This is a genomic window from Lelliottia sp. JS-SCA-14, assembly GCF_035593345.1.
Lineage (GTDB): Bacteria > Pseudomonadota > Gammaproteobacteria > Enterobacterales > Enterobacteriaceae > Enterobacter > Enterobacter wanjuensis.
The window spans coordinates 2,581,545-2,812,230 of record NZ_CP141606.1; the positions used below are offsets into that span (position 1 = coordinate 2,581,545).

Annotated in this window: 222 protein-coding genes, 2 tRNA genes, 3 pseudogenes and 1 other annotated feature (2 of these 228 only partly in view); of the genes and pseudogenes, 97 read left to right on the forward strand and 130 right to left on the reverse strand. The window is 55.7% G+C overall.

Features of this window, described 5'->3' with window-relative positions; genetic code table 11:
* The 4 genes from nifJ to ttcA all read left to right on the forward strand — a co-directional run.
* On the forward strand, positions 1–2,817 hold the 3' portion of the coding sequence (gene nifJ, locus U9O48_RS12085; protein ID WP_285148905.1) for a pyruvate:ferredoxin (flavodoxin) oxidoreductase. It extends 708 nt beyond the left edge of the window; the window shows 2,817 of its 3,525 coding nt (coding positions 709–3,525); the start codon falls outside the window, past its left edge; it ends in the stop codon at positions 2,815–2,817.
* 264 nt (positions 2,818–3,081) lie between these two features.
* The gene (locus tag U9O48_RS12090; RefSeq protein WP_282492924.1) at positions 3,082–3,294 is read left to right on the forward strand and encodes a KTSC domain-containing protein; all 213 of its coding nucleotides are present in this window, start codon (positions 3,082–3,084) and stop codon (positions 3,292–3,294) included.
* A 36-nt stretch (positions 3,295–3,330) separates the two neighbouring features.
* Positions 3,331–3,456 (forward strand): hypothetical protein, encoded by a 126-nt coding sequence (locus U9O48_RS12095; RefSeq protein ID WP_282492923.1) that lies wholly within the window; start codon positions 3,331–3,333, stop codon positions 3,454–3,456.
* A 134-nt stretch (positions 3,457–3,590) separates the two neighbouring features.
* Positions 3,591–4,526: a tRNA 2-thiocytidine(32) synthetase TtcA gene (gene ttcA, locus U9O48_RS12100; protein ID WP_285148906.1), complete on the forward strand. Its 936-nt coding sequence runs from the start codon at positions 3,591–3,593 to the stop codon at positions 4,524–4,526.
* A gap of 46 nt (positions 4,527–4,572) precedes the next feature.
* Here ttcA and dbpA read toward each other — a convergent pair whose 3' ends face one another.
* The 3 genes from dbpA to zntB form a co-directional block, all read right to left on the reverse strand.
* Complete coding sequence (gene dbpA / locus U9O48_RS12105) at positions 4,573–5,946, reverse strand: ATP-dependent RNA helicase DbpA (protein WP_285146402.1); 1,374 nt, start codon at positions 5,944–5,946, stop codon at positions 4,573–4,575.
* Between the two features lie 58 nt (positions 5,947–6,004).
* A complete protein-coding gene (locus tag U9O48_RS12110) occupies positions 6,005–6,130 on the reverse strand; it encodes a hypothetical protein (protein ID WP_390888430.1) in 126 nt (41 codons plus the stop codon).
* 301 nt (positions 6,131–6,431) lie between these two features.
* Entirely contained in the window at positions 6,432–7,415 is a 984-nt protein-coding gene (gene zntB, locus U9O48_RS12115) for a zinc transporter ZntB (protein ID WP_282492918.1), read from the reverse strand.
* 201 nt (positions 7,416–7,616) lie between these two features.
* On the opposite strand from zntB, the gene U9O48_RS12120 reads away from it, so the two are divergent.
* Positions 7,617–8,735, forward strand: coding sequence for a GGDEF domain-containing protein (locus U9O48_RS12120; RefSeq protein WP_285146400.1), 1,119 nt, complete (start codon positions 7,617–7,619; stop codon positions 8,733–8,735).
* 43 nt (positions 8,736–8,778) lie between these two features.
* Here the strand turns inward: U9O48_RS12120 and U9O48_RS12125 are convergent, their stop codons facing one another.
* Positions 8,779–9,933 carry a methyl-accepting chemotaxis protein gene (locus U9O48_RS12125; RefSeq protein WP_324722572.1) on the reverse strand — a complete coding sequence of 385 codons (1,155 nt, stop codon included), beginning with the start codon at positions 9,931–9,933 and terminating at the stop codon, positions 8,779–8,781.
* Between the two features lie 453 nt (positions 9,934–10,386).
* Between U9O48_RS12125 and U9O48_RS12130 the strand changes: the two genes are divergently transcribed.
* From U9O48_RS12130 to U9O48_RS12140, 3 genes are all read left to right on the forward strand, one after another.
* The gene (locus U9O48_RS12130) at positions 10,387–12,516 is read left to right on the forward strand and encodes a putative bifunctional diguanylate cyclase/phosphodiesterase (protein ID WP_285146398.1); all 2,130 of its coding nucleotides are present in this window, start codon (positions 10,387–10,389) and stop codon (positions 12,514–12,516) included.
* 91 nt (positions 12,517–12,607) lie between these two features.
* Positions 12,608–13,840: a sensor domain-containing diguanylate cyclase gene (locus U9O48_RS12135; protein WP_285146397.1), complete on the forward strand. Its 1,233-nt coding sequence runs from the start codon at positions 12,608–12,610 to the stop codon at positions 13,838–13,840.
* A gap of 74 nt (positions 13,841–13,914) precedes the next feature.
* On the forward strand, positions 13,915–14,055 hold the full coding sequence (locus U9O48_RS12140; protein WP_282495278.1) for an Ecr family regulatory small membrane protein: 141 nt from the start codon (positions 13,915–13,917) through the stop codon (positions 14,053–14,055).
* Between the two features lie 43 nt (positions 14,056–14,098).
* Here the strand turns inward: U9O48_RS12140 and U9O48_RS12145 are convergent, their stop codons facing one another.
* Positions 14,099–15,715 carry a peptide ABC transporter substrate-binding protein gene (locus U9O48_RS12145; protein ID WP_324722573.1) on the reverse strand — a complete coding sequence of 539 codons (1,617 nt, stop codon included), beginning with the start codon at positions 15,713–15,715 and terminating at the stop codon, positions 14,099–14,101.
* Between the two features lie 183 nt (positions 15,716–15,898).
* Here U9O48_RS12145 and mpaA point away from each other — a divergent pair, with 183 nt between their 5' ends.
* Positions 15,899–16,612: a murein tripeptide amidase MpaA gene (gene mpaA / locus U9O48_RS12150; RefSeq protein ID WP_282495280.1), complete on the forward strand. Its 714-nt coding sequence runs from the start codon at positions 15,899–15,901 to the stop codon at positions 16,610–16,612.
* Here mpaA and ycjG read toward each other — a convergent pair.
* Entirely contained in the window at positions 16,603–17,568 is a 966-nt protein-coding gene (ycjG, locus tag U9O48_RS12155; protein WP_285148910.1) for an L-Ala-D/L-Glu epimerase, read from the reverse strand. The genes mpaA and ycjG overlap by 10 nt on opposite strands.
* Before the next feature lie 95 nt (positions 17,569–17,663).
* On the opposite strand from ycjG, the gene tpx reads away from it, so the two are divergent.
* Together tpx and U9O48_RS12165 are read left to right on the forward strand one after the other, a co-directional pair.
* Positions 17,664–18,170, forward strand: a complete 507-nt coding sequence (gene tpx, locus U9O48_RS12160; RefSeq protein WP_095282188.1) for a thiol peroxidase — start codon at positions 17,664–17,666, stop codon at positions 18,168–18,170.
* Positions 18,171–18,274: 104 nt separating this feature from the next.
* Positions 18,275–18,634, forward strand: coding sequence for a glyoxalase superfamily protein (locus U9O48_RS12165; RefSeq protein ID WP_285148911.1), 360 nt, complete (start codon positions 18,275–18,277; stop codon positions 18,632–18,634).
* Positions 18,635–18,738: 104 nt separating this feature from the next.
* On the opposite strand, the gene U9O48_RS12170 is transcribed toward U9O48_RS12165, so the two are convergent.
* The 4 genes from U9O48_RS12170 to U9O48_RS12185 form a co-directional block, all read right to left on the reverse strand.
* Positions 18,739–18,975 (reverse strand): DUF2543 family protein, encoded by a 237-nt coding sequence (locus U9O48_RS12170; protein WP_285148912.1) that lies wholly within the window; start codon positions 18,973–18,975, stop codon positions 18,739–18,741.
* An 11-nt stretch (positions 18,976–18,986) separates the two neighbouring features.
* The gene (gene tyrR / locus U9O48_RS12175; RefSeq protein WP_282495284.1) at positions 18,987–20,528 is read right to left on the reverse strand and encodes a transcriptional regulator TyrR; all 1,542 of its coding nucleotides are present in this window, start codon (positions 20,526–20,528) and stop codon (positions 18,987–18,989) included.
* Positions 20,529–20,635: 107 nt separating this feature from the next.
* The gene (locus U9O48_RS12180) at positions 20,636–21,685 is read right to left on the reverse strand and encodes a YcjF family protein (RefSeq protein ID WP_282495285.1); all 1,050 of its coding nucleotides are present in this window, start codon (positions 21,683–21,685) and stop codon (positions 20,636–20,638) included.
* Positions 21,682–23,079 carry a YcjX family protein gene (locus U9O48_RS12185; RefSeq protein ID WP_285146389.1) on the reverse strand — a complete coding sequence of 466 codons (1,398 nt, stop codon included), beginning with the start codon at positions 23,077–23,079 and terminating at the stop codon, positions 21,682–21,684. Before U9O48_RS12185 ends, U9O48_RS12180 begins: the two co-directional genes overlap by 4 nt.
* Positions 23,080–23,232: 153 nt before the next feature.
* Between U9O48_RS12185 and U9O48_RS12190 the strand changes: the two genes are divergently transcribed.
* On the forward strand, positions 23,233–24,243 hold the full coding sequence (locus tag U9O48_RS12190; RefSeq protein ID WP_282495287.1) for a LacI family DNA-binding transcriptional regulator: 1,011 nt from the start codon (positions 23,233–23,235) through the stop codon (positions 24,241–24,243).
* Positions 24,244–24,276: 33 nt separating this feature from the next.
* Here U9O48_RS12190 and U9O48_RS12195 read toward each other — a convergent pair.
* The 15 genes and pseudogenes from U9O48_RS12195 to pspA form a co-directional block, all read right to left on the reverse strand.
* Positions 24,277–25,191 (reverse strand): annotated as a pseudogene (locus U9O48_RS12195) (OmpG family monomeric porin).
* A 65-nt stretch (positions 25,192–25,256) separates the two neighbouring features.
* Entirely contained in the window at positions 25,257–26,339 is a 1,083-nt protein-coding gene (locus tag U9O48_RS12200) for an ABC transporter ATP-binding protein (RefSeq protein WP_324722574.1), read from the reverse strand.
* A 9-nt stretch (positions 26,340–26,348) separates the two neighbouring features.
* Positions 26,349–27,026 (reverse strand): beta-phosphoglucomutase, encoded by a 678-nt coding sequence (gene pgmB, locus U9O48_RS12205; protein WP_390888431.1) that lies wholly within the window; start codon positions 27,024–27,026, stop codon positions 26,349–26,351.
* The gene (locus U9O48_RS12210; RefSeq protein ID WP_324722575.1) at positions 27,019–29,274 is read right to left on the reverse strand and encodes a glycoside hydrolase family 65 protein; all 2,256 of its coding nucleotides are present in this window, start codon (positions 29,272–29,274) and stop codon (positions 27,019–27,021) included. Before U9O48_RS12210 ends, pgmB begins: the two co-directional genes overlap by 8 nt.
* Positions 29,268–30,326, reverse strand: coding sequence for a Gfo/Idh/MocA family protein (locus U9O48_RS12215; RefSeq protein WP_285146384.1), 1,059 nt, complete (start codon positions 30,324–30,326; stop codon positions 29,268–29,270). The genes U9O48_RS12210 and U9O48_RS12215 overlap by 7 nt, the downstream gene beginning before the upstream one ends.
* Positions 30,327–30,337: 11 nt before the next feature.
* Entirely contained in the window at positions 30,338–31,126 is a 789-nt protein-coding gene (locus tag U9O48_RS12220; RefSeq protein WP_285146383.1) for a sugar phosphate isomerase/epimerase family protein, read from the reverse strand.
* A 17-nt stretch (positions 31,127–31,143) separates the two neighbouring features.
* Positions 31,144–32,196: a zinc-dependent alcohol dehydrogenase gene (locus U9O48_RS12225; RefSeq protein ID WP_285146382.1), complete on the reverse strand. Its 1,053-nt coding sequence runs from the start codon at positions 32,194–32,196 to the stop codon at positions 31,144–31,146.
* 29 nt (positions 32,197–32,225) lie between these two features.
* A complete protein-coding gene (locus U9O48_RS12230) occupies positions 32,226–33,068 on the reverse strand; it encodes a carbohydrate ABC transporter permease (RefSeq protein WP_285146381.1) in 843 nt (280 codons plus the stop codon).
* Positions 33,055–33,936 (reverse strand): carbohydrate ABC transporter permease, encoded by an 882-nt coding sequence (locus tag U9O48_RS12235; RefSeq protein ID WP_285146380.1) that lies wholly within the window; start codon positions 33,934–33,936, stop codon positions 33,055–33,057. The genes U9O48_RS12230 and U9O48_RS12235 overlap by 14 nt, the downstream gene beginning before the upstream one ends.
* A gap of 21 nt (positions 33,937–33,957) precedes the next feature.
* Positions 33,958–35,250 (reverse strand): ABC transporter substrate-binding protein, encoded by a 1,293-nt coding sequence (locus U9O48_RS12240; protein ID WP_285146379.1) that lies wholly within the window; start codon positions 35,248–35,250, stop codon positions 33,958–33,960.
* A gap of 13 nt (positions 35,251–35,263) precedes the next feature.
* The gene (locus tag U9O48_RS12245; RefSeq protein WP_285148917.1) at positions 35,264–36,961 is read right to left on the reverse strand and encodes a sugar phosphorylase; all 1,698 of its coding nucleotides are present in this window, start codon (positions 36,959–36,961) and stop codon (positions 35,264–35,266) included.
* A 198-nt stretch (positions 36,962–37,159) separates the two neighbouring features.
* Positions 37,160–37,381: a phage shock protein PspD gene (pspD, locus tag U9O48_RS12250; protein ID WP_100779994.1), complete on the reverse strand. Its 222-nt coding sequence runs from the start codon at positions 37,379–37,381 to the stop codon at positions 37,160–37,162.
* A gap of 15 nt (positions 37,382–37,396) precedes the next feature.
* Positions 37,397–37,756, reverse strand: coding sequence for an envelope stress response membrane protein PspC (pspC, locus tag U9O48_RS12255; RefSeq protein WP_282495299.1), 360 nt, complete (start codon positions 37,754–37,756; stop codon positions 37,397–37,399).
* On the reverse strand, positions 37,756–37,980 hold the full coding sequence (pspB, locus tag U9O48_RS12260; protein ID WP_095282195.1) for an envelope stress response membrane protein PspB: 225 nt from the start codon (positions 37,978–37,980) through the stop codon (positions 37,756–37,758). The genes pspC and pspB overlap by 1 nt, the downstream gene beginning before the upstream one ends.
* A gap of 54 nt (positions 37,981–38,034) precedes the next feature.
* Positions 38,035–38,703, reverse strand: coding sequence for a phage shock protein PspA (pspA, locus tag U9O48_RS12265; RefSeq protein WP_285146377.1), 669 nt, complete (start codon positions 38,701–38,703; stop codon positions 38,035–38,037).
* 166 nt (positions 38,704–38,869) lie between these two features.
* On the opposite strand from pspA, the gene pspF reads away from it, so the two are divergent.
* The 10 genes from pspF to pdeR all read left to right on the forward strand — a co-directional run bounded on the left by pspF (position 38,870) and on the right by pdeR (position 51,617).
* On the forward strand, positions 38,870–39,847 hold the full coding sequence (pspF, locus tag U9O48_RS12270) for a phage shock protein operon transcriptional activator (RefSeq protein ID WP_285148919.1): 978 nt from the start codon (positions 38,870–38,872) through the stop codon (positions 39,845–39,847).
* Between the two features lie 87 nt (positions 39,848–39,934).
* The gene (gene sapA / locus U9O48_RS12275; RefSeq protein WP_282495302.1) at positions 39,935–41,575 is read left to right on the forward strand and encodes an ABC transporter substrate-binding protein SapA; all 1,641 of its coding nucleotides are present in this window, start codon (positions 39,935–39,937) and stop codon (positions 41,573–41,575) included.
* Positions 41,572–42,537, forward strand: coding sequence for a putrescine export ABC transporter permease SapB (gene sapB / locus U9O48_RS12280; RefSeq protein ID WP_285146375.1), 966 nt, complete (start codon positions 41,572–41,574; stop codon positions 42,535–42,537). Before sapA ends, sapB begins: the two co-directional genes overlap by 4 nt.
* Positions 42,524–43,414 carry a putrescine export ABC transporter permease SapC gene (sapC, locus tag U9O48_RS12285; RefSeq protein WP_282495304.1) on the forward strand — a complete coding sequence of 297 codons (891 nt, stop codon included), beginning with the start codon at positions 42,524–42,526 and terminating at the stop codon, positions 43,412–43,414. The genes sapB and sapC overlap by 14 nt, the downstream gene beginning before the upstream one ends.
* On the forward strand, positions 43,414–44,406 hold the full coding sequence (gene sapD, locus U9O48_RS12290) for a putrescine export ABC transporter ATP-binding protein SapD (RefSeq protein WP_095282201.1): 993 nt from the start codon (positions 43,414–43,416) through the stop codon (positions 44,404–44,406). Before sapC ends, sapD begins: the two co-directional genes overlap by 1 nt.
* Positions 44,407–45,213 carry a putrescine export ABC transporter ATP-binding protein SapF gene (gene sapF / locus U9O48_RS12295; protein WP_282495305.1) on the forward strand — a complete coding sequence of 269 codons (807 nt, stop codon included), beginning with the start codon at positions 44,407–44,409 and terminating at the stop codon, positions 45,211–45,213.
* A gap of 124 nt (positions 45,214–45,337) precedes the next feature.
* Positions 45,338–46,126, forward strand: a complete 789-nt coding sequence (gene fabI, locus U9O48_RS12300; protein WP_282495306.1) for an enoyl-ACP reductase FabI — start codon at positions 45,338–45,340, stop codon at positions 46,124–46,126.
* A 155-nt stretch (positions 46,127–46,281) separates the two neighbouring features.
* The gene (locus tag U9O48_RS12305) at positions 46,282–47,283 is read left to right on the forward strand and encodes a CMD domain-containing protein (RefSeq protein ID WP_324722576.1); all 1,002 of its coding nucleotides are present in this window, start codon (positions 46,282–46,284) and stop codon (positions 47,281–47,283) included.
* 87 nt (positions 47,284–47,370) lie between these two features.
* Positions 47,371–49,305, forward strand: a complete 1,935-nt coding sequence (locus U9O48_RS12310; protein WP_285146373.1) for an exoribonuclease II — start codon at positions 47,371–47,373, stop codon at positions 49,303–49,305.
* A 320-nt stretch (positions 49,306–49,625) separates the two neighbouring features.
* A complete protein-coding gene (pdeR, locus tag U9O48_RS12315) occupies positions 49,626–51,617 on the forward strand; it encodes a cyclic di-GMP phosphodiesterase (RefSeq protein ID WP_282495309.1) in 1,992 nt (663 codons plus the stop codon).
* On the opposite strand, the gene U9O48_RS12320 is transcribed toward pdeR, so the two are convergent.
* Positions 51,614–52,483, reverse strand: coding sequence for a crotonase/enoyl-CoA hydratase family protein (locus tag U9O48_RS12320; protein WP_285146371.1), 870 nt, complete (start codon positions 52,481–52,483; stop codon positions 51,614–51,616). The two genes, pdeR and U9O48_RS12320, sit on opposite strands and share 4 nt — an antisense overlap.
* A gap of 193 nt (positions 52,484–52,676) precedes the next feature.
* On the opposite strand from U9O48_RS12320, the gene U9O48_RS12325 reads away from it, so the two are divergent.
* The 3 genes from U9O48_RS12325 (at position 52,677) to osmB (ending at position 54,138) form a co-directional block, all read left to right on the forward strand.
* A complete protein-coding gene (locus U9O48_RS12325; RefSeq protein WP_282495311.1) occupies positions 52,677–52,859 on the forward strand; it encodes a hypothetical protein in 183 nt (60 codons plus the stop codon).
* Between the two features lie 42 nt (positions 52,860–52,901).
* On the forward strand, positions 52,902–53,654 hold the full coding sequence (locus U9O48_RS12330; RefSeq protein ID WP_282495312.1) for a DNA-binding transcriptional regulator YciT: 753 nt from the start codon (positions 52,902–52,904) through the stop codon (positions 53,652–53,654).
* 265 nt (positions 53,655–53,919) lie between these two features.
* Positions 53,920–54,138: an osmotically-inducible lipoprotein OsmB gene (gene osmB / locus U9O48_RS12335; RefSeq protein WP_095284293.1), complete on the forward strand. Its 219-nt coding sequence runs from the start codon at positions 53,920–53,922 to the stop codon at positions 54,136–54,138.
* A 102-nt stretch (positions 54,139–54,240) separates the two neighbouring features.
* Here the strand turns inward: osmB and yciH are convergent, their stop codons facing one another.
* From yciH to pgpB, 5 genes are all read right to left on the reverse strand, one after another.
* Positions 54,241–54,567 (reverse strand): stress response translation initiation inhibitor YciH, encoded by a 327-nt coding sequence (gene yciH, locus U9O48_RS12340; protein ID WP_324722577.1) that lies wholly within the window; start codon positions 54,565–54,567, stop codon positions 54,241–54,243.
* Positions 54,567–55,304, reverse strand: a complete 738-nt coding sequence (gene pyrF / locus U9O48_RS12345; RefSeq protein ID WP_285146369.1) for an orotidine-5'-phosphate decarboxylase — start codon at positions 55,302–55,304, stop codon at positions 54,567–54,569. Before pyrF ends, yciH begins: the two co-directional genes overlap by 1 nt.
* Positions 55,305–55,490: 186 nt before the next feature.
* Positions 55,491–56,660, reverse strand: a complete 1,170-nt coding sequence (gene lapB / locus U9O48_RS12350) for a lipopolysaccharide assembly protein LapB (protein ID WP_282495315.1) — start codon at positions 56,658–56,660, stop codon at positions 55,491–55,493.
* Between the two features lie 6 nt (positions 56,661–56,666).
* Positions 56,667–56,975 carry a LapA family protein gene (locus U9O48_RS12355; RefSeq protein ID WP_285146368.1) on the reverse strand — a complete coding sequence of 103 codons (309 nt, stop codon included), beginning with the start codon at positions 56,973–56,975 and terminating at the stop codon, positions 56,667–56,669.
* A gap of 148 nt (positions 56,976–57,123) precedes the next feature.
* Positions 57,124–57,891 (reverse strand): phosphatidylglycerophosphatase B, encoded by a 768-nt coding sequence (pgpB, locus tag U9O48_RS12360; RefSeq protein ID WP_285148924.1) that lies wholly within the window; start codon positions 57,889–57,891, stop codon positions 57,124–57,126.
* A 195-nt stretch (positions 57,892–58,086) separates the two neighbouring features.
* Between pgpB and ribA the strand changes: the two genes are divergently transcribed.
* Positions 58,087–58,677, forward strand: a complete 591-nt coding sequence (gene ribA / locus U9O48_RS12365; protein WP_282495318.1) for a GTP cyclohydrolase II — start codon at positions 58,087–58,089, stop codon at positions 58,675–58,677.
* A gap of 34 nt (positions 58,678–58,711) precedes the next feature.
* Here the strand turns inward: ribA and acnA are convergent, their stop codons facing one another.
* The 6 genes from acnA to topA form a co-directional block, all read right to left on the reverse strand.
* Positions 58,712–61,387, reverse strand: a complete 2,676-nt coding sequence (acnA, locus tag U9O48_RS12370) for an aconitate hydratase AcnA (RefSeq protein ID WP_285148926.1) — start codon at positions 61,385–61,387, stop codon at positions 58,712–58,714.
* A gap of 165 nt (positions 61,388–61,552) precedes the next feature.
* Positions 61,553–61,651 (reverse strand): small membrane protein YmiC, encoded by a 99-nt coding sequence (gene ymiC, locus U9O48_RS12375; protein WP_348996385.1) that lies wholly within the window; start codon positions 61,649–61,651, stop codon positions 61,553–61,555.
* A gap of 126 nt (positions 61,652–61,777) precedes the next feature.
* Complete coding sequence (locus tag U9O48_RS12380) at positions 61,778–61,936, reverse strand: hypothetical protein (protein ID WP_282495371.1); 159 nt, start codon at positions 61,934–61,936, stop codon at positions 61,778–61,780.
* Between the two features lie 14 nt (positions 61,937–61,950).
* Positions 61,951–62,091 carry a YmiA family putative membrane protein gene (locus U9O48_RS12385; RefSeq protein WP_213015984.1) on the reverse strand — a complete coding sequence of 47 codons (141 nt, stop codon included), beginning with the start codon at positions 62,089–62,091 and terminating at the stop codon, positions 61,951–61,953.
* Between the two features lie 336 nt (positions 62,092–62,427).
* Positions 62,428–63,402, reverse strand: a complete 975-nt coding sequence (gene cysB / locus U9O48_RS12390) for an HTH-type transcriptional regulator CysB (protein WP_095282217.1) — start codon at positions 63,400–63,402, stop codon at positions 62,428–62,430.
* Between the two features lie 184 nt (positions 63,403–63,586).
* Entirely contained in the window at positions 63,587–66,184 is a 2,598-nt protein-coding gene (topA, locus tag U9O48_RS12395; protein WP_282495321.1) for a type I DNA topoisomerase, read from the reverse strand.
* 399 nt (positions 66,185–66,583) lie between these two features.
* Here topA and U9O48_RS12400 point away from each other — a divergent pair, with 399 nt between their 5' ends.
* Entirely contained in the window at positions 66,584–66,835 is a 252-nt protein-coding gene (locus U9O48_RS12400) for a YciN family protein (protein WP_282495322.1), read from the forward strand.
* 34 nt (positions 66,836–66,869) lie between these two features.
* Here the strand turns inward: U9O48_RS12400 and sohB are convergent, their stop codons facing one another.
* Entirely contained in the window at positions 66,870–67,913 is a 1,044-nt protein-coding gene (gene sohB, locus U9O48_RS12405; RefSeq protein WP_285146364.1) for a protease SohB, read from the reverse strand.
* 254 nt (positions 67,914–68,167) lie between these two features.
* Here sohB and U9O48_RS12410 point away from each other — a divergent pair, with 254 nt between their 5' ends.
* Together U9O48_RS12410 and cobO are read left to right on the forward strand one after the other, a co-directional pair.
* Positions 68,168–68,929 (forward strand): YciK family oxidoreductase, encoded by a 762-nt coding sequence (locus U9O48_RS12410; RefSeq protein ID WP_324722578.1) that lies wholly within the window; start codon positions 68,168–68,170, stop codon positions 68,927–68,929.
* A complete protein-coding gene (gene cobO, locus U9O48_RS12415) occupies positions 68,926–69,516 on the forward strand; it encodes a cob(I)yrinic acid a,c-diamide adenosyltransferase (protein ID WP_324722579.1) in 591 nt (196 codons plus the stop codon). The genes U9O48_RS12410 and cobO overlap by 4 nt, the downstream gene beginning before the upstream one ends.
* Positions 69,517–69,551: 35 nt before the next feature.
* On the opposite strand, the gene rluB is transcribed toward cobO, so the two are convergent.
* The 3 genes from rluB to rnm form a co-directional block, all read right to left on the reverse strand.
* Positions 69,552–70,427, reverse strand: coding sequence for a 23S rRNA pseudouridine(2605) synthase RluB (gene rluB, locus U9O48_RS12420; protein WP_282495326.1), 876 nt, complete (start codon positions 70,425–70,427; stop codon positions 69,552–69,554).
* 99 nt (positions 70,428–70,526) lie between these two features.
* Positions 70,527–71,147 (reverse strand): L-threonylcarbamoyladenylate synthase, encoded by a 621-nt coding sequence (locus U9O48_RS12425; protein WP_324722580.1) that lies wholly within the window; start codon positions 71,145–71,147, stop codon positions 70,527–70,529.
* Positions 71,144–72,028 carry an RNase RNM gene (gene rnm / locus U9O48_RS12430; RefSeq protein WP_282495327.1) on the reverse strand — a complete coding sequence of 295 codons (885 nt, stop codon included), beginning with the start codon at positions 72,026–72,028 and terminating at the stop codon, positions 71,144–71,146. The genes U9O48_RS12425 and rnm overlap by 4 nt, the downstream gene beginning before the upstream one ends.
* A 138-nt stretch (positions 72,029–72,166) precedes the next feature.
* Here rnm and trpL point away from each other — a divergent pair, with 138 nt between their 5' ends.
* From trpL to trpA, 6 genes are all read left to right on the forward strand, one after another.
* Positions 72,167–72,211 (forward strand): trp operon leader peptide, encoded by a 45-nt coding sequence (gene trpL / locus U9O48_RS23355; protein WP_107704263.1) that lies wholly within the window; start codon positions 72,167–72,169, stop codon positions 72,209–72,211.
* Positions 72,188–72,282 (forward strand) — a sequence feature (Trp leader region). (Overlaps the previous gene by 24 nt.)
* A 23-nt stretch (positions 72,283–72,305) precedes the next feature.
* Entirely contained in the window at positions 72,306–73,868 is a 1,563-nt protein-coding gene (locus U9O48_RS12435) for an anthranilate synthase component 1 (protein WP_324722581.1), read from the forward strand.
* Positions 73,868–75,463, forward strand: coding sequence for a bifunctional anthranilate synthase glutamate amidotransferase component TrpG/anthranilate phosphoribosyltransferase TrpD (gene trpD, locus U9O48_RS12440; protein ID WP_324722582.1), 1,596 nt, complete (start codon positions 73,868–73,870; stop codon positions 75,461–75,463). Before U9O48_RS12435 ends, trpD begins: the two co-directional genes overlap by 1 nt.
* A gap of 3 nt (positions 75,464–75,466) precedes the next feature.
* Positions 75,467–76,825 (forward strand): bifunctional indole-3-glycerol-phosphate synthase TrpC/phosphoribosylanthranilate isomerase TrpF, encoded by a 1,359-nt coding sequence (gene trpCF, locus U9O48_RS12445; protein ID WP_324722583.1) that lies wholly within the window; start codon positions 75,467–75,469, stop codon positions 76,823–76,825.
* A gap of 10 nt (positions 76,826–76,835) precedes the next feature.
* Positions 76,836–78,029 carry a tryptophan synthase subunit beta gene (gene trpB, locus U9O48_RS12450; protein ID WP_324722584.1) on the forward strand — a complete coding sequence of 398 codons (1,194 nt, stop codon included), beginning with the start codon at positions 76,836–76,838 and terminating at the stop codon, positions 78,027–78,029.
* Complete coding sequence (trpA, locus tag U9O48_RS12455) at positions 78,029–78,838, forward strand: tryptophan synthase subunit alpha (protein WP_324722585.1); 810 nt, start codon at positions 78,029–78,031, stop codon at positions 78,836–78,838. Before trpB ends, trpA begins: the two co-directional genes overlap by 1 nt.
* Before the next feature lie 32 nt (positions 78,839–78,870).
* On the opposite strand, the gene U9O48_RS12460 is transcribed toward trpA, so the two are convergent.
* Positions 78,871–79,323, reverse strand: coding sequence for a MarR family transcriptional regulator (locus U9O48_RS12460; protein WP_324722586.1), 453 nt, complete (start codon positions 79,321–79,323; stop codon positions 78,871–78,873).
* Positions 79,324–79,397: 74 nt separating this feature from the next.
* Between U9O48_RS12460 and U9O48_RS12465 the strand changes: the two genes are divergently transcribed.
* From U9O48_RS12465 to U9O48_RS12480, 4 genes are all read left to right on the forward strand, one after another.
* The gene (locus U9O48_RS12465; RefSeq protein ID WP_324722587.1) at positions 79,398–80,345 is read left to right on the forward strand and encodes a zinc-binding alcohol dehydrogenase family protein; all 948 of its coding nucleotides are present in this window, start codon (positions 79,398–79,400) and stop codon (positions 80,343–80,345) included.
* Between the two features lie 163 nt (positions 80,346–80,508).
* Entirely contained in the window at positions 80,509–81,720 is a 1,212-nt protein-coding gene (gene yedE / locus U9O48_RS12470; RefSeq protein WP_285154162.1) for a selenium metabolism membrane protein YedE/FdhT, read from the forward strand.
* Positions 81,717–81,950, forward strand: a complete 234-nt coding sequence (gene yedF / locus U9O48_RS12475) for a sulfurtransferase-like selenium metabolism protein YedF (protein ID WP_324722588.1) — start codon at positions 81,717–81,719, stop codon at positions 81,948–81,950. Before yedE ends, yedF begins: the two co-directional genes overlap by 4 nt.
* A gap of 141 nt (positions 81,951–82,091) precedes the next feature.
* Positions 82,092–82,406: a PTS cellobiose transporter subunit IIB gene (locus tag U9O48_RS12480; protein ID WP_324722589.1), complete on the forward strand. Its 315-nt coding sequence runs from the start codon at positions 82,092–82,094 to the stop codon at positions 82,404–82,406.
* 51 nt (positions 82,407–82,457) lie between these two features.
* On the opposite strand, the gene ompW is transcribed toward U9O48_RS12480, so the two are convergent.
* Entirely contained in the window at positions 82,458–83,093 is a 636-nt protein-coding gene (gene ompW, locus U9O48_RS12485) for an outer membrane protein OmpW (protein WP_285146352.1), read from the reverse strand.
* 174 nt (positions 83,094–83,267) lie between these two features.
* Here ompW and U9O48_RS23360 point away from each other — a divergent pair.
* The 4 genes and pseudogenes from U9O48_RS23360 to yciA form a co-directional block, all read left to right on the forward strand.
* Positions 83,268–83,354: pseudogene (locus U9O48_RS23360) on the forward strand (YkgJ family cysteine cluster protein); the annotation flags it as partial.
* Between the two features lie 25 nt (positions 83,355–83,379).
* Complete coding sequence (locus U9O48_RS12490; protein WP_285146351.1) at positions 83,380–84,123, forward strand: YciC family protein; 744 nt, start codon at positions 83,380–83,382, stop codon at positions 84,121–84,123.
* A 31-nt stretch (positions 84,124–84,154) separates the two neighbouring features.
* Positions 84,155–84,694 carry a septation protein A gene (locus U9O48_RS12495; protein WP_282495338.1) on the forward strand — a complete coding sequence of 180 codons (540 nt, stop codon included), beginning with the start codon at positions 84,155–84,157 and terminating at the stop codon, positions 84,692–84,694.
* A gap of 119 nt (positions 84,695–84,813) precedes the next feature.
* Entirely contained in the window at positions 84,814–85,212 is a 399-nt protein-coding gene (yciA, locus tag U9O48_RS12500) for an acyl-CoA thioester hydrolase YciA (RefSeq protein WP_282495339.1), read from the forward strand.
* 29 nt (positions 85,213–85,241) lie between these two features.
* On the opposite strand, the gene tonB is transcribed toward yciA, so the two are convergent.
* Positions 85,242–85,967, reverse strand: coding sequence for a TonB system transport protein TonB (gene tonB / locus U9O48_RS12505; protein ID WP_282495369.1), 726 nt, complete (start codon positions 85,965–85,967; stop codon positions 85,242–85,244).
* A 221-nt stretch (positions 85,968–86,188) separates the two neighbouring features.
* On the opposite strand from tonB, the gene U9O48_RS12510 reads away from it, so the two are divergent.
* Positions 86,189–86,485 carry a YciI family protein gene (locus U9O48_RS12510; protein ID WP_100779949.1) on the forward strand — a complete coding sequence of 99 codons (297 nt, stop codon included), beginning with the start codon at positions 86,189–86,191 and terminating at the stop codon, positions 86,483–86,485.
* 53 nt (positions 86,486–86,538) lie between these two features.
* Here U9O48_RS12510 and U9O48_RS12515 read toward each other — a convergent pair whose 3' ends face one another.
* The 5 genes from U9O48_RS12515 to U9O48_RS12535 all read right to left on the reverse strand — a co-directional run bounded on the left by U9O48_RS12515 (position 86,539) and on the right by U9O48_RS12535 (position 88,542).
* On the reverse strand, positions 86,539–86,928 hold the full coding sequence (locus U9O48_RS12515) for a cell envelope integrity TolA C-terminal domain-containing protein (protein WP_324722590.1): 390 nt from the start codon (positions 86,926–86,928) through the stop codon (positions 86,539–86,541).
* A 62-nt stretch (positions 86,929–86,990) separates the two neighbouring features.
* Positions 86,991–87,626, reverse strand: a complete 636-nt coding sequence (leuE, locus tag U9O48_RS12520) for a leucine efflux protein LeuE (RefSeq protein ID WP_285146343.1) — start codon at positions 87,624–87,626, stop codon at positions 86,991–86,993.
* A gap of 66 nt (positions 87,627–87,692) precedes the next feature.
* Entirely contained in the window at positions 87,693–88,103 is a 411-nt protein-coding gene (locus U9O48_RS12525) for an Exc2 family lipoprotein (RefSeq protein ID WP_324722591.1), read from the reverse strand.
* A gap of 24 nt (positions 88,104–88,127) precedes the next feature.
* Positions 88,128–88,247, reverse strand: coding sequence for a KPN_01571 family protein (locus U9O48_RS12530; protein WP_282495354.1), 120 nt, complete (start codon positions 88,245–88,247; stop codon positions 88,128–88,130).
* Between the two features lie 121 nt (positions 88,248–88,368).
* Positions 88,369–88,542, reverse strand: coding sequence for a YciY family protein (locus tag U9O48_RS12535; RefSeq protein ID WP_087892605.1), 174 nt, complete (start codon positions 88,540–88,542; stop codon positions 88,369–88,371).
* 143 nt (positions 88,543–88,685) lie between these two features.
* Here U9O48_RS12535 and cls point away from each other — a divergent pair, with 143 nt between their 5' ends.
* A complete protein-coding gene (gene cls, locus U9O48_RS12540) occupies positions 88,686–90,146 on the forward strand; it encodes a cardiolipin synthase (RefSeq protein ID WP_282495355.1) in 1,461 nt (486 codons plus the stop codon).
* A 34-nt stretch (positions 90,147–90,180) separates the two neighbouring features.
* Entirely contained in the window at positions 90,181–90,510 is a 330-nt protein-coding gene (locus U9O48_RS12545) for an HI1450 family dsDNA-mimic protein (RefSeq protein WP_100779945.1), read from the forward strand.
* A gap of 702 nt (positions 90,511–91,212) precedes the next feature.
* Here the strand turns inward: U9O48_RS12545 and U9O48_RS12550 are convergent.
* From U9O48_RS12550 to U9O48_RS12580, 7 genes are all read right to left on the reverse strand, one after another.
* Positions 91,213–92,049, reverse strand: coding sequence for an ion transporter (locus tag U9O48_RS12550; RefSeq protein ID WP_282495356.1), 837 nt, complete (start codon positions 92,047–92,049; stop codon positions 91,213–91,215).
* Positions 92,050–92,098: 49 nt separating this feature from the next.
* Positions 92,099–93,103: a murein tripeptide/oligopeptide ABC transporter ATP binding protein OppF gene (oppF, locus tag U9O48_RS12555; RefSeq protein WP_282495357.1), complete on the reverse strand. Its 1,005-nt coding sequence runs from the start codon at positions 93,101–93,103 to the stop codon at positions 92,099–92,101.
* Positions 93,100–94,113, reverse strand: a complete 1,014-nt coding sequence (locus U9O48_RS12560; protein ID WP_285146340.1) for an ABC transporter ATP-binding protein — start codon at positions 94,111–94,113, stop codon at positions 93,100–93,102. Before U9O48_RS12560 ends, oppF begins: the two co-directional genes overlap by 4 nt.
* Positions 94,114–94,124: 11 nt before the next feature.
* Positions 94,125–95,033, reverse strand: coding sequence for an oligopeptide ABC transporter permease OppC (gene oppC, locus U9O48_RS12565; RefSeq protein ID WP_282495359.1), 909 nt, complete (start codon positions 95,031–95,033; stop codon positions 94,125–94,127).
* A gap of 14 nt (positions 95,034–95,047) precedes the next feature.
* Positions 95,048–95,968, reverse strand: coding sequence for an oligopeptide ABC transporter permease OppB (gene oppB, locus U9O48_RS12570; protein ID WP_282495360.1), 921 nt, complete (start codon positions 95,966–95,968; stop codon positions 95,048–95,050).
* Between the two features lie 125 nt (positions 95,969–96,093).
* Positions 96,094–97,728: an oligopeptide ABC transporter substrate-binding protein OppA gene (oppA, locus tag U9O48_RS12575; protein WP_324722592.1), complete on the reverse strand. Its 1,635-nt coding sequence runs from the start codon at positions 97,726–97,728 to the stop codon at positions 96,094–96,096.
* Positions 97,729–98,502: 774 nt separating this feature from the next.
* Positions 98,503–99,150: a YchE family NAAT transporter gene (locus tag U9O48_RS12580; protein WP_282495362.1), complete on the reverse strand. Its 648-nt coding sequence runs from the start codon at positions 99,148–99,150 to the stop codon at positions 98,503–98,505.
* A gap of 486 nt (positions 99,151–99,636) precedes the next feature.
* Between U9O48_RS12580 and adhE the strand changes: the two genes are divergently transcribed.
* On the forward strand, positions 99,637–102,315 hold the full coding sequence (gene adhE / locus U9O48_RS12585) for a bifunctional acetaldehyde-CoA/alcohol dehydrogenase (RefSeq protein WP_324722593.1): 2,679 nt from the start codon (positions 99,637–99,639) through the stop codon (positions 102,313–102,315).
* Between the two features lie 65 nt (positions 102,316–102,380).
* Here the strand turns inward: adhE and tdk are convergent, their stop codons facing one another.
* Complete coding sequence (tdk, locus tag U9O48_RS12590) at positions 102,381–102,995, reverse strand: thymidine kinase (protein ID WP_282495364.1); 615 nt, start codon at positions 102,993–102,995, stop codon at positions 102,381–102,383.
* Between the two features lie 550 nt (positions 102,996–103,545).
* Here tdk and hns point away from each other — a divergent pair.
* Positions 103,546–103,959 carry a histone-like nucleoid-structuring protein H-NS gene (gene hns, locus U9O48_RS12595; RefSeq protein ID WP_008502781.1) on the forward strand — a complete coding sequence of 138 codons (414 nt, stop codon included), beginning with the start codon at positions 103,546–103,548 and terminating at the stop codon, positions 103,957–103,959.
* Between the two features lie 199 nt (positions 103,960–104,158).
* On the opposite strand, the gene galU is transcribed toward hns, so the two are convergent.
* The 3 genes from galU to rssA all read right to left on the reverse strand — a co-directional run bounded on the left by galU (position 104,159) and on the right by rssA (position 107,272).
* Complete coding sequence (galU, locus tag U9O48_RS12600; RefSeq protein WP_285146336.1) at positions 104,159–105,067, reverse strand: UTP--glucose-1-phosphate uridylyltransferase GalU; 909 nt, start codon at positions 105,065–105,067, stop codon at positions 104,159–104,161.
* A gap of 198 nt (positions 105,068–105,265) precedes the next feature.
* Entirely contained in the window at positions 105,266–106,279 is a 1,014-nt protein-coding gene (rssB, locus tag U9O48_RS12605; RefSeq protein ID WP_282495366.1) for a two-component system response regulator RssB, read from the reverse strand.
* 90 nt (positions 106,280–106,369) lie between these two features.
* Positions 106,370–107,272 (reverse strand): patatin-like phospholipase RssA, encoded by a 903-nt coding sequence (gene rssA / locus U9O48_RS12610; RefSeq protein ID WP_282495367.1) that lies wholly within the window; start codon positions 107,270–107,272, stop codon positions 106,370–106,372.
* 114 nt (positions 107,273–107,386) lie between these two features.
* Between rssA and U9O48_RS12615 the strand changes: the two genes are divergently transcribed.
* The 4 genes from U9O48_RS12615 to U9O48_RS12630 all read left to right on the forward strand — a co-directional run bounded on the left by U9O48_RS12615 (position 107,387) and on the right by U9O48_RS12630 (position 109,088).
* Entirely contained in the window at positions 107,387–107,845 is a 459-nt protein-coding gene (locus U9O48_RS12615) for a YchJ family protein (protein ID WP_324724399.1), read from the forward strand.
* A gap of 47 nt (positions 107,846–107,892) precedes the next feature.
* On the forward strand, positions 107,893–108,735 hold the full coding sequence (gene purU, locus U9O48_RS12620; protein WP_282495368.1) for a formyltetrahydrofolate deformylase: 843 nt from the start codon (positions 107,893–107,895) through the stop codon (positions 108,733–108,735).
* A 156-nt stretch (positions 108,736–108,891) separates the two neighbouring features.
* Positions 108,892–108,976 (forward strand) — tRNA-Tyr (locus tag U9O48_RS12625).
* Between the two features lie 27 nt (positions 108,977–109,003).
* Positions 109,004–109,088: transfer RNA gene (locus U9O48_RS12630), tRNA-Tyr, on the forward strand.
* Between the two features lie 316 nt (positions 109,089–109,404).
* On the opposite strand, the gene narI is transcribed toward U9O48_RS12630, so the two are convergent.
* The 5 genes from narI to U9O48_RS12655 all read right to left on the reverse strand — a co-directional run bounded on the left by narI (position 109,405) and on the right by U9O48_RS12655 (position 117,844).
* Entirely contained in the window at positions 109,405–110,082 is a 678-nt protein-coding gene (narI, locus tag U9O48_RS12635) for a respiratory nitrate reductase subunit gamma (protein ID WP_282494508.1), read from the reverse strand.
* Complete coding sequence (narJ, locus tag U9O48_RS12640) at positions 110,082–110,792, reverse strand: nitrate reductase molybdenum cofactor assembly chaperone (protein ID WP_324722594.1); 711 nt, start codon at positions 110,790–110,792, stop codon at positions 110,082–110,084. Before narJ ends, narI begins: the two co-directional genes overlap by 1 nt.
* Positions 110,789–112,324 carry a nitrate reductase subunit beta gene (narH, locus tag U9O48_RS12645; RefSeq protein WP_285146333.1) on the reverse strand — a complete coding sequence of 512 codons (1,536 nt, stop codon included), beginning with the start codon at positions 112,322–112,324 and terminating at the stop codon, positions 110,789–110,791. The genes narJ and narH overlap by 4 nt, the downstream gene beginning before the upstream one ends.
* Complete coding sequence (locus U9O48_RS12650; protein ID WP_324722595.1) at positions 112,321–116,064, reverse strand: nitrate reductase subunit alpha; 3,744 nt, start codon at positions 116,062–116,064, stop codon at positions 112,321–112,323. Before U9O48_RS12650 ends, narH begins: the two co-directional genes overlap by 4 nt.
* Positions 116,065–116,446: 382 nt before the next feature.
* Positions 116,447–117,844 carry a NarK family nitrate/nitrite MFS transporter gene (locus U9O48_RS12655; RefSeq protein ID WP_285146331.1) on the reverse strand — a complete coding sequence of 466 codons (1,398 nt, stop codon included), beginning with the start codon at positions 117,842–117,844 and terminating at the stop codon, positions 116,447–116,449.
* 322 nt (positions 117,845–118,166) lie between these two features.
* Here U9O48_RS12655 and narX point away from each other — a divergent pair, with 322 nt between their 5' ends.
* Positions 118,167–119,963 (forward strand): nitrate/nitrite two-component system sensor histidine kinase NarX, encoded by a 1,797-nt coding sequence (gene narX / locus U9O48_RS12660; protein WP_285154155.1) that lies wholly within the window; start codon positions 118,167–118,169, stop codon positions 119,961–119,963.
* On the forward strand, positions 119,956–120,606 hold the full coding sequence (gene narL, locus U9O48_RS12665) for a two-component system response regulator NarL (protein ID WP_282494514.1): 651 nt from the start codon (positions 119,956–119,958) through the stop codon (positions 120,604–120,606). The genes narX and narL overlap by 8 nt, the downstream gene beginning before the upstream one ends.
* Before the next feature lie 2 nt (positions 120,607–120,608).
* Here narL and U9O48_RS12670 read toward each other — a convergent pair whose 3' ends face one another.
* The gene (locus U9O48_RS12670) at positions 120,609–122,015 is read right to left on the reverse strand and encodes a YchO/YchP family invasin (RefSeq protein ID WP_324722596.1); all 1,407 of its coding nucleotides are present in this window, start codon (positions 122,013–122,015) and stop codon (positions 120,609–120,611) included.
* A gap of 183 nt (positions 122,016–122,198) precedes the next feature.
* Between U9O48_RS12670 and U9O48_RS12675 the strand changes: the two genes are divergently transcribed.
* From U9O48_RS12675 to U9O48_RS12685, 3 genes are all read left to right on the forward strand, one after another.
* Entirely contained in the window at positions 122,199–122,552 is a 354-nt protein-coding gene (locus U9O48_RS12675; RefSeq protein ID WP_324722597.1) for a DsrE/DsrF/TusD sulfur relay family protein, read from the forward strand.
* A gap of 107 nt (positions 122,553–122,659) precedes the next feature.
* Positions 122,660–124,444, forward strand: a complete 1,785-nt coding sequence (locus tag U9O48_RS12680) for a methyl-accepting chemotaxis protein (RefSeq protein WP_285154153.1) — start codon at positions 122,660–122,662, stop codon at positions 124,442–124,444.
* A gap of 212 nt (positions 124,445–124,656) precedes the next feature.
* Entirely contained in the window at positions 124,657–124,899 is a 243-nt protein-coding gene (locus U9O48_RS12685; RefSeq protein WP_100779919.1) for a DUF1883 domain-containing protein, read from the forward strand.
* A 51-nt stretch (positions 124,900–124,950) separates the two neighbouring features.
* Here the strand turns inward: U9O48_RS12685 and U9O48_RS12690 are convergent, their stop codons facing one another.
* Entirely contained in the window at positions 124,951–125,646 is a 696-nt protein-coding gene (locus U9O48_RS12690) for a gamma-glutamylcyclotransferase (RefSeq protein ID WP_282494517.1), read from the reverse strand.
* Positions 125,647–125,824: 178 nt separating this feature from the next.
* Positions 125,825–126,055, reverse strand: a complete 231-nt coding sequence (gene chaB / locus U9O48_RS12695) for a putative cation transport regulator ChaB (RefSeq protein ID WP_285148949.1) — start codon at positions 126,053–126,055, stop codon at positions 125,825–125,827.
* A 270-nt stretch (positions 126,056–126,325) separates the two neighbouring features.
* Here chaB and chaA point away from each other — a divergent pair, with 270 nt between their 5' ends.
* Complete coding sequence (gene chaA / locus U9O48_RS12700; protein ID WP_282494519.1) at positions 126,326–127,426, forward strand: sodium-potassium/proton antiporter ChaA; 1,101 nt, start codon at positions 126,326–126,328, stop codon at positions 127,424–127,426.
* 98 nt (positions 127,427–127,524) lie between these two features.
* Here the strand turns inward: chaA and kdsA are convergent, their stop codons facing one another.
* Genes kdsA through hemA form a run of 6 tightly spaced genes read right to left on the reverse strand, consistent with a single transcriptional unit; the run spans position 127,525 to position 132,827 of the window.
* Complete coding sequence (gene kdsA, locus U9O48_RS12705) at positions 127,525–128,379, reverse strand: 3-deoxy-8-phosphooctulonate synthase (RefSeq protein ID WP_095282273.1); 855 nt, start codon at positions 128,377–128,379, stop codon at positions 127,525–127,527.
* A 36-nt stretch (positions 128,380–128,415) separates the two neighbouring features.
* Positions 128,416–129,225 carry an invasion regulator SirB1 gene (gene sirB1 / locus U9O48_RS12710; protein WP_282494520.1) on the reverse strand — a complete coding sequence of 270 codons (810 nt, stop codon included), beginning with the start codon at positions 129,223–129,225 and terminating at the stop codon, positions 128,416–128,418.
* A gap of 2 nt (positions 129,226–129,227) precedes the next feature.
* A complete protein-coding gene (gene sirB2, locus U9O48_RS12715; protein WP_285148950.1) occupies positions 129,228–129,620 on the reverse strand; it encodes an invasion regulator SirB2 in 393 nt (130 codons plus the stop codon).
* Positions 129,617–130,447, reverse strand: a complete 831-nt coding sequence (gene prmC / locus U9O48_RS12720) for a peptide chain release factor N(5)-glutamine methyltransferase (protein WP_285148951.1) — start codon at positions 130,445–130,447, stop codon at positions 129,617–129,619. Before prmC ends, sirB2 begins: the two co-directional genes overlap by 4 nt.
* A complete protein-coding gene (gene prfA / locus U9O48_RS12725; RefSeq protein WP_285148952.1) occupies positions 130,447–131,529 on the reverse strand; it encodes a peptide chain release factor 1 in 1,083 nt (360 codons plus the stop codon). The genes prmC and prfA overlap by 1 nt, the downstream gene beginning before the upstream one ends.
* Positions 131,530–131,570: 41 nt before the next feature.
* The gene (hemA, locus tag U9O48_RS12730) at positions 131,571–132,827 is read right to left on the reverse strand and encodes a glutamyl-tRNA reductase (protein ID WP_107703423.1); all 1,257 of its coding nucleotides are present in this window, start codon (positions 132,825–132,827) and stop codon (positions 131,571–131,573) included.
* A 210-nt stretch (positions 132,828–133,037) separates the two neighbouring features.
* Here hemA and lolB point away from each other — a divergent pair, with 210 nt between their 5' ends.
* The 4 genes from lolB to dauA all read left to right on the forward strand — a co-directional run bounded on the left by lolB (position 133,038) and on the right by dauA (position 137,391).
* On the forward strand, positions 133,038–133,649 hold the full coding sequence (gene lolB, locus U9O48_RS12735; RefSeq protein ID WP_282494524.1) for a lipoprotein insertase outer membrane protein LolB: 612 nt from the start codon (positions 133,038–133,040) through the stop codon (positions 133,647–133,649).
* A complete protein-coding gene (ispE, locus tag U9O48_RS12740) occupies positions 133,646–134,515 on the forward strand; it encodes a 4-(cytidine 5'-diphospho)-2-C-methyl-D-erythritol kinase (protein WP_324722598.1) in 870 nt (289 codons plus the stop codon). The genes lolB and ispE overlap by 4 nt, the downstream gene beginning before the upstream one ends.
* Before the next feature lie 125 nt (positions 134,516–134,640).
* Positions 134,641–135,588: a ribose-phosphate diphosphokinase gene (gene prs, locus U9O48_RS12745; protein ID WP_003856663.1), complete on the forward strand. Its 948-nt coding sequence runs from the start codon at positions 134,641–134,643 to the stop codon at positions 135,586–135,588.
* 123 nt (positions 135,589–135,711) lie between these two features.
* Positions 135,712–137,391: a C4-dicarboxylic acid transporter DauA gene (gene dauA, locus U9O48_RS12750; protein WP_324722599.1), complete on the forward strand. Its 1,680-nt coding sequence runs from the start codon at positions 135,712–135,714 to the stop codon at positions 137,389–137,391.
* 768 nt (positions 137,392–138,159) lie between these two features.
* On the opposite strand, the gene ychH is transcribed toward dauA, so the two are convergent.
* A complete protein-coding gene (gene ychH / locus U9O48_RS12755) occupies positions 138,160–138,435 on the reverse strand; it encodes a stress-induced protein YchH (protein WP_095282282.1) in 276 nt (91 codons plus the stop codon).
* Positions 138,436–138,706: 271 nt separating this feature from the next.
* Here ychH and pth point away from each other — a divergent pair, with 271 nt between their 5' ends.
* Both pth and ychF read left to right on the forward strand, forming a co-directional pair.
* On the forward strand, positions 138,707–139,291 hold the full coding sequence (pth, locus tag U9O48_RS12760; protein WP_100779905.1) for an aminoacyl-tRNA hydrolase: 585 nt from the start codon (positions 138,707–138,709) through the stop codon (positions 139,289–139,291).
* A gap of 126 nt (positions 139,292–139,417) precedes the next feature.
* Positions 139,418–140,509: a redox-regulated ATPase YchF gene (ychF, locus tag U9O48_RS12765; protein WP_100779904.1), complete on the forward strand. Its 1,092-nt coding sequence runs from the start codon at positions 139,418–139,420 to the stop codon at positions 140,507–140,509.
* Positions 140,510–140,592: 83 nt separating this feature from the next.
* Here ychF and U9O48_RS12770 read toward each other — a convergent pair whose 3' ends face one another.
* A complete protein-coding gene (locus tag U9O48_RS12770; RefSeq protein ID WP_324722600.1) occupies positions 140,593–141,081 on the reverse strand; it encodes a helix-turn-helix transcriptional regulator in 489 nt (162 codons plus the stop codon).
* A gap of 195 nt (positions 141,082–141,276) precedes the next feature.
* Between U9O48_RS12770 and U9O48_RS12775 the strand changes: the two genes are divergently transcribed.
* The gene (locus tag U9O48_RS12775) at positions 141,277–142,107 is read left to right on the forward strand and encodes an EAL domain-containing protein (protein ID WP_324722601.1); all 831 of its coding nucleotides are present in this window, start codon (positions 141,277–141,279) and stop codon (positions 142,105–142,107) included.
* A gap of 53 nt (positions 142,108–142,160) precedes the next feature.
* On the opposite strand, the gene U9O48_RS12780 is transcribed toward U9O48_RS12775, so the two are convergent.
* From U9O48_RS12780 to evgA, 10 genes are all read right to left on the reverse strand, one after another.
* On the reverse strand, positions 142,161–143,336 hold the full coding sequence (locus U9O48_RS12780; RefSeq protein ID WP_324722602.1) for a hypothetical protein: 1,176 nt from the start codon (positions 143,334–143,336) through the stop codon (positions 142,161–142,163).
* A gap of 50 nt (positions 143,337–143,386) precedes the next feature.
* Positions 143,387–145,969 (reverse strand): fimbria/pilus outer membrane usher protein, encoded by a 2,583-nt coding sequence (locus U9O48_RS12785; protein WP_324722603.1) that lies wholly within the window; start codon positions 145,967–145,969, stop codon positions 143,387–143,389.
* Between the two features lie 17 nt (positions 145,970–145,986).
* Positions 145,987–146,739, reverse strand: a complete 753-nt coding sequence (locus U9O48_RS12790) for a molecular chaperone (RefSeq protein ID WP_324722604.1) — start codon at positions 146,737–146,739, stop codon at positions 145,987–145,989.
* Positions 146,736–147,479, reverse strand: a complete 744-nt coding sequence (locus tag U9O48_RS12795; RefSeq protein ID WP_324722605.1) for a molecular chaperone — start codon at positions 147,477–147,479, stop codon at positions 146,736–146,738. The genes U9O48_RS12790 and U9O48_RS12795 overlap by 4 nt, the downstream gene beginning before the upstream one ends.
* Before the next feature lie 10 nt (positions 147,480–147,489).
* The gene (locus tag U9O48_RS12800) at positions 147,490–148,050 is read right to left on the reverse strand and encodes a fimbrial protein (RefSeq protein ID WP_324722606.1); all 561 of its coding nucleotides are present in this window, start codon (positions 148,048–148,050) and stop codon (positions 147,490–147,492) included.
* A gap of 21 nt (positions 148,051–148,071) precedes the next feature.
* The gene (locus tag U9O48_RS12805) at positions 148,072–148,605 is read right to left on the reverse strand and encodes a hypothetical protein (protein ID WP_324722607.1); all 534 of its coding nucleotides are present in this window, start codon (positions 148,603–148,605) and stop codon (positions 148,072–148,074) included.
* Entirely contained in the window at positions 148,589–149,308 is a 720-nt protein-coding gene (locus tag U9O48_RS12810) for a molecular chaperone (RefSeq protein WP_324722608.1), read from the reverse strand. Before U9O48_RS12810 ends, U9O48_RS12805 begins: the two co-directional genes overlap by 17 nt.
* Before the next feature lie 99 nt (positions 149,309–149,407).
* Positions 149,408–149,917 carry a fimbrial protein gene (locus U9O48_RS12815; RefSeq protein ID WP_285144348.1) on the reverse strand — a complete coding sequence of 170 codons (510 nt, stop codon included), beginning with the start codon at positions 149,915–149,917 and terminating at the stop codon, positions 149,408–149,410.
* 692 nt (positions 149,918–150,609) lie between these two features.
* Positions 150,610–154,239: a response regulator gene (locus U9O48_RS12820; RefSeq protein WP_324722609.1), complete on the reverse strand. Its 3,630-nt coding sequence runs from the start codon at positions 154,237–154,239 to the stop codon at positions 150,610–150,612.
* Entirely contained in the window at positions 154,214–154,846 is a 633-nt protein-coding gene (gene evgA, locus U9O48_RS12825) for an acid-sensing system DNA-binding response regulator EvgA (protein WP_125915581.1), read from the reverse strand. Before evgA ends, U9O48_RS12820 begins: the two co-directional genes overlap by 26 nt.
* Before the next feature lie 667 nt (positions 154,847–155,513).
* Here evgA and U9O48_RS12830 point away from each other — a divergent pair.
* The 4 genes and pseudogenes from U9O48_RS12830 to U9O48_RS12845 form a co-directional block, all read left to right on the forward strand.
* Entirely contained in the window at positions 155,514–156,419 is a 906-nt protein-coding gene (locus U9O48_RS12830; RefSeq protein ID WP_324722610.1) for an efflux RND transporter periplasmic adaptor subunit, read from the forward strand.
* 81 nt (positions 156,420–156,500) lie between these two features.
* Positions 156,501–156,851, forward strand: a complete 351-nt coding sequence (locus tag U9O48_RS12835) for a DUF1304 domain-containing protein (protein WP_285148977.1) — start codon at positions 156,501–156,503, stop codon at positions 156,849–156,851.
* 340 nt (positions 156,852–157,191) lie between these two features.
* A complete protein-coding gene (locus U9O48_RS12840) occupies positions 157,192–158,079 on the forward strand; it encodes a hypothetical protein (protein ID WP_285148978.1) in 888 nt (295 codons plus the stop codon).
* A 134-nt stretch (positions 158,080–158,213) separates the two neighbouring features.
* A pseudogene (locus U9O48_RS12845) lies at positions 158,214–158,362 on the forward strand (integrase); the annotation flags it as partial.
* Between the two features lie 50 nt (positions 158,363–158,412).
* On the opposite strand, the gene U9O48_RS12850 reads toward U9O48_RS12845, so the two are convergent.
* Positions 158,413–159,033 (reverse strand): hypothetical protein, encoded by a 621-nt coding sequence (locus U9O48_RS12850; protein ID WP_285148979.1) that lies wholly within the window; start codon positions 159,031–159,033, stop codon positions 158,413–158,415.
* Between the two features lie 202 nt (positions 159,034–159,235).
* Entirely contained in the window at positions 159,236–159,937 is a 702-nt protein-coding gene (locus tag U9O48_RS12855; RefSeq protein WP_285148980.1) for a hypothetical protein, read from the reverse strand.
* 356 nt (positions 159,938–160,293) lie between these two features.
* Between U9O48_RS12855 and U9O48_RS12860 the strand changes: the two genes are divergently transcribed.
* Complete coding sequence (locus U9O48_RS12860) at positions 160,294–160,794, forward strand: glutathione peroxidase (RefSeq protein WP_285148981.1); 501 nt, start codon at positions 160,294–160,296, stop codon at positions 160,792–160,794.
* A gap of 177 nt (positions 160,795–160,971) precedes the next feature.
* Here the strand turns inward: U9O48_RS12860 and U9O48_RS12865 are convergent, their stop codons facing one another.
* Complete coding sequence (locus U9O48_RS12865) at positions 160,972–161,949, reverse strand: hypothetical protein (protein ID WP_285148982.1); 978 nt, start codon at positions 161,947–161,949, stop codon at positions 160,972–160,974.
* A gap of 583 nt (positions 161,950–162,532) precedes the next feature.
* Here U9O48_RS12865 and U9O48_RS12870 point away from each other — a divergent pair.
* Complete coding sequence (locus tag U9O48_RS12870) at positions 162,533–163,027, forward strand: molybdopterin-dependent oxidoreductase (RefSeq protein WP_285144338.1); 495 nt, start codon at positions 162,533–162,535, stop codon at positions 163,025–163,027.
* A 17-nt stretch (positions 163,028–163,044) separates the two neighbouring features.
* Positions 163,045–165,006, forward strand: coding sequence for a putative bifunctional diguanylate cyclase/phosphodiesterase (locus U9O48_RS12875; protein WP_324722611.1), 1,962 nt, complete (start codon positions 163,045–163,047; stop codon positions 165,004–165,006).
* A 2-nt stretch (positions 165,007–165,008) separates the two neighbouring features.
* Here U9O48_RS12875 and catA (U9O48_RS12880) read toward each other — a convergent pair whose 3' ends face one another.
* Both catA (U9O48_RS12880) and U9O48_RS12885 read right to left on the reverse strand, forming a co-directional pair.
* Positions 165,009–165,692: a type A chloramphenicol O-acetyltransferase gene (catA, locus tag U9O48_RS12880; protein ID WP_324722612.1), complete on the reverse strand. Its 684-nt coding sequence runs from the start codon at positions 165,690–165,692 to the stop codon at positions 165,009–165,011.
* A gap of 101 nt (positions 165,693–165,793) precedes the next feature.
* A complete protein-coding gene (locus U9O48_RS12885; protein ID WP_324722613.1) occupies positions 165,794–166,183 on the reverse strand; it encodes a GFA family protein in 390 nt (129 codons plus the stop codon).
* A 335-nt stretch (positions 166,184–166,518) separates the two neighbouring features.
* On the opposite strand from U9O48_RS12885, the gene U9O48_RS12890 reads away from it, so the two are divergent.
* Positions 166,519–166,998, forward strand: a complete 480-nt coding sequence (locus tag U9O48_RS12890; protein ID WP_282494549.1) for an RrF2 family transcriptional regulator — start codon at positions 166,519–166,521, stop codon at positions 166,996–166,998.
* Positions 166,999–167,683: 685 nt separating this feature from the next.
* Here the strand turns inward: U9O48_RS12890 and oqxB are convergent.
* Both oqxB and U9O48_RS12900 read right to left on the reverse strand, forming a co-directional pair.
* Positions 167,684–170,839: a multidrug efflux RND transporter permease subunit OqxB gene (oqxB, locus tag U9O48_RS12895; RefSeq protein WP_324722614.1), complete on the reverse strand. Its 3,156-nt coding sequence runs from the start codon at positions 170,837–170,839 to the stop codon at positions 167,684–167,686.
* 23 nt (positions 170,840–170,862) lie between these two features.
* Positions 170,863–172,038, reverse strand: coding sequence for an efflux RND transporter periplasmic adaptor subunit (locus tag U9O48_RS12900; protein WP_282494551.1), 1,176 nt, complete (start codon positions 172,036–172,038; stop codon positions 170,863–170,865).
* A 334-nt stretch (positions 172,039–172,372) separates the two neighbouring features.
* On the opposite strand from U9O48_RS12900, the gene U9O48_RS12905 reads away from it, so the two are divergent.
* Complete coding sequence (locus U9O48_RS12905) at positions 172,373–172,726, forward strand: helix-turn-helix domain-containing protein (RefSeq protein ID WP_095281498.1); 354 nt, start codon at positions 172,373–172,375, stop codon at positions 172,724–172,726.
* Positions 172,727–172,751: 25 nt separating this feature from the next.
* Here the strand turns inward: U9O48_RS12905 and U9O48_RS12910 are convergent, their stop codons facing one another.
* Positions 172,752–173,630, reverse strand: coding sequence for a LysR family transcriptional regulator (locus U9O48_RS12910; protein WP_324724400.1), 879 nt, complete (start codon positions 173,628–173,630; stop codon positions 172,752–172,754).
* A gap of 100 nt (positions 173,631–173,730) precedes the next feature.
* On the opposite strand from U9O48_RS12910, the gene U9O48_RS12915 reads away from it, so the two are divergent.
* Both U9O48_RS12915 and U9O48_RS12920 read left to right on the forward strand, forming a co-directional pair.
* On the forward strand, positions 173,731–174,729 hold the full coding sequence (locus U9O48_RS12915; protein WP_324722615.1) for a nitrilase family protein: 999 nt from the start codon (positions 173,731–173,733) through the stop codon (positions 174,727–174,729).
* Between the two features lie 58 nt (positions 174,730–174,787).
* Entirely contained in the window at positions 174,788–175,099 is a 312-nt protein-coding gene (locus U9O48_RS12920; protein ID WP_324722616.1) for a YebG family protein, read from the forward strand.
* 140 nt (positions 175,100–175,239) lie between these two features.
* On the opposite strand, the gene U9O48_RS12925 is transcribed toward U9O48_RS12920, so the two are convergent.
* From U9O48_RS12925 to U9O48_RS12935, 3 genes are all read right to left on the reverse strand, one after another.
* A complete protein-coding gene (locus U9O48_RS12925; RefSeq protein WP_324722617.1) occupies positions 175,240–175,905 on the reverse strand; it encodes a dihydrofolate reductase family protein in 666 nt (221 codons plus the stop codon).
* A 91-nt stretch (positions 175,906–175,996) separates the two neighbouring features.
* Positions 175,997–176,956, reverse strand: coding sequence for a hypothetical protein (locus U9O48_RS12930; RefSeq protein WP_324722618.1), 960 nt, complete (start codon positions 176,954–176,956; stop codon positions 175,997–175,999).
* A 264-nt stretch (positions 176,957–177,220) separates the two neighbouring features.
* Entirely contained in the window at positions 177,221–177,787 is a 567-nt protein-coding gene (locus U9O48_RS12935) for a TetR/AcrR family transcriptional regulator (RefSeq protein ID WP_324722619.1), read from the reverse strand.
* 99 nt (positions 177,788–177,886) lie between these two features.
* On the opposite strand from U9O48_RS12935, the gene U9O48_RS12940 reads away from it, so the two are divergent.
* On the forward strand, positions 177,887–178,420 hold the full coding sequence (locus tag U9O48_RS12940; RefSeq protein ID WP_324722620.1) for a dihydrofolate reductase family protein: 534 nt from the start codon (positions 177,887–177,889) through the stop codon (positions 178,418–178,420).
* A 288-nt stretch (positions 178,421–178,708) separates the two neighbouring features.
* Here the strand turns inward: U9O48_RS12940 and U9O48_RS12945 are convergent, their stop codons facing one another.
* Entirely contained in the window at positions 178,709–179,185 is a 477-nt protein-coding gene (locus tag U9O48_RS12945; protein ID WP_324722621.1) for a GNAT family N-acetyltransferase, read from the reverse strand.
* Positions 179,186–179,277: 92 nt separating this feature from the next.
* Between U9O48_RS12945 and U9O48_RS12950 the strand changes: the two genes are divergently transcribed.
* A complete protein-coding gene (locus U9O48_RS12950; RefSeq protein WP_324722622.1) occupies positions 179,278–180,204 on the forward strand; it encodes a LysR family transcriptional regulator in 927 nt (308 codons plus the stop codon).
* A gap of 139 nt (positions 180,205–180,343) precedes the next feature.
* Positions 180,344–181,234 (forward strand): oxidoreductase, encoded by an 891-nt coding sequence (locus U9O48_RS12955; RefSeq protein ID WP_324722623.1) that lies wholly within the window; start codon positions 180,344–180,346, stop codon positions 181,232–181,234.
* A gap of 10 nt (positions 181,235–181,244) precedes the next feature.
* On the opposite strand, the gene U9O48_RS12960 is transcribed toward U9O48_RS12955, so the two are convergent.
* Complete coding sequence (locus U9O48_RS12960) at positions 181,245–181,565, reverse strand: cupin domain-containing protein (RefSeq protein ID WP_285157990.1); 321 nt, start codon at positions 181,563–181,565, stop codon at positions 181,245–181,247.
* 265 nt (positions 181,566–181,830) lie between these two features.
* Between U9O48_RS12960 and U9O48_RS12965 the strand changes: the two genes are divergently transcribed.
* The 4 genes from U9O48_RS12965 to U9O48_RS12980 all read left to right on the forward strand — a co-directional run bounded on the left by U9O48_RS12965 (position 181,831) and on the right by U9O48_RS12980 (position 186,143).
* Positions 181,831–182,667, forward strand: coding sequence for an alpha/beta hydrolase (locus tag U9O48_RS12965; RefSeq protein WP_324722624.1), 837 nt, complete (start codon positions 181,831–181,833; stop codon positions 182,665–182,667).
* Positions 182,668–182,792: 125 nt separating this feature from the next.
* The gene (locus tag U9O48_RS12970) at positions 182,793–185,069 is read left to right on the forward strand and encodes an FdhF/YdeP family oxidoreductase (protein WP_324722625.1); all 2,277 of its coding nucleotides are present in this window, start codon (positions 182,793–182,795) and stop codon (positions 185,067–185,069) included.
* Positions 185,070–185,082: 13 nt separating this feature from the next.
* Complete coding sequence (locus tag U9O48_RS12975) at positions 185,083–185,823, forward strand: AzlC family ABC transporter permease (RefSeq protein ID WP_285155797.1); 741 nt, start codon at positions 185,083–185,085, stop codon at positions 185,821–185,823.
* On the forward strand, positions 185,823–186,143 hold the full coding sequence (locus tag U9O48_RS12980; RefSeq protein WP_285148999.1) for an AzlD domain-containing protein: 321 nt from the start codon (positions 185,823–185,825) through the stop codon (positions 186,141–186,143). Before U9O48_RS12975 ends, U9O48_RS12980 begins: the two co-directional genes overlap by 1 nt.
* 81 nt (positions 186,144–186,224) lie before the next feature.
* On the opposite strand, the gene U9O48_RS12985 is transcribed toward U9O48_RS12980, so the two are convergent.
* From U9O48_RS12985 to U9O48_RS13075, 19 genes are all read right to left on the reverse strand, one after another.
* A complete protein-coding gene (locus U9O48_RS12985) occupies positions 186,225–187,007 on the reverse strand; it encodes a phosphate/phosphite/phosphonate ABC transporter substrate-binding protein (RefSeq protein ID WP_324722626.1) in 783 nt (260 codons plus the stop codon).
* Positions 187,000–187,962 carry a fatty acid desaturase gene (locus tag U9O48_RS12990; RefSeq protein ID WP_324724401.1) on the reverse strand — a complete coding sequence of 321 codons (963 nt, stop codon included), beginning with the start codon at positions 187,960–187,962 and terminating at the stop codon, positions 187,000–187,002. Before U9O48_RS12990 ends, U9O48_RS12985 begins: the two co-directional genes overlap by 8 nt.
* A gap of 202 nt (positions 187,963–188,164) precedes the next feature.
* Positions 188,165–189,091 (reverse strand): catechol 1,2-dioxygenase, encoded by a 927-nt coding sequence (gene catA, locus U9O48_RS12995; protein WP_285157993.1) that lies wholly within the window; start codon positions 189,089–189,091, stop codon positions 188,165–188,167.
* 39 nt (positions 189,092–189,130) lie between these two features.
* Positions 189,131–189,421 carry a muconolactone Delta-isomerase gene (catC, locus tag U9O48_RS13000; protein ID WP_285157994.1) on the reverse strand — a complete coding sequence of 97 codons (291 nt, stop codon included), beginning with the start codon at positions 189,419–189,421 and terminating at the stop codon, positions 189,131–189,133.
* Between the two features lie 2 nt (positions 189,422–189,423).
* A complete protein-coding gene (locus U9O48_RS13005) occupies positions 189,424–190,548 on the reverse strand; it encodes a muconate cycloisomerase family protein (RefSeq protein WP_324722627.1) in 1,125 nt (374 codons plus the stop codon).
* Positions 190,532–191,311 carry a 3-oxoadipate enol-lactonase gene (gene pcaD, locus U9O48_RS13010; protein ID WP_324722628.1) on the reverse strand — a complete coding sequence of 260 codons (780 nt, stop codon included), beginning with the start codon at positions 191,309–191,311 and terminating at the stop codon, positions 190,532–190,534. Before pcaD ends, U9O48_RS13005 begins: the two co-directional genes overlap by 17 nt.
* A 9-nt stretch (positions 191,312–191,320) precedes the next feature.
* The gene (locus tag U9O48_RS13015; RefSeq protein WP_285149005.1) at positions 191,321–191,983 is read right to left on the reverse strand and encodes a 3-oxoacid CoA-transferase subunit B; all 663 of its coding nucleotides are present in this window, start codon (positions 191,981–191,983) and stop codon (positions 191,321–191,323) included.
* Entirely contained in the window at positions 191,980–192,666 is a 687-nt protein-coding gene (locus U9O48_RS13020) for a 3-oxoacid CoA-transferase subunit A (protein WP_282494569.1), read from the reverse strand. The genes U9O48_RS13015 and U9O48_RS13020 overlap by 4 nt, the downstream gene beginning before the upstream one ends.
* Positions 192,663–193,919, reverse strand: coding sequence for an MFS transporter (locus U9O48_RS13025; protein ID WP_416382226.1), 1,257 nt, complete (start codon positions 193,917–193,919; stop codon positions 192,663–192,665). Before U9O48_RS13025 ends, U9O48_RS13020 begins: the two co-directional genes overlap by 4 nt.
* Before the next feature lie 92 nt (positions 193,920–194,011).
* A complete protein-coding gene (locus U9O48_RS13030; RefSeq protein ID WP_282494571.1) occupies positions 194,012–194,506 on the reverse strand; it encodes a flavin reductase in 495 nt (164 codons plus the stop codon).
* 10 nt (positions 194,507–194,516) lie between these two features.
* Positions 194,517–195,449, reverse strand: a complete 933-nt coding sequence (locus tag U9O48_RS13035; protein WP_324722630.1) for a PDR/VanB family oxidoreductase — start codon at positions 195,447–195,449, stop codon at positions 194,517–194,519.
* Between the two features lie 9 nt (positions 195,450–195,458).
* Entirely contained in the window at positions 195,459–196,193 is a 735-nt protein-coding gene (locus U9O48_RS13040) for an SDR family NAD(P)-dependent oxidoreductase (protein ID WP_324722631.1), read from the reverse strand.
* A gap of 10 nt (positions 196,194–196,203) precedes the next feature.
* Complete coding sequence (locus tag U9O48_RS13045; RefSeq protein WP_324724402.1) at positions 196,204–196,683, reverse strand: aromatic-ring-hydroxylating dioxygenase subunit beta; 480 nt, start codon at positions 196,681–196,683, stop codon at positions 196,204–196,206.
* Positions 196,683–197,996, reverse strand: coding sequence for an aromatic ring-hydroxylating dioxygenase subunit alpha (locus U9O48_RS13050; protein WP_324722632.1), 1,314 nt, complete (start codon positions 197,994–197,996; stop codon positions 196,683–196,685). Before U9O48_RS13050 ends, U9O48_RS13045 begins: the two co-directional genes overlap by 1 nt.
* Positions 197,993–198,529, reverse strand: coding sequence for a nuclear transport factor 2 family protein (locus U9O48_RS13055; RefSeq protein WP_324722633.1), 537 nt, complete (start codon positions 198,527–198,529; stop codon positions 197,993–197,995). Before U9O48_RS13055 ends, U9O48_RS13050 begins: the two co-directional genes overlap by 4 nt.
* Positions 198,530–198,533: 4 nt before the next feature.
* Positions 198,534–198,893, reverse strand: coding sequence for an IacB protein (locus U9O48_RS13060; protein ID WP_282494577.1), 360 nt, complete (start codon positions 198,891–198,893; stop codon positions 198,534–198,536).
* 22 nt (positions 198,894–198,915) lie between these two features.
* On the reverse strand, positions 198,916–200,043 hold the full coding sequence (locus U9O48_RS13065) for an acyl-CoA dehydrogenase family protein (protein WP_324722634.1): 1,128 nt from the start codon (positions 200,041–200,043) through the stop codon (positions 198,916–198,918).
* 93 nt (positions 200,044–200,136) lie between these two features.
* A complete protein-coding gene (locus U9O48_RS13070) occupies positions 200,137–201,261 on the reverse strand; it encodes an amidase (RefSeq protein ID WP_324722635.1) in 1,125 nt (374 codons plus the stop codon).
* A 333-nt stretch (positions 201,262–201,594) separates the two neighbouring features.
* Positions 201,595–202,068 carry a MarR family winged helix-turn-helix transcriptional regulator gene (locus U9O48_RS13075; RefSeq protein WP_282494580.1) on the reverse strand — a complete coding sequence of 158 codons (474 nt, stop codon included), beginning with the start codon at positions 202,066–202,068 and terminating at the stop codon, positions 201,595–201,597.
* Positions 202,069–202,438: 370 nt separating this feature from the next.
* Between U9O48_RS13075 and hpaX the strand changes: the two genes are divergently transcribed.
* From hpaX to gap, 3 genes are all read left to right on the forward strand, one after another.
* On the forward strand, positions 202,439–203,821 hold the full coding sequence (gene hpaX / locus U9O48_RS13080) for a 4-hydroxyphenylacetate permease (RefSeq protein ID WP_324722636.1): 1,383 nt from the start codon (positions 202,439–202,441) through the stop codon (positions 203,819–203,821).
* A 31-nt stretch (positions 203,822–203,852) separates the two neighbouring features.
* Positions 203,853–204,833, forward strand: coding sequence for a GlxA family transcriptional regulator (locus U9O48_RS13085; RefSeq protein ID WP_285144297.1), 981 nt, complete (start codon positions 203,853–203,855; stop codon positions 204,831–204,833).
* A gap of 78 nt (positions 204,834–204,911) precedes the next feature.
* The gene (gene gap, locus U9O48_RS13090) at positions 204,912–205,922 is read left to right on the forward strand and encodes a type I glyceraldehyde-3-phosphate dehydrogenase (protein WP_285149017.1); all 1,011 of its coding nucleotides are present in this window, start codon (positions 204,912–204,914) and stop codon (positions 205,920–205,922) included.
* 469 nt (positions 205,923–206,391) lie between these two features.
* On the opposite strand, the gene U9O48_RS13095 is transcribed toward gap, so the two are convergent.
* The gene (locus U9O48_RS13095) at positions 206,392–207,579 is read right to left on the reverse strand and encodes an MFS transporter (RefSeq protein ID WP_285144294.1); all 1,188 of its coding nucleotides are present in this window, start codon (positions 207,577–207,579) and stop codon (positions 206,392–206,394) included.
* A gap of 116 nt (positions 207,580–207,695) precedes the next feature.
* On the opposite strand from U9O48_RS13095, the gene U9O48_RS13100 reads away from it, so the two are divergent.
* Positions 207,696–208,652: an AraC family transcriptional regulator gene (locus U9O48_RS13100; RefSeq protein WP_282494585.1), complete on the forward strand. Its 957-nt coding sequence runs from the start codon at positions 207,696–207,698 to the stop codon at positions 208,650–208,652.
* Positions 208,653–208,663: 11 nt separating this feature from the next.
* Here the strand turns inward: U9O48_RS13100 and U9O48_RS13105 are convergent, their stop codons facing one another.
* Positions 208,664–210,046 carry a carbohydrate porin gene (locus U9O48_RS13105; RefSeq protein ID WP_324722637.1) on the reverse strand — a complete coding sequence of 461 codons (1,383 nt, stop codon included), beginning with the start codon at positions 210,044–210,046 and terminating at the stop codon, positions 208,664–208,666.
* Positions 210,047–210,462: 416 nt separating this feature from the next.
* On the opposite strand from U9O48_RS13105, the gene U9O48_RS13110 reads away from it, so the two are divergent.
* Complete coding sequence (locus tag U9O48_RS13110) at positions 210,463–212,154, forward strand: alpha,alpha-trehalase (RefSeq protein ID WP_324722638.1); 1,692 nt, start codon at positions 210,463–210,465, stop codon at positions 212,152–212,154.
* Between the two features lie 107 nt (positions 212,155–212,261).
* On the opposite strand, the gene U9O48_RS13115 is transcribed toward U9O48_RS13110, so the two are convergent.
* Positions 212,262–214,364 carry a TonB-dependent siderophore receptor gene (locus U9O48_RS13115; RefSeq protein WP_285144290.1) on the reverse strand — a complete coding sequence of 701 codons (2,103 nt, stop codon included), beginning with the start codon at positions 214,362–214,364 and terminating at the stop codon, positions 212,262–212,264.
* A 110-nt stretch (positions 214,365–214,474) separates the two neighbouring features.
* Positions 214,475–214,729, reverse strand: a complete 255-nt coding sequence (locus tag U9O48_RS13120; protein WP_282494590.1) for a GlsB/YeaQ/YmgE family stress response membrane protein — start codon at positions 214,727–214,729, stop codon at positions 214,475–214,477.
* 208 nt (positions 214,730–214,937) lie between these two features.
* Between U9O48_RS13120 and ycgR the strand changes: the two genes are divergently transcribed.
* Entirely contained in the window at positions 214,938–215,669 is a 732-nt protein-coding gene (gene ycgR / locus U9O48_RS13125; RefSeq protein ID WP_324722639.1) for a flagellar brake protein YcgR, read from the forward strand.
* Positions 215,670–215,706: 37 nt separating this feature from the next.
* Here ycgR and emtA read toward each other — a convergent pair whose 3' ends face one another.
* Positions 215,707–216,318, reverse strand: coding sequence for a membrane-bound lytic murein transglycosylase EmtA (gene emtA, locus U9O48_RS13130; RefSeq protein ID WP_282494592.1), 612 nt, complete (start codon positions 216,316–216,318; stop codon positions 215,707–215,709).
* Between the two features lie 111 nt (positions 216,319–216,429).
* On the opposite strand from emtA, the gene ldcA reads away from it, so the two are divergent.
* Both ldcA and U9O48_RS13140 read left to right on the forward strand, forming a co-directional pair.
* The gene (ldcA, locus tag U9O48_RS13135) at positions 216,430–217,344 is read left to right on the forward strand and encodes a muramoyltetrapeptide carboxypeptidase (protein WP_324722640.1); all 915 of its coding nucleotides are present in this window, start codon (positions 216,430–216,432) and stop codon (positions 217,342–217,344) included.
* Between the two features lie 97 nt (positions 217,345–217,441).
* Positions 217,442–219,175, forward strand: a complete 1,734-nt coding sequence (locus U9O48_RS13140) for a potassium/proton antiporter (RefSeq protein WP_095282324.1) — start codon at positions 217,442–217,444, stop codon at positions 219,173–219,175.
* A 113-nt stretch (positions 219,176–219,288) separates the two neighbouring features.
* Here the strand turns inward: U9O48_RS13140 and dadX are convergent, their stop codons facing one another.
* Together dadX and U9O48_RS13150 are read right to left on the reverse strand one after the other, a co-directional pair.
* Complete coding sequence (gene dadX, locus U9O48_RS13145) at positions 219,289–220,359, reverse strand: catabolic alanine racemase DadX (protein WP_282494594.1); 1,071 nt, start codon at positions 220,357–220,359, stop codon at positions 219,289–219,291.
* 12 nt (positions 220,360–220,371) lie between these two features.
* A complete protein-coding gene (locus tag U9O48_RS13150; protein ID WP_285144286.1) occupies positions 220,372–221,670 on the reverse strand; it encodes a D-amino acid dehydrogenase in 1,299 nt (432 codons plus the stop codon).
* A gap of 323 nt (positions 221,671–221,993) precedes the next feature.
* Here U9O48_RS13150 and U9O48_RS13155 point away from each other — a divergent pair, with 323 nt between their 5' ends.
* Complete coding sequence (locus tag U9O48_RS13155; RefSeq protein WP_285144285.1) at positions 221,994–223,526, forward strand: SpoVR family protein; 1,533 nt, start codon at positions 221,994–221,996, stop codon at positions 223,524–223,526.
* 119 nt (positions 223,527–223,645) lie between these two features.
* Here U9O48_RS13155 and fadR read toward each other — a convergent pair whose 3' ends face one another.
* A complete protein-coding gene (fadR, locus tag U9O48_RS13160; RefSeq protein WP_282494597.1) occupies positions 223,646–224,365 on the reverse strand; it encodes a fatty acid metabolism transcriptional regulator FadR in 720 nt (239 codons plus the stop codon).
* Between the two features lie 201 nt (positions 224,366–224,566).
* Here fadR and nhaB point away from each other — a divergent pair, with 201 nt between their 5' ends.
* Positions 224,567–226,105 carry a sodium/proton antiporter NhaB gene (gene nhaB, locus U9O48_RS13165; protein WP_324722641.1) on the forward strand — a complete coding sequence of 513 codons (1,539 nt, stop codon included), beginning with the start codon at positions 224,567–224,569 and terminating at the stop codon, positions 226,103–226,105.
* A gap of 144 nt (positions 226,106–226,249) precedes the next feature.
* On the forward strand, positions 226,250–226,780 hold the full coding sequence (dsbB, locus tag U9O48_RS13170) for a disulfide bond formation protein DsbB (protein ID WP_095282329.1): 531 nt from the start codon (positions 226,250–226,252) through the stop codon (positions 226,778–226,780).
* Positions 226,781–226,919: 139 nt separating this feature from the next.
* Here the strand turns inward: dsbB and U9O48_RS13175 are convergent, their stop codons facing one another.
* The 3 genes from U9O48_RS13175 to U9O48_RS13185 form a co-directional block, all read right to left on the reverse strand.
* On the reverse strand, positions 226,920–227,363 hold the full coding sequence (locus U9O48_RS13175; RefSeq protein WP_095282330.1) for a YcgN family cysteine cluster protein: 444 nt from the start codon (positions 227,361–227,363) through the stop codon (positions 226,920–226,922).
* A gap of 93 nt (positions 227,364–227,456) precedes the next feature.
* Complete coding sequence (locus tag U9O48_RS13180) at positions 227,457–228,116, reverse strand: fumarylacetoacetate hydrolase family protein (RefSeq protein WP_282494600.1); 660 nt, start codon at positions 228,114–228,116, stop codon at positions 227,457–227,459.
* 47 nt (positions 228,117–228,163) lie between these two features.
* Positions 228,164–228,439 carry a YcgL domain-containing protein gene (locus tag U9O48_RS13185; RefSeq protein WP_282494601.1) on the reverse strand — a complete coding sequence of 92 codons (276 nt, stop codon included), beginning with the start codon at positions 228,437–228,439 and terminating at the stop codon, positions 228,164–228,166.
* A gap of 123 nt (positions 228,440–228,562) precedes the next feature.
* On the opposite strand from U9O48_RS13185, the gene minC reads away from it, so the two are divergent.
* Genes minC through minE form a run of 3 tightly spaced genes read left to right on the forward strand, consistent with a single transcriptional unit; the run spans position 228,563 to position 230,379 of the window.
* The gene (minC, locus tag U9O48_RS13190) at positions 228,563–229,270 is read left to right on the forward strand and encodes a septum site-determining protein MinC (protein ID WP_285149563.1); all 708 of its coding nucleotides are present in this window, start codon (positions 228,563–228,565) and stop codon (positions 229,268–229,270) included.
* A 23-nt stretch (positions 229,271–229,293) separates the two neighbouring features.
* Positions 229,294–230,106 carry a septum site-determining protein MinD gene (minD, locus tag U9O48_RS13195; RefSeq protein ID WP_282494603.1) on the forward strand — a complete coding sequence of 271 codons (813 nt, stop codon included), beginning with the start codon at positions 229,294–229,296 and terminating at the stop codon, positions 230,104–230,106.
* Positions 230,107–230,109: 3 nt separating this feature from the next.
* Positions 230,110–230,379, forward strand: a complete 270-nt coding sequence (gene minE / locus U9O48_RS13200; protein WP_010432714.1) for a cell division topological specificity factor MinE — start codon at positions 230,110–230,112, stop codon at positions 230,377–230,379.
* A gap of 106 nt (positions 230,380–230,485) precedes the next feature.
* Here the strand turns inward: minE and rnd are convergent, their stop codons facing one another.
* Positions 230,486–230,686, reverse strand: partial view of a ribonuclease D gene (gene rnd, locus U9O48_RS13205; protein WP_285149580.1) — the 3' portion only. 927 nt of this gene lie beyond the right edge of the window; the window shows 201 of its 1,128 coding nt (coding positions 928–1,128); its start codon lies beyond the right edge, outside the window; its stop codon occupies positions 230,486–230,488.

Sequence of the window (230,686 nt, forward strand, 5' to 3'; positions counted from 1 at the left end):
GATCACGTCGAGCAGGCGATGAGCGATTTCTCCGCCGCCACCGGACGCGACTATAAGCCGTTTGAATACTACGGCCACCCGCAGGCCGAGCGTGTGATTGTGCTGATGGGCTCTGCGATTGGTACCTGTGAAGAGGTCGTTGACGAACTGCTTTCCCACGGCGAAAAGGTCGGCGTGTTGAAAGTGCGTCTGTATCGCCCGTTCTCGGCAAAACATCTGCTTTCCGTTCTGCCGGAAAGCGTTCGTTCCGTTGCCGTGCTCGACCGCACCAAAGAGCCGGGCGCGCACGCCGAACCGCTGTATCTGGATGTGATGACCGCCCTGGCCGAGGCCTTTAACTGCGGCGAACGTGAAACGCTGCCGCGCGTGATTGGCGGTCGCTACGGCCTGTCGTCGAAAGAGTTCGGGCCGGACTGCGTGATGGCGGTGTTCAACGAGCTGAGCGAAGCCAAACCGAAACCCCGCTTTACGGTCGGCATTTATGACGATGTGACCAATCTCTCCCTGCTGCTGCCGGAAAACACGCTGCCTTCGACCTCTAAACTCGAAGCGCTGTTCTACGGTTTGGGCAGCGACGGCAGCGTCTCCGCCACCAAGAACAACATCAAAATCATCGGGAACTCCACGCCGTGGTATGCCCAGGGTTATTTCGTCTATGACTCCAAAAAAGCGGGCGGCCTGACCGTTTCGCATCTGCGCGTCAGCGAAAAACCGATTCGCTCGGCCTATCTGGTGTCGCAGGCGGATTTTGTCGGCTGCCACCAGCTGCAATTTATCGATAAATATCAGATGGCCGAACGCCTGAAACCGGGCGGAATTTTCCTGATTAACACCCCGTACAACGCCGACGAAGTCTGGTCCCGCCTGCCGCAGGAAGTGCAGGCGGTGCTGAACCAGAAACAGGCCCGTCTGTTTACCGTCAACGCGGCAAAAATCGCCCGCGAATGCGGTCTGGCGGCGCGTATCAACACCGTCATGCAGATGGCTTTCTTCCATCTGACCAACATTCTGCCGGGCGACAGCGCGCTGGCGGAACTGCAGGGCGCGATTGCCAAAAGCTACAGCAGCAAAGGCCAGGATCTGGTCGAGCGGAACTGGCAGGCGCTGGCCCTGGCGCGCGAATCGATTTCCGAAATCCCGCTTCAGCCGGTCAATGCCAGCAGCGCTAACCGTCCACCGGTGGTCTCTGACGCTGCGCCTGATTTTGTTAAAACCGTCACCGCCGCGATGCTGGCCGGTCTTGGCGATGCCCTGCCCGTCTCCGCTCTGCCGCCGGACGGCACCTGGCCGGTGGGCACCACCCGCTGGGAAAAACGTAACATCGCCGAAGAGATCCCGATCTGGAAGGAAGAGCTGTGTACGCAGTGCAACCATTGCGTCGCGGCCTGTCCGCACTCGGCCATTCGTGCCAAAGTGGTTTCTCCTGAGGATATGGAAAACGCCCCGGCCAGCCTGCACTCGCTGGATGTGAAATCCCGCGATATGCGTGGCCAAAAATACGTCCTGCAGGTCGCCCCGGAAGATTGCACCGGCTGCAACCTGTGCGTCGAAGTATGCCCGGCGAAAGATCGTCAGAACCCGGAAATCAAAGCCATCAATATGATGTCGCGCCTGGAGCATGTCGAAGAGGAGAAAGTGAATTACGACTTCTTCCTCGACCTGCCAGAAATCGACCGCAGCAAGCTCGAGCGCATTGATATCCGGACTTCCCAGCTGATCACCCCGCTGTTCGAATACTCCGGCGCCTGCTCCGGCTGCGGCGAAACGCCTTACATCAAGCTGCTCACCCAGCTGTACGGCGACCGTATGCTGATCGCCAACGCCACCGGCTGTTCCTCTATTTACGGCGGTAACTTACCTTCCACGCCGTACACAACGGATGCGAACGGTCGCGGCCCGGCGTGGGCGAACTCGCTGTTTGAAGATAACGCCGAGTTCGGACTGGGCTTCCGTCTGACGGTCGACCAGCATCGCGCCCGCGTGATGCGTCTGCTGGAACAGTTCGCCGATAAGCTCCCGGCTGAATTGAATGAAGCCTTGCACAGCGACGCGACGCCAGAAGTGCGCCGTGAGCAGGTGGCCGAGCTGCGCCAGCACCTTCAGGGTGTGGAGGGCGCGCAGCAGCTGTTAACCGACGCCGACGCGCTGGTCGAGAAGTCGATCTGGCTGATTGGCGGCGACGGCTGGGCGTACGACATTGGTTTCGGCGGTCTGGACCACGTCCTGAGCCTGACGGAGAACGTCAACATTCTGGTGCTCGATACCCAGTGTTATTCCAACACTGGCGGCCAGGCATCGAAAGCAACACCGCTGGGGGCAGTCACCAAGTTTGGCGAACACGGCAAACGCAAAGCGCGTAAAGACCTGGGCGTGAGCATGATGATGTACGGTCATGTGTATGTCGCGCAGATTTCGCTTGGCGCACAGCTGAACCAGACCGTGAAAGCGATTCAGGAGGCGGAAGCTTATCCGGGTCCGTCGCTGATCATCGCTTACAGCCCTTGCGAAGAGCACGGCTACGATCTGGCGTTGAGCCACGATCAGATGCGCCAGCTCACCGCAACCGGCTTCTGGCCGCTGTATCGCTTCGACCCGCGTCGTGCCGATGAAGGGAAACTGCCGCTGGCGCTGGACTCCCGTCCGCCGTCGGATGCGCTGGCAGAAACCCTGATGCAGGAGCAACGTTTCCGTCGCCTCAATGCTCAGCAGCCAGAAGTGGCCGAGCAGCTGTGGAAAGACGCGGCGGCGGACCTGCAAAAACGCTATGACTTCCTGGCGCAGATGGCAGGAAAAGGCGAGAAATCGACCAGCGAGTGATAAAAAAAAGCCCGGGGCATCAGCTCCGGGCATATCCTGTCAATTTTGGATGATAGCTAAATCAATTCATTAACGGATTAAGAATCTTAAAGGCATATAACAGCGCTAATTCTACCCTTCCCCGCTGCCGTTGAATAATTTTTATTTCATATGATTCAATGGATTACATTCATCATGATTATTTTAAAAAACGAACGAGTTGCGCCCCTGCGACGCGTGATAGATGATAAATCTCCTGTTTCAAGCTGTAAGGGACAAATCATCATGGTCCATCATCCCGTCAGATCGTCACGCATCGCCTCCATTGGCTATGATGAGCGCAGCGCCACGCTGGAAATCCGCTTTCTCGATCGCCGGACGCTGCAGTATCAGCAGGTGCCGGTGCGCATCTATAATGATTTTTTGCAGGTGGTGTCAAAAGGTCGCTTTTATGATGGGGTCGTAAAGGGGAAGTTTAAGGAAATCCCGATATACTGAGATTTATCGCCCAACCCGCACTCAAGGATAGTCGCCGTGTTTACCCGTTTGTCGATGGCTGCACTCGCTTTTTTAACCTGCCTGTGGATGGCGTTAATTTTTGATTTCGGCAATGTCATGCATCATCTCAGTGAATTTCTGCAGGCACTGGAAGCGGGTTAACAGGCTCGACTCCCGTCATCGTTAAAACGTGCTGACTTTCTCCCCCGGAATCCGTACCATACACGCCACACTTTCTCATGTTCACCATGATTGCACGCGCTGCTTTAGCCACGAACGAATTGAGCCACTATTACATGTCGCAAAATCAAGAAATTAACAAGAAAGAACAATACAACCTGAACAAACTGCAAAAGCGTCTGCGCCGCAACGTGGGTGAAGCCATTGCAGACTTCAACATGATTGAAGAAGGCGACCGCATCATGGTTTGCCTGTCAGGTGGTAAAGACAGTTACACAATGCTGGAGATCCTGCGCAATCTGCAGCAAAGCGCACCGGTGAACTTTTCGCTGGTGGCGGTCAACCTTGACCAGAAACAGCCGGGCTTCCCGGAGCACATTCTGCCGGAATACCTGGAGCAACAGGGCGTCGAATATAAGATTGTCGAAGAAAACACCTACGGCATCGTGAAAGACAAAATCCCGGAAGGCAAAACCACCTGCTCTCTCTGCTCACGCCTGCGCCGCGGTATTCTGTATCGCACCGCGACCGAACTGGGCGCGACCAAAATTGCCCTTGGGCATCACCGCGACGACATTCTGCAGACCCTGTTCCTGAACATGTTCTACGGCGGAAAAATGAAAGGCATGCCACCGAAGCTGATGAGCGACGACGGGAAACATATTGTCATTCGTCCGCTGGCCTACTGCCGTGAGAAAGACATTGAACGCTTTGCCGAGGCGCGTGAATACCCGATTATCCCTTGCAACCTGTGCGGCTCCCAGCCGAACCTGCAGCGTCAGGTGATTGGCGATATGCTGCGCGACTGGGATAAACGCTACCCGGGCCGCATCGAAACCATGTTCAGCGCCATGCAAAATGTGGTGCCTTCGCACCTTTGCGACACCGAACTGTTCGATTTCAAAGGCATTAAGCACGGTTCAGAAGTGGTTGATGGCGGCGATCTGGCGTTCGATCGCGAAGAGATCCCGATGCAGCCAGCGGGCTGGCAGCCGGAAGAAGATGATTCTCAGCTGGCTGAAATGCGACTGAACGTCTTAGAAGTGAAGTAAAATTCAGGCGTCTCAGATATCAAATCTGAGACGCTTTTTTAATGACCTATTTCAGCAAACGAACCTTACAGGTTTTGCCTTTAATCTTCCCGCCCTGCAGCTGTTTCCACGCCTTGTTCGCCACTTTCTGACGTACCGCCACGTAGACATGCGCCGGATGCACCGCGATTTTACCGATATCCGCCCCATCCAGACCGATATCACCGGTCAGCGCGCCTAACACATCGCCCGGACGCATTTTGGCTTTCTTGCCGCCGTCGATGCACAGGGTCGCCATTTCAGCGGCCAGCGGCGCAATCGCGATGCTGCCCAGCGCAGGCATCCAGTTCAGTTTCAGTTGCAGCATTTCAGAGAGAATATTCGCGCGCTGCGCCTCTTCCGGAGCACACAAGCTGATCGCCAGCCCGCTATTACCCGCACGCGCCGTACGGCCGATACGGTGAACGTGCACTTCCGGATCCCAGGCCAGCTCGTAGTTCACGACCAGCTCCAGAGATTTAATATCCAGCCCGCGGGCTGCCACGTCCGTTGCCACCAGCACGCGTGCGCTGCCGTTAGCGAAACGGACCAGCGTCTGATCGCGGTCGCGCTGTTCCAGATCGCCATGCAGCGCAAGGGCGCTCTGCCCAGCCTCTTCCAGCGCGTCACACACCGCCTGACAATCTATTTTGGTATTACAGAAGACGACGCAGGACGCTGGCTGATGTTTGCTCAGCAGTTTTTGCAACAGCGGGATTTTGCCGTTGCGCGAGGTTTCGTAGAACTGCTGTTCGATGGACGGCAGCGCGTCCACGGTATCAATTTCAATGGTGACCGGGTTGTTCTGCACCCGACCGCTGATCGCGGCAATCGCTTCCGGCCAGGTGGCGGAGAACAGCAGCGTCTGGCGGGACGGAGGCGCAAAGCGGATCACTTCATTGATCGCATCGGTGAACCCCATATCCAGCATACGGTCCGCTTCGTCCATCACCAGCGTTTGCAGAGCATCCAGCGAAACGGTGCCTTTTTGCAGGTGATCGAGCAGACGGCCAGGAGTGGCAACAATGATGTGCGGCGGATGCTGCAGCGAGTCGCGCTGCGCGCCAAACGGCTGGCCGCCGCAGAGGGTCAGAATTTTGGTGTTCGGCAGGAAACGCGCCAGACGACGCAGCTCCCCTGCCACCTGGTCCGCCAGCTCGCGCGTCGGGCAGAGCACCAGCGACTGGGTCTGAAACAGGCCCGCGTCGATCTGCTGAAGCAGACCGAGGCCGAATGCGGCCGTTTTTCCACTGCCGGTTTTGGCCTGCACGCGAACGTCTTTTCCTTCCAGGATCGCCGGAAGCGCGGCAGCTTGTACAGGGGTCATCGCGAGGTATCCCAACTCGTTAAGGTTATCGAGTTGGGCGGCAGGCAGAACGTTCAGCGTAGAAAAAGCGGTCACAATGTATTCTCAAGGTAAAAAATCACAGTCAGTTGGCGCGTATCCTCGCAGATCTGCGCTACCGATGCGACAATTTAATCGGTTCTTCATCCGGCGGCGGGTCCGGCATGGGCTGCGGGCGCGGGATCGGATCGGGGACAGGCACCGGATCGATGGGTATCGAGTCAGGCAGCGTCATTTGCATGTGAAGCAGTGAAAGCAGGAAGCTCATGTTTCCCTCCAGTTTATCGGGGTGACCCTTTTAGGGTAGACGCTGAGGTTCTGGAGGCAAAAAAAAGCCGACTAATTTAGTCGGCGTCGTACGAATCAATTGTGCTATGCAGTAATTCAAAAAAGGAAGTAAGACAATATGGAGCGCAACGCCCATCGCTTGACGTTGCATTCACCTGCGGGAGTAATACTGCACCGAACGGGGTAGCCGTTTATTGACTTCGCTCAAACAAAATTGCCTTTTGAAGCCGGAACGCCGCGGAAAAAGTGTAAATTTACAGCCATTTACTACGATGCAACCACCACGCAACACCGCCAATCAAAACAACTAACATGATGCAAAAAGCGGAAAAGCCGAACCGATAACCCCCGCCGGGAATGCCCCCGAGGTTGACGCCGAACAGCCCGGTCAAAAAGGTGCTGGGCAAAAATACCATCGCCATTAACGACATGGTGTAAGTTCTGCGCGACAGCGACTCCTGCATCACCGTCGCAATTTCATCGGTCATTACCGCTGTGCGGGCAATACAGGAGTCGATCTCATCCAGCCCGCGTCCGAGGCGGTCGGCGATATCCTGCATGCGACGTCGATGGTCATCGTTCATCCACGGCAGACGCTCGCTGGCGAGGCGGGCGTAAACATCGCGCTGCGGGGTCATATAGCGGCGCATCACGATTAACTGTTTGCGCAGCAGCGCGAGAAAACCGCGCGGCGGAATTTGCTGATCGAGCAGGTTATCTTCGAGGTCGATAATTTTATCGTGCAGCTCTTCGATGAATTCACTCGCATGATCGGTCAGCGCATCGCAGGTATCTACCAGCCAGGCGCCGCAACCCTCCGGCCCGGTCCCCTCTTTCAGATCGTTGACCACATCGTCCAGCGCCAGCACTTTGCGTTGCCGGGTGGAGACAATCAGACGCTCATCCATATACAGACGCATGGCGACCAGCTGATCCGGCCGCTCGTCGGTGCTGCCATTGATACAGCGCAGAGTGATTAATGTCCCTTCCCCGAGACGGCTGACGCGCGGACGCAGGCTTTCTCCCGCCAGCGCATCCCGTACGCTGTTTGGCAGCAAGGGCGTTGTCGCCAGCCACTGTGCGCTGTCCGGATGGGTATAGTTCAGATGCAGCCAGCAAGGGTGTTCGCTGTCGATGACATCGCTATCTTCCAGTGGTCGCGCCCCACCTTTCCCGTCCAGCAGCCACGCAAATACTGCATCCGGAACGTTCACGTCCGATCCCTTAATGCCTTCCACAGCGCCTCCACCTTTTCGTCATGATCATCGTCAGTCTAGCCTTCCCGCAAGGTTATTCAACATCTAACGCCAGCATAGCGCTGAATTCGTTCATGAATTAGCCCTTTTCCTACTCTAATCACTGGACAGCAAGATGCAAAACAGTAGAGTTACGCAAATGCTGCCAATTTGTTTTCAAATGTATCCTTGATGAGTGTGACGGTGAAAAAGCCCTGTGCGGCCTTCGATGTTCGTCTCGCAGAAATGCGGACCATCGCCATTAAAACCAGCGTGACCTGGTTCCTGTGGGTGAACATGATGTTCTCCTCCTTCATCCTCGGACGTAACTATTTCTCTGCGTCCCAGTCGGAAGTGCTGTTCCATCACCCCGCCGCGCTGCTGGAAACCATGATGGTTATCGACCTGACGCTCTCCGCCGCCGTGTTATTCATCATGCGCATGGCCCCGCTGCAAAATGCGCAGTGGCTGGGTGGCCTGGCAAAATGGACAGTCATAGGCCTCAGCCTGTGCTGGGCGGGCTGTTTCTTTGTGCTGATTGTCAGCAACGATGTGCGGATTATCTTCCCCTCCGCCGCTTTACTGCTTTTTACCGCTCTGATTTCGCTCTATTTTGATCCGAAAGTGTTGCTGAGTTTTATCCTGCCCATCTGGCTGACCATCCTCATCACCTCACTTTTTTACCGCGATGGGCTGACGGTGATGAACGGTTTGCAGTGGATATTTCTGGCGGGACTGATTGAATCTGGCAGGCGCATTCTCAACCGCTGGTTCATGCTGGCCCTGCGCCGCGAGCAGGAAAACGCCGACCTGATACAACAGCTGGGCCTGCTGGCGAACCACGACCCGCTCACCGGAATTGCAAATCGCCGCGCCTTTGAAGCGCAGATGGATCAGGCTATTCTTCGCCATCAGCAGGATGGAAATAGCTTTGGGCTGATCATGCTCGATGTCGATCACTTTAAGCTTTATAACGACTACTACGGCCATCAGAAAGGCGATCTGTGTCTGACGGCGATTGCCAGGGCGCTGGAATCGGCTGCGCTGACGTCCAGCGGAATTGTCGGTCGTTTTGGCGGGGAGGAGTTTGTATTGCTGTTGCCTGACGCGGATGCGAACGCCCTGGAAACCGCCGCGCAGAACATCGCCGCCATACTTCAGGCGCAGAATATTCCGCACGCCGCCTCGCTGGTAAGCGACCGGGTGACGGTGAGTCAGGGGCTGGCGCTCTGGCAGCCCGGCGTGACCGCGCGTGAGCTGATTGCCGGTGCCGACAAAGCGCTGTATCAGGCGAAGCAGGAAGGACGAAACCGCTATAAATAAGAAAGCCTGGCGAACCAGGCTTTTGCGCTACATCGGGAAACTATCAGAACGAGTGCTCGGCATGACGCGGATAAACCCGGTGTTCGTGCTGAGGCGACTCCTGCCAGTCAGGTTGCGACCCGCCTTCCAGTCTGAAATTCCGCGTGCGGGTCTGAAGCTCAATCACCTGGTTTTTCAGCACGTCGGAGGAACCCGATAGCTCATCCACCATCGCCACATTGCTCTGCGTGACTCGCTCCAGCTCGGACAGCGCCTGGGTAATTTGCGAAATTCCTTTTTCCTGTTCGGCGGTGCTCGCAGAAATTTCATCCATCAGTTTACTGACATGCCCGGAACCGTTGACGATCTCGTGCATGTTCTTTTCTGCTTCAGAGACCACCGTCACCCCCTGCGTGACGTTGCTGCTGGTCACGTCGATCAGCGACTTGATGCTCTTGGCCGCTTCCGCACTGCGATGGGCCAGATTGCGCACTTCACCGGCGACCACAGAGAAACCTTTACCATGGTCGCCCGCCCTCGCCGCTTCAACCGCCGCGTTGAGTGCCAGAATGTTAGTCTGGAAGGCAATCCCGTCGATCAGCGAGATGATCTCCGTCATTTGCTGCGCGCATTCCGTAATCGACTGCATGTTATTGGCGACTTGTCCCATCAGCTCGCCCCCTTTACGCGCCTGCACCGTGGCGAGGTTCGCCCTTTCGCTCGCCAGACGGGTGTTGTCGGCATTGTTGCGGGTGCTGGCGGCGATCTGCTCCATGCTCGCGGCAGTCTGGATCAGCGAAGCGGACTGTTGTTCCGTTTTCACCGCCAGCTGTGCGCTGCGGGAGGAGAGTTGTTCTGAGAGGGTCATCGCGGTTTGCGACGAGGCACGGATTTCACGCACAAGGGTGGCGATGTTGCTGGATAAACTGTTGATCCCTGGAATCAGGCGGCCTGCACAGTTATTGCCGAACTCAGGAATGGAGACGGCAAGATTACCCGAGGTCACTTCTTCGATACTTTTTTTCACGGTATTGATCGGCGTCACAAGATATTTTGTCATGTAGGACCAGAGCAACAAGACCGCAAGCACATTAATAATATTTACTGCGATAAAAAGCGATGTACTTTTCGATAAAGCCCAAACCAAACCATCAATCACTAAAAGCACGACCAGCAGAAAGTAAATAATAAATGTTCTTACGCTAATATTTCTAAGCATAATTGATCCCATACCACAAGTCGGAGGAGGTATATTGGTTATAGCATTCGCATTTTCTTTTTCCACCACATTTTAAGTGGCATTTATTTTTCACCTTCGGATGCCGGGAATTTACCTTAAGTCAGCACAGAGAATCAGGAGATCACAAACAGCAGGCATAATCTCTTTTTAACCCTTACTTTTCCTGTGACAACAATCATTAGCAAACAGATAATTAAATATGACCATTCAGTTTATTAAGAGTTAATGCTGTTAGTGATTAAAATCATGTAGCGTTACTTAAGTCATTAATGAGAGAATATATCCTCAATGCGTTTTAACTCGCAAAAAATAACGCGTTTGTTGTTGATTTTTGATAAGCAACTAATCTTGGAATTAGTTAGAGTAAGCCACGGCGGTGATGAGTCGCGCACCGGATGAACTCAATAACGACTTTTAGCGTGGGATTACACAATGCTCGATGTGTCCTGGGACCCCGTACTCATCGCCATCTCATTCCTGGTGGCCTTTATCGCTTCATTTGTCGCACTCGACAGTGCGGGCAAAATATCGGGAGCCAGCCGCAAAGCCGCCCTCTGGTGGCGCATTGCCGGAGGCGCCACTCTCGGAATTGGCGTCTGGTCGATGCATTTTATCGGTATGCTCTCCATGAAAATGCCGATGGCGATGAGCTACCACTTCTGGCTCACCGTGGCCTCACTGGCTATCGCGATTATCGCGGCCACCAGCGCAATTAATATCGCCGTACCGGGCAACTCTCTGTCGTTGACACGCTGGTTTTTATCCACCCTGATCCTCAGCGCAGGCGTCGTCGCCATGCACTACACCGGGATGGCAGCCCTGATGCTGCACGACGACATCAGCTGGAATATGAATATCGTGGCGCTTTCCGTCGCCATTGCTATCGTCGCGTCGGGTGCCGCCCTTTGGCTCGCTTTCCATCTGCGCCATCGCCATAAAGGTGTCTTTATTAACCGCGTGGCCGCCGCCTTTGTGATGGGGCTGGCGATTTGCGCCATGCACTACACGGGCATGAGCGCCGCGAATTTTCACCATGAGATGGACAACATGCCCGGCGGCGTAAGCGAGCTGGGCCTCTCTATTTGGGTCTCATCCACCACTCTGGTGCTGCTGGGGATCATGCTCATTATCTCCCTCGTTGACTCTCATTTCCGCACCCACCGCCTGACGGAGAATCTGCGCCAGTTGAATAAACAGCTGGAGCTCAAGGCACGGTTTGACGCCCTCACCGGCCTCGCCAACCGTCATCAAATGGATCTCAGCCTGCAGGATTGCCTGCACACTTCGCTGCTGAATAAAAAACAGTTTGCGGTGATGTTTCTCGATATCGATCACTTCAAGCTGGTGAATGACGCCTGGGGTCACCAGGTGGGCGATGAGCTATTAATCAGCGTTGCGCAGCGGATCACCGCCAGACTGACGCAAGGGGTGACCCTCGCGAGACTCGGCGGAGATGAATTTATCCTGCTGTTGCCCGACAGCGATGACGACAAAATATCCTCCCTGGCCATGACCCTGCTCGAAGAGATCCGCCGCCCTTTCTTCATTTGCGGCCATACGCTCAATATCACTCTGAGCCTGGGCGTGAGCCTCTACCCGCAGCACGGTGAAACGCTCCACGAGCTGAAATTCAAAGCCGATGCGGCCATGTATCACATCAAACAGGAGGGACGAAACGGCTGGGCGATTTACCGCCCGGAGATGTCCAAAAGCATTTCGGCGGAGCCGTCTTTCCTGCAGGATTTGACCCAAGCGCTGGAGCGCGAGCAGTTTGAACTCTGGTATCAGCCCACCTATCTCGCTGAACTGAAAGAGATCCACGGTTTCGAAGCGCTGCTGCGCTGGCACCACCCAGAACAGGGGGTTCTGCTGCCGAGTGTATTCCTGTCGTCACTGGAAAAGACCGGTTTAATCATTCCCGTCGGCGTGTGGGCTATTGAGCAGGCGTGTCGGCAATTACGGTTCTGGACGGAGCAAGGGTTTAGCCAGTGGACGCTCTCCTTTAATTTGTCCCCCGTTCAGTTTGAGCAACAGGATATATTCGAAGTCATTTCCAGCACCATGCAGAAATACAACCTTGAACCGTCGCGGTTGATTCTGGAAGTGACCGAAAGCACCGCGTTAAAAAACCTTGAACGCAGCATTGAATTATTAGACGCATTTAACCATGCGGGTTTTACGGTCTCTATCGACGACTTTGGTACCGGATACTCCAACCTGTTGATGCTCAATGTGCTTCCTGCGAAAGAGCTCAAAATAGATAAAAGCTTTATCGACAGCATGCTGGAAAACGAGAAAAGCAAAAAGATTGTCGAAACGATTATTCACGTGGCGCGTACCATGGATATGGTCGTCGTCGCCGAAGGGATTGAAACGGAAGAGCAACAGCTGACGCTCGCAAGCCTGGGGTGTGATTATTTACAGGGCTATTATTTCTCCCGCCCTCTCCCGGCGGAACAAGTGCCGTGGCTGGTATTACAAAATAAATCTGACAAACAAATTATACCAATCGGTAAAAATCAAATAGAACCCCCACTGAATTCACAAAAAAATCATGCCTGATGTGCTGAAGTAGAGTATGTTTTTGGTAAGCCCACGTGTCTATATTGCGTCGTGAACATCAGGCAGGTCTGCCGATGAATGGGAAGAATCTATGTTGCCACACAGCTTTGATGCGCTGAATTTCATCAAAACACCGGTATGGTTAGTTTCACCCGTTTCTGAACATCTTATTTTCGCCAATATTGCGGCGACCGACATGATGCGTAATAAAACGCTCACCGAGATGCGTCAGGGGATCTATTCCGCCAGCGCGCAGCAGCAGCTGGCGATGTATGTTCCGGATCTTAAATCCGAACTCGATATCGTCGAGATCTGGACGGTCTGGCGCGATGGTCATGAAACCACGCTCAGCTGTCGCCTGTCTCTCGCCGGGCACGAGATCGCGGGCGACGTGATTGTCTTCGAGGGTATCGTATCCCAGGCCCCTTCCGGGCTAAAAGCCAGCCGCTCGGCGAACTATCAACGCAAAAAACAGGGTTTCTATGCCCGCTTCTTTCAGACCAACAGCGCCCCCATGCTGTTGATTGACCCGGCCCGGGACGGACTGATCGTCGACGCTAATCTGGCCGCCCTGAATTTTTACGGCTATCACCACGATACGATGTGCAGCAAACATACGTGGGAAATTAATACCTTAGGCCGCAATATTTTGCCGATCATGACTGAGATTGCGCGTCTGCCCGGTGGGCATAAGCCGCTCAATTTCGTTCACCGTTTAGCCGACGGCTCGACCCGCCACGTGCAAACTTACGCCGGTCCGATTGAGATCTACGGCGACAAGCTGATGCTGTGCATCATTCACGACATCACCGAGCAGAAAAGGCTGGAGCAAGAGCTGGAGCACGCGGCGCTACGCGACTCCATGACCGGCCTGCTCAACCGTCGGCAGTTTTATCTCATCACCGAACAGACTAATCCTTCTCATCTGCCTGCCCAGCAGCAGTTCAGTTTGCTGCTGGTCGATACGGATCATTTCAAAAATATCAATGACGTGTTTGGTCATTCGAAAGGCGATGAGGTGCTGATTTCCCTGTCGCGTATGCTTGAAGCCTGCAGCCGCAAAGATGATTTTGTCTTCCGCTGGGGTGGCGAGGAGTTCGTGCTCCTGCTGCCGCGCACCACGCTGGACGTGGCGATGCAGGTGGCCGAGACCATTCGCGCGGAAGTGGCGCGCATTGCGATCCCCGGCCTGCCCCGCTTTACGGTGAGTATCGGCGTGGCGCGTCACAACCCGGACGAGAGTATCGACGACCTGTTTAAGCGTGTGGACGACGCTTTATATCGCGCCAAGAACAATGGCCGAAATAAAGTCCTCGCGGCCTGAAAACTGGAGTATTGATAAAAGCCTCGTTACAATGCCCCCTCGAATAAACAGACGTCAGGTGGGTAACTTTTGCTATGGGGAAAACAGAAGTCATACTCATCCTAATTATTCTCAGCGTAATTATATTTGGTTTTTGGTTTATTTTTAGCGGTGAGATGTGGCATCTGGTGGGGTTCATTGAAAGCAGTCTCTATCCGACGATAGATGCGCCCTGACTGATAAAATCAGGCCCGTACTGCGACGGGCCTTTTTGACGAATTAATGTTTCTCGATATACATCGTCCGGCTGTAAGCCACATCTTCTGCGTTATTTATCGGATACCCTTTTACCCACGGCTTAATCAGGCGACCGTTGGTATATTGATAAATTGGCGCGATAGGCGCTTTTTCCGCAAGGATCTTCTCCGCGGCGTTGTAATCGGCATTACGCGCTTTTGCCGTGGTTTCCAGCGACGCCTGATTAATAATCTTGTCGTATGCCGGATCGTCGAAGCGCGAGATATTACCGCTGTGCGTCGAGGTCAGCAGGGACAGGAAGGTTGACGGCTCGTTGTAATCTCCCACCCACGACGCGCGGATCACATCGAAATTGCCGGTGTTACGGCTGTCGATGTAAGTTTTCCACTCCTGGTTCTGCAGCTTCACGTCCACGCCGAGATTTTTCTTCCACATCGACGCCACCGCAATGGCGATTTTCTGGTGGTTTTCTGAGGTGTTATACAGCAGGGTCAGTTTCAGCGGACGCTGCGGCCCGTAGCCCGCGGCCTGCAACAGCATCTTCGCCTGCGCGTTCAGTTCCGCCTGCGGCATCTGCTCGAACGGCGAGGTTTCTGGCGTAAAGCCTGCCGTCACATCCGGGGTAAAATGCCACGCCGGTTTTTCGCCGGTACCCAGCACTTTCTCGGCCATAATCCGGCGGTCGATGGTCATGCTCAGCGCCAGACGCACGCGCTGGTCAGCCGTTGGCCCTTTCTGGGTGTTAAACGCGTAGTAATAAGTGCCCAGCTGTGGCGGCGTGTACACCTGGCCCGGAATATCTTTGAGCAGTTTCTGATAGAGATTTTTGGGGAAGGATTCGGTGATATCAATATCCCCCGCCAGATAGCGCTTGGTGGCCGATGATTCCTGGTTAATCGGAATAAAGGTCACTTTTTTCAGCACGGTTTTGGCGTTATCCCAGTACGATGTATTCGGCTCAACGACCAGCTTTTCATTCACCACGCGATCGGTCAGCACGTAAGCCCCGTTGCCGACCAGCGCGCCGGGACGGGTCCACTCTTTCCCACTCTCCACGTTGGCTTTTTGCACCGGATAGAAGGCGAAACTGGCCGTCAGATTGGCAAACCACGGCAGGGGTTTATCGAGCTGCACGCGCAGGGTTTTAGCATCTACCGCCGTAATGCCAAGCTGGTTAGGCTGCGCCTTGCCGTCGATAATGCTCTGAGCGTTGGTGATCCCCGCCAGTGCCGCAAACCACGCAAATGGCGAGGTGGTTTTAGGATCGACCAGACGCTGCCAGCTGTAGACAAAATCTTGCGCCGTCACCGGCGTACCGTCGGACCACTTCGCGTTATCACGCAGAGTAAACGTCCAGGTGCGGTTGTCATTGCTCTGCCATTTAGTGGCGACACCGGGGATCAGCTCGCCCTTTTCGTTCTGATTCACCAGGCCTTCGAACAGATCGCGGATCACCTGAATTTCCGGTAATCCCACGGCTTTCGCCGGGTCGAGCGAGGCGGGTTCGTCTTTAATATGGCGGACCAGCTCCTGTTTTGGCGCAAGTTGAGTTCCCTGAGGAATGTCGGCCGCGTATGAAACCGATGTGAGTCCGCACAGCCACAGCGCAGTACAGAGCAGCGAAACAGGATGCTTCATGAGATCCCCTTTAAAATGGTGGGTAACAAGCAGATGCGTAATTATTTGTTTCGAAACAGAGAAATGCAAATACCTTCGCGCGGAAAGTTGAGATCGGGCCAGTTTCTCGCGACGTTGAAACTATTTGATTAACCGCGTGTTTTACACAACACTGCTGTAAAGAACTCGCTATCAGGATTTCGTATGTCACTTAACCGCCCAAGAACGGAACGTGGCGCTTTCCCGCCCGGAACGGAACACTACGGTCGCTCATTTTTAGGCGCTCCGCTGATCTGGTTTCCTGCCCCGCAGGCCGACCGCCACAGCGGGCTGATCATCGCCGGTACGCACGGGGATGAGAACTCCTCTATCGTCACCCTCTCCTGCGCCCTGCGCACCCTCGCCCCTGATCTGCGCCGTCATCATGTGGTGTTAACCGTCAACCCGGACGGCTGTCAGCTTGGGCTGCGCGCCAACGCGCGCGGTGTCGATCTCAACCGTAACTTCCCGGCGGCCAACTGGCGCGCGGGAGAAACTGTCTATCGCTGGAACAGCGCGGCGGACGAGCGGGATGTGGTGTTACTCACCGGCGAAAAACCGGGCTCAGAGCCTGAAACGCAGGGGTTGTGTCAGCTGATCCATCATCTGCAACCAGCGTGGGTTGTGTCATTCCACGATCCGCTGGCCTGCATCGAGGATCCGCGCCACACGGAATTAGGCGAGTGGCTGGCGGACGCTTTCGCCCTGCCGCTGGTCACCAGCGTAGGATATGAAACACCGGGCTCCTTTGGCAGCTGGTGTGCGGACCTCGGCCTGCACTGCATCACCGCCGAGTTCCCGCCCGTTTCATCGGATGAAGCGAGCGAGAAATACCTGAAAGCGATGACCGGGCTGCTGCGCTGGCACTCTCAGAGGTGAAGCGTACCGGTGGTAAAATTCAGCGCGGGTGAGACGTCAACGGCGAGCCAGGTTGGCCCGTCAAGATCGGCGAAACTCACCTGCTCTGTCAGCGGTAATGCGGCGCTGATGGCGCGGGAGGTGCAGAGCATGCACCCGAGCATCAGGGCAAAACCTTCTGCACGCGCCTGCTTCGCCAGCGCCAGCGCTTCCGTCAGTCCGCCGGTCTTATCGAGCTTAATGTTCACCATCTCATAGCGCCCTTTCAGGCCCGCGAGACTCTCGCGCGTATGGCAGCTTTCGTCGGCGCAGATAGGCAGCGGGTGGATGAAGTTTTCCAGCGCGGCATCTTCCGCCGACGGCAGCGGTTGTTCGAGCATCGCCACGCCCAAATCCGCCAGCAGCTGACAGCGCGCCGCCAGCCCTTCACTCCGCCAGGATTCGTTGGCGTCGACAATCAGCGTCGCATCAGGCACCGCGCTGCGGATCGCCACCATCCGCTCGCTAATCAGATGATCGTCGAGTTTGACTTTCAACAGCCGCGCACCGGACTCATACAGCGCTCTGGCGCTGGCGGCCATTTGCGACGGCTCGCCGATGACCACGGTTTGCGCCGTGACGATAGTCTCAGGCAGCGCCACGCCGAGGGACTCAGAGATGGTGTGATTCTGGCGATGCGCCTCCAGCGACCACAGCGCACAGTCGACGGCATTGCGCGCCGCGCCCGCCGGTAACGCCTGCTGCAGCGCCTCGCGAGTCATGCCCTTTTCCAGCTCAGGAACGATGGTCATGATTTGCGCCATCACCGAGGCCAGACTTTCGCCGTAGCGCGGATACGGCGTGCATTCGCCCGCGCCTTTTATCCCGTCCTCTTCAATTTCTACCACCACCACGCAGGCTTCGCTGCGGCTGCCGCGAGAGATCACAAACGGCGTATGCAACGGCCATGCTTCTTCATAGACCTTGACGGTTCTCATCACTCGCTCCTGTAGGGCAAAATAGGTTTGCCGTGTTATCCGCTGTTGTCATACACTAACCACGACGTTAACTATATGTAAACAGGAAGATATCTATGTCACAACTCGTTCATTTCCAGGGCAACCCGGTTTCTGTTGCAGGTTCCATTCCGCAGGCAGGCAGCAAGGCGCAGGCTTTTACCCTCGTGGCAAAAGATCTGTCTGACGTAACGCTGGCTCAGTTCGCCGGTAAACGCAAAGTCCTGAACATTTTCCCGAGCATCGACACCGGCGTTTGCGCCGCGTCCGTGCGTAAATTCAACCAGCTGGCGACCGAAGTGGACAACACCGTGGTGCTGTGCATTTCTGCTGACCTGCCGTTCGCCCAGTCCCGCTTCTGCGGTGCAGAAGGCCTGAGCAACGTTATCACGCTTTCTACCCTGCGTAGCCCAGATTTCCTGGAAAACTACGGTGTCGGTATCGCCGAAGGCCCACTGAAAGGCCTGGCCGCGCGTGCGGTTCTGGTGATCGATGAAAACGACGCTGTGATCTTCAGCGAGCTGGTGAATGAAATCACCAACGAGCCAGATTACACCGCCGCGCTGGACGTGCTGAAAGCGTAATTGCATTGGTTTTGTAGGCCGGGTAAGCGCAGCGCCACCCGGCGATGAAAGCTCCGCAATGCGGAGCTTTCTTTTTACCAGCCTCAGAGCAAACAGGAACAAAAATGATCTCTTTTGAAAAAAGCATTCCCATTTTTCGCATGTTTGACGAACGAAAAGCGCGAGAATTTTATCTGGATTTTCTCGGGTTCAGCGTCGAATTTGAACACCGCTTTGAAGCTGACCTGCCCCTGTATATGGGCATCAGCCGCAACGGTCTGCAAATACATCTTTCTGAACACCATGGCGACGCTTGTCCAGGCGCGACCCTCTTCGTTCCAATGAGCAATATTGAATTATTAAGGGATGAACTGAAGCAGAAGCATTACGGCTACGGGCGGCCTGAGATCGTTCAGCAGGACTGGGGGAAAATACTGGAAGTGTGCGATCCGTTTGGGAACAGGATTCGGTTTTGCGAGGCGTAAATAAGATGCCCGCTGCTGATATAGCGCGGACCCAATGCATTTCGGGTCGCGTATAAACAGTCAGCGGACATCGCACTCATTAGGGTTGGATCAGAATCACCCCATCACCACGTATTCAAAAACTCCGCGATCTCATCAATTCGCGTTTCATCGATACCGGCTTCTTTCGCCATCTCACTCTGCGCTTCTTCGCTGATCTCTTCGTTATTCATCAAACGGGTGATGAGCGACTGGAAATAATAAGCCACCGCGTCGCGCTCTGCTTCGCTCACCGGCTTTGCGGATTCTTTCGAATATTCATCGGCGATGTCATAAAACTTTAAAGGGATTTCGTTGCTCATACGTTTCTCTTTTATTCGTCAGTTTTTTTCTGGTTCAGACCGTACTCGCGCAATTTATTGGCGATGGCCGTGTGGGACACGCCGAGGCGTTTCGCCAGTTTTCGGGTGCTCGGGTAGTTACGATAAAGCTGGGTCAGGACTGAACGCTCGAAACGGCTTGTGATATCGTCCAGCGATCCTTCCATCGCCTCTTCGCCGACAGACACGGTTCCCGCATCGTAATCCGGCAGCAGAATGTCCTGTGAGCGTAGCTCGTAACCTTCCAGCTGGGTGAGCGCGCGGTAGACGGCGTTCTTCAGCTGGCGAATATTGCCCGGCCAGCCGTAGCGGGTCAGCATTGAGCCTAAATCTGCGGACAATTTCGGACGCGGCACGCCCTGCTCGTCGGCGAAGCGCGCCACGAACAGTTCGGTCAGCGGCATGATGTCCTGCGGACAGTCGCGCAGCGGCGGAATGTTGAGGGTCAGGACGTTCAGTCGGTAGTAAAGATCCTCGCGGAACACCCCCTTCTGCACCAGTTCGACGAGGTTTTTCTGCGTCGCGCATATGACGCGCACATCCACGTGCACTTCATGATCCTCCCCGACGCGGCGGAAAGTGCCGTCATTGAGGAAACGCAGCAGTTTGGCCTGCATCCGCGGCGACATCTCGCCGATCTCATCCAGTAATACCGAGCCGCCGTTGGCCTGCTCGAAGAAGCCTTTTTTGCCCTCCGGCGCGTGGCCGAACAGCTCGCTCTCCACAGCATCTTCCGGAATCGACGCACAGTTCAGGGCCAGGTAAGGTTTCGCCGCGCGCGGGCTGGCGGTGTGAACCGCATGGGCCAGTAAATCCTTGCCGGTTCCCGTTTCGCCGGTGATCAGCAGCGGTGCGGTAAGATTGGCGAGCTTCCGCGCCTGATCCACCACATGCTTCATTTTCGGGCTGACGGCGATAATCTGGCTGAACGCGCCGACATCCTGGTTAGACAGGTTCTGCAGCTGACGGCCCATGCGAATGGTGGAGCGCAGCATGATCACCGCGCCGGTCAGCACGCTGACATCGTTCTCGCCGCGCAGATGCACCGGGGTGATCTCCATCAGGAAGTTCTGGCCGCCGATCACCACATGTTCGCTCTGGGTGCCCTGCGGATTACTGTCGAGCCAGCGCTGGAAATTGAAACCGGCGATCAGCTGTGCCGCATGATGGCTGCTCAGTTTTTCCTGACTCTGGCCAAAGAGCTGGCAGCTCGCCTGGTTGGTGCGCTCGACTTTGCCTTTCAGATCAAGAGATAAGAAGGGTTCAGGCATGGCTTCAAGCAGCGCGCTTAGCGCCAGATGCTCGCGCTCGGACGGCATCCACGGCACGGTGCGAACATCCGTAACGCCAGCGATACGGCGAATTTCAGCCATCAGGCTGCTGAATGTATTGAATTCGATTTCGGCAAAATTGAGGTAGATTCGCCCGATAGGGTCGATGTCGATGCCGCGTAAATCAATGTCACGCAAAACAAGAAGATCGAGTAATTCGCGGGTCAGGCCGATACGGTCCTGACAGAACACTTCCAGACGCATGGATAATTCACTCTTTAAGCCAGTAACCTTAAAATGATATGTCAGATATCGTCTGGCTGGAAGCTCGCTGTCAACAAATATTGACAGCGAGGTGATTTCTTCAGCGTTTACTGCGGTTTTTTGCTCAATGTCTCTTTCAGTTGCCCGATAAGCTCACGGCGGAAGTCCCCGAGGCGCGGTTTGTCGTCGTTAATCCACGGCAGGGGGCGGCACAACTCCATGGCTTTGATCCCCAGACGCGCGGTCAACAGCCCGGCCCCGATCCCCTGCGCCGCGCGGGTAGACAATCGGGCGGCAAGATCCTGAGACATCCAGTCCATCCCCACTTCACGCACCAGTTCGCTGGCCCCGGCGAACGCCATGTTCAGCAGCACCAGGCGGAACAGGCGCAGTCGGCTGTAATAGCCCAGCTCGATACCATACAGCGTGGCGATTCGGTTGATGAGCCGCAGGTTACGCCACGCGATAAAAGCCATATCCACCAGCGCCAGCGGGCTGACGGCGATCATCAGCGTCGATTCCGCCGCCGAGCGGCTAATCTCCCGCCGCGCCTGGGAATCAAGCACCGGCTGCACGATATTGGCGTACAGCGTGACGATCTCGCGGTCGTTTTGCGTCTCGTGGATCGCCGCATACCAGCGCTGTAGCGCCGGATGCGACTGGTCGATACCGGCCTGACTGGCCAGTTTTTCACAGAAGGCGCGCCCTTTTCCGGTGGCATGGCTGTGCAACAGATCGCGGGCTTCGTCGCGCTCGTGGGCGCGCTGGCGCAGTCGCCACAGGCGACGCCACTCAGTGGCAATAGAGCCTACGCCCGCCCCGACGATCAGCGCCCCTGCCGCGCAGCCGCCGAGGGCGACCCAGTCCTGAGTTTGCCAGGCATTCATCGTCCACTGGACGCCCTGTCCGACCACGCTCACGCCAAACAGCGTCAGGCCGGCCATCACCATTTTGCGCCACAGGCTGCGTTTTGGCCGCAGCGCCGCCTCGACCACCGCTTCTGCCTGCCCTTCGTCCGCAAGCCGTTCATCGGCGACGACAGGCGCAAATTTCTCGGCCTCCGGTCCGCTGAAGGCCTGAGCCGCTTTGAAAGCTTCGGCCCGCTCCTGCTCAAGCGTGCCGGTAAAATCGATGCGTGGCTTTAAAGGTTCGGTCATCGCAGCTTATCTCCTATTAAAAACTCCAGCGCCGCGTCCAGGCGAATGTGCGGCAACGGCTGGTCGACGTTCATCGCCTGAGGGCGAAACGCCTCAAACTGAAAACCCTGATTTTGCCAGAACGCCTGCCCCGGCAGGCGAGCAGGCACTTCGCCGGGATAGACGGTCAGCGGCTCGCCGTCGCTGAGGCGGTTGCCGCGCAGGGCCGGGATTTTCTCGCCATTGACGTCGATCAGCCCGCTTTGCGTGGCCTGAACCGCCGCCAGCCCCAGGCAATCCATGCTGATCCCTTCGAACGCTGCATTTTGCCAGGCATCTTGCACCAGCTGTTGCAGCAGCGAGACCATGTTCGCATGCTGATCCACCGTCACATGATCCGCTTTGGTCGCCGCAAACAGCAGCTTGTCGATCACCGGCGAAAACAGGCGGCGGAACAGGGTTCGCTGCCCGTAGTGGAAACTTTGCATCAGTTGGGTGAGCGCCAGGCGCATATCGTTGAAGGCCTGCGGCCCGCTGTTGAGCGGCTGCAGGCAGTCCACCAGCACGATCTGACGGTCGAAGCGCAGGAAGTGATTTTTGTAGAACCCCTTCACCACTTTCTCGCAGTAGTAGTTGAAGCGATCGCGCAGCATCCCGACGTTACTGTGTTTGTCCGCCATCGCCAGTTTGGATTCGCCCCAGCCATCGACATCCGGCCACGGGAAGAACTGCAGCGCAGGCGCGCCTGCCATTTCGCCCGGCAGCACAAACCGGCCAGGCTGTATAAAGTGCAGCCCCTGCTGTTTGCATTGATGAAGATAATCAGTCCAGGCCTGGGCAATCGCCGCCAGACGGTTTTCGTCCGCCGGTGCCAGCGGGTCCAGCCCCGCGCAGAGTTCACGCCATTTTGCCGACCACTCCGCGCGCTGGCCCTGCAACAGACCGGTCATTTGCCGCGACCAGCTCAGATAATCCTGGGCCAGCATCGGTAAATCGAGCAGCCATTCGCCGGGATAATCGACGATTTCCAGATACAGCGTGGAGGTCTCTTTGAAATGGCGCAGCACAGATTCGTTCGAGCGAAAACGCAGGGCGAGGCGGATCTCGCTCACGCCGCGCGTCGGCGTCGGCCAGGCGGGCGGCGTGCCGTACAGCTGCGCCAGCCCTTCGTCATAGGTAAAACGCGGGATACCAAAGTCGCGCTGGGGTACGCGTTTGACGCCGAGCAGGCGCTCTTCGCGCGCGGCGCTCAGCAGCGGCAGACGCGCCCCGGCGTGTAAATTGAGCAGCTGGTTAACCATCGCGGTGATAAACGCAGTTTTGCCGCTGCGGCTTAATCCCGTGACCGCCAGCCGTAAATGGCGGTCTACGCCACGGTTAACCAGTGAGTTGAATTCGTTTTTGAGTCGCTTCATCGCCATCCTGTTTTGCCCCGAAGACCGCTGATATCAGCTTCAGAATACAATAAATTGGGGCAGATCGTTGATTTTCAATTCATTGTCACTGTCATTCCCGTTTTTTCTCCCGTAATATAAACCCACTACCGCTATCATGGAGTTGTAAGGTGTATGTCACCCACCATTTATGATATTGCACGCGTTGCAGGCGTATCAAAATCAACCGTGTCCAGGGTTCTTAACAAGCAAACAAATATCTCCCCGGAAGCGCTTGAGAAAGTGCAAAAAGCGATTGATGAATTAAATTATCAACCCAACAAACTTGCCCGAGCCCTGACCTCTTCGGGCTTTGACGCGATCATGGTTATTTCCACGCGTTCAGCAAAAACCACAGCCGGTAATCCTTTCTTCTCCGACGTTCTGCACACCATTACCGAAAAAGCCGAAGAGGAAGGTTTTGACGTTATTTTGCAGACCTCGAAAAGCAGCGAAGATGATTTGCAGAAATGCGAAAGTAAAATTAAGCAAAAAATGGTCAAGGGAATTATCATGCTCAGTTCACCGGCTGATGAATCCTTTTTCCCCCGTCTCGACAGCTACGGTATTCCGGTGGTGGTAATTGGTAAAGTCGAAGGGGATTTCCAGAATATCTACTCTGTCGATACGGATAATTTCCACGGCAGCCAGATATTAACCGAGACCTTTATTCAGAATGGTCATCGTAAAATTGCCTGCCTGCACGCCCCGCTCGATTATCACGTTTCCATCGATCGCCTGGCGGGCTATAAATCGAGCCTCGAAAAACACCAGATTGCATTCAACGAAGACTGGGTGGTCGACGGCGGTTATACCCACGAGAGCGCCCTTGAGGCCGCCTGCCAATTACTCTCTTCCGGGCAGCCGCCGCGCGCCGTGTTTGCGACCGACAGCATGAAATTGCTCGCCCTGTATCGCGCTGCGGACGAGCTCAACCTGATGATCCCGGAACAGCTGGCGGTCGCCGGATACACCGACCCTTTGCTGTCGCTGATTTTAACGCCGGAGCCGGGTGGTTTTGAGATCCCGACCCGACAGCTCGGCGAGCAGAGCTGCGAGGTGCTGTTTAACCGCATCGCCGGGAAAGCAGCGCCGCGTCAGGTGATTGTCGATACTCATCTGACCAAAACACGCTCTCTGCGCTGAAACCAGGGGCGTTTCAGCCCCTGGCATCCAGCCTTAAAACGCGTAGTTCACGCCCACGCCCGCGTAGTGGAAGCGGTCGTTTTTACCTTCATCATGATTTTGCCACTCGTAGGCATATTCCAGGGTCATGGAAAGCCCATTGGTAAAATCATAGGCGTAGAGCATACCCAGTCGGTTGAAATCGTGCCCTTCGCGCTCAGGATCGTCCTGCCAGTCCCAGTTCGACCACCGATCCAGACCAATGCGGGTATACGGCGTTAAGGTGGTATTACCCAGAGAGATCGGTAAATAGGCGCGAATTTCCTGCGTGGAGAACTCACCGTTATTTCGGCTACCGTCCATATTAAAGCCGCGCTCTAAATAGTAATTCGCTTTCGCCGAAAAGGTTTCGTTAATGGTCCAGGTAAATCCGGTTTCGGTTTCCACGCGGCTGTCGGAATAACCGGTTTTTTCCAAATCGTTGGCAAACTGATACATCGCAAACCAGCCGCTAAAGCGCCAGTCATCGCTCAGTTTCAGATCCCAGTCGGGCTGAATTTTATAGCGCTGCATATTTGCGGTTCCGTCTTTCGCACCGTGCTCATCTTTAAAATGATAACTGTAATTACGAAAACCGCCGGTCAGGCCGAAAGTAAAATCATCGGTGCCGATAAAACGATAGCGCAGTTCAAGCTCCGGACGGTCGAAATAGGTGCCACGGGTCATGCTGCTGTAATCCACCGGACCTTCCTGATACATCGCCATGGAAATTGTTCAGGCGTCGTAAGTGGCATTAAACCAGACGGAGGGTTCATATAAACCGTCTTTATCTTCGCCCTGCCCCTCGACGTTTTCAATTTCATACATGGCACCGATATTAAAAGCCCACTTATCAGTATTTTCTGCAGCATGGACGCATGTTGCCCCTGCGCATAATAAAAGCGCAGCACATCTTTGTAGAGTACTCATTTCTATATTCCTTTATAAAATAACAGCTAAAAAGCCGGGAAGAGAAATTCCCGGCAACGAACTTTTTATCTAATCGCTATTTCGCTATCAGCGTCGAAGAAGTGAGATTTATCCATTTCAAACTGAATCGCCAGATTATCCCCGGCGCGGTAGTCATTTACCGCCCCTGCGCGAAGCACCAATTCATGCCCACCGACGGCGGCGTACAGCATAAATTCCGCCCCGGTGAGCTCTGCGACGCTGACTTTAGCGTTGATTTCAGACGGTATTCCTGGAGAGGTGAGGATATCTTCCGGCCTGATGCCAAAGACCACTGCCTTACGCTGATAGCCCAAAACATTCAGGGTCGCGAGTTTTTCTTCCGGGATTTCCAGGCGCAGGGTTTCGGTGACGAAATAACGGCCATCAATGGCACCGCGAATAAAGTTCATGGCCGGAGAGCCAATAAACCCGGCGACAAACATATTGGCCGGTTCGTTATAGACCTGCTTCGGTGCTCCCACCTGCTGAATAAATCCGTCTTTGAGGATCACAATCCGCGTCGCCATGGTCATGGCTTCCGTTTGATCGTGCGTCACGTAGATCATGGTGGTGTTCAGCTTCTGATGCAGCTTGCTGATTTCCGCGCGCATCTGCACACGCAGTTTGGCATCAAGGTTAGAAAGGGGCTCATCCATCAGGAACACACCCGCCTCACGCACGATCGCTCGCCCAAGCGCCACGCGCTGGCGTTGCCCGCCGGACAGCGCGCCCGGTTTACGCTTTAAGTAATCCCGCAGTCCCAGGATTTGCGCCGCCCAGTTGACCCTCTCCTCAATCACCGCCGGGGAAATTTTTTGCATTTTCAGGCCAAAGGCCATGTTGTCGTAAACGGTCATATGCGGATAGAGCGCGTAGTTCTGGAACACCATCGCGATATCGCGCGATTTGGCCGGAACATCGTTCATCCGCACGCCGTCGATCACCAGATCCCCGGCGCTGATCTCCTCCAGCCCGGCAATCATGCGCAGGGTCGTGGATTTGCCGCAGCCTGACGGGCCCACAAAAACGATAAACTCTTTATCCTCAATTTCGAGGCTAAAATCCTTCACCACGTGGACCTGGTTGTCGTAAATTTTTTGAATATGTGTCAGAGATAGTTGAGCCATTTTGCCCCCTTATTGATGCCGGTTCGGGCCGCGCGCGGCGTGCCAGAAGTCGGTTAAACAGTGCCAGGTCAGTTCATCCGTGGACGAAAGCCGTAAACCGGCGTCGAATAAATCGTCACCAATTCCGACCGATAACATCCTCGCCGCGTTGATCGCCGCAACCCCTGCCTGCGCATCTTCAATACCTATCGCCTGCTCTGGGGTGACGTCTAAGCCTGCGCAGGCCGCGAGAAAGATTTCCGGATGCGGTTTTGAGTGCTGAATGCGCGAGGCGTCGGCGCAGAAATCAAAAGCGCGGTCGATCTCCAGCGCTTTAAGGATTGCAGGCGCGTTGAGGGAGACCGACGCCAGCCCGATGCGCACGTTCGCTTCACGAATGTCTGCCAGTACCTGAGCAATCCCCGGCAGGAGTGAATCGCGGGTGAGTCCCTTAAGCGACTCGACGTAAAGCGTATTTTTGGTCTGCGCCAGTTGTACGCATTCCGCCTGGCTGTATGCCTTTTCCTTACCGCCGTGGCGCAAGATGCGCGCCAGCGAGTCCATCCGGCTAATTCCCTTCAGCCCGGCGTTGAACTCCTCATCGATGTGAATACCGATCTGCACAGCAACGCGCTGCCACGCGAGAAAATGCAGATGCGCGGTATCGGTGATCACCCCATCCAGATCGAAAATGATGGCTTTAAGCATCACTGCTGCCCTCCGTGGTAGCGGTCCCAACAAAAGGTAAATCTGAACCCGTCAGGTGTAGATTTTCGCCCCACAGCGTCAGCGTCACTGGCGCGGTAGAATCGATCGTCACAGTCGCGCCTTCAACGTAAATATCAAGCCGTGCCTGACGCCATTTAAGAGAGAACTTCAGGTGCTGCCAGTGCTCAGGCAGCTTCGGTGCCAGATGCAACTCGCCGTCGATAACCTGCATCCCGGCAAAACCCTGAACAACCCCCGACCAGATTGCCCCTGTCGCGGCGGCGTGGATCCCGTCGTCACAGCTGTGCGGATCCTCACCCAGATCGATAGCCGCGCCTGCGCGCCAGAACTGATACGCTTGCGCAGTGTCACCGCAACGGGCAGCGACGATGCCGTGGATCGCCTGGCTCAGAGAGGAGTCATGGATGGTGCGCGGTTCATAAAACGCCAGGTTCGCCGCACACTGCTCGCGGTCAAACTTCTCCGGCAGCAGATAGTTAAGCATCACCACGTCCGCCTGCTTGAGGATCTGCATCTCATTCACCTCTGCGCGCGAGTAGTCGAGCAGAATGGTTTGCTTACCGGCTTTCGCTTTGTAGCCGCTAAGATCGATGGCCGGCTTCGCCATAAAGGTGTCATCCTGCGGGAGCACGCCCTGTTCGTCTGGGGACGGTAGCCACAGCCGCGCCAGGAAATCCTGAGCCGCCTGCACAAAGGCGTTATCGCTGCGCTCAAACTGCTGCATAAATTTCAGCGCGTCATGCACGTTTTGCCAGGCCATAAAATTGGTGAAGGCGTTGTTATTCACGTGCTCGGTGTATTCATCCGGGCCGATAACGTCATGGATTTCCAGTCGGCCATTGACGTCAGTCGCCCGTGAAATCCAGAACGATGCGGTTTCCATCAGCAGCGTCAGCCCTTCATGGCGCATGAATTCGCGGTCGTGCGTCGCATGCCAGTAGGCCACCACGGCCCAGGCGATATCGGCCACGATATGATGCTCAGCCAGCGCCGAGGCCACTTTCTGCCGCACGCCGGTGCGGATATTAATAGCCGCAAACTCAGGGGTTTCCTCCTGCCCTGTCGCGGCACTCTCCCAGGGGAATAGTACGCCGGACCAGCCATTACGCCGGGCTTTCTCACGCGCCCCGGCCAGGTTTAGCCAGCGGTAGCGCAGTAAACTGCGGGCCGTTTGTGGATGAGTAAACAGGTGGAACGGCAGGAGGAAGATTTCCGTGTCCCAGAATACATGGCCTTTATAGCCTTCCCCGGTTAGCCCTTTCGCGGCGATGCTGCAGCGATCGTCGTGCGCGGGCGTCATGGCCGTCAGCTGCCAGACGGCGTAATCCAGCGCGCGCTGATCCTGAGGATCATCAGAGCAGACCTCCACGCGGCAGGTTTGCCAGATATTTTGCCAGGCCAGCGCCGTCTGCGCCCGCAGCGCATCGTAGCCCTGGGCGGCGCAGCGTCTTAACTCGCACATCGCATTCTGCGCAAAGTCAGCAGACGCGAGGGTTTTATCGCTGCGATGCGTGACCCAGACGATTTTCTCCAGCGTCACCGTCTCGCCCTTATGCGCCACAAGGGCATGGTGGCAATTCAGACGCCGGTTTTTGGCGGTGAAGCAGTTTTCACTTGCCACATTCAGCCGACAGCTCGCCGAAATCACCACCTCCGTCGCGCGATCCTGAGTGTCGTACACCCCTTGCAGATAATGCTGATCGAACACCTGAACTGAGGCTTCGTCCAGATGCTGGCGCCCGCTGTTGGTTTGCGTCGCGTCAATCCCCGTTGAGAGGCTGATGTGTGCTGCGTCATCCAGCGGCGTGACGGAAAATTGCAGCGCGGCTAACGGGAGTTGATCCAGCGAGACAAAGCGGCGGCTGTCGATCTGAAAGCGTTTTCCGGTGGTTGAACGCCAGACCAGACGGCGATCCAGCTCACCGCAGGCAAAATCTAACTCACGCTGCCAGGAGAGGATCTCCCCCGCCAGCAGGGTAAAAGGCTCCCCGTCGAGCTGGAGCGAAATGCCGATCACGTCGGGAAGGTTGACGAGTTCGTTGGTTTCATCGCGCCCGGCACGATGATAAACGCCAGCCAGATACATCCCGCGCGTTTGCTGCGTGTAGTCTTCCTCGTGGCAGGCGCGGATCCCTATATAGCCGTTGCCACACGCCATAGTGGAAGCAAATTTGTTCAGACTGTGCGGGCTGAACGCCGGGTCGGAAAGACGAGAAAGGGTCAGCATAATTCCACGCTCTCCCGTGTTTCCGCCGATTGATACAGCGCGGCCACCAGCTGCTGGACAACCAGCCCCTGTTCGGCGTCGGCAATCATCACCGGCTCGCCCATTACGTGGCGCACAAAGGCATCCATGCTGCGCAGATGGCGCTGATCGTCCGCTTCGTCGCGGCTTAAAATCGTCTGCAGTTCGCCGCCCACGTCGTCATAGATATGCGCCGGGAACAGCGTCGCACCCGCTTTTTCACCGCAAAATGAGACGTTCATGATCGACTGCTCGCGAATGTTGAGTGCAAACGAGGTATCAAGGCGCAAAATCCCGCCGTTGCAAAACTCGATAGTGCCGAAAAGCGCATCTTCGACGGTGTAGCTTTTCGGGTCCCACTCGCCAAACTGGCCGCGATATTTCGTGGTGCCGAGCTTCTGAAAACTGTGTGCCGTGACGCGTTTGACCGCCGGAAAGCCGAGCACGTACATCGCCACGTCCAGCATGTGAATACCGATATCGATCAGCGGTCCGCCGCCCTGCAGCGACTTGTTGGTGAAGGCGCCCCAGCCCGGCACGCCGCAGCGGCGCAAGGCCTGCGCGCGGGTGACGTAGATCTCGCCAAAGGTGCCGTCCAGCACCGCTTCGCGCAGCAGTTGGGCGTCCAGCGCAAAACGATGGTGAAAATCGTAGGCCAGCACTTTTCCGGCTTTTCGTGCCGCCAGACGCATCTGGTCTGCCTGTTCTGGCGTCATCGCTGGCGGCTTCTCGCACATCACGTGACAGCCCGCCGCCAGCGCCGCCATCACATGTTCAAAGTGAAAACGGTTTGGCGAGCAGACGCTCACGATGTCGGGTTTAGCCTCCTGCAACATCAGCCTTAAATCCTGATACGCCCCGGCGATGGCGTGGCGTTCAGCGAACGCCTGCGCCTGATCCAGGCGGCTGTCCATGACAGCCACCATCTGCAGATCGGTTCGCGTGGCGTAGTACGAGGCATGCACTTTGTCTGCTACCTGCCCGGCGCCAATAATGGCGACGCGCAGAGGCAAAGGTGTTGAAGCACTCATCACGCTCGTCATCCTTAGCAATCGCGTAAATAGTTGAGTGAAGCCTGATAGGCTTTGGCCGGATCCTCGGCGCGTACGCGGCACTCATACACCACGTAGCCCTGATAATCATCGGCGCGGAGCTGATCAAAGAGCGCGGCAAAATCCAGCGACCCGCTGCCCGGCTGATAGCGATGGTTGTCGGCGATATGGACGTGGCCCAGCCTGTCGCGGTTGGCGTGCAGCGCTCCAGTCAGTGAGTCTTCTTCGATATTCATATGGTAGAAATCGCCGATGATATGCACGTGCTTAAGATCGTTCTCTTCGATGTAGCGACGCGCGTCAGCCAGAGTGTTGATCATGTGATCCTGATAGCGGTTGAGCGGTTCAAGGTAGACGGTGGTTCCGGTGCGCGCCGCCACCTCGTCGAGCCGGCGCAGGGATGCACTGACCGCCTTGCGATCGTCTGCCAGGCTGCGCGGAGAGGTCATCGGTGGTAGACGGAAGGTGAACATACCCCAGGCCGCGGGGACGATAATGCCCTTCCCGCCCACTTCACTTAAGGCTTCGAGAATGCGTTCGATCTGCTGTAACCCCTTCAGACGACGCTCTTCAATAAAATCACCGATCCAGCCGTCGTAGCCGCCGCAGGCGGTGGTCACCGGCAGACCGGTGGCTTTGATGGCGGCTTTGACTTCCGCCAGATTGTCTACCAGCAGCTTGCCGTCGATTTCATAGCCGTCAAAACCCATCGCTTTGATGTACTGGAATTTTTCAAGAATATTGGCCGGGAAAAAGGCCTGGTTCTGCGTTGCAATTTTCATCGTTTGCTCTCCTTAGCTTAAAAAGTGACGCCCATTTTGATGCTCAGTTCCGGATGCTTATCGACGTAGGTCATATAGCTTTCGGCACTGGTTTCGAAACTCACCACCGGATCGATCAGATCCTCGCAGTTGAGATAGCCATTCATCAGCAGTTCCCAGCAGGTCTCTTCGATGCGCTTGCGGCTCCAGCGCGGGTAGTCCGGGTTTGGCTCGCTGCAGGCGCGCGAGAAGACGATCTTCACGTTGTTGAAATGCGCTTCGCGGCCGAGGTTGAACCCTTCGGCGAAAGGTTTGGCGAATGCGACGTAGGAGATGGTGCCGCCGTACGCCAGCCCGCGCAGGGCGGATTGCAGCGCGTCGGCATAACCGCTGGTTTCGATGATGATGTCCGCGCCCTGTTTGCCGGTGAGCTGTTTAATCTCCAGCCCCACGTCAGTCCCGATCGGGTTGAGGCAGAAATCTGCGCCGTGGCGACGGGCAATGTCGCAGCGGTGTTCGATAGGATCGACGCCAATCACAATGGAAGCGCCCGCCTTTTTCGCCAGTTGAATCGCGATCTGGCCAATCGCGCCTAACCCGACGACCACGACAAAATCACCAACGCGCACGTTGGCATCACGCACGCCGCTCATGGCAAACTGCGCCGGGTCATAGCAGACGGCGTTTTTCCATGACGCGCCCTGCGGCATTTTGCGCAGCTTGTAGTTATTAACGGCGTTGACGATCACCGTCTCCTGCAGCGGGCCGTAGCAGCAGACGGAATCCCCGATCTGATACTCGCTGACGTCCGCGCCACATTCCACGATGTCGCCGACGATCATGTTGCCGAGCTGGAATTTACCGAACTCAATCCCGCGAGCCGTACCCTCTTCACGCGGGGTGAACATCTGCCACTCGCTATTGAACTCTTCGTCGATAAACGGGCTTGCCGCACGGAAATCCACCACTTCGGTTCCGTGTTTTGGCGCACCAAAACGTGAGCGAATTTTGACTTCGTTGGTCGCCACCGGGCGGTCTTCATACTGGACCAGCGCGGCCACACGCGGCGCTGTCGCAACTAACTTTTTCATGCCTGACTCCTTGTTAAAAACTGGCCGCCTTAGCCTTTTACGCCACCGGCGGTCAAACCACTTTTAATGAAACGTTCAGAAAGCGCATACATGACCACCACCGGCAGTGCCGTCACCAGCGATGCCGCCATCATGCGACCCCAGATATAGTCCGGCGTACTGAACAGCGTGTTCAGCCCGACAGGTAAGGTGAAGTTGCTGGCACTGGAGAGGAAAATCGACGCAAACAGATAGTCGTTCCAGGCCACCATGAAGCAGTAGACGAACACCGAAACCAGGCCGGAAATTGCCAGCGGCACGGTGATGCGGAAGATGATCTGCAGACGGTTGAGCCCATCCATCATCGCCGCTTCTTCGATTTCGTCCGGGATGGTGTCGAAATAGCTGCGGAGCATGAACACCGCGGTCGGCAGCGTCTGGGTCACCATGGTGATAATCAGCGCCAGTTCGGTGTCGTAAATGCCAAGCGCCGTGATGATTTTGAACAGCGGTACCACCAGCAAAATGCCCGAGAACATATAGACGCTGTAAAAGCTGGCATTGATGGTGGCGCGCCCTTTAAAGCGCAGCTTTGAGAGCGCGTAGGCACCGAGCGTGCCCAGGAACACGGCGATCACCGAGGAACTTAACGACACCACCAGGCTGTTCCTGAAGTAGTTCACAAACGGGAAGATCAGCGGGTTAAAGATGTCGACGTAGTGCTGCAACGTCCACGCCTGTGGCAGGATTGTCGGGTGCAGTGAGATCGCCTCTTTCGCACTTTTGAACGAGGTCATCAGCATCACGAAAAACGGAAACAGCGTGATGATCAGAAACAGCGCCAGTCCGACATAAAAACCGATACGGCTGAGGGTGCGTTTATTTGTTGCCATTGAGGTTTACCCTTTTTCTGGTCAGCAGAATGACGGCGAAAATAATCACGAACAGCACCACCGAAATGGCCGCCGCTTTCCCCAGATCGTTAAAGGCAAACGCCGTTTTGTAGAGGTAGACGCCGAGAATATCGACCTTGGTGGTGAGGAGATAAACGTCCGCGAACATGTAGAACATCCAGATGGTGCGCAGGGTGATCACCGTCGCCAGCACCGGCATGATCGCGGGAAGCGTGACGATGCGAAAACGCTGCCAGCCGTTCGCGCCATCCATCTCTGCCGCCTCGTACAGGGATTTATCGATGGTCTGCAAAATCGCCAGGAATGAGATAAACGCATACGGGAAGTAGCGCCAGATGGCGAACAACACCACCAGCACAAAGCTGCTGCCGGGGTTGTCAAACCACAGCGGAGCCTGGTCGTAGAGGTGCAGCAAATCCACGCCCAGATAGTTCACGATGCCGTAGCCGTTGTTGAACATGTACTTCCAGGCGAAGACCAGCGAGATCGACGGCGTGACGTACGAGAGGATCACCAGCGATCGTGCCGTCTTGCGCAGGCGAAACTCGCGGTTAAAGAAGACTGCCACCGCCAGCCCCAGGCCCGTGCTGCCAATCACCACCAGCGCCGTGTACCAGAAGGTCATCCACAGGGAGTGCCAGAACGCGGTATCGCCCAGAATGCGGATGTAATTATCCAGACCAACAAAAGTGGCGCTGATGCGCGGATTCAGCGGCAAGCGTAAAAAGCTGATCTCGATATTCGAAATCATCGGCCAGGCCACCAGGCCCCCCAGCAAAATCAGGCTGGGGGCCAACAGCAGCATGGCGAAAGGCAGATCGGAACGACCAGAAAACAACCTCTTCATAATTCCTTTCGCAGAGCGCCCCTATCGTTGCGAGATCAGATCGGCCAGACGTTTCTGGCTGTCACTTAAGGTGGTGTTGAGATCTTTTTTGCCGACCGTCACGTTATGCACCATCGAACTGATCACCCCCGACCCCGTCACGTCGCCCATGCGGGTGAAGTTTTTATCCCCCACGGCACCAAAGACCTGCACGTTCGGGAACTGGGCGATCAGCTCATAAGGCAGCTGACCAAAGGCCTGAATGACGTTGTTGTTTTTCCAGGACTCTGTGCCCACCACCCGTTTGTTCACCGGCAGCGCCGCCCCCGGCGACATCATTACCCAGTCGGCCGCGTTTTGTGCCTTCTCCATCCAGGTGACAAAGGTCTCTGCCGCTTTGGTCTCCTGTTCGGTTTGACCGTTGGTGATGGTCAGCGAGGTGATCATCCCGTAAACCGCCGCGGTTTTTTCCGTCGGCACGACAAAGCCGAGATCGGCCGGATTACCGTCTTTAAATACCGCAGGAAGAATGTAGGTGGAGTAGATCGCCATCGGCGCAGAGCCGTTCATAAAGGCGTCTTTGATTTCCATCACGTCGTTTGAGCCAGGCATCGTCGTCGCTGCCAGATCGCGATAGAACGCCAGCGCATTCGCCATCTCAGGGGTGTTGATGTCGACTTCCCCTTTCGCGTTAAAGACGTTAGCGCCGCCTGACAGGGCAAACTGCGAAAACGCCTGTTCGGTCATCACGCTTTCTGCCGTGGGCAAGGCGATGCCGTACTGTTTTTTCTCCGGATGGTTCAGGCTCTGGCTGGCTTTCAGCAGTTGTTCCCAGGTCGTCGGCTCCTGGATACCTGCCGCCGCCAGCGCCGATTTGTGATACCAGACGCCGGAGAGCCACGCGCTGACCGGAACGCCCGTCCAGGCCTTGCCATCTTCCGTGCGCACTACGCGCAGGATGCCGTCGTAGAAGGTGTTTTCGCCGACCGCGCCAATCGCGGCGCTGATAGCATCGCGATCGAGAAGCTGCTCTTTGTCCATCACTTTGGCGTAATCGTGACTGACTTCGATGACCTCTGGCAGCGCACCGGTGCGGGCCAGGGTGATCACTTTGGTGTTGTAGGCGTCCTCTTCCACCGGCACCTGTTTCACCTTGATGGACGGGTTGTCTTTCTCGAAGCGTTCAATGAGCTGCGTGATCACCGCCTGGCGCTCCTGCTCCACCGACGAGTGCATGAACTCAATGGTCACGACCTGATTATTGTCATCCCGACAGCCTGACAACAGGGCGCACGAAACCAGTGCTGATATCAGCACAATTTTGGGTATCTTCATTTTTATCGTCCTTTTAGATTTCTTTAATCCACATCACCTGCCACGGATTGAGCGTCACAGAATTTCCGCTAACAGGGGTTCCCGTGAGCAATTCCGTCCCAGACTGAATTTCCAGGAAAATAGTTTGAGCATGTTCCTGGAAATTAAATAGCGCCGTTATTCGCTCACCGTTCCCGGCGACGCGAATGATTCTAAGAACATGCTGATTCACTGCGTCATAAAATGCCTGACTGTCAGGGTGAAACGCTTTTTGCTGACGACGAATAGCAATCATTTTTGTCAGCGCCTGATAACTGTTATGTCTCAGGGTTTTATTATCTTCAAGCTGGGCATCCATTTCCCCTTCCTGATATTTTCGCCGGTTAATCGCACGGTTATATCCCAGGCGTTCGACGTTATCATAATCATTACGCGAGCCAATAATGCTTTGAATATAAATTGCGGGCACGCCCGGAAAACTTAATAACACCGCGTGGGCCAACAAGAATCTCGCGAGGCGTTCGCTATCGGTACTGCTTTGGCTGCTTAATGCATCCAGATACGTAACATTGATTTCATAAGGGCTGCGCGTACCGTCCGGGTTATTTTTCCAGTTCACCAGCGCGCCTTCGTGCTGCAGCTTTTCAACCAGCGCCAGAATATCGCTCTCAGGAATAATGCCTCGCACCGGATTGAGACCAATGCCGTCGTGGGACGCCAGGAAGTTAAACCAGGTGGTTTTCGCAGAAGGGAGCGCCAGCTGTTGCGCCCACTGGCACAGGGCTTCAACGTTTTGGCTGTGCACGCTGTGCAGCACCAGCGGCGGGAGTGAGAACTGATACACCATCTGCGCTTCATTGGTGCCATCGCCGAAGTAGGAGATGTTGTCTTTGTGCGGGACGTTAGTTTCGGTGATGATGACCGTGCCGGGGGCTACAGCCTCGGTGATCGCGCGGAACAGCTGAATCAGACGGTGAGTTTGTTCCAGATGGATACAGGTGGTTCCTGGAACTTTCCACATAAACCCGACCGCATCGAGGCGGATATAATCGGCCCCTTCCACCAGATAGTGCAGCAGCACATCGACCATGGCGATCAGCACCTGCGGGCTGGCGAAGTTCAGATCGATCTGGTCATCGCTGAAGGTGGTCCACAGGTGGCGCACGGTGCCATCTGCCAGGGTGAACGGCGTTAACAGCGGCAGCGCCCGCGGACGGGTGACGGCAGAGAGATCCGTTTCAGGGTCGACGGTAATAAAGAAATCTTCAAAGCCAGGTTCCTGATTCAAATAGCGCTGGAACCATTCACTTTTTGCCGACATATGGTTGCAGACAAAATCAAACATCAGGTTTGTGGACTGTTTTAATTCTGCAACATCGCCCCACTCACCTGTTTCAGGCGCGACGCGATGATAATCAATCACAGAAAAACCGTCGTCGGAAGACCAGGGGTAAAAAGGTAACAGATGAACATGGGAAAATGAGTGCGCCAGCCAGCGATTATAAAACCGCGTAAAAACTGGCAACGCTTTCTGGTGACTTTTCTGAAACTGATCGGCGTAGGTAATTAATACCACATCCTTTTCATCCCAGTTCTTTTTACGCTGGTGACTAATAACCCCTTTCGCGTGTTCAATCTTTTCTAAAAGAACCGTTAAATCCTTATCAGAAAAAGATTCCCCATAAACAAGATTAATTAAATTCGTTATTTTATCGTTCACATTGATTTCCATGGTAGCGGTCCCACGAAAGGCAATCTACTCCCCCTAAAATTTTCTGTCAACGAACCTCAGGGGAGAAAAGCGCAAATAAAAAGCGACTCTGCTCATTAATGTGAGCTGCCGCAAAGAAAGGATGAAACGGTGAGAAGGATATTCAGAGAGGGGTTGCTGCCCTCTCTCATCTCAAGAGAAGGCAACGAATGAGGGCGATCAGGAAAAATAACGGCGGGAAAAACGGCCTGCGACTTTCTTCAGCAGTGGCTCCAGTGCCACGGCCAGCAACATTCTGATCGGTTTACGGGCAACAGATTTCACCGCCCAACCCGCGACGCCTGCCGGGCCATAACGTAGCGCGGTCAGTAAAACGAATTTGCCTGCGATTTTGAGGCCCGGTTTCATTTTCTGACCGGCCTGCTGCCAGTTACGATTCATATTTTATTCTCTCAGTTAAAGCTGACGAAAACGGCTGCGTAGCGTGAACGTGTCAGAGGTGACGTAACGTTCCATTTCGCGCAAACGCTTCTCGCCGGAAGCCAGTTCGGCATCGACCGCGTCGAGCAAGTCGCTGCTGGTCGGTGCGTCTTCCGATGACCAGGCGCTGTCCGGCATCGGGTCGAGCACAAAGGATAAGACGATGTAGGCGACAAGAGTAATGAACGCCAGTCCGAAGAAAATGGACAGTACGGTGACAACCCGCACCAGCTTGACGGGCACGTCGAGATAGTGCGCCAGACCGGCACAGACACCGCGCACCATCCCCTGCTGGGGAATGCGCCACAGCTTTTTATTCAGATTCAGTCCGCCCATTAATTGTCCCTCCAGTTCGGATGTTCCGCGTCCAGAATCGCTTCCAGCGACTGGATGCGTTCGCGCATTTTTTTCGCGTCATCGGTGAGCTGCAACAGACGTTGCTGTTCGCTTTGCGAGAGTTCACCGCGGGAAGAACGGTTGCTGTAGTGCAGCCATAACCAGATCGGCAGAACAAACAGCACGAAAATGGTCAGGGGAATAGCCAGAAACAGCGCACTCATAGGGTCTCCTTGTCTTACGATGCGTTGCGGCACGCCGCGGTGCCGCATTCATTATTATTGGTTGTCTTGCTTCATTTTGGCTTTCAGCACCGCAAGCTGCTCGCTGATTTCGTCATCCGCTTTCAAATCGGCAAACTGCTGATCCAGCGTTTTCTGTTTGCCAAAGCTGTGGCTCTCGGCCTCGGCTTCCATATGATCGATGCGGCGTTCGAAGGATTCAAAACGTGCCATCGCTTCATCCAGTTTACCGCTATCCAGCTGACGGCGAACGTCGCGGGATGAGCTGGCGGCCTGGTGACGCAGGGTCAGCGCCTGCTGGCGAGCGCGGGTTTCGCTGAGTTTGTTTTCCAGCTCCGCAATCTCTTTTTTCATGCGGGTCAGGGTTTCATCCACCAGCGTGATTTCATGCTCCAGCGTCGCGACGATGTCGGTCAGCTTCTGTTTTTCGATCAGCGCCGAACGGGCCAGATCGTCTTTCTCTTTACGCAGCGCCAGTTCGGCTTTTTCCTGCCACTCTGTCTGTTGCGCAGTCGCCTGCTCGATACGACGTGACAGCTGTTTCTTTTCAGCCAGCGCACGGGCAGAGGTGGAACGGACTTCAACCAGCGTGTCTTCCATTTCCTGAATCATCAGACGCACCAGCTTCTGCGGGTCTTCCGCTTTCTCCAGCAGCGAGTTGATGTTGGCGTTCACGATGTCGGCAAAACGAGAAAAAATACCCATAATTCAATCCTCACATTTCTGTTATCGGGCGATGCCCTGCTGATGAGCTAATACAAATCCCGTGCCAGTTTTTTATCTTATTGATTTATATGATTGTGGTTGATTTTACGCCACGGAGAACCTACTCTCACCTGGTGAATATCGCTAACGAGTGGTTAATTTCATCATGGCTGATTACAAAGACAATTTACTGGGCGAAGCGAACAGTTTTCTTGAAGTGCTGGAGCAGGTTTCCCGCCTCGCCCCGCTCAACAAGCCGGTGCTGATTATCGGTGAGCGCGGGACCGGGAAGGAGCTGATCGCCAACCGTCTGCACTATCTTTCCGGACGCTGGGACGGGCCGTTTATCTCGCTAAACTGCGCGGCGCTGAACGAAAACTTGCTTGATACGGAGCTGTTCGGCCATGAGGCGGGCGCCTTTACCGGCGCGCAAAAGCGTCATCCGGGGCGTTTCGAGCGCGCCGACGGCGGGACGCTGTTCCTCGATGAACTCGCCACCGCGCCGATGCTGGTGCAGGAAAAGCTGCTGCGGGTGATCGAGTACGGCGAGCTGGAGCGCGTCGGCGGCAGTCAACCGTTACAGGTCAACGTGCGTCTGGTGTGCGCCACCAATGCCAATCTGCCGGAGATGGTGGCGGAGGAGAAATTCCGCGCGGATCTGCTCGACCGTCTGGCCTTTGACGTGGTGCAACTCCCGCCCCTGCGCGAACGCCGCAGCGATATCATGCTGCTGGCCGAACAGTTCGCCATTCAGATGTGCCGCGAGCTGGGCATGCCGCTGTTTCCCGGTTTTAGCGACTACGCCAGGGAAACGCTGCTGGACTACCGCTGGCCGGGCAATATTCGCGAGCTGAAAAACGTGGTCGAGCGATCCGTGTACCGCCACGCCAGCAGCGAAACCGAGCTGGACACCATTATTATCGATCCCTTCTATCGCGCCGCACCGACAAAACGGGAAGCGACGACGCACGCCGATACCCCTTCTCTGCCGCTCGATTTGCGCCAGTTCCAGCACAAACAGGAACAGCAGTTGCTGGAACTGAGTCTGAAAGAGGCAAAATATAACCAGAAGCAGGCTGCCGAACTGCTGGGTCTGACCTACCATCAATTAAGGGCATTGCTCAAAAAGCATCAAATGCGCTGACATTATCGGCACTTACCCGCAGACATTTTCCGAATCGGGGGTAAGTGCGATACACTTTGCAGATCGAATCTAAAAACCCTGAAAATTATGCGTCTGGTTTTATCGTCCCTGATTGCACTCGGTCTGTTTAGCCGCCTGGTCTTTGCTGCGCCCGAACAGACTGCGCTTCCTGATATTCGCGACAGTGGTTTTGTCTATTGCGTGAACGGGCAAGTCGACACCCTGAACCCACAGAAAGCAGGCAGCGGCCTGATCGTCGACACCCTCGCCGCACAGCTTTACGATCGCCTGCTTGATGTTGATCCTTATACCTATCGCCTGGTGCCGGAACTCGCCGAGAGCTGGGAAGTGCTGGACAACGGCGCGACTTACCGCTTCCACCTGCGCGACGACGTGGCGTTTCAGTCCACGCCGTGGTTCAAACCGACCCGCAAGCTGAACGCCGACGACGTGGTGTTTACTTTCCAGCGCATTTTTAACCGCAACCACCCGTGGCATAACGTCAACGGCGGCAACTTCCCCTATTTCGACAGCCTGCAGTTTGCCGACACGGTGAAAGACGTGCGCAAGCTCGACAGCCGGACGGTGGAGTTTCGCCTGACGCGCCCGGATGCCTCGTTCCTGTGGCATCTTGCGACCCACTATGCGTCGGTCATGTCGGCGGAATACGCCGATAAGCTGACGAAAGCCGATCATCAGGAGCTGCTTGACCGCCAGCCGGTGGGCACCGGTCCGTTCCAGATGGCGGAGTACCGTGCCGGGCAGTACATTCGGTTACAACGTCACGAACACTTCTGGCGCGGCACCCCGCTGATGCCGCAGGTGGTGGTCGATCTGGGCTCCGGCGGGACCGGCAGATTATCTAAACTGCTGACCGGCGAATGCGACGTGCTCGCGTGGCCGGCCGCCAGCCAGCTGACCATTCTGCGTGACGATCCGCGCTTGCGTCTGACCCTGCGCCCCGGCATGAATATCGCCTATCTGGCATTTAATACCGACAAACCGCCGCTCAACAATCCTGCCGTGCGTCATGCACTGGCGCTGGCGATCAATAACCAGCGCCTGATGCAGTCGATCTATTACGGCACGGCGGAAACGGCGGCGTCGATTCTGCCGCGTGCGTCGTGGGCGTACGACAGCGAAGCGAAAATCACCGAATACGATCCGGCGAAAGCGCGCGAACAGCTCAAAGCGCTGGGCGCGACCAACCTCACCCTGCAGCTGTGGGTCCCGACCAGTTCCCAGGCGTGGAACCCGAGTCCGTTGAAAACAGCGGAGCTGATCCAGGCCGATATGGCCCAGGTCGGCGTGAAAGTGGTGATCGTCCCCGTCGAAGGCCGCTTCCAGGAGGCGCGTCTGATGGACATGAATCATGACCTGACGCTTTCGGGCTGGTCGACGGACAGTAACGATCCCGACAGTTTCTTCCGCCCGCTGCTGAGCTGCGCCGCCATTCGTTCCCAGACCAACTACGCTCACTGGTGTAACCGTGAATTTGACACGGTGCTGCAAAAGGCGCTGTCGTCACAGCAACTGGCCTCGCGCATTGAAGCGTACGATGAAGCGCAGAACATTCTGGCCCGCGAACTGCCGGTCCTGCCGCTGGCTTCTTCCCTGCGATTGCAGGCCTATCGCTATGATATTAAAGGCCTGGTGCTGAGCCCATTCGGCAACGCCTCGTTCGCGGGCGTGTCACGTGAGAAACAGGATGAGGTGAAAAAACCATGATTATTTTTACCTTACGACGCCTGCTCCTGCTGGCCGTCACGCTGTTTTTCCTGACCTTTATTGGCTTTAGCCTGAGCTATTTCACGCCCCACGCCCCGCTGCAAGGTTCGTCCTTCTGGGACGCGTGGCTGTTCTGGTTCAACGGCGTGCTGCACTGGGATTTTGGTGTCTCCAGCATTAACGGTCAGTTGATTTCCCAACAGCTGAAAGAAGTATTCCCGGCGACCATGGAGCTGTGCATTCTGGCCTTTGGTTTCGCCCTGATGGTTGGTATTCCGGTGGGGATGCTGGCGGGGATCACGCGCAACAAATGGCAGGATAAGCTGATCAGCGCTCTCGCCCTGCTCGGCTTCTCGATCCCGGTGTTCTGGCTGGCGCTGCTCCTGACGCTATTTTTCTCCCTGACGCTCGGCTGGCTGCCGGTTTCTGGCCGCTTTGATTTGCTGTACGCCGTCAAAACGGTGACGGGTTTCGCGATTATCGACGCCTGGCTTTCGGATTCCGTCTGGCGTCATGAGATGATCATCAGCACCCTGCGCCACATGGTGCTCCCGGTTCTGACGCTGGCCGTTGCGCCGACCACGGAAGTGATTCGCCTGATGCGCACCAGCACCATCGATGTGTTTGACCAAAACTATGTGAAGGCCGCCGCCACGCGCGGCCTGTCGCGCCTGACGATTTTGCGTCGTCACGTCCTGCATAACGCCCTTCCGCCGGTGATCCCGCGCCTCGGGCTGCAATTCTCCACCATGCTGACCCTGGCGATGATCACCGAGATGGTGTTCAGCTGGCCGGGTCTCGGGCGCTGGATGATCAACGCCATTCGTCAGCAGGACTACGCGGCGATCTCCGCCGGTGTGATGGTGATCGGCTCGCTGGTGATTATCGTGAACGTGATTTCTGACATTTTGGGTGCGATGGCCAACCCGCTGAAACATAAGGAATCGTATGCCTTACGATAGCGTATACAGGGAAAAGCGCACGCCCGGCGTAGTTCGTACCGTGTGGCGCAAATTCTACGGCGACACCGCGGCGATGATCGGTTTGTACGGCTGCGCTGGCCTGGCGCTGCTGTGTATTTTTGGCGGCTGGTTTGCTCCTTACGGGCTTGATCAGCAGTTCCTTGGCTATCAGTTGCTGCCTCCGTCGTGGTCGCGTTATGGCGAGGTTTCGTTCTTCCTCGGTACCGATGATTTAGGCCGCGATGTTCTGAGCCGTCTGTTGAGCGGCGCGGCACCGACCGTCGGCGGCGCGTTCGTGGTGACTTTTGCCGCGACCTTCTTTGGCCTGCTGCTGGGCGTGTTCGCGGGTGCCACCCACGGCCTGCGCTCGGCGGTGCTGAACCATATTCTCGATACATTGCTGTCGATTCCGTCCCTGCTGCTGGCGATTATCGTCGTCGCGTTCGCCGGGCCGCACCTGTCCCATGCGATGTTTGCCGTCTGGCTGGCGCTGCTCCCGCGCATGGTGCGTTCGGTCTACAGCATGGTGCATGACGAGCTGGAAAAAGAGTACGTGGTGGCGGCCCGTTTAGACGGCGCGACTACGCTGAATATTTTGTGGTTCGCGGTGATGCCAAACATCGCCTCGGGGCTGGTGACGGAAATTACCCGCGCCCTGTCGATGGCCATTCTCGATATTGCCGCGCTCGGTTTCCTCGATCTCGGCGCGCAGCTGCCTTCGCCTGAATGGGGTGCGATGCTCGGCGATGCGCTGGAGCTAATCTACGTTGCGCCGTGGACGGTGATGCTGCCCGGTGCTGCGATCATGGTGAGCGTGCTGCTGATCAACCTGCTGGGCGACGGGATTCGCCGCGCCATTAACGCGGGGGTGCAATAATGCCGTTACTTGATATCCGCAATCTGACCATCGAATTTAAGACCGGCGAAGGCTGGGTGAAAGCGGTCGATCGCATCAGTATTACGCTGGCCGAAGGTGAAATCCGCGGGCTGGTGGGTGAATCCGGCTCCGGTAAAAGTCTGATCGCCAAGGCGATCTGCGGCGTCGCCAAAGATAACTGGCGCGTCACCGCAGACCGTATGCGTTTCGACGATATCGACCTGCTGCGCCTGTCGCCGCGCGAGCGCCGCAAGCTGGTGGGTCACAACGTGTCGATGATCTTCCAGGAGCCGCAGTCCTGTCTCGACCCGTCGGAACGCGTCGGGAAACAGCTGATGCAGAACATTCCCGGCTGGACCTACAAAGGCCGCTGGTGGCAGCGCGTCGGCTGGCGTAAACGCCGCGCGATTGAGCTGCTGCACCGCGTCGGTATTAAAGATCACAAAGACGCGATGCGCAGCTTCCCGTACGAGCTGACGGACGGCGAGTGCCAGAAGGTGATGATCGCCATCGCGCTGGCCAATCAGCCGCGCCTGCTGATCGCCGATGAGCCGACTAACGCCATGGAGCCGACCACGCAGGCGCAGATTTTCCGCCTGCTGTCGCGCCTCAATCAGAACAACAACACCACCATTTTGCTGATCAGCCATGACCTGCAGATGCTGAGCAAATGGGCGGATAAAATCGACGTGATGTATTGCGGCCAGACGGTAGAGACGGCCATCAGCGAAGAGCTGGTGAACACGCCGCATCATCCGTATACCCAGGCGCTAATCCGCGCGATCCCCGATTTTGGCAGCGCGATGCCGCATAAAAGCCGCCTGAACACCCTGCCGGGAGCGATTCCTCTGCTGGAGTCGCTGCCGATTGGCTGTCGACTGGGGCCGCGCTGCCCTTACGCCCAGCGCGAATGCATTGAAACGCCACGTCTGACCGGCGCGAAAAATCATCTGTACGCCTGTCATTTCCCGCTGAACATGGAGAGAGAGTAAATGGTCGAAACGTTGCTGGAAGTTCGCAACCTGAGTAAGACCTTCCGCTATCGCACGGGGCTGTTTCATCGCCAGACCGTCGAAGCGGTGAAGCCTCTCAGCTTTACCCTGCGCGAGAAACAGACGCTGGCGATTATCGGCGAGAACGGTTCGGGGAAATCCACGCTGGCGAAGATGCTGGCCGGGATGGTTGAGCCGACGGCGGGCGATGTGCTGATTGACGACCATTTTCTGTCGTTCGGCGATTATTCGTTCCGCAGCCAGCGCATTCGTATGATTTTCCAGGACCCGTCAACGTCGCTTAACCCGCGTCAGCGCATCTCGCAGATTCTGGATTTCCCGCTGCGCCTGAATACAGATCTGGAGCCAGAAGAGCGGCGTAAACGCGTGATCGAGACGCTGCGCCTGGTCGGTCTGCTGCCCGATCACGTCAGCTATTATCCGCACATGCTCGCCCCCGGCCAGAAGCAGCGTCTGGGGCTGGCGCGCGCGCTGATCCTCCGCCCGAAGGTGATTATCGCCGATGAAGCGCTGGCGTCGCTGGATATGTCGATGCGCTCCCAACTGATCAACCTGATGCTGGAGCTGCAGGAGAAACAGGGCATTTCGTATATCTACGTGACCCAGCATCTCGGGATGATGAAGCACATCAGCGATCAGGTGCTGGTGATGCATCAGGGCGAAGTGGTCGAGCGTGGAAGCACCGCCGACGTGCTGGCCTCCCCGCTGCACGACCTGACCAAACGGTTAATTGCCGGGCATTTTGGTGAGGCGCTGACGGCGGATGCGTGGCGAAAGGATAAATGACAGCTTTACTATAAAGTGGTCGGATTAACTCTGAACGCGACACGTGATATTATCGCCGCGTTTTAACGACGATCGCCACAATGAGAGGGCGTTCGCCATAACAATGAATATAAGGATCTAAGCTATGGGTTTTCTTTCCGGTAAGCGCATTCTGGTGACTGGCGTCGCCAGCAAACTGTCCATCGCCTACGGCATCGCACAGGCTATGCACCGCGAAGGCGCTGAGCTGGCGTTCACCTACCAGAACGACAAGCTGAAAGGCCGTGTTGAAGAGTTCGCCGCGCAGCTGGGTTCCAGCATCATTCTGGAATGTGACGTTGCTCAGGACGAAAGCATTGACGGCATGTTCGCTGAACTGGCAAAAGTTTGGCCGAAATTCGACGGCTTCGTGCACTCCATTGGTTTCGCACCGGGCGATCAGCTGGACGGCGACTACGTGAACGCGGTAACCCGTGAAGGCTTCAAAATCGCTCACGACATTAGCTCTTACAGCTTCGTGGCGATGGCTAAATCCTGCCGCACCATGCTGAACCCGGGCTCTGCGCTGCTGACCCTCTCTTACCTGGGCGCTGAGCGTGCGATCCCTAACTACAACGTGATGGGTCTGGCGAAAGCTTCTCTGGAAGCTAACGTGCGCTACATGGCGAACGCGATGGGTCCTGAAGGCGTGCGTGTTAACGGTATCTCTGCTGGCCCAATCCGTACGCTGGCCGCTTCAGGTATCAAAGACTTCCGTAAAATGCTGGCGCATTGCGAAGCCGTTACCCCGATTCGTCGCACCGTGACCATTGAAGACGTGGGTAACTCTGCAGCATTCCTGTGCTCTGACCTCTCTGCTGGCATCTCCGGCGAAGTGGTTCACGTTGACGGCGGTTTCAACATCGCGGCAATGAACGAGCTGGAAATTAAATAAGCTGTTTGACTCTCTTCCCTCACGGGAAGAGAGTTTCTCCCCCCGCCAAATCCTTTCGTTATTCCGTTCCGCTATTTGTTATCACCTAACAATATTTTTCGCACTGATAGCCATGCGCCAGGATATTGATCGCCATTTGAGATCAAGGAACGCACATGGAACAACGCCGTTTTTCCGGCAAAGGCCACTGGTATCACGAAACCCAGACAAATCACTGTCCGGATGATGTTCTGCCGCTGGTTCCCGAGGCCGCGCATGTCGAGGATCGTTTTTTGCTCGATTTAGCCCTGCCTGTAGACATTGTTACCCCGTGTGAAAGCTGGCTAAATCCGGCCCGGGCGTTGTGTCACCTGCTGTTTCCGCTGCAAGTTCCGGTCAATCGTCTGCATACCCTTAGCGCCTACGACCGGCTAAGCACCGCGCTCACCGTGGCGCAGGCGTGCGGCGTTCAGCGCCTCTGTAACCATTACGCCGCCCTGCTCGCCCCGCTTCCCGGCCCCGACTCCTCACGTGAAAGTAATCAGCGCCTCGCCCAAATCACCCAGTACGCCCGCCAGTTGGCCAGTTCGCCGGATATTATCGACGGCAAAGCGCAGCTGCAGCTGGATGAAGTCGGCCTGACGACGTTCGACATGATTGTGATGAATCAGATTATTGGTTTTGTCGGCTTTCAGGCGCGCGTGGTGGCCGCCTTCCAGGCGCTGCTCGGCCATCCCGTTCGCTGGCTGCCGGGGCACCACATTCCGCCGCATGCGGCCCTCAATGAAATCAACATGAGCGAGTGGGAGCCGATCTTCCCGGGCGTTGAACTGCGTTATGCCACAGCTGCGCAGCTGGAGTCGCTCTCGCGCTGGCAAACCGAGCCTCTGCTACGCGACCTGACGCCGGTGCTGTGTCATGAATCTGCGCTCCTCGACCTGACCGGCGAGATCCTGACAAGTGGTATTCAGCAGGCGAATCTTCGCTATGGGACATATACGTCTGTCTCTGGGGCCACCGAGCTGCTGGCCCGCTCTCCCGACCGGTTCAGCGCGGCGCAGTATACCCCGCTTATCGATGAAGGTATCCCTGCCGTTGAAGCGATTAACCTGTTGTCCTGGGAGGCTTTTTATGGGTGGCTCAGTCGCCTTAAAATTGCCTTAAATAAGGGCGAATAACCTGACGCAACCCCTAAATAGGCTTGCTGTCACAGTGAGATTCGCGTAAAACTGTCAGCCGCTCAATGGCCACGAAAATAGAACACTATGCTTCAGGACAACCCGCTGCTAGCGCAGCTTAAACAGCAATTGCATTCCCAGACGCCACGTGCGGAAGGGGTGGTAAAAGCCACGGAAAAGGGCTTTGGCTTCCTGGAAGTCGATGCACAGAAAAGCTACTTCATTCCGCCTCCGCAGATGAAGAAAGTGATGCACGGCGATCGTGTTACGGCAGTGATTCACTCCGAGAAAGATCGTGAATCCGCCGAGCCAGAAGAATTGATCGAACCTTTCCTGACCCGTTTTGTGGGCAAAGTGCATCGTAAAGACGACCGTCTTTCCATTGTGCCGGACCATCCTCTGCTGAAAGAGGCCATCCCTTGCCGCGCAGAACGCGGCGTTGAACATGATTTCAAAGAAGGCGACTGGGCGGTTGCGCAAATGCGTCGCCATCCGCTGAAAGGCGATCGCGGCTTCTACGCCGAACTCACTCATTTCATCACCTACGGCGACGACCACTTCGTGCCGTGGTGGGTCACCCTCGCCCGTCATAATCTGGAAAAAGAGGCGCCAAACGGTGTCGCGACAGAGATGATGGATGAAGGTCTGGCGCGTCGCGATCTGACCGCCCTGCACTTCGTCACCATCGACAGCGCCAGCACCCAGGATATGGATGATGCGCTGTACGTTGAAGAAGGCAGCGACAACAAACTCCATCTGACCGTTGCGATTGCCGATCCGACAGCCTGGATTGCCGAAGGCAGTAAGCTTGACGATTCCGCGAAAATTCGCGCGTTCACCAACTATCTGCCGGGCTTTAACATCCCGATGCTGCCGCGTGAACTCTCCGACGACCTTTGCTCTTTGCGCCCTAACGAAGTGCGCCCGGTGCTGGCGTGCCGCATGACGGTTGCGGCTGATGGCACCATCGAAGACGATATCGAATTCTTCGCCGCCACCATCGAGTCGAAAGCGAAACTGGCGTACGACGATGTTTCTGACTGGCTGGAAAATACCGGTAGCTGGAAACCGGAAAACGAGGCAATTGCCCAGCAGATTACTCTGCTGCAGCGCCTGTGTCTGAGCCGCGGCGAATGGCGTAAAACCCACGCGCTGGTGTTCAAAGACCGTCCGGATTACCGCTTTGTGCTCGGTGAAAAAGGCGAAGTGCTGGATATCGTTGCCGAACCGCGCCGCATCGCCAACCGCATCGTTGAAGAGTCGATGATTGCCGCTAACATTTGCGCCGCCCGCGTGCTACGCGACAAGCTCGGCTTCGGCATTTACAACGTCCACACGGGTTTTGATCCGGCTAACACCGAAGCGCTGGCCGCCCTGCTGAAAACGCATGACGTCCACGTGGATCCGCAGGAAGTGCTGACGCTGAACGGCTTCTGCAAACTGCGCCGTGAGCTGGATGCACAGCCGTCGGGTTTCCTCGACAGCCGTATTCGTCGCTTCCAGTCCTTCGCTGAAATCAGCACCGAACCAGGCCCGCACTTTGGTCTGGGTCTTGAGGCCTACGCGACCTGGACCTCACCGATTCGTAAGTACGGCGACATGGTGAACCATCGTCTGCTGAAAGCGATCATCAAAGGTGAAACCATCGCTCGTCCGCAGGAAGAGACCACCGTGCAGATGGCGGAGCGTCGTCGCCTGAACCGTATGGCAGAACGCGATGTTGGCGACTGGCTGTATGCCCGTTTCCTGAATGACAAAGCCGGAACGGAGACCCGTTTCGCCGCCGAAATCATTGACGTGAGTCGCGGCGGGATGCGCGTGCGTCTGGTGGACAATGGCGCGGTTGCCTTTATTCCTGCGCCGTTCCTGCATGCGGTTCGCGATGAACTGACCTGCAGCCAGGAAAATGGTGCCGTGCAGATCAAAGGTGAAACGGTTTATAAAGTCACGGATGTGATTGATGTAAACATCGCCGAAGTTCGCATGGAAACCCGCAGTATTATCGCGCGCCCTGTCGCCTGATAAGCTTTAAACATGTCGGCGGTTTCTTTTTGAGGAACGCCGACATTTTTCTTCCGCTGATAAACCGCATATTCATCACTTTTTCTTAATATTTTCCGCTTACTCCCCACAAAAACCACCACCATTATCTACAGTAAAAGAAGGCCGTCATCTTTGGTTACGGGAATTTTTATCCACATGTATCCTTTTTGGCTCTTCTCGTTTTAATATAAGAATTCAGGGAAAAACAATAAGTTCACTTCGACAATACCGCTGCGATGCCTCGGTAAAATCGAATGAAAATGCATAATTTGCGCCATTGAGCGGGTCCGGGAGAAAGCATGATTGACGAACTGGAGCATAATTTGCTGTTTCGTTACATGGGCACACACAGTCCCTGGTGGCGACTGACAGCGGACAGCAATGCTCTGCATCTGGCCGCCAGCGAAAACGCCGATACGACTCAGGTCGTTGCGTTGAGCGACGATCAGGCCGAACAGATTCGCCAGCTCACCGTCATCACTTCCAGCATTACCATGACGCTTTCCCTCTATGGCTCCGACGTTCCCGTGCATCTCGTGGGGCGCAAAATCAACAAAAAGGAGTGGGCCGGTACGGCCTCTGCCTGGAATGACACCCCTTCCGTGGCGCGCGATCTTGTGCAAGGTTTGTCCTTCGCCGAACAGGTCGTTTCTGAAGCCAACTCGGTGATTGTGATCCTTGATCAGCAGGGCAATATTCAGCGCTTTAACCGCCTGAGCGAAGAGTATACCGGCATGAAAGAGCAGGAAGTCATCGGGCAAAACGTCTTTAAACTCTTTATGAGCCGCAGTGAAGCCGCTGCGTCGAAGCGTAATATTTCCGGCTTCTTCCGTAACGGCAGTTCCTACGAAGTGGAACGCTGGATCAAGACGCGGAAAGGACAACGATTGTTTCTGTTCAGAAACAAATTCGTCCACAGCGGCAGCGGGAAAAATGAAATTTTTCTTATCTGTTCCGGCACCGATATCACCGAAGAGCGCCGTGCCCAGGAACGTCTGCGCGTGCTGGCCAACACGGACACCATCACCGGACTTCCCAACCGTAACGCCATCCATGAGCTGATCAGCGACGCAATAGACACGCGAGACGACGCTCAGGTCGGCGTGGTGTATCTCGATCTCGATAACTTTAAAAAAGTGAACGATGCCTACGGGCATATGTTTGGCGATCAGCTGTTGCAGGCGGTGGCGCTGGCGATTTTAAGCTGCCTCGAAGAGGGCCAGGTGCTGGCGCGTCTCGGCGGCGATGAATTTATCGTACTCGCGACCAACACCTCGCAAAGTACCCTTGAGGCGATGGCCTCGCGCATCCTGACGCGCCTGCGCCAGCCCTTCCGCATCGGTCTTATCGAAATCTATACCGGCTGTTCGCTGGGGATTTCCCTCGCGCCGCAGCACGGCACCGATCGGGAAAGTATTATTCGCAACGCCGATACGGCGATGTACACGGCCAAAGAGAGCGGACGCGGCAAGTTCTGCGTCTTCTCGCCAGAAATGAACCAACGCGTGTTCGAATATCTGTGGCTGGACACCAACCTGCGCAAGGCGCTGGATAACGACCAGCTGTTGATTCACTATCAGCCGAAAATGACCTGGCGCGGCGAAGTGCGTAGCCTCGAGGCGCTGGTGCGCTGGCAGTCGCCGGAGCGCGGGCTGATTCCGCCGCTGGAGTTTATCTCCTACGCCGAAGAGTCGGGCCTGATTGTCCCGCTCGGGCGCTGGGTCATGCTCGACGTGGTGCGTCAGGTGGCGAAGTGGCGCGATAAAGGCATCAATCTGCGGGTGGCCGTGAACGTTTCTGCCCGTCAGCTCGCCGACCAGACCATTTTCAGCGACCTCAAACAGGCGCTGAAGGATCTCAATTTTGAATACTGCCCGATTGATGTGGAGCTGACCGAAAGCTGCCTGATTGAGAACGAGGAGCTGGCTCTGTCGGTGATTCAGCAGTTCAGCCAGCTAGGGGCGCAGATCCATCTCGATGACTTCGGTACCGGATATTCGTCCCTGTCGCAGCTGGCGCGTTTCCCGATTGATGCCATCAAACTCGATCAGGTGTTCGTGCGCGACATTCATAAGCAGTCGATTTCCCAGTCGCTGGTGCGCGCCATCGTGGCCGTGGCCCAGGCGCTGAATTTACAGGTGATCGCCGAAGGGGTCGAGAGCGCGAAAGAAGACGCCTTTCTCACCAAGAATGGCGTCAACGAACGGCAAGGTTTTTTATTCGCGAAGCCAATGCCCGCTGCCGCATTCGAGCGCTGGCTCAAGCGTTACCAGGCAAAGAAAATGCGTTAACTGGCTTTACGCATCCCGACGGCGTTGTGACGATTTTGCAGCATTACCAGACGTTCCATATAGGCAATGTCCTTTGGCTCCAGGCAGAATGCCGCATCCACCCAGTCCTCGGTGATATCCATCAGCTCGCTGCGCGGGAGTTGCAACACCCGCTGACGGGCGCGGAGCATCGCCCGCACGCCGTTCAGCTTCGGCTGTAAGGTGTCGATGAAGGTGCGTGTGGCGACATATCCCAGGCCCGGCTCAAACAGCACATCCACCAGTCCGTACTGCTCGTGCCACTCCGCCGTGTGGGATTCCCCACGATAGATAAGCTCCTCGGCCAGCTTCATGCCTGCACGACGGGCGACCAGCGAATATCCGCCCATGCCGGGAAACAGATTAAAAGCGATCTCCGGAAACCCCAACCGCGCGTCGCGCTGCGCCAGTACAAAATGGTGCGCCAGCGCCGCCTCAAAGCCGCCCCCGAGCGCGCTGCCCTCCACCATCGCCAGTGTAATGGCGCCGGTATCAAAGCCGCGTGACGCCGCGTGGACGCAATCGACGCACGCCCGGGCGTAAGCGCGTAAGGCTTCGCGCCGTCCGTTCTGGATGCATTCGACGAAGAAGCGCAAGTCCCCTCCCGTGTTGTACATGTCGGGGACCAGTGAGCCGGTCACCCAGAAGTCCACGGCAAAGCCCGATTGCCGGACCAGCCACGACATGTTCATGATTTCCTCGATTAAGGCATGGTTGAAACAGGGGCGCGGCTGAGCCCGCAGCATCATCCATACCGTACGCCTCTCTTCCTCGTAATAGCCTGCGAGCTGAGTGAAACGTTCAGGATCGGTGAACAGTTTGCAGGTTGCTTGGTTGATGACTGTCATAGTCTAATTCCTCATATAAAAAAGCGCCTTGCGCGCAGTTTTAGACTAATCCACTCCCCAACTCGTCTGTATGCGAAGGGATAAATTTATCACTTTCATTTATGTAATTTGCTTAGTGCATTTTTTCCCTTCTCTTTTGTCGGCAATTTCTGCATCATTGAAATTATTAACTTTTCGTTCTGAGGGTGAGATGATGTCTGAAGTTGACGCGCAGAAAGTGGCACAACGTATTGATACCGTGCTGGATATTCTGGTCGCTGGCGATTACCACTCCGCTATTCGTAATCTTGAGATCCTGAAATCTGAATTACTGGCACAGCACGGCGCAAGCCAGGCGCAGGATCCCGCCCAGCCGAAAGCCCCGTGGGAAGTGTAATCTTCACCCCTTTTTCGTCTTCGTTTTCTTTATTTGGATGCTATGAATTCCCGACAACAAATCATTCTGCAGATGGTGATCGACAAAGGACGCGTGAGTGTCGTCGAGCTGGCGAAAACAACCGGCGTGTCAGAGGTGACCATCCGTCAGGACCTGAACCTTCTGGAAAAACAGAGTTACCTGCGCCGGGCTCACGGCTACGCGGTACCGCTGGACAGTGAAGACGTTGAAACGCGCATGATGACCAACTTTGCCCTGAAGCGCGAGCTGGCGGAATTTGCCGCCTCACTGGTCAATAACGGCGAAACCGTGTTTATCGAGAACGGCAGCAGCAACGCCCTGCTGGCGCGCACCCTGGCGGAGCAGAAAGACATCACCATCATTACGGTGAGCAGCTATATCGCGCACCTGCTGAAAGAGACGCGCTGCGAAGTGATTCTGCTGGGCGGTATTTATCAGAAGAAAAGCGAAAGCATGGTGGGGCCGCTGACGCGTCAGTATGTTCAGCAGGTTCACTTCAGCAAAGCGTTTATCGGCATTGACGGCTGGCAGCCGGAAACGGGCTTTACGGGCCGGGACATGATGCGTTCCGATGTGGTCAACGCGGTGCTGGAAAAAGGCTGCGAAGCGATTGTTCTGACCGACAGCTCTAAATTTGGTGCCGTTCATCCCTACATGATGGGGCCGGTATCGCGCTTTAGCCGCGTGATTACTGACGAGCGTCTGAGCGATGAGCATCGCCAGCAGTTGCAGCGCGACGGCCTGACCGTCGATATCGTCAAACACTCCGCCTGACCCTCTCCTGCGCCCGCTTCAACGGGCGCAGAGCGCATGAATTCTATCTGAGACAATTCTGAACATCCCTTTAAGACTATTTACCTGTCGTTTCGCCAGCAAAAATTTAAAATTACTATTAGCGATATAACAGGAAGTGACTATCACCTGCGTGATTTTGTAACACCTGCGCGACCAGGTTTCACGGAAATGACGCTGACGTATTTCATTGTCTATACTTACTGATAGCTTATTTCCGTGAATCGATAATTCAGGAGAAAGTATGATGAATTTAACCAGCAAAAAATTAGCAGCAGCCGTTTTGGCCGTCACTCTCGCCATGTCTCTGAGCGCATGTTCTAACTGGTCCAAACGTGACCGTAACACCGCGATTGGTGCGGGTGCGGGTGCTGTTGGTGGGGCAGTGTTAACCGATGGTAGTGCCCTGGGTACCCTGGGTGGTGCAGCGGTGGGTGGTATCATCGGCCACCAGGTGGGTAAATAAGATATATAGAATAACCACCGCATGTTTGCATTATTTCAGAACGCTATTTTCTGACTGACGCACAAAGAAAAAAGCCACGGTATATACCGTGGCTTATTATTTTCAACCGCCTGCCAGTTTGACTTTCATTCCTTTGGCTTCCAGCAGCGTCTTTATTAAATCGCGATTGTCGCCCTGGATCTCAATAACGCCCTCTTTGACTGCGCCGCCACAGCCGCATTTCTTTTTCAGCTCTGCCGCCAGTTTGGCGAGAGCCGCGTCGTCTTCATCAATGCCGGTGATCAGGCATACGCCTTTACCCTTGCGGCCACTGGTCTGACGCTGGATGCGCACAATGCCATCGCCTTTCGGACGCTGTACAACCGCTTTAGGCTCGTCGATACGTCCGCTATCCGTTGAATAGACCAGACGGCTATTGGAATCGCTCATTACGCCCCCTTGCTCAATGATGCGTTGATCGCTTTTAAGGTCTGCGCCGGATCAGCAGATTGCGTGACCGGGCGACCAATAACCATATAGTCGACTCCTGCCGCCAGCGCCTGCTCTGGCGTCATGATACGGCGCTGATCGCCCGCATCGCTGCCCTGAGGACGGATGCCGGGGGTGACCAGTTTGAATGCCTGACCAAGCTCGGCTTTGAAACGCACCGCTTCCTGTGCGGAACAGACCACGCCATCGAGGCCGCAGTTTTGCGTCAGACGCGCCAGACGCTCGGCATGTTCGGCTGGTGACAACGTCACGCCAAGTTCGAGCAAATCGCTCGCTTCCATGCTGGTCAAAACCGTAACGGCGATCAGCAGCGGCGCGTCTTTGCCAAATGGCACCAGCGCTTCGCGCGCGGCGGTCATCATTCGCGCCCCGCCGGAGGCATGCACGTTCACCATCCACACGCCGAGATCGGCCGCGGCGGCGACCGCATGCGCCGTGGTGTTCGGAATGTCATGGAATTTGAGGTCGAGAAAGACATCGAAGCCACGCTGCTGCAGATCACGCACAATTTGCGGTCCAAACAGGGTGAACATCTCTTTGCCGACTTTCAGACGGCAGTCGCGTGGGTCAATGCGATCGACAAAGGCGAGTGCGCTGTCGCGATTGTTATAGTCGAGTGCAACAACAACGGGAGATTCAGTAACTACGCGGGAAGAAGAGGATGCAACAGACGTCATGACCAGCCCTTTTCGTCTATGGGCGCCGCAGTGGCGCGGGATAGATAAACGGCGAGCATTCTACCTGCCAGCGGCAGAAATTGACAGAATCGATTTACCCTCCTGCCAGGCGAAAGACCGCACGGTGCCGAACCATTCTCAAAACAACATAAGTATGTTGTAACTAAAATGCGGGGTTTTAAAAAATTACTGACCGTCCAGACCACGGATCGGCTTGATGGTTGACCAGGCGCGGCAGGAAGGACAATGCCAGTAGAGCGTGTAAGCGGTAAATCCGCATTTCGAGCAGCGATAGCGCGGCTTGCTCCGTACCTGCTCGCCCACCATATCACGCAGCACCATCAGGCTCTCTTTGGCGCGCCCTTCTTCTGCGTCGTTCAGATGGTAGTCCATCAGCTTGTGGAAGACGCGCATCGTCGGATGACGCTGCAGCTGACGGGTAATGTACACCTGAGCGGTATCGTTGCCTTCATGCTGCTCGACGACATCGGCCAGCATCAGTTCCGCCGTCGCGCCGGTGTTCTCTTCCACGCAGCGACGCAGGAAGGCCACCCACTCGTCCGGACGACCAAGCTGTTGATAGCAGGTTTGCAGCATCTCCAGGGTTTCGCTGACCAGCTCTTTGTCCTGGTCAATCACGCGCAGCAGGCACTCCACCGCTTTGCCAAACTCGCCTTTCGCCATAAACACGCGCCCCATCATGATGGAGATACGTGCGCTGTTGCGATCGGCAGAAGCGCCCTTTTTCAGCAGCGACATGGCTTTTTCCATGTCATCGCTGCCCATCTGCTGCAAAGCCAGTTCACAGTAGAAATGGGCGATTTCGACGCGCTGTTTGTCTTTGCCGAGTTTCACCAGGCGCTCCGCGGTGTCGATGGCTTTCTGCCAGTCGCTGGTCGCCTGATAAATTTGCAGGAGTTGTTGCAGGGCGCTGACGCGGAAATCTGTTTCATCCACCAGCTGACTGAACATGTCTTCAGCGCGGTCGTAAAGACCCGCCGCCATGTAGTCACGGCCCAGCTGTTGCACCGCAAGCAGACGTTGATCGTAAGTCAGTGAAGCGCTTTCCATCAGCGTCTGGTGGATGCGAATGGCGCGGTCGACCTCACCACGCGAGCGGAACAGGTTTCCGAGGGTGAGATGGGCCTCAACGGTGCCGGTGTCCTCTTTTAACATGTCGAGGAACAGGTCTACCGCTTTATCCTGTTGGTTGCTCAGAAGGAAGTTCACCCCCGCGACGTAGTCACGGGAAAGCCGGTTTGCCTCGTCCTGCTTATTTTGTTGCGCACTTCTGCGGCCCATATACCAGCCATAGGCTGCGGCTACAGGCAAAAGCAGAAACAACAACTCCAGCATATTCGTTTATTCCTTCACGACCGGCACACCAGAATTAACCGGTACGTCAGCCACAGGCGCAATTTGATTTTCAAGACGTTTGATTTTACGTTCCGCGCGCGCAAGAGAAACACGAACTTTCAGCCAGAACAGGCCACAAACGAGCCAGCCGATGATAAAACCGGCGGCGAATAACACAGCAAGCAAGCTCGATACGCGATACTCGCCCTGCGCCAGCAGGTAATTAAAGGTCACCAGTTGATCGTTTTGCGCACCCAGCGTGACCGAAATAACAAAAATCGCCAACACCAGTAAGAATATGAGTAGATATTTCACATGACTTCCCGTTATGTGGTTCAAGCGAATAAAGTATGTTCAACTCGCCGCAATCAGCCTTATAAACTACCATTTTAGCCGCGAGCGTGAAACGGAAAAAGTGATAGGGTCCAACATGATTTGAGGGCTAAACGGCGAAATTCAACCATCAGGGCGCTTCTTGCTCTCGTTCGGCAATCTCTTTGTTCTCTTCGGGCGGCGGCGTCAACGGCCCGCAGAGACGTTGCGCAAGCCAGGTCGCGAAGGTCACCAGCAGCCAGGAGATCAAGGTTGCCACCACCAGGTCGCGCGGCCAGTGCATCCCCAACAGCAGACGACTGCCCATCACTCCTGTCGCCCAGACCAGTAAAACGGCGATGGTCAGGGTACGGCGGCGCGGCCAGAGTAAACCGACGGCCAACAGCGCCCAACTGGCCGCAAACATGGTGTGGCCGGACGGGAAGGCAAATCCGGTCTCTTTTTGCCAGTGTTGGCGTAAAAATTTCGGAATTTCCTGCGCTTCGGCCAGCTGATCTTTCACCAGATGTCCGCGCTCATTACGCTTTAAATTGTAGAAGGTATCTACCGGAATATGATGCGTTTTTTCTAACCACACCACGAAAGGACGCGGTTCCTGGACGCGATCTTTGACCCAGGACTTAATCCCCTGCCCAACGACAATCGCCCCGCCGAGAATGATAAACAGCATGATCGCCGGACGCAGGCGAAAACGCAGGCACCACAAAAACCATGCGCAAAGGAGCCCGTGAGTAATAATCCCCCATGGCTGGGTGACCGTTTCCGTCACCCAATACAGCGTCTTCAGCCACCCGCTGTTTTGTCCCGGTTGCCAGGCCCAGCCTGAAATCCATACCGCTAAGGGCATAATGAGTAAAATAGCGGCACCGGCAGCCGTGCGGCGGGCAATCGAAAGCATGTTGTCTCCTTTTTCGCTAAGCTCAACAATCATAACCGAATTTAACGCAATGGGTGAAAATGTCGGATTGTGCGTTTAACATCCGTATAGCATGCCCTCAGCTAGGTGAACGCTGTCGGCTTGTGGCAAAATAGCGGGATACTAAAGCCGAAGGGCGACTGGCACGAAACGTGTCAGCATACTCTGGAGAATCACATGCAGCTTAAACGTGTGGCAGAAGCCAATCTGCCAACCCCATGGGGCGATTTCCTGATGGTGGGTTTTGAAGAACTGGCAACCGGGCAGGACCACGTCGCACTGGTGTTTGGCGACATTTCCGGCAAGACGCCGGTACTGGCTCGCGTCCATTCAGAGTGTCTGACGGGCGACGCCTTATTCAGCCTGCGCTGTGATTGCGGTTTCCAGCTCGAAGCGGCGCTGTCGCATATCGCCGAAGAGGGTCGTGGCGTGCTGCTTTATCACCGCCAGGAAGGTCGTAATATCGGTCTGCTGAATAAAATCCGCGCCTATGCGCTGCAGGATCAGGGCTACGATACGGTCGAAGCCAACCATCAGCTCGGTTTCGCCGCTGACGAACGTGACTTCACCCTGTGTGCGGATATGTTCAAACTGCTGGGCGTGGACGAAGTGCGTCTGCTGACGAACAACCCGCGCAAAGTGGAAATCCTGACCGAGGCCGGGATCAATATCGTGGAACGCGTGTCGCTGATTGTGGGCCGTAACCCGAAGAACGCCCATTACCTCGATACCAAAGCCGCGAAGATGGGCCACCTTCTGAGCGAGTAAGTCAAATGGCCCGGCTTTCGCCGGGCCGGTACCGCTAGTTCAGCATATTACGAATCACATAATGCAAAATGCCGTCGTTCTGGTAATACGTCAGTTCGGTCGCCGTATCGATGCGGCAGCGGCAATCCAGCACTTCCGTTTTGCCATCCGCACGCGTGAGCTGGACCGGAACGGTCGCCCCCGGTTTCAGGTTTTGCAGATCGCGAACATCAATCCGCTCCTCCCCGGTTAACCCCAGCGTTTTGCGCGTCACGCCCTGCGGGAACTCCAGCGGTAAAATCCCCATGCCGATCAGATTCGAGCGGTGAATACGTTCAAACGACTCGGAGATGACCACCCGGACGCCCAGCAGACGCGGTCCCTTCGCCGCCCAGTCGCGGCTTGAACCGGAGCCATACTCTTTTCCGGCGATCACCGCCAGCGGCGTGCCTTCCTGCTGATATTTCATCGCCGCATCGTAGATCGAAATCACTTCCGTTCCCGGAAGATGACGCGTCATCCCACCTTCCACACCCGGCACCATTTCGTTGCGGATACGAATATTGGCGAAGGTCCCGCGCATCATCACTTCGTGATTCCCGCGACGAGAGCCGTAGGAGTTGAAGTCACGACGCTCCACGCCACGCCCCTGCAGATAACGCCCCGCCGGGCTGTCGGGCTTGATACTCCCCGCCGGAGAGATGTGGTCGGTGGTGACGGAATCCCCCAACATCGCCAGAATACGCGCCCCCTGGATATCGACCAGCGGTTTCGGCTGAGCTTCCATGTCATCAAAGAACGGCGACAGGCGGATATAGGTCGAGTCACTCTGCCAGCCGTAGGTGTCAGAGCGTTCCACTTTGATCGTTTTCCACTCCGGCGTGCCTTCAAACACTTCGGCATACTCTTTGCGGAACATCTCGGTCGAGACCTGCTCAACGGCGCGGGCAATTTCGCGCGCCGAGGGCCAGATATCTTTCAGATACACCGGGTCGCCCTTGCGGTCGTGGCCGATCGGGTCGCTTGCCAGGTTAATGTTCATGTTGCCTGCCAGGGCATAGGCGACCACCAGCGGCGGCGAGGCCAGCCAGTTGGTTTTGACCAGCGGATGAATTCGGCCTTCGAAGTTACGGTTGCCTGAAAGCACCGCGCCCACGGTCAGATCGCCCTGCTTGATCGCCTGCTCGATAGGATCCGGCAGGGGACCGGAGTTACCGATACAGGTGGTACACCCGTAGCCGACCAGGTTAAAGCCCAGCTCGTCGAGGTATGGCGTCAGTTTGGCTTTCGCCAGATAGTCCGACACCACTTTCGAGCCCGGCGCTAACGAGGCCTTGACCCACGGCTGGCGCTTGAGGCCCAGGGTGACCGCTTTTTTCGCCAGCAGCCCGGCAGCCATCAGCACGCTCGGGTTGGAGGTGTTGGTACAGGAGGTGATTGCCGCAATCACCACGGCGCCATCGGGAAGCTGGTACTGATGCCCGTTCATAACATAATCAACCGGGCGGCGGTCTTTTTGCGCAGAGTTGAGCTCCAGCTCGTTGCTGGCGGCGAAGGCTTTCGGCACATTCTGCAGCGCAACGCGATCCTGCGGACGTTTCGGCCCGGCAAGGCTGGCTTCGACTTCATTCATATCCAGTTCCAGGGTGCTGGTGAAGACCGGCTCATCGCCCGTATTTCGCCACATTCCCTGCGCTTTGGCATAGGCCTCCACCAGCGCGACCTGCTCATCGCTGCGCCCGCTCAGGCGCATGTACTCCAGGGTCACGCCGTCGATCGGGAAGAAGCCGCAGGTTGCGCCATATTCCGGTGCCATGTTGGCAATGGTCGCGCGGTCGGCCAACGGGAGGGAATCCAGACCGTCGCCGTAGAATTCCACAAATTTACCGACCACCCCGTGTTTACGCAGCATCTGGGTCACGGTCAGTACGAGGTCGGTAGCGGTGATGCCTTCGCGGAGTTTGCCCAGCAGTTTAAAGCCCACCACATCCGGGATCAGCATTGAGACGGGCTGACCGAGCATCGCGGCTTCGGCTTCGATGCCGCCCACGCCCCACCCCAGCACGCCGAGTCCGTTGATCATCGTGGTGTGGGAGTCGGTCCCCACCAGGGTATCTGGATAGGCAATCCATTCCTGGCCCTGCAGTTCGCTCCACACAGCTTTGCCCAGATACTCCAGGTTGACCTGGTGGCAAATCCCGGTGCCCGGCGGTACCACGCTGAAACGGCTAAAGGCCTGCTGGCCCCATTTCAAAAACACGTAGCGTTCGTGGTTTCGCTCCATCTCCAGACGCACGTTCTCTTCGAACGCGTCGTCATCACCGAAATGGTCAACGGTCACGGAGTGGTCAATGACCAGATCGACAGGAGAAAGCGGGTTCACTTTGGCGGTATCGCCACCGAGGCGTTTGACGGCTTCGCGCATCGCCGCCAGATCGACCACCGCAGGCACGCCGGTGAAGTCCTGCATCAATACCCTCGCCGGGCGATAGGCGATCTCACGATCGGCGTGGGCATTTTTCAGCCACCCCGCCAGGGCATGGATATCATCGGCAGTGACAGACTCGTCATCCTGCCAGCGTAAGAGATTTTCCAGTAAAACTTTCAGTGACTTGGGTAAGCGCGCGATGTCCCCAAGTGTCCTGGCGGCCAGCGGCAAGCTGTAGTAGTGATAGGTCTTATTCTCGGCTTGCAACGTGTCCTTACTGGCTTCGCGTAGGGTTAACGACATAAGCTCCTCCTTAATGACAGGGATACCCCGACAATCATCGGGGCTGTAATTAAAGATAACACAAAGATGTCGTAACGTTTTGATAACAACCCGAATTGATAAATCGGGATAATCGATGAACGGTGAGATATAAACAAAAAACCCCGCCGGAGCGAGGTTTTGTATTTAGTTTAAGGCCAGCCAGATTAGCTGCGCCCAGAACAGGACGGATATGCTAAAAGCCCCCATCCAGGACCAGTACTTCATGTTTTGTAGAGTATTCATCATCTGACACCAGACTTATATTTATATGATTAGCTGGGGTATTCCCCCGTTCTTTATTGCTGATGTGTATTTATAAAAGAGTACACAGGTATCACCTGGATATTCGCAGGCTCACCTTATTATCAATTATTGTTTTTTGGGTTCGTCTTCTGCGAACGTATCAATAAAGGCTTGTTGTTGCGCGGAGAGCTTCCAGGATGCAGGCACGCTTGTTACAGGTTCTTTACGTGCTTTATGGCCATTGTCACCTGGCTGGCACCTTTTTTTAACCGGTTCAATACGCATGTGAACTGCCATATCTATCCCCAATATTTCCAGACCAGTAACGCCACCACCACCCAGAACAGGGCGGAGCCAAGAAATACCGCCAGCCAGGCTTTACGCTTAAGCGCCGGGTCCCTTTGCGGATCTTCACTTCCTGACGGCATTGCTAACCTCATACAATCGACTTCGCTTATCATTTTGATACCAAACAATCGGTACAAGTAATCATGAGTTGAGATAAATCCTAAAGAAACTTTAGCTGAAAAGCTAGTGAATTTACGAACGTTTCCAGGGAAATAATTAATCTTTTGACCAGAAATAAATAATTGAGACGAGGAATTTGCGTAGCGGGAATTTCGTTTCTACTTTTGTCGCAAATTTGCGACAGTTTGCCCGTAAACTCATTCTGTTTATCGGGTTATATGCGGCAGAGAATGGGGATGATGATAATTCTAATTTAGCTTTAAGACTTAATTTCGGTATCTTTCCGGGCGGAAAGATACCGGGTGTGATTATTTTTCCGGAAGTTTAATGTCCTGGAACATCGCTTCAATATCTTCATTGGAGCGCAAGGCGACCGCAGTATCCACCACGTCGCGGGTTAAATGCGGCGCGAAGCGTTGAATGAAATCATACATATAGCTGCGCAGGAAGGTGCTGCGACGGAAACCGATTTTGGTGGTGCTGTGGCTAAAGACATCGTGCGCATCCAGACGCACCAGATCCGGGTCAGAAACCGGGTCAACGGCCATGCTGGCAATGACGCCCACGCCCAATCCCAGACGCACGTAAGTTTTGATGACGTCGGCATCGGTGGCCGTGAAGACGATACGCGGAGTCAGACCAGCGCGGTTAAACGCCGTGTCCAGCTCAGAACGACCGGTAAAGCCAAAGGTGTAGGTCACCAGCGGGTATTGCGCCAGCTCTTCAATGGTAACCGATCCCTTCCCTGCCAGCGGATGCTCCGGCGTCACCACAATCGAGCGGTTCCAGTGGTAGCAAGGCAGCATCACCAGGTCGTCATAGAGGTGCAGCGCTTCGGTCGCGATGGCGAAATCCGCATTGCCTTTTGAGACCGCTTCCGCGATTTGCGTCGGCGATCCCTGATGCATATGCAGTGACACACGCGGGTAGCGCTCGATAAAACCTTTGATCACCCCTGGCAGCGCGTAACGAGCCTGGGTATGGGTAGTTGCAATATAGAGGGAGCCTTTATCCGGCCAGGTGTGTTCCCCTGCCACCGATTTGATCGCATCGACTTTGGAAAGCACTTCCCGGGCGATACGGATGATCTCCTGTCCGGCGGGAGTGACCTGAGTCAGATGCTTGCCGCTACGGGCAAATATCTGAATACCCAGTTCATCTTCCAGCATCCGCACCTGCTTGCTGATGCCGGGCTGAGACGTATAAAGACCTTCTGCGGTCGAAGAGACGTTAAGGTTGTGGTTGACCACCTCAACGATATAACGAAGCTGTTGTAGTTTCATGCCTGACCATCCGATTTAGCGCACAGGGACAATCGCTTAAGACGATTTAATAATAAGAAAGGGGTTAACTATAACCACTATATCATTTATATCCCGAGTGTATAGTACGGAACAAAAAATAATAACGGCCAATAAAAAAGGGCCGGAAGCCCGGCCCTTTCAGGTAAGTCATGGTAAGAAAAGATTATTTCTTGCCTTCAACCCATTTACCATCCACGAAGAATGCAGACCAGCCGGTCGCTTTACCCTCTTTCTCGGCAGCGACATACTGCTGCTTCGTTTTACGGCTAAAGCGGACAACGGTCTTATTCCCTTCCGGATCCTGCTGTGGCGCATCGGCCAGATAACGCAGTTTCTCTGGCAGACGGTCGCGGAAGCGGTACAGCTCTTCCACCAGCGGGGCACGGGTCTCGCGCGATTTCGGGAAGGTGTTGGCGGCGAGGAACACACCCGCAGCGCCGTCACGCAGCACAAAGTACGCGTCTGACTTCTCACACGGCAGTTCTGGCAACGGAACCGGATCTTCCTTCGGAGGAGCCACTTCGCCGTTACGCAGGATCTTACGCGTGTTTTTACATTCGTCGTTGGTGCAGGCCATGTACTTACCGAAACGTCCCATTTTCAGGTGCATTTCAGAACCGCATTTCTCACATTCCACAATCGGGCCGTCATAGCCTTTGATGCGGAACTCGCCCTCTTCGATCTCATAGCCGTCGCAGGTCGGGTTGTTACCGCAGACATGCAATTTACGCTTCGGATCGATCAGGTAGCTGTCCATCGCCGTGCCGCATTTCTGGCAGCGACGCTTAGCGCGCAGAGCGTTGGTCTCTGCATCGTCACCTTCCAGCACGTTGAGAACTTCGTTCTCAGGCACCAGGTTGATGGTGGTTTTGCAGCGCTCTTTCGGCGTTAAAGCATAGCCGGAACAGCCGAGGAACACGCCGGTGGTTGCGGTACGGATACCCATCTGACGGCTACAGGTCGGACATTCAATGCTGGTGAGCACCATCTGGTTCGGCTGCATTCCGCCCTCTTCTGGCGCCTTTTCAGCTTTCTCCAGTTGTTGGGTGAAATCGCCGAAGAAGCTGTCGAGCACCTTCTTCCATTCGGCCTGGTGGTTAGCCACCTGGTCCAGACGGTCTTCCATCTGCGCGGTGAAATCGTAGTTCATCAGCTCGCGGAAGTTGTCTTCCAGACGATCCGTGACGATCTCACCCATTTTTTCGGCATAGAAACGACGGTTTTCAGCACGAACGTAGCCGCGATCCTGAATGGTCGAAATGATCGACGCATAGGTGGACGGACGGCCGATACCGCGTTTTTCCAGCTCTTTAACCAGCGACGCTTCGCTGAAACGCGCAGGCGGCTTGGTGAAGTGTTGTGCCGGAGTCAGTTCCGTTAACGAGAGCTCATCGCCCTTGTTCACGGCAGGCAGGGTACGATCTTCGTCGCCCTTACGCAGAGCTGGCATGACTTTCGTCCAGCCGTCGAAGCGCAGGATACGACCGCGCGCTTTCAGGCGGAAATCGCCCGCGCCAACGGTCAGGGTCGTGGAATCGTATTTCGCCGGATTCATCTGACAGGCCACGAACTGACGCCAGATCAGCTGGTACAGCTTCTGGGCATCCGTTTCCATGTCTTTCAGCGCTTCAGACTCAACAGAAACATCCGACGGACGGATCGCTTCGTGCGCTTCCTGAGAATTCTCTTTGCTTGCGTACTGAATCGGGCTTTCCGGCAGATATTTCTTACCGAAGTTATCGCCGATATAGTCACGCACCATGCTCACTGCGTCCTGGCTCAGGTTGGTTGAGTCGGTACGCATGTAGGTGATGTAGCCCGCTTCATACAGACGCTGCGCCATCATCATGGTTTTCTTCACGCCAAAGCCCAGACGCGTACTGGCCGCCTGCTGGAGTGTGGAGGTGATGAACGGAGCACCGGGTTTGCTGCTCGTCGGTTTGTCTTCACGATCCAGCACCTGATAGCGTGCTTTTTCCAGCAGCGCAACCGCCGCCATGGTTTGATCGCGATTAACCGGACGGAACGGCTTGTCTTTTTCGTGCGTCACCTGCAGCGGCAGTGCATCACCACCAGGCGTTGCGACGTTCGCGTCGATTTCCCAGAACTCTTCTGGCACAAACGCTTTGATTTCGCGCTCACGCTCGACGACCAGACGCACCGCTACGGACTGAACACGTCCGGCGGAAAGGCCACGCGCGATTTTCTTCCACAGCAGTGGCGAAACCATGTAACCCACCACGCGGTCCATAAAGCGACGCGCCTGCTGAGCATTAACACGATCGATATTCAGTTCGCCCGGCTTTTCAAACGCCTGACGAATCGCATTCTTTGTAATCTCGTTGAACACGACACGGCTGTATCGTGATTCATCACCACCAATGATTTCCCGCAGGTGCCATGCAATGGCTTCCCCTTCGCGGTCAAGGTCGGTTGCGAGATAGATGTGGTCAGCTTTTTCGGCGAGCTGTTTCAGCTCATTGACGACTTTCTCTTTGCCGGGCAGCACTTCGTACTGTGCTTCCCATTCGTGCCAGGGATCGACACCCATACGGTTGACGAGCGCGCTACGTTCATCCTTTTTAGGCTTCTTAGCCCCTTTGGTGGAGGTAGAGTCTGCGCTCTTTTTACTGGCTGAGCCACTGGTCGGCAAATCGCGGATGTGACCAACGCTGGATTTAACCACATAGTCATTACCCAGATACTTATTGATCGTTTTGGCTTTTGCCGGGGACTCAACGATGACGAGAGCTTTACCCATATTCACCTTTACCTAATTTAATTCTTCCAGGAATACGCCGCATGTTGATTTCCCTTCCGCTGGCGACGCGATGTTGATATTGCGACTCCGCCAGGGGATATCAACCCCTTTGTTCTGACCGGACAATAACAAAACCGGTCCAGGTGATTGAGTTATCGGGCATTTCACTCACATCAAAATAACGATGCGACGAGCTTTCGGTCGAATGTCAAGCAATTCTGTTGCCAGAATGACGAAAGCGCACACTCTACCTGATAAAATCTGTTACGCAACTTTATTAGCATGCAAAAGCAAATCGCGCCAGCTTTGCCCCTTTCGCGTAGCCCCGCGAAAAACAGGGAAAATTTGCCCAGGCTGCGCGTCCGGCGTAGACTATTGCCACTGTTTAAGGAGTGGAATATGCAGCAAACTACCCAACCTATCGATCGTGAGACTTTGCTTGTCGAAGCCAATAAACTGATTCGTGAACACGAAGATACCCTGGCCGGTATCGAAGCCACGGGTGTGGAGCAGCGCAACGGTGTGCTGGTGTTCAGCGGCGAATACTATCTCGACGAGCAAGGGTTACCCACCCCGAAGAGCACGGCAGTATTTAACATGTTTAAATACCTGGCCCATGCGCTCTCAGAGAAATATCACCTGGTCGATTAAAGCGAAACGCGAGGCAAATGCCTCGCGTTTTTGTTTACAGCAGCGGTTTTTGTCCGCGTTGTAGCCATCGCAACAGCAAGCGGTCGGCGCTCTCCGCCGCGCTATTGGTAAAGCGGTCGAGCAGTCTCTTACGCTGAGTATAGCGCACACCCACCAGTTCACGGCCCTCCATCAGGCTCAGGAGCAGATCGTCACTGGTGCCGACTTCGTCCACCAGCCCTTTTTCCTGCGCCTGTATGCCGTACCAGTGTTCACCGGTAGCCACCTGCTCAATGTCCAGCGACGGACGCATCCGCTTCACAAAATCCTTAAACAGATGATGCGTTTCGTTGAGGTCTTCGCGGAATTTCTGTCGCCCTTCTTCCGTATTCTCACCCAGCAGCGTCAGCGTACGCTTATATTGCCCGGCGGTATGCAGCTCGATATCGATCTCTTTGTTTTTCAGAAAACGATTGAAGTTAGGGATCTGCGCGACCACGCCAATCGAGCCGAGAATCGCAAACGGAGCCGCAACAATTTTGTCGGCCACGCAGGCCATCATATAGCCACCGCTCGCCGCCACTTTATCGACCGCCACCGTCAATGGGATCTGTTTCTCTCGCAGACGTTGCAGCTGTGAGGACGCAAGACCGTAACCGTGCACCACGCCGCCAGGGCTTTCCAGTCGCAGCACGACCTGGTCCTGAGGTTTTGCCACCGCCAGCACCGCCGTCACCTCTTCGCGCAGGGATGTGACTTCATGGGCATCCATACTGCCTTTAAAATCCAGCACATAGACCCGTGGTTTGGTTGTTTCCTGATGATCTTGTTTCGCCTTCGCTTTTGCCGCTTTGGCTTCCAGCTTGAGCTTTTTCTTTTGCGCCTTATGCCACAGCTTCTGCTGATGCCCATCCAGCAGCGCCACGGACATATCTTCCTGCATCTCCTTATACTGCTCGCTTAAGCGGGTAATGCGCAGTTCACCACGCTGACGCTTACGCTGCGTCAGGTTCACGATCAGCACCGCAATCACCGCAATAGCGATCACCACCGTCGCGATTTTGGCCAAAAACAGACCGTACTCAGAAAGTAATTCCACGTGTTCCACCTTGATTTAACCACGAATCTTTCACGACCAGTGTACAACAGCCTGTGCCAGGCGTCTCGCGTCCTACAATACCGTTGCGAGGCGCTTTCAGGAATTTGGTCTTGTTACTGAAATAGTTGCAAATTGTTAATTTCGAAGCCTTCTCTCCTGTAGACTGATTGAAATCACCCGCCGTTTCGGGCATAAAGCCAAAAAGTGAAAGAACAGCAGGCGCCGCAGGCCCGTCATGCGCCACAGGAGTATTCGTGCATTATCAACCGCAAAAAAATTTACTGCAGGACCGTATTATCCTGGTTACCGGCGCCAGCGACGGCATTGGTCGCGAAGCCGCGCTCACCTATTCCCGCTACGGCGCGCAGGTCGTGCTGCTTGGTCGTAACGAAGAGAAGCTGCGCCGCGTGGCGCAAGAGATTGCCGACGCCAGCGGGGAAACGCCGCGCTGGTATACCCTCGATTTGCTGACCTGTACGCCGGAGTCCTGCGCGGAACTGGCAAAGCGAATCGCAGCGCACTATCCGCGCCTCGACGGCGTGTTGCACAATGCCGGTCTGCTGGGCGAAGTTCGCCCGATGGATGAGCAGGATCCTGAGATCTGGCAGCAGGTCATGCAGGTTAACGTCAACGGCACCTTTTTCCTTACTCAGGCGCTGCTTCCTTTATTACTCAAGTCAGAATCTGGCTCGCTGGTCTTTACCTCGTCGAGCGTCGGCCGTCAGGGTCGCGCCAACTGGGGCGCTTATGCCGCGTCGAAATTTGCCACCGAAGGGATGATGCAGGTGCTGGCCGAGGAGTATCAGACCCGCCATCTGCGCGTGAACTGCATCAATCCGGGCGGGACGCGCACCGGCATGCGCGCCAGCGCCTTCCCGACGGAAGATCCGCAAAAACTCAAAACGCCCGCCGAAATTATGCCGCTCTACCTGTGGCTGATGGGCGACGACAGCCGCCGTAAAACCGGTATGACCTTTGATGCCCAGCCGGGCCGTAAGCCAGGAATTTCGCAATGAGTGAAGAACGTCATCAGCAGCGTCAGCAGCGCCTGAAAGAACAGGTCGATGCCCGCGTTGCCGCCGCGCAGGAAGAGCGCGGCATCGTTATCGTCTTTACCGGCAACGGGAAAGGCAAAACCACCGCCGCCTTTGGCACCGCGACGCGCGCCGTCGGTCACGGGCAAAAAGTGGGCGTGATTCAGTTTATCAAAGGCGAATGGCCGAACGGCGAGCGTAATCTGCTCGAGCCGCACGGCGTGGAGTTTCAGGTGATGGCGACCGGTTTTACCTGGGACACGCAGAACCGCGAAAGCGACACCGCCGCCTGTCTTGCCGTATGGGAACACGCCAAACGCATGCTGGCCGACCCGGAGCTTAATATGGTTCTGCTGGATGAGATAACTTACATGGTGGCGTACGACTATCTGCCGCTGGAAGAGGTGCTTGTTGCGCTGAAACATCGTCCTGCGCATCAGACGGCGATCGTGACCGGCCGCGGCTGCCACCGGGATATTCTGGAGCTGGCCGATACGGTCAGCGAACTGCGCCCGGTCAAACATGCGTTTGATGCTGGAATAAAAGCGCAAATCGGTATCGACTACTAGAAATGAAAAACCCGGCAGCAGCCGGGTTTGTTTTTTTAGCCGTTGTTGTTTCGGCTGCCAGAGCGGCGAGTGGTGCTCACCTGGCTGTGGCGTTTCACCGCGCGGCGAATCTGGTTCGCCTTCACGCGACGACGATCTTTTTCAACCGCCACTTTGGTCGTGGTTTCTGGCTGCAGTTCCACCAGTTCACGCAGGTAGTTGGTCTGGGTTAAATCCAGCTCGGTGTAGCCCCCGCGTGGAATCCCTTTCGGCAGCAGAATGTCACCGTAGCGCACGCGAATCAGACGACTCACCTGCACGCCAACCGCTTCCCACAGACGACGAACCTCACGGTTACGGCCTTCTGTCAGGGTGACGTTGTACCACTGGTTGATCCCTTCACCGCCGGTGAATTTAATGGTTTTGAACGCCGCAGGGCCGTCTTCAAGCTGAACGCCGCGCGACAGGTCACGCAGTTTGTTTTCATCAACCTGACCGAACACGCGCACCGCGTATTCACGCTCTACTTCACGGCTTGGGTGCATCAGGCGGTTCGCCAGTTCACCGTCGGTGGTGAACAGCAGCAGACCGCAGGTGTTCACGTCCAGACGACCCACTGCAATCCAGCGCGCGCCGCGCAGTTTTGGCAGACGGTCGAATACCGTCGGGCGGCCTTCTGGATCGTTACGCGTACACAATTCGCCTTCCGGCTTGTAGTAAGCCAGCACGCGACAAATCTGTTCGGCAGACTCTTTCACGGAGATCACGTGACCGTCGAGACGGATCTTCATCCCCGGAACGACTTCAACGCGGTCACCCAGCTTGGCAATTTTGCCGTCAACGCTGACGCGACCCGCTTCAATAATCGTTTCGATTTCACGGCGTGAACCGTGGCCAGCACGAGCCAGCACTTTCTGTAATTTTTCGCTCATTGAGCATCCTTCAGGTGTCGCCTTCACAGGCGTCGAATTAGGGTCAAAAAAGCGGTCTACCGCTGTTTTGATGGCCGCGTAGTATAGCCGCTTATACCTTTACAAGAAAGGCTTTACGTCACCCACGCCTTCACGAATCACTTCTGGTGCATCTTCCGTGAGATCGACAACCGTGGTTGGCTGCTGACCGAGGTAGCCGCCGTGAATAATCAGATCCACCTGCTTCTCCAGACGATCTTTGATCTCTTCCGGGTCGGACTCGGTGAAATCGCTGCCCGGCAGCATCAGGGAGGTCGAGAGCATCGGCTCGCCGAGGGTCTCCAGCAGCATCTGCGCAATCGGGTTCGACGGCACGCGCATCCCGATGGTTTTACGCTTTTCCTGCAACAGGCGGCGCGGCACTTCCTTGGTCCCTTTCAGAATGAAAGTATAGTTGCCCGGCGTGTTGTTTTTGATTAAGCGGAAGGCGACGTTATCCACGTAGGCGTAGGTCGAGATTTCCGAGAGATCGCGGCACATCAGGGTGAAGTTATGCCCATCCGGCAGATGACGGATGCGGCAGATGCGCTCCATCGCCCCTTTGTCTTCGATTTGACAGCCCAGCGCGTAGCCGGAATCCGTTGGATAGACGATCACGCCGCCTTTGCGAACAATCTCCACCGCCTGATTAATCAACCGCGCCTGCGGGTTATCCGGGTGAATATAGAAAAATTGACTCATGCTTCCCTCTCTTCAATATGTTGCTGCGGCTGCTCCCAAAGTGCCCAGACCGGTTCCACGCCTGCGGGTAACCAGAGCTTGCGCCCCAGCTCAATCCATGCGCAAGGCTGATGAAAATCAGAGCCTTGCGACGCAAGCAGACCGTACTGACGCGCATAGGTCGCCAGTTGACTGCGCTCATTGGGTGCCTGCTGGCACTGGGAGACTTCCATCGCTTCTCCGCCATTTTCGGCGAAGTGCGCCAGCAGTCTTTTCAGCCACTTAGCTGAAAGGTTATACCGCCCTGGATGGGCCAGCACCGCCTTGCCGCCAGAATGATGAATGACATCAATAGCTTGTTTTATTGTACACCACTGTGGCGGAACGTAACCGGTTTTACCGCGCGCGAGGTATTTTTTGAAAACATCGGCAAAGTTATTCGCTTTACCGGCCTCGACCAGAAAACGGGCGAAGTGCCCGCGCGTCACGGCCCCGCCGTTGGCGAGGCGTCGCGCCCCTTCCAGCGCGCCGGGGATCTGCGATTTCTCCAGCCGCTCGCCAATCAGCTCCGCGCGCTGATTGCGGCGCTCTTTCTGCTCTTCGAGAAACGCGCACAGGGCCGGATGCTCAATATCAATATTCAGGCCGACAATGTGGATTTCGTGATTTTCCCAGACGGTGGAAATCTCTACGCCGGAGACCAGGTTTAACGGCAGTTCGCTGCGGGCAATCTCGGCCCGAGCCGCCGGAATGGCATCCGTGGTGTCGTGATCGGTTATTGCCAGCGTGCCCACGCGCATCTCTACCGCGCGGTGAACCAGCGCTTCGGGCGTCAGCAGGCCATCGGAGGCCTGAGTGTGGCTGTGTAAATCATAAATCACGGCGTATTTTGTTTCGCTCAAAGCGGTTTCCATCACAGGTTTATCGTATTCAGGAAGACTATGATAACGGCTTGCGAGCAAATTCTGAAATCAGGGGTTGACATTACGCCATCGAACTAGTTAACTAGTACGCAAGTTCACTCAAGAAGGTATCTGAAAATGAAAGCACATTTCTCTTTGCACGGCTGGTGGCGCACTTCCTGATTATCGGGCAGTGTCACTCGTGTGCGAAACGCAAACAGATACCAGGCCCGCGACGATGCGGGCTTTTTTATGAACAGAATATGAGAACAACAATATGCAAACAGCCAAAACACACCTTGAGTTGCTGACCTGCGAAGCGGTGTATCGCCATAACCCTACCGCACTGTTCCATCAGGTTTGCGGCGCACGTCCGGCCACCCTGCTGCTGGAATCTGCTGACATCGACAGCAAAGACGATCTCAAAAGCCTGCTGCTGGTCGACAGCGCGCTGCGCATTACCGCGTTAGGTGACACTGTCACCATTAAAGCCCTGTCAGAGAACGGCGCCGCCCTGCTGCCGCTGCTGGATGCCGCGCTGCCTGCCGGTATTGAAAATGAACGTCATCCGGAAACGCGTATTCTGCACTTCCCGCCGGTGAGCCAGCTGCTGGATGAAGATGCGCGTCTGTGTTCTCTGTCTGTATTCGACGCCTTCCGCCTGCTGCAAAACCTGGTGGACGTGCCTGAGGACGAGCGCGAAGCGATGTTCTTCGGCGGGCTGTTTGCCTATGACCTGGTCGCCGGGTTTGAAGATCTGCCTGAAACCGAACAGGGCAACCGCTGCCCGGACTACTGCTTCTATCTGGCAGAAACGCTGATGGTGATTGATCATCAGAAAAAATACACCCGCATTCAGGCCAGCCTGTTTACCCCGTCAGCGTCTGAAAAACAGCGTCTGGCGCAGCGTATCGAGCAGCTCCAGCTGCAGATGACCGAAGAGCCAACCGCCCTGCCGGTCCAGCGCATCGATCATATGCAGTGCGAAACGAACCAGACCGACGACCAGTACGGCGCGGTGGTGCGTCAGATGCAGAAAGCGATTCGCGCCGGAGAAATTTTCCAGGTGGTGCCGTCCCGCCGCTTCTCGCTCCCGTGCCCGTCTCCGCTGGCCGCATATGATGTGCTGAAGAAGAGCAACCCAAGCCCGTACATGTTCTTCATGCAGGACAACGATTTCACCCTGTTCGGTGCCTCGCCGGAAAGCTCGCTAAAATATGACGCGCCGAGCCGCCAGATTGAAATTTACCCGATTGCCGGAACGCGTCCGCGCGGTCGTCGCGCCGACGGTTCGTTAGATCGGGATCTCGACAGCCGCATTGAGCTGGAGATGCGTACCGACCACAAAGAGCTCTCCGAGCACCTGATGCTGGTCGACCTGGCGCGTAACGATCTGGCGCGCATCTGTACCCCAGGCACCCGTTACGTGGCGGACCTGACCAAAGTCGACCGTTACTCCTTCGTGATGCACCTGGTCTCCCGCGTGGTCGGTGAGCTGCGCCACGACCTTGACGCCCTGCACGCCTATCGCGCCTGCATGAACATGGGCACCCTGAGCGGCGCACCGAAAGTGCGTGCCATGCAGCTGATTGCCGGAGCCGAAGGCCGTCGTCGCGGCAGCTACGGCGGCGCGGTCGGGTACTTCACCGCGCACGGCGACCTGGACACCTGCATCGTCATCCGCTCCGCCTACGTGGAAGATGGCATCGCCACCGTCCAGGCGGGCGCAGGCATTGTTCTGGATTCTGTTCCGCAGTCCGAAGCTGACGAAACTCGCAGTAAAGCTCGCGCGGTCTTGCGCGCGATTGCCACCGCACACCACGCACAGGAGATTTTCTGATGGCTGACATTCTGCTGCTCGATAATATCGACTCCTTTACCTACAACCTGGCAGACCAGCTGCGTGCGAACGGACACAACGTGGTGATTTACCGCAATCATGTTCCGGCCCAGACCCTGATCGAGCGTCTGGAAACCATGCAAAACCCGGTGCTGATGCTCTCTCCAGGCCCTGGCGCACCCAGCGAAGCGGGCTGTATGCCTGAGCTGCTGACCCGGATGCGCGGCAAACTGCCGATCATCGGCATCTGCCTGGGGCATCAGGCGATCGTGGAAGCCTACGGCGGATACGTGGGTCAGGCGGGCGAGATCCTGCACGGCAAAGCGTCCAGCATTGAACACGACGGCCAGGCGATGTTCGCCGGGCTGCCAAACCCACTCCCTGTCGCGCGCTATCACTCTCTGGTCGGAAGCAACATTCCGGCGGGGCTGACCATCAACGCCTCGTTTGAAGGGATGGTGATGGCCGTGCGCCACGACGCAGATCGCGTCTGCGGCCTGCAGTTCCACCCGGAATCGATTCTGACCTCTAACGGCGCGCGCCTGCTGGAGCAGACTCTCAACTGGGCGCTGCAGAAGCTGGAGCAGACCAACACTCTGCAACCGATTCTGGAAAAACTGTATCAGGCCCAGACCATGACCCAGCAGGAGAGCCACCAGCTCTTCTCCGCGGTGGTGCGCGGTGAACTGAAGCCCGAACAGCTGGCCGCCGCGCTGGTGAGCATGAAAGTGCGCGGCGAACAGCCGCAGGAAATTGCCGGTGCCGCCACCGCTCTGCTGGAAAATGCCGCCCCGTTCCCGCGCCCTGACTATCAGTTTGCCGATATCGTCGGCACCGGCGGCGACGGCAGCAACAGCATTAACATCTCCACCGCCAGCGCCTTTGTCGCTGCGGCCTGTGGGATGAAAGTGGCCAAGCACGGTAACCGCAGCGTCTCCAGCCGTTCCGGCTCTTCTGACCTGCTGGCCGCGTTCGGGATTAACCTCGAAATGAACGCCGAACGCTCCCGTGAAGCGCTGGACGATCTGGGCGTCTGTTTCCTGTTCGCGCCGAAATACCACACCGGTTTCCGCCATGCGATGCCGGTCCGCCAGCAGCTGAAAACCCGCACCCTGTTTAACGTGCTAGGCCCGCTGATCAACCCGGCGCATCCGCCCCTGGCCCTGATCGGGGTTTACAGCCCGGAACTGGTGCTGCCGATTGCCGAAACCCTGCGCGTGCTCGGGTATCAGCGTGCGGCGGTGGTTCACAGCGGCGGAATGGACGAAGTGTCGCTTCATGCCTCTACCCTGGTGGCCGAACTGCGCGACGGCGAAATCCAGAGCTATCAGCTTGAAGCTTCCGACTTTGGCCTGACGCCGTATCGCCAGGAGCAGCTGGCAGGCGGCACGCCGGAAGAAAACCGTGACATTCTGACACGCTTGCTACAAGGTAAAGGTGAAGCCGCCCACGAGGCCGCCGTCGCCGCCAACGTTGCGATGTTAATGCGTTTGCACGGCGAAGAAGACTTACAGGCGAACGCACAAAAAGTTCTGGACGTATTGCGCTCCGGCGCAGCTTACGACCGCGTTACCGCACTTGCGGCAAGAGGATAAAAGATGCAGACCGTTTTAGCGAAAATCGTCGCCGATAAGGCCATCTGGGTAGAAGCGCGCAAAGAGCAGCAGCCGCTGGCCAGTTTCCAGAATGAAGTGGTTCCAAGTCAGCGCCGTTTTTATGATGCCCTGCAGGGTGCGCGCACCGCGTTTATCCTGGAGTGCAAAAAGGCCTCGCCGTCGAAAGGCGTGATCCGCGACGATTTCGATCCCGCGCGCATTGCCGGGGTTTACAAACACCATGCGTCGGCCATTTCGGTGCTGACGGATGAGAAATATTTCCAGGGCAGTTTTGATTTTCTGCCGATTGTCAGCCAGATTGCGCCGCAGCCGATCCTGTGCAAAGACTTCATTATTGACGCGTACCAAATCTGGCTGGCGCGCTTTTATCAGGCTGATGCCTGCCTGCTGATGCTCTCCGTGCTGGATGACGAGCAGTATCGCCAGCTGGCCGCCGTCGCCCACAGCCTGAACATGGGCGTGCTGACGGAAGTGAGCAACGAAGAGGAGCTGGAACGCGCGATTGCGCTGAAAGCCAAAGTCGTTGGCATCAACAACCGCGACCTGCGCGATCTCTCCATCGACCTGAACCGCACGCGCCAGCTGGCGCCGCGTCTGGGTGCGGGTGTCACGGTCATCAGCGAGTCCGGCATTAATACCTACGCTCAGGTTCGCGAGCTGAGCCATTTCGCCAACGGCTTTTTGATTGGCTCGGCCCTGATGTCTCACGACGATCTGAACGCCGCCGTGCGCCGCGTGCTGCTGGGCGAGAACAAAGTGTGCGGGCTGACGCGTCCTGAGGATGCCGCCGCCGCCCTCGAAGCAGGTGCCGTTTACGGTGGGCTGATTTTCGTTGACGCCTCGCCGCGCTTTGTGACCGAAGATCAGGCGCGCGAAGTCATTGCTGGCGCACCACTGAGCTACGTCGGCGTGTTCCGCGACGCGCCAGTGACTGATGTGACAGCCCTTGCTGAAAGCTTATCCCTGACGGCCGTGCAGCTGCACGGGCAGGAAGATCAAACTTACATTAACGAACTCCGCCAGGCGCTGGCTCCGCAGGTACAAATCTGGAAAGCGCAGAGCGTGAGCGACACGCTACCCGCCCGCGATCTGCAGCACGTCGATAAATATGTGCTGGATAACGGCCAGGGCGGAACCGGTGAACGTTTCGACTGGACCCTGCTCAACGGCGAGAAGCTGGACAACGTCCTGCTGGCGGGCGGATTAAGCCCTGACAACTGCGTGGAAGCCGCGAAAGCGGGCTGCGCGGGCCTCGATTTCAATTCAGGCGTGGAGTCTCAGCCGGGCATCAAAGATGCCAGTAAGCTGGCCTCGGTATTCAAGACGCTGCGTGCCTATTAAGGAAGAGAAAATGACAACTTTATTAAATCCCTATTTTGGTGAGTTCGGCGGTATGTATGTGCCACAAATCCTGATGCCGGCCCTGCGCCAGCTCGAAGAAGCCTTTGTCAGCGCGCAGAAAGATCCGGCGTTCCAGGCAGAATTTACCGACCTGCTGAAAAACTACGCAGGCCGCCCGACGGCGCTGACCAAATGCCGTAATCTTACCGCAGGCACGAAAACCACCTTGTACCTCAAGCGTGAAGATCTGCTCCACGGCGGCGCGCACAAAACTAACCAGGTGCTGGGCCAGGCGCTGCTTGCCAAACGCATGGGCAAAACTGAAATCATCGCCGAGACCGGTGCCGGACAGCACGGCGTGGCCTCAGCGCTTGCCAGCGCCCTGCTCGGCCTGAAATGCCGTATCTACATGGGTGCGAAAGACGTCGAGCGCCAGTCGCCGAACGTGTTCCGTATGCGTCTGATGGGCGCGGAAGTGATCCCGGTACACAGCGGGTCCGCCACGCTGAAAGATGCCTGTAACGAAGCGCTGCGCGACTGGTCTGGCAGCTACGACACCGCGCACTACATGCTCGGCACCGCTGCCGGCCCTCACCCGTTCCCGACCATTGTGCGTGAGTTCCAGCGCATGATCGGCGAAGAGACCAAAGCGCAGATCCTCGAAAAAGAGGGACGTCTGCCGGATGCGGTGATCGCCTGCGTCGGCGGCGGCTCAAACGCTATCGGCATGTTTGCTGATTTCATCGACGACGAAAGCGTCGGCCTGATCGGCGTTGAACCTGCGGGTCACGGCATTGAAACCGGCGAGCACGGTGCGCCGCTGAAACACGGCCGCGTCGGGATCTACTTCGGCATGAAATCGCCAATGATGCAGACCGACGAAGGGCAGATTGAGGAGTCTTACTCCATCTCTGCCGGGCTGGACTTCCCGTCCGTCGGGCCACAGCACGCACACCTGAACAGCATTGGCCGCGCCGACTATGTCTCGATTACCGATGACGAAGCGCTGGAAGCGTTCAAGACCCTGTGCCGCAACGAAGGGATCATCCCGGCGCTGGAGTCTTCCCACGCGCTGGCTCACGCCCTGAAAATGATTAAAGAAAACCCGGAAAAAGAGCAGCTGCTGGTGGTGAACCTTTCCGGTCGCGGTGATAAAGATATCTTCACCGTTCACGACATTCTGAAAGCACGAGGGGAAATCTGATGGAACGCTACGATAACGCATTTGCTGAACTGAAAGCCCGCAAGGAAGGCGCGTTTGTTCCCTTCGTCACCCTGGGCGATCCGGGCCCTGAGCAGTCGCTGAAAATCATCGACACTTTAATTGCCGCAGGCGCTGATGCGCTGGAGCTGGGAATTCCGTTCTCGGATCCGCTGGCGGATGGCCCGACCATTCAGAACGCCACCCTTCGCGCCTTTGCCGCAGGCGTCACGCCGACCCAGTGCTTTGAGATGCTGGCGGCGATCCGCCAGAAGCACCCGACCATTCCAATTGGCCTGCTGATGTATGCCAACCTGGTATTCAGCAAAGGCATCGATAACTTTTATGCCGAGTGCGCCCGCGTGGGCGTGGATTCGGTGCTGGTCGCCGATGTGCCGGTGGAAGAGTCAGCCCCGTTCCGCCAGGCGGCGATGCGCCATAACGTCGCGCCGATCTTCATCTGCCCGCCAAACGCCGATGACGAACTGCTGCGCCAGATTGCCTCATACGGCCGCGGATATACCTACCTGCTGTCGCGTGCAGGCGTGACCGGTGCGGAAAACAAAGCGGCGCTTCCCCTGCACCATCTGGTGGAAAAACTGGCCGAGTACCACGCGGCACCACCGCTGCAGGGCTTCGGGATCTCCTCTCCTGAACAGGTGACCGCCGCGATTGATGCTAAGGCTGCGGGCGCGATCTCCGGCTCGGCGATTGTCAAAATCATCGAGCGCAACGTCGATAAGCCGGAGCAGATGCTGACGGAGCTGCACGAATTCGTGACGGCGATGAAAGCGGCAACGCGCAAGGCTTGAGTGTCCTGACCGTCTGGCGGCCCGCCAGACGGTTATTCCCCTTTAATGCTATCCGCATATTTTCGTACCAGCCTGAACAGCGCCCCCACGTCCTCCTCCTGCCAGTCGTTGAAAATCTGATTCATCAGCGTCAAACGCGCCTGTGCGATTTTCATCGTTAACGCTTTTCCCTTTTCGGATGGGGTGACTTCTGACACGCGCTTATCCTTCGCGCCCGGCTTTTTCTGCACTAACCCCTGCGCTTCCAGCCGTTTGACCTGGCGACTGACGGTGGTGTAATCGCGCCCCAGCCTGTCGGCAAGCTCGACGACGCCCAGCGACCCATAGCGGTCAATGGTCACCAGCAGCGGAAACAAAATTTGATCCAGCGTAACGCCCGCCTCTGAGAGCAAAGTGTCGTCGCGCTGCGGCTGATTCATGACGCCGATGATATCCAGCAGCGCGCCGTGAAAATCCGTGACATCGTATTTATGTGCATCTTGCATATATTTTCCTGGCGAGTATAGTGCCCTTATTATATATGTGCATTTTACACATATCACCGCACAGGAGAAAGGGTATGAAAGCAGCAGTGGTTTTTGATCCGGCAACCGGGCCGGTTTACGCCGATTTTGCCCCACCTCAGACCGGGCCAGGTCAGCACCTCGTTCGCGTCACCGCCTCGGCGATCAGCCACGTGGTGAAAAGCCGGGCTTCCGGCAAGCATTACAGTTTTGACGGCACCTTGCCGTTTATCGCCGGAATCGACGGAACGGGCGTGACTGAAGAGGGTCAGCGCGTTTACTTTGCGTTTCCACCGACACCGTGGGGTAGCATGGCGGAATTTGCCCCTGTCGACGCGAATCTTTGTCTTCCCCTCCCAGACGGACTCGATGACGTGACGGCCGCCGCAATGGCAAACCCTGGGATGTCCGCATGGGCTTCGCTTGTCACCCGCGCGCAGTTTCAGCCGGGCGAGACCGTGCTGATCAACGGGGCCGCCGGCAGCGCCGGGCAACTGGCCGTGCAAATTGCCCGCTATCGCGGCGCAGGGAAGATTATCGTGACCGGACGTAACCCGCAGGTGCTGGCTCAGCTGGATGCTGACGTGCGCGTCCTGCTCAGCGACGACGCCACTCTTATCGCACAGCAGTTGGCTGACCTTGCCGCTCAACAGATAGATGTGGTGATCGACTATCTTTGGGGCCAGAGCGCGCTGGCCATTCTGACGGCGCTGGCAAAACACACGCCGGGGCAGACGCCCGTTCGATATGTCCAGGTGGGATCGCTTTCCGGGGCGGACATCGCCTTACCCAGCGCCGTGCTGCGCTCATCCCCGATTGTCTTAATGGGCAGCGGGATCGGCAGCCTGTCGCTGACGCAGCTGCTCCAGGCGACGGGTGAAATGCTACACGCCGCCGTTCCGGGCGGATTCACCATCGCCACCACCCCGGCGCGACTGGACGATGTCGCCGAGGCCTGGTCGCAGGACGACAGCAAAAAAAGAACCGTGTTTGTGATGGACTGAGGGATGTGCGGCAGAGCGCCTACGTCTTTAGGGTGAGGACAAAATTGATCGGGTCGAGCTTTTGGGTTTGCAGCGCTTTTCAAATGCGATCCTGAGTGTATGATCCCCACTCTTTTTCGGCTTCTCTGCCGCTTCAAATCCTTCTGAGTTCAGAGGCTTACACATGTCATGGCAACACTTCAAACAGGCTTATCTGATTAAGTTCTGGTCCCCTGTTCCGGCCGTCATCGCAGCCGGCATCCTCTCTACCTATTACTTCGGCATTACCGGCACCTTCTGGGCGGTCACGGGTGAATTTACCCGCTGGGGCGGTCAGCTTTTACAGCTGGCGGGGGTGCATGCCGAGGAATGGGGCTATTTCAAACTGATTCATCTGGACGGCACCCCGCTCACCCGTATCGACGGGATGATGATCATTGGCATGTTCGGGGGCTGTTTCGCTGCCGCGCTGTGGGCCAATAACGTCAAACTGCGTATGCCGCGCAGCCGCATCCGTATTGCGCAGGCGGTTGTCGGCGGGATCATCGCCGGGTTTGGCGCACGTCTGGCGATGGGGTGCAATCTGGCGGCTTTCTTCACGGGGATCCCTCAGTTCTCCCTGCACGCGTGGTTTTTCGCCGTGGCGACGGCGATCGGCTCGTACTTTGGCGCCCGTTTCACGCTCCTGCCTCTCTTCCGTATTCCGGTCAAAATGACCAAAGTCAGCGCCGCCTCTCCCCTAACGCAAAAGCCGGATCAGGCGAAGCGCCGCTTCCGCCTTGGCATGCTGGTCTTTTTCGCGATGATCGCCTGGGCACTCTGTACCGCCATGAATCAGCCGAAGCTGGGGCTGGCGATGCTGTTTGGCGTCGGTTTTGGGCTGTTGATTGAACGCGCGCAAATCTGTTTTACCTCGGCGTTCCGCGATATGTGGATCACCGGTCGCACCATGATGGCAAAAGCGATTATTGCCGGGATGGCGGTTAGCGCCATCGGTATTTTCAGCTATGTGCAGTTGGGCGTGGAGCCGAAGATCATGTGGGCTGGCCCGAACGCCGTGATCGGCGGTTTGCTGTTTGGCTTTGGTATCGTGCTGGCGGGCGGGTGTGAAACCGGCTGGATGTATCGCGCGGTGGAAGGTCAGGTGCATTACTGGTGGGTGGGGCTTGGCAACGTGATTGGTTCCACTATTCTGGCCTACTACTGGGACGATCTCTCCCCGGCGCTCGCCACCAGCTGGGATAAGGTCAATCTGCTAAACACCTTCGGTCCGCTGGGCGGGCTGTTAGTCACCTACGCCCTGCTGCTGATCGCCTTTTTACTGGTTATCGCCCAGGAAAAGCGCTTTTTCCGCCGCACCGCGCGTAAAACTGAAACACAGGAGAATGTGGCATGACTCAAATCGTCCCGGATTACCGCCTCGATATGGTGGGCGAACCTTGCCCTTACCCGGCTATTGCGACGCTCGAAGCCTTGCCTCTGCTGAAAAAAGGGGAAATTCTTGAAGTGGTCAGCGATTGTCCGCAGTCGATTAATAACATTCCGCTGGATGCCAAAAACCACGGTTACACCGTGCTGGATATTCAGCAGGATGGCCCGACCATTCGCTATCTGATTCAGAAGTAACGTCCCTCTGACAACGTTCCCTGGCGGGAGCGTTGTCTCCCTCTCCTTTCTGACGAAAAAACAGCCAACACGGTGCGTTAGCTCTCATTTTATTTTCACGCCTGAGAATACTGTATCCCCAGTTTCTATGAGGATAATCTGATGAAAAAGTTACTGATCTGTTGTCTGTTTGGCAATACCGCCCAGTCGCTTACCAAAAAAATGCAGCATGCAGCCGATGCGCGCGGAATGAAACTGCTGATTAGCGCCGTCGGGCTGGATAATTTCGCCAGCGTCGCACCCGCTTTTGACGCCTTTTTAGTCGCGCCGCATATTCAATACAAGCTTGAAGAGTTAAGGGCTGAGATTGGCGAAGGCAAGCCGATAACGGTTATCGAAAGCTATCCGTTTGCGTCACTGGACGGTGAGAAAGTGCTGGAGTTTGTACTGGAGAATATGCCGGAGCTGGTGGAATAGCGTCGTTATCAGAAAACTGGCCACAAGCGGCGGCCAGTTTTCTGCCGACAATTAGAAGCGATAGCCCGCCGAGAACATAAACACCCACGGGTCCAGGCGTGTATGAACGCTCTGCTGCTCTCCACCCGCCTTGAAGCGCACGTCGGTGTCGATATCCATATACCAGACGGACATGTTCAGCAGCCAGTCGCGGTTGATCAGATAATCCAGCCCGACCTGCCCTGCAGCGCCCCAGGAATCTTTCAGACTGAGATCCGTAAGACCCGCCTCTTTGCCCGTATCGTTAAATTTCTCATCGAAGAAAGTGGTGTAGTTCACACCCGCGCCGATATACGGACGCACTTTGCTGGTGGCATCACCAAAATACCACTGCGCCATCAGGGTTGGCGGGAGCTGGTGAACGGTGGCGATATTCCCCGTCGGCCCGGTGCCCACCTTGTGGCGGAATGGCGTTGCCGCCAGGAGTTCGACCCCGATATTGTCCGTTGCCATATAAGTAAACGTCAGGCCCAGTTGGGTATTGTTGCTGACGTTAAAGCCGCCCAGGCTCCCCAGCACATTGTCAGACCCTTCCGTCGGACGCACCGTTGCCGAACCGGCACGCATAAAGAATTCACCCGCTTCATGCGCATACGCGCCGCCAGAGATACTGCTTAAGATCAGGGCTGCCACTGCTAACTTTTTCATATCCGCTCCATCGTTGTGGTTTTATTGGCGCGGTGAATATACTCATAAATGAGTAACAAGTGATCTAACTCAGATCACACTTGGGCTGGTAATTTAACATTCATTGATCCAGATTAATTTTTGCCGTACGGGGACGAAAGCTTATCCCCGGCGCAGGTCAATTTCGCGAAATGACCATTGCTTTACAAAGATATGCTTTTCCATACAAGTCATGGTGCTGCCACGGCAGAGTTATCCAGGGTACAATTGCCCGCTTATTAATACCTGCAATACTCAAGGAGAGTGCATGTCTATCACGGCGAAGTCCGTCTACCGTGACACGGGGAATTTTTTCCGCAATCAGTTCATTACCTTTTTACTGATCGCCTTGCTATGCGCGTTTATCACGGTGGTGCTTGGCCATGCGTTTTCGCCGAGTGATGATCAAATTGCGACCCTCAGCCAGGGCGATCATCTCGCCGGCAGCGGTGGGTTGTTTGATCTGGTTCAGAACATGACGCCAGAACAGCAGCAGATCTTGCTGCGCGCCTCTGCGGCATCGACCTTCTCCGGGTTGATCGGCAATGCGATTCTGGCAGGTGGTGTATTGCTGATGGTTCAGCTGGTGTCTGCCGGTCATCGCGTTAGCGCCCTGCGCGCCATCGGTGCCAGCGCGCCGGTATTACCGAAGCTGTTTATCCTGATCTTTTTGACCACCATGCTGGTGCAGATCGGCGTGATGCTGGTGGTCGTGCCGGGCGTGCTGCTGGCGATTATCCTTTCGTTCGCCCCGGTGATGCTGGTGCAGGACAAAATGGGGATATTTACAGCGATGCGCAGCAGTGCAAAACTGGCCTGGGCGAATATGCGTCTGGTCGCACCGGCGGTGATCAGCTGGCTGCTGGCCAAAACGCTGCTGCTGCTGTTTGCACCGAACTTTGCGGTATTGACGCCAAACGTCGGCGCGGTGGTCGCGAATACGCTGAGCAACCTGATTTCAGCCGTATTGTTGGTCTATTTGTTCCGCCTGTATATGTTGATTCGCCAGTAGTTTCCCTGAAAGCAGATGATGGAATCGAAGAATGAAGCAGTTTCTTGATTTTTTACCGTTGGTCGTGTTTTTCGCGTTTTATAAGCTCTACGACATTTATGCCGGGACCGCGGCGCTGATCGTCGCGACGGCCGTCGTGCTGATCTACAGCTGGTTCCGCTACCGTAAAGTCGAAAAAATGGCGCTGATCACCTTTGTCCTGGTGGCGGTGTTTGGCGGATTAACCCTGTTCTTCCATAACGATGAGTTTATCAAGTGGAAGGTGACGGTGATCTACGCCCTGTTCGCCGGTGCGCTGCTGGTGAGCCAGTGGGTGATGAATAAGCCGCTGATCCAGCGCATGCTCGGAAAAGAGATTACTCTTCCGCAGCAGGTGTGGTCGCGCCTCAACATCGCCTGGGCGCTGTTCTTTATTCTGTGTGGGCTGGCGAATATCTATATTGCGTTCTGGCTGCCGCAGAACATCTGGGTCAACTTCAAGGTCTTCGGCCTGACGGCATTAACCCTGATTTTCACGCTGCTGAGCGGCGTGTATATCTATCGCCATATGCCGCAAGACGACAAGCACTAAGATTTCAGGCCAGGCAGTTCCTGTCTGGCCTTTCCCTTCTTTTCCCACCGCACATTCCCACCGTAAAGAAATCATAGTAGCATCCCGCCTGTCGTCTTCCGTAACGAGCTTAAGAAACAATGACAACAAAGATTGATGCCCCTCAGGGCGAACTGGTTTTACGCACACTTGCAATGCCCGCCGACACCAATGCGAACGGTGATATTTTTGGCGGCTGGTTAATGGCACAGATGGATATGGGCGGCGCGATCCTCGCCAAAGAGATTGCCCATGGCCGCGTGGTGACGGTCAGAGTCGACGGGATGACGTTTTTGCGTCCGGTCGCGGTGGGAGATGTGGTTTGCTGCTACGCGCGCTGCGTGAAGCGCGGCAACACGTCGATTTCGATCAATATTGAAGTCTGGGTGAAGAAGGTCTCTTCCGAGCCGATTGGACAGCGTTACAAGGCAACCGAGGCGCTGTTTATCTACGTCGCGGTGGACAATCAGGGTAAACCTCGCCCGCTGCCGCAGGTATAAAAAAAGCCTCCATTCGGAGGCTTCGTCATTTATTCTATCTGCGTCCCGCCGTTCAGGCGGAAAACAATGTTTACGATGAGCCCATTGCCCGGTTTGCCCGGTTCGTAGCGCCATTTGCGCATCGCGGCTTTCACATCGCGTTCGAACATGTTCGCTGGTTGCGCCGAAAGCACCTCGACATTATCCACGCGCCCATCCGCCGTCACGTCAAATTTCACACGCACACGACCTTCTATACGCAGCGCCTGCGCACGCGCAGGATATTGCGGCTGATTGCGGCTCACGGCACGCGGGCCTGACGGAGCAGTCACCACCGGCTTCGTCGTGGTCGGTGAACTGTTCATCACCGGTTTTGCCGGGGCGGTATTTTGCGTCGACTGCACCGCGCGCGGTTCGACCGGGCGCTCTTCACGCTTCGGACGCTCTTCGACTTTTTTCACCGGCTTCGGTTTTGGCTTCGGCTTGGGTTTTGGCTCTGGCTTGTGGATCACCACGGGCGCTTCTTTTGGCGGCTCCGGTACAACCTCAGGTTCGGGCTCTGGCTCCGGCTCGACAACCGGCTCTGGCGGAGGCGGAACCACCTGCGGCTCCAGGTCTGCTGGTGAGACCATGGTTACGGAAATCGGCTGCGCAGGCGCTGGCATTTGGATAACCTGATGTACCGAAGTGTAGAGCAGCCCCGCCACGACAGCACCGTGAATCACAACGGACAGCAGCGTTGGCCAGGGAAAGCGGCGAGGTAAATCCAGGGTCATCGAAGTCATAATCGTTTCAGTTAAAAAACCAGGCCCTGATTTTAAATGCAAATAGCAATCATATTCAATAAGACACTCCATCTTCTCGCGATTTAACTGCTCGCGAGGCCAAAAAAGGCGCATCTTTGTTAAGGTTTTAACAAGGTCGTTATCTTTACATTGCAGTCATCGATGCTTTCACATAACGTTATTGACACTTTTTATGGCTAAGGAGCTCCGCCGTGCTTTACGTGATCTACGCTGAAGATGTTGCCGATTCTCTGGAAAAACGACTTTCCGTGCGCCCTGCCCATCTCGCGCGTCTACAACTCTTACATGACGAAGGAAAATTACTGACCGCAGGCCCAATGCCCGCCGTCGACAGCAACGATCCGGGTGCTGCAGGTTTTAGCGGTTCGACGGTGATTGCAGAGTTTGAATCGCTGGAAGCCGCGCAGTCCTGGGCCGAAGCTGACCCGTATGTGGCGGCGGGGGTTTATGAGAAGGTGACGGTGAGGCCGTTTAAGAAGGTGTTTTGAGTTGATGGGAAAGGCTCCCGCAGGAGCCTTTTTAAATGCTTGAACATGTTCGATTATCCCCTCATCCCAAATCCAGCCCTCTGAAAATCCCTATACACTTCGGGATTAGTAAAGGCCGGGAATTTGGCTTTCTGGGCTGCGGATTTTAACGCTTCGCAATAGGCTTTATTACCGTCGCTTGTCGTGATGTTTGATGCCGTGCCGTCCTGCGCAAATTGGATGTGCAATCTACATGTCTTTCCTTTCCAGCTTTGCGGATCGGCAAGCTCGGCATTGATGGCATCTCTGATCGCGCGCGCCTGGGCGCCCCATTCGTCCTTGTCATCCCAGCGGCCGGAACTGCAATTCCCCGTTGCTGTGGTTTTATGGCATCCGGACGGATGTAGGGGTGCACAGCCGCTGATCAGGCCTACAAGAACGGCCAGCGTTAAGATCCTTTTCATTTTTCACTCCCTCTCTCGCCCACCAAAAGCGAATGCTCTCGCGTTTGGTGAGCAAATTGTTTTCAATGCAAAGAAGCCAGTCTTGCCGCAAACCCCACAAACAACAGCCCAATCAAACCATTCCCCAGCTTCGCCAGTTTCTTTTTGGTTTTCAGGTAGCGGGTGACAAACGCGCCGGAGAAGATAAGGAAGCTCATGTACATGAAGCTAATCAACTCAAGGGTGGTCGCGAGGATCAGGAATGAGGTGCCGGTATTTTTGGCGCTGACGTCGATGAACTGCACGAAGAATGAGACGTAGAACAGAATAGCTTTGGGATTAGTCAGGCTCAGCACCAGCGATCGCTTCATGATCATGCTGGCAGGTTCAGTACCCCCCGCTTGCGCGCCCGCTTTATGCGTCATCACTGACCAGAGCATTTTTCCGCCCAGCCACAGCAGGTACAACGCGCCGAGGTAACGCACGATGTTGAACAGCACCGGCGTAGTCTGGATCAGCGCAGCGACACCGGCCCACGCGAGGAACATCAATACCGCATCACCGATAAACACGCCCGAGGCGGCGAGATAGCCCTTTTTCACCCCGTGGCCGATACCAGTTTTTAAGACGAATAACGTATTAGGGCCGGGGACCAGCACAATAAAGAAAGCGCCTACAACATAGGTCCAGAAATTAAGTACACCAAACTCCGCAAACACCACCCGCTCCTTTTTAAAAAATAAGAATGCCGCAGTAAAGCGGCATTCTCAGGGTTTACATGTTGGCTATTGTACGCCGTTATATCCGTCAAGATAAGACGCGGCGAGTTCATTGCCGAACAATATCGCGTCTTTCATCTCCATATCGGATGACCATTTATCGTTCGCGTTACCGTTGAAGCTATGATCGGTTTTGACGCTTTTTTTCAGCTGGTCGCGGATACTCTGCGCATACTGACTGGCTTCACCGGCGGTGCGTCCCGCTTTACGATCGGTTTTGCCCTGCTCGTAGAGTTCGCGGAACTGCGGCACATTCAGGCGATAGTTTTGCTGCGTGTTGCTGGTAAAATTGCCGCCGACAAAATTAGAGCTGTGCGACACAAAGTAATAAGCATGCCTTTCAGGGGCTGTCTTGCTACTGGCACATCCGCTGAGAAACGCGATGCCCACCAGGGCCGCAATAACTTTTCCGTTCATCCCTTTTATTTCCTTTTGCCGTTTTCACTGCATCATCCACGCAGAGGCATATTCCACCAGCGCCGCAAATGACGACAGCCCTAAACTTTCCCTGAGCGCATCCAGCGCAAAAAGCACAACCAATACCCACAGGAATGGATTCATAGTATTTATTCAACATATTGTTTGTGCGGATTATATCTGAAGAACCGGGGGCGAAGGATACTGCGAAATCTGATAGTTATGAGGAAAACATCAGGCACCGGTATCGGTGCCTGCAGGGTGCTCAGAGATCGCGAACGGCAAAGACCAGCGCGTTACGGTGGTGACTGAGTCCACATTTTCTGATGGCGTGGATACGCATATTGCGGCGGGATTGCGCCTCAAGCCAGCGGGCTTTACGACGACTCATCTGTCGCAACATACGCCAGCGCCCTACTTCTGTTCTGCTGCGCTTCATGTCTACAACTCTTTCCTTAACAGAGGCGCCATTATAAACCCCTGACTGCGGTAAACCAGCGCTTTTAGCTGTCCTTTTTATTTGCCAGATCAATTCTGATGCGTACACTCATAACAATACGCTTTCAAAAGGATTTTTATACTATGACAACCTTCTACACCGTGGTGAGTTGGCTGGTCATTCTGGGATACTGGCTGCTGATCGCAGGTGTGACGCTTCGCATCCTGATGAAGCGCCGGGCCGTCCCCTCTGCCATGGCCTGGCTTTTGATCATCTACATCCTGCCGCTGGTGGGGATTATCGCCTATCTCTCGTTTGGCGAATTGCATCTGGGGAAACGCCGCGCCGAACGTGCGCGCGCCATGTGGCCGTCGACGGCGAAATGGCTGAACGACCTGAAATCCTGCAAACATATTTTTGCCCAGGAGAACAGCAGCGTCGCGACATCGCTGTTCAAACTTTGCGAGCGTCGTCAGGGGATTGGCGGCGTCAAAGGCAATCAGTTGCAGCTCCTGACCACCTCCGATGACGTCATGCAGGCGCTGATCCGCGACATCCAGCTCGCCCGTCACAATATCGAGATGGTTTTCTATATCTGGCAGCCCGGCGGCATGGCCGATCAGGTGGCTGAATCCCTGATGGCGGCGTCGCGCCGGGGCATTCACTGCCGACTGATGCTCGACTCTGCCGGGAGCGTGGCCTTCTTCCGCAGCCCCTGGGCGACCATGATGCGTAATGCGGGCATTGAAGTTGTCGAAGCCCTGAAGGTCAATCTGCTGCGTGTGTTTCTGCGCCGTATGGATTTACGCCAGCACCGCAAGATGATCATGATCGACAACTACATCGCCTATACCGGCAGCATGAACATGGTCGATCCGCGCTTCTTCAAACAGGATTCCGGCGTCGGTCAGTGGGTCGATTTAATGGCACGCATGGAAGGCCCGGTCGCCACGGCGATGGGCATTGTCTACTCCTGCGACTGGGAAATCGAAACCGGGAAACGCATTCTGCCGCCACCGCCGGACGCCAATATCATGCCGTTTGAACAGGAGAGCGGTCATACCATTCACACCATCGCCTCCGGTCCGGGCTTCCCGGAGGATCTGATTCACCAGGCGCTGCTGACGGCGGCCTATTCCGCGCGTGAATATTTGATCATGACCACGCCCTACTTCGTCCCGAGCGACGATCTGCTGCACGCGATATGCACCGCCGCCCAGCGCGGCGTGGACGTCAGCATTATCATGCCGCGTAAAAACGATTCGGTGCTGGTGGGCTGGGCGAGCCGCGCCTTCTTCAGTGAACTGCTGGCAGCGGGCGTCAAAATTTATCAGTTTGAGGGCGGTCTGCTGCATACCAAGAGCGTGCTGGTCGACGGCGAACTGAGCCTGGTCGGCACCGTGAATCTGGATATGCGCAGCCTGTGGCTGAACTTTGAAATTACGCTGGTGATTGATGACGCCGGTTTTGGTGGCGATCTGGCGGCGGTGCAGGACGATTATATCTCCCGCTCGCGCCTGCTGGATGCGCACTTGTGGATGAAACGTCCGCTGTGGCAAAGGATCACCGAACGACTGTTTTACTTCTTTAGTCCGTTGCTGTAAAACGTGCCCAACGATGTTTTAACAGGTAATCATCATGGAAATGGATCTGAACAATCGCCTGACTGAAGACGAAACCCTTGAGCAGGCCTACGATATTTTTCTCGAACTGGCGATGGACAATCTCGATCCCGCAGACGTGATCCTCTTCAATCTGCAGTTTGAAGAGCGTGGCGGCGCCGAGCTGTTTGACCCGTCCGAAGACTGGGCCGAGCATGTCGATTTCGACCTCAACCCGGACTTCTTCGCTGAAGTGGTGATTGGTCTGGCCGATACCGACGGCGGCGAGATTAACGATATTTTCGCCCGCGTGCTGCTGTGCCGGGAAAAAGACCACAAGCTGTGCCACATTCTCTGGCGCGAATAACAAAAAAGGCTGCAATCGCAGAATGCTGGTCAGTTAAGCATCTGAGGTTGTTCCGTTCACCTTATGTTCAGCAGAATATAAAACCTGTATCACCTGTGAACGTGACAAGGGGGCTACGCGGCCCCCTTGTCAATCCCCGCGCCCCGCCATGAAATCGGTGCTTCGCACTGCGCTCACCTCCCGGCCATCTGCCTGCGGTCGGCTCGACTCGACTTCCTGTCTCGTTTCGCCTCTGGCCGCCATCCCTGGCGTCCAGCCCTTGTCATCTGGCCTCCGGTTCGCCGATTTCTGCGGGGACCCAACACCGGTGCCACTTTCAGGCTGACGTGAAGGTGGAGGGATCGTGAGTCCGGCTGAAAATCGCTGAGGCGTTGACTGGAGGTAGGGGCGACGCACAGGGATGTGCGTCGAGGGCGCGACTTACAGGGATGTTACCTGCGCCCGTCCCCGTCAGCCGGAAGGAATAAGACGAAGGCACCGCGAAGCGGCGATTTTCTTTGCCGGGAGCCGGGGTTGCCAGGGTGGTGGCGATTGAGCCACCCTGGCACGTTCACAGCAGAGAGATGGACCGGAAGCAGAGGAACGAAAGTGAACGGAACAATTCCACTGATGCCATAAAGGTCCTGGGGCGAGCAAAATAATGAATTTAAATTCATTATTTTGCTTAACTGACTGGCATTAGGCAATCGCAGCCTTTTTTATTTAGTCCGGAAGTTCACTCCCGCAACGATTACAAAACCGCGCGCTGTGCTCATGGCTCGCCTGCTGGCATCTCGGGCATTTCCGCTGCTGCTGACGATTCTGAAACGCCGCGCTCATATGGGTGGTGATTAATCCGGTCGGGATCGCAATCACCGAGTAGCCAATCAAGATCAGCACCGACGCCACAATCCTGCCGAGCGGCGTGTGCGGCGTAATATCCCCATAGCCCACGGTCGTCACCGTCACAATCGCCCAGTAGACCGACGCATTCAGCGTGGTGAAGCCGTAGGTCGGCCCTTCGATTAAGTACATCAGCGAACCAAAGACCACCATTACGATGGCGATAAAGGAATAAAACAAAATCAGCTGATGGCGGGCGCTGTAAATGGCTTTCCAGAAGACGCGCAACGACGGCATAAAACGCAGGAGTTTCAGGACGCGAAGCACACGGATGGCACGCATCGCTCGCCACGCAAACACGTAATTGATACTGATCTCCGGCCACAGCCACATCACGTACAGCGGCAGAATGGTCGCTAAATCAATCAGCCCCCAGAAGCTAAAAACATATTTCGCCGGATTCGCCCAGCTGAACAGGCGCAGGAAATATTCCAGGGTAAAGACGACGGTGACAAAGAGTTCCAGCCAGACGAACAGGTGCCATTCGTCAAACGTCAGGTGATATTGCGTCCCCAGACCGGATTCCACAAAGATGATAAGTACGCTGAGAAGCGCAAACAGGCCGCACAATCCTTCGAAGCGACGCCCGGAGCGGGTGTTGGGATCGAATAGCAGGCGATAAGTCTTACGGCGTACGGAAGAAACAGAAATCGACACGTTGACCTCGCAAAAAGAAGAAGGGCTGACATCATGTCAGCCCTTGCGATTATAACGGGTCTACTTTCAGGCAGGAAACCGCATGGCGGAAACTTCCTTCCAGAACGGGCCGGGTTTGCGCACATTCTGGCCCCGCCATTGGGCAACGCGTGCGGAACACGCAGCCTGACGGCGGATTGATCGGCGACGGCAGTTCCCCTTCCAGAAGCTGGATAACTTTATTTTTTTCCAGATCCGGGTCAGGGACCGGCACCGCAGACATCAGGGCTTTCGTGTACGGGTGCAGCGGGTTGTGGTACACCTCATCGTAGGTGCCCAGCTCCACGGCATGACCGAGATACATCACCAGCACGCGGTCGGAGATGTGCTTTACTACCGCCAGGTCGTGGGCGATGAAGATCAGCGACAGCCCCATCTCACGCTGCAGTTTTTGCAGCAGGTTCACCACCTGCGCCTGGATCGATACGTCCAGCGCAGAGACCGGTTCGTCACAAATAATCAGCTTCGGTTCCAGAATCAGCGCGCGGGCGATCCCGATACGCTGGCACTGACCGCCGGAGAACTCGTGCGGATAACGGTTGATGAGGTTCGGCAGCAGGCCCACTTTCATCATCATCGCTTTGACGCGGTCACGCACTTCCTGACGCGGCATCTTCGGATGATAGGTGCGCAGCGGCTCGGCAATGATATCCCCGATGTTCATACGCGGGTTCAGGGACGCGAGCGGATCCTGGAAAATCATCTGGATGTCGCTGCGCACGGCGCGCCACTCGTCCTGTTTCATCCCCAGCAGATCTTTGCCCAGCCAGGCCACCTTCCCGTCCGTCGCTTTGACGAGGCCGATAATGGCGCGCGCGAAGGTCGACTTACCGCAGCCAGACTCGCCCACTACGCCAAGGGTTTCCCCTTCGTACAGACGCAGGGTAACGCCATCAACCGCTTTCAGGGTTTTCGACGGCTGCCAGAACCACTGTTTGCCGTCTTTAATGTCGAAATGCACTTTTAAGTCAGCGATCTCGAGCAGGACATTTCTTTTTTCGTCGATGGCGTTCATACCAGCTCCTCATGCGGCTTAAAGCAGGCGCGCAGGCGGCCTGGTGCAAACTCTTCCAGCGGCGGAGCGCTATTGCAGATCTCCATGGCGTACTGGCAGCGAGGCTGGAACGGGCAGCCTTTCGGCAGACGCAGCAGGTTCGGCGGGTTACCCGGAATGGTCAGCAGCGATTCACCTTCGGCATCCAGACGCGGAACCGCATTCAGCAGACCAATAGAGTACGGGTGCGCCGGATGGTAGAACACATCGCGCGCCCTGCCGTACTCCATGGTACGCCCGGCATACATCACCAGTACTTTATCGCAGATCCCGGCGACGACGCCGAGGTCGTGCGTAATCATGATGATGGCGGTGTTGAACTCACGCTTCAGTTCGTTCAACAGGGTCATGATCTGCGCCTGAACGGTCACGTCCAGCGCGGTGGTTGGCTCATCGGCGATCAGCAGTTTTGGCCGGCACAGCAGCGCCATGGCGATCATCACGCGCTGACGCATCCCGCCGGAGAACTCGTGCGGGAACATGCGCATGCGCTTACGCGCTTCGGGCATTTTGACTGCATCGAGCATTCTGACCGACTCTTCAAAGGCTTCGGCTTTGTTCATGCCCTTGTGCAGCATCAGGACTTCCATCAGCTGCTCGCCCACACGCATGTACGGGTTCAGGGAGGTCATCGGGTCCTGGAAAATCATCGAAATCTGCTCGGCGCGCAGCTTGTTCAGCTCGTGCTCAGGCAGGTTAAGGATGTTTTTCCCGTTGAAGGCTGCGGTACCGCCGATGCGCCCGTTTGGCGCCAGCAGGCCCATCAGGGCAAACGCGGTTTGCGATTTACCGGAACCGGATTCGCCCACGATACCGAGCGTTTCGCCCGCGCGCAGATCGAAGTTCAGATCGTTCACCGCCGTGACGTCACCGTCAGGCGTTTTAAAGGTGACGCGCAAGTCTTTGACATCCAGCAGCACGTTTTGCTGCTGTTGCGCCTGTGGCGCAGTTGCCGTTTCAATAATAGTCATCGCGGCACTCCTTAGCGGTCTTTCGGGTCGAGGGCATCACGCAGGCCATCGCCGATAAAGTTGAAACAGAACAGGGTTACCACCAGGAAACCAGCCGGGAACAGCAGCAGCCACGGAGAAACTTCCATGGAGTTTGCGCCGTCGCTTAACAATGCGCCCCAGCTGCTCAGCGGCTCCTGGGTACCCAGACCGAGGAAGCTCAGGAAGGATTCAAACAGGATCATGCTTGGCACCAGCAGTGAGGCATACACCACCACCACACCCAGCACGTTCGGGACGATGTGGCGCACCACAATCCCGCTGACGGAAACGCCGCCCACCTGTGCCGCTTCAATGAATTCTTTGCGCTTCAGGCTCAGGGTCTGGCCGCGCACGATACGCGCCATATCCAGCCAGGAGACCATCCCGATGGCCACGAAGATCAGCAGGATGTTTTGCCCAAAGAAGGTCACCAGCAGGATCACGAAGAACATGAACGGGAAGGAGTTCAGGATTTCCAGCAGACGCATCATCACGGAATCCACTTTGCCGCCGAGATAGCCGGAAAGGGAGCCATAAAGCGTGCCGACGATCACCGCCACCAGCGCGGCGGCGATACCGACCATCAGGGAGATACGACCACCGATAGCCACACGCACCAGCAGGTCGCGGCCCGAAGAGTCGGTGCCGAAGTAGTGGCCGGACACCATATCAGGCGCACTGGACATCATGCCCCAGTCCGTATCGAAATAGGTAAACTGAGACAGCATCGGTGCCAGGGTTACGAACAAGGCGATGAAGATCAACACCACCAGGCTGGCGACCGCCGCGCGGTTATGCATAAAGCGACGGCGGGCGTCTTGCCACAGGCTGCGCCCTTCGACTTCGAGTTTCTCACTGAAGTTTTCCAGCGCCTCGCTGTTTTTCTTACTCAACATCATGGCGTGCTCCGGCGCTAGTAGCGAATTTTCGGGTCGATAACGGCATACAGCACATCGACAACGGCGTTAAAGAGGATTGTCAGTGCACCGACCAGAATCGTCAGGCTGAGCACCAGCGAGTAGTCACGGTTCAGCGCGCCATTCACGAACAGCTGGCCGATACCCGGCAGGCCGTAAATGGTTTCGATGACCATGGAACCCGTGATGATCCCAACGAACGCCGGGCCCATATAGGAGAGCACTGGCAGCAGCGCAGGTTTTAACGCATGACGGAGCACGATGCGATGCATCGGCAGGCCTTTCGCCCGCGCGGTGCGGATGAAGTTGGAGTGAAGTACTTCAATCATCGAGCCACGGGTGATACGCGCGATGCTGGCGATATAAGCCAGAGAGAGCGCGACCATCGGCAGAATCATGAATTTCAGCGCCCCGCCGTTCCAGCCGCCTCCGGGCAGCCACTTCAGCGTGATGGCGAAAATCATCACCAGTAATGGCGCCACCACAAAGCTCGGGATAACCACCCCCGTCATGGCGATCCCCATCACCGTGTAGTCCCATCGGGTATTTTGTTTCAGCGCGGCGATGACGCCTGCGGTGACTCCGAGGACAACGGCAAGAATAAATGCCGCCGCGCCCAATTTCGCCGAAACAGGGAAGCTTGAGGCCACCAGGTCGTTGACGGAATAGTCTTTATATTTAAACGATGGACCAAAATCGCCCTGCGCCAGCTGCTTCAGATAATTGAAGTACTGCGTGGAGATAGGATCGTTTAAATGGTATTTGGCTTCGATGTTCGCCATGACTTCTGGCGGCAGTGCGCGCTCGCTGGTAAACGGACTACCCGGCGCGAGTCGCATCATGAAGAATGAAATGGTAATAAGAATAAAGAGCGTCGGTATCGCTTCAAGACAGCGACGTAGGATAAATTTCAACATTGCCCGTACCTTCTGGCGTGTGCCTTTTTACACTTGCTCGTTCAGTCAATCCCAAACGATGCCGTGTATATTGTGCGATGAATTAAGACACGGTGGGGCAAATTGCTTTGCCCCACGGTTTGCCATTAATGCTTAATGATGTACAGATCTTTGGTGTAGATGTTATCCATCGGGTCTTTGCCGGTATAACCGCCAACCCATGGTTTCACCAGACGCGCGTTCACGTAGTAGTAAACCGGTACAATCGCAGAGTCCTGACCCAGCTGCTGTTCCGCTTTGTCGTACAGGGCGGTGCGCTGCGCTTCGTCGGTCACTTTCAGCGTATCTTTCATGATCGCGTCAAAGGCCGGGCTCTTATAGTGCGCGGTGTTCATGGAGCTGTCAGACAGCATGGTGTTCAGGAAGGAAGTCGGTTCGTTGTAGTCCGCACACCAGCCCGCACGTGCCACGTCATAGTTGCCCTGATGACGGGTATCCAGGAAGGTTTTCCACTCCTGGTTCACCAGCTTCACGTCCACACCCAGGTTTTTCTTCCAGATGGAGGAGGCGGCGATAGCCAGTTTTTTGTGCAGATCGGAGGTGTTGTACAGCAGGTTAAACGTCAGTGGTTTATCCGCGGTGTAGCCAGCTTCAGCCAGCAGTTTTTTCGCTTCTTCGTTACGTTTTTCCTGAGTCCAGGAGAACCACTCTGGTTTAGTCAGTTTTGCACCGTCAGTGTATGGCGGGGTGTAGCCAAACGCCGGCAGATCGCCCTGCGCTTTCACTTTGTTGACGATGATGTCGCGATCCAGACCCAGTTTCAGCGCGGTACGGACGCGAGCTTCATTGAATGGCGCTTTCTGGTTGTTGATTTCGTAGTAGTAAGTACACAGATACGGGTCGACGTGAACTTCGGTCGGGATCTCTTTTTTCAGTTTCTGGAACAGTTCGATCGGCAGGTTGTTATAGGTCATGTCAATCTCACCGCTGCGGTAGCGGTTGACGTCGGTGACTTCAGACGAGATCGGCAGATAGGTAATCTGATCGACGACGGTTTTGGCGTTATCCCAGTAGTGGGTATTACGCTCCATCACGATACGTTCGTTAACCACCCAGTCTTTCAGCTTGTAGGCACCGTTAGTCACGATGTTCGCAGGCTGAGTCCACTTCTCACCGAATTTTTCGATGGCGGCTTTGTTTACCGGGGACATGGCCGGGTTAACCAGCAGTTTGTAGAAATACGGGACAGGTTCGCTCAGGGTCACTTCCAGGGTGTGGTCGTCAACGGCTTTCACGCCCAGCTCAGAAGGTTTCTTTTTGCCGTCGATGATTTCATCAACGTTCAGGATGTGACCGTACTGCGGATAGCTGGCGTACGGGGATGCGGTGTTTGGATCGACCAGACGCTGCCAGCTATATACGAAATCTTGTGCGGTGACAGGTTCACCGTTGGACCATTTTGCGTCTTTACGCAGGTGGAATGTCCAGACTTTAAAGTCTTTGTTATCCCAGGATTCAGCCACGCCAGGAATTGGGTGACCGTCTTTTGTGGAGGTAATCAGCAGGCCTTCGAACAGGTCGCGGCTGATGTTGGCTTCCGGAACGCCTTCGATTTTGTTCGGATCCAGAGATTGCGGCTCAGCGCCGTTGTTGCGGATCATGGTTTGCTTTTCTGACAGTGTGACACCTGCAGGTACATCAGCAGCCATTGCCATATTACCTGCGATCAGCGCAGTGAAAATTCCTGCGGCGATCAGACTTTTTTTTGTGATGATGGACATTGTGTTGATACTCCACTCATTATAATTACTGGTTTTAATGCCAGCCTGTTTATTTCCCCTAAGGGGTCCTGAACAACGCAGGAGTTGAGCTGCTGTCAGGTCGTTTACTTCTTGCTATCACCGACTGTACTTATTACTGGTGGCTCGTTTGGCCACCTTGCGTCGATTCTTAACACGCCTCCCCTGTTCTGAGACGTGTGGTGTTTTTTTAAGATGAGCGTTATTTTTTGAAAATCATTCTCATCTGGAAGAGTTCGTTGGCAAAATATAAGGCCGGAAAGTACCAAATGGCTTAATTTCGCGCCAATACATTTTGCAAATTTGTTAAGCAATTCTCTTTTACGGGGAGTCCCGTTTTTCTGGGGGGCGTCCTGCCACACATCAAAGGTAGAGAAACTACCTGGTATTCAATGTGATAGAGAGTTTTCTCTCGTCAGTTGATGAGCTATGCCTGCACCGACTGAGTTTTACACAAAAATTTAACAATTGATTATTATTTAGCACATTCGTCTAAGGGAATGTTGAAATTACTAATATCATTTCAGTTATCCCACAGCAAGCCCCAGAGTATCGTGTGAGTAAAATAACAGAGTGTTTGCGCGGTTTATGTGCAGGTCAAAAGACAGTGAAAAACTAAGTTACTGAAATGTAAGAAAACTGTTTTATTAGCAGAATTTATTATGTCTTGTGAAGTTTTCAACTTTATTTATATGATTTGCTGATATTCACGCAAAAAAAACGGAGCCACTGGCTCCGCTCTTTCAAATGAAATGATTAATTTAGTAACCCTGGGAAAATACTTTTCAGCCCGGTCACAATAAATTCGATGCCGAGCGCCATCAGCAGCAGACCCATAATACGGGTGATGACGTTAATCCCGGTCTGACCCAGCAAACGTACCAGCCACGGCGCAATGCGGAACACGCCCCAACAGCAGAGGGCAAACAACGCGATCGCCACCGAGAAACCGACCAGATGGACCCAGTTGTGGTAGCGTGTGCCCCAGACGATGGTCGAACTGATGGCACCTGGCCCCGCCATCAACGGCAACGCCAGCGGAACCACGCCGATGCTCTCACGCACCGCGGTTTCCGATTTCTCCTGCTTGTTCTGTTTATCCTCTCCGAGTTTTCCGCTGATCATCGACATGGCAATGGTCACCACCAGGATACCGCCCGCAATACGGAAGGAGTCGATGGAGATGCCAAAGATCTGCAGAATCGAATCACCGAGGAAGAGAGAGGTCAGCAGAATGATGGCCACTGACATATTTGCCGTCAGGTTGGTCTTGTTTCTGGCAACCGCCGTCTGGTAACTGGTCATACTAATGAAGACCGGAATGATCCCGACCGGGTTAACCAGCGCGAACAAACCGATAAAAAACTTAAAATAAGTAGAAAAATCAAAGAGCAATGGGGTCACAGTTAGCTCCGCAAATCAGCATGGCCCAGACGACAGAATAAATGGATAAAAACCGCGCTGAAGATACGCTTTTTATCAGCATAGTTCACCAGAAATCTGCGCCAAAACGCTATGATTTTCATGTGTTAAGTATATGTATAATCAATGCGACTTTCGGTTCCATTACTTTTGTAATTATTTAACACTTGCCATAAACGTGCGAAATACCCGTGCTGAAAGGTATCAGCTTCGGTGTAAATTGATGTAGATCATGTTTTTCGTACTCAGAAGTGAGTAATCTTGGTGACACCAAGAGGGAGTGAAAGAATCAAAAAGGGATGATGCTAAAGTCAGGCTCTTTTAGTAAGTTAGTGCAAAGCGTTAACAGTAAACAACACTAAACCTTTGTTTTACTGTGTGTTAAGCAAGTACTGGCACCTCGTCTATAATGTTGTCGTATCGAGCGCTGGTTTACTAAAAGAGTTTAAACATTATCAGGAGAGCATTATGGCTGTTACTAATATCGCTGAACTGAACGCACTCGTCGAGCGCGTGAAAAAAGCCCAGCGTGAATATGCCAATTTCACCCAAGAACAGGTTGATAAAATCTTCCGCGCCGCCGCTCTGGCTGCTGCAGATGCTCGAATCCCTCTCGCTAAAATGGCGGTTGCCGAATCCGGTATGGGTATCGTTGAAGATAAAGTGATCAAAAACCACTTTGCTTCTGAGTATATCTACAACGCCTATAAAGATGAGAAAACCTGTGGCGTGCTGGACGAAGACCACACCTTCGGTACCATCACCATCGCAGAACCTATCGGCATCATTTGCGGTATCGTTCCAACCACGAACCCAACTTCAACCGCTATCTTCAAATCTCTGATTAGCCTGAAGACCCGTAACGCAATCATCTTCTCCCCACACCCACGCGCTAAAGATGCGACGAACAAAGCCGCTGATATCGTACTGCAGGCAGCCATCGCCGCGGGTGCACCTAAAGATCTGATCGGCTGGATTGACCAACCGTCTGTTGAACTGTCTAACGCACTGATGCACCACCCGGACATCAACATGATTCTGGCAACCGGTGGCCCAGGCATGGTTAAAGCTGCATACAGCTCTGGTAAACCAGCAATCGGCGTTGGCGCAGGTAACACTCCTGTTGTTATCGACGAAACCGCGGATATCAAGCGTGCTGTTGCTTCTGTTCTGATGTCTAAAACCTTCGATAACGGCGTAATCTGTGCTTCTGAGCAGTCTGTTGTTGTGGTTGACTCAGCATATGACGCGGTTCGCGAACGTTTCGCCAGCCACGGCGGCTACATGCTGCAGGGTAAAGAGCTGAAAGCCGTTCAGGACATCATCCTGAAAAATGGCGCGCTGAACGCAGCCATCGTTGGTCAGCCAGCATACAAAATTGCTGAGCTGGCAGGCTTCACTGTTCCGGCTACCACTAAGATCCTGATTGGTGAAGTGAAAGTCGTTGACGAAAGCGAGCCATTCGCACACGAAAAACTGTCCCCTACTCTGGCGATGTACCGTGCGAAAGACTTTGATGACGCCGTCAGCAAAGCAGAAAAACTGGTGGAAATGGGCGGTATCGGTCATACCTCTTGCCTGTACACCGACCAGGACAACCAGCCAGAACGCGTGAAATTCTTCGGCGACAAAATGAAGACCGCACGTATTCTGATCAACACCCCGGCTTCTCAGGGTGGTATCGGTGACCTGTACAACTTCAAACTCGCGCCTTCCCTGACTCTGGGTTGTGGTTCATGGGGTGGTAACTCCATCTCTGAAAACGTTGGTCCTAAGCACCTGATCAACAAGAAAACCGTTGCTAAGCGAGCTGAAAACATGTTGTGGCATAAACTTCCGAAATCTATCTACTTCCGCCGTGGCTCTCTGCCAATCGCGCTGGATGAAGTGATTACTGATGGCCACAAACGTGCGCTCATCGTGACCGACCGTTTCCTGTTCAACAACGGCTATGCAGACCAGATCACCTCTGTTCTGAAAGCCGCTGGCGTTGAAACTGAAGTGTTCTTCGAAGTTGAAGCTGACCCAACCCTGAGCGTTGTTCGTAAAGGTGCTGAGCTGGCGAACTCCTTCAAACCAGACGTGATCATCGCGCTGGGCGGCGGTTCCCCAATGGATGCCGCGAAAATCATGTGGGTAATGTACGAACATCCAGAAACTCACTTCGAAGAACTGGCGCTGCGCTTTATGGACATCCGTAAACGTATCTACAAGTTCCCGAAAATGGGCGTGAAAGCGAAAATGATCGCCGTCACCACCACTTCCGGTACCGGTTCTGAAGTGACTCCGTTTGCGGTTGTGACCGACGACGCGACTGGCCAGAAATACCCACTGGCTGACTACGCGCTGACTCCAGATATGGCTATCGTTGATGCCAACCTGGTGATGGATATGCCGAAATCACTCTGTGCGTTCGGTGGTCTGGATGCAGTGACTCACGCCCTGGAAGCTTACGTTTCCGTACTGGCTTCTGAGTTCTCTGACGGTCAGGCTCTGCAGGCTCTGAAACTGCTGAAAGAAAACCTGCCAGCGTCTTACAACGAAGGCTCTAAAAACCCGGTTGCTCGTGAGCGTGTGCACAATGCTGCCACCATCGCAGGTATCGCGTTTGCTAACGCCTTCCTCGGTGTGTGTCACTCCATGGCGCACAAGTTGGGCTCTCAGTTCCACATTCCTCACGGTCTGGCGAACGCCCTGCTGATCTCCAACGTTATCCGCTACAACGCGAATGACAACCCAACCAAGCAGACTGCATTCAGCCAGTACGACCGCCCAATGGCTCGTCGTCGCTACGCTGAAATCGCAGACCACCTGGGTCTGAGCGCTGCCGGTGACCGTACCGCTGTGAAGATCGAGAAACTGCTGGCATGGCTGGACAGCATCAAAGCTGAACTGGGCATTCCTAAGTCAATCCGTGAAGCGGGCGTTCAGGAAGCTGACTTCCTGGCACACGTTGACAAGCTGTCTGAAGATGCCTTCGATGACCAGTGTACTGGTGCGAACCCGCGCTACCCACTGATCTCCGAGCTGAAACAGATTCTGCTGGATACTTACTACGGCCGTGAGTTCCACGAAGACAACTCTGTTGCAGTGAAAGCTGAAGCACCGGTTGTTAAAGCTGACAAGAAAGTGAAGAAAAACGCTTAATTGCTAGCCAAATAAAAAACCCGCTCTTGTAGCGGGTTTTTTTATGTCTGATGATCTGAGGATAATTAGCGCCGGGACTGTTCCTGTAACGCCGTCAACGAGCCGACCACCAGCGCTTCTTTATAATGTTTACGGCACACGGAGATATAACGCTCGTTGCCGCCAATCACCACCTGCTCGCCCTCAGCGTAGGGTTTCCCCTCCTGATCAAGACGCAGCACCATGCTCGCTTTACGTCCGCAGAAACAGATGGTTTTCAGCTCCACCAGCTTATCGGACCATGCCAGTAAATACTGACTGCCAATAAACAGCTCGCCGCGGAAATCAGTACGCAGGCCATAGCACAGCACGGGAATATCCAGCTGATCGACCACTTCTGACAACGCATGCACCTGCTCACGCGTGAGGAACTGGCTTTCGTCCACCAGAACGCAGTGTACCGGCTTTTGAGCGTGTTCAGCGCGGATCTCTTCATACAGGTCTGTCTGGGTATTAAACAGCGTCGCAGGCGACGACAGGCCGATACGTGAGCTGACCTTTCCGGCACCAAAGCGATCGTCGATCTCGGCGGTGTAGACCATGGAGCGCATGCCCCTTTCCTGGTAATTATAAGCAGACTGCAGTAGCGCGGTGGACTTCCCTGCATTCATTGCGGAATAGTAGAAATAAAGTTGTGCCATTGGTCGTTAAACCCTAATCAATGTGTAATATTCCCGATGATTGATTGTACCATATTTTGCTCCGGACTCAGCGACACCACGCACAGAGTCGGTGCAAGAGGTAAAGTCAGATTTCAGACATGAAGCTAAAATAACGCGTTAAAACAGAGAGTAAACGCACCACCCTGCTATAAATCCTGGTGACTTTAGCTTAAGCAAATCCTGATTTTTTATAGTGGAATCAATACCGTTAAAATTCAGTATTTATTAACTATCCGTGCGCCCTGGCCTATGGCGACGAGTAATACAAAAGGTTGATATTTATCCGAGGTAACTATAAGCGGTTAGAGATTTGTCACAAAAGTAAACACGCGGGCACTCAGTTTATGTGATTAGCGAGGATATCAAATCGTCCTGACAGGTAATCAAATTTAAGTTAGCGTCATTAATAATAGCGCTGGATATTAAGTATTTTTTGAATTCCTTACATTCTCACCTATTGCACATCTCAAATTATCACTCTATTATTAGGACAACAAACCACCCCCAATATAAGTTTGAGATTACTACAATGAGCGAAGCACTTAAAATTCTGAACAACATCCGTACTCTTCGTGCGCAAGCAAGAGAATGCACCCTCGAAACTCTGGAAGAAATGCTGGAAAAATTAGAAGTTGTTGTAAACGAACGTCGTGAAGAAGAAAGCGCCGCTGCTGCTGAAATCGAAGAACGCACGCGTAAACTGCAGCAATATCGTGAAATGCTGATTGCTGATGGTATCGATCCAAACGAATTACTGAACAGCATGGCTGCCGCTAAAACCGGTACTAAAGCAAAACGCGCTGCTCGCCCGGCTAAATATAGCTACGTAGACGAGAACGGCGAAACTAAAACCTGGACTGGCCAGGGCCGCACCCCAGCGGTAATCAAGAAAGCCATGGACGAGCAAGGCAAACAGCTGGATGATTTCCTGATCAAGGATTAATCCCCTCGCCTTCAGAAAAATCCCGTTTATACGGGATTTTTTTATACCTGTAATTTGCCCCGAGACATCTTCTTACACCCCGTCATATAGCCACATGCACGAATGTATACTTCTTTACATCCCTTACTTTGCCGTTCATCAGGCATAAAAAAACCGGTGGAGCATAACTCTCACCGGTTCATCGCACAGAATGGGTAGATTAGTTTTTAATACCCATGGTCTCTTTCAGCCAGGCTTTAAATTCTTCGCCCAGTGAGTTATGGCGAATACCATATTCAACGAAAGCCTGCATATAACCGAGCTTATTACCGCAGTCATGGCTCTTGCCTTTCATGTGGTAGGCTTCAACGGTCTCTTTCTCGATCAGCATATCAATGCCATCGGTCAGCTGGATTTCGTCACCCGCGCCTGGAGGGGTTTTCGCCAGCAGCGGCCAAATCTCTGCGCTCAGCACATAACGACCCACTACCGCGAGGTTAGACGGGGCGACGTCGGCTTTAGGCTTCTCAACCACGCCAACCATCGGCACGCTTTCGCCTGGTTTCAGCTCCACGCCTTTGCAGTCGACCACGCCGTACGCGGTGACGTCTTCAACAGGCTCAACCATGATCTGGCTGCTGCCGGTTTCGTCGAAGCGACGAATCATGTCAGCGAGGTTGTCCTGAGAGAGGTCTGATTCGAACTCATCCAGAATCACGTCCGGCAGGATAACCGCCACAGGCTCGTCGCCCACAACCGGGTGAGCACACAGCACTGCATGTCCGAGGCCCTTAGCCAGCCCCTGACGCACCTGCATGATGGTGACATGCGGTGGGCAGATAGACTGAACCTCTTCCAGCAGCTGGCGTTTAACGCGTTTTTCCAGCATGGCTTCAAGTTCAAAACTGGTATCGAAATGGTTTTCGATCGAGTTTTTGGACGAATGAGTCACCAGCACAATTTCAGTAATGCCCGCGGCAATACATTCATTGACGACATACTGGATTAATGGCTTATCAACCAAAGGCAGCATTTCTTTCGGAATTGCCTTTGTAGCCGGTAGCATCCTGGTTCCTAATCCCGCTACCGGGATAACGGCCTTTGTGACTTTCGAATTTAGGGCAGCCATTGAAATCTCCTGAACTGTTCAAGTTTTGAACTTTTTTGCAATGAATAACGCGTCGAGTATATCAGCCTCACTCTGCAAACCGGGTCTGAAAAGGGCGCGTTACCGATCAATTAGGATAAATACGTATCAAACTGGCAGTGATAGTAGCACTGCCGGTAAAACGAAGGTAAAGCTATCTGACGAATAAAACTCAATTGCCTATTCCGTGGACAACATTAAGCGCAAACGCCCACCGGCTCCCCAAATTTGACACTGCCATGACGTGCAGCGGTGGCTTATTTGGTTAAGATAAGTCGTACCTAACGTCCCCAGTGGAACGCCGTTACTGACCTGAATATGATGCTCCCCGGTATTCAGCGTGGCGTTTAGACCCGCAGAGACCAGGATGAGGTTTTTTAATTCACTATGGTAATAACCCACTAACAGCGGAAACTGTCCCGGTAAATTGGCCTGGCGGAAAAGCTGGTTAACTTGTTTAAGCAGTGCCCCCAATTCAGGAAGCCGCTGCCCCTGATGAGAAAGCTGTTCCTGTAACAAACCGTTAAATAATGCCCGCAATAATAATGCTGCTAATACGCCGTTATCACCTGCTCGCGTCACATCCAGACAATAAAACGCTAAATCAACATCTGATAATGGCGCAATATCGAGCACCAGGCCGGGCTGGTCTGCGGCAACCAGTTGACGGTAGTTAATTCTGCAATGGGATATATTTTGCTGAACCGGCGGCTGAAGCTCCTGTAAAAGCTTGGCGGCGGCGTGTGGATTACTGACCAGCGCATCCCAGTCCTGGAAAAGGCGCTCCTCTTCCTCGACGCGGGAATTAAACATATTCGGGTAAAGGCAGGCAAACACCGTTTCACGCAGGCGATTAAGATCTTTTACCGGCTTTAACAGGACGTCCTGAACGCCTAGACGCAGGGCTTTGGCGATATCGGCCATGTTCTCCGTCGCGGAGATCACCAGAATCGGCGTCTGGTCCCCCTCGTTACGCAAATGCTCGATGAGTTTTAGGCCGTTCATACGCGGCATTGCGATATCACAGATCATCAGATCGGGTGTGATGGCCGTCATCTGTTCCAGGGCATCTACACCGTCAACGGCGAGCAGGGTCGTTGCTCCCAGCGAACTTAACCACGAATCCAGTAGCGAACGGAAAACGGGCTCGTCTTCAACTATCAGAATCTGTTTTCCGGCCAATGGCTGTGTCATGGTCTCTCCTCTGGCAGACGATAAATCAATAGTGGCATGCTATTGGACCTACCGCCTGTCAGATTTTGCTGAAGTCGTCAAAAAGGGTGCTCACACTGACGCGCGCACCAAAGGTAACAGTTCGTCCATTTTTTTCTCAACCGCCAGTGCGCCGGCGGCAATAGCCGCTTCAGCGCGATGGAAGTCGAGCGTTGATATTTGCGGACAGAATGGCTGTATAAGAATATCCGGAGGATCGCCCGCCATTCGATTTCGCTTCAGGCGATTCTCCAGCACCTGAATAGAGGTGGTCATGATCTCCATCGCCGTCGGCGCGGTGACCGAACGTCGCGTCGCCGCACGCCCTAACCGTTCGCGCAGGCGTTCATGCCAGGCGAGTTTTTCGCTTTCTGGCTCATCGTTATGGAGATTCACCGGCATTAAATCTTGTTGCATCAGATGGGCGTCATGCTGCAAATCCACCGCAATCACGATATCAGCCCCCATCGCGCGGGTTAGCGAAATCGGGACAGGATTGACCACGCCGCCATCCACCAGCCAGTAGCCATTGTGGGGAACCGGTGCCATCAGACCCGGCATACTACAGGACGCGCGCACGGCAAGGTGGATATCACCTTCGGTGAACCAGATTTCCCTGCCGGTACTGAGATTGGTTGCCACGGCGCCGAACGGCATCTGGCAAAGATTGAAATCATCGGAGGGCATGATTTGGCGGAACTGATTAAACACGCGTTCACCGCGCAGCAGCCCACCGCGTTGCCAGGAGAGATCCATCAGGCGCAGGACGTCCCAGTAGCTAAAAGATCGTACCCAGGTTTCGAGCTCCGGCATTTTACCGCACGCGTAGGCGGCCCCTACCAGCGAACCAATAGAACATCCTGCAACAAGATCAACTTCGACACCCAGTCGTTTTAACGCGTTAATCACGCCAATGTGCGACCAGCCCCGGGCTGCACCTGATCCCAGCGCCAGACCAATTTTTACCTTTCTCATTAGTCCTGTTTAACTTCCCCTGGATTACCAACGTAGCGTCATCGCTACCGCTCAGTTAACATAGTGCTACCCGGCGTTTATACGCCATGACTTTTTTATTTCAGGAAGAGAATGGTGTCTCAACTCTGTCCCTGTGGTAGCGCTCTGGAGTATAGCCTATGTTGCCAGCGATATCTTTCCGGCAACCAGGTTGCACCAGATCCGTCACACCTTATGCGATCCCGGTATTCTGCTTTTGTGATCAAAGACGCAGACTACCTGATTAAAACCTGGCATCCGTCCTGCCATGCCGCTGACTTTCGTCAGGAGATTGAAGCCGGATTTGCCAATACGCAGTGGCTCGGCTTGACGCAGTTCGAGGTTGCGCCCGGCAGTACCCCCAATGAAGGTTTTGTCAGTTTTGTCGCCCGTTTTACCGAGCAGAACAAACCGGGTGCCATCATCGAACGCTCCCGGTTCTTACTGGAGGGCGGACAGTGGTACTATATTGATGGTACTCGTCCGCAGTTTGGTCGTAATGACCCCTGCCCCTGCGGTTCAGGTAAAAAATTTAAAAAGTGTTGCGGGCAATAACGCCTGACCACAAATAACAAGCAAACACTCAACAGGATTTCCTCGCGATGCAATCACTCCAACGCAAAATACTGCGTACCATTTGCCCTGACCAGAAGGGTCTGATCGCCCGTATCACCAACATTTGCTACAAGCATGAACTGAACATCGTGCAGAACAACGAGTTCGTGGATCATCGCACGGGCCGCTTCTTTATGCGCACCGAGCTGGAAGGCATATTCAACGACAACACCCTGCTGGCTGACCTCGACGGCGCATTACCGGAAAACTCCATTCGCGAGCTGACTCCTGCCGGTCGCCGCCGCGTGGTGATTCTGGTGACTAAAGAAGCGCACTGCCTTGGCGATCTGCTGATGAAAGCCAATTACGGCGGCCTGGACGTTGAAATTGCCGCAGTCATCGGCAACCACGATACCCTGCGTACGCTGGTCGAGCGTTTTGATATTCCGTTCGAACTGGTGAGCCACGAGGGGCATACCCGCGAAGAGCACGACGATCTGATGGCGCAGGCCATTGAAGCACACAATCCTGACTACGTGGTGCTGGCGAAATACATGCGCGTACTGACACCGTCGTTTGTCTCACGCTTCCCGAATAAGATCATCAACATTCACCACTCGTTCCTGCCTGCCTTCATTGGCGCGCGTCCGTACCATCAGGCGTACGAGCGCGGCGTGAAGATTGTCGGGGCGACCGCCCACTACGTGAACGATAACCTGGATGAAGGTCCGATCATCATGCAGGACGTGATTCACGTCGATCACACCTATACCGCAGAAGATATGATGCGTGCCGGTCGTGACGTGGAGAAGAACGTACTGAGCCGCGCGCTGTATCAGGTGCTGGCCCAGCGCGTGTTTGTCTACGGCAACAGAACGATTATTCTTTAATCCTTTGTGAAATGAATTGATTAGCTTTGCGCCTTTACGGGCAAAAAGCAGACAAACGATTCGTTTTCCTCAAAGGAATGCTTTACAGGGGCGCGTCATTTGATATGATGCGCCCCGCTTCCAGCAGGAAGCAGGCCAGTAAAAGCATTACCCCGTGGTGGGGTTCCCGAGCGGCCAAAGGGAGCAGACTGTAAATCTGCCGTCATCGACTTCGAAGGTTCGAATCCTTCCCCCACCACCATCTCAACGCTCAAAGCATCATACCCCTGGCGGGGTTCCCGAGCGGCCAAAGGGAGCAGACTGTAAATCTGCCGTCATCGACTTCGAAGGTTCGAATCCTTCCCCCGCCACCATTTCTTGTTGTAACTTTTCCCATAAAAAATACCTAATATTCTCTTATCCGGCTTTCGCACACCTGTTTTTCCCCGGTGGCGCTGCGCTTACCGGGGCTACAAAGCCGATCCGCAAATCCGTAGGCCGGGTAAGGCGAAGCCGCCACCCGGCAAAAGGCCCGCTCGATCCAGGTATACATCTCCTTTCGGCGCACCGTCTCCCGGGGGTGTAATAGCGATCCGCGAACCCGTAGGCCGGGTAAGGCGAAGCCGCCACCCGGCAAAAAGGCGAAAAAAACCCTGCCGAAGCAGGGTCTTGTTTATTCACATCCATCGATCAGCGACGTGCGCGCACAATCTGGTACTTACGCGTCAGGTACTCAACCGGCACGCTCCAGATATGCACCAGGCGCGAGAACGGGAACAGCACGAACAGCGTCATACCCAGCACCAGATGCATTCGGAAGATAAAGGCTACGCCGTCCAGATGCTCAGACGCCCCGCCGTGGAACGTCACCACGGACTGCGCCCAGCCGACCAGTTTCATCATCTCGCTGCCGTCCATATGTTGGGCAGAGAAAGGAATCGTCGCCAGACCCAGCGCGCACTGGATAACCAGCACCGCCATCACCAGAATATCCGCCGCCGTTGTCGTCGCACGAATACGCGGGCTGAACAGACGGCGTTTGAGCAGCAGCAAACCACCCACCAGGCACATCACGCCCGCGGCACCGCCGCCAAACATCGCCATCTTCTGCTTCACTTCCAGCGGCAGCCAGGCTTCATACATCCAGTGCGGCGTCAGCATCCCGAAGGCGTGACCGGCGATCACACCCAGAATCCCGATGTGGAACAGGTTCGACGCCAGGTTCATCCCTTTGCGATCCAGCATCTGGCTGGAGCCCGCACGCCAGGTGTACTGCCCGTAGTCATAACGCAGCCAACTGCCTACCAGGAACACGGTACCCGCAATGTACGGATAGATATCAAAGAAGAACATATTCAGGAAGTGCATTATTGCTGTCCTCCGTTAGAGATATTCAAATATTGCGGGGCGACAGCTCCGGCAAAACGACGCTGGTGAGCAGAGATTTCCGACTCGCCGCAATTCTGGTCAGCAAAGAACTTCACTTGCTCTTCTTCCCAGACCGCATCCAGCGCCTGCGGGGTATCATCGCGCGCTTCGTCGGCGATTTTTTCCGCCACTTTGTCGCTATCTACCGCCGCGTTCGCCAGTTTCACCAGCAGTTCGAACAGCACCGCATAGCGGCTTTCACGCTGTTTCAGACGCGCACTCAGCAACGCCAGAATCGGAGCGATATCCTGCAGACCGCCCAGCGCCTCTTCACGCGGCAGCTGCGCCAGATATTCCAGATACAGCGGCAGATGGTCCGGCAGCTCGCGGCTGTCGAGCTGCAAGCCGTGCGCTTCGTACTGCGCCATCAGGTCAACCATCGCCTGACCGCGATCGCGGGATTCACCGTGAACGTGTTCGAACAGCAGTAGCGAGGTGGCACGGCCGCGGTCAAACAGCTGGCTGTAGTCAGACTGCGCATCCAGCTGATCCTGAGTGAGTAAATCACGCAGGAAAACGCCTAACGCCTGCGCGTCTTCTTTATCCAGATTATCCGATGACGCGAGTGCATCAAAGAGCTCCTGCTGATGCTGCCACAGGGCAGCATCAGGGTACTCGAGCAGACGCGAAACAATGACGAGTTCAATCATTGGTGCGGCTCCGTTTTGCTGGTCACATCCATCGCATCAATGCGACGGCTGTTGAACAGGTTGAATTTGCTGTCTGAACCGTGGCAACCGTCGCCGAAGGTAAAGCCACAACCGCTTTTCTCCGGGAAGGCGTCGCGCGCCTGTTCGCGGTGGCTGCTTGGCACCACGAAACGATCTTCGTAGTTCGCAATCGCCAGGTAACGGTACATCTCCTGGGCCTGCGCTTCGCTCAGGCCGACCTCTTCCAGCGCGCTGGTGTCGATCACGCCATCAACGGTTTCTGCACGCTTGAAGTGACGCATTGCCAGCATACGTTTCAGGGCCAGCAGCACCGGCTGGGTATCCCCTGCGGTGAGCAGGTTTGCCAGGTACTGAACCGGGATACGCAGGCTTTCCACGTCCGGCAGGATCCCGTTGCTGCCCAGTTCACCCGCATCGGCGGCGGACTGAATTGGAGACAGCGGTGGCACATACCAGACCATCGGCAGCGTGCGATATTCCGGGTGCAGCGGCAGAGCCAGCTTCCAGTCCATCGCCATTTTGTACACCGGCGACTGCTGCGCGGAGTCGATTACGCTCTGCGGAATGCCGTCTTTCAGCGCCTGCTCAATCACTTTCGGATCGTTCGGATCGAGGAACACGTCCAGCTGACGCTGATAGAGATCTTTCTCGTTCTCAGTGCTCGCCGCAGTTTCAATCGCATCCGCGTCATACAGCAGCACGCCGAGGTAACGAATACGGCCTACGCAGCTTTCGGAACAGACGGTCGGCATCCCCGCTTCGATACGCGGATAACAGAAGATGCACTTCTCGGACTTGCCGCTCTTCCAGTTGAAGTAGATCTTTTTGTACGGGCAGCCGGTAATGCACATACGCCAGCCGCGGCACTTGTCCTGATCGATCAGCACGATGCCGTCTTCTTCACGCTTGTAGATGGCTCCGCTCGGACAGGTCGCGACACACGCCGGGTTCAGGCAGTGTTCGCACAGACGCGGCAGGTACATCATGAAGGTGTTTTCGAACTGGCCGTACATCGCCTTCTGCATGTTTTCGAAGTTCTGATCTTTCGACAGTTTTTCGAACTCACCGCCGAGATCGTCTTCCCAGTTCGGGCCTTTGCTGATTTTGTCCATACGCTGGCCGGTGATCAGCGAGCGCGGACGCGCAATCGGCTGATGTTTCCCTTCCGGCGCGTTGTGCAGGTTCTGGTAGTCAAAATCAAACGGCTCGTAGTAATCGTCGATGCCCGGCAGATGCGGGTTAGCAAAGATTTTCCCCAGCAGCAGCGCTTTGTTACCCATGCGCGGCACCAGTTTGCCGTTGATCTTACGGATCCAACCACCCTTCCATTTTTCCTGGTTTTCCCAGTCGGTCGGGAAGCCGGTGCCTGGTTTGGTTTCGACGTTGTTGAACCACGCGTACTCCGTACCTTCGCGGCTGGTCCAGACATTTTTACAGGTGACTGAGCAGGTATGACAGCCGATGCATTTATCCAGATTCAGCACCATGCCGACTTGTGAACGAATTTTCATTTTACGCTCTCCTGTACCTGGTCATTACCTTCGCCATCTAACCAGTCAATATTCTTCATCTTACGCACCACCACGAACTCATCGCGGTTAGAGCCGACCGTACCGTAGTAGTTAAAGCTGTACGCCAGTTGCGCATAGCCGCCGATCATGTGAGTCGGTTTCGGCGTGATACGCGTGACCGAGTTATGGATACCGCCGCGCTGCTGGGTGACTTCGGAACCTGGCAGGTTCACGATACGCTCCTGGGCGTGGTACATCATGGTCATCCCGGCTGGCACACGCTGGCTGACAACCGCACGGGCCGTCAGGGCACCGTTGCTGTTGAACACTTCGATCCAGTCGTTATCCACGATCCCCAGATCTTTGGCATCCACTTCGCTCATCCAGACGATTGGCCCACCGCGACCTAAGGTCAACATCAGCAGGTTGTCGCTGTAGGTGGAGTGAATCCCCCACTTCTGGTGCGGCGTCAGGAAGTTCAGCGCTTTTTCCGGGTTACCGTTAGACTTCTCGCCCATCACCTCTTTCACCGAACGGGTGTCGATTGGCGGACGATAGACCAGCAGGCTTTCCCCGAAATCACGCATCCACTGGTGATCCTGATACAGGGACTGACGACCGGTCAGGGTGCGCCATGGGATCAGCTCGTGAACGTTGGTATAACCCGCGTTGTAAGACACATGTTCATCTTCCAGACCAGACCAGGTCGGGCTGGAGATAATTTTGCGCGGCTGAGCCTGAATATCGCGGAAGCGAATTTTCTCGTCTTCTTTGTTCAGCGCCAGATGCGTGTGGTCACGACCGGTGAATTCGCTGAGCGCCGCCCAGGCTTTGACGGCCACCTGACCGTTGGTTTCCGGTGCCAGGGTGAGGATCATCTCTGCCGCATCAATCGCCGTGTTCAGCATCGGCTGGCCTTTAGCTGGGCCGTCTGCTTTGGTGTAATTGAGCTTACGCAGCAGATCCATTTCGCTCTGGGTGTTCCAGGCGATACCTTTCCCGCCGTTACCGATTTTCTCCATCAATGGGCCGATAGAGGTAAAGCGCTCGTAGGTCGCCGGGTAATCGCGTTCCACCGGAATGATGTGTGGCGCGGTGACACCCGGAATCAGGTCACACTCGCCTTTTTTCCAGTCCTTCACGTCCAGCGGCTGCGCCAGTTCGGCGGCGGAGTCGTGCTGGATTGGCAGGGTCACCACGTCGGTTTCTACGCCGAGATGGCCCACGCAGACTTCGGAGAATTTCTTCGCGATGCCTTTGTAGATTTCCCAGTCGCTTTTGGAATCCCACGCCGGGTCAACGGCGGCAGACAGCGGGTGAATAAACGGATGCATATCCGAGGTATTCATGTCGTCTTTTTCGTACCAGGTCGCCGTCGGCAGCACGATGTCGGAGTACAGACAGGTGCTGGAGAGACGGAAGTCCAGGGTGACGACCAGATCCAGTTTCCCGTCGAGACCGTTATCTTTCCACTCGACTTCTTCTGGCTTGACGCCGCCCTGTTTGCCCAGGTCTTTGCCCTGAATACCGTGGTCAGTACCCAGGAGATACTTGAGCATGTATTCGTGGCCTTTACCGGACGAGCCCAGCAGGTTCGAACGCCAGATGAACAGGTTACGCGGGTGGTTTTTGCCGTTTTCAGGGTTTTCCGCCGCAAAGCGAATCGAGCCATCCTTCAGGGATTTCACGGTGTAATCGACCGGTGACATACCCGCTTGTTTCGCCGCTTCCGCGATGCGCAGCGGGTTGGTGCCCAGCTGTGGCGCGGACGGCAGCCAGCCCATGCGCTCTGCACGCACGTTGAAGTCGATCAGATGCCCGGTGTAGCGGGATTTATCCGCCATCGGCGAGAGCAGTTCCTGCGCGGTGACGGTTTCATAGCGCCACTGGCTGGAGTGGTTGTAGAAATAGGAGGTACTGTTCATGTGACGCGCCGGACGCTGCCAGTCGAGGCCAAACGCCAGCGGCTGCCAGCCGGTCTGCGGACGCAGTTTTTCCTGGCCCACATAGTGCGCCCAACCGCCGCCGCTCTGGCCGATACAGCCGCAGAACACCAGCATGTTGATCAGACCACGATAGTTCATATCGAGGTGATACCAGTGGTTCAGACCCGCGCCGACGATGATCATCGAACGACCGTGGGTTTTGTCGGCGTTCTCGGCAAATTCACGGGCGATACGGGTGATTTGCGCGCGTGGCACGCCGGTCACCTGCTCTGCCCACGCCGGGGTGTACGCTTTGATGTCGTCATAGCTGGTCGCGCAGTTTTCGTCGTTCAGACCACGTTCCAGACCGTAGTTGGCCATCGTCAGATCGTAAACGGTGGTCACCAGTGCGGTCGAGCCGTCGGCCAGTTGCAGACGTTTGACCGGCAGTTTGTGCAGCAGGATATTTTCCAGCTCCACTTTCTTGAAGTGTTCAGAACCTTCGCCGCCGAAGTACGGGAAACCGACTTCCGCGATCTCATCCTGGCTGCCCAGCATGCTGAGACGCAGCTCGGCCTCTTCGCCGGTGGTACCGTCGCGCTGCTCGAGGTTCCACTTACCTTTTTCGCCCCAGCGGAAACCGATGGAGCCGTTCGGCGCCACCATATCGCCATCGTTGGTGCAGGCGACGGTTTTCCATTCCGGGTTGTTTTCCTGACCCAGCGCATCCACCAGATCCGCCGCACGCAGCATACGACCGGCAGCGTAGTAGCCGTCACGCTCTTCGAGCATCACCAGCATTGGCATATCGGTGTAGCGACGCACGTAGTCGGTAAAGTACTGGCTTGGTTTATCCAGGTGGAATTCGCGCAGCATGACGTGGCCCATCGCCAGCGCCATCGCGGCATCGGTACCCTGCTTCGGCGCCAGCCACAGATCGCACAGCTTGGCGATTTCGGCGTAGTCCGGGGTCACAGCAACGGTTTTGGTGCCTTTGTAACGCACTTCGGTGAAGAAGTGGGCGTCCGGGGTACGGGTCTGCGGTACGTTAGAGCCCCAGGCGATGATATAGCTGGAGTTGTACCAGTCAGCGGATTCAGGCACGTCGGTCTGCTCGCCCCAGGTCTGCGGAGACGCTGGCGGTAAGTCGCAGTACCAGTCGTAGAAGCTCAGACAGGTGCCGCCGATGAGGGACAAGTAGCGCGCGCCGGACGCGTAGGAGACCATCGACATCGCCGGGATCGGCGAGAAGCCTGCCACGCGGTCCGGGCCGTAGGTTTTGACGGTGTAGACGTTAGACGCCGCAATCAGCTCATTCACTTCCTGCCAGGACGAACGGACAAACCCGCCGCGCCCGCGCGCCTGCTTGAAGCTTTTCGCTTTATCCGCGTCTTCAATAATGGAGGCCCAGGCATCAACCGGATCGCTGTGCTGCACTTTCGCTTCGCGCCACATTTTCATCAGGCGTTTGCGCATCAGCGGGTATTTCAGGCGGTTAGCGCTGTACAGATACCAGGAGTAGCTCGCGCCACGCGGACAGCCGCGCGGTTCGTGGTTCGGCATATCCGGGCGAGTACGCGGATAGTCGGTCTGCTGCATTTCCCAGGTGACCAGACCATTCTTGACGAAGATCTTCCAGCTGCAGGAACCGGTGCAGTTTACACCGTGTGTAGAACGAACGACTTTATCGTGCTGCCAACGCTGACGGTATCCATCTTCCCAGTCCCGGTTGGTTTCCAGAACCTGACCGTGCCCATCGGCAAAGGTTTCGCCCTTCTGCTTGAAGTAGCGAAACCGGTCCAAAAATTTGCTCATCGGGTATCTCCTGTGTGGAGCCTGTGGCTCTCTAAATCGACATTGCTGATTTGCAGCGAAGGTAACGCTATGAAAGATGGTCGGAATTGATAACGATCAAGGCGGGCGGGCTCTGTTGCGCGGGGTATTAGAGCAAATACCACCAAAGCGGTAGAAAAAGTTATTTTTTAACTATCTGTTTTTTATATGTATTTTATAGTTATCCCAGATAGGGTACGGCTGTTTTTAACATCTTAGGTATTAAGGGGTAGACGCCGCTGCAAAGCGATGGCGATCACAGCGTTACCCGCGGGCTCATCCTGAGCCAGTAATAAGTATGTTGTAACTAATTGCCAGATAAAAAAATGCGCGGCACAGAGGCCGCGCGAACGGATAATCAAACTTACTTGTTTTTCTTAGTATTACGGCCGTATACCAGCCAGGTGATAAACACGCAGGCGATATAGAAGACGAGGAATACTTTCATGGCACCCGCCGGGGAGCCGGTCAGCTCGAGGGAGATACCAAAAGATTTTGGAATAAAGAAGCCGCCGATAGCACCGATGGCAGAGATGAAGCCCAGCGCTGCCGCGGTATCTGTCGCCGCTTCACGCATCGCCTGCTCTTCGCTGCCGCCCTGCGCTTTCACACGATCGGTGGTCAGCTTACGGAAGATCACCGAGATCATCTGGAAGGTAGAGGCACTACCCAGACCGGCCGTCAGGAACAGGCCCATGAACACGGCGAAGAACGCGGTGAAGTTACCGCCCACACCGTTGGTCGGCAGGGTCAGGAACAGCAGCGCGCAGAAGAACGCCATCAGCACAAAGTTCACCAGCGTCACGCGGGTTCCGCCCAGACGGTCGGAAATCATCCCGCCGGTAGAGCGTGCCAGGGCGCCGATAAATGGACCGAAGAAGGCAAAATGCAGGATCTGCACGTCCGGGAACTGGGTTTTCGACAGCATCGCGAAACCGGCGGAGAAGCCGATAAACGAGCCGAAAGTTGCCAGATACAGCAGGGCCATGATCCACAGGTGCGCGCGTTTCAGAACCGGCAGCTGCTCGCTCAGGGAGGCTTTAGACGCCGACAGATCGTTCATGAAGAACCAGGCTGCCAGGGTGAATACCACCAGGAACGGTACCCAGATCCAGGAGGCGTTTTCGAGGAACAGTTTAGAACCGTCCGCCTGTTCCACGCCCGTTCCGCCGAAGACGGCGAAGATAGACATGGAGATCGCCAGCGGCGCGATCAACTGCATCACGCTCACGCCCATATTGCCCAGGCCGCCGTTGATACCCAGCGCGCCGCCCTGTTTGGCTTTCGGGAAGAAGAAGCTGATGTTCGCCATGCTGGAAGCAAAGTTAGCCCCGGCAAAGCCGCAAAGCAGCGCGATAATCACGAACACGCTGAACGGCGTTGAGGTGTCCTGCACCGCAAAGCCCAGCCACACGCATGGGATGATCATGATGCCGGTGCTGAATGCCGTCCAGCGACGACCGCCAAACAGCGGAACCATGAAGGCGTAAGGAACACGCAGCAGCGCGCCGGAAAGTGCCGGAAGCGCAGTCAGCATAAACAGCTGATCGGTAGTAAAGGTAAAGCCGACTTTCGGCAGGTTTACCGCCACAGCACTAAACAGCATCCACACGCAGAATGCTAACAACAAACACGGAACAGAAATCCACAGATTACGACTTGCAACACGCTGGCCACGCTGTTTCCAGAACTCAGGATCTTCCGGATGCCATTCTGTTATAACAGCACCGGTTGCCCTTTCCGGGGCGGATGAGTGACTCATAGACACCTCTGATTATCAATATTGATGCTGCAAACATTAGGGTTTTAAGCGAGCGGTAAGTTGATATAAATCAAAGGAAAAGTTGACGGTTTGACGCTCAAAAAAACGCCATGACCCTAAGTGAGTAGATGCTTTAGGTAAAATTCGGCAAAAAAGGTGTGGTTTTTTAACGGGGCTGATGTTTTGCACTTCTCGCCTCCCCCTGCCCATTACTCCCGTGGCAATTTAGGAGTAATCCTTTGTTGGTATGGGTATACTCCAGGGTATGCAGGAAAATAGCGCCATTCCTGGAGGCAGGCAAAATCAGGAGCCCGGCAAGCCCATGTTAAAACGACTCTTCTCTCCGCTGACGCTGGTTAATCAGTTGGCCCTCATCGTGTTGCTGTCCACCGCCATTGGTGTGACCGGTATGGCGATCTCTGGCTGGCTGGTGCAGGGCGTACAGGGTAGCGCTCATGCCATTAACGAGGCAGGATCCCTGCGTATGCAGAGTTATCGCCTGCTGGCTGCCGTTCCGTTGACGTCGAAAGACCAGGCATTGCTGGATGAGATGGAGCGTACCGCATTCAGCCCCGAACTGGAAATTGCCGCCCAGCGCGATGGACAAACCCAACAGCTTAACGCCCTGCAAGGCTACTGGCACAGTCAGCTGAAACCGGGCCTGCAGCAGGCGCACAGCCCCGACACCGTTGCCGGTGATGTCGCCAGTTTCGTCGCCCGCATTGATACCCTCGTCTCCTCTTTCGACTCCTCCACCGAAATGCGCATTGAGCGCGTGGTGATGGTCCACGGCGCAATGGCAGTGTTTATGGCCCTGCTGCTGGTGTTCACCATCGTCTGGCTGCGCGCGCGCCTGCTGCATCCCTGGAAGCAACTCCTGGCCGTGGCCCGCGCCGTCACCCAGCGTGATTTTACCCAGCGGGCGCACATCAGCGGACGCAACGAAATGGCGATGCTCGGTCAGGCCCTGAATGATATGTCCGGCGAGCTGGCCGAGAGCTACGCGGTACTGGAAAAACGGGTACAGGAAAAAACCGCCGGTCTTGAGCAAAAGAACGAAATTCTCTCCTTCTTATGGCAAGCCAACCGCCGTCTCCACTCTCAGGTTCCGCTCTGCGAGCGCCTGTCGCCGGTGCTGAACGGCCTGCAAAATCTGACCCTGCTGCACGATATTGAACTGCGCGTCTACGACGTCGAAGACGAAGAGAACCATCAGGAGTTCACCTGCCAGTCCGACATGACCTGCGACGATAAAGGCTGTCACCTGTGTCCGCGCGGGCTGCCAACACTCGCCAGCAGCGGTACAACCCTGAAATGGCGTCTCACGGACAGCCACACCCAGTACGGGATTTTGCTGGCAACCCTGCCGACCGGTCGCCACCTGAGCCACGATCAGCAGCAGCTGGTCGACACCCTGGTGGAGCAGCTCACCGCGACCCTGGCGCTGGACCGCCATCAGGAAAAACAGCAGCAGCTGATCGTTATGGAAGAGCGCGCCACCATCGCCCGCGAACTGCATGACTCGATCGCCCAGTCGCTCTCCTGTATCAAAATGCAGGTCAGCTGTCTGCAGATGCAGGACGACGCTCTGCCCGCCACCAGCAAACAGCTGTTAAGCCAGATCCGCAACGAGCTCAACACCTCCTGGGTGCAGCTGCGCGAACTGCTGACCACCTTCCGTCTGCAGCTCACCGAGCCGGGTTTACGCCCGGCATTAGAATCAAGCTGCCACGAATTTAGCGCCCGACTGGGGTTCCCGGTGAAGCTGGACTACCAGCTCCCGCCGCGTTTTGTCCCCTCCCATCAGGCGATTCACCTGCTGCAAATTGCCCGCGAAGCCCTGAGCAATGCGCTCAAGCACGCCGACGCAACGGCAGTCACGGTGGCCGTGACGCATCACGATAATCAGGTGCGTCTCACGGTCCAGGATAACGGCTGCGGCGTGCCGGAAAACGCTGAACGTACCAACCACTATGGTTTAATTATTATGCGAGACCGCGCGCAAAGTCTGCGTGGGGATTGCCAGGTTCGCCGGGGAGAGTCTGGCGGCACTGAAGTCGTAGTGACCTTTATCCCCGAAAAGCCTCTCATCACTTCTCAAGGAGAAAACCATGACTAATCAGGAACCGGCAACCATCCTGTTAATCGACGATCATCCGATGCTGCGCACCGGCGTAAGACAACTTGTCAGCATGGCGGCAGACATTACCGTTGTCGGCGAGGCCAGCAACGGCGAACAGGGTATTGAACTTGCCGAGTCACTCGATCCTGATTTGATCCTGCTCGATCTCAATATGCCGGGCATGAACGGCCTGGAAACTCTGGATAAGCTGCGCGAAAAATCCCTCTCCGGGCGCATCGTGGTGTTTAGCGTGTCTAACCATGAAGAAGACGTGGTGACCGCGCTGAAACGCGGCGCAGACGGATATCTGCTCAAGGATATGGAACCGGAAGATCTGCTGAAAGCCCTGCAACAGGCCGCCGCAGGTGAAATGGTGCTGAGCGAAGCCTTAACGCCGGTACTCGCCGCCAGTTTGCGCGCCAACCGCGCCACGTCAGATCGCGATGTGACTCAGTTGACTCCGCGCGAACGCGACATCCTGAAGCTGATTGCCCAGGGTCTGCCGAATAAAATGATCGCCCGCCGTCTGGATATCACCGAAAGCACGGTGAAAGTTCACGTCAAACACATGCTCAAGAAAATGAAGCTCAAATCCCGCGTCGAAGCGGCAGTCTGGGTCCATCAGGAGCGCATTTTCTAGTTTCACTCGTCCGGCAGCAGTTTCCATCTTGGATCGTCATCCGGCACTGCCATCAGCGGTGGCGACAGAGAGAGCGTGATCTCATTGGAAGAGACACGCTGCCCGTCTTCATCTTCGACCACCACCGACAGCCGCCAGCGGTTCGTCGCCCCTTCGTTTGCATCCCATGCCGGGAGGATCACACTCCAGCCATCACTGCTGTTCGCCCGTGGTGGCGACGTCAGACTTAACGCCTGCGTATCGCCCTGCCAGTGCAGCACGCGTATTCCGTGAGTGCTGCGGATCTGCAGTTTCAGATTGACCGTGTCACCCGGATGCAAATCCCACGGCGGCGTGGCGAGATAAACTGACAGCGTCTTACGCTGGCGAAACTCCATCACCGGCAGACTGGTGCGGTCCGGCGAGTCATAGCGACTCCCGCGCAGGGAACGGGTGGCCGCGACTTCATCCGCCGAGAGCTGTTTTTTCAGCGGCACGCCGAAGCGGTAGTTGAGTTTCATGCCGAGGTTATTCTGGCTGACGCCGCTCTCACCCTGCTTGTGCGCCGCCGAGAAGGTCAGGAGCGGCACCGGCGTATAGTCCAGCCCAAGATTGACCGCCATCGGGTTACGATACCCCGTGCCGCTATGGAACAGATCGACGTTCTCACCGAAATACTGCTCAAAGCTGACGCTGGTATTGAGATGATGGAAGTACGGCAGCCAGGCTTTGGCGGTGACATCGTACCCGCGCGCCATGCGCTGCTCCTGCACGTCGGAGCTCTCGCGCCAGCTGGCGAACGGCTGATAGTAGTTGGCCGACAGGCGCAGGTTCTCTCCCCAGGCTTCGGCGCCCAGCCCGGCCCGCTGTAGATTCTCATCCAGCAGATTGTCGTAGAAGGTGTTGTAGCCCAGCAGCCATTTCCCGGCGACCCAGCGCTGACCGACGCCTGCGTTACTCACCAGTCCGTCGCTTTGCTGCGTCAGACCCACCTGGCTCCAGCTCAGATAGCGGTTGTTGTCCTGCCAGGGGATAAACCAGCGCCCGCTGCTGCCGTTAAATTTACCGTTGTCGTCCACCAGCAGATCGACGCTGGCGTTACCCCAGGGCGACAGCCAGGACTCAATCTGCTGATTCACTTCCCCGCTGACGGCATCGCGCACCTTGCCAAAGGCAAACTGACGCGCCTGCTCCCCGGTCGTCAGGCCGTTATCGGTCATGCTCGCTTCACCGAAGGCTTTCGCCATCTCCGCCAGATGTTTTTCGCTTTCGCCTGTCGGTTTGGCTAAGCCGAGATCCGGCAGGCCATCGCCGTTGTTATCAAAAGGGTTTTTAGCCTGCTGTTCAAATGTACCCGAGGCAGCCAAAACGGCTCCGGCCGGGATAAGGAGGAGGAAAAACAGCGAGCGAATGTGTGGTGAAGCCATCATGAATGTCGTAACTGTGATCCAGATCGCAGGTAATTACAGTGCTAACCTTAACGCGTTCTGGAAGGTTTTGCAGCCTTAAGGGCAATTTCAGGAATAACCCGAAGCCGCTTTGTCTTTTCCCCCGGGAGCGCGGTAGCATAGGTCACCGGCATTATCCGTGCCTTGCTATCTACAGGAGTGAACATGCAAAAAATTGTGATTGTCGCGAACGGTGCGGCCTACGGAAGTGAATCCCTGTTTAACACCCTGCGCCTGGCCATTGCCCTGCGCGATCAGGAGGGCGAGCTGGATCTGCGTCTCTTTTTGATGTCGGATGCCGTCACCGCCGGGCTGAAAGGGCAAAAACCCGCCGAGGGCTATAACATTCAGCAGATGCTGGAGATCCTCACCGCCCAGAATGTCCCGGTCAAACTGTGTAAAACCTGCACCGACGGGCGCGGTATCACCGCCCTGCCGCTGATTGAGGGCGTGGAGATCGGTACTCTGGTGGAACTGGCGCAGTGGACCCTGTCCGCCGATAAAGTATTAACTTTTTAATAATAAACTCGCTTACATATTTTTTACTTATGGACGCGGTTGCACCATCAAGTTCCTCGCCGGGTTGCCGATAGGCTACTTAAGTCAACTCAGCAGGTACACAGTGAATGTTAAAGTCAATTCGTGCCCGTATCATCGCCGCGACGACAGGCTGTCTGGTCGTCGCTCTTCTTCTTAATACCGTCATTAATTTCCAGGTCACACGCAAGGATAACCAGCAGTCGCAGCGCGATATTCTGGCCAGCACCAGCGCCAGCCATAACCTCGCCATCGCGGACTGGGTCAACAGCAAGCTGACCGTGATCAGCTCCGCACAGTCCGTGGCGCTGAATGATGACCCGGTTCCGGTGTTTAAACAGCTGGCGCAGGCGGGTGGCTTTACTAACGTCTACGTCGGGTATGCCAGCAAAACGGCGAAATTCTCCGATCCGGCCGGCGTTCCGGCGGATTACGATCCGACCGTACGCCCGTGGTATCAGCAGGTGGTCAGCGCCGATGCGCCGGTCGTTACCGCGCCGTATGTCGATGCAGGCACCGGTAAACTGGTGGTGACCTTCGCCGTGCCGGTAAAAGAGAACGGCACGCTGAAAGCGGTCGTGGCCGGGGATGTGGCGATGGACAGCGTGGTGGCAAACGTGCGCGGCATTCATCCGACGCCTGCCAGCAGCGGTTTGCTGATCGACAGCGATGGTACGGTAATCGCCGCCAACGATCCGGCCCTGACCCTGAAACCCTTCAATGAGGCGATCGGCGGCGTCGATATCAATGCTCTGAAACAGGGCCAGGAAATCGACGGCACGCTGGGCGGTATGGAGAAAACCTTTATTGCCACACCGGTGGCGGGTACGCACTGGCTGTTGGTCGTGGCCCTCGACAGTAACGATGCCACCTCCGGGATGCGTGCCCTGCTGAAAGCTTCCGCCCTGTCGCTGGTGATCCTGGTTCTGCTCAGCGGCGCGATTGTCCACTTCGTGATCGCCCGTCTGCTGAAACGCCTGTCCAATATTCGCGACGCAATGCATTCGATTGCCAACGGCACCAACGACCTTTCCCAGCGTCTGCCGGACAACGGCCAGGACGAAGTGGCGGAAATCGCTCAGGCCTTTAACGCCTTTAGCGACAAACTCTCCACGGTGATGGTGCAACTGCGAGACGCCAGCGCTTCGGTGAAAAACGCGGCGCGCGAAATAGCCGCAGGCAACCAGGATCTATCGGGCCGTACCGAGCAGGCGGCCTCCAGCCTGCGCGAAACCGCCAGTGCGGTGGAGCAGATAACCGCCTCCGTCACCCAGTCCACCGAATCGGCGGCGGAAGCCAACGACCAGGCGAGCAAAGCTTCAGCGGCGGCCTCGCGCGGCGGCGAAGTGGTCTCTCAGGCGATTACCACCATGCAGTCTATTGAAGTGGCGTCGGCCAAAATCGGTGATATCACCAGCGTGATCGACGGGATTGCCTTCCAGACCAACATTCTGGCGCTGAACGCGGCGGTGGAAGCGGCCCGCGCAGGCGAACAGGGTCGCGGATTTGCGGTGGTGGCCGGGGAAGTGCGTAGTCTGGCGAGTCGCAGCGCGCAGGCGGCGAAAGAGATCAAAACGCTGATCGACTCGACCGCCCACAGCGTGGCAACCGGTTCGCGCTACGTGCATCTGGCCGGGGAAAGCATGGACGAGATCCGCTCAACCATCGGCAGCGTGTCGGGAATTATGCGTGAAATCACCATCGCCACCAGCGAGCAGATGAAAGGCATCCACGAGATCAACCACGCCGTGACCCATCTCGACAGGATGGTGCAGCAGAACGCCGAACTGGTGGTGGAATCCGCCGCCGCGGCGAGCGCCCTGCAAAGCCAGGCGGGCGACCTTGCTGAAACGGCGGGACATTTCCGCATATAATTTTAGTGTGGCGCGTATTGGCCTGGTCAAATACGCGCCAGCTGAACCCTTTCAGGCATTTTGTCATTTTTGTTTAAACGTTATGCCATTTTTTGATCAAAATCAGCATCCCCACCCTTCCCCTTTGGTGTTATGCCATGAGTGAATTGTGAACAACATCACGCTCAGGATTAACCGCAGGGAGCGCGTTTTTCGGGACAACGGGGTAAAAAATGGCACTGGTAAAAACAAGTTTGAAACTGTTTGGCGGGGATACGGTCGTCGTGCGCTGCTCTGAGCGCTGTCATATTCATCTGATGAGCGCGAAAGCGCAGAAGTCGTCGCAGGCGGATATTCTCAGCGTGCAGAATAAAGACAATGCGTGGTTAACCGTGCCTTACACCGGCACCTGGGATGTGCTGATCGACAGCCACAGCCAGTCGCTGGAGCATTCGGTCAGCTACGTCGCTGCCTGAAATCCGCTTTTGTAGGCCGGGTAAGGCGCAGCCGCCACCCGGCTTTTTTTATCAGGCAAAACCCGGACGCAATGACGCTTCGCGGGAATCCCCTTCAATTAATGCTTTCACTCGGGCCACCAGCTCGTTCAGGCAATCATCCTGCATTCCTAAACGCGACAGCTCCTGATCGAGGGAGAAGAGATACTGAGCGTTAGTCCCCAGCGGCCCGCTGGCCGCAGCAATCAGCGGAGCGATGACCTGCGTTCGGGTGTCAGATTCATACAGAGGATGGCGCGGGTCCATGATAAACACCAGCGCATTGACGGTGCGACCGTCGTCGAGTTCCAGCTTGCACCAGCTCGGCATATAGCAGCCGGTAATCATCTCGCGCTTCCACAGCAGCGAGAGCTCCTCTTCGAGGGTCTCGTCCGGCAGACGATAAGCAACACCGGTGGTGCGCCCGCCCTCTTTCAGTGCAAGCATCCGGCCAGGCTGACAGGCGCTGCCGCGTCCGGCGGTCAGGCGCAAACAGAATGCGCGATGCCAGCCAGGGAGCGTACCCGTTGCGGATTCCACATACTCCAGCGCGGGATTCCACATCAGCGAACCATAACCAAATATCCATACCGGGCCTTCATCCGGACGACAGGCAATTGTCGCGGCGAGCGACGCTGCACGTTGTTCAGCCGACCAGAGAAGCGATTCCTCAATAGCACCAAATGCCGTCTTACAATCTGCCTTCATTAAGAAATCACGCGTTAACACTTTCCACCTCCGCCACTGCATGCTTCCTTGCGACATCTTGTTCGCCTTCCCGGCATTTTCGTTTTCTGCTCATTTTGACAGCAGTCAACAAACGATAAGCAATTCACAGGCCAGTTGCAATACAACGAAAGTTCAACAGCCGGAAAAGTCAAAACAGAGGCGGCTAATCATAAGGCGACTATTTCTTTTTATGCCATTTATCGTCCTCTCCTTTTTCATAATCATGTTTTACCGCCGCCCAGGCGACGCGATGGGCCGTCTCTTCGCGGCTGGCGTCATCGCGACGATCCTCTTTATCCTTATATTGTTCCCAGGCGCTGTTAAACGCCTCTTTGTAGATCTCCTGCGCATGTGATGGCAGAACGTGCTGGACGCTGTCAGGCAGGTCGCTTTTTGATTTGTAGGGCATCACTCACCTCTTTTGAGTCAAAAAGGTAAGTGTGGTCGACGAGAGTTAGCCTCGCCAGTCAAAATGACAATTGTGTGAATTGAATGAACTTAATCTACTGTTATTTAGTATGTATTTAGATTAAAAACGCTTTTACAGGCACTTTGAGAAAAATCGCCACCGTGACGTAAAATTAAGTAAAACATCACTGGAAATTATCTGTTTTCTGTTAGTTTAATGGCCTGCATTTTCATTCTATAATTACAAACACCTGCATTGACGGAGTATCACATGACAACAACGCATGAGGCGGTTAAGACCCGCCACAAGGAGACGTCGCTTATTTTCCCGCTTGTGGCACTGGCTGTGCTGCTCTTCTGGGGAAGTAGTCAGTCACTGCCAGTGGTCGTTGGAATTAACATTCTTGCTCTTATTGGTATTTTATCCAGCGCATTTAGCGTCGTACGCCACGCCGATGTTCTGGCTCACCGCCTGGGTGAACCCTATGGCTCTCTGATTTTAAGTCTTTCCGTTGTTATTCTCGAAGTCAGCCTGATTTCCGCACTGATGGCGACCGGCGACGCGGCACCGACGCTGATGCGCGATACGCTGTACTCGATCATCATGATTGTTACCGGCGGTCTGGTGGGCTTCTCGCTGTTATTGGGCGGGGGCAAATTCGCCACCCAATATATGAACCTGTTTGGTATTAAACAGTATCTGATCGCCCTCTTTCCGCTGGCGATTATTGTTCTCGTCTTCCCGATGGCACTGCCGGGTGCTAACTTCACCACCGGTCAGGCGCTGCTGGTTGCCCTGATTTCCGCCGCGATGTATGGCGTGTTCCTGCTGATTCAGACCAAAACGCACCAGAGCTTGTTCGTGTACGAGCATGAAGACGACGGCGATGACGATGACCCGCACCACGGTAAACCCTCGGCGCACAGCAGCATGTGGCACACGGTTTGGCTGATCGTGCATCTGATTGCGGTTATCGCCGTCACCAAGATGAACGCCAATCCGTTGGAGACTTTGCTGACAGAGCTGAACGCACCTGTGGCCTTCACCGGCTTCCTGGTGGCGTTGCTGATCCTCTCTCCGGAAGGCTTAGGGGCGCTGAAAGCCGTGCTGAATAACCAGGTGCAGCGCGCGATGAACCTGTTCTTCGGTTCGGTGCTGGCGACGATTTCATTGACCGTTCCGGTCGTGACGCTGATTGCCTTTATGACCGGGAATGACCTGCACTTTGCGCTGGGTGCGCCAGAGATGATTGTGATGGTCGCGTCGCTGCTGCTGTGTCAGATTTCGTTCTCAACCGGACGCACCAACGTGCTGAATGGCTCGGCGCATCTGGCGCTGTTTATCGCGTATCTGATGACGATATTTGCCTGATCTTGATTGCCGGGTGGCGGCTTCGCCTTACCCGGCCTACAAAATCAATCATGCCCGCGCCGCCGGGCATAAAAAAACCCGCCGAAGCGGGTTTTTTATTAGTTGCTGGTATCCAGCTCGTCGAAGCTCTTCACCAGATCGTCAATCGCTTTGATCTGTTTCAGGAACGGCTCGAGCTTATCCAGCGGCAGTGCGGATGGGCCGTCGCATTTGGCGTTGGCTGGATCCGGGTGCGCTTCGATGAACAGACCGGCCAGGCCAGTCGCCATACCGGCACGCGCCAGCTCAGTCACCTGACCACGACGACCGCTTGAAGCGGCGCCAAACGGGTCGCGGCACTGCAGAGCGTGCGTCACGTCGAAGATCACCGGCGAGTTGTTAGAGACTTTCTTCATCACGCTGAAGCCCAGCATGTCGACCACCAGGTTGTCGTAACCGAAGTTTGCGCCACGGTCACACAGGATGATCTGGTCGTTGCCGCCTTCGATAAATTTATCGACGATGTTACCCATCTGGCCAGGGCTCACGAACTGAGGTTTCTTCACGTTGATCACTGCACCGGTTTTCGCCATCGCTTCAACCAGGTCGGTCTGACGCGCGAGGAAGGCCGGAAGCTGAATCACATCCACCACCTCAGCCACAGGCTGCGCCTGAGAGGCTTCATGCACGTCGGTGATCACTTTCACGCCAAACGTCTGTTTCAGCTCCTGGAAAATCTTCATCCCCTCTTCCAGGCCCGGGCCACGGTAAGAGTTGATAGAGGAGCGGTTGGCTTTGTCAAAAGAGGCTTTAAACACGTACGGGATGCCCAGCTTCTGGGTCACGGTCACGTAGTGCTCGCAGATACGCATGGCAAGGTCGCGGGATTCCAGAACGTTCATGCCACCAAACAGCACGAACGGCAGGTCGTTTGCCACGTTGATATCACCAATGCTAACCACTTTTTGTTTCATAGGATCGCCTTATTCAGGTGTGAATCGGAATTATGATTAATGCAGTGTAATTTGTTTGTGCGCGATCGAGTTGATCTGCGCGCGAATCATTTCGCTTATCGGATCTTCCGGGCACTGCTCAACGAAGTAGTTCAAATCATTCAGCGCAACGTGCTCACACTCCAGCTGCGCGTAGATAAGGCCACGGTCGCGGATTTCATACGGATCTTCCGGATTGAACTGCAGCAGCACTTCGCTCGCACGCAGGGCCAGCTCCATCTGTCGCTCTTCCATCAGCGCGGATTTCAGCGTATCCAGCAGCTTACGCACCACTTCGGCGTTGTCCGCTTCGTCGAGATCTTCGTTAAACAGCTCTGCCACCGGGCTGATATTGCCCTTCAGCCAGACGTCCAGCGTGTGCTCGTCCAGCGTGTCGCCGTTAAACGGATTGATCAGCCACATTTCGCCGTCCAGCCACTCCGCGCGCAGAATCATCTGCGTCGGGAAGATGACCGGCACCAGCGGAATATCCAGCCGGTTAGCGACCCACAGCAAGACAGCCCCCAGAGCAACAGCGCTGCCCTGACGGTTTTTCAGAACCTGATCCAGCCACAGGGCGTCGGAAAGACGATACACGCCGCGCGTGTCGCAAAAGCCCCATTCGCCGTAGAACAGCTCGATAAGCTTCTCCAGCTGCCAGTCCTGCGGACGCGCTTCGCTGATCTCTTCACGCGCCAGGCTTGCCAGATTTTCCAGCTCATCGTAGACCCACTGTGAGGTGAAATCGTCGCGGATCATCTCAGAGATCAGGACCATTCCATCGCAAAGCGGTACTTTATTAAATTCGAAATCGGCTAAGGACCTCATACTTACCCCAGTAACGGTATTCTTGTGGTGGCGAGTTTAATGATGATGTACAGCACCACCAGCCCCAGCAGGAAGGCGATAAACCCGACCTGCTGGCTGCGCGGACGACGACGTCCAAGCGCGATAAAACCCAAAACGATGTAGATGATAACGCCAAACAGCTTTTCAGTCAGCCATGTGCCTTTATCAGTAAATGGCAGATAGCCGGTAAGCCACATCAGACCCAGGCCAGAAAGGAACAACACCGTGTCGATGCCGTGCGGCGCGATGCGCACCCAGCGGGCGTCAATCAGCGGGTTATTGCTGTAACGCCACCAGTAGCGCACCACGAAAAAGCTGATGGTCAGCACCACGGCGGCGATATGCAGCGTAATCAACACGCTGAACGCGCTCATGGCATTTTCCCGAGCGTCAGGCGGTCGTTACCGCCGTAGTCACGACAGGTTTCAACCGCGTCGTAGCCCGCCGCGCTGAACAGCGCACGCACGGCGGCTCCCTGCGTCCAGCCGTGCTCCAGCAGTAGCCAGCCGCCGGAAACCAGATGGTCGCGCGCGGTAGTAATAATGTGTTCGATGTCAGCCAGCCCTTCGTTAGCGGCGACCAGCGCGGTAAGCGGCTCGAAGCGCACGTCACCCTGCGACAGATGCGGATCTTGCTCGTCAATGTACGGCGGATTGCTGACGATCATGTCAAACTGCTGGCTGGCGATTGCGCTAAACCAGCTGCTTTGCAGGATCTGAACGTTGCTGAACCCCAGGCGCGCAAGGTTACGCTGTGCCAGCGCGACCGCGTCCGGCATCACGTCAACCGCCGTCACCTGGCAATCCGGACGCTCGCTCGCCAGCGCCAGCGCAATCGCGCCGGTACCGGTGCCTAAATCCAGAATGCGACAGGCATTTTCAGGCAGACGCGCCAGCGCCTGCTCGACAAGACACTCTGTGTCCGGGCGCGGGATCAGCGTGGCCGCGGAGACATACAGCGGCAGCGACCAGAACTCCCGTTCGCCGGTCAGGTGTGCCACCGGCTCACCGTTTTTACGACGGGCCAGCAGTTCGGTAAGCTGCGCTTCCTGCCCGGCGGTCAGCAACGTTTCGCCAAACGCCAGAATATAGGTCCGCGCTTTGCCGGTGACATGCTCCAGCAAGATTTCGGCGTCGCGACGCGGGCTTTCGCTTTCGGAAAGCTCGCTCACGGCGGCACGTAACCAGGCCTGAAAATCCATTAGTCCTGCTCAGCCAGGGCTGCCAGCTGATCGGCCTGGTATTCCTGCACGATCGGCTCGATCAGGGAGTCGAGTTTGCCTTCCATCGTTTCGTCCAGACGGTAAATCGTCAGGTTGATACGGTGGTCGGTCACGCGCCCCTGCGGGAAGTTATAGGTGCGGTTACGATCGCTGCGATCGCCGCTGCCCAGCAGGTTACGACGCGTAGACGCTTCGGCCTGCTGGCGTTTGGCGATTTCAGCGGCGCGAATACGCGAGCCCAGCACCGACAGCGCTTTGGCTTTGTTTTTGTGCTGAGAACGTTCGTCCTGACACTCCACCACAATGCCGGTCGGCAAGTGGGTAATACGGATCGCGGAGTCGGTGGTGTTAACGTGCTGACCGCCCGCGCCAGAGGAGCGGAAGGTATCGATGCGCAGATCGCTCGGGTTGATATCCGGCAGTTCGGCTTCCGGCAGCTCAGGCATGACTGCTACGGTACAGGCTGAGGTATGAATACGCCCCTGAGATTCCGTCGCCGGAACGCGCTGCACGCGGTGACCGCCGGACTCAAATTTCAGACGACCGTAGACGCCATCGCCGCTGATTTTGGCGATCACTTCTTTATAACCACCGTGCTCGCCTTCGTTGGCGCTCATGATTTCGACGCGCCAGCGGCGGGATTCCGCATAACGGCTGTACATGCGGAACAGATCGCCCGCAAACAGCGCGGCTTCGTCACCGCCGGTGCCCGCACGGACTTCGACAAACGCGTTGCGCTCATCGTCCGGATCTTTTGGCAGCAGAAGCACCTGGAGCTCCTGCTCCATCTCTTCCGCACGCGCTTTGGCGTCCTGCAACTCTTCCTGCGCCATTTCGCGCATTTCCGGGTCGTCGAGCATCATCTGCGCGGTTTCAATATCTTCCTGAACCTGCTGCCATTGCGTAAAGCAGCGCGCAACATCACTTAACTGCGCATACTCGCGCGACAGGGCGCGAAAACGATCCTGGTCAGCAATAGTGGCAGCATCGCCGAGCAAGGCCTGAACTTCTTCATGGCGCTCGTGCAACGCTTCCAGTTTGGCGACGATAGAGGGCTTCATAGGCGTAAATGCACCTTGTAATAGAAAATGGGTGTGTGGCGCTATTCCAGCCCGAGGCTGTTGCGCAGAATGGTCAGGCGTTCATCATCCCCGTCACGGGCTGCCTGTTGAAGTGATTTGGTTGGAGCATGGATCAACCGGTTGGTCAGCTTCCACGCCAGGTCCTGCATAATAACCTGCGGATCGCCGCCCTGCTCGAGGGCTGCCATCGCTTTGGCTGTCAGATCGTCACGTACCTGTTCCGCCTGACCGCGGTATTCGCGAATCGTCTCGCTGGCGCTTTGCGCGCGCAGCCAGGCCATAAATTCGCTGGATTCCTGCTCGACAATCGTCTCGGCCTGCACCGCCGCCGCTTTACGCTGCGCGAGGTTATGGGAAATGATGCTTTGCAGATCGTCCACGCTGTACAAATAGGCGTTCGCCAGCTTGCCGACTTCCGGTTCGACGTCACGCGGGACGGCGATATCCACCAGCAGCATCGGCTGATTGCGGCGCGATTTCAGCGCACGCTCCACCATCCCTTTGCCAATAATCGGCAGCGGGCTGGCGGTAGAACTGATAATGATGTCCGCGTCTTTCAGGCGTTCATCGATGTCGCTGAGGGCGATGACTTCTGCCCCCACTTCATCGGCCAGCACCTGCGCGCGTTCCCGGGTCCGGTTGGCGATGATCATCTGCTTGACCTTGTGTTCGCGCAGATGACGCGCCACCAGCTCAATGGTTTCTCCCGCGCCGACGAGCAGCACGGTGACCGTTGAGAGCGATTCGAAGATTTGACGCGCCAGCGTACAGGCGGCGAAGGCAACAGAAACCGCACTGGCACCAATGTCGGTTTCGGTTCGCACACGCTTTGCGACGGAGAAAGATTTCTGGAACATGCGTTCCAGCTCGCTGGCTTTCAGATGGCCTTTCTGGGAATCGGCGAAGGCCTTTTTGACCTGCCCGAGGATCTGCGGCTCGCCAAGCACCAGCGAATCAAGGCCGCTGGCGACGCGCATCAGATGGCTGACCGCATCATTATCATGATGCCAGTACAGGCTGTTGCGCAGTTCTTCTTCGTTCAGATTATGGTAGTCGCACAACCAGCGAATGAGGGCTTCATGCAGGTTGTCTTGCTCTTCAACGCTCAAATAGAGTTCGGTACGGTTACAGGTAGAGAGCACCACACCACCCTGCACCATCGGCTGGGCAAGCAGGCTATCCAGCGCCTGGTCGAGCGTATCCGGCGAAAACGTCACGCGTTCTCGCAGCGAAACCGGGGCTGTTTTGTGGTTGATACCGAGTGCTAAAAGGGTCATGTGAGCGGGAGTAGTACCAGCGTTAATAAGGTTAGCAGGTCGCATCATACAGGATGCGCGAGATCAATAAAAGAGAGCGCCCCCTTTCGGAGTAATAGCCGTTCCCGGCTAATTTCATGATTTAAGACAATATGAACGTAGACGCTGCCACCGCCCGGCGCTAGCATTAAGGGTTATAACTGCAACGTATCTCAAGGATTTGTCACGACTATGGCCCGATTGATTCGCTTGTTACCGCTGGCGGCACTGGTACTTACCGCCTGCTCGATTACCCCGCCCAAGGGCCCCGGCAAAAGTCCTGACTCCCCGCAGTGGCGTCAGCACCAGCAAGAAGTGCGAAATTTAAGTCAGTATCAGACGCGCGGCGCGTTCGCTTATCTGTCCGATCAGCAAAAAGTCTATGCTCGCTTCTTCTGGCAGCAGACCGGCCAGGATCGCTATCGCCTGCTGCTCCTGAACCCGCTCGGCAGCACGGAACTTGAGCTGAACGCTCAGCCAGGCACCGCGCAGATCACCGATAACAAAGGCCAGCACTACACCGCGACGGACGCCGAAGAGATGATCGGCAAACTGACCGGCATGCCGATCCCGCTTAATAGCCTGCGTCAGTGGATCCTCGGCCTGCCGGGCGACGCCACGGATTACAAACTTGACGACCAGTACCGCCTGAGCGAACTGAACTACACCCAGAACGGCAAAACCTGGAAAGTGGTATACGGCGGCTACGACAGCGCGACTAAACCCTCATTGCCCGCCAACATGGAACTGACGGAAGGCAGCCAGCGTATTAAGCTCAAAATGGATAACTGGATCGTTAAATGATGACCCAATGGCCCTCTCCGGCGAAGCTGAACCTGTTTTTGTACATCACCGGGCAACGCGCTGACGGCTATCACCTGCTGCAGACGCTGTTTCAGTTTGTCGATTATGGCGACACGATCTCGATTGAGCCGCGCCATGACGGGCAGATTCTCCTGCTGACACCCGTCGAGGGCGTCGCCCATGAAGATAACCTGATCGTGCGCGCCGCGCGGCTGCTGATAAACGCGGCGGCGGCCTCCGATCGTTTGCCTGCGGGAAGCGGAGCTGAAATTAGCATCGAGAAGCGCCTGCCGATGGGCGGCGGTCTGGGTGGGGGGTCTTCCAATGCAGCGACTATACTGGTGGCACTGAACCATCTCTGGGGCTGCGGGTTAACTCCGGATGAACTGGCCGCTTTAGGATTGACGCTCGGGGCCGATGTGCCGGTGTTTGTGCGCGGTCACGCGGCGTTTGCCGAGGGCGTTGGCGAAGTCCTTACCCCGGTCAATCCGCCGGAGAAATGGTACCTGGTTGCCCATCCCGGCGTGAGCATTCCGACCCCGGTGATTTTCAAAGATCCATTGCTTCCACGGGACACTCCCGTGCGGTCAATAGAAACGTTATTAAAATGTGAATTCAGCAACGATTGCGAGGTTATCGCAAGAAAACGTTTTCGCGAGGTTGATGCGGTGCTTTCCTGGCTGTTAGAATACGCCCCGTCGCGCCTGACTGGCACAGGATCCTGTGTTTTTGCTGAATTTGACACCGAATCCGCCGCTCGTCAGGTGCTAGAGCAAGCCCCGGAATGGCTGCATGGTTTTGTGGCGCGAGGGATGAACACTTCCCCGCTACAGCAGGCCATTCTGGCGCAGACTGAGTTTCGGTGACAACGTCACCCTGTTCCAGACGTTGCATCGCGCTCTTTAATACACCGCCTGGATAGCGTTCGCCTGGCCCGCACAGTTTGTGGCGAATGTTATCCACCATTGGACGCATGCCTGAGGTTCTTCTCGTGCCTGATATGAAGCTTTTTGCTGGTAACGCCACCCCGGAACTAGCACAACGTATTGCCAACCGCCTGTACACTTCCCTCGGCGACGCCGCTGTAGGTCGCTTTAGCGACGGCGAAGTCAGCGTACAAATTAACGAAAATGTACGCGGTGGTGATATTTTCATCATCCAGTCCACCTGTGCTCCAACTAACGACAACCTGATGGAACTGGTTGTTATGGTCGATGCCCTGCGCCGTGCTTCCGCAGGCCGTATCACGGCTGTTATTCCTTACTTCGGCTATGCTCGCCAGGACCGTCGCGTCCGTTCAGCGCGTGTACCGATTACCGCTAAAGTTGTTGCTGACTTCCTGTCAAGCGTAGGCGTAGACCGCGTTCTGACCGTTGACCTGCACGCAGAGCAGATCCAGGGCTTCTTCGACGTCCCGGTTGATAACGTATTCGGCAGCCCAATCCTGCTCGAAGACATGCTGCAGCTAAACCTGGACAACCCAATCGTGGTTTCTCCGGACATCGGCGGCGTGGTTCGTGCTCGTGCGATTGCCAAACTGCTGAACGATACCGACATGGCTATCATCGACAAACGCCGTCCGCGCGCTAACGTTTCTCAGGTGATGCACATCATCGGTGACGTCGCTGGCCGTGACTGCGTGCTGGTTGATGACATGATCGACACCGGCGGCACGCTGTGCAAAGCCGCTGAAGCGCTGAAAGAACGTGGTGCTAAGCGTGTATTTGCTTACGCAACTCACCCGATTTTCTCTGGCAATGCTGTCAACAACCTGCGTAACTCCGTCATCGACGAAGTCGTGGTGTGCGATACCATTCCATTGAGCGATGAGATCAAAGCGCTGCCAAACGTCCGTACGCTGACCCTGTCAGGCATGCTGGCCGAAGCGATTCGTCGTATCAGCAACGAAGAATCCATCTCTGCGATGTTCGAACACTAATCGAACACGGCCCAAAAACCCGCTGCGGCGGGTTTTTTTGTCTTTATTCTTTATTTGTATGATTAATACCTCCTTCACCTGCCATTCACATGACAGATGATGTGCTCACGGATAACGAGAATTGTGAAAAATTTAACCTCCTCACATGTTCTGCCCTTTCGCGCCCTCATCGACGCCTGCTGGAAAGAAAAATACACCTCGTCACGTTTTCTGCGTGATGTTATCGCCGGGATCACCGTCGGGATTATTGCCATTCCACTGGCGATGGCGCTGGCGATTGGCAGCGGTGTGGCACCACAGTACGGGCTTTATACCTCGGCAGTCGCCGGGATTGTCATCGCCCTGACCGGCGGGTCGCGCTTTAGCGTCTCCGGCCCGACCGCAGCCTTTGTGGTGATCCTCTACCCGGTTTCCCAGCAGTTTGGCCTGGCGGGTTTGCTGGTCGCGACGCTCATGTCCGGGGTATTTTTGATCCTGTTCGGTCTGGCGCGCTTTGGTCGGTTGATCGAGTACATTCCGCTCTCCGTGACGCTCGGCTTTACCTCTGGGATCGGCATTACCATCGGGACCATGCAGATCAAGGATTTTCTCGGTTTGCAGCTCGCGCACGTTCCTGAACACTATCTGCAAAAGGTCGGCGCGCTGTTTATGGCCCTGCCGACGGCTAATCCTGGCGACGCGGCGATCGGTGTCGTGACGCTCGGCACTTTAATTCTCTGGCCACGGCTGGGCATCCGCCTGCCGGGGCATCTTCCTGCGCTGCTGCTGGGCTGCGCGGTGATGGGCGTGGTGAATCTGCTTGGCGGTCACGTCGCCACCATCGGCTCCCAGTTCCACTATATTCTGGCGGACGGTTCGCAGGGCAACGGCATTCCGCAACTTCTGCCGCAGCTGGTACTGCCGTGGAACCTGCCCGGTTCAGACTTCACCCTGAGCTGGGACTCCCTGCGCGCCCTGCTTCCTGCCGCGTTTTCCATGGCGATGCTCGGCGCGATTGAATCGCTGCTCTGCGCCGTAGTGCTTGATGGCATGACCGGCACCAAGCACAAAGCCAACAGCGAGCTGGTCGGTCAGGGACTGGGCAATATTATCGCGCCATTCTTTGGCGGCATTACCGCCACGGCGGCTATTGCGCGTTCCGCGGCCAACGTCCGCGCCGGGGCGACATCGCCAGTGTCTGCGGTGATCCACTCCCTGCTGGTGATCCTCGCCCTGCTGGCCCTCGCTCAGCTGCTCTCGTGGCTGCCGCTCTCGGCGATGGCCGCCCTGCTGCTGATGGTGGCGTGGAACATGAGTGAGGCGCACAAAGTGGTGCACCTCCTGCGCCGCGCGCCAAAAGACGACATCATCGTGATGCTGATCTGTATGTCGCTGACGGTGCTGTTTGACATGGTGATCGCTATCAGCGTCGGGATTGTGCTGGCGTCGCTGCTGTTTATGCGCCGCATCGCGCAGATGACACGCCTCGCGCCTGTGAATGTTGAGGTCCCGGACGACGTGCTGGTTTTACGCGTCATCGGCCCGCTGTTCTTCGCGGCGGCAGAAGGTTTGTTCAGCGATCTGGAATCGCGAATCGCCGGAAAACGGATTGTGGTGCTGAAATGGGATGCAGTGCCGGTGCTGGACGCAGGCGGTCTGGATGCCTTCCAGCGCTTTGTGAACCGTCTGCCGGAAGGCTGCGAGCTGCGGGTGAGTAATCTGGAGTTCCAGCCTTTGCGCACCATGGCCCGCGCAGGCGTACAGCCGATTCCAGGCCGCCTGGCGTTCTACCCGAATCGCGAAGCGGCGTTAGCGGATCTCTGATACAACAACGGCTCCCGAGGAAGTAATGCTGGTCAGTTAAGCAGCTGAGGTTGTTCCGTTCACCTCATGTTCAGCAGAATATAATCGCGTCACAACCTGTGAACGTGCAAAGGGGGCTGCGCGGCCCCCTTTGCAATCCCCGCGCCCCGCAAAGAAATCGGTGCTTCGCACTGCGCTCACCTCCCGGCCCGCTGCCTGCGGTCGGCTCGACTCGACTTCCTGTCTCGTTTCGCCTCTGGCCGCCATCCCTGGCGTCCAGCCCTTGTCATCAGGCCTCCGGTTCGCCGATTTCTGCGGGGACCCACACCGGTGCCACATGCAGACAGCTGTGAAGGTTGAGGGAGCGGGAGTCCGGCTGAAAATCGCTGAGGCGTTGACTGGAGGCAGGGGCGACGCACAGGGATGTGCGTCGAGGGCGCGACTTACAGGGATGTTACCTGCGCCCGTCCCCGTCAGCCGGAAGGAATAAGACGAAGGCACCGCGAAGCGGCGATTTTCCTGGCCGGGAGCCGGGGTTGCCAGGGTGGTGGCGATTGAGCCACCCTGGCACGTTCACCGCAGAGAGATGGACCGGAAGCAGAGGAACAAAAGTGAACGGAACAATTCCACTGAAGCCATAAAGGTCCTGGGGCAAGCAAAATAATGAATTTAAATTCATTATTTTGCTTAACTGACTGGCATTACTCCCGAGGGAGCCGTTGTTACATTCGTTATGTGAATTTAGTAGGCCGGGTAAGGCGAAGCCGCCACCCGGCAATAAACACCGAGTTAGCTATGTTTATGCTGATCGCGACGGCAGCGCTTATCGTAATGACGCACCCACCAGTATCGGTCGCTGACCTGCTCATGACCACTCACGCGAGCCCCCGCCAGCCACAGTACCGCACCTAAAAAGATGCTCAGAACCGCGCCGTGCGCGAAGTATTGTGGGAGGTCAAGCTGCGGCAACTGGTTTAAAATAGAGTAACCCACACCTGCTACCATCACGAACAGGCCCAATCCCATTAGCACGTTACCGAGTCGTGAAGCGTTTCTGCGTTTCATATGCCACCTCCGGAACCTGGGTTGCAGGGAAAATGTCCCTAATCCTTGTGTGTAAAGTATAGACAACGGGTCTTTTATGAGTTGCGTGAATGATCACAATAATGAGCACGATTGCCACAAAAGTTTACAAATAAGCGACTGAACCGCTTGAAATTCTAATGGTTCAACTACGTCATTATTCAAATCCCCCTCTTCCTGACGCAGAATTTTGTCAAGCGGCGCGGCAACCAGTAAACTACGCCGCAAATCTGGAACCTTTAGGAATTGAAACGTGACGATTAAACTGATTGTCGGCCTTGCCAACCCAGGCGCTGAATATGCGGCCACCCGCCATAACGCCGGAGCCTGGTATGTTGATCTGCTGGCCGAGCGGTTACGTGCCCCCCTGCGTGAAGAACCCAAGTTCTATGGCTATACCTCGCGTATCAACCTGGCGGGAGCGGATGTGCGTCTCCTTGTTCCAACAACCTTCATGAACCTGAGCGGCAAAGCCGTGGCGGCGATGGCGACGTTTTATCGCATCAATCCGGACGAAATTCTGGTCGCGCACGATGAGCTGGATTTACCCCCGGGCGTTGCCAAATTCAAACTCGGCGGCGGTCACGGCGGCCATAATGGTCTGAAAGACATTATCAGCAAGCTTGGCAATAACCCGAACTTTCACCGTTTACGCGTGGGAATCGGCCATCCGGGCGATAAAAACAAAGTTGTCGGCTTTGTGCTGGGCAAACCACCCGCTTCCGAGCAGAAGCTCATCGATGACGCCGTAGACGAAGCGGCGCGCTGTACCGAGGTCTGGCTGAAAGAGGGTCTGACCAAAGCGACGAACCGTTTACACGCCTTTAAAGCGCAGTAGTCTGCGCGATACGCCATTTTTACCGCGCGTGACGGCGGTTACGTGTATAATAGGCAAAGTTATTTACTTTTCTTCAATCGGTTAATGCTAACGGGTTGAATATCAAGATATTAAGGTGATTTAAAGATGGGATTTAAATGCGGTATCGTGGGCCTGCCAAACGTGGGCAAATCCACCCTGTTTAACGCGCTCACCAAAGCGGGTATCGAAGCAGCAAACTTCCCGTTCTGTACGATTGAGCCGAACACCGGCGTCGTGCCGATGCCTGACCCGCGTCTGGATCAGCTCGCCGAAATCGTTAAACCTCAGCGCATTCTGCCAACGACCATGGAATTCGTGGACATCGCGGGCCTGGTAAAAGGCGCATCCAAAGGTGAAGGCCTGGGCAACCAGTTCCTGACCAACATCCGTGAAACCGAAGCTATCGGCCACGTGGTGCGTTGTTTTGAAAACGACAACATCATTCACGTGAACAACAAAGTCGATCCGGCTGACGATATCGACGTTATCAACACCGAGCTGGCTCTGTCTGACCTCGACACCTGCGAACGCGCCATCCACCGCGTGCAGAAGCGTGCCAAAGGCGGCGACAAAGACGCGAAAGCGGAACTGGCGGCCCTGGAAAAATGTCTGCCACAGCTGGAAAACGCCGGTATGCTGCGCGCGCTGGATCTGACCGAAGAAGATAAAGCGGCGATCAAATACCTGAGCTTCCTGACCCTGAAGCCAACCATGTACATCGCGAACGTCAACGAAGACGGTTTTGAGAACAACCCGTACCTCGACAAAGTGCGCGAAATCGCCGCTGGCGAAGGTTCTGTGGTTGTTGCTGTCTGTGCTGCCGTTGAGTCTGACATTGCCGAACTCGACGATGCCGACCGCGAAGAGTTCATGGCTGAGCTGGGCCTGGAAGAGCCAGGTCTGAACCGCGTGATCCGCGCAGGCTACGAGCTGCTGAACCTGCAAACTTACTTCACCGCTGGCGTGAAAGAAGTGCGCGCGTGGACTATCCCTGTTGGCGCAACCGCTCCGCAGGCCGCCGGTAAAATCCACACCGATTTCGAAAAAGGCTTCATCCGTGCGCAGACTATCGCGTTCGAAGACTTCATCACCTACAAGGGTGAACAAGGCGCGAAAGAAGCCGGTAAGATGCGTGCGGAAGGCAAAGACTACATCGTCAAAGATGGCGACGTGATGAACTTCCTGTTCAACGTCTAAATAGCTTCTTGCTACAGGGGGTTAATGCCCCCTGAAAACTAAAAATCCACGCCGGGGCGTGGATTTTTTTATCGCTTCGTGACTCACTGGCGCACGATATTCTGGTACAAATCAATGCGGTTTCCGACCTGCATTTTGTTCATCAGACGCAAACGGCTGGCATAGACTGACTTGATATCCACGCCCAGACGCTCGCCGATTTCGCGCGTATCCAGCCCTTCCTGAAGACAAGAAAGCACATAGCCCTCATTTTTGGACAGTTTCACTTTCAGGCGATAGTTTAAGTGCGAATGGTTCGTCGAAAGACATAACAGCACCTCGTTGATATCGCTTTTACGGTCGATAAACACCACATTATCCAGATGACACAACGCGTAATAATCAAAGTCGCTGCAGATAAAAGCAAAAATCTTTTTATTATGTGCGGCGCATTGCTCGACTCGCGTGCGGCCCGTTGATTTAACATCAACAATAAGACAAGCACCGTTTAGCAATTTCGACGGCCTTAAGGTTTTTAATGCGAGAGTGAAAAAACAATCATTTGAAATGATAACCTGCGACAAACTCATCATAGCGCCCTCACCCACAGTAGGATGCTATTTTTGCATAACTATAACTCCCCTAATATCAGCGAAAGAGGATTATTATGTCGGTGCTTTCTTACACGCGTAGCCCGCATCTGAAATTCACGGCAACTCACACAGTGTTTATTTAATATTAAGACGAAATCGCTTATAACGCTTATCCAAATATAAATTGAGTTACCCATGCTTCTTCGCAATCGACTATCCCTGATGTTTATGGCCTTTGCCAGCATGACGTCTTCCGGCAGCGTTTTACCGATGATGCTGCGCAAGGCGTTAGCCAGAAACGAGCTCACCCCTTATGTCCAGCCGATCTACAACGCACAGAGTGGCAAGCTAGTCGGCGGCGAAGTGCTGATGCGATGGCATCATCCCCACCTGGGGAATATCTCACCTGAGCGTTTTATTCCTTTAGCTGAACAACATGGTCTGATTACGCGTATTACCCAGTACGCTTTTCAGCGCGTGGCAGAAGAAATTATTGCGAATAATAGTATTAACTTTCACGACATGACGCTGTTTTTTAACGTTTCCGCCGCGGACTTTAAGAATAATGAGATCCTGAGAGAGTGCCATAAGTTTATACAGAAAACCCAACGCACTGATTTACATATAGGGCTGGAAATTACAGAACGGGAACCTGTCCATAATACCTCTATGGCTCGGGGTATCTGTGAGCAACTTGAAGCCCTCGGCGTGACGATTTCGATAGATGATTTTGGCACCGGGCATTCAAATTATCATTATCTGATGCAGTTCCGTCCACGCTATATCAAGATCGATAAACTCTTTACCGCTGATATCGATTGCGATGAGACAAAAGAGATTATCGTGCGCAATATTATCGCCCTCGCGCACGATATGCACTGCATGACCATTGCGGAAGGTGTGGAAACGGCGGCACAGAAGGAAAAACTGATTGCAATGGGTGTCACCCATCTCCAGGGATATTACTTTTCGAAGCCGGTTGCGATGGCGACCTTTTTCACCCTCGCTGCACAGTCCCCACAATGAAAAAGGCGTCCCCTCGCGGGAAACGCCTCTGTTCCTGAATTTAGAGCGATCGGTCACCAGTTCAAATCAATCACCACTGCCGCTGTCGCCAGCCCTGGATCTGCGCTGGCTCGCGGACACAGTACCCACACCAGCGGGTCCGACCAGGACGTTTCCGTGGTAATGGTGCGCAAAGGGGTTTTCGAACCGTCCATCGCCACCGATGAACTCTTATCCGTACAACCGGCATCCGCTGTCGCCGTGGTGCCGCGGAAGCCGCGCACATCGCCGTTAATTGCGCCGTTAGCCGACATCAGCGGCACGCTGGTTTTGTCTCCCGCCTGAGATTTTGGCGTCACAGACCACGAGACCGGGAGTGAGGTTCCCGTCGGGTTGACGCAGGAAACATCTAACTGCGAGCTCACGGGAATGCCGCCTGGTTTTCCGACATCCGACGGGGTGACGTCCCCGAAGGAGATGGAGGAAGGCGTACTCACGTTGCAGCTCACGCCGGTCCAGGTGAGCGAAAAGGTGCGCTGCTCAAAGGTTGAGGTCGTGGCATTCCAGCGGTACCCGCGCGATGCCTGGGCGTAAACGGTTTTGGTCGACATTTTCGCCGCGCCCGGTTTTACGTACACCCCATACCCAATCGCCGCCTGGGTGCCGCCGCCGGTGTTCATTTCCACGACGCCGGTTGAGACCGTATAGGTGGTGCCCACGCCCAGACAATCGGTGCGGGTGCTCAAATTTCCGCTCCCGGTGCCAAATTTATCCCATGACGCCGAGGAGGTAGTGTTCAGGCCAGGGTTACTGTTCGGTGTAAAGGTCCCGCCGTTGGTGCTCGGGTTCATCGACCCCGGCGTGACCACCATCGGGCCTGACATCGTACCGAACGGGATCACCAGGATCCCGGCAGCAATTTCGTAGCCCCGGTAGCCGTCGTACGTCGCCATCGGATACATGTTGATGCACTCGCCGGTGGAGAGCGGTGCCGCAGAAACCAGAATCGTGCCGACCTGCCCGTAGCCCAGGAACGGCACCAGGTTGGTCGAATAATACCAGCCGGGCTTGTTGCCGGGCACGATGCCCCCGGTGGTCCATTGCAGGGTGGTATTCATCACGTCACTTATTACCTGATAGCCGGAGCGAAGCTCCAGCGCGGAACAGTTCGCCGCAGTGAGCAGCGCTGCTGCGCCCAAAAGGGTTTTTGCCCGGCGTTTCCACGGGCTTTTCGAACGGAGATGGGTCATTTTTTTACTCCTTGTGCGCCACGACTGCACGGTGGCGCATGTCATGTTAGTTAGCGGCAGTCGCCGTTCATCTGAATCACCGGCATCTGCGCGGTCGGCGCAAGGCCTTGCAGGTTGTAGCTCACGCGGCACTGCTTATCGCGGCCTTTGCCCCACGTCACCGCCAGCTCACCTTTTTGCGGTAAACCGGTCAGGTAGATCTGTCCGTTATCGCCCACAATCCCGGTGTTCTCCTCCCCGGCGGCGCTTTGCGCCAGCACAGCGGTGGCGCCAAACGGCACCACGCCCGCCCCGCCGTCTCGCATCAGCGTCATCAGCACCTGATAGCCAATGCGGGTGGCGAATTCGGCTTTCACCACCGCCCCGTTGGTCGGATAAACCGTCTGCTGGTTCTGCGGCAAATCGACGTTATCCGGCAGCGTGCTCGGGTCGAGGCCGATGCTGTTGCGGCTGTAGTCCGAGAGATACGGCACCACGGCGTAGCCGCGCGAGTCCGTTTTTCCGCCATTGTTTGACAGGCTGACACCTTCCGCGCCCGGGGCGCTGATCAGCGCGACCGAGCTGCCCAGAGGTCGTGACAACGTCACACCCTGCGAGTGGACCACCGCGCCGCCGCTCATATTGACGTTCATCGATCGCATGTCAGACGAATAGCCGTACCCGGCGGAAATGTTGCCCTTGCTGCCCTGGTAGCCCAGATTGAGGTTGCTGTTGCTGACCTGATCCTGGTTACCCCAGCCCTGCATCACACTGTAGGAGAACGCGCCGTCGGCGTTGCTCCCGGCGATCCCGGCCTGATTCTGCGTCCGGCCCTGGTTATCGTGCGTGAACTGGCTGCTGGCCCAGGTGTTTTGCAGCGCAGGCGAGTAGGTAAACAGGCTGAACGGAACCGTCATGTTGAACGACAGCTGACGGTTTTCCGGCCAGTCGCCGTTGCCTTTCATGCGGTCAACGGTGTAATACAGCCCGTAGCTGACGCCGCGATAGCTGCCGTTATACCCTGCCGCCAGGCTGGTGAGGGTTTTCGTCGAGCCGTAGTAATCGTCGCGGTTCGCCCGCAGGCTGACCGAACCCCAGTCGCCGAGTTGCTGCGTCACCTGGGTCTGGAAGCTGCTGCGACGGCGGCTCAGGAGCCACGGCGATACGTCCTCCCGCTGCGCATACCCGACGCTGTTGTACTCCGCGAAGCTGTAGTAGTTGCGGGTGGAATAACGCAGCGCCGTCAGGTCCACCGAGGTGCCGGTGGAGAGCATGCTTTTTGAATAGCGCACGCGCCACGAGGCCCCGCCCTGACGATCCTTGTCGTCAAACTGGGTGCTCGAAAAGGTGCCGTCAGCCGACATCGCCCCCCAGTCACCGAGCGACACCCCGCTCCCCATGCTCAGCGCACTGTACTTCTGCGACGTCAGCAGGCCACCGTAGAGGGTGAGATTTTTCGGCAAACCGTAGATCAGCGTGGCGAGCACAAAGTCGGACTCGCGCGATCCCTGCGTCGTGCCGCCGTCATACCGTCCGGCGGTGAGTTCATATTTCACCGCCCCCGGGCGCAACATCACCGGCAGCGACGAATAGGGCACCACGAAGGTATGGACGCTGCCGTCCGCTTCGGTGACCGCCACATCCAGGTCGCCGGACATCCCCGCCTGATACAGATCTTTGATTTCAAACGGACCGGGCGCGACGTACGTCTCGTACACCACGTACCCGTTCTGGCGCACGGTCACGCGCGCGTTGCTGTTCGCCACACCGTTAATCTGCGGCGCAAAGCCCCGCAGACGCGCGGGCATCATCTGCTCGGCGGAACGCAGCTGCACCCCGCGAAACGGCACGCCATCCAGCACGTCGCCGCCGGTGCTGGCTTCGCCCATCAGCAGGCGCGAGCGCCAGTCGCGCACATCCCGCGCCAGATAAGTACTGGAAAAACGGGTGCTGTGGCTGCTGTTGCCGTCGTCAGCGTTCGTTTGGCTGTGCGTGAGCGTGCTGCGCAGCCGCCATGCGCCGACGTTCGCGCCGGTCTGTACGTTAGCAAAGACGTTGTTGGTCGCGCGCGAATCGCCGTTCGCCGTCTGCTCGTTGCGCCCGGCGCTGAGGTTGTAGTTGAACAGCATCGCCGGGATCCCGTCGTCCCACAGGGCCGGGTCGCTCTGGCTGTCCCTGCCCGGCTGCATCGCCACCTGCGGGATGCTGACATCCAGGCGCAGGCGCGAGAGATCAAATTTCACCGTAGATTGCGGGATCAGCGCACTCAGGTCGGCCACCGGCTGGTCTTTGGGGAGATCTTTCAGAGCAGGCAACTGGTCGACGTTGACGCCCAGGGTTTTCAGCAACGCCGGCGTCAGCTGCGGCACGACATTCCCCTGCGCATTTTTTTTAAATTGCAGTTCGCGGGATTCGGCTTCGCGCTGGTTGACGAAAATCGTGACCAGATAATCGCCTTCCGCCACGCCGCCCGCGTGCGAAAACGCCGAGAGATCGACGTCGGAGGTGCCGGTTCCCAGCGAAAGCAGCTCGGGGTCAAAGTAATCTTCTGCCCACGCGCTCTGGCAGCTCATCAGCACGAACAGCGCCAGTGAATGGCGCGGAAAAGTGTGCGTGCCGTTTATCCTGAAACAGGAGGTTAATGTCTTACTCAAAATCGTTCCCTGCTGTGTTATGAATTATTCTCTGCCTGGCGCTGCACTGGGGTTTGCTGGCTGTCTTCGTCCAGCACCTGCCACGTCACTTCTCCGCGCATGCCCGCTGATACGGGATAACGCTGCTGCCCTTTCGGCGGTACCAGCCTGCGTAACGCTTCGGCCTCCAGCGGTTTCCCACCCACCGTCACCTGGCTGAAGTTGATGTAAAACGGCGTCGGGTTATCGACCACCAGCGCATCGTTTTGCAGGCTGAAGCGCAGCTGTTTCGCGGCACCTTTCACCCCCTCGTCGGGCAATCCCGCAGGCCGGTAAAACATCTTCATGTTGTTGACCACCGCGAGCACCAGCTGGCCGCCGGTCTGGCTGGCTTTGTCCGGCATCGCGGGGATGCCTTTCACCGAAAGATAAAAGACCGATTCCCTGTCCTGCGGCAGCGTCATGCCCGTCAGTCGAATACGCAGCGTGAGCTGCTCGCCGGGGTCAAGGCGCTTGAGCGGGGGCGTGACCATCAGCGGGATGGCGTCGCCAGGCCCTTTGCTGTCACTTTCTGCAGCCGGTAGTCCGGTGGTGAAATCCATAGGGCGGATCCACGACTGCATCAGATACGCGCGCCCGGTGTTATTGGTCATCGACCAGGTGATGCCCTTCTTTTCCGCCGCGGGATAGACAATCCGAAACTGGTTGAGGGAAAACCCGGACGCGGTCTCCGGGGAGGCAAAACAGGGCAGCGCGCCCGTCAGCGCGGCTAGCAGCAAAATGCGTTTCATGTTGCCCCTCCACTTTTCACAGCGGCGTTGAACAGCGGGCTGTTGCCGCCATAGTCATTAATCAGCGTCCATTGCGCCCGGCGGACGTGGCCCGCCGCAGGCAGGCTGATATGTGAAAATGGCGCGATCATGATCCCGCGGCTCACGTCCACGTCGGCCTCATCAAAGGCCAGGCGCGAGAACGTCAGGTAATAGGGTGTCGGGTTGCTCACCTGCACGGTTGCCCCCTTATGCTGAAAACCTACCCGCCCCGCCGCCTCTTCCTGCGCTATCGCCAGCCCCACCGGGCGGTAAAACAGCTTGATGGTGTTCTGAATGCCCACGGAAACCCGCGCCGCCAGCGCAGCGTCGTCGCTCGCTTTGGGCTGGCTCATCGACGGCACGGCAATCGCGGTGAAATAAAAGACCGACTCACGATCGTCCGGCAGCGCGGCATCGCCTTTGCGCAAAATTCGCACCACGTTTTTGCTGTGCCCTTCCAGGCGGAACAGCGGCGGCGTGGTGAGAAATGGCGCGGGGTCATGTCCGTTCGGGCTGGCGACGACCGCCGACTGCACCAGATACGGCAGGGTTCCGTGGTTTTGCAGGCTCACCGTCTGGGCGTTATCCGTGGACTGAAAAATGACGCGCGTCCGGCTGATGCTGATCCCGCCGTTTTCTGCAGTTGCGCCCTGAACCAGCGCCACCAGCAGTGCGGACACCAGCAGCATCCGGCGCACAATCAAAGAAACAAGATTCATGGAGAGCTCCTTACTGATACGCGAAATCAAAGGTAATGCTGGCGTTCAGCAGCCCGGATTTTGTAGCGGCATCGGTACACTGATTCCCGCAGGAGAGCGCCACTTTGAGCGGAATGGTGCGGGTGCCGCCGTTAAAACTCGCGGCGTCTGCGGGGGCAGGAATGAACGTATTGTTCGCCACCACCAAGCCCGCCGCCGTCACCAGACGCACGCCGTAATTCACCGCCTGAGAGGTGGCCTGGCGGAACAGGAAATCACCGGAGGCGGAATTGCCCGCGCCGGTCACGGTGATGCCGGGACGCTGGACCGCACCGATAAACCCGGCGCATTGCGTCAGGGTGATCTCAAGCGCAAGCGGATCGGCCAGACTGAGGCCCTGGCGAATGTCAGAGGAGAGCACGGCACCAAAATCGAGCGTCGCCGGGGCGGAAACCTGGCAGGTCGGGGCCTGAAAGGTGGCGCTGAACTGCACATCCGCCGCCGTCGCGCTGGCCGCCATCCCCATCAGCCACAGGCAAAGGGATCTCCTCAGGGCAATGAAATGCCCTGATAAAATGTTCAAATTTTTCATCGAGTTTGTCGGTTGAAAGCGTTAAGGAAAAATAAAGGCAAAGGTAATGCGGGCGTTGACGTTACCCTGCGTCAGCATCGGATCGCCCGCGCTGCGCACCAGGCCGACGGAAAAAGGCTGCACGGAGCTGCCCTGATCCTGAGCGATCGCCACGATGTCGCCGGGCGCGACGGTATCCGCCGCGTTATAGAAATCATTCAGGCTGGTGAGCGTCCCTTTTTTCAGCATAAAACCGGCGTATTTCGCCGTTGAGCTGGCGGCGCGGAACAGGCGCGTGTCCGTCAGCCCGCTCGATTCTCCGGTCACGCTCAGGGACGGCGATTTACCCTGCATTTCTACGCAGTTCAGGTTCACGCCCAGGGGCAGAATTTGCGCCGTGCCGGTGGCAAACTGGGTCACATCTTTCTGATCAAAGGTGATGCTGGTGTTATCGAGGGAGACCTGACAGCTGCCGTCGACGATATTGGCCTTAATCTCGGTGGTGGCCGCACTGGCCGCCGCGCCTGATAACATCAGCGCCATTCCGGCAAAAAGCGGTTTAATGAACGGCGCCACGGAACGCCTCCACGCCACCAAAATCGTTAATCGCAGCCCACTCAGCCTTCCCCTGCCCGACGCTGACCGGATAGGTATTTGCCGCAAACGGGGCCACCATGCTGGTGCCTTTGATGACGTCGAGTTTGATTTTTTTGCCGTCAATCATCAGCTTGTTCAGGGAGATGTAGTAAGGCGTCGGGTTCGTCACCTTGACGCCCTGGCCGGTGCGAGAAAACTGTAGTTTCCCCATCGCCTCTTTCTGCGTCAGCGGCAAATTATCCGGACGATAGAAGAGCTTCACCGTATTGCCGGTCGCTACCTGCAGGGTTCCGCCGACGGTATTCTCATTATTCCCCTGTCCGGCTTTCCCGGTCGGAATAGACATAATATTCAGATAAAAAACAGACTCCCGATCGCGCGGCAGTGAATTTGATTTTTTCACTATACGAATTTTATTACTGGCATCGGATTCAATACGAAATAATGCCGGGACAGGCATAAATACGTTGTCCGATGATTTCGCTGAAAGGCTTTCTGAAATACCGACATTAATAAGGTAAGGTTGAGTATGTGACCGGTTATTAATGTCAACACTTTGACTGCTTTCGCTACTGGAAAATATCACGCGCGAAGTACCAATGCTGATACTGGCGAATGCCGGTTGAAGGAATAAAAGGCTCAGGCTTAAAATAACGCCGGCCTGGTGATAACGCTTCATCATAAATTCTGCCCGTTCAATGAAAAGAGAGACCGCAAGTGCCTCTCTTTTTTATTCTCCGCGTCGCCCTCAGGGTGAATGCGGGCGACGGATTTGCTGCAATTAGTTGCTAACGTAGGAAATTTTAACCGGTGCGTTGTATGCGCCTGGCAGTACGTTTGCGGTATCCATCACTGCCATACCGGCGGTGAAGGTGTAGCTCAGCGCGCCGTCTTCATCAGCCACAACCGGGATGCTGGTGTCGTTGGTGACCTGAGTGGTGTTGTCAGACTGCTTCAGCATAAAGCCCGCGGTCTGGGCAACGTCGCTCAGGAACAGGTTGTTGTCGGAACCCACAACACCGCTGACCTGCAGTGCCCCTTCTTCGTCGGCGTTACAGTTTTTCAGGGTCACAACCAGTGGCTCTTCGCCCACCTGTTGTTTCGCGGCGGTAAATTCAGTCTTGGCGAAAGAACCCACGTTCAGCGTTGCTGCACCGTTATTTGCCGTGACTTCACACGTGGTGGAAACAATATTCCCCTGCAGAGTCACATCAGCCTGAGTGGCAGCCTGAACGTGACCCACAAAACCCAAAACCAGAGCGACGGGCGCAAGGGCGATCATTTTATTCATTACTCAATCCTTCATTAAAATAGCGTTTGTTACGGTTAAAAAGAGTTATCTCAGCCTGCCGTGGCTGATGGAAAGATAATATAGTGTGACAGAATGGTTAACTATGAGAGGGAGATTATTTTAATGAAGGTCGTCGACTACAGGTGTAGGACGCTATTTGTTTCTGAATAATAGATTAGCTAATTCAAAAACTAACACGGCGTGATTTAAAAATAAAGCCATCATATTGGATAGTGCTGGCCAGTTAAACACCTGAGGTTGTTCCGTTCACCTTATGTTCAGCAGAATATAATGGCGTCTTAACCTGTGAACGTGACAAGGGGGCTGCGGGTACCCACACCGGTGCCACATGCAGACAGCTGTATAGCTGGAGGGAGCGGGAGTCCGGCTGAAAATCGCCGAAGCGTTTCCTGGAGGCCGGGTCGAGGCGCAGGGATGCGCCGAGAGGGTGCGACCTGCATGGATGCAGGATCGCGCCCGACCCGATAGCCGCAAGGAATAAGCTGAGGGCACCGCGAAGCGGCGATTTTCTTTGCCGGGAGCCGGGGTTGCCAGGGTGGTGGCGATTGAGCCACCCTGGCACGTTCACCGCAGAGAGATGGACCGGAAGCAGAGGAACGAAAGTGAACGGAACAATTCCACTCATGCCATAAAGGTCCTGGGACAACCATTAATCACATCCGATGCTTTATTTAATGGCGAACAGAACGTGAATAAGCATCAATCGCCGCATTGAGAGCGCTAATCTGCTGCTCCAGCTGCATAACCCCTTTTCCCAACGCCGGCGGATGAAGCCCGGCCGCCAGCTGATTCTCCAGCGTTTCGGCCAGCTCATATAACGGCGTCGCGCCCAGAAGCTGCATCGTGCCGTTGATGCGGTGCAAATGGTGTTGCAGCACATCCCACTCTTCCTGCGCCAGCGCCTGAACGGCCGCCGCGACGTCTTTGTCGTTTTCAATCCGCGCCTGTTCAAGCATCTGGCACATCAGTTTCTTATCGCCAAGGCTGTGCGCTTCCAGCCCTGGCATGTCGATGAACGCGTCAAGCGGCGGCCCGTCCTCAGCCATATTCACCCCGCTCAGCGCTGCCTTGAGCTGCTGCAGTTCGATGGGTTTGAACAGACACAAATTCATACCCACCGCCAGGCAGCGCTCTTTTTCTTCCGTCTGCGCGTTGGCGGTCAGCCCCCAGATCACCATATTCTGATTCAGCTCGCGCACCCGCTGGGTCAGGGTGATGCCGTCCATATTGGGCATGTTCAGATCGGTAATCAGCAGGTCGTACTCCTGATTTCTGATCAGATTCAGCGCCTGAAGGCCGTCTTCCGCCTCGTCGACGTGATAGCCGAGAATATCCAGCTGACGGCGCAGCAGCAGGCGGTTGGTCGGGTTATCTTCGGCAATCACAATTCGAAGCGCGGCGGGGAGCGTCGCTTCCTGTTCAGCGATCAGCGGCACATCCGGCGCATGATCAGAGGTTTGTGTCACCAGCGTTACCATCATGGTGGTGCCCATGCCCGGCTGGCTGGTGATGCTGATCTGCCCCGCCATGCGCTCCACCATTTCCCGGCAAATCACCAGACCCAGGCCCGAGCCGATCTGCCGTTTGCCCGACTCCGTCTGGCTGAAGGGCTTAAACAGCTGCTGCTGTTCGACGTGGCTGATCCCCGCCCCCGTATCCCGCACGCTTAGCGTGAGATACACCCTCTCCTCGCCCATCGCCTGGGTGTGGGCCATCACGTCCACGCCGCCCTCGGCGGTAAATTTGATGGCGTTGCTCAGGAGATTCGACAGCACCTGTTTGACCGCCTGCGGGTCAAGCCACAGCGTTTTCCCGTCTTCAAGACGGCAATCGACCGTGAGGCGCAGATTTTTCTGCCGCGCCAGCCCTTCAAAATTGGCGACCGTGGCGTTAATCACCGACTCCAGATCGACCCATTCCGGCGTCAGGGTGAAATTGCCGGACTCAATTTTCTCCATATCCAGCACATCGCCAATCAGCGCGATCAGGGTTTGCGCCGTGCTGTAGGCCAGCTGAATCGCCTCTTTGGTCTCTTCCGCGCTCTGTTTGCGGGTGGTCAACAGCTCAAGGAAGCCCATGATCGCGCTGACCGGGGTGCGGATCTCATGGCTCATGCTCGCCAGGAACTGGCTTTTGGCCTGATTCGCATCGATGGCTTTGTCTTTCTCCACCTGCAGCGCTTTCATCAGCTGTCGGGACTCGGTGATGTCCTGCCAGCCGCAAATCAGGATCGCAGGCCGGTTTTCCGGCATCAGGCAGAGCGTCAGCCAGTGGAGGATCTGCCGATTTTCGCCGCCATTATTGAGGGTCAGAGAATGGGTGATCACATGGCCGGGAGTCAGGCCCTGCTGAATCTCCGGCTGTACGGTGTAGAAAACATCCGCCAGCGGGCTGCGTCGGTCAAACAGGGAATAACTCATCGCTTCGCGCCGCTCAGCAATGAAGAATTCGCTGAACGCGCTGTTGTAACTTTCGAGCTCCCCTTCGAGGGTAATCACGTAGACCGGCACAGGAATGGAGTTCGATAAGGTCTGGCTGAACGTCAGCTGATAATTCAGCGCGGCCTGCGCGGCCTTGCCCCGCCCAATCGCCCGCAGGAGATACACGCCCCACAGCAGGCTGGTGATCACCAGCAAAATCGCCAGACCGATCACCAGATAAAAAGGCCGGTTATACAGATTCCAGGTGCCGATTTTCACCTCTGGCGCTTTGATCCATTTCCCGGCCAGATTAAGGATCTCTTTGGGCGGAATGTCGTCCAGCGCCTTGTTCAAAATACTCTGCAGTTCAGAGGCGTCGCGCGGGATCGCAAACGCAATCTGCGCGGACGGTTCGTCCGGAATACGGGTGTATTTCATGGTGCCGGGGTAGTAGTGATCGATGATAAAGCGCGACGCGAGCTGGGTGGAGACCACGGCATCCACGTCACCGAGCATCAGCTTGCTGAGCGCGGTACTGGTATTCTCGGCAATCACCCACTCCACGCCCGGATATTTGTGTTTCAGTTTGTCCGTCAGCGGATGGTAAGCCGGTATCGCCACTTTGGAGCCCGGTGCGAGCAGTTCGTTTGGCCCCGACGACGCCCGGGTTACCAGCACAAAAGGCGTGGCGATAAACGGATGGGTGAACAACATCTCCTCTTCGCGCTCAGCGCTGAACGTCGCCGTCGGCAGCACGTCCCAGCCACCTTTGCGCATGATGTTGACCATATCCGTATTCGAATTGGCGATCACCGGCTGGAACACCAGCCCCGTTTGCAGCTGGATCAGATTCAGGATGTCGCCCAGCAGGCCGCGTATCTCCTGGTGATCGTCGACCATGCTCATCGGGGCGTAGTAAGGGTTAATCAGTACGCGCAGCACCGGGTGTTTGGCAATCCAGCGCTCTTCCCGTGGCGTGAGTTTCATCGCCTTATTGAGAAACGAGATATTGCCGGTATCGACCCAGGACTGAGCGATCTGTTTATGGGTTTGTTCTGTTAGAGAGCTGATAAAGGTATCGAGAATGCCGAGCAGCTGTTTCTGATCGGCCGGGACGATGAAATGATTTCCCGTCTGGGGTTCACGCCAGAACTTCACCATTTCCAGGGACTGATAAAAATCGCGTACCAGAATAAAACTGGAGGTCAGGTTATTCCCAAAGAAATAGTCGTTTTCGTGATTCGCCACCGAGGCCAGCGCCAGATAATTATCCGCATAGGAGGTAATGTGCGCCTTCGGAAAAACCATTTTAATAAACTGCTCGGACGGGTAGCCCTGCTTAATGGCCACCGACACTTCGTCCTTATCGTTCGAAAGCGGCTTCATCACATCTGCCTGACGCGTGACTAGCGTAGGGTAAGCCCGGATCAGCGGGAGTGAAGCGGAGAAACCCGCATCCAGGTCGCTCTCCCCGGCGGGCGACGTCAGAATAATATCCGCCTCCCCGGCCCTGAGCGCCGTTAAAGCCTGATCCAGATCGGCGTAATGCTTAATCACCACCTGGATTTGCAGGGAGTTTTCCATCAGCAGCAGGTAGTCCGCGTTCATTCCCCGGTAGCGCCCGGTCGTCGAATTCATACTCAGCGGCGGCGTTTCCTGCCCGTACACCGCAATGGTCAGGGAGCGTTTTGCCGCCAGCCACAGCAGATCGTAATGGCCCAAGGGCAGCGCGGGGGTAAACACCTGATTATCGCTGGCAAGCTGAAGCGTCGCCGGTTCAGGGCTGGCTGAACGCGCCGGAACACTCAGGATAAACAGCAAAAAAAGCCCCGCGATGGCGCGCATGATCATGGTGTTAGCCAATCGCGTTACGCTGCGCAAAGGAGAAAAGTTCCATCAGCGATTTGCAGTTCAGCTTCTCCATTAAACGGCTTTTATAGGTGCTCACGGTTTTATTGCTGATACACATTTCCGCCGCGATTTTCATATTGTCATCGCCATTGAGAATATAGCGCATCACTTTAATTTCCTGGCTCGACAGCGACTGCAACATTTCCTGTTCCGAGGAAAGACTGCCCATGAACGACTGCAGTGATAACGGGAAATAACTGTAACCATTTTGCGCCGCGTGGACCGCCGCAATAATATTGGTCATGCCCTCTTTCTTACTGATAAAGGCATTCGCTCCCGCGTCGGCGCTACGTTTGCCATAAAAGAGATCGTTCTTGGCAGAGACCACAATAATAATCCGGCTGAACGCCTGCTTGCGCAGTTTCTCCACCACTTCAATACCGCTCATCACCGGAATATCCACGTCGACAATGACCAGATCCGGGCTGTGCTCGCCGACAAGCTGTAACGCCTGTGCGCCGTCTCCGGCTTCTGCCACGACGGTGATACCTTCATTTTCGAGCAGATTTCTAATCGCCATACGAGCCAGCGGATGGTCATCAACGACGATAGCATGTAACTTATTGGTTTTACCCATCTTAGCTCCTTATTAGCTTCATTTTTCTGGTTCCTGACTCACCGGTTTTAGCCCACAAGACAACGCACATCACCGCCCCTGATGGCGTAATTATAACGTGCCGCAGGAGGATGAATGTTTTTCACAAACCCATTATTATTTAGTGATTCGAATGGACGTCGAGTCGAAGAAGTCTACCGTTTCGGTAAGACGATTTCTATTAGCATTAAAATAAAGTGTATCACGGCATGCAGAAAAACATCGCGCTTGCGAAAAGTCGTTAAGGAAGGGTTTAAAATAAATTCCTGTCAATTTTTTACCCATTGTTTTACAAAGAATTAATTCATCAGGGATTTCACGTGTAGGATATCCCCTGCAAAAGTTTCCGATGTGTCTCCTGTATTTCATCCACACGGATGATTAACCTGACTGAATATTATTATCACATTCTGTTCAGCAGGACTGGATACACTCTCGCATGGACAAATTACACGGAGCCAGCGTTAGTTTTGGCAAAACACACCCGCAGCGAAAAAGTAAAAAACGAATGATATGCGCTCTGCTCATTATCATTTTTTATTTTATTTGCAGCTTCGGGCCAGATATTAGTTTTCGCACGATGCCAGACACCAGCGATGCCTATATTACCGGTAATCCTGTCTTTATTTTCTCAGAAACAGGGGGTCGCGTGGCGGCCATCGCACCAGTCAACAGCGACAGAGTTCGTAAAGGCGATATTCTGCTGCAGCTGGAAAATGCCCACGAAGAGCGTCAGTTTAAAAAAGCCGAACAAAGCCTGCTGGAGACGGAAAAAGAGACCCAGGAGCGCTACATCGCCGACAGCCAGAATAATGCCCAGATTCTCCATGCCCAGATGACCTACCAGCAGGCGCTGATTGAGTATAACCGCCGGTTACAGTCGATAGGTCCGGCGGCCATTTCGCAGGAGGATCTCCGACAGGCGCTTAAAAACGTTAACAGCAGCAAAGCGGCGCTGGATATCGCCATTCAACAGTACCGCCGGAATTTGCTCTGGCTTCGCGAGGCGGATATCTCGCAGCAAAAGCTGATAGTGCAGGCCAGAGAGGCCCTGCAAAAAGCCGCTGAGGCGCTGGATCGCACGCGGGTGCGAAGCCCCGTGAGCGGGTATGTCGCGCACCGGAATGTGCACACGGGTTTACACGTCAGCCCCGGGCAAACGCTGATGACCATCGTCCCCGCCGACCAGATGTGGATTAATGCCAACTTTACCGCCGCAGAGATCGCTGACGTCCGCGTCGGCCAGAAAGCGGTGATTCTGACGGAGATGTATGGCAACAAAGTGGTGTTCGACGGTCAGGTAGAGGGATGGGATCAGGATGCCGATGCCGCGCTGTCCGCCCTCAGCAGCGCAGAAAAATGGATCAGTGAGGTGCAAAAAATTCCCGTGCGGATCTCCATCAATCCGATGCAGATGAGCCAGTATCCGCTAAGGATTGGGGTTTCTTCGAGGGTGAAACTGCTCGACCGTCGCACCCGCAGCGCGCACTTTTCGCTGGTGAGAAAAGGAATCAACATCCTGCGGGCATACCGGAAGTATTTGCTGGAAGATTAATGGACTCTGACTGAGTACTCGCGGTGTTTTATTAACTTATCTATACTCCACCTCACCTTTTCTCAATGCCTGAGGCCCCCTGTGCTCGCCACTATTCTCGTCGCGGTTGTTGCCGCCATCCATCTCTATATTCTGGTTCTGGAAATGTTTTTATGGAATACCCCAACCGGTCGCAAGGCGTTTAACCTGAGCGAAGATTTTGCCCGTGAAACCCGCGTTCTGGCCGCCAATCAGGGCCTGTACAACGGCTTTCTGGCGGCAGGTTTGCTGTGGGGATTATGGCTCGGCGAAAGCGGCGTTCCGGTCACCTTGTTCTTCCTGACCTGCGTACTGATTGCGGGTGTTTTTGGCGCGGTAACGGCCAGCCGGAAGATCCTCTATGTTCAGGCGCTTCCGGCGCTGGTTGCTTTAATTGCTTTGCTGGTGCGTTGAGGGGAAGGGTTGATGTGGGCGTTGGCGAAGGTACAAGGTTTCACCGATAACCGATGCGGATTCGCATCCAGCGTTTTCTGTGCATATCCGTTTTGTGCAGGAGGGGACGTTTACATATTCTGCCTGCATTTTTGCATCTAATGTTTATTTACGGATTAATCCATAATTAAAGAAAATGCAAATCCAACCGGCTGTACCTATAACCTATTGTTAATTGTGACAAATCGATGTAGTGTACTACACATTAAATTTACAAAGGCGGAAATAACCGTGTTTAAATACGGTTATGTCCACCGAATAAGCGTTATGCCTATTCAAAATGATAATAGAGAACGTGTGAATGGATGCGAGATACGAAGAAAAGACTTTCGAAAGTTACTTCAACAATGAGCTTGATAGAAAAACATCTATCTATTTCCCCCTTGGCCAGGTGCAAGAAGGCGTTTTAGGCTTGGACTCCGTTGCTCATTCTAGAGGATGGTTTCTGTGGAGAAAGCTGGGATATCCATTCTGGATCTCTCCGCAATTTTCAGGCGTTGACCTAACGGAAATCGCTCATGAAATGGAGCATTATCTTGGCCGAGAGGTTAAGAACATACCGACCATGAAAGTTAACTTGCTATTTCAGTATAAGCGTCCGCAATACATAACGATGTCAACTGGTTCTGAATGGCACTTATGGAATCAGAAGTATTTCCGCTATGACCTGTACACTCAGCAACATACCTTGCTCTCCCATATAGAAACTAAATTTGGTAACGATGCCGTAGTCCTTTACGCTGCCCCTTCTGTCGTAGATGTTGGCGAGTTGGTCAAGATAAAAAGGGCTGGCTCAATCATTGATCACACTAACTTTAGACGCGCCAGAGAATTGGATGGGCACCACAGAAACACCTACATAAAGGCAGGCACATACTCGCAGGCATGTAGTGAACCAGAAATGATTGAAAATTTTAATCTAATTGAAATGATTGAAGCAATGGAACCACGCCAATCAGAAGATAACGTTAATCTAATCATTAACTTTTCAAGGCAGATTAATTCAGCCATGAAGGATGTCGAAGGGATTGGTTATCTGAAAACCGCATTTGAGAATCGAATGAATGAATTTAGATATCTCGGGCTTCAACAGTTCGAACTGTTCTACTCAATGCTTACTATGGCAATATTCAGAGAGGTTACCGGCAGCCAATGGTTGATACCATTTGACGGACGAAAAAATGCATAACAAAACCAAGCTGCATCGCGCACTTCGTGCGCTGGACCTCGCTACGCTCGGCCGCTGTTGGCAGCATTGATGTCCGCTTCTCGCTAATAAGGGACAACCATACTCAAATCTCCCACATTGCAGGAGATTTGAGTATGAACACGTCACCGTGGAACAAAGACCGTATCATCGGCCAAAAAGGACCACTTCAGATATCTCATATCTGAAGGATCCGGATCCGGCTTGAACTGGAAGGTAAACGCGTGATTTAACTCTGTTCAATATGGCCCTGGACAGTAAGCTAACCGTCAGTCTCCAGAATAATGTTTAATTGCTTTTCGTGTATCCATTCCCCTACCCTAAATTTAAATCATTCTCGTTAATCAAAGTGTATGTAAATTTATTCCCAAAAATTTCACGAGATTTAAAGCACAGACTCATAAACTCATTAAAATCATCAATATTTAAAAAAACTTGACATCCAGCTGAATATTTTTTATTCAAAGTAGTGCTTTCTCCATCAACCGGGCCTTTATGGATATTTATTTTAAAATAACCTACCTCTTCCGTTCCTGGAATAAGATTCATATATTCGTCATAATTATTATCCCTATAAACAACTACTGGACCAAGATTTTGACATAAGGCTTCATATTTGCCATGATGAAAATTTATTTCATATGCCTCTTTGTATTGACCTTCTTTCAAAATCGCCGTTCCTTTTGTATAAACATCCGAAAGTGGTTTTTCTAAATAATATGGACTGGGATCTGTTGTTATGTTGTAAAAATAACAACCCCAATCATTTCCTTGCCTAAAAAAGACAAGTAATAAATCATCAAAATTCTTTGAACTATTTCCAGCTGATCTTATACCTACTATATTCAAATTCCATTCCATTTCTGGCGTATCAAAAACTGAATATCCATTATTCACCATTGTATTTATTACTGCATCTAGCTTTGGTATATTCATAAGTTCTCCTACCCTCAGGTTTTGTTATCAATAAATATGATATATCATATTTATAACCGATTAAAAAATTCAAAGCGTCCTCATCACCCCGCAGACATAAGGGTGATAGCTACTATCTAGAAAACGCTTAATAGCTATCCACTGGATCCAGCAGTGCTGATAAGGATAAATACTCGAACGAATTGCTTCAGGCATAGCATAATTAAATGCAATTTGTAATATACACTCCTTTGCTAATAGTTGATGTTTTACAATCATTTTTCTTAGGGTTGACCAATGCATCAATTCTTTCGTCGGTATCAGTATCATCTTTTTTAATTTTCTCGCCTAACACTGTAAACGCTCTTCCAGGATCACCAGCTAAAGCATATTCATCTAATTCTTTCCTCGCCAAGTCGAATGTGTATACATTTACTTTTTGTTTTTTGTTTTCCATGATTTTTAAAAAAATTCGCTTACGTTCGGAATTCATTACAGATATCAGAACATTAGCCGATTCTTGATGAAAGACATTTTCGTCTATAGCGCCCCTGTAACCAATTATAGTTGTAGTTACAGCGGCTAAAATGGTTTTGGTTGTGACTGGTGTAAATAATGTAGCCGCAAGGCCGGTTGAAAGTGATAAAAGCTCGGATCCTGTGTAAATGGAGGTTTGCATATTGGTGAGATTTGAAATGCTTTGATAATATTTTATATCATTAAGTATGAGCTGAGATGTAATGTATTTATCTCTGTCAGTCTCATTTTTAGGTGGACTTAACATTGCAAAATCTATATTTCTTGATAATTGCTCTGTTATTCTCTCTAATGCCTTGTCATCATTGTATGGATACCCCATGCCCCCTATATACATTTTAGAACAACCAAGTAACATCAGGCAAAGCATGATAAGTATTATTTTCATAGCCAATCACCATAATGTAATTCTCATTACCCGGGGTATTTCTAGTCTCATAGATATAATGAGAGTAGCTTGTTGTTTTTATTATGCAAATCCGATTTTTAAAATTTTTTTGTAGAAAGCTAACTGACTACATAGAGATGATCAACATTTCTCGTCAGCACTTGCAGAACAAGTGACCTGCTCCACATTGATTAAGACACCTCAATGTTGGCCATGTTGTTATTGGAGTTGCGAACGTCCGTTTCTCGCTCATAGCGGCCCCTCCACCCTGCCTACCCATCCAAAAGCTGCAATCTCCAAGCCCCAACCCTATACTCAGGAACTTCTTATAAAGATTCCACTATGAGGTTTTCGTCATGACGGATTTTCATCAACTCGCTGCCACCAGCCTGCAAGGTCAGCCCATCCCTATGGCCGACTATGCGGGTAAGCTGGTTCTGGTGGTCAATACTGCCAGCCAGTGTGGCTTCACGCCGCAATATGCAGGCCTGGAAATGCTCTACAAGAAGTACGCCGACCAGGGGCTGGTGATTCTTGGGTTCCCCTGCAACCAGTTCGGTAAGCAGGAACCTGGTAGCGCCGACGACATCGCTCAGACCTGCCACATCAACTACGGTTTGACTTTCCCGATGTTCGAGAAAGTGGACGTTAACGGCGCCGCCGCGCACCCGGTTTTCCGTTATCTCAAAGAAGCCTTGCCAGGCGTTCTGGGTGGGCGGATCAAGTGGAACTTCACGAAATTTCTGATCGGACGCGACGGCAAACCGCTCAAGCGTTTCGCACCGATCACCACTCCGGAGAAAATGGAAACCGCGATCCTGGCAGCACTTGAAAGTAAGGAGCGCGGAAAAACATAAATGCCCTTTCGGGCATTTATGTTTTACTTACGACGATTCTGATATGGCGGGTTAACATGCCGCGTTAAGCACACATATTAATGGGCAAACAGCGCAATCAGAATAATGATGGGAATGGGGACGCCTAAAAAGAACAGTAATAATGAGCGCATTTTAAACCTCTCGCATAATTAGAAATTATAAATCACGTTGACGGCCACCGAAGGTCGCACACAGGCTGGCTACGAAGGCACCCGCCAGCAGAGAAATGAATGTCCAGAGCATGAGATAGCTCGTGGTTTTACGTGCGGCATCAGCAGCCTGCTGCGCTTTTTCCTTCGCTTCTTTTAACTTAGCCTGGGCTTTGTCATAGGTGCTCTGTACCCGCTGTTCAGCCTCTTGCTGGCTGATACCCGTATTTTGAGCAATCAGTCGGGCGACATACTGACGATCGTCCTGAGGTAAGGCGCCAGTGGTAATGCTGTTGGCAAAGATACCCGTCACTTCACCTAACTGTGCAGGCGAAACGGGTTGATGTGATGGCGCGACAGGAGCCGCAGTTGGCGAAGCGGGATCGGCTGCGCCGTTTGCCGGTGTGGCAGGATTATTCGCCCTGAACAGCGAGTTAACGAAATAGTTCATTGACGAACCGGGTCCTGCGGATGGTCCGTTCGCCATACTCGCTGCGCCAGCCGCCGTGGTCGCCGCGGCCCCTCCGGCAACGGTACCCACGATTTTAGCGCCCCCTCCCACAATGGCCCCGACCGTGCTCGTTAACAGCGCAGCAGAGACCAGCGCCGCCACCGCCCAGGCCAAAAAACCATGTGCCGTATCGCGGAAGTACACTTCGTCGGTGTGGGTATCGACCCATTTCGTGCGTAGTCGTCCGGCCAAATAGCCACCCATACCCGACGCCACAATTTGCGTGAATGTCAGCCAGGCGATGGCCGCGATACCCACCGTACCAGCGTCGAGTCCGCGACTTTCCCATGGCGAAACGGACGTGAGCCCCAAACCGGCGCCCAGCATCAGTAAAATCAAAGAGAGGGATGCCGCTGCTGCCGCACCGGCAAAGATGGCACCCCAGGATACGGCGCTGCTGCTCGCGGCAGGCAGAGGCAGACGCGTATCGGGATACGACGTGTTAACTGTGGACTGTTCGTGAATGTGAGTCATAGCTGTTGTCCTTGAATTAATCTTTGCGTTCGGAACCAGGAACTGATTGATGAAACAGGAAACATTACCACCTTCAACATTGAGGCTCTTCGTGAGCCAAGTGATGCAATTGATAAACAGAAAGGCTGAAAAACATAAAGAAACGAAATCGAAAAAATCACAGTGGAAATTTATTCCACGCACTAAGGATAGTAGATAATTTCGCGCCAAATGGATTTTAAACTTTAAACATCCGTTACCATTTGAGATGGCGGATTTTATAGTGGGTCTAAAAATGACCAGACGGCGTGAAATCCCTCCCGGTTCACTGCTCCATAAACCTTAGAATTACTGCGTGTTTATTTGCGCTGAGTTAACAGTTGGCTTGTTTTTTGAACAGATGTACTGCCGTTGGGTGAAGATCAAATAACGGCATCGTCTTTGCCTGCTCAATTTTAAAAAAAAGAAATTTCCTAACCTGTTGATTTAAATGTATTAAAATGTTGGCAAAATGATTCCGTTAACAATAGCCCCGGCGGATATGTAAATAGCACAGTAACTAAATTATAATTCTTTAACATCCGGTTGATATTCGAGGTCAAAAATGCGGTTAATTGTCATGCTGTTAAGCTTTGCGCTCTCAACACAGGCCTGGGCGGGTGAACTTTCCAGACCTGCCGGTAAAATCCTTTTAACGCTGTCTGGTCATATCGAAAATACCAATGAAGATGGCAAAGCCGTTTTTGATCTCGCAAGCCTTGAGAAACTGGGTATGGTCAGCTTCCAGACCACTTCCCCCTGGTATGATGGCCGCACGACCTTCACGGGTATTCCACTGCAAAAACTCATGGATTATGTCGGGGCGAAAGGATCTGTTGTTAAGGTCACTGCGCTCAATGACTACACCACGGAAATCCCGCTCAGTGATTTTAAAAAATACAACGTTATCCTGGCGTTAAAAGTCAACGGAGAATATATGCGCATCCGTGATAAAGGCCCGTTGTTTGTGGTTTACCCCTACGACAGCATACCTGAGCTGAATAATCAGATTTATTATTCCAGGTCAGCGTGGCAGGTCAGCAGAATGAATATTGAGTAAGGGGTCAGAAGACCAACATGAACAGAATTCTGGCTGGCATCATCTGTTTCCTTTTTATATCTACAGGGTATATCTCTTTCCTTGTGCATGAAAGGCAACAGGAGTTACAGAAACTGACGCACTACGCCGCGTCGTGGTCTGCTGCACAGCTGGTTTCACAATATTACCGGTTCGAATCCCTGCTGGGTCTTTACGCTATCGATGAGACGATGACGCTCGATGATGTGCGCATGCGTCTCGATATTATGCTCAGCCAGAGTGATTTAATGAAACAAGGCGATCTGAGCAATTACATTGAAAGCAGTAAAGCCCACCATGAACTGGCGGTCCAGCTTGAAAAGACGCTGGATTATCTGGATGTTCACCTTGAGAAAATGAATCGTTCCGAGCTGCAGGCCTACCTGCTAACCATGCACACTCTGGATCCACAGCTGGCTCGTCTCTCTTCCGGCGCTTTAGACAAAGATATCAACACCATTAATGACGCCAACCTCAAGATTAAAACCCTGTACTATATTTACTCAGCGACCTCGGTATTGCTGATAATAATGAGTGCGATACTGGGCGTGCTGATTTACTTCCAGAACAGAAATATTCTGAAGGCGCATCTTCAGGTGAAAAGCCTTGCTGATGCACTACAGGAGTCGAAAGAAAAACTACAAGTCCAGAATGCAAAACTGGAGTATGACGTTTACCATGACTCTCTGACGGAGATGAATAACCGCCATTATTTCTGGGAGAATTTAAATGAAACCATCGAGCGCGCAGTTAAAAACAATAACTCCGTCAGCGTGATGTTGTTTGATTTAGATCGGTTCAAAGAGGTCAATGATACCTACGGTCATGATGTCGGTGATATGTTATTACGCCAGATATCACAGCGTCTGACTTCGATGGGCCTGACTTCCGATACACTTTATCGGTTAGGCGGGGATGAGTTTGCGTTTCTCTCGAGTGGCCTGACGGAGAGCAGTGCCGTTTCACGAGCCCAAAAAATATGCGATGCGATCAACCAGCCCTACACGATTTATAATACGATTATCAATATTACCACCTGTGTCGGCATTGTTATTTCAGACACTGAACGCCGCTCCGACTATCTCTATAAATTTGCCGATCTGGCCCTTTATGAAGCCAAAAAAGAAGGCGCGGGAAAAATAAAAGTCTTCCGCCAATGGATGTTAGATAAACTGCAAGAAAGCCGAACCCTTGAGCATGATATGGCTCTGGCGATAGTGAATAAAGAATTCGTGGTTTATTATCAGCCTATTGTTGATTCTTTCAGCCAGGAAATTTACAGCTATGAAGCCCTTATTCGCTGGAAACATCCTCTGAAGGGCCTCCTGTCGCCGGACAGCTTTATCCCTGTGGCGGAAAAAACAGGAATGATTAACGAGATCGGGAAATCGGTGCTTGAAATGGCCTGCCGTGAAGCCGCTTCCTGGGCGGTTCCGGCTAAAATTTCAGTCAATGTTTCCCCTGTCCAGCTGGGCAGCAAAGCCTTCGCCGGAATCGTGCTCTCTATTCTGAACGAAACGGGACTCCCCGCTGAGCGTCTTGAACTGGAAGTGACTGAATCTTCTCTCTTTACTGAGAGCAATACGCCGATGAATACGCTTAACAGGCTGCGGGCGCTGGGGGTGAAAATTTCTATCGATAATTTTGGGACCGGTTATTCTTCTCTGTCGCGCCTCAGCAGGCTTGCCTTCGATAAAATCAAAATAGACAAGTCCTTTGTGTATTCATTATCGACACAGCAAGACGCCCTTAATATCATCAGGCTCATTACCGGTATGGCGAAATCCCTCAATATGAAGGCCGTTGCAGAAGGTGTTGAAACGCAGGAGCAGCTGGAAAGCCTTAAAGCGCTGGGCTGCGATTTCGTGCAAGGCTATCTGTTTGGTAAACCTCAGCCTTATGTAGATGAGAAAATCAGAAACGGCTCAACGGAAAATATTCCTCGTGCCCGCTCTGTATAGGTTTAGACTTGTGGCGAATCAGTCTCAGAAAGGTGCTGTATGTCATCACTCATCGCCTGTAGCTCATTGAACAGTCTCGCCAGATGGAAACCATCGCACACGGAATGATGGACCTGAACGGCGAGAGGCAATAATACTTTTCCATCCTGCGTGTAGTATTTTCCAAGCGTGAACATGGGGGCAAAAAAGTTCTGCATGTTAGCCACGTTGATATTAAAGCTGGTAAAACTGACCCAGGGAATACCCGATACGAAAAACACATTTTCCCGTGACTCTTCTTTAGGCCAATAAGCCAGGTTATTACCGTAGCGCGCAGTGTCTTCTGCATAAACATTCTGGAAGTGATGAATATTACCATCGTAGTGACTCCATAATGACGAAAAAGTCTCCGTTTCATGATGGAAAATGGTATAGCTGGGATGGACTTCATTCCATATGACCAGCTCATTGTTCTTCATGGTCATACGGAATTCTGTGTGATTATTGACGACCTTAGAGATAAGGAAAATAATGGTGGGGTAAAACTTCCAGCCTTTTTCCTTAGAATATTTTAGCAGCATGGTAATATCGATCATCACGGTCTGGTTAATGGTACTTTGCGCAAACGACTGAAACACCTCAAAATGCTCTTTCCTTGCCCAACGCGATAAGTCAACAGGGGTATATTCCGGGGTTGTTTTTTTCATTTTTTAACCTTTGATGATATATCAGGTGTTAGTGTTTTATGAATTAAGACAATGGGCAGCGGTCCAAATCACTTTTAAAGCGAACGCATTGACTTCCATAATTATACAGCAGTATCAGGCATAATTTTTCTCCACCATTCAGGTTTCATATCCTGAAATGAGTGAGAGTGTGGCGAAAACAGAGCGCATTCATTGTGGTCAAAAATACCGCTGAGCAAAGCAACCACCGGATTGTCATCGATAGCGCCGATGGAGCTGCCACATCTGGCGCAAAATGCTCTGGATGTAGCCGCAGATGAGCGGTAGAGAGAAGGCGCGCCCCCTTCCCCCGTCCATTCAACATCTGACGAGTGGAATTCAAGCCATACTGCGGTCTGACAGCCAGAATGCTTCTGGCACATATCGCAGGAGCAGGAATGAGAGGAAGCCGGGTTAATCGCTGTGAATCGGATAAACCCGCATAAACATCCACCTGACAATTTCATATCCATATCAGCCGATACCCTATCAACGCTCAGAGAATGATAAAGATAGCATCGTCAGCTTATCGCTCATAGCGGACCCTATGACCTTGCTTTCTGTCCGCACTGTGCCAGAAGCAGTCATTTTCGCGCAAGCACAAAACTCGAGTGTCCTGTGAAACGAATCTGTCGTCACTGCAATCGAGTACAAGCAGTAAGGGGACCGGGGTCTCAATTTGATGTTCGATCACGAATGCCGCAGATTGCTTCAAAATAATTACCGTATTTGTTATATTGTTGTTTATTGCTTATTCACCTCTGCGGTGCCAAAAAGAACAAGATTCACCGCAACCCAGGACAGAAAAATGCTAGATTACCGCTTCCCGACAGCTTTGCAGATGGTTCTCAGCGTAGCGATGGCGGAGCAATTGGGCGAACGTTCGACGAGTGCTATTCTGGCCTACGGGCTGGAAGCAAATCCGAGCTTCATCCGCAAATTGATGGTTCCGCTCACGCGTGACGGCATTATCGTCTCAACGCTTGGCCGTAACGGCTCCATTCATCTTGGTCGCCCGCCGGAAGAGATCACCCTGCGTGACATCTACCTGTCGGTTATCGAAGATAAAAAGCTATGGGCGTCGCGCCCTGATGTTCCGGCCCGCTGCGTGGTCAGCGCTAACGCCTGCTGGTACTTTAAATCGATTTCTGAAGAAGCTGAGCAGGCGTCGTTAGCGGTATTAGCCCGCCATACCGTGGCAAGCGCCCTGGATGCGGTGAAAAACGCCGATACTAGCGGATGTGATCCGCTCCCCGAGCTTTTAGCCCAGTATCAAAAAACGTCTTAGCGCTTTCCCTGTTGCGAACAAAAATCGCCTTCACTCTGAAGTAATACCAGTCAGTTAAGCAACATAATGAATTTAAATTCATTATGTTGCTTGCCCTAAGACCTTTATGGCATCAGTGGAATTGTTCCGTTCACTTTCGTTCCTCTGCTTCCGGTCTATCTCTCTGCGGTGAACGTGCCAGGGTGGCTCAATCGCCACCACCCTGGCAACCCCGGCTCCCGGCAAAGAAAATCGCCGCTCCGCGGTGCCTTCGTCTTATTCCTTCCGGCTGACGGGGACGGGCGCAGGTAACATCCCTGTAAGTCGCGCCCTCGACGCACATCCCTGTGCGTCGCCCCTACCTCCAGTCAACGCCTCAGCGATTTTCAGCCGGACTCACGATCCCTCCACCTTCACGACAGCCCGAAAGTGGCACCGGTGTTGGGTCCCCGCAGAAATCGGCGAACCGGAGGCCGGATGACAAGGGCTGGACGCCATGGATGGCGGCCAGAGGCGAAACGAGACAGGAAGTCGAGTCGAGCCGACCGCAGGCAGCTGGCCGGGAGGTGAGCGCAGTGCGAAGCACCGATTTCATGGCGGGGCGCGGGGATTGACAAGGGGGCCGCGCAGCCCCCTTGTCACGTTCACAGGTTAAGACGCCATTATATTCTGCTGAACATAAGGTGAACGGAATAACCTCAGATGCTTAATGGACCAGCAACTCTTCCCTTTCCACTTTGCCGCGCGTCACGAATTTACGCAGCGTCACGTAGAACACCGGTGTCAGGAACAGACCAAACAGCGTCACGCCCAGCATCCCGGAGAAGACGGTGATCCCGGTCACGCCGCGCACTTCTGCACCTGCACCGTGACCCAGGATCAGCGGTATCGTCCCGGCAATAAAGGCGATGGAGGTCATCACGATCGGGCGTAAACGCAGGCGGCAGGCCTCCAGCGCGGCTTCCATAATACCCTTGCCCTGCATTTCCAGCTCGCGGGCAAACTCCACGATAAGAATCGCGTTTTTACAGGCAAGCCCCATCAGTACCACCAGCCCCACCTGCACGAACACGTTGTTATCGCCCCCGGTCAGCCAGACGCCAAACAGCGCGGACAGCATCGTCATCGGAACGATCAGGATCACCGCCAACGGCAGCGTCCAGCTTTCATACAGCGCCGCCAGCACCAGGAACGCCAGCAGCACAGCGACCGGGAAGACGATCAGCGCCGTGTTACCCTGCGTGGCCTGCTGGAAGCTCAGGTCTGTCCATTCAATGTTCATCCCGTTTGGCAGGATCTGATTCGACATGCCTTCGAGCTGCGTCATAGCCTGTGTGGACGAAAGCACGCGAGGGTCGGCATCGCCAATGAGATCCGCCGCAGGATAACCATTGTAACGAATCACCGGATCCGGCCCGTAGGTGGTCGTGATGTTCACCATACTGCCGATCGGCACCATTTCGCCCTGCTTATTACGGGTGCGTAAATTAGCGATATCTTCCACGCTGTCGCGGAACTGCCCATCGGCCTGCGCCATCACGCGCCAGGTACGCCCAAACTGGTTGAAGTCGTTCACGTACGACGAGCCCAGATAGGTTTGCAGCGTCCCGAAAAGATCGGTCAGCAACACGCCCTGCGCTTTCGCCTTATCACGATCGACCTGCACATCCAGCTGCGGCACGTTAGCCTGGTAGGTCGAGATCGGGAAATGCATCCCCGGCGTTTGCATAATCGCACCCGACATCGAGTTCACCGCGTTTTGCAGCGCGCCATACCCAAGACCCGCACGATCCTGAATGTACAGCGAATAGCCCGACCCCTGACCCAGCCCTAAAATGGGTGGCGGCAGGATGGAGAAACCGAAGCCCTCCTGAATTTGCGCGATTTTTGCGTTGATCTCAGCGTTAATTTCCGCCGCAGAGTGTTTACGCTGATCGAAGGGTTTCAGGCCAAAGAAGACCGTTCCGGTATTCGGCGTATTGGTGAACTGCAGCGCATTCAGCCCTGGAAACGCCACCGCATAGTCCACGCCTTCGGTATTCATCCCGATTTCGCTCATTTTGCGGATCACCGCATCGGTGCGCGCCAGTGACGAACCTTCCGGCATTTTGACGCCGCCAATCAGGTACAGCTTGTCCTGCGTCGGAATAAAGCCGCCGGGTACCGCTTTAAATATCACACCCGCCGCACAGAGCAGCAGCAAATAAACCGCAAATACCGCGCCGCGTCGTCCGAGCGTTTTGCCGACCAGCCCCTGATAGCCGTGCGAGCTGCGCTGGAAAAAGCGGTTAAACGGACGGAAAATCCAGCCGAACAGACGGTCAATCAACCGGGTCGGAAAATCTTTCGCTGCGCCGTGTGGCTTTAACAGCAGGGCTGCCAGCGCCGGAGAGAGCGTCAGCGAGTTGATGGCGGAAATCACCGTCGAAATCGCGATCGTCACCGCAAACTGTTTGTAGAACTGCCCGGTGACGCCCGAAAGAAATGCCATCGGCACAAACACCGCGCATAGCACCAGCGCAATCGCAATAATCGGCCCCGAAACCTCACGCATCGCCTGATGCGCCGCCGCAAGGGGAGTCAGGCCCTCTTCGATATTTCGCTCGACGTTTTCCACCACCACGATGGCGTCGTCCACCACGATACCGATAGCCAGTACCAGCCCGAACAGGCTCAGGGTGTTAAGTGAAAAGCCCAGCAGGTAGAGAATGCTGAACGTCCCCACGACAGAAACCGGCACCGCGATCAACGGAATGATCGACGCGCGCCAGGTTTGCAGGAACAGAATCACGACCAGAACCACCAGCACCACCGCTTCCAGCAGCGTTTGAACCACCGCACGAATGGAATCGCGTACAAAAACGGTCGGATCGTAAGGTGCCGCCCACTTCATATCTGCCGGGAAACGCGTGGAAAGTTCGTCCATTTTTGCGCGCACCGCGTTAGACAAATCAATGGCGTTTGCCCCCGGAGACTGGAAGATACCAATCCCGACCGCGTCTTTGTTGTTCAACTGAGAACGCAGGGCGTAGCTGCCGGAGCCCATTTCGATACGCGCCACATCGCGCAGGCGGACAACCGTACCGTCCTGCGTCGTTTTCAGGACAATGTTGCCAAACTCTTCTTCAGTATGCAGACGCCCCTGGGCGTTAATGGAGATTAGGAAATCGCTCTCTTTCGGCAGCGGTTCGGCACCCAGCTGCCCGGCGGAAACCTGCACGTTCTGCTCCTGCATCGCCGTGACCACATCCGAAGCGGTCAACCCGCGTGCCGCCACTTTGTTGGGGTCCAGCCAGATGCGCATGGCGTATTCGCCCGAGCCGAATATCTGAATCTGGCCGACGCCGGGCAGACGCGCCAGCTCGTCCTTCACTTTCAGCGTGGCGTAGTTACGCATATACAGGGAGTCGTATTTACCGTTGGGCGAAAACAGATGCACCACCAGCGTGAGCGTTGGCGACTGTTTCTGGGTTGTGATGCCTAAACGTCGCACGTCTTCCGGCAGACGCGCCTCGGCCTGTGCGACCCGGTTTTGCACCTGAACCTGCGCCTGATCGGGGTCAGTCCCCGGACGGAAAGTGACGGTGGTCACTAGTACGCCGTCCGAGCCCGCGACGGATTTCATGTACATCATGTTTTCAACGCCGTTGATCGCTTCTTCCAGCGGCGTCGCCACGGTCTCGGCAATCACTTTCGGGTTGGCGCCCGGGTACTCCGCGCGGACCTGAACGCTTGGCGGCACAACGTCAGGATATTCGCTCACCGGCAACAGCGGGATGGCGATCAGCCCTGTGATAAAAATCAGAATCGACAGTACGGCAGCAAAAATTGGCCTGTCGATGAAAAAACGGGAAAAGTCCATGGGTCGGATTCTCAGGTAAGGGATCAGTTAAGGGCGGTGCTGGCGGTCATGGCAACGGTCTTCGCGTTAACCGGCATCCCCGGCATGAACACTTTTTGTAAACCCTCGACGATGACTTTATCGCCAGGGTTCAGCCCCTGCTGCACGATGCGTAAACCGTCTGCCAGACGCCCCTGCGTAATGTCGCGACGCTGTGCTTTTCCCTCTTTATCCACGATATACACATACTTACGATCCTGATCGGTCAGCACCGCTTTATCGTCAATCAATGTGGCTTTAAATTCAGCACTGCCCGGCAGGCGCACACGGGCAAAGAGCCCAGGCGTGAACTGACGCTGCGCGTTATCCAGCAGCGCACGCATACGGATGGTGCCCGTACTCGGCGTTAACTGATTATCCAGAAAATCCACTTTGCCCTGATGGGGATAACCTTCCTCGCCCGTCAGGCCAATTTCCACCGGAAGCGCCGTGTGATGACTGGACGCGCCCTGCCCGCTGCGGGCGAGGTTTTGATAGTGAAGGTAGGTCGACTCATCCACGTCAAAGTAGACGTAAACCGTTTTCTGCGAGACCAGCGTGGTGAGCACACTCGCGCTGTCACCCGCAGTAACCAGATTACCGCTGGTGATCAACGCCCGGCTGGCGCGACCCTCAATAGGCGCGGTGACTTTGGTGAAATCCAGGTTGAGTTGTGCGGCGTCCACCGTCGCCTGGGCAGCGCGAATGTCGGCCTGTGCCTGAGTGGCAGCCGAACGGCGCTGCTCCCATTCTTCACGGGAGACCACGTTGGTATTGACCAGTTTATTGGTACGGTTAGCCTCGCTTTGCGCCAGGCTGGCCTGCGTTTTGGCTCTCGCCAGCGCCGCCTGCGCCTGTTCCAGTGCCGCACGATAGGTTCTGTCATCAATGGTGAACAGCACCTCGCCCTTCTTCACCTCCTGGCCGTCGGTATAATTCACTTTATCAATGTAGCCCGAGACGCGCGGACGTAACTGAACACTTTCCACCGCTTCAATCCGGCCGTTAAAGCTATCCCACTGGCTAATGGATTTCACAACCACGTCAGCCGCGCTGACGGCAGGCGCAGGTGGCGCAGCATTTTGCGCGACACTGTTATCGCATCCGACGAGTAGCACGGCGAGCAACATGACCCCCACCGCGCTCAGATGAAAGTTACCCCAGGTTTTTTGCAGGCTCATTATTTTTATTCCGGTAATTTTAGCCGCCAGACAAGACGCCGCGGGAGACGCCGCGCCACTTCCTTTGTCCGGGTTGGCTTAAGGCCATTTGTGCCGTTCATCGCCACAAAACTGTAACAATAATGAATACATTATTTGCGGCGATTGTAGGAAGGCGCTTAACTAAGTGCAAGAATAATTGTTGCACTTTATGTGCTATTTGATTCAGAGAGAAAAGACCCGTTTCGCGCAAGGATTTAAATGCAACAATAAAACTTGCAATTCATATCAAAACGGGCCACCTTTAAATGCAACAGATAAAGATACTTTTAGACAGGCTTTGGGGGGTAACCAGATGAACACGGGCGCATTTATGCATGATTTACTCGACTGGATCGACAACAACCTGGATAGCCGTCTGGACATTGAGTCCGTCGCCAGGCGATCCGGCTACTCAAAATGGCACCTCCAGCGCCTGTTCAAAGAACATACGGGCTATCCCCTCGCCGGGTATATTCGCGCGCAAAAACTGCAAAAATCGGTTGAGCGCTTAACCCGCAGCGATGAACCGATTTTAAACGTGGCGATCGCCCTGGGCTTTGACTCTCAGCAGTCCTTCAACCGCAGCTTTAAGCGTCAGTATGGTCAGGCGCCCGGCGCATGGCGGCGGAGTTTAGGTGGCCCGGAAACGCAGCCGCTACGCCAGTAATCCCGGTCGTGCATCGCGCGTGGGATCATTCCCCGCCATCGACGGAAATGCCTGCTCGTATACTGGCAATAAAGTTGTCGCGAATGACATCCTCTTTGCTTGCGTCCCAGGCGATGCCGACCTTCCAGCTGATTGACTCCCCCGTTAACGGAATCATCACCAGTTCCGGCGGCGCGATATGCGTAACGCTGGTGGGCAGAATGGCAACACCGATCCCCGCAATCACCATCGCAACGATAGTCTGGATATCATCAGTCAGTTGAGTCGATGAGATGAAAAGACCGTTATCGTGCAGATAACGGTCGATCTGCCTATTCAAACCCTGCCCCCGCTCATCATGCAGGCGCAACAGGGGACGTTTCGTTAGCCACTCAGCCGCGGGCATTATCGGCGATGTTGCGGGCGCAACCAGAACCAGCCGATCGGTAACTAACGGCAGGTATTCAAGCGCCACAGGGGGCGGAACCCTGACAAAACCGACCTGAAGCTCATCATTTTGTAAAAGCTCGTACTGCTGGAAGGAGGGAAGATCCGTCAATGACATCTCGACTCCCGGATAGTCTCGGCGAAAATCAGCGATACACCGGGGTGCCAGATAAAAGCTAGAGAGACCGAAGCCTACGCTTATATGCCCCTCGACCCCTTTTGATACCCGCTCAGCGTGATGCATAAATAACTGGGTTTGCCTGACCACTTTCTCGGCCTCTGGCAGCAAACGTCTCCCGCCAGCCGTCAGGGCTGCGCCGTGTCGTCCTCGTGAAAATAGAGCAATATTCACCTGGGATTCGAGGAGATTAATCTGTTTGGTCAAGGCCGGTTGCGAGATAAACAGCGCCCGCGCCGCATCGGCATAGTTTCCTTTTTCAGCCAGTATCACAAAAGCCTTAAGCAACCGGATGTTCAATTTTGCATTCCAGATAGTTATTAAAATCAGAAATGATTTGATTATACAGTTATCGGAAAGCGTTATGTAATTCAGTCTCGATGACAACTGGAGATGCATCATGAACGAACATCCACCCCTCAAAGCGGCAACCGTACAGTTTCAGCATCAGGCGAATAACAAAAAATACAATCTGCTGATCATGGAGAAATTTATTGAACAGGCGGCGCTTGAGCAGGTGAAAATTCTCACCTTCCCTGAAATGTGTATCACCGGCTACTGGCATGTCCCCAAACTCAACGCAGCAGAGGTGTCCGCTCTGGCAGAGCCGATTGCTGAGAGCCCTTCCCTGTCGTTAATTCGCACTCTGGCGATGAAACATCACATGCTTATTGGCGCCGGTCTGATTGAAAGAGCCGACGATGGCCGCCTTTACAATGCGTATGTGGCCTGTATGCCGGACGGCTCCATGCATACGCATCGTAAGCTCCATGCTTTTGAACATCCGGCCATCAGCAGCGGGGACAGCTTTACCGTTTTTGATACACCCTGGGGCGTGAAAGTCGGCATCCTGATTTGCTGGGACAATAATCTGGTCGAAAATGTGCGTGCGACGGCGTTGCTGGGTGCCGATATTCTTCTCGCGCCGCATCAAACAGGGGGGACCGATTCCCGCAGTCCTCACGCGATGAAGCCTGTTCCGCTGTCGCTCTGGGAGGAGCGGGAAACGCGCAAGGAAGAAATTACGGCCGCCTTCAAAGGGCCAAGCGGACGGGAATGGCTCATGCGCTGGCTACCTGCCCGTGCACATGACAACGGCGTCTTTCTTCTCTTCAGCAACGGCGTCGGTGCGGATGATGACGAAGTGCGAACAGGTAATGCTATGATCCTCGATCCTTATGGCAGGATTGTGAATGAAACCTGGGCGGCTGAAAATGTGATGGTGAGCGCTGAACTGGATTTAAGCCTGCTTGCAATGAGCACCGGACGCCGCTGGATCCATGGTCGCCGTCCTGATTTATACCAGATACTGACACAGCCGCAGGGCTATGAGCGTGATGCGATCAGTGCACGATTTTCGAATGAGCTCCCTTCTCGCCAGAATGTCAGCACTTTTTAGCTGCAACATAAACCCGGAACTGATATGCTGTATATAATTACAGTATGAGGTGCGCATAATGGCTGTTGAAACAAAATTTGTTGTCGTAAGAAAAGGTGTAGAGAAAATGACTTTTGCCAGTAAGAAAGAAGCTGACGCTCACGACAAGCTGCTTGATATGGCAGACGCGTTTACCGACTGGCTGCTGCAAAGCGAAATGGGTATGGATGAGACGCAGGCTGAAAATCTTGGTCTTTATCTCGCCGAGCAGAAAGAGACCGTGCAGCATATTCTGCGTACCAGCAAGCTTCCCGATCCCGCCGTTGTTGCAGATAAAACAGAATCCGATGCCGTTGATGCTAAAAAAATCAGAGCAGTGAAAGCGGCCTGATTGTCAGAACACATCATCACCGAGCCTGTCGCCGTAAGCAGATAACTGCTTACGGCTTTTTTGTTGTCTGAAGGGAGCCGCAACGCTTCAGGACCGCAGTTGTAGATATCAGCGCCTCGCTCCACTGGCAGAACCTTGCATCATTGATTTCGTTTCACCTCGTATTGCAGGCACGCCACCCCTGACGGGAAAACTTGACTCTTCACCAGCCTGAGTGAGGTTCTCTCTTTTATGTTTTTGAACAAGGGAATGCCTTGCCCCAGCAGAATTGGATTGACGAATAGCCAATACTCATCGATAAGGTTTTCCGCCATTAGCGCGTGAGTCGCTGAGGGACTGCCAAACAGTAAGATTTCGATGCCCGCGCTGTGCTTGAGCTTGCTGATTTCGTCGCTTAAATTGCTACTGATAATTTGCGTATCAGGGTGATTTTTTGGCACCAGCGTTTTCGACAACACCACTTTGTGGGCAGATTTATACCAACGCGAATGCGCGTGGTCATGCGGGCTGGCATCAGGCTTATCGGCAGCCGTTGGCCAGTACGACTCCATCATCTGATAGGTGTTGCGCCCATATAAGGCAGTGTCGGTCTGCTGAATTCGCTGCTCCACGTACTCAAACAAGTCGGGGCTTATGCTTATCCACTCCAGACCCGCCGGGCCCTCAGCGGTAGAAGAGACAAAACCATCCAGCGACACATGAACAAACGAAACGATTTTTCTCATGATTTTCTCTTTGGTTACGTTTTGACTACATAGGCCTGTGAGCCGCGCCAGGGGTTCGTTCCCGTCTTCAATTGTTGCCATTTTCTCCAGCGGGATCTTGCGTGCTTGCACGTTCGGAAAAAACAGATGTTTTGTACGAGAACGATCCGAAGCGCGATCTCACGATTGGTATCTATTTCTTAGCCAGCCAGGGAGATGTCGTGCTCCAGAAAATGATATCAGCACCGAGATAATCTTCTGCGAACAGGACAAACTCATCCTTGCTAAATGGCTTACCCGTTTTAGGATTTTTATAGGTTAAGGTCGGTTCCTGTACTGCCATGGCAACGAGCGCCAGTTTGCCTTTATATTTATTGAAGAAGGGGTATGAGTTCTTCATTTGCGCCTTGCGGTTGGGGACGATATCCGGACCTCCAACGCCAATATGATTAGCACTGGCAAACTCAAACAGACGCCCCATGTAATTATGGTCGTTGTTCCATTCGCACGGCCAGAAATTGACATATTGAACCACGTGGGATTTGGTAAACACCTTTCGTGCAAAGGCCAGGTTTTCCATTTCCCCTGCAAAATAGTTATCGCAGGAAAATCCTTTGGGTAGTTTGTTCTTGTCAAGATCAATGGCGGTTTCAGGTAGATTCACCCCATAGACTTGACCATCGAAACGCTTTGCAATCGCCGCCAGCAACGACTGATAACGTTGACGAACATCAGCATCCCATTGCTGTGCCACCCAACCTGCTCCAATGGGCTTCCCTTCGCCTGGGTTATCAAATTGTGGCGAAATCCCACCGCCATATCGGGCTTCACTCATCAGATAATCAGGGACATACCGGGCATCTTGTTCGAAAAATCGGTCCTGGATTTGGATGAACAGTTTTTTATTGGCTCCCTTGAGACGAGCCAGATCCTCCTCAATCTGCGAGAAGTCGTATTTGTTTTTCTCAGGTTCGAGTGAACGCCAGTTGTAAACGATCTGCGCACCGCCAATGTCGCTACGAGCCATAATGGCTGACGCTGCTTCGAGCTCACCAGAGCTGGTGTAGATAAAGTTCTCCGGCGTTTTAGCCAATACTGGCAATGCCACAGCAAGCAGTACTGCTGCTACACCAGGTCGAATTTTTATGGTCATGATATTGGTCCTTTTTAAAGGCTCGGTAGCCTGCTTCGATGAGTTATCAGGGTGACAGAAGCCGGTAATTAGACCCGAACAACCAGATGTTTTCTATATGTTTGCAACAGCCCATTTGGAGCAACTTTTGTGTCACAGCGCACTGATTTTCCGCTGAGACTAACGCCCGCCTTTACGGCCACAGGATCTTTCACAGGCGTGCCCAGCCGTGGTGTGTGTGGATTTCAGATCATATAACATGTTGTGAAATCCGATATCCAAGGGTTAAGGTCGGGAGGATTCCAATGCATTGCAAATTAGTGCTAAAGGTCCATTCATCATTTCAGTTTTGATCATCTTCTCATCATGGCAACAACTGATGGAAAACGCGAAACCGTGCAAATAATCTGCCAGTAAATCTAGTCCGTCTTTTTCGGTTTTTTGGGGTAGAGCTAAAGGAGAAACAATGATTTTATACCGTTCAGTAAATATTTGGGCTGGGCCGTGTGATGTCATACTCAGCATAGTTTGTAGTAGTCCGTTATACTCGCGTAATATTTCGACATAACTGACACATAAGTACTTTAACTCGTTTTGCCAGTCTGAATGCACTTGAGGCAGGTAGATCTCTCCCACAAGTGATGTAGTTAGTGCTTCTAGCAACGAATTCTTGTTGTTGAAGTAGTGATAGATCGCCATAGGATCCACGTTTAATTGCGTTGCTAATGAACGGATACTGGGGACTTTTCCATTCTCTTTCATCAAACACTTAGCTGTTTCTATAATTCTATCAGCACTTAACTGTGTTAACTTTCCTACCGGTCGCCCGCGTTTTTTTTCATTGACATCCATCTGATAACTCCAATAAAATCGATTTAATTCTACATTGTAGAATTCATTGTAAACTATGTTTTAGTTTGACTCAACCACGACTAATTTTATGGGGTATTCATGGCAAACATCGTATTTATTGCAACCAGCCTGGATGGCTATATTGCTGATAAACAAGGGAAGCTCGACTGGCTTTATGCGATACCGAATCCAGATAATGTCGATACTGGCTTCTTTGCTTTGTTGGAGCGAATTGACGGGGTGGTGATGGGGCGTAATACCCTTGATGTTGTGCTGAGTTTTGATTGCAATTGGCCTTATACAAAGCCAGTGTTTGTTTTGAGCAATACCATGACAAAAGTGCCGCGAGGCTATGAAGAAAAAGTATTCTTAGTCAAAGGCGAATTGAAAAATATTATCGCGGACCTGAATGCCAAGGGATTTAATGATCTCTACATCGACGGTGGTGCAACAATTCAAAGCTTCCTCAATGAAGATTTAATCGATCAAATGATTATTACTCGCTTTCCAATCTTACTTGGAGGGGGCGTACCTTTGTTTAGTGAACTAAAACAACCATTGAACTTCAAAGTGACAAAAAATGAAGTTGTGCTAGATACCTTAGTTAAAACCACTTACGTACGAGAGAAATAATAACTATTTTTGTATTTATAAATGATATTCATAACAAGTCTCTGGCTATTTTTAAATACCGAAAAGGCCCGACTTGCAACATTTAGCACGTGGCGATTCAGATCAACAGGCACTAGTTTAGGCGGTCCCTTTTACATGCAACATGATTATCCGCTTCTCGCTCAAAGCAAACATAACCGCCCCCGCCCCCCCCCAGGCACACTTAGCAAGCCCTTCAACAAAGCCCATACCGCACAACCCAACCAACAGAAGATGCCCGCCACGGGCATCTTCCCCCCTACCCTTGCTCTATTCAGCGAACCGCAAAAGCGCTTCACCGTCCAGGCGATAGCGCACCCATTCGTTTTGCGGTAATGCACCAATACTGAGGTAAAAATCAATTGCCGGTTGGTTCCAGTCCAGAACACTCCATTCTAAGCGTCCACACCGCCGTTCAACTGCATATTGCGCAATTTGTTTCAGCAATGCTCTCCCCGCACCTTTACCGCGATATTCGGGGGAAACATACAGATCTTCCATATAAATGCCATTACGCCCAAGCCAGGTGGAATAGCTGGTGAAGAAGACCGCATACCCTGCTGCTTTGCCATCAATCTCGCAGATCAACGCTTCTGTATGACTGCCGTCGCCAAAAAGTGTTTCCCGAATTTCATCTGGCGTCGTCACCACCTCTTCCGGGGCTTTTTCATAGACTGCCAGTTCATAAATCATTGTGTAGATTGCAGACGCATCTTCCGGACGGGCCTGGCGAAGAGTGATACTCATTTGTTTTCCTGTCATTTTTACAAGCTATCGATATTGATGGCGGTAAGCATAGGGGGTATTGTCGGAAGAATTAAGTGCAATGAAATCACCCAATGATGAATATTATGCATCCAGCGCTAAGGCGCCTTGATTTGAATCTGCTGCTCATTTTTGACGCAATCTATCGCCACTCTTCCGTTCGACTCGCCGCAGATGAACTGGCGATGAGCACATCGGCGCTGAGTCACGCCCTGTCACGGCTACGCGCGGCTCTCAATGACCCGTTGTTTTACCGGGAAGGCTATCGGATGCGTCCAAGCGTATATGCCACCCAGCTCGCGCCTTCTATTGCTTCAGCCCTGAAACTTCTCAATCAGGAATTGACTCCTCAACCAGAATTCATCGCTGCCGAAAGCTCGGATTGTATCCAGGTCGCCATTACGGACTTCACCGCGTTATGCATTTTTCCTGCGCTGATGCATCAGTTGCAGCATGACGCTCCCGGCTTACGCTTTGAGTTACGGTATTTGCCGCACAGCCCGGCGCTGACAGAACTGCTGGCGGGCGAAGTGGATTTGGCGCTTGGGTTCAGTACACCGGAAGATCTTCAGCATCAGGAACTGGAAGAGATCAACTGGTTTGAAGATGAGTATGTTGTCATCAGCAACCTTCACCGAACCCAGCTAACACTGGAGGATTATCTCACCGCGCGTCATCTCGTTATCACCCCCTGGAATGAAAAGCGGGGCGTACTGGATATTCAGCTTGAGCAGATGGGCTACACACGGCAGATTGCGCTCAAGACGCCGTCGATGCTGAGTGCACCCTTTATTGTTGCGCAAAGCGATCTGCTGATGGCCCTTCCCCGTTATGCGGCTGAGAAACTCATTCCTGCCGCCAGTATCAAGATTTTTCCATTGCCGTTCGCGATAAGCCCGTTTGAAGTCAAAATTTATTCGCACAAACGCAGTGGTCAGCGAGGGGCAACCAAATGGCTCAAGGCAAAACTCCAGACGCTGGCAGACGAGATTAACCCTTGATATGGCAACGGGAAAAGGGGGATAAGCGGACTGTTTACGCGCAAATTCATCAACTTGCCAGCCACAGCCCAAAGAGCCGCATAATGCGAGAGGAGTATGCTAAAAAGTCACTCTCGTTACTCAAGAAGGAGGTAATAAGATGTCTGACCATCCCTCAGTCGCCCTTATCGGTCCCGGCGCTATCGGCACCACGATTGCCGCCGCACTTCATGAAGTTGGCCGAACGCCCCTGCTCTGCGGGCGCACCGCTCATCCGCAGTTAATTTTGCGTCACGATGACGGTGAAGTAACGGTGCCCGGCCCGGTATTAACCGATCCGACGACCGTCCGTCATCCGTTCGATTTGGTGTTTGTCGCGGTAAAAACGACTCAGGTGGCAGACTGCGCCGAATGGCTTGCCGCCCTGTGTGATGAAAACACCGTCGTCTGCGCGCTGCAAAATGGCGTCGAGCAGAAAACCCAGCTCGAACCTTACGTCAATGGCGCCACGGTGATCCCGTCGGTGGTCTGGTTTCCGGCCCAGCGCGAGGCGGATGCCTCGGTCTGGCTGCGCGCCAAACCGCGTCTGACCCTCCCGGATATCCCGCAGGCCACACGCATCATCGATGCCCTCAGCGGCACGCGCTGTGCGGTCGAGCTGTCAGCCGATTTTATCTCCATAGCCTGGCGCAAGCTGTTACAAAATGCCGTTGCCGGGCTGATGGTGCTGGCGAATCGTCGCGCGGGCATGTTCTCGCGGGACGATATTACCGAGCTGGCGCTGGCCTATCTGCACGAATGTCTGAGCGTCGCGCGGGCAGAGGGCGCGAGCCTGAGCGACAGCGTGCCGCAGGAGATCGTCGACGGGTTTCATCGTGCCCCGGCAGATCTGGGCACCTCCATTCTGGCCGACCGCCAGGCCAATCGCCCGCTGGAGTGGGACATCCGTAACGGCGTGATCCAGCGCTACGGGCAAAAACATGGCCTTCCCGTGCCCATCAGCAACGTCATCGTTCCGCTGCTGGCGGCGGGCAGCGAGGGGCCGGGTTGACGTGAAGGATTCAGGGGGCGGCGGATTTTCCCTGCCCCACGTCCACCAGCAATAAGACGCCAAAACTCCCCTCCGGCACCGAATGGCTCGCCCCTCTCGGCACGAAACAGTACTCCCCGGTTTGCAGCGTAAACTGCTCGCCCGCCACCACCAGCGGCAGTTCGCCGTCGAGCACCAGCAGCAGCTCGTCGAAATCGTCGTGAACCTCAGACGGAATACCCTCTCCGCCCATTTTGATCACTTTAATACTGGCGTTCCCGACGGTTCCAAGCACGCGTGAACGCCAGATCTCCGGCAGGCTCGCGACGACGCCTGCAATAGAGGCTTTCATTTTTCCACTCCGCTTCGTTAGATTTCACCACCTTTACCATGCCGCCAGGAATACCGTTATGATTTCATCAGGTTAGGCTTGCCGGATTTTAGCTAAGCCTTATTAACGCTCTGGTTTACAAGGATATTCACGAACCCTTCCAGGAACTTCCTGACCCGAGAATTCAGGCAAACGGCACCGTTCTCAGCTAGACTTGGATGCTGTACTTTTCCACCTGATAACCAACCTACCCCTTCTCCTTTCACTCCACCCGAGAGGTTCAATCATGTCATTTGTCACCACGAAAGATAACGTTGAGATCTTCTATAAAGACTGGGGCCCCAAAGATGCGCAGCCGATATTTTTCCACCACGGCTGGCCGCTCAGCGCGGATGACTGGGATAACCAGCTGCTGTTCTTTTTAGCGCAAGGTTATCGCGTGCTCGCCTCGGACCGACGCGGGCACGGGCGTTCCAGCCAGGTCAGCGACGGGCACGATATGGATCACTACGCCGCCGACGTCTCCGCCGTCGTTGAGCATCTGGATCTGAAAAACGTGGTGCATATCGGGCACTCGACGGGTGGCGGGCAGGTTGCGCGCTACGTCGCAAAATATGGTCAGCCGCAGGGGCGCGTGGCGAAAGCGGTGCTAATCAGCGCCGTCCCTCCGCTGATGGTCAAAACGCCAGACAACCCGGGCGGCACGCCGCTGGAGGTTTTCGACGGCTTCCGCCAGGCGCTGGCCGCCAACCGCGCGCAGTTCTTTCTCGATGTCGCGACGGGGCCGTTCTACGGTTTTAACCGGGATGGCGCGGAGATCTCTCAGGGCATCATCCAGAACTGGTGGCGTCAGGGGATGATCGGCAGCGCAAAGGCGCACTACGAGGGTATCAAAGCCTTCTCAGAAACCGACCAGACCGAGGATCTGAAAGCCATCAGCGTGCCGACGCTGATTTTGCATGGCGATGACGATCAGGTGGTGCCGTACAAAAATGCGGCCCTGCTTCAGGATGAGCTCCTCAGCAATAGCACGCTCAAGATCTATCCGGGCTTCCCGCACGGGATGCACGCGACGCACGCCGATGTGATTAACCAGGATCTGCTGGCATTTATTCGCAGCTAACTGAACTGTCGGTATCGCCGCCTGGCGATGCCGACAGTTATCACAAAAATGATGATTATTTGTTGTTATTTCGTTAACTCCAACGGTGTAGAATTGATCTATTGATCGATATTGCCGGAGCTTACATGAACAACAAACGCCGCTCGGTTCCAGGAATCAGGCACTATGATGGTCCTGCCGGTGGATGGGGCGCGCTGAAAGCGACCGCCATCGCCGTTCGCACGCAGATGGACACCCTCGACGCCCCCGCCACTCTGCTTCGCACCAACCAGCCTGACGGATTTGACTGCCCCGGCTGCGCCTGGCCCGACAAAGAGCACAAATCCACCTTCCAGTTCTGCGAAAACGGCGCCAAAGCCGTCACCTGGGAAGCGACCAGCAAACGCGTCACACCGGCCTTTTTCGCTGAAAACACCGTATCTTCCCTGCTGGCAAAAAGCGACTTCGAACTCGAAGGCTACGGGCGTCTGACCCATCCGCTGGTGTATCACCCGGAGAGCGACACCTTCCGCCCGGTCGAGTGGGAACAGGCCTTCGCGCGCATCGGCGAGATCCTGCGCGAACTCCCGCCGGATGCGGTTGAGTTTTACACCTCCGGGCGGGCGTCGAACGAAGCGGCCTATCTGTTCCAGCTGTTCGCCCGCGAGCTCGGCACCAATAATTTTCCTGATTGTTCCAATATGTGCCACGAAGCCACCAGCGTCGGTCTGCCGCGCTCCATCGGCATCGGGAAAGGCACCGTATCGCTGGACGATTTTGATAACACCGAGCTGGTGATTTCGATTGGGCATAACCCCGGCACCAACCACCCGCGGATGATGGGCACGCTGCACGAACTGGCCCGACGCAATGTGCCGATTATCGTGCTCAATCCGATGCGCGAGCGCGCCCTGGAGCGCTTTGCCGATCCGCAAAGCGTGGTGGAGATGGCAACCTACAGCTCCACCGATATCGCCTCGACCTATTTCCAGGTCAAAGCGGGCGGTGACGCCGCCGCGCTGAAAGGCATCGCGAAACATCTGCTGGAATTTGAAAACGCCCTGGATCAGGCGTTTATCGCCACCCACACCCAGGGATTCGAAGCGTTTGCGGCAGATATTCAGGCGACCAATTGGGAATCGATTGAGCGCGAGTCAGGCCTGACGCGCCAGGATCTTCATCAGGTCGCCGAGGCCTACGCCAAATCGAACGCCACCATCATCACCTACGGCATGGGCATTACCCAGCACAACAAAGGCACCTCTAACGTGCGCCTGATTGCCGACCTGCTGCTGATGCGCGGCAATATCGGCAAGCCGGGCGCGGGGATTTGTCCGCTGCGCGGCCACTCGAACGTACAGGGCAACCGCACCGTCGGGATCTCCGAAAAACCGACCGCGGCGTTTCTTGGCAAAATTGAAGAGGTGTTTGGCTTTACGCCGCCTGCGGCGCACGGCCACGACGCGGTACAGGCCACCGAGGCGATGATCAACGGCTCGGCGAAGGCGATGCTCTGTCTGGGCGGCAATTTCGCGGTGGCGATGCCCGATCATGCCCGCGCGTTTCCGGCGATGCGTAGCCTGGATCTCAGCGTCCACGTCGGGACTAAGCTCAACCGCACCCACCTGCTCACCGCCAAAGAGACGTATCTGTTCCCCTGCCTGGGCCGCACGGAGCTGGATATGCAGCAGACCGGCCGTCAGTCCATCACCGTGGAAGATTCCATGTCGATGGTGCATGCCTCTTCCGGCAAGCTCAAACCCGCTTCGCCCGCGCTGCGCTCCGAACCGGCGATTGTTGCCGGGCTGGCGAAAGCCACGCTGACTCACACCAAAGTCGACTGGGAAAACCTGGTGACGGATTACGATCTGATCCGCGATCTGATTGAAAAAACCATCCCCGGCTTTGAGCAGTACAACCAGCGCATCCGCGTCCCCGGCGGTTTTCGCATGCCGCTCCCGCCGACCGAGCGCGTCTGGCCGACGCCAACGGGCAAAGCGATGTTCTCGGTGTTTGAGGGCGTGGATGAAAACCGGGCTGGCGTCGGCGACAACGTTCTGCGCCTGGTGACGCTTCGCAGTCACGACCAGTACAACACCACCATTTATGCCCTGGACGACCGCTACCGCGGCGTGTTTGGCCGCCGCGATATTCTGTTTATGAACGAAGGTGACATGGCGCGGCTCGGCCTGGAGCATGGCGACCGGGTGGATATTTCCACTGCGTTACCTGATAGCGTTCAGCATCTGGAAGACATCACCGTGGTGGCCTACAGCATCGCGGCAGGGACGGTCGGGGCCTATTATCCCGAGGCTAACGTGCTGGTTCCCCTCGATTATCTTGACAAAGACAGCGGGACACCGTCCTATAAATCGGTGCCCGTCCGGGTGACGCTGCGATCAAAAGAGATCCGTGCGATATAAAAGAGACAATGTGATGTTGATGAAAACAAAAGCGCTGCCACGGAACGAGGCCAGCATGGAATTTCGCGCCGGGATCACCGCCTGTCTGCCGACCATCCCCGGCTACTGGAGCATCGGCTTTGCCGCCGGAGCCATCGGTACCCTCGCCGGGTTTACGACTTTACAAACTGCCCTGCTGGCGAGCGCGCTGTACGCGGGCTCAGCCCAGTTTCTGTTCTATTCCCTGTGGGCCACCGGCGCGGAGATCGCCTCGGTGGTGCTGAGCGTCTTCCTCGTCAATCTGCGCTATCTGCTGATGAGCTCGGCGATGAGCGTATTTTTCCGCGACTACACCACCCTGCAAAAAGTGGTCAGCGGGCTGCTGCTGACGGACGAAACCTTTGGCGTGGCGGTTCAGCAGGGCAGCCAGCAGAGCAAAGTCCCCTTTGCGTGGATGCTGGGGCTGAACATGGCCGCGTGGCTTAACTGGATCCTCGCCTGCATCGTCGGCGCGTGGCTGGCATCCGCCCTGCCGCCGTCGTTGATGGAGGGGCTGAGCTTTAGCCTGGTGTCGATGTTTATCGGCCTGGTGCTGATGATCTGGTTCGCCAGTCGCCGCAAAGCGCTGGAGTCCTTCAGCATCGCCGCGGCGGTGGTCATTACCCTGCTGACCGCCAGCCATACGGACATGAGCGTGGTGGTGATCGTGGCAGCATCGGTGTCCGCAACCCTGGCGACCCTCGGGCTGCGCCTGTTCTATAAAGGCGGGAAATGATGGAGCGAAATATTTTACTGGCGATTATCGCCTGCGCGGTGGTGACGGCGCTGATGCGCACGGTGCCGATTCTGCTGCTTTCGCGCTTTCGGCTGGCGCCCGTGCTGCAGCAGTGGCTGAGCTTTATTCCCTCGGCGATCATGGCGGCGATTATCACGGCGGAGCTGGTCGGTAAACCAGCGCTGACCCCGTCGGGGATCAGCGTTTCGCTGCTGGCAGCCGGCGTGGCGACCGTCGCCGGGATTATCACCCGCAGCCTGTTTGCCACGGTGATCGCCGGGATGGTGGCGTTTTCAGGGTTGAGTTATTTATTGGGGTGATGCGGTTTGTTGCCGGATGGCAGTCGCGGATTTTGTAGGTCGGGTAAGGCGCAGCCGCCACCCGACACTGTGGGCACAACGTCAAATCCGCGCCACCCCCAACTCCGCCGCCTCATCGCGCCACGCGAGCAACAGAGAATACGGCTCGCGCGACACCGCGCTAAACCCGCCGATCAACATCGCCTCGCACACACTCCGGTACTGCGGGTCACTCACCAAACTGCTCAGCGCATCCCGCAGAAGCTCAACCGTCGAAGCCTCCCCCGCCGTGATCAGCGGCAGCCCTGGCGCGAGCGGCGTTTCCCCCACCACGCTCAAACCCTCCACTAACTCAGGCTCATGGCGCTGCAATAACGCCCAGGTCACGCAGTCGATAGCAGCGATATCCGCGCCCCCTTCTGTCAGCGCGTTAAGCGACTGCCGGTGACTCCCGCTTAAACTCGTTTGCGCAAAAAACCGTCCCTGCTCTGCGAGCGGGGCAACCATTTTGCGCAGGGCGTTATACCCCGACTGCGAATCGACAGAATTACACACCGCCCGCTGACCGCGAAAATCCGCCAGCGTTTTGCCCGCATCCGCCTCACGCGCCACCAGAAAACTGCGGTAGTGAATCCCTTCGCAGCCGGGCGCGGTGTAGTGAAAACACCCTACCGTCTGCACCTCCGGCAGCTGTGTCACCAGCGGGAAACCGCAGGTCTGGCTGAGGAGCAGGTCGCCGCTTTGCCAGTGTGCGAGCAAATCTTCTCCACTCCATCCGCTGACCGCCAGACCGCGTTCGAGCAGCAGCCTCTGCACCGCCTGCCACAGTCGTTCATTGTCAGCCTGGTTCACGCCATACATCGGAAACGCGAGGGTATTAGTCATGTTGTTTCACACCCGGATGGACGGTGACATCAACGGCTTTCGCCCAGAAGCGGCGCAGCCATTCCCCGTAGCCGCGCACCACAAAGTGCTGGTTGCGCTGCTGATACTGCGCTTTATCGCGCAGATAGATCGCCCGCAGGCCGTACCAGGGCACGCCGGGCAGATCGTGATGCACAACATGATAGTTGAGATTGAGAAACAGCACCCGCCACACCAGGGAGGCTTCGTTGATCACCGAGCGTGCGTGCGGATCGTCCGCCGCCTGATGCTCGAGGAACGAGCGCACTTTCGTGAGCGCCAGCGCGGGATAACTCACCGCGACCACAAAAAATAGCGCTGAAAAGCCGACCATTTCCATCAAGGCAAACAGCGGCACCAGCAGCGCGACGTGAATCAGCCACATCGCCATACTCCTGCGCTCCAGATGGCGAAACGCCCGGTATGCGCCCGCAAGCGTCTGGGCAATATCCAGCAGCGGTGCCAGCAGCAGCCGACCGGGAAAGGTATTGCGTGCATGAATCAGCTTGCGTTGCCAGGGGGAGAATGTTGCCCAGGTTTCATCGGTGAAATAGTAGGATTCAGGGTCGTCCACCGGAACCGTCAGGTGGTCATGATTGTGATGCGCCAGATGCGAATCGCGATACAGCCCGTACGGGTACCACACCGCCAGCGGCAGCGTGCCGAGCAGTTGGTTAAACCAGGCGAGACGCGTCGGATGCCCGTGGATCAGCTCGTGCTGAAGCGACATATACCAGGCGGTAAACCCGATCAGCAGCAGCGTGGCGGGCAGTCGTCCGAGGGTTTGCCAGTAAAACAGCGTGGCAAACCAGCCGCCGTAAATGACGACGATTAACCCCCAGGTGGGTAATTCGCTGCGCCAGAGCCAGCTTTGGGAGAGCTGGCGAAGTGTATCGCGTTGCTGCGGGTGTAAATAGAGAGGCGACCGTTGACCCATGTGTTTCAATGCCATTTCCGTAATATGACGTTATCCCACGAAGATGTGAGATAACGTCGGAAATCACAAAGAATTTAAATGGTAATGCTTTGCCGGATATTGCGCATTATTGCCGGGTGGCGGCTTCGCCTTACCCGGCCTACATTATTGGGTTTTGTAGGTCGGGTAAGGCGAAGCCGCCACCCGACAATGTCCTCGCGCGTTATTCCTTCACCCGCGCACGCTTGCCGCGCTCTTCTTCGTGGCTGTCGGCACTGGTCACTAAGGCGAAATCAAAACTGACCTCCGTATGCGGGCCATTAATATCGCGCTCCTGCGATACCTTGCTGTCGGTGATTTTAATTGGATCGGCGATCAGCTCTTCGCGGGTGGCAAAGGCAAAATCGTCCCACAGATATTCATCGCCGTTGAGGTTAATCTGAGTGGTGAGATGTTTAAAGCCCGGCGCGGAGACAAAGAAATGCACATGCGCCGGGCGATTGCCGTGACGCCCCAGCCCATTGAGCAGTTTTTGCGTTGGTCCATCCGGCGGGCAGCCGTAGCCGCATGGCACGATGCTGCGCACCGCGTAGCGACCATCCGCGCCGGTTTTTACGCGGCGGCGGAGGTTGTATTCGCTCTGCGACGCATCAAAGAACGAGTAGCCGCCGAGCGTGTTGGCGTGCCAGATATCGACAATCGCCCCGGCCACCGGTTTGCCGTGCAGATCGGTGATGGTCCCGTGCAGCCACATGGTTTCGGCCTTCTCGCTACCGTCGTCCATGCGGGCGTAACCCTCACTCAATGGCGCGTTCGCCACGTACAGCGGCCCTTCGATGGTGCGCGGCGTGCCGACGTCATTGCCCGTCGCCGCCTCTTTCTCGTCGGCACGCATATCGAGGTAATGCTCCAGCCCGAGCCCTGCCGCCAGCAGCGCCGCCTCTTTGCGCTCGCCGAGTTCGTTGAGATAATTCACCGCCAGCCAGAACTCTTCGTCGGTGATATCGAACTTTTTAATGGTCGCGCACAGGTCACCGAGGAGCTGATGCATAATCGTTTTAAAACGCTCGTTACCCTGGGCAGAATTTAATCCGCTGCTGATGGCGAGTAATGTTTCCAGTTCGGTTTGTTTGGTTGGATTGACTGACATTGCGTATTCCTCTTGTAGGGTAAGGTTTATTATTAGGTGTTACGACTTTTCGGAATAAATAGATGACGGGTGTTCGCACAAGGGCTGCACCGTGATGTCCATATACGGAAATAGCGGCAGGCCGGTTATTATCTCGTGCAGCTCCTGATTATCTTTCACCTCAAACAGACTGACGTTGGCGTATTGCCCGACCACTCGCCAGATATGCAGCCATTTCCCTTCGCGCTGTAATTGCTGCGAATAGGCTTTTTCTCTGGCTTTTATTTCTTCTGCCTGGGCTGCGGGCAGCGTGGCGGGAATATTCACCGTCATCTCGACTTTAAATAGCATGCTCAGTTCCTCTCTTTTCTGGCGTAATAACGCAGTTTGTCTTCGTCGATCTCGACGCCCAGGCCCGGCCCCTGCGGTAGGGTCACCTGGCCGTCGCGGAAATCGAGAGGGTTTGCCACGATGTCGTCTTTCAGCAGCAGCGGGCCGAACATCTCGGTGCCCCACTGCATGTTGATCGTCGACCAGGCGTGAAGAGAGGCCACCGTGCCGAGCGTCCCCTCCAGCATCGTCCCGCCGTACAGCGCCACGCCAGCGGCCTGCGCCGTATGCGCCAGCTTCAGCGCCTGCGCCGGACCGCCCGCTTTGGCGATTTTCAGGGCATAGGCCCCGGTAAAGCCGCCGCTCGCCAGGGCATAGCCGTCGTGAAGGGTTGCCACCACCTCGTCCGCCAGGATTGGCAGGGTAAAGCGCTGGCTCAGCGTAATGAGACCGCGCGCGTCCCAGAGTGGGATCGGCTGCTCGACCAGGTCGATTCCGCCCTCCTGTAACCGCGTCATGCCCTGGATCGCGCTGGTCAGATCCCACGCCTGATTCACATCCACGCGAATGCTGACCTCATCGCCCAGCGCCGACTTGATCGCCAGGGCGTGGCGGATATCGCTGTGCAGTTCCCCCGCGCCGATTTTCAGCTTGAAGGTGTTGTGCCGCCCTTCCGCCAGCAGGCGTTTGCCCTCGTCGATGTCTTTGTGAGTGTCGCCGCTCGCCAGGGTCCAGAGCACCGGCAGACGTGGCGTGAGTGCCCCGCCGAGCAGGCTGCTGACGGGCACATTGAGCTGTTTGCCGAGCGCATCGAGAAACGCGGTTTCCAGCGCAGATTTGGCAAAGGTGTTGCCCTTGACGCTGGCGTTCATCTTCCCGGCGAGCGGTGCGACGCCGCTAAACGTCTGGCCGCACAGCAGCGGCGCGAGATAGGTTTCAATCGCCGAGCGAATGCCTTCCGGGCTTTCCGCCCCATAGCTCAGCCCGCCGATAGTGGTGGCTTCGCCCCAGCCGACCACGCCCTGCGCGCATTCCATGCGCACAATGGTCAGGGTCTGGCAGCCCATGGTCGCCATCGACAGCTTGTGCGGGCGGATGGTTGGGATATCCACCAGCCAACAGGTGATGGATTCAATGGTGAGGCTCATGCTCGGCTCCTGCGGTTAAAAAGGTGATCACATGCTGGTTAAACGCCGCCGCGCAGGCGACATTCGACAGGTGTGAGGCGGGTAAAATCAGACAGTGCGCGTGGGGGGCATCGACCACGATAGCTTCGGCGTCTCGCGAGGTGGTGACAGTGTCACTTTCCCCGGCAATCACCAGCATCGGGAGCGGCATTTGCGTCAGTTCATCTCGCAGATCGGCCATCGCCAGCGCGTCGCAGCAGGCGGCGTAGCCCTCGGCGGGCGTCGCGGCGAGCTGCTCAATCAGCGGATAAACCACCTCCGGATTACTGTGGCGAAACGCAGGCGTAAACCAGCGGTCGGCGGCGCTCTCGGCAACCGGGTTCATGCCCTGCGCGCGCACCGTCGCGGCACGCTCACGCCAGCCCGCCTCCTGCCCAATTCGCGCGGCGGTGTTGGCCACCACAATTCGCTGAAATCGCTCCGGCGCGTGGCGGTTGAGCCACATCCCGGTCATCCCGCCAAGCGAGATCCCGCAAAAACAGGCCCGCTCCACGTCGAGATGATCCAGCCGGGCAATCACGTCCTGCCCGAGTCGCTCGAGGGTGACGGGCTGTTGCCCGACGGCTGAACGCCCGTGTCCGCGCGTGTTGTAGCGCAGCACGCGAAAATGTTGCGTCAGCGCTGGGATTTGCGCCTGCCACATCTCCCAGGTAGTGCCTAACGAATTCGACAGCACCAGCAGCGGCGCGTCCTCCGGGCCATCAAGCCGATACTCAATCTCCATAGATTCTCCTTACGCCGTCGCGTCTTCGGTCAGCAGCGCGAACGTCAGCGCCACCGGCGTGACGGACTGCAAATACTCCGCCGTGATGTCGCCAAACAGCTCGCGCACCATCACGCCCTGCGGGGTGATATCCATCACCGCCATATCGCTGTAGATGCGGTCGATGCAGGCCATCCCGGTCAGGGGATAGGTGCATTGCTCGACGATTTTGCACTCGCCCTTTTTGGTCAGATGTTCGGTCATCACGAACACTTTTTTGGCCCCGATCGCCAGGTCCATCGCCCCGCCAACGGCAGGAATGGCGGACGGCGCGCCGGTGCTCCAGTTGGCGAGATCGCCCCGCGCCGAGACCTGGTAGGCCCCGAGCACACAGATATCCAGGTGCCCGCCGCGCATCATGGTGAAGGAGTCGCCGTGGTGGAAATAGCAGCCGCCCGCCAGCAACGTCACCGGCTGTTTACCGGCGTTAATCAGCTCAGCGTCTTCCTCCCCCGGCGCAGGCGCTGGCCCCATGCCGAGAATGCCGTTTTCGCTGTGCAGGAAAATCTCGCGGTCCGCCGGGAGATAGTTGGCAATCTGGGTCGGCATACCGATGCCGAGATTAACGTAGGCCCCCTCGGGGATGTCGCGCGCAATGCGTTCGGCAAGCTGTTGATGCGTCAATGTGTTCACGCGATCTCCTTGAGTGATGTGCGGGCAACCTGAATGACGCGCTGGACGAAAATCCCCGGCGTCACCACCGCTTCCGGGTCCAGCTCGCCGAGGGCCACACACTCGCTCACCTGTGCAATGGTGCAGCTCGCCGCAGCGGCCATGATTGGGCCAAAGTTGCGGCCGGTTTTGTCGTACACCAGGTTGCCCCAGCGGTCGGCTTTCAGCGCTTTGATCAGCGCGAAATCGGCTTTCAGCGGCAGTTCAAAGACGTAATCTTTGCCATCGATATGGCGCGTCTCTTTACCCCCGGCAAGCTCTGTGCCGTAACCGGTCGGCGTAAAAATGCCGCCTAATCCCGACCCGCCCGCCTGAATGCGCGCCGCGAGATTGCCCTGCGGCACCAGCTCCAGTTCGACCTCGCCGCGACGATAGAGATCGTCAAACACCCAGGAATCCACCTGACGCGGGAAGGAGCAGATCACCTTCTTCACACATCCGGCTTTCAGCAGCGCCGCCAGACCGTAGTCGCCGTTGCCAGCGTTGTTGCTGATGAGGGTGAGTTCGCGCGGGCGGCGGCGGATCAGGGCGTCCAGCAGATCGGACGGTTGCCCCGCCGGGCCAAAGCCGCCAACCATCACCGTCGCGCCGTCAAAAATGTCTTTCACCGCGCCATCCAGCGTGGCAATCCGTTTATCAATCATTCCTGAGCCTCTTTGTTGTGATTCGGCAGGCTGCGCAGGGCAATCCACGCCAGCAGGGCGTAAACCATCAGCAGAAGGGAGACCGGCCACGAGGCGTTAAACTCCATCAGCAACGCCACCGCCAGCATTGGTCCCAGACCGCCGGAGAAGATCGATCCCACTTCGTGCCCCAGCGCCAGGCCGGAGTAGCGCACCCGCACCGGGAAGAGATCGCTCATGATGCAGGGCTGGGTGCCGATCATCGCCCCGTGGCAGAACGGCAGCCCGAGCAGCATCGCCAGCATGATCCAGCCGTACGTCCCGGTTGCGAGCAGCCAGAAGAACGGGAACGCCATCACCAGCAGGCCAATCACGCCGATGTAGTAGACCGGCTTGAGGCCGATGCGATCCGACAGCGCCCCCCAGAACAGAATCGAGAAGAACTCCACCAGCATCGCCAGGGTTACGGCGCTGATGATCTCCCCGGTGCTGATGCCGATGTGTTTGGCGTAGACCACCGAGAAGGTAAAGAAGATGTAGGACGCGCCGTTCTCCGGCAGACGCAGGGCAATCGCCTGCAGCAGCGCTTTCGGGTGTTCGCGGATAATCACCAGCAGCGGGATTTTCTCGTGCGTGTCTTCCGGTTTGGCCTGAGTAAACGCCTTGCTCTCGCGGATGTTTTTGCGGATGTAAACGCCGACTAAAAAGATGACGATGCTCAGCAGGAACGGCACGCGCCAGCCCCAGCTCATAAAGTCTGATTCCGGCAGTTTCTGCACCAGGTAGAACGCAAACGCCGAGAGGACAAACCCGCCAGACACCCCCATCTGGCTCCAGGCGGTGTAATACCCGCGACGTGACGCGGGCGCGTTTTCACTTAGCATCAGCACCCCGCCGCCCCACTCCCCGCCGGAGGCCACGCCCTGTAAGAAGCGCAGAATGATCAGCGACAGCGGTGCCCAGATGCCGATCTGCGCGTAGACCGGCAGGAGGCCAATTACAAAAGTGGTGGCACCCATCAGCGTCAGGGTCATGATCAGCGTCATTTTGCGGCTGTAACGATCGCCGATATGCCCGAAGACAATCCCACCCAGCGGACGGGCCAGGAAACCCACGGCGAAACCGGAAAATGCCAGCAGCGTGCCCTGGAGCGGATCGCCGCCTACAGGGAAGAACAGCGGGCCAAACACCAGCGCCGCCGCGGTGCCGTACAGGAAAAAGTCATACCACTCCAGCGCATTGCCCAGCACCGAGGCGATCACCAGCTTGCGCATCTGCTGCGCGTCCTGGCTGCCCGCGGCGGTGGTCACGCGGTTTTCAGTGACGACATTACTCATAACGCGCGTCCCCTCTTGTTGTCGTGGGCTTACGCCTGCACATCGTCACCGACGGTGTGATAGCGGCGGTTGAAGTAGACCAGCCCGCGCGGCTGCTCGCTGATGCGGATCGCCTGCACCTGGCAGTAGAAAACGCTGTGGCTGCCCACTTCGTGACAGGTGTCGATGGTGCAGTCGAAGCTGGCGACACTTGAACTTAGGACCGGCGCGCCGCTGCTCATCACCTGCCAGCGGTCGTGGAGAAAACGCTCTTCAGAGCGCAGGCTGGCGTTGGCAAAAACACCGGAGAGATCCTGATGTTCCCCGGAGAGCACGTTGACGCACAGGGTGCCGTTCTGTTTGAAGTGCTGATGGGCGTAGGAGTTGCGGTTCATGCACACCAGCAGCGTTGGCGGCTGGTCGGTCACGCTACAGACCGCCGAGGCGGTAAAGCCAAATTTCCCCGCCGGGCCGTCGGTGGTGATCACCGAAACCGCGCTGCCGAGCTGCGCCATCGCATTACGAAATTCTGTTTGCAGTGTCATAAGTGATTCCTTACAAATCGATAACGAGACGGGCGCACTTCGCCCGCGAACAACAGAGCAGGATCTGATCGCCGTCGGCTTTCTCTTCGTCGGTCAGATAGTGGTCGCGGTGATCCGGCTCGCCTTCCAGCACGTCCGTCAGGCAACTGCCGCAGATCCCCTGCTTGCACGACACATTCACTTTCAGCCCGGCCTGAGCCAGCGCCTCGACGATGGTCTGGTTTTCCAGCACTTTCACGCTGATGCCGCTGGTCGCGGCCACCACTTCAAAAGCCTTACCGCCGGTCTGCACTTCCGCGCTGAAACACTCCTGATGGATTTGCTCCTGGCGGTATCCCTGGGCTTTCGCCCGATCGGTCACCGCATCCATCAGCCGCGTCGGACCGCAGGTGTAGACGTGGGTGTTGTCGGGCACGTCGCACAGCACCGCGTCCAGATTCAGACGCTGCTCGTCGCTAAAGTGCAGGTGTACCCGTTCCGCGAAGGGGGCGTTTTCCAGCTGCGGAATGAACGCCGCCTGCGAGCGTGACCGGGCACAGTAATGCAGCGAAAAACTGCGCCCGGCGGCGTGGAGTTCCGCCGCCATCGCCAGCATCGGCGTGATGCCAATCCCGCCGCCAATCAGCAGGCTGTGGGCCGCCGCATCGTCCAGCGCAAACAGGTTGCGCGGCTCGCTGACCTGAATCTCATCCCCTTCGCGCAGGGCGTGGGCGGCGAGCGATCCGCCCGTTGAGCGTGAGACTTTCAGCACGCCGAGCTGGTAATGCTGCGCGTCCTTAGGGTCGCTGCACAGAGAGTACGGACGAATCAGATCGGCGCTCAGATGCAGGTCGATATGCGCCCCGGCGCGAAACGTCGGGAGCGGAATGCCATCCACATGCGCCAGGGTCAGCAGGACCACCTCGCCCTGCAGCTCGCGGCGGATCACCTGTAAAGTCAGCATGAAAACTCCTTAGCGCATGAACAGACCGCCGTTGATGTCCCAGGTCGCCCCGGTGACAAACGACGCCTGTGGGGAAGCCAGCAATGCCACGGCCTGGGCGATAAACTCCGGCTCGCCGAGTTTCCCGACCGGGATCATCTGCAGCAGCCCGGCCATTTTCTCTTCCGGCACCAGGGCGTGAACCATCGGCGAATCCATCGGGCCCGGCGCGATGGCATTGACCGTCACGCCGGATTTGCTCAGCTCGCGGGCGAAGATTTTGGTCAGCGTCAAAATACCGCCCTTCGAGGCCGCGTAGTGCGCACCGGATGCCGTGCCGCCGTTCTGCCCGGCGAGCGACGCGAGGTTGATAATGCGGCCGTAGTGTTGGGCGGCGAAATAGCGCCCCAGCGTCTGGCAGCCAACGAAAGTGCCGCGCAGGTTGGTGGAGATCACCCGGTCAAACTCGTCGACGCCAATCTCCATCACCGGCGTGGCGAGGGTCAGGGCAGCGTTGTTCACCAGCACCTGTAAGCTGCCGAAACGGGCAACGGTGGCGTCCAGCGCGCGGGTAAAATCCTCCGGCTGGCGGATATCCAGCCCCAGTGCCAGCACGTTATCGTGGTCGAGCGCGTCCGCCGCCTGCCGGGCACGCGCGGCGTCGACGTCCGTCAGCACCACCTGGAACCCCTGCTCCAGCAGGTGCGCGGCGATGACATTGCCCAGACCGGCGGCCGCGCCGGTCACTAATGCGGTTTGCGTCATGAGCGATTCCTCACAGGATGTAGCCGATGCTGTGCAGCACATCGTCGCTGTTGACCAGGCGGATCACCTTCTGCTGGATGCGCAGGCGGTCGCCCTCGCGCTGCAGCTGCCAGGTGATATCCGCCGCGTAATGGCGGCTGTGACCCTTGCGGTGTTCCCACAGGGACTGCGCCCCGCGCACCACCAGTAAATCGTCATTCGCTTCCAGCAGACGAAAACGCGACAGCGTGCGCAGGGTTCTGGCGCGCGGCGTGGTGGAGATCGACTCCCCGCTGTAGAGGCGATGCACGCGTTTTTCACGCATGTGGTGATCGTCGCAGGCGTAGTTCAGGGTGTTTTTGAAATCGGTCTCGTTCGGGTCGATCGGCACCACGTACAGACCGTCGTGCTGCCACAGATCCAGCCAGGCGGTGAATTCGCCCTGATCGAGCAGGTCGCCCTCGAGGTTAATCAGGGTCACGGCGGCAAAGAGTTGAGATTCTGGCGTCATCATTGTTCGCTCTCCGTCATCAGTTTTTTCCACTGCTGGTAGGCGGCGCGCATTCCGGTTTCGGCGCTGACATCGCTGCGCAGCCCGTCGTCGGTGCGGTACTCGCCCGCCAGCCCGCGATTGAGCATGATCCACAGGTCGTCGCCCGCCGTGGCGCCGCGCTGTACGCGCTCCCAGGCTTCCGAGTCGTCCGGCGTGCCGAAGCCCATCGGCCCCTGGAAGTGTTCGTGCAGACGCAGGCGCGCCTGGTTAGCGATGTCTGGCCCGCCGTCCATGGTGATCACCGCGTGGTGGATTTCGGTTTCGTTGACCGACACCGGCTGGAGCACGCGGAAGAAGGCCATCGAACAGGCGATGTTCGGGAAGATATTGAGGTTAAAACCGGAGCCGCCGACGGCGCGCACGATGCGACGCACCTGCTGTTCGTCGTGGTCGGCGCGCAGGGCCTCGGCCAGTTCTTCAAAGCGCTCGGGGATCGGTGCGTCGAGATTGGCCTCGAGATCCACTAATTCCGGGATCATCACCATCACGCTGTGGCCATTGCCGAGATCTTCCACGTAGCCGCTGCCGTCGACGAAGTTGAGCATCTCTTCGGTCTGCTTATCGACGGAGCTTAAGAATGAGCGGTGCACCACCGGGAAGTGGTAGCCGTCGGTGGTGTTTTCGAGCTGGATTTTCCAGTTGCCGGGGAAGCGGAAGCGGTGCGCCGGGCCGGTTTTGATCGGATAGCCCGCGCCCTGCTTCATAAACAGATCCATCCACTTTTTCGCCGCGCCGAGGAAATCTTCCAGGGGTTCAATCTGCTCGTTAAAGGTGGCGAAAATCATCCCCGCGTACTGTTCCGTGCGCAGGGAAACCAGCCCCAGTTCGCCTTTTTCCAGCCGATCCGCGTAGCTTTCCGGGTGCGGCACGCCGCGCAGGCTGCCGTCCAGGGCATAGCCCCAGCCGTGGTACGGGCAGACGAAGCTGTTGGTTTTCCCGCTGCGGTGTTCGCACACGGTCGCCGCGCGGTGACGGCAGCGGTTGAGCAGCGTGTGGACGGTGCCTTTGCGATCGCGTACCACGATCACCGGCTGAGTACCCAGCTCGGTGGTTTTGAAGCTGCCGGTCTCCGGGATTTCACTGGCGTGCGCCACCCACACCCAGGTCTTGCTGAAGATGCGATCCAGCTCGAGCTGGAACAGGCTGTCGGAGGTATAAAGCGAGGTGTGGACGCGGTCGCTTTGTACCAGCCCGGCAATCTCTGCCGATGTCGGCAGAGAGTGCGGCGTGGTGTCGATATTTTTAATGGTGATCAGGTGATCGCAATTCATGTCTGGTTCTCCTGCACGTTTTCTTTTTTATCAGGGACAGGTAATTCATCCGCCGCATGCCAGCGGTCCACCGGTCGGCTGAACAGGTTGCGGGTGGTGAAGTGGCGCATCGCCATGCCGTTTGCCTCGCGCACAAAGGTGACGCAGATTTCCGCCGCGTTGAGGTGCGCGCCCCCGGCGGTAAATTCCGAGGTTTGCAGCATCAGCCAGCGCCCGCGCAGTTCGCCGTCCGGCGTATGGCCCAGCGCTTCCGAGCACAGGAAATGCGCGTTGAGGGCAAAGTGCGCGGGCTGTCGTACGTAGCTTGCCATCATGGTGACTATCGCCTCGCGCCCCAGGTGTTTACCGAGGCGGGTAGCGTAGGGTTCGCCGAGCCCTTCCCAGCAGGCGTCGGCGGTAAAGAGCGCGCCAATCGCCTGCACGGTGTCGGTGCTGTCGAGCTGGTCGCACAGGCGCATGTAATCGCTGATGCACACCCGCGCCGCCTGGCTGTCTTCGAGCTGCTGTAAGCGCAGCGCATCCTGTGCGTTCATGGTCTTAGCCCTGGATAATCAGTTCGCGGCCCACGCGGGCTTCGATTTTGCAGTACTTCCACAGTTTGCTGCCGCCCTCGCCCACCGGCGTGGTGCGGAACAGGTTGCAGACGGCGGCGACGTTCTCCAGTTTCTCGGCGTCCGCCAGCACGTAGGTGGTCCAGGGCGCGGTGGTGGACGGGCCGACCATCAGCTGGTCGTCATCCATGTTGCCGATGACGCGAATGCCTGGGGTCTCTTCGATCCCTTTCATCATCACGCCGAAAGCGCCCCACACCTGTTTGGCTTCCGCCGGGCTGGCGTCGAAAAAGTTCTGATTTACCCCGATGCAAAACAGCACACGTAACGTTGTTGACTGGCTCATCTGTTGCTCCTTACGTTAAAAATCACAAGTAACCGGGCAGCGGTTTGCCGCCGAAAAAGACCGTACCGGCGTTGAGGTATGAGAGATCGCCCATAAAGGCGTGCTGGGTGATCACCATAGTGTCGCGGACAAAACGCTGCAGCGGACTGGTGAGCGTGACGCCGCCCATGCCGTTCAGCGCCAGCGCCTGGCGGGCCACGTCGGCGGCGACGCGGGTGACGTGGGTCGATGAAAGTCTGAGCGCATTAATCTGCTCGCAGCTTGCGTCGTCCCCGACCAGCAGGCTTTGCCAGGCGTCGTCGATGGCTTCGTAGAACCAGGCGCGGGCGGAGCGCAGTTCGGCTTCGCAGCGGGCAATTTGCATCTGTGCCTGCTGGCGGTCGGCCAGACGCGGCGCGCCGGTTACCGACTGCTGACGATGGGCGATGGCATAGATTTCGTTGAGCGCCGCGCGGGCCACCCCGAGTGCCACCACGGAGAGCACCTGGGTCGCAAGCGACAGCACCGGATAGCGGTACAGCGGCCCCTCAAGATTCAGCGCCCCGCCGCGAATAAAGGTCCACTCGTGCGGGACGAAAACATCGTTGACCACCAGATCGTGGCTGCCGGTTCCGGCGAGGCCGACCGTGTCCCAGACGGGATCGATCTGCACGCTGGCCCGCGGCAGAACCGCCATGCGCGGCAGGGCCTGATCGGCGTCCGGCAAAATCCCGACGCCCAGCACCGAGGCGCCCATGCTGCCACTGGCAAAGCTCCAGCGTCCGCTGACGCGATACCCGCCGTCGGCCTGAGTGGCTTTTTGCGTCGGGAAGATGCCGCCCGCAAAGACCACGTCCGGCCCGTCGCGGTAGAGTTCCTGCAGGGTGTCAGGCGGCAGCGCGCCGAGGTAAAACGGGCTCATGCCAAAACTCGCCACCCAGCCTGCGGAGCCGTCGGCAGTGGAGATTTGCTCCACCAGCTCGCAAAACTGCGCCGGGGAGCATTCGTCGCCGCCGTAGATTTTCGGCACCAGCGCGCGGTAGACGCCCACCTGTCTGAAACGGGCGATGATGTCGTCAGAGATATGACGTTGATGCTCAAACTCCCGGCTGCGAGCCGCGACATCACTCAGAAGCGGAACAAGTTCTTCACGAACAGGAATGGCAGACATGGCGTCCTCCGAAAAGGGTTGTGCGGTGCGCGCAAGGCGAGCGCGGCCGCAATGAGTCGTACTCACTGAGTCATCGGGTAAGAAAAACGGGAATTACGCTTGTCGTCGGCCCGTGAGCCACTCGACGGCCTGCACCAGCAGCCCGTCGTGGCCTTTGGCGGCAATCAGCTGGAGCGAAACCGGACGCCCACGCCGTTCAGCCACCGCAAGCGTGATGGCCGGATGGCCGCTGAGGTTGAACGGCCTGACCAGCCGCGTGAGGTTCACCACGCCGAGCGGATCGGCGGCTTCCTCAAGCGTCGGCGGCAGTTCCGGCAGCGTCGCCAGCGCCAGCAGCGGGGTTTTTGCAAGCAGTGCGTCGACCTGCGCGGTGAAGGTCGTGCGCATCTGTTCGGCGGCATCGAGCGCTTCGGCGCTGACGTCCGCCCCGGCGCGGATACGCGAGGCGACGTCCGGCGAAACCTGATGGCCCGACAGCAGCGGGCTGAACGCCTGCCAGTTTTCGTGGCTGATGAGGGTTAAGCCTGCCCGGTGGGCATCATTCAGATCCGGGAGTGGCGCCTGTTGCGGCGTCACGCCCTGCTGTTCAAGGAAATTCAGAAGCGTTGCGTCGATGTCTTCTGACGCGGCGGAGATAAACGCCATCGCCGGCAGCGCGTCCAGCGGCTCGCCGACGGGTACGGAAAGCCGGGTCATCGCCTGGCGCAACACCGCGGCGTCGCTCGCAAAAACGCCGACACAGTCGAGAGAGCTTTGGGCAGGCATCACGCCGTCACGGCTGAGCACGCCGAAGCCGGGTTTGAATCCGAGAATTCCGCAGCAGGCGGCGGGCATTCTGACGGAGCCGCCGGTGTCGGTGCCCAGCGAAAAATCGACGTCACCGGAGGCGACCACGGCGGCAGAGCCGCTGGACGAGCCGCCCGGAATCAGCGCCGGATAGCGCGGGTTAACCGGCGTGCCGCTCCAGGGGTTGATCCCGGTGACGCCAAACGCCAGCTCATGCAGCGTGGTTTTGCCCGTCAGCCGGCAGCGCTTTTCGAGTAGCGTCGATACGACCCTGGCGTGCTGCCCCGCAACCGGGACATTTGCCAGCGCCGGACAGCCTGCGCGGGTCTGATACCCGGCGACGTCCAGGGTGTCTTTCACCGCGAATCGCAGGTCGCCCTCGCCGAGGACGAATTGCTCAACGTAACCATTGCTCTCATAAACTGGCTTCATGATTGATACCTTAACCAGAAAAAGTGAATCATATTCAGGCTGGCAGTCACTGCTGCCTTTTTGTCCTGACTAACGTTAGGTCAATCATGGAAGAATTAGATGAAAATTCAAGTAATCTTTCACGTTAATTTTACGCTGACGCAACATTTTATTAACCTTTAACTCTGCAAGGTTACTGATTCAGGATGATGAAAAATAAGACAAAATGGCGGGAAACAGAAAGCCGTGTCGCTCCGGAGATTCAGAGCGACATAAGCAATTTATGGTTGTAATTACAGAAGGTTAGAGAGAAAGACTACGGAGTTCACAAATTTGTCATCGGATAATTTGACCTCACAGTTCGTTGAGGTTATCCAGTACTTTGGCGAGTGACAGATTCATCTTATCGACCTGCGACACACTCATCCCTTTGAAGCCTTTTTCGAACACTTTTTCGGTCAGGGCGTAGGCCTCTTCCACTTTTTTCAGACCGGCCTCCGTGAGCATCACTTCGGTGACGCGCGCGTCCTGTTCGCTGCTGGCGGTGGTCACCAGACCGTCATCGCGCAGCCGCCCGACGATTTTGGTGATGGTTGGCATTTTCGCCATCGCGTATTCAGAAATTTGCGAAATGCTGGCTTTTCCGTACTGGTGCGTGACCATCAGCACCCGAAAGCGAGACACGTCCAGCTGGGCTTTTTTCAGTGTGATTTCCATGATTTGCGTGTAGCGCGCATAAACATTCACGATCCAGTAGAACGGAAACGCTTCGCGATGAAAGGCGGGATCGTCAGGTGCGCCGTCCGGGGTATTTTTTAGAGTTGTCATGCGTTTCCTTACCAAAAAAAGCGTCAGAGTGAACGATTATACCCCGCGATCCGGCGGCGACTAAGCCTATCTGAGAGCCTGCTGAAACGTATAAGAGATCCCGATCGCATTATGATTCAAAAATGATAAGTGATTAACAATTACGTATCATTTTTTACACATTGCGTTGACGATTGCGGTGGCTATTTTCTATACCCTAAATAATTCGAGTTGCAGGAAGGCGGCAAGCGTGGGAATCCCCAGGAGCTTACTTAAGTAAGTGATTGGGGTGAGCAGGCGCAGCCAACGCACCTGCAACTTGAAGTATGACGGGTATATACGTTTAGCGGACCTGTACGACAACTCTAATAATCGCAATGTGGAGCATTTCATGAACGAACGTTCTTCTGTGGAGCAGACGCGCCCGCCGTCGTCTGCGCCCGACGCTCTGGACCCTCGCCAGCAGGCCGTGATCAAAAAGCTGTTCCGTCGGCTGATTGTATTTTTATTTATTCTGTTCGTTTTTTCCTACCTCGATCGCATCAACATTGGCTTTGCCGGTCTGACGATGGGCAAAGATCTGGGCCTGACCAGCACCATGTTTGGCCTCGCTACCACCCTGTTCTACGTGATGTACGTGATTTGCGGCATTCCGAGCAACATCATGCTGAGTATCGTTGGCGCGCGGCGCTGGATTGCGGTGCTGATGGTGGTGTGGGGTATCGCCTCCACCGCCACCATGTTCGCCACCGGGCCGAACAGTTTGTATGTCCTGCGCATGCTGGTCGGGATCGCCGAAGCGGGCTTTTTACCGGGCCTGCTTCTGTATTTAACCTACTGGTTCCCGGCCCATTATCGTGCGCGTGCTAACGCGCTGTTTATGATTGCGATGCCGGTGACGATGGCGCTCGGGTCGCTGGCTTCCGGGTATATTCTGAACATGGACGGCCTGCTGAATCTGAAGGGCTGGCAGTGGCTGTTCCTGCTGGAGGGCTTCCCGTCCGTGCTGCTCGGTCTGGTGGTCTGGTTCTGGCTGGATGACAGCCCGTCGAAGGCCAAATGGCTGACCGAGGATGACAAAGCCTGCCTCGCGGAGATGCTGGAAGCGGATAAAATCGCCGCCAGCAAAACCCAGCTGGAAGCGAATACCCTGCCCCAGCGCAGCGTGGCGCGCGAACTGTTCACGCCGATTATTATTCTCTACACGGTGGCCTATTTCTGTCTCACCAACACGCTGAGCGCCCTGAGCGTCTGGACACCGCTGATCCTGCGCAGCTTCAACGAAACCAGCAGCAACGTCACCATCGGTTTGCTGAGCGCCATTCCGCAGGTGTGTACGATTGTGGCGATGGTCTGGTGGAGTAAGCGCTCCGACCGCCTGAACGAGCGCAAAATCCACACCCTGCTGCCGTATCTGTTTGCCGCCGCAGGCTGGATGTTAACCGCCTCGAGTACCCATGCAATGCTGCAGTTTACCGGCATTGTGATGGCGTCGGCAGGCGCGTTTGCGGCGATGGTGATCTTCTGGACCACGCCGGATCGCTTTATCTCCCTGCGCGCTCGCGCCGTGGGGATCGCGGTGATCAACGCCACCGGGATGACCGGGGCGGCGCTGGGGCCGCTGCTGATGGGCTGGATGAAAGATGTCACCGGGAACTTCAACGCCGGGATCTTTATGGTGGCCGGATTCCTGGTGCTGGGCGCGCTGATTATCGCCCTGATCCCGATGAGCAAAACCGCTATGCAAAAAGCTGCCGCCCCACTCTCGACTTGACTTATTATGTAAAAAAGATACTTTTCAGGACATGAAGAAAATCCTGATTATCGTCCCTGACGGCGGCATGTTGTTCGAAGCCGCCGGTATCGCAGACATTCTGATGCAGGCCAACCAGCTCCATCCCGAAGGCCTCGCCCAGCCTCGCTATCGCATTATTATCGCCACCACCCAGCCGCATCAGGTGATCCACGGCCAGTCCGGATTAAACCTGCTGGCGGACTATCGCCTGCCGGAGCTGGATCCGCGCGAACCGCTCGACACCATCATCATTACCGGTCGCGGGATGAACGAGCTGGAGAGCACCGCGGTGGTGGACTGGCTGCATCTGGCCGCCCCGCACGCCCGGCGCATCGCCTCGATTTGCGGCGGCGCGATGCTGCTGGCGCAGAGCGGTTTGCTCGACGGTCGCCGCGCCACCACCCACTGGCGGCTGCTGGAGACGATGCAAAAAACCTGGCCTGCCATCAAAGTTGAAGGCGGTCCGCTCTATATTCAGGACGGCCCGATCTGGACCTCTGGTGGCGTGAGCTCGGGGTTTGATTTGACGCTGGCGCTGGTCGAAGAGGACTACGGTTTTAGCCTGGCGCGCGACGTGGCCCAGGATCTGGTCATGTACCTGCGCCGCCCCGGCGGGCAGCTGCAGTTCAGCCGCTACAACCTGCACCAGTCCAGCAGTTCCGGGCCGATCGGCGAACTCCAGACCTGGATTTTGAACCATCTCACGGACGATCTTTGCGTCGAAAAACTGGCGGAACAGGCGGCGATGAGTCCACGCAATTTCACCCGCGTCTTTACGCGCGAAACCGGGGCGTCCCCGGCGCGTTACGTGATGGAAGCCCGCCTCGCCGCGGCCCGTCAGCTGCTGGAGCAGACCAGCGAACCGCTGGAGCGCATCGCGGAGCAGAGCGGGTTTGGCACCAGCATCAACCTCAGGCGCGTGTTTGAGAAACAGCTCCACCTCACCCCCGGCGAGTATCGCCAGCGCTTCCACTGCCGCAAAATGGCGTAATGTGATCTTTTTTTGTCATTTACGCCAACCGGCCTGACGCCTACAGTGACTCCAGACACCACAGTTAAGGAGTGCATCATGGTTAAGGTCGGTATTAATGGTTTCGGCAGAATTGGACGCAACTTCCTGCGCGCTGCCCTCGGCAATCCGGACATTGAGATCGTGGCGATTAACGATCTGACGGACAGTAAAACCCTCGCTCATCTGCTGAAATACGACTCCCTGCTCGGGACGCTGCCAGTACCCGTGGAGGCTGCCGATAACCATCTGCAGGTGGATGGCAAACGGATTACGGTCTTCAGCGAGCGCGACCCGGCGAATATTGCGTGGCGCAGCGTCGACGTGGATATCGTGATTGAGGCCACCGGTTTCTTCACCGACCGCGAGAAAGCAGCGGTGCATATCACCAGCGGCGGTGCGAAACGGGTCATCATCTCCGCGCCGGGTAAGAACGACGATTTGACGGTGGTGATGGGCGTGAACCACCAGCTGTACGATCCGGCTCAGCATTTTGTGGTGAGTAACGGGAGTTGCACGACCAACGGTCTGGCCCCGGCGGCGCAGGTGCTGCATCAGCACTTCGGCATTGAACATGGCCTGATGAACACGACTCACGCCTACACCAACAGCCAGGCGCTGCACGACCAGCCGGAGAAAGATCTGCGCGGTGCGCGTGCGGCGGCCCTGTCGATTGTGCCCTACTCCAGCGGCGCGGCGAAAGCGCTCGGGAAGGTGATCCCCGAACTCGACGGACGTCTGACCGGGTATTCATTGCGCGTCCCGGTGCCGGTGGTATCGATTGTCGATCTGACGGTGACCCTGAGCCGGGAGGCGACGGTTGAAGAGGTGAATAACGCGTTTCGTGAAGCGGCGTCTGCGGGGCCTCTGAAAGGCATTCTGGGCTACAGCGATGAGCCGCTGGTCTCGAGCGATTATCAGGGCGACCCGCGCTCATCAATTATCGACGGGCTTTCTACGCTGGTGATTGGCGGGAATATGGTGAAGATCCTCGCATGGTATGACAACGAGTGGGGCTTCTCGAACCGCCTGGTGGATTTGGCGGTGCTGATGGATGAGAAAGGGGTGTAAACAGAAAAGCCGGGTGGCGGCTGTGCCTTACCCGGCCTACGTTTTGATTTTGTAGGCCCGGTAAGCGCAGCGCCACCGGGCGAATTCAGGCTCGGGTGCCAGCCAACATGTCGGGTGGCGGCTTCGCCTTACCCGGCCTACGTTTTGATTTTGTAGGCCCGGTAAGCGCAGCGCCACCGGGCGAATTCAGGCCTGGGTGCCAATCAACATGTCGGGTGGCGGCTGCGCCTTACGCGACCTACATTTTGATTTTGTAGGCCCGGTAAGCGAAGCGCCACCGGGCAAATTCAGGCCTGGGTGCCAATCAACATGTCGGGTGGCGGCTGCGCCTTACCCGACCTACGTTTTGATTTTGTAGGCCCGGTAAGCGCAGCGCCACCGGGCAAATTCAGGCCTGGGTGCCAAACAATATGTCGGGTGGCGGCTTCGCCTTGCCCGACCTACGAAATCGCAAAATCCATGAACCACACTATCCCGCTTTGACGCGTACACCCATCAGCACAATCACCATCGCGGAGACCAGCAACAAGCCGCTTCCGGCGAAGACGCCGCTGGCGCCGTTGAGGTCAAACACTGCCCCGCCGCCTGCGGCACCCGCGCCAATCGCAAATTGAATCGATGCCACCAGCAGGCCACCCGCACTTTCGGCTTCGTCCGGCACGGTGGTCGCCAGCCAGGTTGACCAGCCCACCGGCACCAGGCCGAAGGCGAAGCCCCACATCGCGACCAGCAATCCGTCGAGCATCGCCAGATGACCGAACGCCACCATGGTCAGCGCCAGCACGCCCATCACGAAAGGCACCAGCGCCAGAGTCAGGCGTAAGTTTCGTGCCAGCAGATGCCCGGCGATCGAGGTGCCGACAAAGTTAGCGAGACCAAAGCCGAGCAGAATCAGCGAAATGCTCTCGACGCTCGCCTGCCCGACGGTTTCGAGGAACGGACGCAGATAGGTGAAGAAGGCAAAGTGACCGCTAAAAATCAGCACCGTCGCCAGCAGGCCGCCGATCATCCCCGGACGGCGCAGCACGCGCAGTAATGTCCCGAGACTGCCGCTGCTTTCCGGTTTCATCGACGGAAGCACCCACAGCTGCCAGAGCAGCGCCAGCATGCTCGGCAGAATGCAGAGGATAAAGACGTTGCGCCAGCCGATCAGGCTGCCAAGATAGCTGCCGAGCGGTGCGGCCACCACGGTCGCAATCGACACGCTGGAGAAGATGATCGCCAGCGCTTTTGGTACGTGCTGCGCAGGCACCAGACGCATCGCCGTGGCCGTCGACATCGCCCAGAATCCACCGATGGCGACGCCCAGCAGCAGGCGGCCCATCAGCAGCACCTGCAAATTCGGCGCGAAGGCCACCAGCAGGCTGGAGATAATCTGCAGCACCGAGAAAAACATCAGCACCCAGCGGCGGTCGATGCTTTTGGTGGCCGGGGTGATGAGCAGCCCGGTCACCAGCGCCACCAGCGCCGTCGCGGTCACCGCCTGCCCGGCCATCCCTTCGCTGACGCCGAGGCTTGCGGCCATCGGCGTTAACAAACTGGCGGGTAAAAACTCCGCCGTGATCAGGCCAAAAACCCCCAGTCCCAGTGAATAGACCGCGCGCCAGGCGGGTCTGGCGGGCGCTATGGCCTCGCTTGCCGCGATACTTGAATTCATCTGTTGCTCTCCAGTTAGAAAAATGTGACAAACATCGCAAAAGCATAGAGTGTTCCCCGTGGACGATCTATGACATATAATCTCCACTTATTGATAATTCGTCCGGAGTTGTGCCGATGACCGTTCAGTCGCCCGATTTAATCAGTGAGCTTTTACGTGGAATGCGCCTCTCCGGAGTGAAATATCGCCGGATTGAGGCCAGCGCCCCTTTTGGCGTGGCGTTCAGTCAGGCGCCCGGCAAGGCGCAGTTTCACTTCGTCAGCCACGGTTCGGCGGTGCTGCGCATGGAGAGCGGCGCGGTGTTTAACCTCAGCAGCGGCGATGCGCTGTTTATCCCCAACGGCAATGCCCACGCCCTGCTGTCGGACGAAAATGCCTGCGTCACGCCAGTGTCGGCCTTCCCCAGCGAGCCGATTTGCAACTCCGTGTGCGCCATCACCTGCGAGCCGTGCCCGGAAAGCGCACACACGGTGATATTCAGCGGATGCATGGATTTTGAACTCGGCGGGATGCAGCCGCTGATCAAAGCGATGCCGGAAGTGATGATGGTCAGCCGTCTGATGTCGACCTGGCCGGAGATCCACCCGCTGCTGGCGGCGATGGAGCGGGAATCCATGACCCGCCAGGTGGGTTTCGCCGGGATCCTGGCGCGCCTCGCCGACGTGGTAGCGGCGCTGATCGTCCGCGGTTGGGTGGAAGCCGGCTGCGGGAAAGCCACCGGCTGGGTGCAGGTGTTGCGCGATCCGCGTCTGAGCCGCGCGATTTACGCCATGCATCAGCAGCCGGGCGTCAACTGGAGCGTGGCGGAGCTGGCGAAAGAGGCTGGAACTTCGCGTTCCGTGTTTGCCGAGCGCTTTTTGTCCGCGACCGGCACCACGCCCGCTAAGTATTTGAGTGAATTAAGGATGCGCCTGGCGATTCAGTATATTCGTCATGAGCATCAGGCGATTGAGACGGTGGCGTTGCGGCTGGGATATGGATCGCTGGCGGCCTTTAGCCGGGCGTTTAAGCGTATTGTCGGACATGCGCCGGGCACGCTGCGGGAGACCAGCCAGACCCCGGAAGAGGTCTGACCGGCGAGGCGTCAGAAGTAATATTTAAAGCGCACGCGGCCACCGTAGCGGTCGTCGTTATTTCCGTCGCCGTCGTTCGGATGCGCTTGCACCCACGAGGCGTAGGCCCCGAGATAGATATTAAAGTTCTTCATTTTCATCACGTTCGGGATGAGATACGACGCGTGAATGGTGTGGATATCGTAATCGCCCGGATCGGTTATCCAGCAGTCGTTGTCGCAATTGTCGAATACATTCGCAGAGTTGAATTTATCCACCTGGTTGTGGGCGTAGATGTAGCCCAGCTCGAAGTTATGCCACAGGGCGTTAGTCCCGGCCGTGAAGTCGGTTTCATCCGTGGCGTCCATGTAGGCGGTGTTGAGATTCACCACCACGCCCTCTTCCGGATCGGTTTTTTGCCCGTTCCAGGTCATCGTCAGGCCGTACCCGGTACGATCGGACTGATCGACCCACTGCCCGGACGCATCGCGATAGCCGTAGGCGTTGTTGACAAGGTTGCTCTCCATCGCCACCGCCGTGGAGAAGCGCCCGCTCTGCCATGAAATCACCGGACGGACGTACGCGACGTTTTTGTCGTTATCGAGATCGATGCCGTGATACTGCTTATCGACGAACAGCGTGCTGCCGTTTTCCAGCAGGGTGTTGACCTCGAAATACCAGTTATCGAGGGTTTTACTCATCAGGAAGTTGCCGCCGCTGTCGCTACGGCCTCGGCCCTCTTTCATCATGTAGATATAACCGTAGCCGTCGCTGTAGAGATCGTTGGCGGTATTCCCGGAGTACTCAATAAAGGTATCCTGGTTCAGCGGGAACATATCGTAGGCTTCGAAGCGGCCGACTTTAATCTTCCAGTTATTTTCGTTGCCGAAGAAGAATACCGCATCATCGAGATTCATTTTGCCGGTGAGATCCGCCAGCGGCTGGACGGAGAATCCGGCGAAATTACCGTCCTCCATTCGGCGATATCCGTCAAACCCTAACAGCAGACGGCCGTTAATATCCCAGCGTTCATTATTTCCCGATGCCCAGTCCTTGTTCGCACTGGTTTTAATCGAGGTTAATGCGCCACTTCGGCTGGCGGCATCCATATTAAATTCGACGTCGCCATAAAATTTAATATCCCCATAGCCCGAGAGCGTGAGTTTGGGTAATGCGGCGGCGCTCACCGGCTCGGCGGACTGCACCGCCACGGTCGGCTGATTTTTGGCCGCCACGGTTTGGTTTTTCTCTAATTGCTCAATTTGCGCCTCGGCCTTTTCTGCCCGGCTTTCGGCTTTTTCCAGACGCGCTTCCAGCTGCGCGAGTTTTTCTTCCAGATCGGGGGAATTCTGTGCGGCATTGATCCCAGCGGAACAGAGTGCGCTGACGGCCAAAACAATAAGTTTTATTCTCATGGATCCCTTCCTGATAAATTATTATGACATTCCTGAACAGCTTCGGTATTTCGCCTAATCAGGGCGGCGGGTTCCATTACGTTTTTTCACCTGTTGATTATGATTTTTTATTTATGTGATCGTGAAGAAGCCTTTAGTGAGAAATTCAATAACGGAGCGCGCGCGAGATCACACTTATAATTACGGCAACCCATAACGAAAAATAAAAAATATAATTACGGCGCCTATTAATATTTAAAATTAATAAACCATGTAAATCTATTAACATTAAATATCCGCTTATCCTGATACGGGTAAAGAGTCTGGAACTGTGAAAAATGGGAGGTTCGACACGCGAAACCCGTCAGATTCGTCTAAGGTTTTCAGGTGATTGACGGCAGCGGCGACGCTGCTCGCGAATAAAAAGGAGAAGACCGATGACGAGAACCGACATGCGCCGTCCCGCACCGCTTGCGCTGCGCGTGGCATTAGGGTGCGCGCTGCTGAGCGTCGCTGCACTGAGCGTTGCTGATGAGTTACCTTCCGGGCAAAAACAGTCGCCAGATATTTTGCTCGGCCCCCTGTTTAGCGACGTGCAAAGCGCCAAACTGTTCCCCGATCAAAAAACCTTCGCTGATGCGGTACCGAAAAGCGATCCGCTGATGATTCTGGCGGATTATCGTATGCAGCATCAGCAGCGCGGTTTTGACCTGCGCCACTTCGTGGAGGTGAATTTCACCCTGCCGGGCGAAGGTGAGAAGTACGTTCCCCCTGCCGGACAGAGCCTGCGCGAGCATATTGACGGGCTGTGGCCGGTGCTGACGCGCACCACCGATAAGGCTGACAAATGGGATTCCCTGCTGCCGCTGCCGAAGCCTTACGTGGTGCCGGGCGGGCGTTTCCGCGAGGTCTATTACTGGGACAGTTATTTCACCATGCTGGGGCTGGCGGAGAGCGATCACTGGGACAAAATCAGCGATATGGTGGCGAACTTCGGCTATGAGCTGGACAACTTCGGTCATATCCCCAACGGTAACCGCAGCTATTACCTGAGCCGCTCCCAGCCGCCGTTCTTCGCCCTGATGGTCGAGCTGCTGGCGACGCACGACAAGGACGCGCTGAAAACTTACCTGCCGCAGATGGAAAAAGAGTACAGCTACTGGATGGAAGGCGTGGAGACGCTGCAGCCCGGTCAGGCCAACAAACGAGTGGTAAAACTGGATGACGGATCGATTCTCAATCGCTACTGGGACGATCGCGACACGCCGCGCCCGGAATCCTGGCTGGATGATGTCAACACCGCCAAAAATAATCCGAACCGCCCGGCGACTGAGATCTACCGCGACCTGCGCTCCGCCGCGGCGTCCGGCTGGGACTTTAGCTCGCGCTGGATGGACGATCCGCAAAAACTCGGCACTATTCGCACCACCAGCATCGTGCCTGTGGATCTGAACGCCCTGCTGTTCAAGATGGAAAAACTGCTCGCGAAAGCTTCTCAGGAATCAGGGGATACAGAGCGAGCTAACCGCTATGAAGCGCTGGCCAGTGCGCGACAAAAAGCGATTGAGAGCCATCTGTGGAATGACAAAGAGGGCTGGTATGCGGATTACGATCTGAAGAGCAAAAAGGTGCGCAATCAGCTGACCGCCGCCGCCCTGTTCCCGCTGTATGTCAACGCGGCCTCCAAAGAGCGGGCGGATAAGGTGGCCAGCGCTACCGCCTCGCGCCTGTTGAAACCGGGCGGTGTCACCACCACCACGATTAACAGCGGGCAGCAGTGGGACGCGCCTAACGGCTGGGCACCGTTGCAGTGGGTAGCCGCCGAAGGGTTGCAGAACTATGGTCACAAGAAAGTGGCGATGGATGTGACCTGGCGTTTCCTGACCAACGTGCAGCACACCTACGATCGCGAGCAGAAACTGGTGGAGAAATATGATGTGTCAACCACCGGGACCGGCGGAGGCGGCGGTGAGTATCCGCTGCAGGACGGCTTCGGCTGGACCAACGGCGTGACGCTGAAGATGCTGGACCTGGTGTGCCCGAAAGAGAAACCGTGCGACAGCTTGCCGGCGACGCAGCCGGCGGCGAACGATGATGTGGCGGGTGTGGAGAAGAGTGCGGCGAAGTAGGGGTTGTGCGGTCTGATGCCCTCACCCCGGCCCTCTCCCACGGGGAGAGGGAGAAAAGCAAGCGAGTTCCCTCTCCCACGGGGAGAGGGTTAGGGTGAGGGGAAAACTCAGAAACTATAACTCGCCCCCACCTGTACCGTGCGATCCCGCCCAATCCAGCAGTTGGTTGCGTCGTAGCAGGTGAAGGTCTCTTTGTTGGTGATGTTCTGCGCGCTGGCTTTCAGGGTCAGCCCGGCCAGCGACGGCATGATTTCACCCATCTGATACGAAGCGGCCAGGTCGTACTGCGTGGTGCCACCCAGTTTGCCCCGATCGTTGGTCGGCGCGATCTCCATCGGACCGGTGTAGCGCGCCCCTGCGCCGAGGTTCAGCCCTTTCAGCGGCGTGCTGTCGAAGGTGTAATCCCCCCAAAGATTAAAGGCGTTTTCCGGCACCTGCGTCGGGCGTTTGCCTTTGTACTTCTCATCTTCAGTGTTTATCGCGTGGGTGTAGGCGTAGTTGGCAATCAGCGTCAGGTTATCCGTTGGACGGCTGATGGCCGACAGCTCTGCCCCTTTCGACTCCACTTCGCCAGTCTGGCGATAATTGAGGAAGCCCGGATCGGTGGTGACCACGTTTTTCTGGCGGATGTTAAACACCGAGGCGGTAAAGGTGGTCGCGTACTCTTCCAGCAGGTATTTCACCCCGCCTTCCACCTGTTTGCTGGTGGTCGGTTTGACGTCTTTCGCCGTCAGCGTGCCCTGCGGTGAGACCGGCGCAAAGCCTTCGGAGTAGCTGATGAACGGTGAAATGCCGTTCTCGAAGGCGTACAGCGCCCCCAGACGTTTGGTGACGCGATCCTGCGACACCCAGGCTTTATCACCGTTTTGCAGATAATCGGTAGTGACTGAACGGTAGTCATCGTAGCGCAGACTGCCGAGCAGGTTCAGGCCGCCGAATTCAATCTGGTCCTGCAGGTAGTAGCCGTTCTGCTGATAGCTCAGGCGGTTTTTCTGCGCGGTATAGAGACCGAGCGCCCCGTCGTTCACCTGCGAGTAGTCCGGGTCGCGCATGTCGATGCCCGGCGTGTTCGACGCGTAGCGATAGTGGAAGTGCGAGTTCAGCTTCTGATAGTCAAACCCCGCCAGCAGATGATGTTTCCAGTCGCCCAGTTCGAGCGTTTTGGTGACCTGGTTATCGATATTAAAGCTCTGCAGATCTTCATCGGTGGTGTAGGCAAAGCGGTTCAGCTCATAGACTTGTGCGCCCGGTCCGGTGGAGTAGATGCTGCGCTGGTGCGTGTCCACATCGAAATAGCGCGCTTTCTGGTTGAATCCCCAGCCGCTGTCGAACTCGTGTTCAAAGCTGTAGCCCAGCATCCACTGGCGCTGTTTGAAACCGCTCCACTCGTCGCCCGCATAATCGCGGCGATCGGCATATTTCGAGCGCAGGTAAGAGAGCGGCAGCGGGTTAGACGGCGTCAGGCTCGGGGAGTTTTGCGCCAGCGCGTCGAGGGTCAGGCGCGTTTTGCTGTCCGGCTGCCAGGTGACGGACGGGGCCACCAGGTAGTTTTCCGTGCGGGTGGTGTGCGGCTGATCGTCGCCCTCCGTCGCTTTACCCAGCAGACGGTAGTTCCAGTCGCTGGTGGCGATTTGCCCGGTGGAGTCGAGATACCCCTCTTTCAGGTTACGCGTGCCGGTAGTAAAGCCCACTTCCGTCTGCGCCGCTTTTTGCGGTTTTTTGCCCTGAATATTGACCAGCCCGCCCGGCGAGCCGCCGCCGTAGAGCACCGAAGCCGGGCCTTTGAGGATATCGACGCTCTCGATCAGCAGCGGGTCGATGCGCGCTTTGGTGTTCCCGGTGACGTTGTACGGCAGCTGCAGGCCGTTGTAATACTCCTGCTCGACGGTGAATCCGCGAATTTTATATTCGCTCATGTAGGAGGTGTTGCCGCGCACTTCCGTCGACACGCCAGGGGCATAGCGCAGGATTTCGTTGACCGAATTCGCGTGGCGCTGTTCGATCTCGGTGGCGGAAATGGTGTTGATGACCTGCGGGGTTTTACTTTCGGCCACCGCTGATTTGGTGGCACTGTTGGTCCATTCCGGGAGCGCGCTGCCCTGCTCTGATCCGGTCACGACTATCGTGGATTCTTCCGCAAACGCACAGGTTTGCAACGCCAGTGAAACGGCTCCTGCCAACGCACATACTGCAAAACGCGAGGTGTTCATATTGTCGTCTTATTATTAGATGATACAAAGAACGACAATTATTCTCATTTCGATTAACAAAGCAATATGGGGGCAAAAAAAACGGCCCTCAGTGAGAGCCGTTTCGCTGTTTATGCCCGTCTGAGCAGGCGGAAAACCGCCAGGACGACGATTGCGCCCACGACGGCCACCAGGAAACTGTGCAGATTAAAGCCGCTGACGCTGCCACCGACGCCAAACATGGTCGCCAGCCAGCCGCCGACTACCGCACCGATGACCCCCAGCACGCAGGTCAGAATGAAACCGCCACCATCACGTCCCGGCATAATGAATTTTGCGATAACGCCGGCGATAAGACCAAAGACAATCCAGGCGATGATACCCATTGCGATGCCCTCTTGCAGATGAAATGCATGCGCTGAAAATGTTTCGCGCAAGTGACTTAAGTATAGGTCACCGCGCTAAAACCGTTTTCTTCTCACCGACTTAATTACCTCTCAATTTTGAAAAAAAATCACCGGTTTGTATTAAGTTCCGCTCACCATTGCCGATACTTCTGGGACAGTCCGTCAGACAATCGAGGAGCCATTCGGCGTGAGTAATTACAGTGAGCAGTTCCTGAAGCAAAATCCGCTGGCTGTATTAGGTGTATTACGCGACCTGCACAAGGGCGAAGTGCCTGTGCGCATCAGTTGGGCTACAAATCAGTTCATCAGCAGGATCCTGGAAGCGACACCGGAGCGTCTGGTGATTGACCTCGGCAGCCAGGAGTATGAGAACCGGGCGGTACTGTGTGCGAAAAACATCTCCGTGCTGGCAGAAACCAAAGGGGCGAAGGTTGAATTTGTCCTGCCGCATGTGGAACAAGGCGAATATCTCAATCTGCCGGCGTTTATTACTCCATTGCCGGACAGCCTGTGGTTCGTCCAGCGCCGGGAGTATTTCCGTATTAACGCCCCGCTGCACCCTTCCTATTTTTGTAAGGCCAAAATGCCGGACAAAAAAGAGATCCGCTTTCGCCTCTTCGACCTGTCACTCGGCGGGATGGGCGCACTGATGGACACACCACGACCGGACGGACTGGTGGAAGGGATGCGTTTTTCACAGATTGAACTGGATATGGCTGGCTGGGGACGTTTTTACTTTGACGCGCAGCTGATTGCTATCAGCGAACGCAAGGTTGTGGACAGCAAAAATGAGACCATCACCACACCGCGGCTGAGCTTTCGCTTTTTGAATGTCGGGCCTGGGGCTGAAAGGGAACTGCAGAGAATTATTTTCTCGCTGGAGCGAGAAGCACGGGAGCGCGCGAATAAGGTGCTCTGAAACGCGCCGGACAGCGGCTCGCTGCCCGGCTACGGCATTACATGGCATCCATCGCTTTCTGCACTTTCCAGATATAGCGTGGAGCCTGTGGTGCCGGGTGATTGTTCACCACATGATCAAAGAACTCGTCTTTGTCCATGCCGTTAATCTCACTGATGGCCTTTTTGCGATCCGACGAGAAGGTGCGCAGTAACGCCCCCGCTCCGTTCACGTACGACACCACCAGCGCATACTGCATCACTTCCGGATCTTCGATGCCTTTCAGCACGCCGTGTTCCAGAATGCTCAGATAGGCGGTCCCCATGGAGATATTACGCTCCGGGTTTTTCAGCTCACTGGTGGACGGCTGTCCGCTCCAGCCCATGTAGCGGTAAACTTCGCGCCCGGCGGTGGAAGCTTTAAGCTGCATCAGGCCCACCGCATTGGATTTGCTCACCAGCGTCGGGTTGCCGCCGGATTCGACCGCAATGATCGCCGTCACCAGACGCGGACTGACGCCCCACGCCTTACCGGCCTGTTCGCTGATCGGCATCCACTGCATCGCGCGTTTAACCGGCACTTCCGGATTCCACGGCGGATTTTGATAATCCTGTTTTGAACTACAGCCCGCCAGCAATACAATCAAAAAAGCAAACCATCTCAATTTCACGTCATCTATCCTTATAGCCGATCATCGCGGTTAAGCATCCGCCCCTTGAAGCAGACCGCATACAGGCGGCATGATATAGGCATTTAGTTTCTCATTCAGCAAGGATTTGCCATGTCTCAGTTTCATCTTGTTGCCCCGTCCGGGTACTGCATTAACCAGGACGCCGCCCGGCTTGGCGTGCAGCGTCTGGAAGCGTCCGGCCACAGGGTCGCTCATCAGACGATTATCCCCCGCCGTCTGCAGCGTTTCGCCGGAACTGAACAGCAAAGAGTGGCTGATATCAACGACCTGGCCACCCTCAAGGGGAAAAACCAGATTATTCTGGCGGTGCGCGGCGGGTACGGCGCGAGCCGATTGCTGGACGCGATCGACTGGGACGGACTGGCCCGCCGTCAGCAGCAGGACCCGCTGCTGATTTGCGGTCACAGCGATTTCACGGTGATTCAGCTCGGGCTGCTGGCCCTGCATAACGTCATCACCTTTAGCGGCCCGATGCTGGCGGGGAATTTCGGCGCGCCGGAGCTGAATGCCTTTACCGAAGAGCACTTCTGGCGCGCGCTGCAAAACCCAACGTTTAGCGTCGAGTGGCAAGGCGATGGCCCGGCGTGTGAAACCCAGGGACAGCTGTGGGGCGGCAATCTGGCGATGCTGGTGTCCCTTATCGGCACGCCGTGGCTGCCTAAAGTCGACAACGGCATTCTGGTGCTGGAAGACATCAACGAACATCCGTTCCGCGTCGAACGTATGCTGTTGCAGCTGAAGCACGCGGGTATTCTCGACCGTCAGCGCGCCGTGGTGTTGGGCAGTTTCAGCGGCGCGACGCCGAACGATTACGATGCGGGTTATACGCTTGAAACGATGATCGATTATCTGCGTACGCGCGTGAATATTCCGGTCATCAGCGGGCTGGCGTTTGGTCACGAACAGCAGACGGTGACGCTGCCGCTTGGCGCTCAGGCGACGCTTTCGCACTCGCAGGCGGGAAGCCGGTTAACTCTGAGCGGTCATCCTGTCTTAAAGGCATAAAAAAGCCGTATTTCCACCTCAATAAAACGCTGTTTCTGTCGTTAATATGATAGGGTTTTAGTAACAGTCACAACATTGAGGTGGGAGTAAGACAACATTGGATGCCGCAGCGATAATCAGTCTTTTCATTCTGGGTTCAGTATTAGTAACCTGCAGTATTTTATTAAGTTCATTTTCTTCGCGTCTCGGCATACCTATCCTTGTTATCTTCCTGGCCATCGGCATGCTCGCGGGTATCGACGGCATCGGCGGTATTCCATTCGATAATTATCCCTTCGCCTACATGGTGAGTAACCTCGCGCTGGCGGTCATTTTGCTGGACGGCGGGATGCGCACCCAGGCCAGCTCCTTTCGCGTGGCACTCGGCCCGGCGCTGTCGCTGGCGACCGTTGGCGTTCTTATTACCTCCGGCCTGACCGGGATGATGGCCGCCTGGCTGTTTCATCTAAATATCATGGAAGGCTTGCTGATCGGCGCCATTGTCGGCTCGACCGATGCGGCGGCGGTCTTTTCTCTGCTCGGCGGTAAAGGGCTCAACGAACGTGTCGGCTCGACGCTGGAGATTGAATCCGGCAGCAATGATCCGATGGCGGTGTTTCTCACTATCACGCTGATCGAGATGATTCAGGCGCACGAAACCGGCCTGAGCTGGATGTTTGCCTGGCATATTCTCCAGCAGTTTGGCCTCGGGATTGTGATTGGCCTTTCCGGCGGGTATCTGCTGCAGCAGATGATTAACCGTATCTCCCTGCCTGCCGGGCTGTATCCGCTGCTGGCCCTGAGCGGCGGGATCCTCATTTTCGCCCTGACTACAGCGATGGACGGCAGCGGTATTCTCGCCGTTTATCTGTGCGGCTTCCTGTTGGGCAATCGTCCGATTCGTAACCGCCACGCCATTTTGCAGAACTTCGACGGCCTGGCGTGGCTGGCGCAAATCGGCATGTTCCTGGTGCTCGGCCTGCTGGTGACGCCGTCGGATCTGCTGCCGATTGCGATTCCGGCGCTTATCCTCTCGGCGTGGATGATCTTCTTCGCCCGACCGCTGTCGGTGTTCGCCGGGCTGCTGCCGTTCCGCGGGTTTAACCTGCGCGAGCGGATATTTATCAGCTGGGTGGGCCTGCGCGGTGCGGTGCCGATCATTCTGGCGGTCTTCCCGATGATGGCTGGTCTGGATAACTCCCGCCTGTTCTTCAACGTCGCCTTCTTCGTGGTGCTGGTGTCGCTTCTGTTCCAGGGGACGTCTCTCGGATGGGCGGCGAAAAAAGCCAAAGTGGTGGTGCCGCCGGTTGGGCTGCCGGTTTCACGCGTCGGGTTGGATATTCATCCGGAAAACCCGTGGGAGCAGTTTGTTTACCAGCTGAGCGCCGATAAATGGTGCGTGGGCGCGTCGCTTCGCGACCTGCATATGCCGACGGAAACGCGGATTGCGGCGCTGTTTCGCGATAACGCCCTGCTGCACCCGACGGGCAGCACCCGTCTGCGCGAGGGGGATATTCTCTGCGTGATTGGGCGTGAAACGGATCTGCCCGCGCTCGGGAAGCTGTTCAGCCAGTCGCCGCCGGTGGCGTTGGACCAGCGTTTCTTTGGCGATTTTATTCTGGAAGCCAACGCGAAGTTTGCCGACGTGGCGTTGATTTACGGCCTGGACGAAGGGCTGGAGTATCGCGATAAGCAGCAGACGCTGGGCGAGATTGTGCAGCAGTTGCTGGGTGCCGCGCCGGTCGTGGGTGACCAGGTGGAGTTTGCCGGGATGATCTGGACCGTCGCCGAGAAAGAAGATAACGCGGTGCGGAAAGTGGGTGTGCGTCCGATGGAGGATGAGCCGGAGTAGTTTTGTGCCGGGTGAAGTGCGGTCTGGTGCCCTCACCCCGACCCTCTCCCACAGGGAGAGGGGGAAACCAGAACCGTAGGCCGGATAAGGCGAAGCCGCCATCCGGCAAGAAGTTACACCGTCACCACTGGTACACGAGGCGCCAGAGCGGTCAACAACTCATACCCCACTGTCCCCGCCGCTGCGGCCACGTCATCGACTTTAACCTCGTTCCCCCACAGCTCCACCGGCGAACCGATGCCTGCCTGCGGACACGGGGTGAGATCCACCGCCATCATATCCATCGAAACCGTGCCGACGGTGCCGGTACGCACTCCGTCGATCCACACCGGCGTGCCCGTTGGGGCGATGCGCGGATAGCCGTCCGCATACCCGCCCGCCACGATGCCGATGCGCTGCTCGCCCGTCGAGCGATAGCGGCTGCCATACCCCACGGTGTCGCCCGCTTTTAACGTCTGAATACCGATAATTTCACTGCGCAGAGTCATCACCGGTTTCAGGCCGCTGTTAGCGATGTCCTGCCACTGGCCCGACGGCGATGCGCCGTAGAGAATAATCCCCGGCCGCACCCAGTCGTAATGGGCTTCCGGGTGCCAGAGCGTGGCGGCGGAGTTCGACAGGGAACGGGCGCACTCCAGCCCTTCCGCTGCCTGATTGATGCGCACCATCGCATCGTTGATGCCATCCGGTTTTTCGGCGTCGGCGAAGTGCGCCATCAGCGTCATCTCGCCGACGTTTTTCAGGGCGCGCAGCTGTTGCCATACCGTATGGACACGATCCGGCTGGAAGCCGAGACGGTTCATCCCGCTGTTCACTTTCAGGTAGATGTCCAGCGGTGCGTGGAGTTTGGCGTTTTGCAGGGCTTTGATTTGCCAGTTGCTGTGCACGCTGGTGGTCAGACGGTACTTATCCAGCAGCGGCAGCTCATCGGCGTGGAAGAAACCTTCGAGCAGCAGAATCGGCCCTTTCCAGCCGCGCTCGCGCAGCAGGATCGCCTCTTCCAGATTCAGCAGGGCAAAACCATCCGTCGCACTGAGCGCACTCCAGATGGACTCAATTCCGTGGCCGTAGCCGTTGGCTTTCACCACCGACCAGACGCGAGAGCCCGGCGCAGCACGGCGGACAATCTGCAGGTTGTTTTTCAGCGCCTGCAGATCCAGCTGAGCCAGAATAGGACGGGACATGACAGCTCCTTGTTAATTATGCGCGCCATGCAGATGCTGCGGGCGAGATGGCGTAAATCCGGACTGATAGCGCGCGGCGCTCAAGTCATCAAACGGAATCGCCGGGGTGCGGCCCGAGATCAAATCACTCAGCAGCTGACCCGAACCGCAGGCCATGGTCCAGCCGAGGGTTCCGTGGCCGGTGTTGGTCCATAAGTTCTTAAACGGCGTGCGGCCGACAATCGGCGTGCCGTCCGGGGTCATAGGACGTAAACCGGTCCAGAACGTGGCCTGCTCGACAAAGCCCCCGCGCGGGAACAGATCGCGCACCACCATCTCCAGGGTTTCGCGGCGCGGTTGCAGCAATTCCGTGTTAAAGCCGACAATCTCCGCCATGCCGCCGACGCGAATTCGGTCATCGAAACGGGTAATGGCAATTTTGTAGGTTTCATCAAGGATAGTTGAAACCGGCGCACCGTTGTCCTCTTTCACCGGAATGGTCAGCGAGTAACCCTTGAGCGGATAGACCGGAATATCGAGAATGCCTTTCAGCATCGCCGTGGAGTAGGAACCGAACGCCATGACGTAGGCATCGGCTTTGATCACTTCCTCTCCGCACTTCACGCCGTAGATTTTTTCGCTTTCGTACAGGAGCTTATCGACAGCGGTGTTGTAGCGGAACGTCACGCCCGCCTGCTCGCACATCTTCGCCAGACGCTGGGTAAAGAGCTGGCAGTCGCCGGTTTCGTCGTTCGGCAGACGCAACCCGCCCGTCAGTTTGTGTGCCACTTCTGCCAGCGCCGGTTCCACCTGCGCCAGCTGACTGGCTTCGAGCAGCTGATACGGCACGCCCGCATCCTGCAACACGGCGATATCGCGGGTGGCGTTTTCATACTGCTGCGCGGTGCGGAAGAGCTGGAGCGTGCCGCCCTGCCGTCCTTCGTATTCAATTCCGGTGGAGTGGCGTAGCTCTTTCAGGCAGTCGCGACTGTACTCCGCCAGACGCACCATGCGGCCTTTGTTTTCCATGTAATGGCGCGTGTCGCAGTTGCGCAGCATCTGCCACATCCATTTGAGCTGAAACTGGGTGCCGTCGAGGCTGATTGCCAGCGGCGCGTGGCGCTGGAACATCCATTTAATGGCTTTCAGCGGTACGCCCGGTGCCGCCCACGGAGCCGCATAGCCAGGGGAGATCTGCCCGGCGTTGGCCGCGCTGGTCTCCAGTGCCGGTCCCGGTTCGCGATCGATGACCGTCACCTCATGCCCTGCCTGACTTAAATACCAGGCGCTGGTGACGCCGACAACCCCACTTCCCAGTATGACAACTCGCATAGCCACTCCGTTATGAGCAAAAGAACAATCTTCTAATTACAGATTGATAACCTAGTTGAAAATATTATTCAACATACGACTTTTTTATGGTGACTTATCTCACATCTTCCCCAGCCAGCGGGGATAGCGGTTATTTAGGATCTTTTCCTGCGCGCTCTTTTTAGCCAGCAGAATATTCTGCGAGACACCCGTTTTCTGTGGGATTGAAAACGGGAAATCGCAAAGAAAAAATTTCTGTGTCAGCACGCTTTTCAATGCGTTGATCTATGCTTGAAAAGAGGTTCTCCAGATCAGAGAGAGCTATCAATAACGAGGGCGCGCTAATGGCTACACTTGACTCCATATCCAAGGACAGCACTCGTCTCAGCGATGGACCCGACTGGACCTTCGAGCTGCTGGATGTCTATCTGGCCGAGATCGACCGGGTAGCGAAGCTGTATCGGCTGGACACCTATCCGCACCAGATCGAAGTTATTACCTCCGAACAGATGATGGACGCCTACTCGAGCGTCGGGATGCCGATCAACTATCCGCACTGGTCGTTCGGTAAGAAATTCATTGAGACAGAGCGACTCTACAAGCACGGCCAGCAGGGCCTGGCGTATGAGATCGTCATTAACTCCAACCCGTGTATCGCTTATCTGATGGAAGAGAACACCATTACCATGCAGGCGCTGGTGATGGCGCACGCCTGTTACGGGCACAACTCGTTCTTTAAAAATAACTATCTGTTCCGCAGCTGGACCGATGCCAGCTCGATTGTCGATTACCTGATCTTCGCGCGGAAATACATTACCGAATGCGAAGAGCGTTACGGCGTGGACGAGGTGGAGAAACTGCTCGACTCCTGTCACGCGCTGATGAATTACGGCGTCGACCGCTACAAACGTCCGCAAAAAATCTCCCTGCAGGAGGAGAAAGCGCGGCAGAAAAGTCGCGAAGAGTATCTGCAAAGCCAGGTGAATATGCTGTGGCGTACCCTGCCGAAACGCGAAGAGGAGAAGACGATCGCCGAAGCGCGGCGTTATCCGTCTGAGCCGCAGGAGAACTTACTCTACTTTATGGAAAAAAATGCGCCGCTGCTTGAACCCTGGCAGCGTGAAATCTTGCGTATCGTGCGTAAGGTGAGCCAGTATTTTTATCCGCAAAAACAGACCCAGGTGATGAACGAAGGCTGGGCGACGTTCTGGCACTACACCATCCTCAATCACCTGTATGACGAAGGCAAAGTGACCGAGCGGTTTATGCTCGAGTTTTTGCACAGCCACACTAACGTGGTGTTCCAGCCGCCGTACAACAGCCCGTGGTACAGCGGGATTAACCCGTATGCCCTCGGCTTTGCGATGTTCCAGGATATCAAACGCATCTGCCAGTCGCCGACGGAAGAGGATAAATACTGGTTCCCGGACATTGCCGGGTCCGACTGGCTGGAAACGCTGCATTTCGCGATGCGCGACTTTAAGGACGAGAGCTTTATCAGCCAGTTTATGTCGCCGAAAATCATGCGTGATTTCCGCTTCTTCACGGTGCTGGACGACGACCGGAATAACTACCTGGAGATTTCGGCGATTCATAACGAAGAAGGGTATCGTGAGATCCGCTCGCGTCTCTCTTCTCAGTACAATCTGAGCAATCTGGAACCCAATATTCAGGTGTGGAACGTGGATTTGCGCGGCGATCGCTCGCTGACGCTGCGCTATATTCCGCACAACCGCGCGCCGCTGGATAAAGGACGTAAAGAGGTGCTCAAGCATGTTCATCGCCTGTGGGGGTTTGACGTGCTGATGGAGCAGCAGAACGAGGACGGTAGCGTGGAGTTGCTGGAGCGGTGTCCGGCGCGGGCTAACACGTTGTGATGGGTGCCGGGTTGACTCTCTGCGGCCTGTTTGCCGGGTGGCGGCTGACGCCTTACCCGGCCTACAAAATGCATCGTCGTCGGGCAAAAAAAACCTCTCGAAAGAGAGGTTTTTTATTTTCAATGACCGTGAATCGCTAAATCGCCCGGCAGATTCTTCTGCATCCGGTGCCAGATCTCGCCACTGTCGTGGCCGTAACGGCGCACCGTTTCGTAAACCTGATCGTGCAGACCTTCGGTGCAGAGTTCGCTCAGCTTGTGGTAGAAACCGAGCGCCAGGCTACGCGCTTCCGGATTGGCGAAGTAATGACGACCAATGCGGGTATAGAGCCCTTTCATACCGTTGAGGATCAGCCCGTAAATCGGGTTGCCCGAGGCAAATGCCAGACCACGGAAGATGTTGTAATCCAGCGTCGCGAAGGCATCTGCGTGATCGTCAACCGCAGAGGCGGTTGCCAGCACTTCCAGCGCCTTATCAGGGTGCTGACGGAATGCGGTGCGGATAAAGATGGTGGAAATGTTGGTGCGCACCGACAGCAGATTATCGATCAGCTGCGGAACGCTCTCATGATCGAGACGGGCGAGCGTTTCAAGAATATTCAGACCCGACGTTTCCCAGAAGTTATTCACTTTGGTCGGTTTGCCGTGTTGAATCGTCAACCAGCCATCACGTGCCAGACGCTGAAGAACTTCGCGTAAAGTGGTACGTGTTACGCCAATCAGTTCAGAAAGTTCACGTTCAGCGGGAAGGATCGTTCCAGGGGCGAAACGGTTATTCCAGATGCTTTCAATGATGTACTCTTCAGCGAAACCCGCCGGGCTTTGCGCCTTTATGACCATAGTGAGATTTCCATTACACAGCTTTAGCTAATTCACTCATCATACCAGAGGCTGACAGGCGCAGGTAGCGCAGCGACGCGGGAAAAAAGGGATCGCCGTTTCATTTCTGTTAAATACCCGTCCCCGCTGCGTGACCGTTATTCATGCAAATTGTGCGTATAATAATGTTTTGCTTAACTTTGGCGAGGAAGGAACTCTCTGGTGGAAATGTCTTATGGACGCGCCCTGTGGCGCAATTTTTTAGGCCAGTCTCCCGACTGGTACAAGCTCACGTTACTCACTTTTCTGATCCTCAACCCGCTGGTGTTTATCTTTTCGCCATTTACCGCCGGATGGCTGCTGGTGGCGGAGTTTATCTTCGCTCTGGCGATGGCGCTGAAATGCTACCCGCTGCTCCCCGGCGGGCTGCTGGCGATTGAAGCGGTGTGCATCGGGATGACCAGCGCCGAGCGCGTCAAACACGAGCTGGCCACCAACCTTGAAGTGCTCCTGCTGCTGATCTTTATGGTCGCCGGGATCTACTTTATGAAACAGCTGCTGCTGTTCATCTTCACGCGGTTGCTGCTGAGCATTCGTTCCAAAACCGTGCTCTCCCTCTCCTTCTGTCTCGCCGCCGCGTTTCTCTCCGCATTCCTCGACGCACTGACGGTGGTGGCAGTCGTGATCAGCGTCGCGGTCGGTTTTTACGCCATTTACCATCGCGTGGTGTCGTCTAAACCCGAGAGCGATCTGCAGGATGACAGCCAGATTGAAACGCCGAAGCGCGAGGTGCTGGAACAATTCCGCGCCTTCTTGCGCAGCCTGATGATGCACGCGGGCATCGGTACAGCGCTCGGGGGCGTGATGACGATGGTCGGCGAGCCGCAAAACCTGATTATCGCCAAAGCGGCGGGCTGGAACTTTACGGAGTTCTTTCTGCGCATCGCACCGGTGAGTGTTCCGGTCTTTTTCTGCGGTTTAGTGACCTGCGTGCTGCTGGAAAAAACCAAAAGCTTCGGGTACGGCGCACAGCTGCCGGGGCCGGTGCGCGACGTGCTGCACGAGTTTGATCTGAAAAGCCGTCGCCAGCGCACGCGTCAGGAGAAGCTGGCCCTGATAGCGCAGGGGGTCATCGGCGTGTGGCTGATCATCGCCCTGGCATTTCACCTGGCGGAGGTCGGGCTGATTGGCCTGTCGGTGATTATTCTCGCCACCTCGTTTACCGGCGTGACCGATGAACATGCCATCGGCAAAGCCTTTACCGAGGCACTGCCCTTTACCGCCCTGCTGGCGGTGTTTTTTGCCATTGTGGCGGTGATTGTCGATCAGCAGCTGTTTTCGCCGATTATCGACTTTGTTCTGCGGGCGTCTCCAGACTCGCAGCTGTCGCTGTTTTATCTGTTTAACGGCCTGCTCTCATCCATTTCTGATAACGTGTTTGTCGGGTCGGTGTATATCAACGAAGCCAAATCCGCGCTGGAGCATGGCGTTATCAGCATTAATCAGTTTGAGCTGCTGGCGGTGGCGATCAATACCGGCACCAATCTGCCGTCGGTGGCGACACCGAACGGCCAGGCGGCGTTCCTGTTCCTGCTGACCTCGGCGCTGGCCCCGCTGATTCGTCTCTCTTACGGGCGGATGGTGTGGATGGCGCTGCCGTATACGCTGGTATTAACGCTGGTCGGTTTGCTGTGCGTCAAATTTACCCTCATTCCTTATACGCAATGGTTGTTGCATATAGGTATACTGGCCGCGCATTAAGTCCCTGAATTCGGGCAGTTCGCTGCCCGGTTTGACTTTCTGCATTATAAACATCCAATTACGTTTTATTTTGCCAGGTGGATCTGGCGCTTAAAGCGTTTTGGTTTACACTGCGCTTTCTAAGCCTGTTCCAGGGAAATGATTATGTTGCGATTTTTGAACCAGTGCTCTCGCGGTCGCGGAGCGTGGTTGTTGATGGCCCTGACCGCCTTTGCGCTGGAAATGGTAGCGCTGTGGTTCCAGCATGTGATGTTGCTGAAACCTTGTGTGTTGTGTATCTACGAACGTTGTGCGCTGTTCGGCATTATGGGTGCGGGTCTGGTCGGGGCAATTGCGCCGAAATCCCCACTGCGTTATGCCGGGATCGCCATTTGGTTGTACAGTGCCTGGAAAGGCATTGAGCTGGCCTGGCAGCACACTATGATGCAGCTGCATCCGTCGCCATTTATGACCTGCGATTTTGCCGCCCGCTTCCCGAGCTGGCTGCCGCTGGATAAATGGCTGCCGCAGGTGTTTGTTGCCTCCGGTGACTGCTCTGTTCGTCAGTGGGAATTTCTGACGCTGGAGATGCCGCAGTGGCTGGTCGGTATTTTCGTCGCCTACTTCGTGATAGCGCTGCTGGTGCTGATTGCCCAGCCGTTCAAACCGAAAAAACGCGATTTGTTTGGTAGGTAAAAGCAAAACGGTAACGCAAGTTGCCGTTTTTAGTCTTTTCTCCCTCGCCCCGTGGGAGAGGGCCGGGGTGAGGGCAACAGGCCGCACCGTACACACCGCACAATCCCCAACAAAAAACCCGCCTCGGCGGGTTTTTTATTTATGCACGTTTAGGATGGTTGAGAATATGGTCTTCCCAGTCCTGCACTTCAGACTCTTTCACCGCAATATGTCTCACCGAGATACGCTCACCGTGCATCGCCGCTTTTGAGCCCGTCAGCAGCGGGTGCCAGTCCGGCAGCCCTTTCCCTTCCGCCAGCAGACGATACGCGCAGGTATGCGGCAGCCATTCAAAGGTCGGGAGATTGTCGCGGGTCAGCTTGATGCAGTCCGGCTCGTACTCGAAACGGCGCTCGTAGTTACGGCACTGACAGGTTTTGATGTTCAGCTGCTTGCAGGCGACGTTGGTGAAGTAGATTTCGTCCGTGTCTTCGTCCATCAGCTTGTGCAGGCAGCACTGCCCACAGCCGTCACACAGCGATTCCCACTCCACGTCGGTCATTTCGTCGAGAGTCTTGCTTTGCCAGAAAGGGGTTTCGCTCATAGGGATGTCCACACGTCAAAAGAAAGCGCACCTTATAACCAGTCTGGCACGTGGATGCAAGTTTTGCCGCCGAATAACAGCGGCAAGGGGGTTTTACAGCACGCGCGTCTTAACGGATTGCCCGTTAAACCCAATCTCCAGTTCGTCGCCGCTGGTCAGCGGGCCGACGCCTTCCGGCGTGCCGGTGAGGATCACATCGCCCGGTTTGAGGGTGAAGTAGCGGCTCATGTAAGCAATCAGCGGCAGGATTTTGTGGATCATGTCTGAGGTGTTGCCCTGCTGGCGCACGTCACCGTTAATTTTCAGGCTCAGGGGAGTGTTTTGCGGATCGGCATGGAATTCGGCGGCCGGGATAAAACCGGAGATCGGGCAGGAATTATCAAAGCCTTTGGCTTTTTCCCACGGCTGCCCCGCCTTCTTCATTTTGCCCTGCACGTCGCGCAAGGTCAGATCCAATGCAACGCCGTAACCCGCAATCGCTTTCTGCACGTGCTCTTCGGAGGCCTGACGCAGCGTGCCGCCAATCAGTACCGCCAGTTCGACTTCGTGGTGAACCGACCCCAGCCCTTGCGGTAGCGCCAGCGGCTGGCGGATATCGCACAGCGCCGTTTCCGGCTTGATAAACAACACAGGCTCTTCTGGCACGGCACTGCCCATTTCCTGAATGTGCTTCGCATAGTTGCTGCCGACGCAGACCACTTTGCTCACGGGATAATCCAGTAATGCGCCTTGCCAGTTGTGATGTTGATACATGCTCGTCCCCTAAACGGTTGATATGTCACCCACGGAGTTGGCCGGGGTTATTTTTTTCCGTCACCCGCGAGATGCTGTTTTAATAAATTCTCAGGAGGTGGCGGCAGCTGTAAATAATAGCCCTGTTCTTTCAGCGCGGTTTTCACTTTTTCCAGATCGGCATTCACCAGTTTTTTACGACCATCCAGCGGCAGCAGCATCGCCAGCTGCGGGGCACCGAAGCCTTTCATTAATTCTTCCGGCACGCGGGAAAAATCGTCTTTTTTCTCGACATAAAGATAAGTCTGGTCGCGTTTAGTACTTCTGTAGATCACACAAAACATGTTTTTACTCTGAATTATCGGTGGTTGCTTGCCTCAATATAACAGTGACTATAACATGCCTGATACTCTTCGGAATATCGCAACGAATGTGCTGCGATTAACAGCAAATTGAGTAAGGCCAGGATGTCAAACACGCCCATCGAGCTTAAAGGCAGTAGCTTCACCTTATCAGTGGTTCATTTGCATGATGCAAAACCCGAGGTTATTCGTCAGGCGTTAGAAGACAAAATCGCGCAGGCACCCGCTTTTCTGAAACACGCCCCCGTGGTGGTGAACGTCAGCGGTCTGGACGCGCCTGTGAACTGGCAGCATCTGCAGCAGGCGGTTGCCTCGACCGGGCTGCGAATTGTCGGTATCAGCGGCTGTAAAGATGCCCGACTGAAAGATGAAATCGAGCGCGCCGGTCTGCCCCTTCTCACTGAAGGCAAAGAAAAATCGGCGCGTTCTGTGCCAAAAGCCGCTCCGACTCCCCCACCGCCCGCGCAAAATGTTACCGCTATCACAAAAACGCGAATGATTGATGTGCCGGTTCGTTCCGGTCAGCGCATTTATGCACCAAACTGTGATCTGATTGTGACAAGCCACGTCAGCGCTGGCGCTGAGCTGATTGCCGATGGCAACATTCACGTCTACGGTATGATGCGGGGACGCGCGCTGGCAGGTGCCAGTGGCGATCGGGATGCGCAAATTTTCTGTACTAACCTGACGGCGGAACTGGTTTCCATCGCAGGAGAATATTGGCTGAGTGACAAGATCCCAGCCGAATTTTATGGCAAAGCGGCACGACTGCGTCTGGCAGAGAACGCTTTGACTGTTCAACCGTTGAATTGATCCCTTTTTAACAAGGAATTTCTATGGCACGCATTATTGTTGTGACTTCGGGTAAAGGAGGCGTTGGCAAGACCACCTCCAGCGCGGCCATCGCTACTGGTTTGGCCCAGAAGGGAAAGAAGACAGTTGTTATCGATTTCGATATCGGCCTGCGTAACCTCGACCTGATCATGGGCTGCGAGCGTCGCGTGGTGTATGACTTCGTTAACGTCATCCAGGGTGATGCGACCTTAAACCAGGCGCTTATCAAAGATAAGCGCACGGAAAACCTCTTTATTCTCCCGGCCTCTCAGACGCGCGACAAAGATGCGCTGACCCGTGAAGGCGTGGAGAAAGTGCTCGACGAGCTGAAGAAGATGGAGTTCGACTTTGTGGTCTGCGACTCCCCTGCTGGTATCGAAACGGGCGCGCTGATGGCGCTGTACTTCGCTGACGAAGCCATCATCACCACCAACCCCGAAGTGTCGTCCGTGCGTGACTCCGACCGTATTCTGGGCATTCTGGCGTCGAAATCTCGTCGTGCAGAAAATGGCCAGGACCCGATTAAAGAGCACCTGCTGCTGACCCGCTACAATCCGGGCCGCGTCAACAAAGGTGACATGCTGAGCATGGAAGATGTGCTGGAGATCCTGCGCATCAAACTGGTCGGCGTGATTCCGGAAGATCAGTCTGTGCTGCGCGCCTCTAACCAGGGTGAGCCGGTGATCCTTGATACGATGGCAGACGCGGGTAAAGCCTACGCTGATACCGTTGACCGTCTGCTGGGAGAAGATCGTCCTTTCCGCTTCATTGAAGAAGAGAAGAAAGGTTTCCTCAAACGCCTGTTCGGAGGATAAGTTATGGCATTACTGGACTTTTTTCTCTCGCGGAAAAAAAGCACCGCCAACATCGCGAAAGAGCGACTGCAAATTATCGTTGCGGAGCGTCGCCGCAGCGATGCTGAACCTCACTATTTGCCGCAGCTGCGCAAAGACATCCTGGAAGTGATTTGTAAGTACGTGCAGATCGACCCGGAGATGGTCACCGTGCAGCTTGAGCAGAAGGACGGAGATATTTCGATTCTGGAGCTGAACGTGACGCTGCCGGAAGCGGAAGAGTCGCGTCCGTAGCATTAAAACATGTCGGTTGTAGGCCGGGTAAGCGCAGCGCCTCCCGGCAAATCCCCGGTGGCGCTTCGCTTACCGGGGCTACAAAACCGACATACTCACGCTATTTTTACTGCGGATAGCTTTCCAGCAGGGTTTTCAGACGTTCGCCCATCAGTTCCCCGCGCCAGCCCGCGATCAGTTCCGGCAGGCCATTGTTTGGTTTTAACTTCCAGTGCCAGTTCAGCAGCTGATTGATCTGACGGCGTGACGCCAGCAGTTCCGGACTCACCTTGTTTTCTGTGCCCACTTCCAGCACCAGCGCTTTGAT

Coding starts and splice junctions, on each gene's coding strand:
- minC (WP_285149563.1), top strand. CDS start 228,563: ATGTCAAACACGCCCATCGAGCTTAAAGGCAGTAGCTTCACCTTATCA.
- ldcA (WP_324722640.1), top strand. CDS start 216,430: ATGTCTCAGTTTCATCTTGTTGCCCCGTCCGGGTACTGCATTAACCAG.
- ispE (WP_324722598.1), top strand. CDS start 133,646: ATGATGACCCAATGGCCCTCTCCGGCGAAGCTGAACCTGTTTTTGTAC.
- catC (WP_285157994.1), bottom strand. CDS start 189,421: ATGCTATTTAAAGTCGAGATGACGGTGAATATTCCCGCCACGCTGCCC.
- U9O48_RS13120 (WP_282494590.1), bottom strand. CDS start 214,729: ATGGGTATCATCGCCTGGATTGTCTTTGGTCTTATCGCCGGCGTTATC.
- oqxB (WP_324722614.1), bottom strand. CDS start 170,839: ATGGACTTTTCCCGTTTTTTCATCGACAGGCCAATTTTTGCTGCCGTA.
- prmC (WP_285148951.1), bottom strand. CDS start 130,447: ATGGATTTTCAGGCCTGGTTACGTGCCGCCGTGAGCGAGCTTTCCGAA.
- hemA (WP_107703423.1), bottom strand. CDS start 132,827: ATGACCCTTTTAGCACTCGGTATCAACCACAAAACAGCCCCGGTTTCG.
- U9O48_RS12815 (WP_285144348.1), bottom strand. CDS start 149,917: ATGAATAAAATGATCGCCCTTGCGCCCGTCGCTCTGGTTTTGGGTTTT.
- sapC (WP_282495304.1), top strand. CDS start 42,524: ATGCCTTACGATAGCGTATACAGGGAAAAGCGCACGCCCGGCGTAGTT.
- U9O48_RS12775 (WP_324722601.1), top strand. CDS start 141,277: ATGCTTCTTCGCAATCGACTATCCCTGATGTTTATGGCCTTTGCCAGC.
- U9O48_RS12090 (WP_282492924.1), top strand. CDS start 3,082: ATGGTCCATCATCCCGTCAGATCGTCACGCATCGCCTCCATTGGCTAT.
- U9O48_RS12435 (WP_324722581.1), top strand. CDS start 72,306: ATGCAAACAGCCAAAACACACCTTGAGTTGCTGACCTGCGAAGCGGTG.
- U9O48_RS13075 (WP_282494580.1), bottom strand. CDS start 202,068: ATGACAACTCTAAAAAATACCCCGGACGGCGCACCTGACGATCCCGCC.
- narJ (WP_324722594.1), bottom strand. CDS start 110,792: ATGATTGAACTCGTCATTGTTTCGCGTCTGCTCGAGTACCCTGATGCT.
- U9O48_RS12465 (WP_324722587.1), top strand. CDS start 79,398: ATGAAAGCAGCAGTGGTTTTTGATCCGGCAACCGGGCCGGTTTACGCC.
- U9O48_RS12930 (WP_324722618.1), bottom strand. CDS start 176,956: ATGACCATAAAAATTCGACCTGGTGTAGCAGCAGTACTGCTTGCTGTG.
- U9O48_RS12220 (WP_285146383.1), bottom strand. CDS start 31,126: ATGAAAATTGCAACGCAGAACCAGGCCTTTTTCCCGGCCAATATTCTT.
- dadX (WP_282494594.1), bottom strand. CDS start 220,359: ATGTCCCGTCCTATTCTGGCTCAGCTGGATCTGCAGGCGCTGAAAAAC.
- narI (WP_282494508.1), bottom strand. CDS start 110,082: ATGCACTTCCTGAATATGTTCTTCTTTGATATCTATCCGTACATTGCG.
- tyrR (WP_282495284.1), bottom strand. CDS start 20,528: ATGCGTCTGGAAGTGTTCTGTCAGGACCGTATCGGCCTGACCCGCGAA.
- pcaD (WP_324722628.1), bottom strand. CDS start 191,311: ATGGAGATTGAGTATCGGCTTGATGGCCCGGAGGACGCGCCGCTGCTG.
- U9O48_RS12180 (WP_282495285.1), bottom strand. CDS start 21,685: ATGACCGAACCTTTAAAGCCACGCATCGATTTTACCGGCACGCTTGAG.
- narL (WP_282494514.1), top strand. CDS start 119,956: ATGACTAATCAGGAACCGGCAACCATCCTGTTAATCGACGATCATCCG.
- U9O48_RS12795 (WP_324722605.1), bottom strand. CDS start 147,479: ATGAATCTTGTTTCTTTGATTGTGCGCCGGATGCTGCTGGTGTCCGCA.
- ompW (WP_285146352.1), bottom strand. CDS start 83,093: ATGAAAAAGTTAGCAGTGGCAGCCCTGATCTTAAGCAGTATCTCTGGC.
- catA (WP_285157993.1), bottom strand. CDS start 189,091: ATGTCAGTCAATCCAACCAAACAAACCGAACTGGAAACATTACTCGCC.
- catA (WP_324722612.1), bottom strand. CDS start 165,692: ATGAAAAAAACAACCCCGGAATATACCCCTGTTGACTTATCGCGTTGG.
- U9O48_RS12865 (WP_285148982.1), bottom strand. CDS start 161,949: ATGACTCACATTCACGAACAGTCCACAGTTAACACGTCGTATCCCGAT.
- U9O48_RS13040 (WP_324722631.1), bottom strand. CDS start 196,193: ATGACGCAAACCGCATTAGTGACCGGCGCGGCCGCCGGTCTGGGCAAT.
- sirB1 (WP_282494520.1), bottom strand. CDS start 129,225: ATGAGGTCCTTAGCCGATTTCGAATTTAATAAAGTACCGCTTTGCGAT.
- ribA (WP_282495318.1), top strand. CDS start 58,087: ATGCAGCTTAAACGTGTGGCAGAAGCCAATCTGCCAACCCCATGGGGC.
- fabI (WP_282495306.1), top strand. CDS start 45,338: ATGGGTTTTCTTTCCGGTAAGCGCATTCTGGTGACTGGCGTCGCCAGC.
- U9O48_RS12140 (WP_282495278.1), top strand. CDS start 13,915: ATGGGGAAAACAGAAGTCATACTCATCCTAATTATTCTCAGCGTAATT.
- U9O48_RS12990 (WP_324724401.1), bottom strand. CDS start 187,962: ATGGGTCAACGGTCGCCTCTCTATTTACACCCGCAGCAACGCGATACA.
- U9O48_RS12325 (WP_282495311.1), top strand. CDS start 52,677: ATGTCTGAAGTTGACGCGCAGAAAGTGGCACAACGTATTGATACCGTG.
- U9O48_RS12780 (WP_324722602.1), bottom strand. CDS start 143,336: ATGACCCATCTCCGTTCGAAAAGCCCGTGGAAACGCCGGGCAAAAACC.
- U9O48_RS12385 (WP_213015984.1), bottom strand. CDS start 62,091: ATGAGGTTAGCAATGCCGTCAGGAAGTGAAGATCCGCAAAGGGACCCG.
- trpA (WP_324722585.1), top strand. CDS start 78,029: ATGGAACGCTACGATAACGCATTTGCTGAACTGAAAGCCCGCAAGGAA.
- sirB2 (WP_285148950.1), bottom strand. CDS start 129,620: ATGAGCGCGTTCAGCGTGTTGATTACGCTGCATATCGCCGCCGTGGTG.
- U9O48_RS12145 (WP_324722573.1), bottom strand. CDS start 15,715: ATGAAGCATCCTGTTTCGCTGCTCTGTACTGCGCTGTGGCTGTGCGGA.
- U9O48_RS12650 (WP_324722595.1), bottom strand. CDS start 116,064: ATGAGCAAATTTTTGGACCGGTTTCGCTACTTCAAGCAGAAGGGCGAA.
- pgmB (WP_390888431.1), bottom strand. CDS start 27,026: ATGCTTAAAGCCATCATTTTCGATCTGGATGGGGTGATCACCGATACC.
- pspA (WP_285146377.1), bottom strand. CDS start 38,703: ATGGGTATTTTTTCTCGTTTTGCCGACATCGTGAACGCCAACATCAAC.
- hpaX (WP_324722636.1), top strand. CDS start 202,439: ATGAACGAACGTTCTTCTGTGGAGCAGACGCGCCCGCCGTCGTCTGCG.
- rssA (WP_282495367.1), bottom strand. CDS start 107,272: ATGAGAAAGGTAAAAATTGGTCTGGCGCTGGGATCAGGTGCAGCCCGG.
- U9O48_RS12970 (WP_324722625.1), top strand. CDS start 182,793: ATGAACAACAAACGCCGCTCGGTTCCAGGAATCAGGCACTATGATGGT.
- minD (WP_282494603.1), top strand. CDS start 229,294: ATGGCACGCATTATTGTTGTGACTTCGGGTAAAGGAGGCGTTGGCAAG.
- U9O48_RS12330 (WP_282495312.1), top strand. CDS start 52,902: ATGAATTCCCGACAACAAATCATTCTGCAGATGGTGATCGACAAAGGA.
- U9O48_RS12920 (WP_324722616.1), top strand. CDS start 174,788: ATGGCTGTTGAAACAAAATTTGTTGTCGTAAGAAAAGGTGTAGAGAAA.
- trpB (WP_324722584.1), top strand. CDS start 76,836: ATGACAACTTTATTAAATCCCTATTTTGGTGAGTTCGGCGGTATGTAT.
- U9O48_RS12885 (WP_324722613.1), bottom strand. CDS start 166,183: ATGGATATGAAATTGTCAGGTGGATGTTTATGCGGGTTTATCCGATTC.
- U9O48_RS13055 (WP_324722633.1), bottom strand. CDS start 198,529: ATGAACGCACAGGATGCGCTGCGCTTACAGCAGCTCGAAGACAGCCAG.
- ymiC (WP_348996385.1), bottom strand. CDS start 61,651: ATGAATACTCTACAAAACATGAAGTACTGGTCCTGGATGGGGGCTTTT.
- cls (WP_282495355.1), top strand. CDS start 88,686: ATGACAACCTTCTACACCGTGGTGAGTTGGCTGGTCATTCTGGGATAC.
- yedE (WP_285154162.1), top strand. CDS start 80,509: ATGTCATGGCAACACTTCAAACAGGCTTATCTGATTAAGTTCTGGTCC.
- U9O48_RS12675 (WP_324722597.1), top strand. CDS start 122,199: ATGCAAAAAATTGTGATTGTCGCGAACGGTGCGGCCTACGGAAGTGAA.
- chaA (WP_282494519.1), top strand. CDS start 126,326: ATGACAACAACGCATGAGGCGGTTAAGACCCGCCACAAGGAGACGTCG.
- U9O48_RS13095 (WP_285144294.1), bottom strand. CDS start 207,579: ATGAATTCAAGTATCGCGGCAAGCGAGGCCATAGCGCCCGCCAGACCC.
- rluB (WP_282495326.1), bottom strand. CDS start 70,427: ATGAGCGAAAAATTACAGAAAGTGCTGGCTCGTGCTGGCCACGGTTCA.
- U9O48_RS12950 (WP_324722622.1), top strand. CDS start 179,278: ATGATGAATATTATGCATCCAGCGCTAAGGCGCCTTGATTTGAATCTG.
- U9O48_RS12130 (WP_285146398.1), top strand. CDS start 10,387: ATGCTCGATGTGTCCTGGGACCCCGTACTCATCGCCATCTCATTCCTG.
- U9O48_RS13105 (WP_324722637.1), bottom strand. CDS start 210,046: ATGAGAATAAAACTTATTGTTTTGGCCGTCAGCGCACTCTGTTCCGCT.
- cysB (WP_095282217.1), bottom strand. CDS start 63,402: ATGAAACTACAACAGCTTCGTTATATCGTTGAGGTGGTCAACCACAAC.
- U9O48_RS12800 (WP_324722606.1), bottom strand. CDS start 148,050: ATGAAAAATTTGAACATTTTATCAGGGCATTTCATTGCCCTGAGGAGA.
- tonB (WP_282495369.1), bottom strand. CDS start 85,967: ATGACCCTGGATTTACCTCGCCGCTTTCCCTGGCCAACGCTGCTGTCC.
- U9O48_RS12975 (WP_285155797.1), top strand. CDS start 185,083: ATGTTGATGAAAACAAAAGCGCTGCCACGGAACGAGGCCAGCATGGAA.
- U9O48_RS12915 (WP_324722615.1), top strand. CDS start 173,731: ATGAACGAACATCCACCCCTCAAAGCGGCAACCGTACAGTTTCAGCAT.
- ychH (WP_095282282.1), bottom strand. CDS start 138,435: ATGAAACGCAGAAACGCTTCACGACTCGGTAACGTGCTAATGGGATTG.
- evgA (WP_125915581.1), bottom strand. CDS start 154,846: ATGGGTAAAACCAATAAGTTACATGCTATCGTCGTTGATGACCATCCG.
- U9O48_RS12225 (WP_285146382.1), bottom strand. CDS start 32,196: ATGAAAAAGTTAGTTGCGACAGCGCCGCGTGTGGCCGCGCTGGTCCAG.
- pspF (WP_285148919.1), top strand. CDS start 38,870: ATGGCTGATTACAAAGACAATTTACTGGGCGAAGCGAACAGTTTTCTT.
- U9O48_RS12770 (WP_324722600.1), bottom strand. CDS start 141,081: ATGATGAGTTTGTCGCAGGTTATCATTTCAAATGATTGTTTTTTCACT.
- mpaA (WP_282495280.1), top strand. CDS start 15,899: ATGTCACTTAACCGCCCAAGAACGGAACGTGGCGCTTTCCCGCCCGGA.
- U9O48_RS12110 (WP_390888430.1), bottom strand. CDS start 6,130: ATGCAAATGACGCTGCCTGACTCGATACCCATCGATCCGGTGCCTGTC.
- galU (WP_285146336.1), bottom strand. CDS start 105,067: ATGGCTGCCCTAAATTCGAAAGTCACAAAGGCCGTTATCCCGGTAGCG.
- U9O48_RS12190 (WP_282495287.1), top strand. CDS start 23,233: ATGTCACCCACCATTTATGATATTGCACGCGTTGCAGGCGTATCAAAA.
- yedF (WP_324722588.1), top strand. CDS start 81,717: ATGACTCAAATCGTCCCGGATTACCGCCTCGATATGGTGGGCGAACCT.
- U9O48_RS13115 (WP_285144290.1), bottom strand. CDS start 214,364: ATGAACACCTCGCGTTTTGCAGTATGTGCGTTGGCAGGAGCCGTTTCA.
- U9O48_RS13185 (WP_282494601.1), bottom strand. CDS start 228,439: ATGTTTTGTGTGATCTACAGAAGTACTAAACGCGACCAGACTTATCTT.
- U9O48_RS12655 (WP_285146331.1), bottom strand. CDS start 117,844: ATGAGTCACTCATCCGCCCCGGAAAGGGCAACCGGTGCTGTTATAACA.
- U9O48_RS12490 (WP_285146351.1), top strand. CDS start 83,380: ATGTCTATCACGGCGAAGTCCGTCTACCGTGACACGGGGAATTTTTTC.
- sapF (WP_282495305.1), top strand. CDS start 44,407: ATGGTCGAAACGTTGCTGGAAGTTCGCAACCTGAGTAAGACCTTCCGC.
- yciA (WP_282495339.1), top strand. CDS start 84,814: ATGACAACAAAGATTGATGCCCCTCAGGGCGAACTGGTTTTACGCACA.
- U9O48_RS12495 (WP_282495338.1), top strand. CDS start 84,155: ATGAAGCAGTTTCTTGATTTTTTACCGTTGGTCGTGTTTTTCGCGTTT.
- oppB (WP_282495360.1), bottom strand. CDS start 95,968: ATGTTGAAATTTATCCTACGTCGCTGTCTTGAAGCGATACCGACGCTC.
- U9O48_RS13005 (WP_324722627.1), bottom strand. CDS start 190,548: ATGAGCCTCACCATTGAATCCATCACCTGTTGGCTGGTGGATATCCCA.
- U9O48_RS12185 (WP_285146389.1), bottom strand. CDS start 23,079: ATGAAGCGACTCAAAAACGAATTCAACTCACTGGTTAACCGTGGCGTA.
- U9O48_RS12960 (WP_285157990.1), bottom strand. CDS start 181,565: ATGAAAGCCTCTATTGCAGGCGTCGTCGCGAGCCTGCCGGAGATCTGG.
- narX (WP_285154155.1), top strand. CDS start 118,167: ATGTTAAAACGACTCTTCTCTCCGCTGACGCTGGTTAATCAGTTGGCC.
- pgpB (WP_285148924.1), bottom strand. CDS start 57,891: ATGCTTTCGATTGCCCGCCGCACGGCTGCCGGTGCCGCTATTTTACTC.
- U9O48_RS12965 (WP_324722624.1), top strand. CDS start 181,831: ATGTCATTTGTCACCACGAAAGATAACGTTGAGATCTTCTATAAAGAC.
- U9O48_RS12670 (WP_324722596.1), bottom strand. CDS start 122,015: ATGATGGCTTCACCACACATTCGCTCGCTGTTTTTCCTCCTCCTTATC.
- U9O48_RS12135 (WP_285146397.1), top strand. CDS start 12,608: ATGTTGCCACACAGCTTTGATGCGCTGAATTTCATCAAAACACCGGTA.
- U9O48_RS12535 (WP_087892605.1), bottom strand. CDS start 88,542: ATGAAGCGCAGCAGAACAGAAGTAGGGCGCTGGCGTATGTTGCGACAG.
- pspD (WP_100779994.1), bottom strand. CDS start 37,381: ATGAATCGTAACTGGCAGCAGGCCGGTCAGAAAATGAAACCGGGCCTC.
- lapB (WP_282495315.1), bottom strand. CDS start 56,660: ATGCTGGAGTTGTTGTTTCTGCTTTTGCCTGTAGCCGCAGCCTATGGC.
- U9O48_RS12170 (WP_285148912.1), bottom strand. CDS start 18,975: ATGAGCAACGAAATCCCTTTAAAGTTTTATGACATCGCCGATGAATAT.
- U9O48_RS12515 (WP_324722590.1), bottom strand. CDS start 86,928: ATGAAAAGGATCTTAACGCTGGCCGTTCTTGTAGGCCTGATCAGCGGC.
- oppF (WP_282495357.1), bottom strand. CDS start 93,103: ATGAACGCCATCGACGAAAAAAGAAATGTCCTGCTCGAGATCGCTGAC.
- U9O48_RS12980 (WP_285148999.1), top strand. CDS start 185,823: ATGGAGCGAAATATTTTACTGGCGATTATCGCCTGCGCGGTGGTGACG.
- U9O48_RS13110 (WP_324722638.1), top strand. CDS start 210,463: ATGACGAGAACCGACATGCGCCGTCCCGCACCGCTTGCGCTGCGCGTG.
- yciH (WP_324722577.1), bottom strand. CDS start 54,567: ATGAGCGATTCCAATAGCCGTCTGGTCTATTCAACGGATAGCGGACGT.
- U9O48_RS12240 (WP_285146379.1), bottom strand. CDS start 35,250: ATGAAGATACCCAAAATTGTGCTGATATCAGCACTGGTTTCGTGCGCC.
- U9O48_RS12400 (WP_282495322.1), top strand. CDS start 66,584: ATGCAGCAAACTACCCAACCTATCGATCGTGAGACTTTGCTTGTCGAA.
- U9O48_RS12530 (WP_282495354.1), bottom strand. CDS start 88,247: ATGAATCCATTCCTGTGGGTATTGGTTGTGCTTTTTGCGCTGGATGCG.
- U9O48_RS13150 (WP_285144286.1), bottom strand. CDS start 221,670: ATGCGAGTTGTCATACTGGGAAGTGGGGTTGTCGGCGTCACCAGCGCC.
- U9O48_RS12380 (WP_282495371.1), bottom strand. CDS start 61,936: ATGCGTATTGAACCGGTTAAAAAAAGGTGCCAGCCAGGTGACAATGGC.
- U9O48_RS13030 (WP_282494571.1), bottom strand. CDS start 194,506: ATGACACTGCAAACAGAATTTCGTAATGCGATGGCGCAGCTCGGCAGC.
- U9O48_RS12955 (WP_324722623.1), top strand. CDS start 180,344: ATGTCTGACCATCCCTCAGTCGCCCTTATCGGTCCCGGCGCTATCGGC.
- U9O48_RS12900 (WP_282494551.1), bottom strand. CDS start 172,038: ATGAGCCTGCAAAAAACCTGGGGTAACTTTCATCTGAGCGCGGTGGGG.
- lolB (WP_282494524.1), top strand. CDS start 133,038: ATGGCCCGATTGATTCGCTTGTTACCGCTGGCGGCACTGGTACTTACC.
- trpCF (WP_324722583.1), top strand. CDS start 75,467: ATGCAGACCGTTTTAGCGAAAATCGTCGCCGATAAGGCCATCTGGGTA.
- U9O48_RS12560 (WP_285146340.1), bottom strand. CDS start 94,113: ATGACTATTATTGAAACGGCAACTGCGCCACAGGCGCAACAGCAGCAA.
- pspB (WP_095282195.1), bottom strand. CDS start 37,980: ATGAGTGCGCTGTTTCTGGCTATTCCCCTGACCATTTTCGTGCTGTTT.
- sapA (WP_282495302.1), top strand. CDS start 39,935: ATGCGTCTGGTTTTATCGTCCCTGATTGCACTCGGTCTGTTTAGCCGC.
- U9O48_RS13020 (WP_282494569.1), bottom strand. CDS start 192,666: ATGATTGATAAACGGATTGCCACGCTGGATGGCGCGGTGAAAGACATT.
- U9O48_RS12320 (WP_285146371.1), bottom strand. CDS start 52,483: ATGACAGTCATCAACCAAGCAACCTGCAAACTGTTCACCGATCCTGAA.
- U9O48_RS12945 (WP_324722621.1), bottom strand. CDS start 179,185: ATGAGTATCACTCTTCGCCAGGCCCGTCCGGAAGATGCGTCTGCAATC.
- U9O48_RS13050 (WP_324722632.1), bottom strand. CDS start 197,996: ATGAATTGCGATCACCTGATCACCATTAAAAATATCGACACCACGCCG.
- U9O48_RS13100 (WP_282494585.1), top strand. CDS start 207,696: ATGACCGTTCAGTCGCCCGATTTAATCAGTGAGCTTTTACGTGGAATG.
- U9O48_RS12230 (WP_285146381.1), bottom strand. CDS start 33,068: ATGGCAACAAATAAACGCACCCTCAGCCGTATCGGTTTTTATGTCGGA.
- U9O48_RS12460 (WP_324722586.1), bottom strand. CDS start 79,323: ATGCAAGATGCACATAAATACGATGTCACGGATTTTCACGGCGCGCTG.
- U9O48_RS13175 (WP_095282330.1), bottom strand. CDS start 227,363: ATGAGCGAAACCCCTTTCTGGCAAAGCAAGACTCTCGACGAAATGACC.
- U9O48_RS12925 (WP_324722617.1), bottom strand. CDS start 175,905: ATGGCAACAATTGAAGACGGGAACGAACCCCTGGCGCGGCTCACAGGC.
- U9O48_RS12985 (WP_324722626.1), bottom strand. CDS start 187,007: ATGACTAATACCCTCGCGTTTCCGATGTATGGCGTGAACCAGGCTGAC.
- U9O48_RS12840 (WP_285148978.1), top strand. CDS start 157,192: ATGGATGCGAGATACGAAGAAAAGACTTTCGAAAGTTACTTCAACAAT.
- U9O48_RS12525 (WP_324722591.1), bottom strand. CDS start 88,103: ATGAACGGAAAAGTTATTGCGGCCCTGGTGGGCATCGCGTTTCTCAGC.
- gap (WP_285149017.1), top strand. CDS start 204,912: ATGGTTAAGGTCGGTATTAATGGTTTCGGCAGAATTGGACGCAACTTC.
- U9O48_RS12855 (WP_285148980.1), bottom strand. CDS start 159,937: ATGAAAATAATACTTATCATGCTTTGCCTGATGTTACTTGGTTGTTCT.
- oppA (WP_324722592.1), bottom strand. CDS start 97,728: ATGTCCATCATCACAAAAAAAAGTCTGATCGCCGCAGGAATTTTCACT.
- ycjG (WP_285148910.1), bottom strand. CDS start 17,568: ATGAGAACCGTCAAGGTCTATGAAGAAGCATGGCCGTTGCATACGCCG.
- U9O48_RS12685 (WP_100779919.1), top strand. CDS start 124,657: ATGGCACTGGTAAAAACAAGTTTGAAACTGTTTGGCGGGGATACGGTC.
- kdsA (WP_095282273.1), bottom strand. CDS start 128,379: ATGAAACAAAAAGTGGTTAGCATTGGTGATATCAACGTGGCAAACGAC.
- fadR (WP_282494597.1), bottom strand. CDS start 224,365: ATGGTCATAAAGGCGCAAAGCCCGGCGGGTTTCGCTGAAGAGTACATC.
- U9O48_RS12165 (WP_285148911.1), top strand. CDS start 18,275: ATGATCTCTTTTGAAAAAAGCATTCCCATTTTTCGCATGTTTGACGAA.
- purU (WP_282495368.1), top strand. CDS start 107,893: ATGCAATCACTCCAACGCAAAATACTGCGTACCATTTGCCCTGACCAG.
- U9O48_RS12235 (WP_285146380.1), bottom strand. CDS start 33,936: ATGAAGAGGTTGTTTTCTGGTCGTTCCGATCTGCCTTTCGCCATGCTG.
- U9O48_RS13065 (WP_324722634.1), bottom strand. CDS start 200,043: ATGTCTGCCATTCCTGTTCGTGAAGAACTTGTTCCGCTTCTGAGTGAT.
- narH (WP_285146333.1), bottom strand. CDS start 112,324: ATGAAAATTCGTTCACAAGTCGGCATGGTGCTGAATCTGGATAAATGC.
- U9O48_RS12305 (WP_324722576.1), top strand. CDS start 46,282: ATGGAACAACGCCGTTTTTCCGGCAAAGGCCACTGGTATCACGAAACC.
- pdeR (WP_282495309.1), top strand. CDS start 49,626: ATGATTGACGAACTGGAGCATAATTTGCTGTTTCGTTACATGGGCACA.
- sapD (WP_095282201.1), top strand. CDS start 43,414: ATGCCGTTACTTGATATCCGCAATCTGACCATCGAATTTAAGACCGGC.
- U9O48_RS12935 (WP_324722619.1), bottom strand. CDS start 177,787: ATGGATGTCAATGAAAAAAAACGCGGGCGACCGGTAGGAAAGTTAACA.
- chaB (WP_285148949.1), bottom strand. CDS start 126,055: ATGCCCTACAAATCAAAAAGCGACCTGCCTGACAGCGTCCAGCACGTT.
- tpx (WP_095282188.1), top strand. CDS start 17,664: ATGTCACAACTCGTTCATTTCCAGGGCAACCCGGTTTCTGTTGCAGGT.
- U9O48_RS12480 (WP_324722589.1), top strand. CDS start 82,092: ATGAAAAAGTTACTGATCTGTTGTCTGTTTGGCAATACCGCCCAGTCG.
- U9O48_RS13180 (WP_282494600.1), bottom strand. CDS start 228,116: ATGTATCAACATCACAACTGGCAAGGCGCATTACTGGATTATCCCGTG.
- U9O48_RS13045 (WP_324724402.1), bottom strand. CDS start 196,683: ATGACGCCAGAATCTCAACTCTTTGCCGCCGTGACCCTGATTAACCTC.
- U9O48_RS13155 (WP_285144285.1), top strand. CDS start 221,994: ATGGCTACACTTGACTCCATATCCAAGGACAGCACTCGTCTCAGCGAT.
- sapB (WP_285146375.1), top strand. CDS start 41,572: ATGATTATTTTTACCTTACGACGCCTGCTCCTGCTGGCCGTCACGCTG.
- U9O48_RS12425 (WP_324722580.1), bottom strand. CDS start 71,147: ATGAGTCAATTTTTCTATATTCACCCGGATAACCCGCAGGCGCGGTTG.
- ychF (WP_100779904.1), top strand. CDS start 139,418: ATGGGATTTAAATGCGGTATCGTGGGCCTGCCAAACGTGGGCAAATCC.
- rssB (WP_282495366.1), bottom strand. CDS start 106,279: ATGACACAGCCATTGGCCGGAAAACAGATTCTGATAGTTGAAGACGAG.
- U9O48_RS13035 (WP_324722630.1), bottom strand. CDS start 195,449: ATGCTGACTTTACAGGTGATCCGCCGCGAGCTGCAGGGCGAGGTGGTC.
- pspC (WP_282495299.1), bottom strand. CDS start 37,756: ATGGGCGGACTGAATCTGAATAAAAAGCTGTGGCGCATTCCCCAGCAG.
- prfA (WP_285148952.1), bottom strand. CDS start 131,529: ATGAAGCCCTCTATCGTCGCCAAACTGGAAGCGTTGCACGAGCGCCAT.
- acnA (WP_285148926.1), bottom strand. CDS start 61,387: ATGTCGTTAACCCTACGCGAAGCCAGTAAGGACACGTTGCAAGCCGAG.
- U9O48_RS13025 (WP_416382226.1), bottom strand. CDS start 193,919: ATGCGCAAGCTGGTGATCGCCTCGGTGCTGGGCAATGCGCTGGAGTGG.
- U9O48_RS12850 (WP_285148979.1), bottom strand. CDS start 159,033: ATGAATATACCAAAGCTAGATGCAGTAATAAATACAATGGTGAATAAT.
- U9O48_RS12870 (WP_285144338.1), top strand. CDS start 162,533: ATGCGGTTAATTGTCATGCTGTTAAGCTTTGCGCTCTCAACACAGGCC.
- ttcA (WP_285148906.1), top strand. CDS start 3,591: ATGTCGCAAAATCAAGAAATTAACAAGAAAGAACAATACAACCTGAAC.
- U9O48_RS13085 (WP_285144297.1), top strand. CDS start 203,853: ATGAAGAAAATCCTGATTATCGTCCCTGACGGCGGCATGTTGTTCGAA.
- U9O48_RS12210 (WP_324722575.1), bottom strand. CDS start 29,274: ATGCTGACCCTTTCTCGTCTTTCCGACCCGGCGTTCAGCCCGCACAGT.
- U9O48_RS12875 (WP_324722611.1), top strand. CDS start 163,045: ATGAACAGAATTCTGGCTGGCATCATCTGTTTCCTTTTTATATCTACA.
- U9O48_RS12905 (WP_095281498.1), top strand. CDS start 172,373: ATGAACACGGGCGCATTTATGCATGATTTACTCGACTGGATCGACAAC.
- osmB (WP_095284293.1), top strand. CDS start 53,920: ATGAATTTAACCAGCAAAAAATTAGCAGCAGCCGTTTTGGCCGTCACT.
- oppC (WP_282495359.1), bottom strand. CDS start 95,033: ATGATGTTGAGTAAGAAAAACAGCGAGGCGCTGGAAAACTTCAGTGAG.
- topA (WP_282495321.1), bottom strand. CDS start 66,184: ATGGGTAAAGCTCTCGTCATCGTTGAGTCCCCGGCAAAAGCCAAAACG.
- U9O48_RS12860 (WP_285148981.1), top strand. CDS start 160,294: ATGACGGATTTTCATCAACTCGCTGCCACCAGCCTGCAAGGTCAGCCC.
- U9O48_RS12790 (WP_324722604.1), bottom strand. CDS start 146,739: ATGAAACGCATTTTGCTGCTAGCCGCGCTGACGGGCGCGCTGCCCTGT.
- U9O48_RS12810 (WP_324722608.1), bottom strand. CDS start 149,308: ATGATGAAGCGTTATCACCAGGCCGGCGTTATTTTAAGCCTGAGCCTT.
- adhE (WP_324722593.1), top strand. CDS start 99,637: ATGGCTGTTACTAATATCGCTGAACTGAACGCACTCGTCGAGCGCGTG.
- U9O48_RS12125 (WP_324722572.1), bottom strand. CDS start 9,933: ATGCTTAGAAATATTAGCGTAAGAACATTTATTATTTACTTTCTGCTG.
- cobO (WP_324722579.1), top strand. CDS start 68,926: ATGAGTGAAGAACGTCATCAGCAGCGTCAGCAGCGCCTGAAAGAACAG.
- U9O48_RS13060 (WP_282494577.1), bottom strand. CDS start 198,893: ATGAGCCAGTCAACAACGTTACGTGTGCTGTTTTGCATCGGGGTAAAT.
- trpD (WP_324722582.1), top strand. CDS start 73,868: ATGGCTGACATTCTGCTGCTCGATAATATCGACTCCTTTACCTACAAC.
- tdk (WP_282495364.1), bottom strand. CDS start 102,995: ATGGCACAACTTTATTTCTACTATTCCGCAATGAATGCAGGGAAGTCC.
- dsbB (WP_095282329.1), top strand. CDS start 226,250: ATGTTGCGATTTTTGAACCAGTGCTCTCGCGGTCGCGGAGCGTGGTTG.
- U9O48_RS12940 (WP_324722620.1), top strand. CDS start 177,887: ATGGCAAACATCGTATTTATTGCAACCAGCCTGGATGGCTATATTGCT.
- U9O48_RS12680 (WP_285154153.1), top strand. CDS start 122,660: ATGTTAAAGTCAATTCGTGCCCGTATCATCGCCGCGACGACAGGCTGT.
- U9O48_RS12545 (WP_100779945.1), top strand. CDS start 90,181: ATGGAAATGGATCTGAACAATCGCCTGACTGAAGACGAAACCCTTGAG.
- U9O48_RS12245 (WP_285148917.1), bottom strand. CDS start 36,961: ATGGAAATCAATGTGAACGATAAAATAACGAATTTAATTAATCTTGTT.
- minE (WP_010432714.1), top strand. CDS start 230,110: ATGGCATTACTGGACTTTTTTCTCTCGCGGAAAAAAAGCACCGCCAAC.
- hns (WP_008502781.1), top strand. CDS start 103,546: ATGAGCGAAGCACTTAAAATTCTGAACAACATCCGTACTCTTCGTGCG.
- U9O48_RS12200 (WP_324722574.1), bottom strand. CDS start 26,339: ATGGCTCAACTATCTCTGACACATATTCAAAAAATTTACGACAACCAG.
- U9O48_RS12890 (WP_282494549.1), top strand. CDS start 166,519: ATGCTAGATTACCGCTTCCCGACAGCTTTGCAGATGGTTCTCAGCGTA.
- U9O48_RS12310 (WP_285146373.1), top strand. CDS start 47,371: ATGCTTCAGGACAACCCGCTGCTAGCGCAGCTTAAACAGCAATTGCAT.
- U9O48_RS13070 (WP_324722635.1), bottom strand. CDS start 201,261: ATGAAGCCAGTTTATGAGAGCAATGGTTACGTTGAGCAATTCGTCCTC.
- pyrF (WP_285146369.1), bottom strand. CDS start 55,304: ATGACGTCTGTTGCATCCTCTTCTTCCCGCGTAGTTACTGAATCTCCC.